General features: G+C 56.7%; 206 protein-coding genes, 8 tRNA genes and 1 pseudogene (1 of these 215 only partly in view). 88 read left to right on the forward strand and 127 right to left on the reverse strand.

Features of this window, described 5'->3' with window-relative positions:
* The 5 genes from BFV65_RS16155 to nudI form a co-directional block, all read left to right on the forward strand.
* Window positions 1-10,266: the 3' portion of a BapA/Bap/LapF family large adhesin gene (locus tag BFV65_RS16155; RefSeq protein ID WP_069596881.1), read on the forward strand. It extends 1,158 nt beyond the left edge of the window; 10,266 of the gene's 11,424 nt are visible here — the last part of the coding sequence; its start codon lies beyond the left edge, outside the window; it ends in the stop codon at window positions 10,264-10,266.
* Window positions 10,267-10,348: 82 nt separating this feature from the next.
* The gene (locus BFV65_RS16160; protein ID WP_069596882.1) at window positions 10,349-11,752 is read left to right on the forward strand and encodes a TolC family outer membrane protein; all 1,404 of its coding nucleotides are present in this window, start codon (window positions 10,349-10,351) and stop codon (window positions 11,750-11,752) included.
* Window positions 11,749-13,941, forward strand: a complete 2,193-nt coding sequence (locus BFV65_RS16165; protein WP_023298431.1) for a type I secretion system permease/ATPase — start codon at window positions 11,749-11,751, stop codon at window positions 13,939-13,941. The genes BFV65_RS16160 and BFV65_RS16165 overlap by 4 nt, the downstream gene beginning before the upstream one ends.
* Complete coding sequence (locus BFV65_RS16170) at window positions 13,922-15,121, forward strand: beta-barrel domain-containing protein (protein ID WP_069596883.1); 1,200 nt, start codon at window positions 13,922-13,924, stop codon at window positions 15,119-15,121. The genes BFV65_RS16165 and BFV65_RS16170 overlap by 20 nt, the downstream gene beginning before the upstream one ends.
* Window positions 15,122-15,254: 133 nt before the next feature.
* Window positions 15,255-15,680 carry a nucleoside triphosphatase NudI gene (gene nudI / locus BFV65_RS16175; RefSeq protein WP_032625899.1) on the forward strand — a complete coding sequence of 142 codons (426 nt, stop codon included), beginning with the start codon at window positions 15,255-15,257 and terminating at the stop codon, window positions 15,678-15,680.
* Here the strand turns inward: nudI and BFV65_RS16180 are convergent.
* Window positions 15,652-16,383, reverse strand: coding sequence for a helix-turn-helix domain-containing protein (locus BFV65_RS16180; RefSeq protein ID WP_069596884.1), 732 nt, complete (start codon window positions 16,381-16,383; stop codon window positions 15,652-15,654). The genes nudI and BFV65_RS16180 overlap by 29 nt on opposite strands.
* A 95-nt stretch (window positions 16,384-16,478) precedes the next feature.
* Here BFV65_RS16180 and BFV65_RS16185 point away from each other — a divergent pair, with 95 nt between their 5' ends.
* Window positions 16,479-16,898 carry a nuclear transport factor 2 family protein gene (locus tag BFV65_RS16185; RefSeq protein ID WP_023298434.1) on the forward strand — a complete coding sequence of 140 codons (420 nt, stop codon included), beginning with the start codon at window positions 16,479-16,481 and terminating at the stop codon, window positions 16,896-16,898.
* Window positions 16,899-16,952: 54 nt separating this feature from the next.
* Here BFV65_RS16185 and BFV65_RS16190 read toward each other — a convergent pair whose 3' ends face one another.
* Together BFV65_RS16190 and BFV65_RS16195 are read right to left on the reverse strand one after the other, a co-directional pair.
* Window positions 16,953-18,134, reverse strand: coding sequence for an aminotransferase-like domain-containing protein (locus BFV65_RS16190; RefSeq protein ID WP_022649114.1), 1,182 nt, complete (start codon window positions 18,132-18,134; stop codon window positions 16,953-16,955).
* A 20-nt stretch (window positions 18,135-18,154) separates the two neighbouring features.
* Window positions 18,155-19,042, reverse strand: a complete 888-nt coding sequence (locus BFV65_RS16195) for a LysR substrate-binding domain-containing protein (protein WP_045308444.1) — start codon at window positions 19,040-19,042, stop codon at window positions 18,155-18,157.
* A gap of 97 nt (window positions 19,043-19,139) precedes the next feature.
* Here BFV65_RS16195 and BFV65_RS16200 point away from each other — a divergent pair, with 97 nt between their 5' ends.
* The gene (locus tag BFV65_RS16200) at window positions 19,140-19,742 is read left to right on the forward strand and encodes a short chain dehydrogenase (protein WP_023298436.1); all 603 of its coding nucleotides are present in this window, start codon (window positions 19,140-19,142) and stop codon (window positions 19,740-19,742) included.
* Here the strand turns inward: BFV65_RS16200 and BFV65_RS16205 are convergent.
* The 7 genes from BFV65_RS16205 to BFV65_RS16235 form a co-directional block, all read right to left on the reverse strand.
* Window positions 19,739-20,470, reverse strand: coding sequence for a class I SAM-dependent methyltransferase (locus BFV65_RS16205; RefSeq protein ID WP_023298437.1), 732 nt, complete (start codon window positions 20,468-20,470; stop codon window positions 19,739-19,741). The two genes, BFV65_RS16200 and BFV65_RS16205, sit on opposite strands and share 4 nt — an antisense overlap.
* Window positions 20,471-20,595: 125 nt before the next feature.
* On the reverse strand, window positions 20,596-21,975 hold the full coding sequence (locus BFV65_RS16210) for an amidohydrolase family protein (RefSeq protein ID WP_069596885.1): 1,380 nt from the start codon (window positions 21,973-21,975) through the stop codon (window positions 20,596-20,598).
* Between the two features lies 1 nt (window position 21,976).
* Window positions 21,977-22,933 (reverse strand): carbamate kinase family protein, encoded by a 957-nt coding sequence (locus BFV65_RS16215; RefSeq protein WP_023306797.1) that lies wholly within the window; start codon window positions 22,931-22,933, stop codon window positions 21,977-21,979.
* Complete coding sequence (locus tag BFV65_RS16220) at window positions 22,930-24,510, reverse strand: xanthine permease (protein ID WP_069596886.1); 1,581 nt, start codon at window positions 24,508-24,510, stop codon at window positions 22,930-22,932. The genes BFV65_RS16215 and BFV65_RS16220 overlap by 4 nt, the downstream gene beginning before the upstream one ends.
* A gap of 11 nt (window positions 24,511-24,521) precedes the next feature.
* Entirely contained in the window at window positions 24,522-25,937 is a 1,416-nt protein-coding gene (locus tag BFV65_RS16225; protein ID WP_069596887.1) for a YlbE family protein, read from the reverse strand.
* Complete coding sequence (gene fdrA, locus BFV65_RS16230) at window positions 25,937-27,478, reverse strand: acyl-CoA synthetase FdrA (protein WP_069596888.1); 1,542 nt, start codon at window positions 27,476-27,478, stop codon at window positions 25,937-25,939. The genes BFV65_RS16225 and fdrA overlap by 1 nt, the downstream gene beginning before the upstream one ends.
* Before the next feature lie 108 nt (window positions 27,479-27,586).
* Window positions 27,587-28,192, reverse strand: a complete 606-nt coding sequence (locus tag BFV65_RS16235) for an ankyrin repeat domain-containing protein (protein ID WP_022649123.1) — start codon at window positions 28,190-28,192, stop codon at window positions 27,587-27,589.
* A 320-nt stretch (window positions 28,193-28,512) separates the two neighbouring features.
* On the opposite strand from BFV65_RS16235, the gene BFV65_RS16240 reads away from it, so the two are divergent.
* A complete protein-coding gene (locus tag BFV65_RS16240; RefSeq protein ID WP_032625925.1) occupies window positions 28,513-29,442 on the forward strand; it encodes a LysR substrate-binding domain-containing protein in 930 nt (309 codons plus the stop codon).
* Here BFV65_RS16240 and BFV65_RS16245 read toward each other — a convergent pair.
* The gene (locus BFV65_RS16245; protein WP_003862203.1) at window positions 29,439-29,597 is read right to left on the reverse strand and encodes a YqaE/Pmp3 family membrane protein; all 159 of its coding nucleotides are present in this window, start codon (window positions 29,595-29,597) and stop codon (window positions 29,439-29,441) included. The genes BFV65_RS16240 and BFV65_RS16245 overlap by 4 nt on opposite strands.
* 179 nt (window positions 29,598-29,776) lie before the next feature.
* On the opposite strand from BFV65_RS16245, the gene BFV65_RS16250 reads away from it, so the two are divergent.
* A complete protein-coding gene (locus BFV65_RS16250) occupies window positions 29,777-30,295 on the forward strand; it encodes a rhodanese family protein (RefSeq protein ID WP_022649125.1) in 519 nt (172 codons plus the stop codon).
* Window positions 30,296-30,377: 82 nt separating this feature from the next.
* Entirely contained in the window at window positions 30,378-30,557 is a 180-nt protein-coding gene (locus BFV65_RS16255; RefSeq protein ID WP_006811690.1) for a GDFGVC terminal motif YodC-like protein, read from the forward strand.
* Window positions 30,558-30,594: 37 nt separating this feature from the next.
* On the opposite strand, the gene stpA is transcribed toward BFV65_RS16255, so the two are convergent.
* Window positions 30,595-30,999 carry a DNA-binding protein StpA gene (stpA, locus tag BFV65_RS16260; protein WP_022649126.1) on the reverse strand — a complete coding sequence of 135 codons (405 nt, stop codon included), beginning with the start codon at window positions 30,997-30,999 and terminating at the stop codon, window positions 30,595-30,597.
* A gap of 497 nt (window positions 31,000-31,496) precedes the next feature.
* Here stpA and alaE point away from each other — a divergent pair, with 497 nt between their 5' ends.
* Window positions 31,497-31,946 (forward strand): L-alanine exporter AlaE, encoded by a 450-nt coding sequence (gene alaE / locus BFV65_RS16265; RefSeq protein WP_022649127.1) that lies wholly within the window; start codon window positions 31,497-31,499, stop codon window positions 31,944-31,946.
* A gap of 32 nt (window positions 31,947-31,978) precedes the next feature.
* On the opposite strand, the gene BFV65_RS16270 is transcribed toward alaE, so the two are convergent.
* Window positions 31,979-32,323 (reverse strand): DUF2002 family protein, encoded by a 345-nt coding sequence (locus BFV65_RS16270; protein ID WP_006811693.1) that lies wholly within the window; start codon window positions 32,321-32,323, stop codon window positions 31,979-31,981.
* Between the two features lie 158 nt (window positions 32,324-32,481).
* Between BFV65_RS16270 and BFV65_RS16275 the strand changes: the two genes are divergently transcribed.
* The 13 genes and pseudogenes from BFV65_RS16275 to BFV65_RS23455 all read left to right on the forward strand — a co-directional run.
* Complete coding sequence (locus BFV65_RS16275; protein WP_017382769.1) at window positions 32,482-32,808, forward strand: ElaB/YgaM/YqjD family protein; 327 nt, start codon at window positions 32,482-32,484, stop codon at window positions 32,806-32,808.
* Between the two features lie 243 nt (window positions 32,809-33,051).
* The gene (nrdH, locus tag BFV65_RS16280) at window positions 33,052-33,291 is read left to right on the forward strand and encodes a glutaredoxin-like protein NrdH (protein ID WP_017382770.1); all 240 of its coding nucleotides are present in this window, start codon (window positions 33,052-33,054) and stop codon (window positions 33,289-33,291) included.
* Window positions 33,288-33,698 carry a class Ib ribonucleoside-diphosphate reductase assembly flavoprotein NrdI gene (nrdI, locus tag BFV65_RS16285; protein ID WP_022649128.1) on the forward strand — a complete coding sequence of 137 codons (411 nt, stop codon included), beginning with the start codon at window positions 33,288-33,290 and terminating at the stop codon, window positions 33,696-33,698. The genes nrdH and nrdI overlap by 4 nt, the downstream gene beginning before the upstream one ends.
* Entirely contained in the window at window positions 33,671-35,815 is a 2,145-nt protein-coding gene (gene nrdE, locus BFV65_RS16290; protein WP_045308451.1) for a class 1b ribonucleoside-diphosphate reductase subunit alpha, read from the forward strand. The genes nrdI and nrdE overlap by 28 nt, the downstream gene beginning before the upstream one ends.
* 9 nt (window positions 35,816-35,824) lie before the next feature.
* Entirely contained in the window at window positions 35,825-36,784 is a 960-nt protein-coding gene (nrdF, locus tag BFV65_RS16295) for a class 1b ribonucleoside-diphosphate reductase subunit beta (RefSeq protein ID WP_063147469.1), read from the forward strand.
* A gap of 333 nt (window positions 36,785-37,117) precedes the next feature.
* Window positions 37,118-38,320 carry a glycine betaine/L-proline ABC transporter ATP-binding protein ProV gene (proV, locus tag BFV65_RS16300; protein WP_022649131.1) on the forward strand — a complete coding sequence of 401 codons (1,203 nt, stop codon included), beginning with the start codon at window positions 37,118-37,120 and terminating at the stop codon, window positions 38,318-38,320.
* Window positions 38,313-39,377, forward strand: coding sequence for a glycine betaine/L-proline ABC transporter permease ProW (gene proW, locus BFV65_RS16305; RefSeq protein ID WP_022649132.1), 1,065 nt, complete (start codon window positions 38,313-38,315; stop codon window positions 39,375-39,377). Before proV ends, proW begins: the two co-directional genes overlap by 8 nt.
* Before the next feature lie 9 nt (window positions 39,378-39,386).
* Window positions 39,387-40,382: a glycine betaine/L-proline ABC transporter substrate-binding protein ProX gene (gene proX, locus BFV65_RS16310; RefSeq protein WP_063201971.1), complete on the forward strand. Its 996-nt coding sequence runs from the start codon at window positions 39,387-39,389 to the stop codon at window positions 40,380-40,382.
* Between the two features lie 174 nt (window positions 40,383-40,556).
* Window positions 40,557-41,741 (forward strand): MFS transporter, encoded by a 1,185-nt coding sequence (locus BFV65_RS16315; protein WP_017692795.1) that lies wholly within the window; start codon window positions 40,557-40,559, stop codon window positions 41,739-41,741.
* A gap of 314 nt (window positions 41,742-42,055) precedes the next feature.
* Complete coding sequence (gene emrR / locus BFV65_RS16320) at window positions 42,056-42,586, forward strand: multidrug efflux transporter EmrAB transcriptional repressor EmrR (protein WP_017694792.1); 531 nt, start codon at window positions 42,056-42,058, stop codon at window positions 42,584-42,586.
* Window positions 42,587-42,714: 128 nt separating this feature from the next.
* Window positions 42,715-43,887, forward strand: a complete 1,173-nt coding sequence (gene emrA, locus BFV65_RS16325) for a multidrug efflux MFS transporter periplasmic adaptor subunit EmrA (protein WP_022649133.1) — start codon at window positions 42,715-42,717, stop codon at window positions 43,885-43,887.
* 16 nt (window positions 43,888-43,903) lie between these two features.
* Window positions 43,904-45,451, forward strand: coding sequence for a multidrug efflux MFS transporter permease subunit EmrB (emrB, locus tag BFV65_RS16330; RefSeq protein WP_022649134.1), 1,548 nt, complete (start codon window positions 43,904-43,906; stop codon window positions 45,449-45,451).
* A gap of 229 nt (window positions 45,452-45,680) precedes the next feature.
* Window positions 45,681-45,824 (forward strand): annotated as a pseudogene (locus BFV65_RS23455) (hypothetical protein); the annotation flags it as partial.
* An 88-nt stretch (window positions 45,825-45,912) separates the two neighbouring features.
* On the opposite strand, the gene BFV65_RS16340 reads toward BFV65_RS23455, so the two are convergent.
* The 19 genes from BFV65_RS16340 to mltB all read right to left on the reverse strand — a co-directional run bounded on the left by BFV65_RS16340 (window position 45,913) and on the right by mltB (window position 60,840).
* Window positions 45,913-47,070, reverse strand: a complete 1,158-nt coding sequence (locus BFV65_RS16340; RefSeq protein ID WP_023305267.1) for a DDE-type integrase/transposase/recombinase — start codon at window positions 47,068-47,070, stop codon at window positions 45,913-45,915.
* A gap of 113 nt (window positions 47,071-47,183) precedes the next feature.
* Window positions 47,184-47,699: an S-ribosylhomocysteine lyase gene (gene luxS, locus BFV65_RS16345; RefSeq protein WP_003862180.1), complete on the reverse strand. Its 516-nt coding sequence runs from the start codon at window positions 47,697-47,699 to the stop codon at window positions 47,184-47,186.
* 152 nt (window positions 47,700-47,851) lie between these two features.
* The gene (gshA, locus tag BFV65_RS16350) at window positions 47,852-49,396 is read right to left on the reverse strand and encodes a glutamate--cysteine ligase (protein ID WP_069596890.1); all 1,545 of its coding nucleotides are present in this window, start codon (window positions 49,394-49,396) and stop codon (window positions 47,852-47,854) included.
* 83 nt (window positions 49,397-49,479) lie between these two features.
* Window positions 49,480-49,908 (reverse strand): YqaA family protein, encoded by a 429-nt coding sequence (locus BFV65_RS16355; RefSeq protein WP_017692791.1) that lies wholly within the window; start codon window positions 49,906-49,908, stop codon window positions 49,480-49,482.
* Window positions 49,905-50,471: a fructose-1-phosphate/6-phosphogluconate phosphatase gene (gene yqaB / locus BFV65_RS16360; RefSeq protein WP_069596891.1), complete on the reverse strand. Its 567-nt coding sequence runs from the start codon at window positions 50,469-50,471 to the stop codon at window positions 49,905-49,907. The genes BFV65_RS16355 and yqaB overlap by 4 nt, the downstream gene beginning before the upstream one ends.
* Window positions 50,472-50,597: 126 nt before the next feature.
* A tRNA-Arg gene (locus BFV65_RS16365) sits at window positions 50,598-50,674 on the reverse strand.
* Window positions 50,675-50,738: 64 nt separating this feature from the next.
* A tRNA-Arg gene (locus tag BFV65_RS16370) sits at window positions 50,739-50,815 on the reverse strand.
* Window positions 50,816-50,879: 64 nt separating this feature from the next.
* A tRNA-Arg gene (locus BFV65_RS16375) sits at window positions 50,880-50,956 on the reverse strand.
* A 64-nt stretch (window positions 50,957-51,020) separates the two neighbouring features.
* Window positions 51,021-51,097: transfer RNA gene (locus tag BFV65_RS16380), tRNA-Arg, on the reverse strand.
* Between the two features lie 4 nt (window positions 51,098-51,101).
* Window positions 51,102-51,194, reverse strand: a tRNA-Ser gene (locus tag BFV65_RS16385).
* A gap of 342 nt (window positions 51,195-51,536) precedes the next feature.
* On the reverse strand, window positions 51,537-51,722 hold the full coding sequence (csrA, locus tag BFV65_RS16390; RefSeq protein ID WP_000906486.1) for a carbon storage regulator CsrA: 186 nt from the start codon (window positions 51,720-51,722) through the stop codon (window positions 51,537-51,539).
* Window positions 51,723-51,963: 241 nt separating this feature from the next.
* Window positions 51,964-54,591: an alanine--tRNA ligase gene (gene alaS, locus BFV65_RS16395; RefSeq protein WP_023298452.1), complete on the reverse strand. Its 2,628-nt coding sequence runs from the start codon at window positions 54,589-54,591 to the stop codon at window positions 51,964-51,966.
* A gap of 131 nt (window positions 54,592-54,722) precedes the next feature.
* A complete protein-coding gene (recX, locus tag BFV65_RS16400; protein ID WP_069596892.1) occupies window positions 54,723-55,223 on the reverse strand; it encodes a recombination regulator RecX in 501 nt (166 codons plus the stop codon).
* Window positions 55,224-55,291: 68 nt separating this feature from the next.
* On the reverse strand, window positions 55,292-56,350 hold the full coding sequence (gene recA / locus BFV65_RS16405; RefSeq protein WP_022649140.1) for a recombinase RecA: 1,059 nt from the start codon (window positions 56,348-56,350) through the stop codon (window positions 55,292-55,294).
* Between the two features lie 89 nt (window positions 56,351-56,439).
* Complete coding sequence (gene pncC / locus BFV65_RS16410; RefSeq protein WP_003862172.1) at window positions 56,440-56,937, reverse strand: nicotinamide-nucleotide amidase; 498 nt, start codon at window positions 56,935-56,937, stop codon at window positions 56,440-56,442.
* Between the two features lie 130 nt (window positions 56,938-57,067).
* The gene (locus BFV65_RS16415) at window positions 57,068-57,946 is read right to left on the reverse strand and encodes a metal ABC transporter substrate-binding protein (protein WP_069596893.1); all 879 of its coding nucleotides are present in this window, start codon (window positions 57,944-57,946) and stop codon (window positions 57,068-57,070) included.
* Between the two features lie 14 nt (window positions 57,947-57,960).
* Window positions 57,961-58,821: a metal ABC transporter permease gene (locus tag BFV65_RS16420; protein ID WP_022649142.1), complete on the reverse strand. Its 861-nt coding sequence runs from the start codon at window positions 58,819-58,821 to the stop codon at window positions 57,961-57,963.
* Window positions 58,818-59,471 (reverse strand): metal ABC transporter ATP-binding protein, encoded by a 654-nt coding sequence (locus BFV65_RS16425; RefSeq protein WP_069596894.1) that lies wholly within the window; start codon window positions 59,469-59,471, stop codon window positions 58,818-58,820. The genes BFV65_RS16420 and BFV65_RS16425 overlap by 4 nt, the downstream gene beginning before the upstream one ends.
* Window positions 59,472-59,739: 268 nt before the next feature.
* On the reverse strand, window positions 59,740-60,840 hold the full coding sequence (gene mltB, locus BFV65_RS16430) for a lytic murein transglycosylase B (RefSeq protein ID WP_022649145.1): 1,101 nt from the start codon (window positions 60,838-60,840) through the stop codon (window positions 59,740-59,742).
* 251 nt (window positions 60,841-61,091) lie between these two features.
* Here mltB and srlA point away from each other — a divergent pair, with 251 nt between their 5' ends.
* From srlA to gutQ, 7 genes are all read left to right on the forward strand, one after another.
* Window positions 61,092-61,655: a PTS glucitol/sorbitol transporter subunit IIC gene (gene srlA / locus BFV65_RS16435; RefSeq protein WP_003862164.1), complete on the forward strand. Its 564-nt coding sequence runs from the start codon at window positions 61,092-61,094 to the stop codon at window positions 61,653-61,655.
* Complete coding sequence (gene srlE, locus BFV65_RS16440; RefSeq protein WP_022649146.1) at window positions 61,652-62,611, forward strand: PTS glucitol/sorbitol transporter subunit IIB; 960 nt, start codon at window positions 61,652-61,654, stop codon at window positions 62,609-62,611. Before srlA ends, srlE begins: the two co-directional genes overlap by 4 nt.
* 12 nt (window positions 62,612-62,623) lie before the next feature.
* Window positions 62,624-62,986, forward strand: coding sequence for a PTS glucitol/sorbitol transporter subunit IIA (gene srlB, locus BFV65_RS16445; RefSeq protein ID WP_022649147.1), 363 nt, complete (start codon window positions 62,624-62,626; stop codon window positions 62,984-62,986).
* Window positions 62,987-63,000: 14 nt separating this feature from the next.
* A complete protein-coding gene (gene srlD, locus BFV65_RS16450) occupies window positions 63,001-63,780 on the forward strand; it encodes a sorbitol-6-phosphate dehydrogenase (protein WP_023298456.1) in 780 nt (259 codons plus the stop codon).
* A 91-nt stretch (window positions 63,781-63,871) separates the two neighbouring features.
* Window positions 63,872-64,231, forward strand: a complete 360-nt coding sequence (gene gutM, locus BFV65_RS16455; protein WP_069596895.1) for a transcriptional regulator GutM — start codon at window positions 63,872-63,874, stop codon at window positions 64,229-64,231.
* Window positions 64,232-64,294: 63 nt separating this feature from the next.
* Window positions 64,295-65,068 carry a glucitol operon DNA-binding transcriptional repressor SrlR gene (srlR, locus tag BFV65_RS16460; RefSeq protein ID WP_069596896.1) on the forward strand — a complete coding sequence of 258 codons (774 nt, stop codon included), beginning with the start codon at window positions 64,295-64,297 and terminating at the stop codon, window positions 65,066-65,068.
* Complete coding sequence (gene gutQ / locus BFV65_RS16465) at window positions 65,061-66,026, forward strand: arabinose-5-phosphate isomerase GutQ (protein WP_023298458.1); 966 nt, start codon at window positions 65,061-65,063, stop codon at window positions 66,024-66,026. The genes srlR and gutQ overlap by 8 nt, the downstream gene beginning before the upstream one ends.
* On the opposite strand, the gene norR is transcribed toward gutQ, so the two are convergent.
* Entirely contained in the window at window positions 66,023-67,537 is a 1,515-nt protein-coding gene (norR, locus tag BFV65_RS16470) for a nitric oxide reductase transcriptional regulator NorR (protein WP_023306813.1), read from the reverse strand. The genes gutQ and norR overlap by 4 nt on opposite strands.
* Before the next feature lie 187 nt (window positions 67,538-67,724).
* Between norR and norV the strand changes: the two genes are divergently transcribed.
* Entirely contained in the window at window positions 67,725-69,173 is a 1,449-nt protein-coding gene (gene norV / locus BFV65_RS16475; RefSeq protein ID WP_022649152.1) for an anaerobic nitric oxide reductase flavorubredoxin, read from the forward strand.
* Complete coding sequence (gene norW / locus BFV65_RS16480; protein ID WP_046618616.1) at window positions 69,170-70,303, forward strand: NADH:flavorubredoxin reductase NorW; 1,134 nt, start codon at window positions 69,170-69,172, stop codon at window positions 70,301-70,303. The genes norV and norW overlap by 4 nt, the downstream gene beginning before the upstream one ends.
* A 113-nt stretch (window positions 70,304-70,416) precedes the next feature.
* Here norW and BFV65_RS16485 read toward each other — a convergent pair whose 3' ends face one another.
* The 4 genes from BFV65_RS16485 to BFV65_RS16500 form a co-directional block, all read right to left on the reverse strand.
* A complete protein-coding gene (locus BFV65_RS16485; RefSeq protein WP_069596897.1) occupies window positions 70,417-71,439 on the reverse strand; it encodes a HoxN/HupN/NixA family nickel/cobalt transporter in 1,023 nt (340 codons plus the stop codon).
* Between the two features lies 1 nt (window position 71,440).
* Window positions 71,441-73,657 carry a carbamoyltransferase HypF gene (gene hypF / locus BFV65_RS16490; RefSeq protein ID WP_069596898.1) on the reverse strand — a complete coding sequence of 739 codons (2,217 nt, stop codon included), beginning with the start codon at window positions 73,655-73,657 and terminating at the stop codon, window positions 71,441-71,443.
* Between the two features lie 6 nt (window positions 73,658-73,663).
* A complete protein-coding gene (hydN, locus tag BFV65_RS16495) occupies window positions 73,664-74,209 on the reverse strand; it encodes an electron transport protein HydN (protein WP_017382793.1) in 546 nt (181 codons plus the stop codon).
* Window positions 74,210-74,342: 133 nt separating this feature from the next.
* Entirely contained in the window at window positions 74,343-75,356 is a 1,014-nt protein-coding gene (locus BFV65_RS16500) for a LacI family DNA-binding transcriptional regulator (protein ID WP_069596899.1), read from the reverse strand.
* 214 nt (window positions 75,357-75,570) lie between these two features.
* Here BFV65_RS16500 and ascF point away from each other — a divergent pair, with 214 nt between their 5' ends.
* Complete coding sequence (gene ascF / locus BFV65_RS16505; RefSeq protein ID WP_069596900.1) at window positions 75,571-77,022, forward strand: PTS cellobiose/arbutin/salicin transporter subunit IIBC; 1,452 nt, start codon at window positions 75,571-75,573, stop codon at window positions 77,020-77,022.
* Between the two features lie 18 nt (window positions 77,023-77,040).
* On the forward strand, window positions 77,041-78,465 hold the full coding sequence (locus BFV65_RS16510) for a 6-phospho-beta-glucosidase (RefSeq protein ID WP_069596901.1): 1,425 nt from the start codon (window positions 77,041-77,043) through the stop codon (window positions 78,463-78,465).
* A 59-nt stretch (window positions 78,466-78,524) separates the two neighbouring features.
* Here BFV65_RS16510 and hycI read toward each other — a convergent pair whose 3' ends face one another.
* From hycI to hycA, 9 genes are all read right to left on the reverse strand, one after another.
* Window positions 78,525-79,010 carry a hydrogenase maturation peptidase HycI gene (gene hycI, locus BFV65_RS16515; RefSeq protein WP_022649159.1) on the reverse strand — a complete coding sequence of 162 codons (486 nt, stop codon included), beginning with the start codon at window positions 79,008-79,010 and terminating at the stop codon, window positions 78,525-78,527.
* Window positions 79,003-79,413 carry a formate hydrogenlyase maturation HycH family protein gene (locus tag BFV65_RS16520; RefSeq protein ID WP_069596902.1) on the reverse strand — a complete coding sequence of 137 codons (411 nt, stop codon included), beginning with the start codon at window positions 79,411-79,413 and terminating at the stop codon, window positions 79,003-79,005. Before BFV65_RS16520 ends, hycI begins: the two co-directional genes overlap by 8 nt.
* On the reverse strand, window positions 79,410-80,177 hold the full coding sequence (locus BFV65_RS16525) for an NADH-quinone oxidoreductase subunit B family protein (RefSeq protein ID WP_022649161.1): 768 nt from the start codon (window positions 80,175-80,177) through the stop codon (window positions 79,410-79,412). Before BFV65_RS16525 ends, BFV65_RS16520 begins: the two co-directional genes overlap by 4 nt.
* Window positions 80,177-80,719 (reverse strand): formate hydrogenlyase complex iron-sulfur subunit, encoded by a 543-nt coding sequence (locus tag BFV65_RS16530; protein WP_022649162.1) that lies wholly within the window; start codon window positions 80,717-80,719, stop codon window positions 80,177-80,179. The genes BFV65_RS16525 and BFV65_RS16530 overlap by 1 nt, the downstream gene beginning before the upstream one ends.
* A 9-nt stretch (window positions 80,720-80,728) precedes the next feature.
* Entirely contained in the window at window positions 80,729-82,438 is a 1,710-nt protein-coding gene (gene hycE, locus BFV65_RS16535; RefSeq protein WP_022649163.1) for a formate hydrogenlyase subunit HycE, read from the reverse strand.
* A 15-nt stretch (window positions 82,439-82,453) separates the two neighbouring features.
* Entirely contained in the window at window positions 82,454-83,377 is a 924-nt protein-coding gene (locus tag BFV65_RS16540; RefSeq protein ID WP_032625965.1) for a respiratory chain complex I subunit 1 family protein, read from the reverse strand.
* Window position 83,378: 1 nt separating this feature from the next.
* Window positions 83,379-85,193, reverse strand: a complete 1,815-nt coding sequence (gene hycC, locus BFV65_RS16545; protein WP_069596903.1) for a formate hydrogenlyase subunit 3 — start codon at window positions 85,191-85,193, stop codon at window positions 83,379-83,381.
* Window positions 85,190-85,798 carry a 4Fe-4S dicluster domain-containing protein gene (locus tag BFV65_RS16550; protein ID WP_022649166.1) on the reverse strand — a complete coding sequence of 203 codons (609 nt, stop codon included), beginning with the start codon at window positions 85,796-85,798 and terminating at the stop codon, window positions 85,190-85,192. The genes hycC and BFV65_RS16550 overlap by 4 nt, the downstream gene beginning before the upstream one ends.
* 73 nt (window positions 85,799-85,871) lie before the next feature.
* Window positions 85,872-86,336: a formate hydrogenlyase regulator HycA gene (gene hycA, locus BFV65_RS16555; protein ID WP_022649167.1), complete on the reverse strand. Its 465-nt coding sequence runs from the start codon at window positions 86,334-86,336 to the stop codon at window positions 85,872-85,874.
* A 210-nt stretch (window positions 86,337-86,546) separates the two neighbouring features.
* Here hycA and hypA point away from each other — a divergent pair, with 210 nt between their 5' ends.
* The 6 genes from hypA to flhA all read left to right on the forward strand — a co-directional run bounded on the left by hypA (window position 86,547) and on the right by flhA (window position 92,295).
* Window positions 86,547-86,897, forward strand: coding sequence for a hydrogenase maturation nickel metallochaperone HypA (hypA, locus tag BFV65_RS16560; protein ID WP_022649168.1), 351 nt, complete (start codon window positions 86,547-86,549; stop codon window positions 86,895-86,897).
* A gap of 3 nt (window positions 86,898-86,900) precedes the next feature.
* The gene (gene hypB, locus BFV65_RS16565; RefSeq protein ID WP_023306822.1) at window positions 86,901-87,764 is read left to right on the forward strand and encodes a hydrogenase nickel incorporation protein HypB; all 864 of its coding nucleotides are present in this window, start codon (window positions 86,901-86,903) and stop codon (window positions 87,762-87,764) included.
* A complete protein-coding gene (locus tag BFV65_RS16570) occupies window positions 87,755-88,027 on the forward strand; it encodes a HypC/HybG/HupF family hydrogenase formation chaperone (RefSeq protein ID WP_003862132.1) in 273 nt (90 codons plus the stop codon). The genes hypB and BFV65_RS16570 overlap by 10 nt, the downstream gene beginning before the upstream one ends.
* A 3-nt stretch (window positions 88,028-88,030) precedes the next feature.
* Window positions 88,031-89,152, forward strand: coding sequence for a hydrogenase formation protein HypD (gene hypD / locus BFV65_RS16575; RefSeq protein WP_069596904.1), 1,122 nt, complete (start codon window positions 88,031-88,033; stop codon window positions 89,150-89,152).
* On the forward strand, window positions 89,149-90,159 hold the full coding sequence (gene hypE / locus BFV65_RS16580) for a hydrogenase expression/formation protein HypE (RefSeq protein ID WP_069596905.1): 1,011 nt from the start codon (window positions 89,149-89,151) through the stop codon (window positions 90,157-90,159). Before hypD ends, hypE begins: the two co-directional genes overlap by 4 nt.
* A gap of 63 nt (window positions 90,160-90,222) precedes the next feature.
* Complete coding sequence (flhA, locus tag BFV65_RS16585) at window positions 90,223-92,295, forward strand: formate hydrogenlyase transcriptional activator FlhA (protein WP_023330179.1); 2,073 nt, start codon at window positions 90,223-90,225, stop codon at window positions 92,293-92,295.
* A gap of 130 nt (window positions 92,296-92,425) precedes the next feature.
* Here flhA and BFV65_RS16590 read toward each other — a convergent pair whose 3' ends face one another.
* Window positions 92,426-92,770: a nitrous oxide-stimulated promoter family protein gene (locus tag BFV65_RS16590; protein ID WP_022649174.1), complete on the reverse strand. Its 345-nt coding sequence runs from the start codon at window positions 92,768-92,770 to the stop codon at window positions 92,426-92,428.
* A gap of 165 nt (window positions 92,771-92,935) precedes the next feature.
* Between BFV65_RS16590 and BFV65_RS16595 the strand changes: the two genes are divergently transcribed.
* Window positions 92,936-93,166, forward strand: a complete 231-nt coding sequence (locus BFV65_RS16595) for a SymE family type I addiction module toxin (protein WP_022649175.1) — start codon at window positions 92,936-92,938, stop codon at window positions 93,164-93,166.
* A gap of 113 nt (window positions 93,167-93,279) precedes the next feature.
* The gene (gene mutS / locus BFV65_RS16600) at window positions 93,280-95,841 is read left to right on the forward strand and encodes a DNA mismatch repair protein MutS (protein WP_048966184.1); all 2,562 of its coding nucleotides are present in this window, start codon (window positions 93,280-93,282) and stop codon (window positions 95,839-95,841) included.
* A gap of 140 nt (window positions 95,842-95,981) precedes the next feature.
* On the opposite strand, the gene BFV65_RS16605 is transcribed toward mutS, so the two are convergent.
* From BFV65_RS16605 to BFV65_RS16615, 3 genes are read right to left on the reverse strand one after another with little or no spacing between them, the layout of a single operon-like run.
* Window positions 95,982-96,203 (reverse strand): non-oxidative hydroxyarylic acid decarboxylases subunit D, encoded by a 222-nt coding sequence (locus BFV65_RS16605; protein ID WP_003862116.1) that lies wholly within the window; start codon window positions 96,201-96,203, stop codon window positions 95,982-95,984.
* A gap of 10 nt (window positions 96,204-96,213) precedes the next feature.
* Window positions 96,214-97,641 (reverse strand): non-oxidative hydroxyarylic acid decarboxylases subunit C, encoded by a 1,428-nt coding sequence (locus BFV65_RS16610; RefSeq protein WP_023298476.1) that lies wholly within the window; start codon window positions 97,639-97,641, stop codon window positions 96,214-96,216.
* Window positions 97,631-98,233, reverse strand: coding sequence for a non-oxidative hydroxyarylic acid decarboxylases subunit B (locus BFV65_RS16615; RefSeq protein ID WP_003862111.1), 603 nt, complete (start codon window positions 98,231-98,233; stop codon window positions 97,631-97,633). Before BFV65_RS16615 ends, BFV65_RS16610 begins: the two co-directional genes overlap by 11 nt.
* Before the next feature lie 174 nt (window positions 98,234-98,407).
* On the opposite strand from BFV65_RS16615, the gene BFV65_RS16620 reads away from it, so the two are divergent.
* Window positions 98,408-98,815, forward strand: a complete 408-nt coding sequence (locus tag BFV65_RS16620) for a MarR family winged helix-turn-helix transcriptional regulator (RefSeq protein WP_022651767.1) — start codon at window positions 98,408-98,410, stop codon at window positions 98,813-98,815.
* On the opposite strand, the gene BFV65_RS16625 is transcribed toward BFV65_RS16620, so the two are convergent.
* On the reverse strand, window positions 98,812-99,699 hold the full coding sequence (locus tag BFV65_RS16625) for a LysR family transcriptional regulator (protein ID WP_023298477.1): 888 nt from the start codon (window positions 99,697-99,699) through the stop codon (window positions 98,812-98,814). The two genes, BFV65_RS16620 and BFV65_RS16625, sit on opposite strands and share 4 nt — an antisense overlap.
* Before the next feature lie 109 nt (window positions 99,700-99,808).
* Here BFV65_RS16625 and BFV65_RS16630 point away from each other — a divergent pair, with 109 nt between their 5' ends.
* Together BFV65_RS16630 and BFV65_RS16635 are read left to right on the forward strand one after the other, a co-directional pair.
* On the forward strand, window positions 99,809-101,011 hold the full coding sequence (locus BFV65_RS16630; protein ID WP_069596906.1) for an MFS transporter: 1,203 nt from the start codon (window positions 99,809-99,811) through the stop codon (window positions 101,009-101,011).
* Entirely contained in the window at window positions 101,008-101,385 is a 378-nt protein-coding gene (locus BFV65_RS16635) for a DUF4440 domain-containing protein (RefSeq protein WP_045308747.1), read from the forward strand. The genes BFV65_RS16630 and BFV65_RS16635 overlap by 4 nt, the downstream gene beginning before the upstream one ends.
* 50 nt (window positions 101,386-101,435) lie before the next feature.
* Here BFV65_RS16635 and rpoS read toward each other — a convergent pair whose 3' ends face one another.
* Window positions 101,436-102,428 carry an RNA polymerase sigma factor RpoS gene (gene rpoS, locus BFV65_RS16640; protein WP_022649182.1) on the reverse strand — a complete coding sequence of 331 codons (993 nt, stop codon included), beginning with the start codon at window positions 102,426-102,428 and terminating at the stop codon, window positions 101,436-101,438.
* 60 nt (window positions 102,429-102,488) lie between these two features.
* Window positions 102,489-103,562, reverse strand: coding sequence for a murein hydrolase activator NlpD (gene nlpD / locus BFV65_RS16645; protein ID WP_306307778.1), 1,074 nt, complete (start codon window positions 103,560-103,562; stop codon window positions 102,489-102,491).
* Between nlpD and BFV65_RS23515 the strand changes: the two genes are divergently transcribed.
* Window positions 103,504-103,635, forward strand: a complete 132-nt coding sequence (locus BFV65_RS23515) for a peptidase (protein WP_306173474.1) — start codon at window positions 103,504-103,506, stop codon at window positions 103,633-103,635. The two genes, nlpD and BFV65_RS23515, sit on opposite strands and share 59 nt — an antisense overlap.
* Window positions 103,636-103,729: 94 nt before the next feature.
* Here BFV65_RS23515 and BFV65_RS16650 read toward each other — a convergent pair whose 3' ends face one another.
* The 11 genes from BFV65_RS16650 to cysG form a co-directional block, all read right to left on the reverse strand.
* Window positions 103,730-104,356, reverse strand: coding sequence for a protein-L-isoaspartate(D-aspartate) O-methyltransferase (locus tag BFV65_RS16650; protein WP_022649184.1), 627 nt, complete (start codon window positions 104,354-104,356; stop codon window positions 103,730-103,732).
* Window positions 104,350-105,111, reverse strand: coding sequence for a 5'/3'-nucleotidase SurE (gene surE, locus BFV65_RS16655; protein WP_017382816.1), 762 nt, complete (start codon window positions 105,109-105,111; stop codon window positions 104,350-104,352). Before surE ends, BFV65_RS16650 begins: the two co-directional genes overlap by 7 nt.
* On the reverse strand, window positions 105,092-106,141 hold the full coding sequence (truD, locus tag BFV65_RS16660) for a tRNA pseudouridine(13) synthase TruD (RefSeq protein ID WP_063148652.1): 1,050 nt from the start codon (window positions 106,139-106,141) through the stop codon (window positions 105,092-105,094). The genes surE and truD overlap by 20 nt, the downstream gene beginning before the upstream one ends.
* Window positions 106,138-106,617, reverse strand: a complete 480-nt coding sequence (ispF, locus tag BFV65_RS16665) for a 2-C-methyl-D-erythritol 2,4-cyclodiphosphate synthase (RefSeq protein WP_003862097.1) — start codon at window positions 106,615-106,617, stop codon at window positions 106,138-106,140. The genes truD and ispF overlap by 4 nt, the downstream gene beginning before the upstream one ends.
* Window positions 106,617-107,327: a 2-C-methyl-D-erythritol 4-phosphate cytidylyltransferase gene (gene ispD, locus BFV65_RS16670; RefSeq protein ID WP_000741569.1), complete on the reverse strand. Its 711-nt coding sequence runs from the start codon at window positions 107,325-107,327 to the stop codon at window positions 106,617-106,619. The genes ispF and ispD overlap by 1 nt, the downstream gene beginning before the upstream one ends.
* Before the next feature lie 19 nt (window positions 107,328-107,346).
* Entirely contained in the window at window positions 107,347-107,658 is a 312-nt protein-coding gene (ftsB, locus tag BFV65_RS16675; protein WP_003862095.1) for a cell division protein FtsB, read from the reverse strand.
* Window positions 107,659-107,737: 79 nt separating this feature from the next.
* Window positions 107,738-108,064, reverse strand: coding sequence for a DUF3561 family protein (locus BFV65_RS16680; RefSeq protein ID WP_006811767.1), 327 nt, complete (start codon window positions 108,062-108,064; stop codon window positions 107,738-107,740).
* 58 nt (window positions 108,065-108,122) lie between these two features.
* Window positions 108,123-108,728: an adenylyl-sulfate kinase gene (gene cysC, locus BFV65_RS16685; protein ID WP_022649188.1), complete on the reverse strand. Its 606-nt coding sequence runs from the start codon at window positions 108,726-108,728 to the stop codon at window positions 108,123-108,125.
* Window positions 108,728-110,152, reverse strand: a complete 1,425-nt coding sequence (gene cysN, locus BFV65_RS16690; protein WP_063200645.1) for a sulfate adenylyltransferase subunit CysN — start codon at window positions 110,150-110,152, stop codon at window positions 108,728-108,730. Before cysN ends, cysC begins: the two co-directional genes overlap by 1 nt.
* 9 nt (window positions 110,153-110,161) lie before the next feature.
* Window positions 110,162-111,070, reverse strand: a complete 909-nt coding sequence (cysD, locus tag BFV65_RS16695) for a sulfate adenylyltransferase subunit CysD (protein ID WP_006811770.1) — start codon at window positions 111,068-111,070, stop codon at window positions 110,162-110,164.
* A gap of 9 nt (window positions 111,071-111,079) precedes the next feature.
* Window positions 111,080-112,438, reverse strand: coding sequence for a siroheme synthase CysG (gene cysG / locus BFV65_RS16700; RefSeq protein ID WP_058676747.1), 1,359 nt, complete (start codon window positions 112,436-112,438; stop codon window positions 111,080-111,082).
* A 237-nt stretch (window positions 112,439-112,675) separates the two neighbouring features.
* On the opposite strand from cysG, the gene BFV65_RS16705 reads away from it, so the two are divergent.
* A complete protein-coding gene (locus tag BFV65_RS16705; RefSeq protein ID WP_023298484.1) occupies window positions 112,676-113,719 on the forward strand; it encodes an aminopeptidase in 1,044 nt (347 codons plus the stop codon).
* Window positions 113,720-113,812: 93 nt separating this feature from the next.
* On the opposite strand, the gene cysH is transcribed toward BFV65_RS16705, so the two are convergent.
* The 3 genes from cysH to cysJ form a co-directional block, all read right to left on the reverse strand.
* Window positions 113,813-114,547 (reverse strand): phosphoadenosine phosphosulfate reductase, encoded by a 735-nt coding sequence (gene cysH / locus BFV65_RS16710; RefSeq protein ID WP_023298485.1) that lies wholly within the window; start codon window positions 114,545-114,547, stop codon window positions 113,813-113,815.
* A gap of 99 nt (window positions 114,548-114,646) precedes the next feature.
* Window positions 114,647-116,359 carry an assimilatory sulfite reductase (NADPH) hemoprotein subunit gene (gene cysI / locus BFV65_RS16715; RefSeq protein WP_023306833.1) on the reverse strand — a complete coding sequence of 571 codons (1,713 nt, stop codon included), beginning with the start codon at window positions 116,357-116,359 and terminating at the stop codon, window positions 114,647-114,649.
* Window positions 116,359-118,164: an NADPH-dependent assimilatory sulfite reductase flavoprotein subunit gene (gene cysJ, locus BFV65_RS16720; RefSeq protein WP_069596907.1), complete on the reverse strand. Its 1,806-nt coding sequence runs from the start codon at window positions 118,162-118,164 to the stop codon at window positions 116,359-116,361. The genes cysI and cysJ overlap by 1 nt, the downstream gene beginning before the upstream one ends.
* Window positions 118,165-118,467: 303 nt before the next feature.
* Here cysJ and queD point away from each other — a divergent pair, with 303 nt between their 5' ends.
* Window positions 118,468-118,833: a 6-carboxytetrahydropterin synthase QueD gene (gene queD / locus BFV65_RS16725; RefSeq protein ID WP_006811776.1), complete on the forward strand. Its 366-nt coding sequence runs from the start codon at window positions 118,468-118,470 to the stop codon at window positions 118,831-118,833.
* Here queD and BFV65_RS16730 read toward each other — a convergent pair.
* Entirely contained in the window at window positions 118,818-121,172 is a 2,355-nt protein-coding gene (locus BFV65_RS16730; protein WP_069596908.1) for a helix-turn-helix domain-containing protein, read from the reverse strand. The genes queD and BFV65_RS16730 overlap by 16 nt on opposite strands.
* A 171-nt stretch (window positions 121,173-121,343) precedes the next feature.
* Between BFV65_RS16730 and BFV65_RS16735 the strand changes: the two genes are divergently transcribed.
* Both BFV65_RS16735 and BFV65_RS16740 read left to right on the forward strand, forming a co-directional pair.
* Entirely contained in the window at window positions 121,344-122,513 is a 1,170-nt protein-coding gene (locus tag BFV65_RS16735) for a M20 aminoacylase family protein (protein WP_069596909.1), read from the forward strand.
* Window positions 122,514-122,540: 27 nt separating this feature from the next.
* Window positions 122,541-123,938 carry an MFS transporter gene (locus tag BFV65_RS16740; RefSeq protein ID WP_069596910.1) on the forward strand — a complete coding sequence of 466 codons (1,398 nt, stop codon included), beginning with the start codon at window positions 122,541-122,543 and terminating at the stop codon, window positions 123,936-123,938.
* A gap of 17 nt (window positions 123,939-123,955) precedes the next feature.
* On the opposite strand, the gene queE is transcribed toward BFV65_RS16740, so the two are convergent.
* Genes queE through BFV65_RS16755 form a run of 3 tightly spaced genes read right to left on the reverse strand, consistent with a single transcriptional unit; the run spans window position 123,956 to window position 126,948 of the window.
* Entirely contained in the window at window positions 123,956-124,627 is a 672-nt protein-coding gene (gene queE, locus BFV65_RS16745) for a 7-carboxy-7-deazaguanine synthase QueE (RefSeq protein WP_006811780.1), read from the reverse strand.
* 54 nt (window positions 124,628-124,681) lie between these two features.
* Window positions 124,682-125,389 (reverse strand): N-acetylmannosamine-6-phosphate 2-epimerase, encoded by a 708-nt coding sequence (locus tag BFV65_RS16750; protein ID WP_023298492.1) that lies wholly within the window; start codon window positions 125,387-125,389, stop codon window positions 124,682-124,684.
* The gene (locus tag BFV65_RS16755; protein WP_069597115.1) at window positions 125,389-126,948 is read right to left on the reverse strand and encodes a maltose/glucose-specific PTS transporter subunit IIC; all 1,560 of its coding nucleotides are present in this window, start codon (window positions 126,946-126,948) and stop codon (window positions 125,389-125,391) included. Before BFV65_RS16755 ends, BFV65_RS16750 begins: the two co-directional genes overlap by 1 nt.
* 166 nt (window positions 126,949-127,114) lie before the next feature.
* Between BFV65_RS16755 and BFV65_RS16760 the strand changes: the two genes are divergently transcribed.
* Window positions 127,115-127,939 (forward strand): MurR/RpiR family transcriptional regulator, encoded by an 825-nt coding sequence (locus BFV65_RS16760; protein WP_015571725.1) that lies wholly within the window; start codon window positions 127,115-127,117, stop codon window positions 127,937-127,939.
* 52 nt (window positions 127,940-127,991) lie between these two features.
* On the opposite strand, the gene eno is transcribed toward BFV65_RS16760, so the two are convergent.
* From eno to rlmD, 5 genes are all read right to left on the reverse strand, one after another.
* The gene (gene eno, locus BFV65_RS16765; RefSeq protein ID WP_022649201.1) at window positions 127,992-129,290 is read right to left on the reverse strand and encodes a phosphopyruvate hydratase; all 1,299 of its coding nucleotides are present in this window, start codon (window positions 129,288-129,290) and stop codon (window positions 127,992-127,994) included.
* 82 nt (window positions 129,291-129,372) lie between these two features.
* Window positions 129,373-131,010 carry a glutamine hydrolyzing CTP synthase gene (gene pyrG, locus BFV65_RS16770; protein WP_022649202.1) on the reverse strand — a complete coding sequence of 546 codons (1,638 nt, stop codon included), beginning with the start codon at window positions 131,008-131,010 and terminating at the stop codon, window positions 129,373-129,375.
* 223 nt (window positions 131,011-131,233) lie between these two features.
* The gene (mazG, locus tag BFV65_RS16775) at window positions 131,234-132,025 is read right to left on the reverse strand and encodes a nucleoside triphosphate pyrophosphohydrolase (RefSeq protein WP_022649203.1); all 792 of its coding nucleotides are present in this window, start codon (window positions 132,023-132,025) and stop codon (window positions 131,234-131,236) included.
* A gap of 66 nt (window positions 132,026-132,091) precedes the next feature.
* Window positions 132,092-134,323: a GTP diphosphokinase gene (gene relA / locus BFV65_RS16780; RefSeq protein ID WP_022649204.1), complete on the reverse strand. Its 2,232-nt coding sequence runs from the start codon at window positions 134,321-134,323 to the stop codon at window positions 132,092-132,094.
* 51 nt (window positions 134,324-134,374) lie between these two features.
* Window positions 134,375-135,673 (reverse strand): 23S rRNA (uracil(1939)-C(5))-methyltransferase RlmD, encoded by a 1,299-nt coding sequence (gene rlmD / locus BFV65_RS16785; protein WP_069596911.1) that lies wholly within the window; start codon window positions 135,671-135,673, stop codon window positions 134,375-134,377.
* A 57-nt stretch (window positions 135,674-135,730) separates the two neighbouring features.
* Here rlmD and barA point away from each other — a divergent pair, with 57 nt between their 5' ends.
* A complete protein-coding gene (gene barA / locus BFV65_RS16790; RefSeq protein WP_022649206.1) occupies window positions 135,731-138,490 on the forward strand; it encodes a two-component sensor histidine kinase BarA in 2,760 nt (919 codons plus the stop codon).
* Window positions 138,491-138,539: 49 nt separating this feature from the next.
* On the opposite strand, the gene BFV65_RS16795 is transcribed toward barA, so the two are convergent.
* From BFV65_RS16795 to syd, 8 genes are all read right to left on the reverse strand, one after another.
* The gene (locus tag BFV65_RS16795) at window positions 138,540-139,685 is read right to left on the reverse strand and encodes a glycerate kinase (protein ID WP_032626012.1); all 1,146 of its coding nucleotides are present in this window, start codon (window positions 139,683-139,685) and stop codon (window positions 138,540-138,542) included.
* A gap of 77 nt (window positions 139,686-139,762) precedes the next feature.
* The gene (gene gudD / locus BFV65_RS16800) at window positions 139,763-141,100 is read right to left on the reverse strand and encodes a glucarate dehydratase (protein WP_046618678.1); all 1,338 of its coding nucleotides are present in this window, start codon (window positions 141,098-141,100) and stop codon (window positions 139,763-139,765) included.
* Between the two features lie 15 nt (window positions 141,101-141,115).
* Complete coding sequence (locus tag BFV65_RS16805; RefSeq protein WP_069597116.1) at window positions 141,116-142,456, reverse strand: enolase C-terminal domain-like protein; 1,341 nt, start codon at window positions 142,454-142,456, stop codon at window positions 141,116-141,118.
* Window positions 142,456-143,811, reverse strand: a complete 1,356-nt coding sequence (gene gudP, locus BFV65_RS16810) for a galactarate/glucarate/glycerate transporter GudP (RefSeq protein WP_003862734.1) — start codon at window positions 143,809-143,811, stop codon at window positions 142,456-142,458. The genes BFV65_RS16805 and gudP overlap by 1 nt, the downstream gene beginning before the upstream one ends.
* A 308-nt stretch (window positions 143,812-144,119) precedes the next feature.
* Window positions 144,120-144,569, reverse strand: coding sequence for a flavodoxin (locus BFV65_RS16815; protein ID WP_022649212.1), 450 nt, complete (start codon window positions 144,567-144,569; stop codon window positions 144,120-144,122).
* A 66-nt stretch (window positions 144,570-144,635) separates the two neighbouring features.
* Window positions 144,636-145,370 (reverse strand): tRNA pseudouridine(65) synthase TruC, encoded by a 735-nt coding sequence (truC, locus tag BFV65_RS16820; protein ID WP_069596912.1) that lies wholly within the window; start codon window positions 145,368-145,370, stop codon window positions 144,636-144,638.
* Window positions 145,367-145,696, reverse strand: coding sequence for a YqcC family protein (locus BFV65_RS16825; RefSeq protein WP_022649214.1), 330 nt, complete (start codon window positions 145,694-145,696; stop codon window positions 145,367-145,369). The genes truC and BFV65_RS16825 overlap by 4 nt, the downstream gene beginning before the upstream one ends.
* Before the next feature lie 632 nt (window positions 145,697-146,328).
* Entirely contained in the window at window positions 146,329-146,874 is a 546-nt protein-coding gene (gene syd, locus BFV65_RS16830) for a SecY-interacting protein (RefSeq protein WP_022649215.1), read from the reverse strand.
* Between the two features lie 69 nt (window positions 146,875-146,943).
* Between syd and queF the strand changes: the two genes are divergently transcribed.
* The 5 genes from queF (at window position 146,944) to xni (ending at window position 153,359) form a co-directional block, all read left to right on the forward strand.
* Entirely contained in the window at window positions 146,944-147,786 is an 843-nt protein-coding gene (gene queF / locus BFV65_RS16835) for an NADPH-dependent 7-cyano-7-deazaguanine reductase QueF (RefSeq protein WP_023298501.1), read from the forward strand.
* 116 nt (window positions 147,787-147,902) lie between these two features.
* A complete protein-coding gene (gene ppnN / locus BFV65_RS16840; RefSeq protein WP_023298502.1) occupies window positions 147,903-149,267 on the forward strand; it encodes a nucleotide 5'-monophosphate nucleosidase PpnN in 1,365 nt (454 codons plus the stop codon).
* A 504-nt stretch (window positions 149,268-149,771) separates the two neighbouring features.
* Window positions 149,772-151,061 carry an HAAAP family serine/threonine permease gene (locus tag BFV65_RS16845; protein WP_022649218.1) on the forward strand — a complete coding sequence of 430 codons (1,290 nt, stop codon included), beginning with the start codon at window positions 149,772-149,774 and terminating at the stop codon, window positions 151,059-151,061.
* Window positions 151,062-151,123: 62 nt separating this feature from the next.
* Entirely contained in the window at window positions 151,124-152,491 is a 1,368-nt protein-coding gene (locus BFV65_RS16850) for an L-serine ammonia-lyase (RefSeq protein WP_022649219.1), read from the forward strand.
* 112 nt (window positions 152,492-152,603) lie between these two features.
* Entirely contained in the window at window positions 152,604-153,359 is a 756-nt protein-coding gene (xni, locus tag BFV65_RS16855; protein ID WP_032626021.1) for a flap endonuclease Xni, read from the forward strand.
* A 57-nt stretch (window positions 153,360-153,416) separates the two neighbouring features.
* Here xni and rlmM read toward each other — a convergent pair whose 3' ends face one another.
* The 4 genes from rlmM to BFV65_RS16875 form a co-directional block, all read right to left on the reverse strand.
* Window positions 153,417-154,517, reverse strand: coding sequence for a 23S rRNA (cytidine(2498)-2'-O)-methyltransferase RlmM (rlmM, locus tag BFV65_RS16860; protein ID WP_022649221.1), 1,101 nt, complete (start codon window positions 154,515-154,517; stop codon window positions 153,417-153,419).
* Complete coding sequence (locus BFV65_RS16865; RefSeq protein ID WP_003862756.1) at window positions 154,510-154,905, reverse strand: DUF423 domain-containing protein; 396 nt, start codon at window positions 154,903-154,905, stop codon at window positions 154,510-154,512. Before BFV65_RS16865 ends, rlmM begins: the two co-directional genes overlap by 8 nt.
* A 39-nt stretch (window positions 154,906-154,944) precedes the next feature.
* Window positions 154,945-155,862 (reverse strand): glycine cleavage system transcriptional regulator GcvA, encoded by a 918-nt coding sequence (gene gcvA, locus BFV65_RS16870; protein WP_022649222.1) that lies wholly within the window; start codon window positions 155,860-155,862, stop codon window positions 154,945-154,947.
* A 350-nt stretch (window positions 155,863-156,212) separates the two neighbouring features.
* Entirely contained in the window at window positions 156,213-156,440 is a 228-nt protein-coding gene (locus tag BFV65_RS16875) for a YgdI/YgdR family lipoprotein (RefSeq protein WP_015571738.1), read from the reverse strand.
* Between the two features lie 192 nt (window positions 156,441-156,632).
* Between BFV65_RS16875 and csdA the strand changes: the two genes are divergently transcribed.
* Both csdA and csdE read left to right on the forward strand, forming a co-directional pair.
* Complete coding sequence (csdA, locus tag BFV65_RS16880) at window positions 156,633-157,838, forward strand: cysteine desulfurase CsdA (protein WP_063148663.1); 1,206 nt, start codon at window positions 156,633-156,635, stop codon at window positions 157,836-157,838.
* The gene (gene csdE / locus BFV65_RS16885) at window positions 157,838-158,284 is read left to right on the forward strand and encodes a cysteine desulfurase sulfur acceptor subunit CsdE (protein ID WP_069596913.1); all 447 of its coding nucleotides are present in this window, start codon (window positions 157,838-157,840) and stop codon (window positions 158,282-158,284) included. The genes csdA and csdE overlap by 1 nt, the downstream gene beginning before the upstream one ends.
* Here csdE and tcdA read toward each other — a convergent pair.
* Complete coding sequence (tcdA, locus tag BFV65_RS16890; protein WP_006811804.1) at window positions 158,275-159,081, reverse strand: tRNA cyclic N6-threonylcarbamoyladenosine(37) synthase TcdA; 807 nt, start codon at window positions 159,079-159,081, stop codon at window positions 158,275-158,277. The genes csdE and tcdA overlap by 10 nt on opposite strands.
* A gap of 75 nt (window positions 159,082-159,156) precedes the next feature.
* Window positions 159,157-160,254, reverse strand: a complete 1,098-nt coding sequence (gene mltA, locus BFV65_RS16895) for a murein transglycosylase A (RefSeq protein ID WP_022649225.1) — start codon at window positions 160,252-160,254, stop codon at window positions 159,157-159,159.
* Window positions 160,255-160,462: 208 nt separating this feature from the next.
* Between mltA and BFV65_RS16900 the strand changes: the two genes are divergently transcribed.
* From BFV65_RS16900 to BFV65_RS16910, 3 genes are all read left to right on the forward strand, one after another.
* Window positions 160,463-160,539: transfer RNA gene (locus BFV65_RS16900), tRNA-Met, on the forward strand.
* A gap of 44 nt (window positions 160,540-160,583) precedes the next feature.
* A tRNA-Met gene (locus BFV65_RS16905) sits at window positions 160,584-160,660 on the forward strand.
* A gap of 44 nt (window positions 160,661-160,704) precedes the next feature.
* A tRNA-Met gene (locus tag BFV65_RS16910) sits at window positions 160,705-160,781 on the forward strand.
* Between the two features lie 90 nt (window positions 160,782-160,871).
* Here the strand turns inward: BFV65_RS16910 and amiC are convergent.
* Complete coding sequence (gene amiC / locus BFV65_RS16915) at window positions 160,872-162,125, reverse strand: N-acetylmuramoyl-L-alanine amidase AmiC (RefSeq protein WP_022649226.1); 1,254 nt, start codon at window positions 162,123-162,125, stop codon at window positions 160,872-160,874.
* Window positions 162,126-162,352: 227 nt separating this feature from the next.
* Here amiC and argA point away from each other — a divergent pair, with 227 nt between their 5' ends.
* Entirely contained in the window at window positions 162,353-163,684 is a 1,332-nt protein-coding gene (gene argA, locus BFV65_RS16920) for an amino-acid N-acetyltransferase (protein ID WP_022649227.1), read from the forward strand.
* 33 nt (window positions 163,685-163,717) lie between these two features.
* Here argA and recD read toward each other — a convergent pair whose 3' ends face one another.
* From recD to rppH, 12 genes are all read right to left on the reverse strand, one after another.
* Window positions 163,718-165,538, reverse strand: a complete 1,821-nt coding sequence (recD, locus tag BFV65_RS16925) for an exodeoxyribonuclease V subunit alpha (RefSeq protein ID WP_046618689.1) — start codon at window positions 165,536-165,538, stop codon at window positions 163,718-163,720.
* Window positions 165,535-169,077, reverse strand: a complete 3,543-nt coding sequence (gene recB / locus BFV65_RS16930) for an exodeoxyribonuclease V subunit beta (protein WP_069596914.1) — start codon at window positions 169,075-169,077, stop codon at window positions 165,535-165,537. The genes recD and recB overlap by 4 nt, the downstream gene beginning before the upstream one ends.
* Window positions 169,074-171,956 carry a pitrilysin gene (gene ptrA, locus BFV65_RS16935; protein WP_032626031.1) on the reverse strand — a complete coding sequence of 961 codons (2,883 nt, stop codon included), beginning with the start codon at window positions 171,954-171,956 and terminating at the stop codon, window positions 169,074-169,076. Before ptrA ends, recB begins: the two co-directional genes overlap by 4 nt.
* 139 nt (window positions 171,957-172,095) lie before the next feature.
* Entirely contained in the window at window positions 172,096-175,470 is a 3,375-nt protein-coding gene (gene recC, locus BFV65_RS16940; protein WP_069596915.1) for an exodeoxyribonuclease V subunit gamma, read from the reverse strand.
* 12 nt (window positions 175,471-175,482) lie between these two features.
* Window positions 175,483-175,806, reverse strand: coding sequence for a prepilin-type N-terminal cleavage/methylation domain-containing protein (locus BFV65_RS16945; RefSeq protein WP_023298509.1), 324 nt, complete (start codon window positions 175,804-175,806; stop codon window positions 175,483-175,485).
* Window positions 175,791-176,189 (reverse strand): DUF2509 family protein, encoded by a 399-nt coding sequence (locus tag BFV65_RS16950; protein ID WP_032626037.1) that lies wholly within the window; start codon window positions 176,187-176,189, stop codon window positions 175,791-175,793. The genes BFV65_RS16945 and BFV65_RS16950 overlap by 16 nt, the downstream gene beginning before the upstream one ends.
* Window positions 176,186-176,746, reverse strand: a complete 561-nt coding sequence (locus BFV65_RS16955) for a prepilin peptidase-dependent protein (protein ID WP_063152107.1) — start codon at window positions 176,744-176,746, stop codon at window positions 176,186-176,188. Before BFV65_RS16955 ends, BFV65_RS16950 begins: the two co-directional genes overlap by 4 nt.
* Window positions 176,737-177,201, reverse strand: coding sequence for a prepilin peptidase-dependent protein (locus tag BFV65_RS16960; protein WP_045308825.1), 465 nt, complete (start codon window positions 177,199-177,201; stop codon window positions 176,737-176,739). Before BFV65_RS16960 ends, BFV65_RS16955 begins: the two co-directional genes overlap by 10 nt.
* A 184-nt stretch (window positions 177,202-177,385) precedes the next feature.
* Entirely contained in the window at window positions 177,386-178,180 is a 795-nt protein-coding gene (gene thyA / locus BFV65_RS16965) for a thymidylate synthase (RefSeq protein ID WP_006811817.1), read from the reverse strand.
* A 6-nt stretch (window positions 178,181-178,186) separates the two neighbouring features.
* A complete protein-coding gene (gene lgt, locus BFV65_RS16970; RefSeq protein WP_069596916.1) occupies window positions 178,187-179,062 on the reverse strand; it encodes a prolipoprotein diacylglyceryl transferase in 876 nt (291 codons plus the stop codon).
* Between the two features lie 228 nt (window positions 179,063-179,290).
* Window positions 179,291-181,537 carry a phosphoenolpyruvate--protein phosphotransferase gene (gene ptsP / locus BFV65_RS16975; protein WP_023306854.1) on the reverse strand — a complete coding sequence of 749 codons (2,247 nt, stop codon included), beginning with the start codon at window positions 181,535-181,537 and terminating at the stop codon, window positions 179,291-179,293.
* 12 nt (window positions 181,538-181,549) lie between these two features.
* On the reverse strand, window positions 181,550-182,080 hold the full coding sequence (rppH, locus tag BFV65_RS16980) for an RNA pyrophosphohydrolase (RefSeq protein ID WP_032622373.1): 531 nt from the start codon (window positions 182,078-182,080) through the stop codon (window positions 181,550-181,552).
* A 684-nt stretch (window positions 182,081-182,764) separates the two neighbouring features.
* Here rppH and mutH point away from each other — a divergent pair.
* The 3 genes from mutH (at window position 182,765) to BFV65_RS16995 (ending at window position 184,977) form a co-directional block, all read left to right on the forward strand.
* Complete coding sequence (gene mutH, locus BFV65_RS16985; protein ID WP_069596917.1) at window positions 182,765-183,457, forward strand: DNA mismatch repair endonuclease MutH; 693 nt, start codon at window positions 182,765-182,767, stop codon at window positions 183,455-183,457.
* A 128-nt stretch (window positions 183,458-183,585) separates the two neighbouring features.
* A complete protein-coding gene (locus BFV65_RS16990) occupies window positions 183,586-183,804 on the forward strand; it encodes a YgdI/YgdR family lipoprotein (RefSeq protein WP_003862794.1) in 219 nt (72 codons plus the stop codon).
* 132 nt (window positions 183,805-183,936) lie between these two features.
* Window positions 183,937-184,977 carry an NADP(H)-dependent aldo-keto reductase gene (locus tag BFV65_RS16995; RefSeq protein WP_015571754.1) on the forward strand — a complete coding sequence of 347 codons (1,041 nt, stop codon included), beginning with the start codon at window positions 183,937-183,939 and terminating at the stop codon, window positions 184,975-184,977.
* 93 nt (window positions 184,978-185,070) lie between these two features.
* Here the strand turns inward: BFV65_RS16995 and lplT are convergent, their stop codons facing one another.
* The gene (gene lplT, locus BFV65_RS17000; protein WP_022649240.1) at window positions 185,071-186,264 is read right to left on the reverse strand and encodes a lysophospholipid transporter LplT; all 1,194 of its coding nucleotides are present in this window, start codon (window positions 186,262-186,264) and stop codon (window positions 185,071-185,073) included.
* The gene (gene aas, locus BFV65_RS17005) at window positions 186,257-188,416 is read right to left on the reverse strand and encodes a bifunctional acyl-ACP--phospholipid O-acyltransferase/long-chain-fatty-acid--ACP ligase (RefSeq protein ID WP_045620843.1); all 2,160 of its coding nucleotides are present in this window, start codon (window positions 188,414-188,416) and stop codon (window positions 186,257-186,259) included. The genes lplT and aas overlap by 8 nt, the downstream gene beginning before the upstream one ends.
* A gap of 617 nt (window positions 188,417-189,033) precedes the next feature.
* On the opposite strand from aas, the gene galR reads away from it, so the two are divergent.
* Window positions 189,034-190,056 (forward strand): HTH-type transcriptional regulator GalR, encoded by a 1,023-nt coding sequence (gene galR, locus BFV65_RS17010; RefSeq protein ID WP_003862806.1) that lies wholly within the window; start codon window positions 189,034-189,036, stop codon window positions 190,054-190,056.
* On the opposite strand, the gene BFV65_RS17015 is transcribed toward galR, so the two are convergent.
* The 4 genes from BFV65_RS17015 to BFV65_RS17030 all read right to left on the reverse strand — a co-directional run bounded on the left by BFV65_RS17015 (window position 190,011) and on the right by BFV65_RS17030 (window position 194,096).
* Window positions 190,011-190,487, reverse strand: a complete 477-nt coding sequence (locus BFV65_RS17015) for a GNAT family N-acetyltransferase (RefSeq protein WP_069596918.1) — start codon at window positions 190,485-190,487, stop codon at window positions 190,011-190,013. The genes galR and BFV65_RS17015 overlap by 46 nt on opposite strands.
* Complete coding sequence (locus tag BFV65_RS17020) at window positions 190,484-191,257, reverse strand: GntR family transcriptional regulator (RefSeq protein ID WP_022649243.1); 774 nt, start codon at window positions 191,255-191,257, stop codon at window positions 190,484-190,486. The genes BFV65_RS17015 and BFV65_RS17020 overlap by 4 nt, the downstream gene beginning before the upstream one ends.
* A 78-nt stretch (window positions 191,258-191,335) precedes the next feature.
* Window positions 191,336-192,763 carry a glycoside hydrolase family 1 protein gene (locus BFV65_RS17025; protein WP_069596919.1) on the reverse strand — a complete coding sequence of 476 codons (1,428 nt, stop codon included), beginning with the start codon at window positions 192,761-192,763 and terminating at the stop codon, window positions 191,336-191,338.
* Between the two features lie 7 nt (window positions 192,764-192,770).
* Window positions 192,771-194,096, reverse strand: a complete 1,326-nt coding sequence (locus BFV65_RS17030) for a PTS sugar transporter subunit IIC (protein ID WP_006811828.1) — start codon at window positions 194,094-194,096, stop codon at window positions 192,771-192,773.
* A gap of 299 nt (window positions 194,097-194,395) precedes the next feature.
* On the opposite strand from BFV65_RS17030, the gene BFV65_RS17035 reads away from it, so the two are divergent.
* Window positions 194,396-195,433 carry a LacI family DNA-binding transcriptional regulator gene (locus tag BFV65_RS17035; RefSeq protein ID WP_022649245.1) on the forward strand — a complete coding sequence of 346 codons (1,038 nt, stop codon included), beginning with the start codon at window positions 194,396-194,398 and terminating at the stop codon, window positions 195,431-195,433.
* On the opposite strand, the gene lysA is transcribed toward BFV65_RS17035, so the two are convergent.
* Window positions 195,403-196,665 (reverse strand): diaminopimelate decarboxylase, encoded by a 1,263-nt coding sequence (gene lysA, locus BFV65_RS17040; protein ID WP_017692727.1) that lies wholly within the window; start codon window positions 196,663-196,665, stop codon window positions 195,403-195,405. The two genes, BFV65_RS17035 and lysA, sit on opposite strands and share 31 nt — an antisense overlap.
* 120 nt (window positions 196,666-196,785) lie before the next feature.
* On the opposite strand from lysA, the gene BFV65_RS17045 reads away from it, so the two are divergent.
* On the forward strand, window positions 196,786-197,712 hold the full coding sequence (locus tag BFV65_RS17045; protein ID WP_069596920.1) for a LysR family transcriptional regulator: 927 nt from the start codon (window positions 196,786-196,788) through the stop codon (window positions 197,710-197,712).
* Here BFV65_RS17045 and BFV65_RS17050 read toward each other — a convergent pair.
* Complete coding sequence (locus tag BFV65_RS17050; RefSeq protein WP_069596921.1) at window positions 197,707-198,399, reverse strand: aspartate/glutamate racemase; 693 nt, start codon at window positions 198,397-198,399, stop codon at window positions 197,707-197,709. The genes BFV65_RS17045 and BFV65_RS17050 overlap by 6 nt on opposite strands.
* Window positions 198,400-198,534: 135 nt before the next feature.
* On the opposite strand from BFV65_RS17050, the gene BFV65_RS17055 reads away from it, so the two are divergent.
* Window positions 198,535-198,858, forward strand: a complete 324-nt coding sequence (locus BFV65_RS17055; protein ID WP_069596922.1) for a cupin domain-containing protein — start codon at window positions 198,535-198,537, stop codon at window positions 198,856-198,858.
* Between the two features lie 33 nt (window positions 198,859-198,891).
* Here the strand turns inward: BFV65_RS17055 and wzz(fepE) are convergent, their stop codons facing one another.
* Entirely contained in the window at window positions 198,892-200,028 is a 1,137-nt protein-coding gene (gene wzz(fepE), locus BFV65_RS17060; RefSeq protein ID WP_069596923.1) for an LPS O-antigen length regulator Wzz(fepE), read from the reverse strand.
* 543 nt (window positions 200,029-200,571) lie between these two features.
* On the opposite strand from wzz(fepE), the gene BFV65_RS17065 reads away from it, so the two are divergent.
* From BFV65_RS17065 to BFV65_RS17080, 4 genes are read left to right on the forward strand one after another with little or no spacing between them, the layout of a single operon-like run.
* A complete protein-coding gene (locus BFV65_RS17065; RefSeq protein ID WP_003862825.1) occupies window positions 200,572-201,462 on the forward strand; it encodes a carbohydrate ABC transporter permease in 891 nt (296 codons plus the stop codon).
* The gene (locus BFV65_RS17070) at window positions 201,455-202,357 is read left to right on the forward strand and encodes a carbohydrate ABC transporter permease (RefSeq protein WP_022649251.1); all 903 of its coding nucleotides are present in this window, start codon (window positions 201,455-201,457) and stop codon (window positions 202,355-202,357) included. The genes BFV65_RS17065 and BFV65_RS17070 overlap by 8 nt, the downstream gene beginning before the upstream one ends.
* A 12-nt stretch (window positions 202,358-202,369) precedes the next feature.
* Complete coding sequence (locus BFV65_RS17075; protein WP_023306863.1) at window positions 202,370-203,497, forward strand: ABC transporter ATP-binding protein; 1,128 nt, start codon at window positions 202,370-202,372, stop codon at window positions 203,495-203,497.
* Window positions 203,498-203,510: 13 nt separating this feature from the next.
* Entirely contained in the window at window positions 203,511-204,797 is a 1,287-nt protein-coding gene (locus tag BFV65_RS17080) for an ABC transporter substrate-binding protein (protein ID WP_069596924.1), read from the forward strand.
* A 70-nt stretch (window positions 204,798-204,867) separates the two neighbouring features.
* Here BFV65_RS17080 and araE read toward each other — a convergent pair whose 3' ends face one another.
* From araE to kduI, 3 genes are all read right to left on the reverse strand, one after another.
* Window positions 204,868-206,283, reverse strand: a complete 1,416-nt coding sequence (araE, locus tag BFV65_RS17085) for an arabinose-proton symporter AraE (protein WP_069596925.1) — start codon at window positions 206,281-206,283, stop codon at window positions 204,868-204,870.
* Between the two features lie 312 nt (window positions 206,284-206,595).
* A complete protein-coding gene (kduD, locus tag BFV65_RS17090; RefSeq protein ID WP_003862835.1) occupies window positions 206,596-207,357 on the reverse strand; it encodes a 2-dehydro-3-deoxy-D-gluconate 5-dehydrogenase KduD in 762 nt (253 codons plus the stop codon).
* 63 nt (window positions 207,358-207,420) lie between these two features.
* On the reverse strand, window positions 207,421-208,257 hold the full coding sequence (kduI, locus tag BFV65_RS17095) for a 5-dehydro-4-deoxy-D-glucuronate isomerase (protein WP_017382863.1): 837 nt from the start codon (window positions 208,255-208,257) through the stop codon (window positions 207,421-207,423).
* Between the two features lie 300 nt (window positions 208,258-208,557).
* Here kduI and BFV65_RS17100 point away from each other — a divergent pair, with 300 nt between their 5' ends.
* Entirely contained in the window at window positions 208,558-209,733 is a 1,176-nt protein-coding gene (locus BFV65_RS17100) for an oligogalacturonate lyase family protein (RefSeq protein ID WP_069596926.1), read from the forward strand.
* Between the two features lie 474 nt (window positions 209,734-210,207).
* Here the strand turns inward: BFV65_RS17100 and BFV65_RS17105 are convergent, their stop codons facing one another.
* The 3 genes from BFV65_RS17105 to BFV65_RS17115 form a co-directional block, all read right to left on the reverse strand.
* Window positions 210,208-210,891 carry an oligogalacturonate-specific porin KdgM family protein gene (locus tag BFV65_RS17105; RefSeq protein ID WP_003862842.1) on the reverse strand — a complete coding sequence of 228 codons (684 nt, stop codon included), beginning with the start codon at window positions 210,889-210,891 and terminating at the stop codon, window positions 210,208-210,210.
* A gap of 317 nt (window positions 210,892-211,208) precedes the next feature.
* Window positions 211,209-212,387, reverse strand: a complete 1,179-nt coding sequence (locus BFV65_RS17110) for an acetyl-CoA C-acetyltransferase (RefSeq protein ID WP_032626064.1) — start codon at window positions 212,385-212,387, stop codon at window positions 211,209-211,211.
* Window positions 212,388-212,479: 92 nt separating this feature from the next.
* Complete coding sequence (locus BFV65_RS17115; RefSeq protein ID WP_038416634.1) at window positions 212,480-213,346, reverse strand: LysR family transcriptional regulator; 867 nt, start codon at window positions 213,344-213,346, stop codon at window positions 212,480-212,482.
* 101 nt (window positions 213,347-213,447) lie between these two features.
* Here BFV65_RS17115 and BFV65_RS17120 point away from each other — a divergent pair, with 101 nt between their 5' ends.
* A complete protein-coding gene (locus tag BFV65_RS17120) occupies window positions 213,448-213,912 on the forward strand; it encodes a multidrug/biocide efflux PACE transporter (protein WP_022651793.1) in 465 nt (154 codons plus the stop codon).
* A gap of 116 nt (window positions 213,913-214,028) precedes the next feature.
* A complete protein-coding gene (locus BFV65_RS17125; RefSeq protein WP_022649259.1) occupies window positions 214,029-215,258 on the forward strand; it encodes an amino acid permease in 1,230 nt (409 codons plus the stop codon).
* Between the two features lie 33 nt (window positions 215,259-215,291).
* Here BFV65_RS17125 and BFV65_RS17130 read toward each other — a convergent pair whose 3' ends face one another.
* Entirely contained in the window at window positions 215,292-215,564 is a 273-nt protein-coding gene (locus BFV65_RS17130; protein WP_006811846.1) for a GNAT family N-acetyltransferase, read from the reverse strand.
* A 10-nt stretch (window positions 215,565-215,574) separates the two neighbouring features.
* A complete protein-coding gene (gene yjdI / locus BFV65_RS17135; RefSeq protein ID WP_069596927.1) occupies window positions 215,575-215,805 on the reverse strand; it encodes a 4Fe-4S mono-cluster protein YjdI in 231 nt (76 codons plus the stop codon).
* Window positions 215,806-216,257: 452 nt separating this feature from the next.
* Here yjdI and BFV65_RS17140 point away from each other — a divergent pair, with 452 nt between their 5' ends.
* From BFV65_RS17140 to BFV65_RS17170, 7 genes are all read left to right on the forward strand, one after another.
* A complete protein-coding gene (locus BFV65_RS17140; RefSeq protein ID WP_022649261.1) occupies window positions 216,258-216,446 on the forward strand; it encodes a con-10 family general stress protein in 189 nt (62 codons plus the stop codon).
* Window positions 216,447-216,536: 90 nt separating this feature from the next.
* Window positions 216,537-217,034, forward strand: a complete 498-nt coding sequence (locus BFV65_RS17145; protein WP_003862851.1) for a YciE/YciF ferroxidase family protein — start codon at window positions 216,537-216,539, stop codon at window positions 217,032-217,034.
* A gap of 62 nt (window positions 217,035-217,096) precedes the next feature.
* Window positions 217,097-217,603: a ferritin-like domain-containing protein gene (locus BFV65_RS17150; protein WP_022649262.1), complete on the forward strand. Its 507-nt coding sequence runs from the start codon at window positions 217,097-217,099 to the stop codon at window positions 217,601-217,603.
* Between the two features lie 17 nt (window positions 217,604-217,620).
* On the forward strand, window positions 217,621-218,493 hold the full coding sequence (locus tag BFV65_RS17155) for a manganese catalase family protein (protein ID WP_022649263.1): 873 nt from the start codon (window positions 217,621-217,623) through the stop codon (window positions 218,491-218,493).
* A 70-nt stretch (window positions 218,494-218,563) separates the two neighbouring features.
* The gene (locus tag BFV65_RS17160; protein ID WP_003862857.1) at window positions 218,564-219,967 is read left to right on the forward strand and encodes a cytochrome ubiquinol oxidase subunit I; all 1,404 of its coding nucleotides are present in this window, start codon (window positions 218,564-218,566) and stop codon (window positions 219,965-219,967) included.
* Window positions 219,967-220,977 (forward strand): cytochrome d ubiquinol oxidase subunit II, encoded by a 1,011-nt coding sequence (gene cydB / locus BFV65_RS17165; RefSeq protein WP_022649265.1) that lies wholly within the window; start codon window positions 219,967-219,969, stop codon window positions 220,975-220,977. The genes BFV65_RS17160 and cydB overlap by 1 nt, the downstream gene beginning before the upstream one ends.
* Before the next feature lie 8 nt (window positions 220,978-220,985).
* Window positions 220,986-222,611 carry an alpha-amylase family protein gene (locus tag BFV65_RS17170; protein WP_045622067.1) on the forward strand — a complete coding sequence of 542 codons (1,626 nt, stop codon included), beginning with the start codon at window positions 220,986-220,988 and terminating at the stop codon, window positions 222,609-222,611.
* Here BFV65_RS17170 and BFV65_RS17175 read toward each other — a convergent pair whose 3' ends face one another.
* The 4 genes from BFV65_RS17175 to BFV65_RS17190 are packed head-to-tail and all read right to left on the reverse strand — an operon-like array spanning window position 222,612 to window position 225,108.
* Complete coding sequence (locus tag BFV65_RS17175; RefSeq protein ID WP_023298529.1) at window positions 222,612-223,598, reverse strand: SDR family oxidoreductase; 987 nt, start codon at window positions 223,596-223,598, stop codon at window positions 222,612-222,614.
* Window positions 223,599-223,614: 16 nt separating this feature from the next.
* Window positions 223,615-224,133, reverse strand: a complete 519-nt coding sequence (locus BFV65_RS17180; protein ID WP_058646267.1) for a 2-oxo-tetronate isomerase — start codon at window positions 224,131-224,133, stop codon at window positions 223,615-223,617.
* Window positions 224,134-224,148: 15 nt separating this feature from the next.
* Window positions 224,149-224,595 carry a DUF421 domain-containing protein gene (locus tag BFV65_RS17185; protein WP_022649269.1) on the reverse strand — a complete coding sequence of 149 codons (447 nt, stop codon included), beginning with the start codon at window positions 224,593-224,595 and terminating at the stop codon, window positions 224,149-224,151.
* 9 nt (window positions 224,596-224,604) lie between these two features.
* Complete coding sequence (locus tag BFV65_RS17190; protein WP_023298530.1) at window positions 224,605-225,108, reverse strand: hypothetical protein; 504 nt, start codon at window positions 225,106-225,108, stop codon at window positions 224,605-224,607.
* A gap of 139 nt (window positions 225,109-225,247) precedes the next feature.
* On the opposite strand from BFV65_RS17190, the gene BFV65_RS17195 reads away from it, so the two are divergent.
* Together BFV65_RS17195 and BFV65_RS17200 are read left to right on the forward strand one after the other, a co-directional pair.
* Entirely contained in the window at window positions 225,248-225,637 is a 390-nt protein-coding gene (locus BFV65_RS17195) for a YdeI family stress tolerance OB fold protein (protein ID WP_069596928.1), read from the forward strand.
* Window positions 225,638-225,698: 61 nt separating this feature from the next.
* Entirely contained in the window at window positions 225,699-226,583 is an 885-nt protein-coding gene (locus BFV65_RS17200; protein WP_022649272.1) for an SDR family oxidoreductase, read from the forward strand.
* Between the two features lie 102 nt (window positions 226,584-226,685).
* On the opposite strand, the gene BFV65_RS17205 is transcribed toward BFV65_RS17200, so the two are convergent.
* Entirely contained in the window at window positions 226,686-228,668 is a 1,983-nt protein-coding gene (locus tag BFV65_RS17205; protein WP_048965627.1) for an alkyl/aryl-sulfatase, read from the reverse strand.
* A 171-nt stretch (window positions 228,669-228,839) separates the two neighbouring features.
* On the opposite strand from BFV65_RS17205, the gene BFV65_RS17210 reads away from it, so the two are divergent.
* Window positions 228,840-229,238: a KPN_03583 family lipoprotein gene (locus BFV65_RS17210; RefSeq protein WP_022649275.1), complete on the forward strand. Its 399-nt coding sequence runs from the start codon at window positions 228,840-228,842 to the stop codon at window positions 229,236-229,238.
* A gap of 58 nt (window positions 229,239-229,296) precedes the next feature.
* On the opposite strand, the gene BFV65_RS17215 is transcribed toward BFV65_RS17210, so the two are convergent.
* Window positions 229,297-229,908: an outer membrane beta-barrel protein gene (locus BFV65_RS17215; RefSeq protein ID WP_022649276.1), complete on the reverse strand. Its 612-nt coding sequence runs from the start codon at window positions 229,906-229,908 to the stop codon at window positions 229,297-229,299.
* Between the two features lie 100 nt (window positions 229,909-230,008).
* Window positions 230,009-230,638 (reverse strand): winged helix-turn-helix transcriptional regulator, encoded by a 630-nt coding sequence (locus BFV65_RS17220; RefSeq protein ID WP_048965626.1) that lies wholly within the window; start codon window positions 230,636-230,638, stop codon window positions 230,009-230,011.
* Between the last annotated feature and the right edge of the window lie 48 nt (window positions 230,639-230,686).

Here is a 230,686-nt window from a genome sequence, read left to right on the forward strand (position 1 = left end):
CCGATCGGCACCGCCACGGCCGATGCTACCGGGAAATGGAGCTTTACCCCGTCGACCAACCTGTCTGAAGGAAACCACGCCATTACCACCACCGCGACCGATGCAGCAGGCAATACCAGCCCGGCGTCCACGGCGGTGACCTTCGTGGTGGATACGGTCGCACCAGGTGCCCCAGCCATCACCGGCATGACCGACGACGTTGCGCCCAATACCGGCGTGCTCGGAAGCGGAAGCACCACTAACGATCCGCGCCCGCAGCTCACCGGCACGGCGGAAGCGGGCTCTACGGTCACCATCTATGATAACGGCATTGCCATTGGCACAGCGGTTGTAGGCAGCAACGGAAGCTGGAGCTTTACGCCGTCGGTTAACCTGAGCGAAGGCAGCCACCAGCTTACCGTACGCGCCACCGACATCGCCGGTAACACCGGTCCGGCCTCACCGGCCTTTACCGTAACGGTGGATGTCACCACCCCGCCGGTGCCGACAGGATTTATCGTTAACGATGACACCGGAGGGCTGAAAGGCACGATTACCGCCGGGCAGTTTACCGACGAGTCGCAGCCCCGCCTGACGGGCCGAGGAGAACCAGGCAGCACGATTACGGTTTACGATAACGGCGTTGTGATTGGCAGCACAACGGTTCTGCCGAACGGTACCTGGAGCATCACGCCGACAACGCCGCTGGCAGAGGGTGCACATTCGATTACCCTGCGCGAAACCGATGCGGCAGGCAACCAGAGCGGCCTGTCTCAGCCGATCAACTTTACCGTCGATCTTACGCCGCCAGACATGCCGGAGGCGACGCTCAATTCGACAGGCACGCAAATCACCGGTACTGCCGAGCCGGGCAGTAAAATTGTCATCACCAACAACGCCGGGGTGCAAATCGGGACCGCCACTGCCGACAGCAACGGCAACTACGTCGCCAACCTGAACCCTGCACAAGTGAACGGCGAGATCATCTCCGTGGTCGCCTCCGATGCTGCAGGCAACCAGAGTTCACCGGCGCTGGTTAACGCAGCGGACATCACCGCGCCTGCCGCACCGGGTAACCTGGTGGTGGCGGAAGACGGGGCAAGCGTCAGCGGAACCGCCGAGCCAAACAGCACGATTATTATTAAAGCGCCGGACGGTACGATTATCGGCCAGGCCACCGCCGGTCCGGACGGCACCTTTACCATCCCGATTTCGCCAGCCCAGACCAACGGCGAAGCCCTTGAAGTGACGGCCACCGACGGCAGCGGCAACACCAGTCCGTCCGGCTTTGCCGACGCGCCAGACAGCACGCCACCGCTGGCACCGGAAAACGTGGTGATCTCTGCCGACGGCACCACGGTAACCGGTACAGCCGAGCCGGGCAGCACCGTCACCATTCGTGAAAATGGCGTTAAGGTCGGGGAAGCGGTCGCCGACGATCAGGGTAATTTCAGCGTTGATCTGATCCCGCCGAAAGCCAACGGCGAAGCCCTGACCGCAGATGCCACCGATACCGCCGGAAACACCGGCCCGACCGCGCCGTTTGACGCGCCGGACATCACCGCGGCACAAACCCCGGTCATCACAGGCGTGGAGGATGATGCGCTCGACGTCACCGGTCCTGTCAGCCAGAACGGTCTCACCAACGACAAAACCCCGACCATCAACGGAACGGGCGAGCCCGGCACAACGATCACCCTCTACAGCGGCACCACTGAAATCGGCACCGCGGTGGTTGGGCCTGACGGCCAGTGGTCCATCACGCTGGAAACGGATCTTCCCGACGGCGGGCACGTGCTGACGGCGACGGCGGTTGACGCCAACAATAACCTCAGCGGGACATCGAACACCTGGAGCATCACGGTGGATACCGCCGCGCCGGGCGCTCCAGCCATTACGCAGGTCATTGATGACGTACCGGGCCGCACGGGGCCGCTCGACAACAACCAAATCACCAACGACACGCTCCCGACGCTGAACGGTACCGGCGAGCCGGGCTCCACCGTGACGATCCGCCTGGACGGACAGGATATTGGTACTGCCATTGTGAATAACGGTGGCGCATGGACCTTCACGCCCACTACCGCATTAGGGAACGGGCACCATACGTTCACCGTCGTCGCGAGCGATGCGGCCGGCAACACCAGCGCATCATCACCCGGCTTTACCTTTACCGTCGATACCACTCCGCCACCGGCGGCCACCCTTGACACCGTCTCCGATAACATCGGCACTGTGCAGGTTCCGCTTAACAGCGGGGATACTACCGATGACACGCTGCCGCAGCTGCAGGGAACCGCACCGGAAGGCACCACCATCACTATCTATGACGGGACCAACCTGCTCGGCACGGCCGTGCTTGACGGTAGCGGCGGCTGGAGCTTTACGCCAACCACGCCGCTGACGGACGGCCCGCATTCGCTGACGGTCCACGCGACGGATGAGGCGGGTAATACCACCATCTCGCCACCGTTTGAGCTGGCGATCGACACGACCGCGCCTGCAACGCCGGATATTCCTGAGATCACCGTGAACCCGGACGGCGCCACACCGGGGACGGCTCTGAATCCTGGGGAGACCACCCGCGATACCACACCAACCCTGAGCGGCTCGGGCACGCCGGGAGATACCGTAAGCATTTACGATGGCGCAACCAAAATAGGTGAAGCCGAGATCGATGGCGACGGTAACTGGAGCTGGACACCGGAAGATCCGCTCCCTGACGGCACCTACGATCTCTCCCTGACGGTGACCAATCAGGACAGCGCCGGGAACGAAAGCGCACCGTCCACGCCAGTGACCATTACCATTGATACCGACGCGCCGGGCCAGCCGGGGATCCCGACGGTGACAGACAGCGTAAGCCAGATCACCGGGCCAGTGGACAATGGCGGAACCACCAACGATCCGCGCCCGGTACTGAGCGGCACCGGTACGCCGAATGACGTCATTACCATCTATGACCAGGTGGGTACAGGCGAGCCGCAGGCCGTGGGCAGCGTCACGGTGGACGGTAGCGGTAACTGGAGCTGGCGTCCTGAGAGCAACATTGGCGAAGGGACGCACCAATACACGGCGACCGCCACCGATGAAGCCGGCAATGAATCTCTGCCATCAACCGGTATCACGATAACGGTCGACACCCTCGCCCCGGATACCCCGCTCATCGGTTCCATTGGCGGCGCTCAGAATGGAGGCTCAACCAACGATAACACACCTGTCATTGGCGGAGGCGGCACGACCGGCGAAACGGTGATTATCTACAACAACGGCGTGGAAGTGGATCGCGTTGAAATCGCCAATGGCGAGTGGTCATACACCCTGCCGACACAAACCGATGGCCCGCTGAATATCACCGTCGCCGCGGTGGACGACGCGGGTAACCTGAGCCCGGTCAGCCCGGTCTTTAGCGTGACGGTCGATACGCAGGCACCGACCGTGCCGCAAATTGACGCCGTCTCTGACAGCCAACTGACTAACAGCGTGCTTTACACCCGCGACGGTACCCCAACCCTCACCGGGATTGGCGAGCCGGGTTCGAGCGTAACCGTTTCTGTTGATGGCACGCCGTCTCCGGTGGTCGTGGTGGTTCAGCCGAACGGGACATGGTCCTGGACAGCCGACCCCGCGCTTGCGGAAGGGCCGCACACCTTCTCGGTTGCCGCAAGTGACGCGGCGGGAAATACCTCCGCCAGCTCCGGGGATCTCAGCGTAACGGTGGATACCCTGCCGCCTGCAACGCCAACTAATATCGCCATTGCCGCGGAGGGCACTCCGCTGACCGGTACGGCAGATGACGGAACCACGGTGACGGTTAAAGACGCCAACGGCAATATCATCGGGACCGGGGTCGCGACGGGAGGCTCCTTCACCATCGCCCTCTCCCCGGCCCAACTCGATGCCACTACGCTGACGCTCACCGCCACGGACCCCGCAGGCAATGCCAGCCCGTCAACCACCTTTGACGTGCCGGACTCTCCGCTCGATCTGCCTGCGGTGCCGGTGATTACAGCGATCAACGATGACGTCGATCCCGTCATTGGCGACGTGAAAGATAAAACCACCAATGACACCACGCCTACCCTTACCGGCACCGCCGATCCGGGTAGCGTGATCGCCATTTATCAGGATGGATCGCTGCTTCCGGTGACCACTGTCGTTGCGGATACCAACGGCAACTGGAGCTACACGCCGCTCCTGCCGCTGACGGAAGGGCCACACACCTTCGCCGTCACCGCCACGAATACCACCACCGGCGCGACCAGCGGGCAGTCGCCGATCGCGACCGTCACCGTCGACCTCACCGATCCGACCGCACCAGCCATCGGTGCGGTGACCGATGACGTAGGCCCGGTCACCGGCCCAATCGCTGACGGGCAGAGCACCAACGACAACCGTCCTACCCTGACCGGAACAGGCACGGCCGGGGACACCATTACGGTGTACGATGACGGCGACCCGCTGGGCACCGTTGTTGTCGGTCCGACCGGCACCTGGAGCTACACGCCGCCTGCGCTGGACGACGGCAGCCACACCCTGACCGTGACCGCCACCGACCCGGCAGGCAATGAGAGCGCCCCGTCGGCCGGGATCACCATCGTTGTCGACACCGTCTCTACCACGCCGGTGATTACCAGCGTGACGGATAACGCAGGCAATGCGGCAACGCCTGTCCCAAGCGGCGATCCAACCAACGACACTACGCCAACCCTGACCGGTAGCGCCGAGCCGAACAGCGTCGTCGCCATTTTTGATGGCGCTACGCAAATTGGTACGGTGGCAGCAGACGGCACCGGCGCCTGGACATTTACCCCTGAAACCGCCCTCGGCGAAGGGACGCATGACTTTACGGTCAGAGCGACGGATCCGCAGGGCAACGTCAGCCAGCCGTCCGGCGTCTGGAGCATCAATATCGATCTGACGGCGCCACAGGTGCCGACGATCGATACGGTCAGCGACAACGCCCCGGGTGGCGTAACCGGCCCGCTTACCGCCGGGCAGGTCACCAATGACACCACGCCAACCCTGAGCGGCACCGGCCAGGCGGGCACCACCATTCACGTTCTGAATAACGGCGTGGAGATTGGTACCACTACGGTCGACGGCAACGGTAACTGGACCTTTACGCCGGATCCGGTTCTGACAGACGGGACGTATAACCTGCGCGTCAACGCCAGCGATGATGTCGGAAACGTCTCCGCCAACTCGCCAGTGTTCGCCTTTACGGTGGATACCGCCGGGCCTGCGGCCCCGGTGGTTACCACGGTAATAGACGATGTCAGCCCGGGAACGGGAACCCTCGCCAGCAACGGTTCCACCAACGACACCCGTCCAACCTTCAACGGTACGGGGGAAGTGGGCGCAACGGTGCACGTTATTGTCGATGATGTGGAAATCGGCACGGCGGTCGTCAACGCCCAGGGTAACTGGACCTTCACGCCGACCACCGCGCTGGGTGAAGGGCCGCATACCATTACCTTCAACGCCACCGATGCCGCAGGCAATACCGGGGTCACCTCGCCACCGTTCAACCTGACGGTGGATACGTCGGTGCCCGACGCACCGGTCTTTACCCCTGCCACCGACAATGCCGGTCCCGTGCTGGGCCCGGTTGCCTCGGGACAAAGCACAGACGACACCACGCCAACGCTGAACGGCACCGCGGCAGCCAACGCGACCATCACCATTTATGAAAGTGGCCGTGAAGTGGGTACCGCCGTGGCGGACGCAAACGGCGTATGGAGCTTTACCACCGGTACGCTGGCAAACGGCAGCCACACCTGGACCGCCACGGTAACCGATGCCGCGGGCAACGTCAGCCCTGCCTCACCAGGCTTTACGCTGGTGGTAGATACGGCTGTGCCTGTCGCGCCGGTTATCACCCAGGCGTTTGACGACGTTGGCACCATCACCGGGGCAATAGGTTCCGGCCAGACCACCAACGATCCTCTCCCGCGTCTGGTGGGGACCAGCGAGCCGCTGGCCACCGTGAATATTTATGAGGGCACCACGCTGGTGGGCACCGGTACTGCCGATGCCGATGGCAACTGGACCGTCGATATCACCGTGCCGCTGGACAGTGGGTCACACACCTTTACCGCAGAAGCAACGGATCAGGCGGGTAACACCAGCACGCCGTCCGCCGACTTCAGCCTGACCATTGACACCACGCCGCCAGCGCTGCCGGTGCTGACCAGCATCACCGACGATGTCGGTAACGCCGCTGCGCCTGTCGCCAACGGCGGGTTAACCAACGACGCGCGGCCAACGATCACCGGTACGGCAGAAGCCGGCGCGACGGTCACCATCTTTGATAATGGGGTACAGATTGGCACCGCAGTCGCCACCGGCGGCGCGTGGAGCTTTACGCCTTCCACCCCGCTGGCTGACGGGCCGCATAATCTGACCTTCTCCGCCACCGACGCGGTGGGCAACGCCAGCGCGCAGACCGGCGGTTACACCATTAATGTGGATGCCACCGCCCCTGTCGTACCGGCAATCACCTCGATTGAGGATGATGTGGGGACCGTCACCGGACCTGTTACTGGCACCAACCCAACCAACGACACCCGTCCGACCTTAAACGGTACGGCAGAAGCCAATGCCACCGTACGTATTTACGACGGCACGACGCTGGTGGGGACCGTCACTGCCGATGCCAACGGCAACTGGACGCTGCCGCAAACCAGCACCACGCTGACGGAAGGCGCGCATAACTTCACCGCAACCGCCACCGATGCCGCGGGCAATACCAGCGCGCCATCGCCGATTATCACGATCAACGTTGACCTGACGCCGCCAGCAGCCCCAACCGGGCTGGCGGTGATCACCAACGGGACGCAGGTTACCGGTACGGCGGAAGCGGGAAGTACCGTCACCATCACCAGCAGCACCGGAACCGTGCTTGGTACCGCCGTCGCGGACGGCAGCGGAAACTTCAGCGCCACCCTCACCCCTCCACAGACCGGCGGGGAGTCACTGATTGTCTTTGCTACGGATAAGGCCGGTAACGCGGGTATCACCACCTCCGTGATTGCCCCGATCACCACAATCCCGAACGCGCCTGTTATCGCCAATATTGACGATAACGTTGGCACGGTGACGGGCAACCTGACCAACGGGAATACCACCGATGACACCACGCCAACCCTGAGCGGCACGGCGCAGCCGAACACGACCATCACCCTCTATAACAACGGGGTGCTGATGGGCACGGTCACCGCGAATGCCAGCGGCAACTGGAGCTTCACCACGCCGGTGCTGAGTGAAGGCCCGCATGCCTTCACCGCCACGGCGAGCAACGGCTCGGGCACCAGCCCGATTTCCACGTCGACCACCGTCATTGTCGATCTCACTGCGCCAACGGCTCCAACCGGGACCTTCAACGCAGACGGCAGCGTATTGACCGGTAGCGCTGAAGCGGGCAGCACCGTCACCATCCGCCTGGCGGATAATTCAACGGTCACCGCCACGGCGGACAGCAACGGTTCCTGGAGCTACACCTTCCTCAATAAACAGACGGAAGGTCAGACGCTGCAAATCACCGCCACCGATGCGGCAGGCAATGTTTCGCTGCCCGGCTCAGCCCTTGCGCCGGTGGTGCCGCTCTCTGCCAGCACCAACGCTGAAGAACTGGCGCTCACGACCACCGCCACGGTGACCAACTCGCAGTACAGCGACTATGGTTTCCTGCTGGTAGGCGCCTTAGGTAACGTGCTGACGCTGCTCGGCAACGACACCGCGCAGGTAGGTTTCACCGTCGGCAACGGCGGCAGTGCGGATATTGCCGTGAACGCCAACGCCACGGGTGCCGTTCTTTCCCTGCTCAATACCCTTGAGCTGGTGGTACAGCGCTTCGACGCCGCCAACAACACCTGGACCACCGTGGTCGATACCGGGCAGCCGCAGTTCGCTGACCTGTTGACCCTCGGCGCGACGGGTGTGTCGCTGAACCTGACCGGGCTGGCGAATGGTCAGTATCGCGTCCTGAGCTACAACACTAACCTGCTGGCAACCGGCTCTTACACCAGCCTCGATGTGGCGGTGAAAGAGACCAGCGCAGGCACCGTGTCCGGCGAGACCAGCGTTGCCGGGAACGTCATCACTGACGTGGATCCAACCGCAGGCAGCGACAACGCCCCGGCGGGCACCACCGTCACTACGGTCACCAACGCCCAGGGCACCACCACCAGCGTTACGGCTGACGGCACGGTGATTCAGGGGCAATACGGCACGCTGACCATCAACCTGGACGGCAGCTATACCTATAACCTGACCAACACCAGCGCCGCCGTCATTGGCCGCACGGAGAACTTTACCTACACCATCACCCATAACGGCACCAGCGCCTCGGCAAATCTGGTTCTGTCGCTGGGCGAAGGCACTACCAGCAGCGGGATCGTGGCCGTGGACGATACCGCCTCGCTGACCTTCGACACCACCGTGGAGGCGATCAACAACGGCACCTCGTCGCAGGGCGGCTTTACCCTGGTGGGGATCAACCTTGGCAATACCCTGGGGCTGAACCTGCTGGACGATCTGGCCAACCCGATCATTTATAACGTGGAAGAAGGCACCACCCGCACCATGACCGTTCAGGCGTCCGTGGGCGGCGTCGCGCTGGCCTCGGTGTTCGACCTCTACATCTATAAGTTCAACAATGCGACGCAGACCTTCGAGCAGATGCGCGTTGAACCCGGCTGGCTGCGCGCGCCGCTGCTGGGCGGCACCTCCCCGCAGCTGACGTTGAACCTGCCCGCTGGCGAGTACCTGTTCCTGCTCAATACGGCGGCGGGGATCACCGCGCTGACGGCCTACACGCTGAACGTCTTGCAGGATCATGTCTACAGCGTGGCAAGCGTGAGCGAGAGCACGACCGGGGATGTGCTGGCGGATGATATTGCGCCAGCAGGTACCGTGGTCTCCGACGTTAACGGCGTGGCGGTGAACAGCAGCGGCCTGACGGAGATCACCGGCGAGTACGGTACGCTGCGGATCAACGCAGCCGGGGAGTACACTTACACCCTGGACAGCGGAGTCGGCGCTGACAGCATCAGCACGCCGGATACCTTCGTCTACACCATCACCGCGCCGAACGGCTCGAAAGACACGGCATCGCTGAACATCACCCCGACCGCGCAGCCAATGGACGCGGTGAACGATGTCAGCACGGCGATGGACGTGAACTCGGTGCACCGCACCGCCGCATACTCGGATACTACCGTCGGGTCGGCGAGCTGGAACGCCGCGCTGCTTGCCTCAACCCAGGGCAGCGGAAGCGGGACCTTCGTGGTGGATCCTAATACTGCACTGCATAACGTGGTTCTGTCGTTTAACGTCGCCTCGCTGCTGACCCTTACCGGGTTAACGGTCGACTGGACGCTGACCAACGGCACCACCACCCTCAGATCCGGCTCATTTAACGGCGGGCTGCTGCTGGGCGGCAGGGCGACGATCAACCTGACGGGCCTCGATCTGGAAGCGGGAACCTATACGCTGAACTATACCGGCAGAATGGGACCGCTGGGGGTGGGAAATATCACCGTTACCCCAAGCGTCACCGGGACCAGCTACTCCCTGTCGCAGTTTGACGCCACGGGCACCCACACCGTTGACGGCAATATCTTCGACGGCACCGGCTCCGCGGGCGCGATGGACCAGCTGCATTCGGTGGATACCCGTCTCAGCATTACCGGCTACGACGGCGTAACCACCACGCTGGATCCTTACACCGGCAGCACGCAGGTAAACATCACGGGTCACTACGGCACGCTGGCGATTGCCGCAGACGGCAGTTACACCTACACACTCAACCCGGGGATATCGTTCTCTACCATCACCAGCAAGGAGGTCTTTAACTACACCCTGACCGACGCCAACGGCACCCGGGATACCGCCTCGCTGACCATCAATATGGCACCGAAATTTGTCAGTTCGGAACATAACGATGTGATTAGCGGCACGGCCTACGGCGACACGCTGATTTATCAGGTGTTGAACACTACGGCGGGTAACGCCACCGCAGGTAACAGCACGGGTGACCACTGGACGAACTTCTCCCTGTCGCAGGGAGACAAGATCGACATTGGCGATCTGCTGGTGGGCTGGAACGGTAGCGCGTCGACGCTGGGGAACTATGTCTCTGTTTCACAAAGCGGTAACAATACTGTGATCTCCATCGACCGTGACGGCACGGGAGCCGCCTACACTAAATCTACGCTCGTTACGCTGGACAACGTTCAGACCACCTACGACGAGCTTGTAAACCAGCAACACATCATTACCTGATAGCACCTGCAAGAAATGACCCGGGCGCACACAGCGCCCGGGCATAAACAAAAAAGCAGTACTTTTTTATTAGGGACAAGACATGGGAAAGAAGATGCCTTACTGGTGGCTCTCGTGCTGCCTGATATCTGTGCCCGCTATCGCGGCAAACCCTGCGGCGATGATTAATACCGGACAATTAAGCGAAACGCAGGAACTCCCCTCTTTAAATGGCCGCGTGGCGCCCGTAGCCAGCAAAGCCGCCCCCGGCACGCTACAGCTGGATGAAGCCGTAAACCGCGCCGTGACCTGGCATCCGGCCATCAGTGAAGCCGTCGGCAAACTTTATCAGCAGAGCGAAAATGTGGACGTCGCCAAATCGAAATATTATCCGCAAATTAGCGCCGGCATGGATAACGGCTATAGCCACGACGGCGACGATAATGGCTTTACCCCCTCGCTAGTGCTTTCGCTTTCGCAAATGCTTTACGACTTCGGCAAAGTCGCAAGCCAGGTGCGCGCCGAAAACGCGGGCGTCGCCCAGCAGCAGGCCAACGTACTGGTGAGCATCGACACTATCGCCCACGATACCGCCATCGCTATGGTGCAGGTGCAGACCTGGCAGCAGATGGTCGAGACCGCTAAAGAACAGCTGGACGCCCTGACCTCCATCGGCACACTGACGAAGCTGCGTAATGACGAAGGCGCCACGTCGCTCTCTGACGTGGTGCAGACCGATGCCCGTATCGAAGGCGCGCGAGCGCAGCTGATGCAGTATCAGGCCAGCCTCGACAGCTCACGCGCCACGCTGATGAGCATGCTGGGCTGGGACGGCCTGAACGCGGTCAGCAATGAATTTCCGCAAAGTCTGGCCCGCAGCTGCGATATTGCCGAGCCGGACGATCGTCTGGTGCCCTCGGTATTAGCGGCCTGGGCGCAGGCCAACGTCGCGCAGGCCAATCTCGACTATGCCAACGCGCAGATGACCCCTACCGTCTCGCTGGAGCCGGAAGTCCGCCACTATCTTAACGACCGCTACTCAGGCAACGAAACGCGGGACCGCACCCAGTACTCCGCGTGGGTAAAAGTGCAGATGCCGCTCTATCAGGGCGGCGGCCTCACCGCCCGGCGTAACGCCGCCGGACACGCGGTGGAATCGGCCCAGTCCACCATTCAGCGCACCCGTCTTGAGGTGCGGCAAAAACTGCTGGAAGCGCGCAGCCAGGTGATGAGCCTGATGAGCACGCTTCAGATCCAGGGCCGCCAGGAAGCGCTCAGCGCCCGTACCCGCGAGCTGTATCAGCAGCAGTATCTCGATCTTGGTTCCCGCCCGCTGCTCGACGTGCTCAACGCCGAGCAGGAGGTGTATCAGGCGCGCTTTACCCAGCAGCAAACCGCCGGACAGCTCCGCCAGCTTCAGCTGAACTGTCTCTACCAAACCGGGCGCATACGTCAGGCGTTCGATCTTGAAAACCGCACCATCCAGACCGTGGAGATCCAGCCATGAAGCAACGCGATATTCCGCAAGGTGAAAACATGACGGATGAGGCGCTGGAGCAGTGGGCGCAGGCGTTTGGCTATGTGGCGACGCGCTATCGCGTTGCCTGCTCGCCAGGCTCGCTGATCGCGGGCGCGCCGTGGCTGAAAGGCAAACCGATGGTGCCCGCGCTGACGCAGCTCGCCCGTGAAGCCGGGCTGACGTTCCAGCTGCTGACGGCCGATCAGCAGTCCATTAACAGCTGGCGTCTGCCGGTGGTGGTAGAGCTAAACGACGGTAAAATCGGCGTGATCGACAATTTCGACGGCGAGGATACGCTTGAGGTCAGCTTTTTCGACGACAACACGCACACCAACCGCCTGTCGATGAGCGCGATGCTGCCTGCCATCCGCCACGTCATCGCCCTGCGTCCGCTGGCGGCGCTGAAGGACAGCCGCGTGGACGCCTATATCTCAAAATACCGCCCGGACTGGCTCTACCGGCTGGTGATGCGCGACCTTCGCCCTTACAGCTGGGTGATGCTGGCGGCGCTGTTTATCAACGTGCTCTCCCTCTCCGGCATTGTCTTTTCCATGCAGGTGTATGACCGGGTGATCCCCGCCCAGTCCTACCCGACGCTCTACGTACTGACTATTGGGGTACTGATCGCCACGCTGTTTGGTTTTGTGCTGCGCGTGGCGCGCGGGCACATTATGGATCTGCTGGGCAAACGCTCGGATATGCGCGTCTCGGATCGGGTCTTCGGCCACGCGCTGCGGCTACGCCACAGCGCCATTCCGCGCTCCACCGGCAGCTTTATCTCCCAGTTGCGCGAGCTGGAGCAGATCCGCGAGATGGTCACCTCCTCCACCATTTCCACCATCGTCGATCTGCCGTTCTTTATCCTGTTTGTGATTGTGCTGGCGATCATCGCCCCGCAGCTGGCGTGGATCGCCCCGGTGGCGGCGGTGATCATGGTCCTGCCTGGCCTGCTGCTGCAAAAGAAGCTGGCGGAGCTGGCGAAGCAGTCGGCGCATGAATCTACCCTGCGCAACGCGGTGCTGGTGGAGAGCGTGCAGGGTCTGGAGGACATCAAGCTGATGCAGGCGGAGAACCGCTTTTTGCAGCAGTGGAACAGCTATATCCAGATCACCGCCGAATCCGGCCTGCGCACCCGCGAACTGACGCAGAACCTGATCAGCTGGGGGATGACCATTCAGAGCCTGGTCTATGCCGGGGTGATCGTGGTGGGCGCGCCGATGGTGATCGACGGCACCTTAACCACCGGTTCGGTGGTGGCCGCCTCGATGCTCGCCTCACGGATGATCGCCCCGATGGCGACGCTGTGCGGCGTGCTGGCCCGCTGGCAGCAGGTGAAGGCTGCCAAAGAGGGACTGGACAGCATTATGCAGCTGCCGACCGAGAACCAGCGCGAAGAGACGCCGATCCGCCAGGACGTGCTGCGCGGCCACTATCTTTTCGAGCAGGCGCAGTTCCGCTATCACCCGGAAGATCCCCGCATGGCGCTGCGCATTAACCGCCTGGAGATCAAAGCGGGCGAAAAAGTGGCGATCCTCGGGCGCAACGGCGCGGGCAAATCAACCCTGTTGCAGGCGATGGCGGGCGGGATGGATCTGGCGGGCGGTGAACTGCGGCTCGACAACCTCAGCCTGCCGCATCTGGACGTGGCTGACGTGCGGAGAAACGTCGGCTTTATGACCCAAAACGCCCGGCTGTTTTACGGCACCCTGCGCGAGAACATCACGCTCGGCATGCCGCGCGCCACCGATGAAGAGATCTTCGAGGTGCTGGAGATGTGCGGCGCGGCCAGCTTTGTGCAGAAGCTGCCAAAGGGGCTGGATTACCCGATTATGGAGAACGGCGTCGGGCTGTCCGGCGGGCAGCGGCAGTCTATTCTGCTGGCGCGGATGCTGCTGCGCGACCCGAATATCGTGCTGATGGATGAACCGACCGCCTCCCTTGATGAACATACCGAGCGGGAATTTATTCAACGTCTCGGGGCGTGGCTCGGCAACCGCACGCTGGTTGTCGCGACCCACCGCGTGCCGGTACTGGAGCTGGTGGAGCGCGTGGTGGTACTCAAAGATGGCATGCTGGTGATGGACGCGCCAAAAGCGCAGGCGCTGAACAACAGCCGTATGCAGCAACAGCAGCAGGCAACCGGACGGGAGTGGAACAATGAAAATCAATCAGCGTGACGTTGCCGCAGTAGAAGATCTGGATAACGCGCTCGACTCCGAAAGCGGTTATACCGGTGCCCGGCGCATCGTTTTCTTCTCCCTGCTGATGTTTGTGGTGCTCGGCGTCTGGGCGTGGTTCGGGGTGCTGGATGAAGTCTCAACCGGCACCGGAAAAGTGATCCCCAGTTCACGCGAGCAGGTATTGCAGTCGCTGGATGGGGGGATCCTCACCGAGCTGAACGTACACGAAGGGGATCAGGTGCAGGCCGGACAGGTGCTGGCGCGGCTGGATCCTACCCGCTCGGAATCTAACGTCGGCGAAAGCGCGGCGCGTTACCGCGCGTCGCTGGCCTCCAGCGTGCGCCTGTACGCCGAGGTGAACGATCTCCCGCTGAAATTCCCGCCTTCCCTGGCGAAATGGACCGAACTGACCGCCGCAGAAACGCGGCTTTACAACTCTCGCCGCGCCCAGCTGGAGGATACGCAGCGTGAACTCCGCTCCGCGTTAGCGCTCGCCAATAAAGAACTGGCGATCACTCAACGGCTGGTGAAAACCGGTGCCGCCAGCCACGTGGAAGTGCTGCGCCTGCAACGGCAGAAAAGCGACCTGGAGCTGAAGCTCACCGACGTGCGTTCCCAGTATTACGTGCAGGCCCGTGAAGCGCTGTCGAAGGCCAACGCCGAGGTGGATATGGTGTCAGCGATCCTGAAAGGCCGCGAGGATTCCGTTACCCGCCTGACGGTGAAGTCGCCGGTGCGCGGGATCGTGAAAAACATCAAGGTGACCACCATCGGCGGCGTCATACCGCCCAACGGCGAGTTAATGGAGATTGTGCCGGTGGACGATCACCTGCTGATTGAAACCCGCCTCTCGCCCCGGGATATCGCCTTTATCCATCCTAATCAGGAGGCGCTGGTGAAAATCACCGCCTACGATTACGCGATTTACGGCGGGCTGCACGGAGTGGTGGAGACCATTTCGCCGGACACCATTCAGGACGAAGCGAAGCCGGAGGTGTTCTACTACCGTGTATTCATTCGCACAAGCCAGGATTATCTGGTGAACAAGGCGGGCAGGCACTTTTCGATTGTGCCGGGGATGATTGCGACGGTGGATATTAAGACCGGGGAGAAAACGGTGCTGGATTATCTGATTAAGCCGTTTAACCGGGCGAAGGAGGCGCTGAGGGAGCGGTAGTCAAACGCCGGGTGGCGGCTTCGCCTTACCCGGCCTACACCGCTGTTCCGAGTGATGAGGATCCAACACACCTAACATGATCTCCATCACCAATCTGCTATAGTAGCCCAAATTCATTTTTCAGGAAGAAATCATGCGCCAACGAACCATTGTCTGCCCCATCATCCAGAATGACGGAGCCTACCTGCTATGTAAAATGGCCGACGATCGCGGTGTATTCCCCGGTCAGTGGGCACTCTGCGGTGGTGGAATGGAACCCGGCGAAACCATGGAACAGGCGCTGCGCCGTGAAGTCCGTGAGGAGCTGGGCGACGCGCTGGACATTATCGACGTCAAGCCCTGGGCTTTTCGCGATGACATCAGGGTCAAAACTTACGCCGAGGGTACCACCGAGGAAATTTATATGATTTATCTGATCTTCGACTGCATCAGCGCCAATCGGGATGTTACGTTTAACGACGAGTTTCAGGAGATCGCCTGGGTTTATCCGGAATCGTTAAGAGAGCTGGATCTCAACGAGGCCACGCGCATTACCTTTGCGCAAAAGGGCCTTCTTTAATCGCCCACTGCCCCGGCGTTTTACCGGTCCACGTTCTGAAAACTTCAATAAATGCGCTGACGCTGTTGTATCCGCACGAGAGCGCAATCCACCCCACCGGCTTCCCCGCCGCCAGCCACTCCATCGCCTGCATGACGCGCGCCAGCTGGCGCCAGTTGACGAAGTTCATCCCCGTCTCCGCGCTAAACCGCCGGTTGAATGTACGTACGCTCATCCCGGCACGGCTGGCATGGCTTTCCACCGTCTGATTATCATCGACGGATTGCAGCAGTTTCCTGACCACATTTTTCAGCCGGGGATCGGTCGGTACGGGCAGATAAAAGCGGACCTGAGACGCCAGAGCCAACTCCTCCAGCAGCAGGATGAGCTTTCGGGAATCGTATTCACTCCCGGCAACGCTTAAACGGGAAAACAGTGCATCGGTAAAATCGTCAGACTCGAAAAGCGTGGCCTCTTCCGGAAGCCCTTCACAATGGGCAGGGTCAAGATAGACAGCGCAACCTTCAATCGCACTTTCCGAAAAGGCAGCGTGCTGCTGACCAGGCGGGATCCAGCCGATATGTTTTGCGGGTACCACCGAACGCCCCAGCGGCGTCTCAATCACCAGCAGCCCCGCAGCAATGCGCCAGAGCTGGCCGGCATGATGGCTGTGCCACGGGGTGTGATAGCCGCCGGGATGAACAAGCCTCTCAGTTGTCAGCATGAATTTGACCGAAAATCGTTATTCTTCGACTTATTACAGAAACTACGCCTTATGCTGTCAAGGATAATAGCGGCTCAACATCACGAGGAGCTAACATGACCATCATTACATCCCTGATAAACCAGCCCGACAACACCGCGCAGCGCGAGCAAATGGCCTGTCTGTTAACCCGCTTATTCAATGGCAATGTAGATCCGGCAGAGGTGTTTACGCCCGATTACCAGCAGGTTACGGACGGTCACATGCTTGATTATCAGGGATTTATGAAACACCTGAACCATGTGCGTGCGCAGATCCGCGAGATTACGTTTACCGTGGAAGCGTTATGTTGCCATAACGAATGTGTGGCAGACCGGCACAGAGTGGCCGTGACATATCCGGATGGTCGCCAGGCAGAATTAGAGGTGTATATGTTTGCCACGCTGCGCGAGGGGAAAATTTGTCGGATCCATGAAGTCACACAGGCGCCAGACGGCGATGCATTTGACCGCACCCTCGCCCACGCCACGCAATAACCTTACCCTACACGGGAACAGCGCATAACGGCATCTGCCATTATGCGCATCCGCTTACAGGGAAATTTTCAGACGTCGAACCGCTTCTTTAAGCTGCTCATCCGTTGGGGTAACGAAAGACATGCGCAGCGTGGTGTGGTCCGGCTCGTTGCAGTAGAAGAACTCACCCGGCACAAACACGACGCCGTTGCTCAACGTTTTTTCCAGCCATTTCGTCGTATTGATGCCGTTATTCATTTTCGCCCACAGGAACATGCCGCCCTTTGGCTTGTGGAACGACATCACATCGCCCAGCTCCGCTTCCAGTTCACTGGCAAAGGTCTGGTATTTCTGGCGATAGGCTTCGCGGATCATTTTAATCTGATTCGCCAGACGACCGGTTTTCAGATATTCGTACGTCATCAGCTGCGACAGCGTGCTGGTGTGCAGATCGGTGGTTTGCTTGAGGTTCACCACCGCACGCTTCAGCCACTCCGGCACCAGCACCCAGCCCACGCGGGTGCCCGGCGCGAGGATTTTAGAGAAGGTGGAGGTGTACACCACGTTATCCTCATTGCCGATATCTTTGGCATGAGCAATCAGCGGGCGGAATGCTTCCTCGGTATAGTTGATTTCGCTGTACGGATCGTCTTCGATAATCACGAAGTCATAGCGCTTCGATAATTCCACCAGCTGTTTACGACGCGCCTCGGAGAGCGTCACGCCGCCCGGGTTACCAAAGGTTGGCACGATATAAACCGCTTTGATGGTTTTGGTTGCCACCAGCGCTTCAAGTTCATCTACTTTCATGCCGTCGCCGTCGGTGCCGACGGATTCAAAATTCGCCTGTGCAAGGCCAAAGACCTGCAACGCGGCGAGGTAGGTCGGACGCTCAACGACGACCGTATCGCCCGGGTTAATTAACGCACGCGCCAGCACGTCAAGCGACTGTTGAGAGCCGGATGTAATGACCACGTCATCGGCTTTACAGGCGATGCCGCGACCTTCACAGATGCGTTGGATCTCTTCGCGTAGCCCCGGGACGCCTTCCGTCAGGCCGTACTGGAACGCTTCGCCAAAATGCTGAGACAGCACGGCATCAGCGGCAATTTTTAAACCTTCATGATCGAACAGATCCGGGTTTGGAATACCGCCCCCCAGCGAAATCACGCCTGCCATTTTGCTATGTTTTAATAATTCACGGATGGCAGAGGATTGCAGGCCCTGCGCGCTGCTGGCGAGTTTGTTTGCAGACATTCTTTACTTACCTTCTTTTTTTATATTGTGCCCAATCTTAGCAGAATATGGGCAATAAATTCCGTTAGCTTAGGCAGCGGACGCAAATCCTGGCGCCACAATAAATGCACCGGCCTCGGCGCGGGCGTAAACGCTTCCAGAACCCGAACCAGCCTGCCGCTTGCCAGCTCTTCAGCCACCAGCACTTCCGGTTGCAGCAACAGTCCTGCCCCGGCTCGCGCCGCCATGCGTAAGCCGTAGCCGTCATTGCATCGTAAGACGGCATCACGCTTCCAGCGCACCTCGCCTTCCACACCGGGCAGCCGCCACTCGTTACGCGCCGTCCATACCGTGTGCGACAGACACAGGTGATCCACCAGATCGGCTGGCGTTTGCGGCGTACCGTGACGCGCCAGATATTCCGGCGCGGCGCAGATCGTCATGTTGTAGGGACACAGGTATTTCGCCACCAGATCCTCATTTCGGATCTCCCCGATGCGAATGGCCAGATCGACCCCTTCCTCCACCAGATCCACCATTCGGTTGGTGAGATCCAGTTCGATGCGCACTTGCGGGTAGCGCTGTAAAAACGTGGCCGTCAGAGGCGCGATAACGCAGCCGCCAAACGAGGTGGGTGCCGTCACGCGCAGGGTGCCGGCGGGCGTGGCTCGCAGACGTTCAACTGCGTTTTCAGCAATCGAGACCTGCTCCAGCACGCGCCTGGCCTCTTCGAAATAAACGCGTCCGGCGTCGGTCAGGCTCTGGCGACGGGTGTTGCGCTCCAGCAGCCGCGTGCCGAGCTGCGATTCCAGCAGCGCAATATACTTCCCGACCATCACCGCCGACATCTCCAGCCGGGCCGCCGCGCCGGTGAAGCTGCCGCTTTCCACCACCGCGATGAACGTCTCCATCCCGCGAAGCTTATCCATATTCCAAACCTCTGGTTAGTAATCTTCTAACGTTAGCCCAGTTTATCTGAGTTTTTATTTATTAAAGAATGAAGGCTCACAACATAAGGAGTCTGCTATGAAAATCGTCATTATTGGTGCCAGCGGTACGGTCGGTCGTGCAGTCACAGAAGAGTTAAGCCAACGCCACGAGACGATCCGCGTGGGTCGCACGCAGGGCGAGCATCAGGTGGATATCACCTCGCAGGCGAGCGTACAGGCGCTGTTCGAAAAGATCGGCCCGGTGGATGCGATTGTCTCCGCCAGCGGTGGGGTACACTTCGGCCCGCTCGCAACCATGACCGACGGCGAGTTCAACCGGGGCTTGCAGGATAAGCTACTGGGGCAGGTTCGTCTGGCGCTGACCGGCCAGCACTTCCTGAACGAAGGCGGCTCGATCACGCTGATAAGCGGGATTGTGGCGCACGAACCGATTGCTCAGGGCGTCAATGCCACCACCGTAAACGCGGCGCTGGAAGGGTTTGTGCGCGCCGCGGCCTGTGAACTGCCGCGCGGGATCCGCATTAACCTGATCAGCCCGACGGTGCTGACGGAATCCGTCGAAGCATATGATGGCTTTTTCCCGGGCTTTGAAAGCGTTCCCGCTGCGACCGTTGCGCAGGCCTACCGCCGCAGCGTGGAAGGGGTACAGAGCGGGCGGGTATATAAAGTCGGCTATTAAGCCTTACGGGCGGCGATCAGCACCAGCATCGGGCGTTCCGCCTCTTCGGCCAGCGCGGGCCAGGCGTCAACCTGCGCCTGCGTTGGTCCCCACTCATTGACTTCACTTATCGTCAATCCGGCCTTGATCAGCGCGTTAAGCGTGGTACCCAGCGTGCGGTGGTATTTGATTACCCCCTCTGCCAGCCAGTTGCTGACGCGCTTGCCTTCGTCCTGATAATGGTTCACGCCCCAGAACCGCTCACCGTTGTCGTCGGTGAGCCAGCCCTGACGGGTGGCGCAGGTATAAATCGGGTGCTCCATCGAGAAAACCAGGCTGCCGCCGGGTTTAAGCGCACGCTGCACCCTGGCGAATAACGCGTCCAGTTCCGGCAGATAGTGCAGCGCCAGCGAGCTGTAGACCAGATCGAGACTGTTTTCGCGAAGCTGAAGAGATTCCAGATCGCTACGCTGATAGTGGATCTGCGTGTCATCCGTCAGTTCTGCCGCGCGGGCGAGCATCTTTTCAGAGATATCGACGCCCGTGACGTCACAAGCGCCCAGCTCGCGCGCCACGCGGCAGAACCAGCCGTAGCCGCACCCAAGATCGATAACTGATGTGCCAGTTAAATCCGGCAGCATCGCCTTAAGCGCAGGCCACTCCGGCGCGCCGTCCAGCCCCTGCACGGAGCGCGGAAGCTGGGCGTAGCCTTCGAAAAACGCCGGATTGTCGTAGATGTTTTGTGCCATGGCAGATCCCTCTTTAAGAATGTGCATAGCAGTATACTGCATTGTCGGGTGGCGGCTTCGCATTACCCGACCTACAAAATCTCCGAACCGTAGGCCGGGTAAGCGCAGCGCCACCCGGCACCACATTAGCCCACAGAGCCCCAGACCAGGTTCCCCTTGTGGAACGTCGCGGTACGCGGAGAGATACGCGCCACGGCCTCGGCGGAACAGGAGGCATCCACCAGCACGAAGCTGGCGTCGTCCTGCGCTTTAGGCCACACGCGCTCACCTTTGTCGTTCAGCGGCAGCACGTCGCCGGTGGCGATGCCCAGCGCCCGCGAAAGCGTCTGTTCGTTCGGGCGAATATAGAGCTGGGCGTAGAGGTTGGCTTTCTCCAGCATGTCCCCCAGACCGTACGGGGACCAGTGGTCAATCACGCTGTCGGTACCGGTCATGACAAACACGCCTTTATCACGCAGCTGCTTCAGCGGCATGTGCAGGGTGCCAATCGGCACGGTGGAGGCGATGGTCACCTGCTGCGCCGCCATGCGGGTGGCGATCTCATCCACCTGCTGTTCGTTAAGCGTCGCCAGCGCGAAGGCGTGGCTGATGGTCAGCTTCCCCTTCAGCGCCGGCGTTTTCTCCACGGTTTCTACCATGTAGTTCACCGCCGCCACGCCCGCCGGGCTGGTTTCGTGCAGGTGAATATCCACCCCTTTGTTGTAATCCAGCGCAATCTGGAACATGGTGTCGAGGGATTTCTCCATCGCGCCGTCGACGCTGGTTGGGTCCAGCCCGCCCACGTAGTGCGCCCCCGCCTGCATCGCCTCGCGCATCAGCTTTTCAGAATTCGACAGCAGCAGACCGTGCTGCGGGAAGGCAACGATTTCACAGTCAAAACCTGGCTTACGGCGCGCCAGTACCGCCTGCAAATTTTCCAGGTTTTTCAGGCCGGAAACCGGCTCTATGTTGCAGTGGCTGCGGGCGATGCTGGACCCTTTGGACTGGATCAGGTCGATCAGCTTTTCGGCGCGTTCTTGCGTGTAAGGCTGTAATTCCGGCAGCAGCTTCTGCTCCAGGCGGATCATGTCCTGAATGGTGGTACCCGCCGGACGGTTCAGGGAGCGCCACGGGCCGCCATAGAAGGTTTTGTCCAGATGGATGTGCATGTCGCGCATCGCCGGGAGCATCAGCTTTTTGCCCGCATCGAAGTGCGGCAGGGCCGCGTCGGCGTGGCTGTTGTTATCGCGCAGGGCGACGATTTTCCCGTCTTTTATCTCAAGCGTTTTCAGCTCGGTGCGGGTACTTGTCACCACGCTGCCGTCGAAGTTAAACCCGGCTTCCAGCAGCACGTTGTCGAGATAGTAATGTTTTGCGGTGATGTTCATCGGTTTACCCGTCACGCAGGTTGCCTTAGCAGAATCGGCAGCATACGCGACGGAACCCGTGGCGCCAAACAGCGCGCAGGCGGTAACCATTTTACCGCTCTGGCTAATAAACTCGCGGCGGCTTTTATTCTCACTCATCTTATCTTCCTTCGTTAACAATGTGGGTACCCGTTTCACCGCGCAGCGCTGCGGGCAGGCAGTCCGGCGAGGTGATGATCACGCGCCTGCCGCCATGGCGTAAAAATTCCAGCGAAGCGACGATTTTTGGCAACATGCTGCCCGCCGGGAAGTGGCCTTCATCCCTGTAGCGCGTCATCTGCGCCACGTTGACGGTATCCAGCGCCTGCTGGTTCGGCTTGCCGAAGTTCACGCACACTTTCTCCACGCCGGTGGTGATCACCAGCACGTCGGCGCCGATCTCGCGCGCCAGCAGCGCGGTGGAGAGATCTTTATCTATCACCGCGTCCACGCTCTGATAATCGCCCTGGTCACTGCGCACCACAGGAATGCCTCCGCCGCCTGCGCCGATCACCACAAATCCTTTCTGCGTCAGCGCCTTGATGGCATCCGCCTCGACAATGCGCCGCGGCTGCGGTGAAGCTACCACGCGGCGATAGCCCCGGCCTGAATCCTCGACAAAATGCCAGTCCGGGTGCGCAAGTTGCAGTTCGTCGCGCTGCGCCTCGCTGAAGAACGCGCCGATGGGTTTCGTCGGGTGCATAAAGCCAGGATCATTTTTATCCACCTCCACCTGCGTGACGACCGTGACCGCTTTTTGTTCCCCGCGCGCCGCCAGGCGGTTGTTGAGCGCCTGCTGGATCAGGTAGCCGATGCCGCCCTGGGTATCCGCCACGCAGTTTGCCAGCGGGGTCAGCGGCAGCCCTTCCCGCTCGTGGGCGATCTCGGCGCGGCGCAGATCCAGCCCCACCTGAGGGCCGTTGCCGTGGGTGAGCACGATGTCATAGTCCGAGGCCAGCATTTCGAGCACCGACTCAGCCACCGCTTTGACCGCCTGCGCCTGATGCTCAATCGACTGGCTGGCGTTGTCTTTGATAATGCTGTTGCCGCCGATGGCAACGACCATAAGCTCTTTCATTTTGTTTCCTTTAGAAGGTGCGTTCTGGCACCCTCACCCTGGCCCTTTCCCACTGGGAGAGGGGGATTAACAGAGTTATCGAGAACATGCTTCACCACAAACATCCCGCCCATCATCAGGTAGGCCGTGACGAACATCAGGGAACTGCCCTCGGCAAAGCCCACCACCGGGGCGTGGATCACGCCAAACAGCGCCAGCAGCGCGCCTCCTGCGGCGGCGACGGCCCCCCGTAGCGGTTTGTTGATGATGGCGAAGATGGCGATACAGCCCCAGAGCATGCTGGCGAGCGGCGCGCCGTTGCCGAGATGCATCAGGCCTTCGTAGTAGATCCCCTTGCTGTGCAGCACGTCGGTGCCAATTTTCGCCGCGCTGGTCCCCGCCGCGCTCATCACGCTGTTCATCATGGTCAGCGCCCAGTTGGCAATCCACGGGAACAGGCAGATGAAGATGACGGGCACCTCCACTTTCGGGGTTTCCCTCACCACCTGGTTGGCGGTGACAACGCCGATAAACACCAGAATCGGCACGATGGCGGTCATCGGGATGATGGCGAGCATAAAGGCCCCCAGCCCGAACAGCGGCACGATGAACATGGTCACGCCGGACGCCAGGGTGTAGCCGATGCTGGCGCCCATCGCTTTCCAGCCAGGATGGCCGACGTAGACCGTGACCGGGAACGGATTGCCCATCAGGCAGCCGAGCATGGAGGCCAGACCGTTCGCCAGCATTACCTTGCGGGTCGGGTATTCATCCCCCGCCGCATGGGCGCTTTCGATGTTCTCCAGGTCAAAGATGTAGTTCGCCAGCCCCAGCGGTACGGCGGACGCCAGATACGGCAGCGCGTGCGGCAACCCCTGCATAAAGCTGTCCACATGCACTTCCGGCGGGTTAAAGCCGAAGGATGACATGGACGCTTTAATGGCATCCGGGCTTTGCAGGCCGGAGATCCACGCAAGCAGAGTACCGGCAATCAACAGCAGCAGGCCGGTCGGGATGCGGGCGAAAATCGGCTTTTTACCGAACCAGTTAATGAAGATCAGCAGCAGGACGATAAACGACACGGTCGGCGCTTCGAACGCCTGCAACATCGGGTTCATCGCCAGCAGGAGCAGGCCAAGACCGGACAGGCACGACAGCAGCACGGTACGCGGGATCATCTTGCGGATGGTTTCCCCCAGGAAGGAACCGCCCGCGAGGATCATCGCTTCCACAAAGCACCACACCAGGCCAATCTGAATCGCGAAATCCGCATCGCCGGTTTGCTGGTAAACCGGCATTAAGACCAGGAAGGTCACGGTAAAAATCGACGGCGCGCTCGGGCCGGACGGCAGCGCGGTGACGTCCGTTCGTCCGGTGGCGCGCGCCATTTGCAGGCCAAACCACGTATAGCAAAGACTCGCTACCAGCACCGCCAGCCCGAAGGCTGGCGCGATGCGTCCATAAACAATCTCCTTCGGGATGCCGACGACAAAAATGAGCAACCCCATCATGGTCAGCAAATTGGTCAGGTTGTTGGTCATCAACCCGAAATAAGCTGCCCAGTCACCTCTTTTCCACTCCAGTTTCATGTTTTTCATGGATGCATACCTTATAGAACGTAGCGATCGCGGAAGGTTAACAGCGCCTTTTCAAAACAGCTAAACGGCGGGTGAACGATGCCCGCCCCAATCATGCCGATACCGGCGTCCTTATGGGCAATGGCGGTATTAATGACCGGCAGAATGCCGCTGCCCGCGACCTTCGTGATGTCGATGGCGGACGGGATGCCCATAAACGACAGCAGCGGAATGGTGACGTTCGGGTTTTCGCCGAGAGTGATTTCGCGCATCTGGCGGGAGAAATCGATGGCTTCCTCCACCGTGCCGCCCACCAGCGCCACGATTGCCGGGGCTGTCGCCATCGCAAAGCCGCCGATGCCGTAGGTTTCGGTAATCGCGCTATCGCCGATATCCAGCCCGGAGTCTTCCGGCTTATAGCCCGCGAACATCGGGCCGATCACCTGCTGCGCCGGGCCGGTGAACCACTGCCCCGGCAGGCCGGAGACGCGCAGGCCGAACTCGTAGCCGTTGCGCGCCATGGTGGTGACGACGGTGCTGTACTCAATGCCGTGGGCGGCATCCAGCGCGGCCTTACACATTGCCATCCACGTCGGACCGGAGAAGTAGTCGCTGCTGGCGACAAACTCGAACACTTCACGCTGCTGCGCCACCGGATAGCCCGCCTGGATCAGCCCCGGCGTCAGCGCCTGAATAAGCAGCGTGGTGCCCGCGTTGTTGCGGTTGTGGCACTCGTCGCCCATGTGCAGCGCCTGGGCCAGCATCAGGCGCAGGTCGATTTCGCCGATAATCTTCATCGCGTCGCGCAGCATCGGGCCGAGCACGTCGCGCATCCAGTTCAGGCGCTCGATCACACTCTGGTCGTTAGCCCCCATGCGCAGGATCTTCGCCATTTGCTCGCTGAGGTTGGTGAAGGCGCGGTTGCCGTAAGTTTTGTTCTCAACGATGTGCATAAACATCGACGCGGAGGTAACACCCGCCATGGAGCCAACGCAGTCGTGCTCGTGGCACGGCGAGAAGGTGATGTCACCTGACGCCGCCAGCCTTGCGGCATCCTCCAGATCCGTCGCCAGCCCTTCAAACACCAGCGCGCCGGTAACCGCGCCTTTCATCGCCCCGCACATGTTTTCCCAGGTAACAGGCGGACCGGCGTGCAGAATGGTCGTGCGGGTCATGCCCGGCACCACGTTGATCGCCTGGTCATAGCCCACCAGCACCGGATGGGACTGAATAATCCGCTCCAGGGCAATGTTGTTCGCGGCGGCGATTTTCTCCGCCAGCGGTTTTTCCGCCAGCTGATCGAGCGCGTCCACCACCTGCATATTGCCCTGCCCCGGCGGCGTCCAGTCGAGCTGGGTCACGGGAACGTGCTGTTTTTTGAGGTCGTCGCTGAACATCGCAATCCCGACGTTAATCACGTTCAGCGGTTGGTTGAATAAGGTCGTCATTATGCTCTCTCCCCTTTGCAGACAAATTCGCGTGCCAGTAATCCGGTATTGGTGCTGCTGCTGGCCCAGATGACGCCTGCGTCGGTCAGCAGCTGGCACTGCTGGGCCAGCGACTGCGGATCCTGATCGGTGCCGAGCACGTAGCCGAGAATTTCCAGCGGACGGTTGTCGGCTTTCGCGATTGCCTGTGCCTCTTTGATCGCCTCGATCATCACCCCCACCGGATCCTCGTGTGCGCCAAAGCCCAGCACGAAGTCCATCACGATGACGCCCACCTGCGGATCGCGCGCCTCCTGTAGCAGGCGGCTGATGCGGTTGGTCGGGTCGATCATCGGGTGTGGTTTGCCGTTGGTGAAATCGTCGTCACCGAAATCAAGGAAGGTGTGGGCCTGGCTGACGCTGATGTCCTTCAGACGCCTGGCCGGATCCGGCTGGATGTTGCTGTAAACATCGTCAAACTTCTCCAGCGCGGCAAACATCGCTTCGTCGCACAGGGTGCCGCCGCAGAACAGGCCGCGAATGTACTTCTGCCGCGGCGTCAGGCGGGCGCGCACCTCTTCGATCAGCGGCCAGTTGAGCGGATGTAAATCCAGGGAGTCTTTTTTAATGCCGGTAAGCAGCACCGCTTTCAGGGCCGCCTCTTTGGTGCCACGAGCAAACTGCAAGCCGTCTTCATTGGCTGGTGGTTCGTTGCGGCCCAGGAAGCACACAACCACAGGTTTGCGGCAGGCGCGTGCCCGGGCCAGCACTTTCTCTGCCACCGCGGGTGCAGGCGGTTTGGAGATGAGCGCTATCACCCGGGTCGCGTCGTCCGCCTCCAGCATGTCGATGGCGTCGAGCATCATCAGGCCGCCAATCTTCTCGCTGAGATCGCGCCCGCCGGTGCCGATCAGCTGCGACACGCCGCCGCCGAACTCGTGAATGCGCACGCTCAGCTCCTGGCTACCGGTGCCGGAGGCGCCAACGATGCCAATTGGCCCGCGACGTACCGCGTTGGCAAAGCACAGCCCCGCGCCGTTGATAATGGCGGTGCCGCAGTCCGGCCCCATCATTAGCAATCCTTTGTCATGCGCCAGCTGCTTCAGCGCCAGCTCGTCGTCGAGCGACACATTATCGGAAAACAGCATCACGTTGAGATCGTTTTCCAGCGCCTGGCGCGCTTCGCGGGCGGCGAAGGTGCCGTTGACGGATATCACCGCAAGGTTGCTGTCCGGACGATGGGTTTTGGCGCTGGCAATCGTCGCGTAGCGTGCTTCATGGGAGCCAGCGCTCTCTTTACGCGTGAATAACGCTTCAATGGCGGCAAGGGTTTCCTCATTCGCCGCGTCGCCTTTAATAACGATCATCAGGTCGCCGTTTTTCGCGTCCGCTAATTCCGGCGTTAATAGCCCGAGGTTTTTTAATACCCCTTTGTTCATTTCCGTCGCCATCGCCACAAACGCCTGCTCGACGCCCGGCAATTTATTGGCTTTGGTGGAAACCGACATTAAGGAAACCGAATCGAAATACGTATTCTTTTTTATGACGATTTTGGTTGGCATTATTTTCACCTGTTTAAGATAAAAGGGGGCCGCCGTCGTGCTAAATGCACGTCGGTAACAATGCGTTTATTGATTAACGGCCAGCCAGGGGAAGGCTGACCGAATGCACTATGCGCCTGCCGCCAGCAGCAGGTCTGCGATCGCGTTGAAGCCTTTTTCCCGCGCCAGTTCGAGCGGGGTTTTGCCGTATTTATCGGTCATGTGCGGGTTCGCGCCGTGATCGAGCAGCAGCTTCACAATTTCCTGCTGCTTTGCGCCGCCGTCGTTTAATACGATGGCCTCCAGCAGCGGCGTCCAGCCGACAAAATTGGTGTGGTTGACGTTGATGTCGGTTTTTTCCAGCAGCTCGCGCACGATTTCAACGTGCCCTTTTTCACTGGCAGGGGTAATGCCCACGCCGCCAAAGCGCGTCAGACGGTCGAGATCCGGATCCGCCGGAAGGACAATGCGCAGCAGGGTTAAATCATTGGTCAGGCAGCCGATCAGGAAGGGGTTAAAACAGGTCTGGTCCTGTTTATCAATATCCGCCCCGGCGGCAATTAAAAACTCCACACAGGCGTAATGCTTTTTCAGGCTGGCAATAATAATGGCGGTTCTTTTCTGGCGGTTGGTCGCGTTAATATCCACGCCTTTCTCCAGGCAGGCTTTTAGCGCGTCGATATTGCCCTCTTCTGCCGCCAGCAGAAATTCTGTAACCAGTGCAGTTGCAGACATATTCAGACTCCCTATGTTTCACTTCTGATGACCTGAGAATAGCAACAGCCTGGTCATAAAAGAATCCGCTTAAAAATGATTCATCGACACGCAATTCATTGTTGAGTTAAATTCAACAGTCCGGGAGAAATGTGCGTCTGTGCAACCTTTTTCTTATGTTTTACCGCTTTTACGCGCTTCAGGCTGCATTATCCTTATGGCTGAAAAAGCCTTACACAGCGCGGCTCTACGTAAAAATCCAGAACTGTGACCGACATCAACCATGATGTAACGCCGGTGTTAAAATATGTTCAAAACTGATGGTAACCAGGAGCCATAATATGAATTCCATCTTTACCGAAGAGAATTTGCTGGCCTTCACCACCGCGGCACGCTTTGGCAGTTTTAGCAAAGCGGCTGCCGAGCTGGGCGTCACCACTTCCGCCATCAGTTACACCATCAAACGTATGGAGACCGGGCTGGACGTGGTGCTGTTTGTACGCAACACGCGCAGCATTGAGCTGACCGAATCCGGTTTTTATTTTTATCGTAAAGCGACCGACCTGCTGAATGACTTTCATGCCATCAAGCGCGGGATTGATACCATTTCGCAGGGCATTGAGACGCGGGTGCGCATCTGCATTAATCAGCTTTTGTATACGCCACGCCATACCGCGCGTTTGCTCCAGGTGCTGAAAAAACAGTTTCCTACCTGCCAAATCACGGTGACGACCGAGGTGTATAACGGCGTCTGGGATTCCATCATTAATAATCAGGCCAACATCGCCATTGGCGCGCCGGATACGCTGCTGGATGGCGGAGGCATCGATTACACCGAGATAGGCGCGATCCGCTGGGTATTTGCCATCGCGCCCACGCATCCGCTGGCGTTCGCCCCGGAGCCCATTTCTGAAAGTCAGCTGCGTCTGTATCCCAATATCATGGTCGAGGACACCGCGCATACCATCAACAAGAAGGTCGGCTGGCTGCTTCACGGTCAGGAGGCGATTCTGGTACCGGACTTTAACACCAAGTGTCAGTGTCAGATCCTGGGGGAGGGTATTGGATTTTTACCGGAGTATATGACGCGTGAGGCGGTGGAGGACGGGCTGCTGGTAAAGCGGCGAATCAATAATCCGCGCCAGGACTCGCGCATGCTGCTCGCCACGCAGCATGCGGCGACCGGTCAGGTCACGCGCTGGATCAAACAGCAGTTTGGCCCCGAGGGCGCGCTGACCCGGATCTACAGTGATCTATTGTGGCGTACCTAGCTTTTCGTCTGAACCCAAAACGCGTGGATAAGACCCGGGAAGTAACCCAGGATGGTCAGAAGGATGTTCAGGATAAACGCCCAGCCCAGTCCCTTGCCAAGCAGCACGCCCAGCGGCGGGAGAATAATCGTAAAAACAACGCGCCAAAAACCCATAAATAACTCCGTGCAAGCTAACCAATTGAAAATTATAAAAGACACTTCTCTAAGCGTAGCCAGTTTACGGGTAACTGCCATTCGTCTCTCGCGCTTTTACCTGCCTTTACCCTCTTTACACTGGCTGAAACCCTGCCTTAAATGCTCTACTGTTCTGAAATTGACCGTAAGGAAACACAATGTCTCTTCCTCTTATTTCGCCGCAGCAGGCAAACGCGCTTATTGCTGAAGGCGCCAAACTTATCGATATTCGCGACCCCGACGAGTATGCCCGCGAGCATATTCCAGCGGCGCACTCCATTCCGCTGGATTCGTTACCCGGCGGGCTTAACGCAGCGCCGGGAGAAACGGTGATTTTCCACTGTCAGTCTGGCGCAAGAACCGCAAACAATGATGCTCGTCTTGCCCGGGCAGCGTCCCCTGCGAACGCCTTTGTGGTTGAGGGAGGCATTCAGGGCTGGAAGCAGGCCGGGCTGCTGACCGTTGAAGATAAATCGCAGCCGCTTCCGCTGATGCGTCAGGTGCAGATCGCCGCCGGGCTGCTGATTCTCTGCGGCGTGGTGCTGGGTTACAGCGTCTCCAGCGGCTTTTTCCTGCTAAGCGGTTTTGTGGGCGCCGGGCTGCTGTTCGCCGGAGTGACAGGTTTTTGCGGTATGGCGCGACTGCTGAAAGTGATGCCGTGGAACCGACGTACCTGATAAGGGGTATCTGAAAGATTAGGCTGTACCCCGCCCCGGACGTGGGCTATGGTGAAGATCGTGACAATGATGAGGAGGTGCTATGTTTTCTGTCGGTGATTATGTCCAACCGCGTCAGGGCGGTCCGAAACTGAAAGTGCTCGAAGTAAATGGTGAAAACATTGTGGCCGTGCAGGCCAGCAATGAGCAGGGCGAGAAATATCACCTGAAAGCGGCGGACGTAGTTCTGTACTCCGAAGAAGGTGACTTTGGCGTCTGCTAAGTCAATAATCGGGCGGAATACACCGCCCGAATAATCATCAGATCAGGAAATCGTCCAGCGATTTACCGTTTGCCAGTGCGTTCGCAATTGGCTTTGGCGTACGTCCCTGACCGGTCCACGTTTTCTCTTCACCGTTCGCGTCGATGAAACGATATTTCGCCGCACGCGCTTTACGTTTTTTAGCCGGCTGGCCCGCATGAGCCAGTTCTCCGCCTAACAGATCGCTCGGGGAAATACCGTCTGCCTTCATCAATTCCAGCAGAGCATTAATTTTATCCTGCTGTTCAGCGCGCTGGCGCTCTAATTCAGCCTGCTCGCTGCGTTTTTCTTCTGTGACAATCCGAACTTTTTCCAGCACTTCTTCCAGAACATCCATGGATAATTCACGCGCCAGCGCCCGGAGGGTACGGATATTATTAAGATTCTGTAACGTTAAAGCCATAATAATGAAAAACCTTTCTTCGTGTGTATAACATAAATCAGGCAACAGAATAATTGATTTTTGTTCTGATATCTACCCACTCTGTCGTTTTGACATTATTGTAAATGTTTTAGAATATCCCGTTAATATAACCCCGAATTACCTGTCAGTTTTAATGCGTAATATTCCGTCCTGCACCTGGTCAAAAATCCCTGTTTAATGCCGTTCAAAAAACCGCCCGGCATCCTCCGAATAACAAACGTTATACGCTTGCTCAGATAAGCTAATAGTTTGATTTCGTTTAATAAAACGGTGAATGGGAAAGAAAATAACGACTCGCACAAAAAACAGCCAACTTTAGAGAATTTTATGGACAAAGCGCCCATAAATAAAAATTAATCACTACTTGTTAGTTAAAAGCCAGAGGGATACGCTATACACTCAAAACAAACCAACCTAAAGCACTAAACGCCGCAGGTAAAAACGCCACTTTTTTGTCCTGTTCGAGGAGTTCAGACATGTTCTCACCGCAGTCTCGCCTGCGCCATGCGGTAGCGGATACGTTCGCGATGGTCGTTTACTGTTCCGTCGTAAACATGCTGATTGAAATTTTCCTGTCCGGAATGACCTTTGAGCAGTCCCTCTCATCGCGCCTGGTGGCCATTCCGGTGAATATCATGATTGCCTGGCCGTACGGAATGTATCGCGATGCGGTGATGCGTTTCGCCCGGCGTATTAGCCCGGCAGGTTGGGTAAAAAACCTGGCGGACGTGCTGGCTTACGTGACGTTCCAGTCCCCGGTGTATGTGGTTATTTTGCTGACGGTGGGCGCAGACTGGCATCAAATCGCCGCCGCGGTAAGTTCAAATATCGTGGTATCTATGCTGATGGGTGCGGTGTACGGTTACTTCCTTGACTACTGCCGCCGCCTGTTTAAAGTCAGCCCTTATAGCCAGGCAAAAGCGTAAGATAAGGCGACTGGCTCATGCCAGTCGCTGAGTTATTGTACGTCGCCAAACAGCCCTTTCAGGAAACGCTCCAGCGCCATACGCGAGCTGAAACCGTGCGGAATACCATAATGTTCATGCGTCTCGCCGCCTAAATAGAGCGGAAATTGCTGATAATGATCGCAGGTTTTAATATCCGAGGCGGGCTCAGCAAATGACAGGCTTCTGTCTTTGAGTGTCGGGTGAATAATGAGAGCAGTACGCCCCATTCTTGCTTCACGGTTGACGTAAACATAATTCTCACCACGGCGATATCCGTACGCTTTTGATGTTACCTCATCCATGGTGAACCCTTCTTTTTCAAGAACGCGCGCCACCTCATCGGGTCGTAAATACATATCTTTTCCTCATTATCATACCTGCCGGGCAACCTTACAGTATTCAGCATTAGCAGGGCTTTCAGAATATTCCATAAACTGCCCGTTAAGCCGTGACTCGCTTCAGATATTACATTTCTGGACTAAACTAAACGGGAACACAAATTATGGAGGATCGTATGTTTAACAGACCGAACCGAAACGATATTAACGACGACACCCAGGATATTCGTAACGATGTCAGCCAATTAGCGGACACGCTGGAAGCCGTATTGAAATCCTGGGGCTCTGACGCGAAGGACGAAGCAGATGCCGCGAAACGTAAGGCTCAGTCTCTGCTGCGTGAAACGCGCGCAAGGATGAATGGCCGCTCACGTACCACTCAGGCGGCCTGCGATATGGCCAGCTGCGCCACCACCTTCGTACGTGAAAAACCGCTGTGTACGCTGGGAACGGTCGCGGCAGTCGGGATTTTTGTCGGCGCCCTGCTTAGCCTGCGTAAGTAAGCACGCGTTCTCAGCCCCGGCAGCCTCAGGCGCCGGGGCTTTTCATTGCCTGAAAGCCTGAAAAACCCGCGCAGTTCGCCCTGCCCCGCCAGGCTCATCATTGGGGCCTTATCAATCTGAATTTCCCATATCTTGTGTGGTTGAAAGTTATCTCAACTACATCTAGTATTCCCTTTAGCAAGACAGACACAACATGACGCGTTTACTCGCGCCGTTCTCTAATTCTAAATGGAAATACGAATCATGAGCATTATTATTTACACTCGTAACGATTGTGTTCAGTGCCACGCCACGAAACGGGCGATGGAGAGCCGCGGCGTGGCATTTGAGATGGTCAATATAGATCAGGTGCCTGACGCGGCAGACACCCTGCGGGCGCAGGGTTTCCGTCAGCTTCCGGTCGTGGTTGCCGGCGACACCAGCTGGTCTGGCTTTCGTCCGGACATGATCAACCGCCTTGCCGCTCAGGGCGTCAGTGCATGAGCAGGCTGGTCTACTTTTCCAGCAGCTCGGAAAACACGCTTCGGTTTATGGAGCGTCTCGGGCTGCCCGCGATTCGCATTCCGCTGAACGAGCGGGAGCGTATTCAGGTAGACGAACCCTACATTCTGGTAGTGCCCAGCTATGGCGGTGGCGGCACCGCGGGGGCTGTGCCTCGTCAGGTGATCCGCTTTCTGAACGATCCCCATAACCGGCAGCTGATTCGCGGCGTGATCGCGGCAGGCAATCGTAACTTCGGCGAGGCCTTTGCCCGCGCCGGGGATGTCATCTCTCAAAAATGCGGCGTGCCGTATCTCTATCGTTTTGAACTGATGGGGACACAGCAGGACGTAGAGAACGTGCGTAAAGGAGTGAACGAATTTTGGCAACGACAACCGCAGAGCGCGTGATTCAGGCGACGCCGGATTACCATGCATTAAACGCCATGCTAAACCTCTATGACCGGGAGGGGCGCATTCAGTTTGGCAAAGATCGTGAGGCGGTGGACGCCTTTTTTGCCGCTCATGTACGCCCGAACAGCGTCGTCTTTGGCAGCCAGCAGGAACGTCTCGACTGGCTGGTAAAAGAGGGTTATTACGAAGAGCGCGTCCTGACCCGCTACGACCGCGCCTTCGCGGTGGCATTGTTTGAACGGGCGCACGCCAGCGGTTTTCGCTTCCAGACGTTTCTCGGCGCGTGGAAGTATTACACCAGCTACACCCTGAAAACCTTCGACGGCAAACGCTATTTAGAAAGCTTTGAAGATCGGGTGGTGATGGTAGCCCTGACGCTGGCGCAGGGCGATGAAGCCCTGGCCGAAAGACTGACGGAGGAGATCCTCTCTGGCCGCTTCCAGCCCGCCACGCCAACCTTCCTTAACTGCGGCAAAGCCCAGCGCGGCGAGCTGGTCTCCTGCTTCCTGCTGCGTATTGAAGACAATATGGAGTCGATTGGCCGTGCGGTAAATTCGGCGCTACAGCTTTCGAAACGCGGCGGCGGCGTGGCATTTCTGCTTTCGAACCTGCGGGAAGCGGGCGCGCCGATCAAGCGCATCGAAAATCAGTCCTCCGGCGTCATCCCGGTGATGAAGATGCTGGAAGATGCCTTCTCATACGCCAACCAGCTTGGCGCACGTCAGGGCGCGGGTGCGGTTTATCTGCACGCGCATCATCCGGACATTCTGCGTTTTCTGGATACCAAACGTGAAAACGCCGACGAAAAGATCCGCATTAAAACCCTGTCGCTCGGCGTGGTGATCCCGGATATCACGTTTAAGCTGGCCAAAGAAAATGCCGACATGGCGCTTTTCTCGCCGTATGACGTCGAGCGTATCTACGGCAAAGCCTTTGGCGATGTGGCCATCAGCGAACTTTATGACGAACTGGTGACGGACGAGCGCATTCGTAAGAAATACATTAACGCCCGCGACTTTTTCCAGACGCTGGCCGAAATTCAGTTTGAGTCCGGGTACCCGTACATCATGTACGAGGATACGGTGAACCGCGCCAACCCGATTGCCGGGCGCATCAACATGAGCAATCTGTGCTCGGAAATTTTGCAGGTCAACAGCGCGTCCAGTTACGACGAGAACCTCGACTACGCGGATATCGGCAAAGATATCTCCTGCAATCTCGGTTCGCTGAATATTGCCCACACCATGGATTCCCCCGATTTTGGCCGCACGGTAGAGACCGCCATTCGCGGGCTGACGGCGGTATCGGACATGAGCCACATCCGCAGCGTACCGTCCATTGAGGCGGGCAACGCCGCGTCGCATGCCATCGGCCTTGGGCAGATGAACCTGCACGGCTATCTGGCGCGGGAGGGTATCGCCTACGGCAGCCCGGAAGGGCTGGATTTCACCAACCTTTATTTCTATACCATCACCTGGCATGCGCTGCATACCTCGATGATGCTGGCGCGCGAACGCAACCAGCGGTTCGCAGGCTTTGAGCAGTCCCGCTACGCCAGCGGAGAGTATTTCAGCCAGTATCTGGAAGGCGACTGGCAGCCGAAAACCGAAAAAGTACGCGCGCTTTTCGACCGCGCCGGCATTACCCTGCCGACGCGTGAGATGTGGCAACAGCTGCGTGAGGATGTGATGCACTACGGCATCTATAACCAGAACCTTCAGGCGGTTCCTCCAACCGGCTCCATTTCCTATATAAATCATGCCACGTCGAGCATCCATCCGATCGTGTCGAAGATTGAAATCCGCAAGGAAGGCAAAACCGGACGCGTCTACTACCCTGCCCCGTTTATGACTAACGAGAATCTGGCTCTGTACCAGGACGCCTATGAGATCGGCCCGGAAAAGATCATTGATACCTACGCCGAGGCGACCAGACATGTGGACCAGGGGCTGTCGCTGACGCTCTTCTTCCCGGACACCGCCACCACGCGGGACATCAATAAAGCGCAGATCTACGCCTGGAAGAGAGGCATCAAAACGCTGTACTACATTCGCCTGCGCCAGCTCGCGCTGGAAGGTACCGAAATTGAAGGCTGCGTGTCCTGCGCGCTGTAAGGAGAAAGGATGAAACTGTCACGCGTAAGTGCCGTTAACTGGAACAAAATTCAGGATGATAAAGACCTGGAGGTCTGGAACCGCCTGACCAGCAACTTCTGGCTGCCGGAAAAGGTGCCGCTCTCCAACGATATTCCGGCCTGGCAAACCCTGAGCCATGCCGAGCAGCAGCTGACAATCCGCGTCTTTACCGGCCTGACGCTGCTGGACACCATTCAGAATACCGTGGGTGCGCCCGCGCTGATGAGTGATGCGCTGACCCCGCACGAAGAGGCGGTAATGTCGAATATCAGCTTTATGGAGGCGGTCCATGCCCGCTCTTACAGCTCGATTTTCTCCACCCTGTGCCAGACCAGAGACGTGGACGCGGCCTACGCCTGGAGCGAAGAGAGCGCGTCATTGCAGCGCAAGGCAGATCTGGTGCTGGAATATTACCGGGCCGACGAGCCGCTGAAGAAGAAGATCGCCAGCGTGTTCCTGGAATCTTTTCTCTTCTATTCCGGCTTCTGGCTGCCCATGTACTGGTCGAGCCGGGGCAAGCTCACCAATACCGCCGATTTGATTCGCCTCATCATCCGCGATGAAGCGGTACACGGGTATTACATCGGCTATAAGTACCAGAAAGGACTGGAGAAAGTCACCCCGGAAAAACGCGAGGAACTCAAAGGTTTTGCCCTCGATTTACTAATTGATCTGTATGACAACGAGCTGAGCTATACCGAGGAGCTGTACGCCGGAACGGGCTGGGAAGAGGACGTAAAAGCCTTCCTCTGCTACAACGCCAACAAGGCGCTGATGAACCTGGGCTACGAAGCGTTATTCCCACCGGAAATGGCGGAAGTGAACCCGGCGATCCTCGCGGCGCTGTCGCCCAACGCCGATGAAAACCACGACTTCTTTTCCGGGTCCGGCTCGTCGTACGTGATGGGTAAAGCGGTGGAGACGCAAGACGAGGACTGGGATTTTTAATGAATGAATTAACGTTCATTAATTAACTCTACATTTCATTATTTTCAGCCGAATATTCCACTACGTACTACACTGTAATTTCTCCTTCATATTCGCCTGAATCACACCGATTCAGGCGAAATTCTCCCATGCAGTAGCAAAAAATTGAGAAAAATTCAAAGCGCCCTCAGCCCTTTATTCATGGGAAATTCAGCCGTTTCGCTTGCGGTAAAATTCCGACCTGAGGCAGGTCCAGGGTTGTCTCAGATTCTGAGTATGTTAGGGTAATGCCAGTTAACTATTTACCATGGTAATCATATCGACATAAACAAATAACAGGACACTCTCTATTGCATGGCAATTAAATTAGAAGTGAAAAATCTTTATAAAGTATTTGGCGAGCACCCACAGCGTGCTTTCAAATATATTGAGAAAGGCCTTTCGAAAGAGCAAATTCTGGAAAAAACCGGGCTATCGCTTGGCGTTAAAGACGCCAGTCTGGCCATTGAAGAAGGCGAGATTTTTGTCATCATGGGATTATCCGGTTCGGGTAAATCCACTATGGTTCGCCTTCTCAATCGCCTGATTGAACCCACCCGCGGACAGGTGCTGATTGACGGCGTTGATATCGCCAGAATATCAGACGCGGAACTCCGCGAGGTGCGCAGAAAGAAAATTGCGATGGTGTTTCAGTCATTTGCACTGATGCCGCACATGACGGTACTCGATAATACCGCCTTTGGCATGGAGTTAGCCGGCACGCCCGCTCAGGAACGTCAGGAAAAAGCCCTTGATGCACTGCGTCAGGTCGGGCTGGAAAATTATGCTCATGCGTATCCGGATGAGCTCTCCGGCGGTATGCGTCAGCGCGTAGGATTAGCGCGCGCATTAGCGATTAATCCGGATATTTTATTAATGGACGAAGCCTTCTCGGCGCTCGATCCCTTAATTCGCACCGAGATGCAGGATGAGTTGGTAAAATTACAGGCCAAACATCAGCGCACCATTGTTTTTATTTCTCACGATCTGGATGAAGCCATGCGTATTGGCGACCGTATCGCCATTATGCAAAATGGTGAAGTGGTGCAGGTCGGCACACCGGATGAAATTCTCAATAATCCGGCGAATGATTATGTGCGCACCTTCTTCCGCGGCGTGGATATTAGCCACGTATTCAGTGCGAAAGATATTGCCCGTCGAACACCAAACGGCATTATTCGAAAAACGCCAGGTTTTGGTCCGCGCTCCGCGCTGAAGCTGTTGCAGGACGAAGACCGTGAATACGGTTATCTGGTTGAACGCGGCAATAAATTTGTCGGCGTTGTCTCCATCGACTCCCTGAAAACCGCCCTGAGCGAAAACCAGGGAATCGATGCGGCGTTGATTGACGCTCCGCTTGCCGTGGACGCCGAAACGCCGCTCAGCGAGTTGCTCTCTCACGTGGGTCAGGCGCCGTGCGCCGTGCCGGTTGTCGGTGAAGAACAACAGTACGTTGGCATCATCTCAAAACGGATGCTGCTACAGGCTTTAGATCGCGAGGGGACAAACAATGGCTGATCAATCAAACCCATGGGGCACCACTGAAGCAGCGGACAGCGCGGCGCAATCTGCCGATGCGTGGGGGTCGACGCCTGCGCCTGCCGATGGCGGCGGCGCGGCAGACTGGCTCAACAGCGCACCGGCGCCTGCCCCAGAGCATTTCAATATTATGGATCCGTTCCACAAGACGCTGATCCCGCTGGATAGCTGGGTAACGGAGGGGATCGACTGGGTCGTTACCCACTTCCGTCCGGTGTTCCAGGGGATCCGCATCCCGGTGGATTACATCCTGAACGGCTTCCAGCAGCTGATGCTGGGCATGCCCGCGCCGGTGGCGATTATCTTGTTCTCGCTGATCGCATGGCAGTTCGGCAGCGCGGGTATGGGGATCGCCACGCTGATCTCCCTGATTGCCATCGGCGCGATTGGCGCGTGGTCTCAGGCGATGATCACCCTGGCGCTGGTGCTGACCGCCCTGCTGTTCTGCGTGGCGATCGGCCTGCCGATGGGGATCTGGCTGGCGCGCAGCCCCCGGGCCGCAAAAATTATCCGCCCGCTGCTGGATGCGATGCAGACCACGCCAGCGTTCGTTTACCTGGTGCCTATCGTGATGCTGTTCGGCATCGGTAACGTACCGGGGGTGGTCGTGACCATTATCTTTGCCCTGCCGCCGATTATTCGCCTGACCATTCTGGGCATTAACCAGGTGCCTGCGGATCTGATAGAGGCATCACGCTCGTTTGGCGCCAGCCCGCGTCAGATGCTGTTTAAGGTTCAGCTTCCGCTGGCGATGCCGACCATTATGGCAGGTGTTAACCAGACGCTGATGCTGGCGCTGTCGATGGTGGTGATCGCCTCAATGATTGCCGTTGGCGGGTTAGGTCAGATGGTACTGCGCGGCATTGGCCGTCTCGATATGGGGCTGGCGACCGTCGGCGGCGTCGGGATTGTGATCCTCGCCATCATTCTTGACCGCCTGACCCAGGCTGTCGGTCGTGATTCACGCAGTCGCGGCAACCGTCGCTGGTATACCACCGGCCCTGTCGGGTTACTCACCCGCCCATTCACAAAATAAGGAACAACGATGCGACATAACGTACTTTTTGCCACAGCGTTTGCGACCCTTGTCTCCACCAGCGCAGTTGCCGCTGACCTGCCGGGCAAAGGCATTACCGTGCAGCCGGTGCAGAGCACCATTTCGGAAGAGTCCTTCCAGACCCAGATTGTCAGCCGTGCGCTGGAGAAACTGGGCTATACGGTGAATACCGCCAGTGAAGTGGATTACAACGTGGGCTATACCTCTATTGCCTCCGGCGATGCCACCTTTACCGCCGTGAACTGGCAGCCGCTGCACGACGATATGTATGCCGCCGCAGGCGGTGACAAGAAATTCTACCGCGAAGGCACCTTTGTGACCGGCGCTGCGCAGGGATATTTGATCGACAAGAAAACCGCCGATAAGTATCACATCACCAATATTGAACAGCTGAAAGATCCGAAGATCGCCAAACTCTTTGATACCAACGGTGACGGCAAAGCCGACATGATGGGCTGCTCGCCGGGCTGGGGCTGTGAAGCGGTGATTAACCACCAGAACAAAGCCTTCGATCTGGCGAAGACCGTCGACGTGAGCCACGGTAATTACTCTGCGATGATGGCCGATACCATCGCCCGCTTTAAAGAAGGCAAGCCGGTGATCTACTACACCTGGACGCCGTACTGGGTGAGCGACGTGCTGAAGCCGGGCAAAGACGTGGTGTGGTTGCAGGTGCCCTTCTCCTCCCTGCCGGGCGAGCAGAAAGATATCGACACCAAACTGCCAAACGGCATGAACTATGGCTTCCCGGTGAATACCATGCATATCGTGGCGAACAAAGCCTGGGCCGAGAAAAACCCGGCGGCGGCGAAGCTGTTCTCGGTAATGAAACTGCCGCTGGCAGACATTAACGCCCAGAACGCGATGATGCATGCGGGTAAATCATCCGAAGCTGATATCAAAGGCCACGTGGATGGCTGGATCAAAGCCCACCAGCAGCTGTTTGACGGCTGGGTGAAAGAGGCGCTTGAGGCGCAGAAGTAAAAATACTACCCCTCACCCTGCCCTCTCCCCAAAGGGGAGAGGGCAGGGTGAGGGGATCAAACCGCACCCAACCTAAACCGCACAATCCACCACGTAACAATCCCCCAACATTCACAATCATTGGTTATTATGTTTCCGGAAAAATAATCACTTAACTTACGATTCCTGAAACAAATGACAAAAACAACTCAAGGGCTTAGCCCCGCACTCATCCTTTTAATGTCCGTGGCAACGGGACTGGCCGTCGCCAGCAACTATTACGCGCAACCTCTGCTTGATACTATCGCGCGTGCTTTCGATCTTTCAGCCAGCTCCGCCGGCTTTATCGTCACCGCTGCGCAGCTCGGCTATGCGGCCGGGCTGCTGTTCCTGGTGCCATTAGGCGATATGTTTGAGCGCCGGATGCTTATCGTCTCCATGACGCTGCTGGCCGCAGGCGGGATGTTGATCACCGCCAGCAGCCAGTCGTTAACGATGATGATTATCGGTACCGCGCTGACGGGGCTGTTCTCGGTGGTGGCACAAATTCTGGTTCCCCTCGCGGCGACGTTGGCTTCCCCGGAAAAACGCGGCAAAGTGGTTGGCACTATTATGAGCGGCCTGCTGCTGGGCATCCTGCTGGCGCGAACCGTTGCCGGGCTGCTGGCGAGCCTCGGCGGCTGGCGCACCGTTTACTGGGTGGCAAGCGTGCTGATGGTTATCATGGCGCTGGCCCTGTGGCGCGGCCTGCCAAAGGTGAAGCAGGAGAATCACCTGAACTATCCGCAGCTCCTCGCCTCCGTTTTCAGCCTCTTCACCCGGGATAAACTCCTGCGCACACGCGCCGTTCTGGGGTGTCTCACCTTCGCCAACTTCAGCATCTTATGGACGTCGATGGCGTTTCTGCTCGCCGCGCCGCCGTTTAACTACTCAGAAGGCGTGATTGGCCTGTTCGGGCTGGCAGGCGCGGCTGGCGCACTGGGCGCGCGCCCGGCGGGTGGCCTGGCCGACAAAGGTAAATCTCATATGACCACCTCCGCAGGGCTGGTTTTACTCCTGCTCTCATGGGCGGCTATCTGGTACGGACACGTCTCAGTGCTGGCGCTAATTGTCGGTATTCTGGTACTCGACCTCACCGTGCAGGGCGTACATATCACCAACCAGACCGTGATTTACCGCGTGAAACCAGACGCCCGTAACCGTCTGACGGCCGGGTACATGACCAGCTACTTTATCGGCGGCGCGGCGGGCTCGCTAATCTCAGCCTCCGCCTGGCAGCATGCGGGCTGGACGGGCGTGTGCGCAATCGGCGCCATCGTGGCGGCGATAAATCTGCTGGTATGGTGGCGCGGCTATCACCGCCAGGAAGCAATTCACTAAGTTTTACATTGCTTTGGGCCCCCTGGGGTGTAAAGGGGGCCTGCATCTGTTAAGGTAACGGTAATCATTTATCCCAGAAATTTTACTGTGGGTGACATATTTACTACCGGCATGAATAGTTCAGACCCCTGTCCTCACATCCCCTCTTTCGCGGGTACACACCCCACACTTTCTGTGCTCACCGGGTCACGGATTTACCCGGCGCTTTCTGATGGTGACATACGTTTGGCGGATATAACCGCACAAATAATTCATTTACATTATTTGTCACTATCGTTACTATATCGGCTGTAATTAATGAGGTTATGCCCAAAATGGATAGTTCGTTTACGCCCATTGAACAAATGCTTAAGTTCCGCGCCAGTCGTCATGAGGACTTCCCGTATCAGGAGATCCTGCTGACGCGCCTGTGCATGCACATGCAGGGTAAGCTGCTGGAAAATCGTAACAAGATGCTGAAAGCGCAAGGGATTAACGAGACGTTGTTTATGGCGTTGATTACGCTTGAGTCTCAGGAAAACCACAGCATTCAGCCGTCTGAACTGAGCTGCGCGCTGGGTTCATCCCGTACCAATGCAACCCGTATTGCTGATGAGCTGGAGAAGCGCGGCTGGATCGAGCGCCGTGAGAGCGATAACGATCGCCGCTGCCTGCATCTGCAACTGACCGAGAAAGGTCACGAATTCCTGCGCGAAGTGCTGCCACCGCAGCATAACTGCCTGCACCAGCTTTGGTCTGCCCTCAGCACCGCCGAGCGCGACCAGCTTGAGCACATTACTCGCAAGCTGCTCACCCGTCTGGACCAGATGGATGAAGATGGCGTCATTCTTGAGGCGCTGCGCTAACGCGACGATCCGCTCAACATTCCAGATTGCAAAAGAAAAACTGACAGGCCAGCACGTGAAACTGCTGGCCTTTCTGACAACAGGTCGGCTCAGCCGATGTGAAAATAAAAAGATCGTGGAGAACAACAATGAGCGCAAATGCGGAGAACACCCCCCCGCAGCAACCGGTCAACAAGAAGGGCAAACGTAAGAGCGCCCTTATTCTGCTGACCTTGCTCTTTATTATTATTGCCGTGGCATATGGGATCTATTGGTTTTTAGTCTTGCGTCATGTTGAAGAGACAGACGATGCATACGTGGCAGGGAATCAGGTTCAAATCATGGCGCAGGTGTCAGGCAGCGTGACGAAAGTCTGGGCTGACAACACCGACTTTGTGAAAAAAGGGGATGTGCTGGTCACGCTCGACCCGACCGACGCCCAACAGGCGTTTGAAAAAGCACAGACGGCGCTGGCCTCCAGCGTTCGCCAGACCCGCCAGCTGATGATCAACAGCAAACAGCTTCAGGCCAATATCGACGTGCAGAAAACGGCCCTGGCCCAGGCGCAGAGCGACCTCAAGCGTCGTGTTCCTCTCGGCACCGCCAACCTGATTGGCCGTGAAGAGTTGCAGCACGCCCGCGATGCGGTGGCGAGCGCACAGGCGCAGCTGGACGTGGCGATCCAACAGTACAATGCCAACCAGGCGATGGTGCTGGGCACCTCTCTGGAAAACCAGCCAGCGGTGAAACAGGCGGCGACCGAAGTGCGTAACGCATGGCTTGCCCTGCAACGTACCAAAATCGTCAGCCCGATGACCGGTTACGTTTCCCGTCGTTCCGTGCAGCCGGGTGCGCAAATTAGCACCACCACGCCGCTGATGGCGGTCGTTCCGGCGAACAACCTGTGGGTGGACGCGAACTTCAAAGAGACCCAGCTGGCGCATATGCGTATCGGCCAGACCGCAACCGTGGTCAGCGATATCTACGGTGATGACGTGAAATACACCGGTAAAGTGGTCGGTCTGGACATGGGGACCGGCAGCGCGTTCAGCCTGCTGCCTGCACAGAACGCCACCGGCAACTGGATCAAAGTGGTACAGCGCTTGCCTGTACGTATCGAGCTGGATCCTAAGCAGCTGGCAGACCATCCGCTGCGAATTGGCCTTTCCACGCTGGTGACGGTCGATACCGCCAACCGCGACGGTCAGATCCTCGCAAGCCAGGTGCGCAGCACGCCAGCTTATGAAAGTAACGCCCGTGAAATTAGCCTCGATCCGGTCAATAAGTTGATCGATGACATCGTGAAGGCAAACGCCGGTTAAGCCGAAGGTGAGCGTTATGCAACAGCAAAAGCCGCAAAAACCGCTTGAGGGGGCGCAGCTGGTCATTATGACCATTGCGCTGTCGCTGGCGACATTCATGCAGGTGCTGGACTCCACCATCGCAAACGTGGCGATCCCTACGATCGCCGGGAACCTTGGCTCATCGCTGAGCCAGGGGACCTGGGTCATTACCTCATTCGGGGTGGCGAACGCCATCTCTATTCCCATCACCGGCTGGCTGGCGAAGCGCGTCGGTGAAGTGAAGCTGTTCCTCTGGTCGACGATCCTGTTCGTGCTGGCCTCCTGGGCCTGCGGCATGTCCAGCAGCCTGACGATGCTGATTTTCTTCCGCGTCATCCAGGGGATTGTCGCCGGGCCGTTGATTCCGCTGTCGCAGAGTTTACTGCTGAACAACTATCCGCCCGCCAAGCGCTCCATCGCGCTCGCGCTGTGGTCGATGACGGTGATTGTCGCCCCAATTTGCGGGCCAATCCTCGGCGGCTATATCAGCGATAACTATCACTGGGGCTGGATCTTCTTCATCAACGTACCCATCGGTGCGCTGGTGGTGCTGATGACGCTACAGTCTCTGCGTGGTCGCGAAACGCGGACCGAACAGCGGCGGATCGACGGCATCGGGCTGGCACTGCTGGTTGTCGGCATCGGCAGCCTGCAAATCATGCTCGACCGCGGCAAAGAGCTGGACTGGTTCGCCTCTACGGAAATCATCGTGCTGACGGTGGTCGCCGTGGTTGCCATCAGCTTCCTGATTGTCTGGGAGCTGACGGACGAAAATCCGATAGTCGACCTCTCGCTGTTTAAATCGCGAAACTTCACCATCGGCTGCCTCTGTATCAGCCTCGCCTATATGCTCTACTTCGGCGCGATTGTTCTGCTGCCGCAGCTGTTGCAGGAGGTGTACGGCTATACCGCAACCTGGGCGGGGCTGGCCTCCGCGCCGGTGGGGTTAATTCCGGTTCTGCTGTCGCCGATTATTGGCCGTTTCGCCCATAAGCTCGACATGCGCAGGCTGGTGACGTTCAGCTTCATCATGTACGCCGTGTGCTTCTACTGGCGCGCGTATACGTTTGAACCGGGAATGGACTTTGGCGCCTCCGCGTGGCCGCAGTTTATTCAGGGCTTTGCTGTGGCGTGCTTCTTTATGCCACTGACCACCATTACGCTTTCGGGCTTGCCGCCTGAGCGGATGGCGGCGGCATCGAGCCTGTCGAACTTCACCCGTACGCTGGCGGGCTCCATCGGGACATCGATCACCACCACGCTGTGGACCAACCGGGAAGCGATGCACCACGCCCAGTTGACCGAAGCGGTGAACCCGTTCAACCCTAACGCTCAGCAGATGTATAGCCAGCTTGAGGGGATGGGGATGACGGAGCAGCAGGCGTCCGGCTGGCTTGCCCAGCAGATCACCAACCAGGGGCTGATTATCTCGGCAAACGAGATTTTCTGGATATCGGCGGGGATCTTCATCGTCCTGCTGGGGCTGGTGTGGTTTGCCAAACCACCGTTTGGTGCCGGTAGCGGGGGCGGTGGAGCGCACTAGCCCTGTGCACGGGTTGCCCGGTGGCGCTACGCTTACCGGGCCTACGAACGTAGGCCGGATAAGGCGTAGCCGCCATCCGGCAAAACACCGCACCGTGTCCAAAACGCGACAGCGATTGTCAGTTCCGATAAAGCAGCGCGCCTGAAATTGATTCACGAGAGTGAAAAGACAACAGGAGCGTACCATGCTGAACACACCCGCGCCACGCGCTGGCTCTCGACAGACTTACGTCGAAGTGAGCACGCCGAACGTCTATCTCGACCAGATCGAATATTTCTGCCACCACTTCAGCCGCCGCAGCGACGTCTGTATCAGCGTGCATCCGCAAAACGATCGCGATACCGGCGTCGCCAGCGCGGAGCTGGCCGTGGTTGTCGTCATCAGTATTGTAGGCCCGGTCAGCGAAGTGTATGACCGTATACATAGGTAACAGATCAGACCGGGAACATAGGTAACACTTTTCAGTCTATCCGGAGCACACTCTGGGTTTTTCGGTCGTAGTACGCAAGCGTTATTCCATTAAAGATGATGGCCTCCAGGCCATCATCTTGTTCTTCCAGCATGATGTACTCATCAGTCAGCGCTTCACTCAGGAACACCGTCCCCTTTTTCCCCATATAGAGTGTCCCCCTTGATTTCACCCTGTAGACCGTACCTCCTTCCGGATAAGCATATTCAGGAACCCTGCCATCCCAGTGCCGGCCTGAGGGTTGCCATACCGTTCCGGGCGTTGCACCCGCCAGGGCTTCATGTGGCCTTTCATAGTTAAACTCTTCCCGGTAGCCACTGAACCACCGCTGTTGTTCTTCCATCGTCATAAATATGTTGCCCTGTTTTACTGCACTTTTCAGCGAACGATGCATTCGCTCATGACGGCCGTTTTCTTCCGGATGCCCCTTTCTGATGCGTTCCGGTCTGATGCCCAGCTTTATCAGCCAGACTGCAAGGCGACTTAACCCGGCGATACCTGTTCCTGCGAAAGGCTGACCATTATCCGTTCTCAGGACTTCCGGCAGACCGTACTCCAGGAACGCATCCGTCAGGCACTGCCTGACGAAGGGCTCGCTCTCCCGGTCTGCTCCCCGGCAGCTCAGAAGATACCGGCTGTGATTGTCGGTGAGGGTGAAGGGATGACAGTATTTCCGGCTCAGCAGCCTGAACTTGCCTTTAAAATCAGCGCTCCAGACCTGATTGTTCTCACTGATGATGGTCAGGGGCTGGCGATTGCCCGGGGTTCTGCGTTTTCGCTTTTTATCCGGAACCAGGCCTTCACGCTTGAGGATATCGCCGATAGTACTGGCAGCGGGGACGGTAAAATCGACGTGATGATTGAGCAGCCACATCCGCAGTTTTTTGGGGCCCCAGTCAGGGTGTTTTTGCCTCAGGGCCGTAAGCTGCCCGGCGATATCATCAGGAACTGTCCGGGAGTGGGAGTGCGGAGCACGTGACCGGTCAGAGAGAGATGACAGGTCAGAGGGGTCAAAACGCTGAAGCCATTTGTAACCGGTTTTTCGACTGATGCCGAAGAGACGGCAGAGGGCAGAAAAAGAATCCGTACCTGCATGGCAGGCACGGATGAAATCAAGGCGTTGCATAGGTCGGGTCTCAGTCCAGGGCATAGCGAGTCTCCTCTTCTATGCCAGTTATAACTGTTACCCATGTATCCGGTCTAAAGTGTTACCCATGTTCCCGGTTCATACCGAAGCGCCACCGGGCATCCACAGGCACAATACTAAATGTGCAGTTCCTGAAGTTTTTCTTTTGGCAGGGCCAGCTCGTCGTTGCTGTTTACACGAACATCACGTTCGATGATATGGCGGGCAATCTCCTGAGCTTCTTCCAGAGAGTGCATCTGGTAAGTGCCACACTGGTAAACGTTCAGCTCTGGGATCTGGTTCTGCTCTTTCACCTTCAGCACGTCTTCCATGGCCGCTTTCCACGCATCCGCGACGCGTTTCTCTTCAGGCTGACCAATCAGGCTCATGTAGAAACCGGTGCGGCAGCCCATCGGAGAGATATCGATGATCTCCACGCCGTTGCCGTTCAGGTGGTCGCGCATGAATCCGGCGAAAAGGTGTTCCAGCGTGTGAATGCCTTTCTCTGGCATCACTTCTTTATTCGGCACGCAGAAGCGCAGGTCGAAAACGGTGATCGTGTCGCCGTGCGGCGTGTTCATGGTCTTCGCCACGCGGACTGCTGGTGCTTCCATACGGGTATGGTCGACAGTAAAGCTATCTAATAACGGCATACGTCACCTCCGATAGTGATTTTTTTTAAAATAAACTGAACTCTTCTACAGAATGCGCGTCTGAGTATATGAAAGACGCGCATTTGTTATCATCATCCCTGAATTCAGAGATGTATATTTTGGCCACAGCGATGTGGCCTTTTTCTTTTGGTTCAGGCCTGCTTCGCCAGAAACGCCTCAAACGACTCCGTATCCGCCGCTTCGACCTCTTTCTGACGCACAACGGACGCATCGCGCTCTGCCACAAAATCCGCTTCGCTCAGGATCTCTAACGGCTCCTGCATCAGCATCTCACGGTACTCCGCTGAGAGTGAACGCCCTGTGCCACCAATTCCCTGTTCAATCATAGAACGCAGAATACGTGCTGAGAATGTCAGTTCCGGGTTATCGAAGCTTTCAACCAGTTCGTCGCAGACCTTCTGGTAAGCTTCGCCGCCGTACACGCTATCCAGCGTCTGGGCTACGCGCTTCAGGTCATGGAACAGATCCTTCCCTACCTTAGACAGTGGGAACTGGGCCGTTTCACAGCCAATATCTAACGTCAGACCCGGCTTGCGCCCTTCCAGAATCACGCGATTCCAGTTGGCACGAGTACACAGCAGTTCGTCGGAACTCATTTCCGGCGCATCCGCCAGTACGCACCAGACCATAAACAGGTCAAGGAAGCGAACCTGCTGCTCGTCAACGCCAATCGGTGAGAACGGGTTGATATCCAGCGAGCGCACTTCAATGTATTCGATCCCGCCGCGCTGTAGCGCATCCGACGGCGTTTCACCGCTGCGCGTCACGCGCTTCGGACGAATCGGCGCATACAGTTCATTTTCAATCTGCAATACGTTGGTGTTAATTTGCAGGCGCTTGCCGTCTTTTTCGAGGCCGATTTTTTCGTACTCTTCCGACGGGGTTTTTATCGCCCGCTTCAGGCCTGCCACATATTCGTGCAGATCGTTAAACGTAATTCCGAGATTGCTTTGCGACTTATTGGTATAGCCAAGGTCGCTCAGGCGCAGCGAGGTCGCGTACGGCAGATAGTACATGCCACACTCAGTCTTCTCGAACGGCAGCGTGGTCGGTTTCCCTTGCAGGAACGATGAACAGATAGCCGGGGACGCGCCGAACAGATACGGAATAACCCAGCCAAAACGGTAGTAGTTGCGGATCAGGCGGAAGTAGCCCGCGGAGATCGCTTCTTTATCCGTTTCACCGCACTTCGCCTGCCAGAACGCCATCGGCAGAGAGAAATTGTAGTGCACGCCAGAGATCGTCTGCATCAGTGCGCCGTAGCGATTTTTCAGTCCTTCGCGATACAGCGTTTTCAGCCGTCCAATATTCGAGGTGCCGTACTGAGCCAGCTCGATATCCTGCCCCTGCTCGATATAGCACGGCATGCTGAGCGGCCACATACGCTCGTCGCCGAGGTTGCGGGCGGTGAAGCGATGCACGTCGCGCATGATCGTCAGCATATGATCAATATCACCGTCTACTGGCGTAATGAACTCCAGCAGCGCTTCGGCGAAATCGGTTGTGATCCATTTATGTGTCAGCGCCGAGCCTAACGCCTTCGGGTGTCCCGTAGTCGATAAGCTACCATCCGCATTTACGCGCAGCGTTTCGCGCTCAAGCCCACGCTGAATCCCCTTCAGTGCCTGAGGGTGATTTTCCAGCCAGGCCAGCGCCTGTGATACGTCCGGGATCAATTTGACCTCCCGCCTGTCAAAAAATTGTCACTCAGCATAATTGTAATGGTTGACGATTGAAGGTCGCGAATTCATTCCACCAATTAGTGCCACCACGTCATACCCTGTAGTGTTACCCATGCCAGTAAAACATAGCGTAACGCCTTGCCAAGGCACAAAAAAAAGAGCACCGGTCCCCAGGAGATGCGCATCCATCCCGCCAGCAGACACAGTAAATCGCCTATTACAGGCATCCAGCTTAATAACAGCGTGGCAGCGCCATAGCGTTTTAGCCAGCCCACTGCCTTTTCCTGCCAGCGAGATTTTTCGCGTAGCGGAAAGAAACGTCCAAGAATAACGTTAGTCAGCCCTCCAAGGCTATTACCCATTGTTGCTATTAAGACCAGCAACCAGGGCTGACTCACGCCGGACAGCAGCATCGCCACCAGCACCACTTCCGAATTCCCCGGTAAGAGGGTGGAGCTTAAAAAACTGCTGGCGAATAATGAAGCGAGTGACAGCGCGTCACTCACAGTAAGCGAACCTCCACCGCCGCCATTCCGGCATCACGCGCGGCCTGAATGCCAAAATCAGCATCTTCAAACACCACGCATTTTGCAGGTGGTACACCCATTAATTCTGCACAGCGCAGGAAGGTATCCGGTGCGGGTTTGTGATGTTTAACATGATCGGCGGCAACGACGGCAGAAAAATAGTGGCGCAGGCCAAGGTGTTTGAGTAGCGCTTCAGCAATCGCGCTCTCGCTGCCCGTACCGACAGACATAGGACGACGGCCGTGCCACTCCTTGACGACGTCAATGAGTGGTAAAGGCTGCACGGTGTCTAACAGTATGGCTTTTACCGCGTCGGTTTTTTCACGCGCGAGCTGGTGCGGGTCGAGATCGGCCTGATTCAGCTCAATCACGGCCTGTGCGATACGCCAGGTGGGCGATCCGTTGAGGGCAATCATCGCCTGTAAATCGAAGCGCATACCGTAACGGCCCAGGACTTCGGTCCAGGCCTGACGATGCGTGGGTTCGGTATCCAGGAGGGTGCCGTCCATGTCGAAGATCAAACCGTCATACTGTGCGTACATCGTGCTCTCGCTAAACGATTAACAAAGCATTACTTTATCGTAAAAGGGGATTTTTGTCGCTGATTGCGAAGTGATAACAATGAGAGTGATTAAGAACTAAACATCGAAGGGGATCACAAGAAGAGATGGTGCATCCGGGAGGATTCGAACCTCCGACCGCTCGGTTCGTAGCCGAGTACTCTATCCAGCTGAGCTACGGATGCATCGGGATTTGCTGCTGTACTTCTCGATACTCATATCACTTCAAAAGCAATATGAATTAAAAAATGGTGCATCCGGGAGGATTCGAACCTCCGACCGCTCGGTTCGTAGCCGAGTACTCTATCCAGCTGAGCTACGGATGCATCGGGATTTACTACTGTACTGCTCGATATTCATATCACTTCGAAAGCAATATGAAGTAATAGATGGTGCATCCGGGAGGATTCGAACCTCCGACCGCTCGGTTCGTAGCCGAGTACTCTATCCAGCTGAGCTACGGATGCATCGGGATTTACTACTGTACTGCTCGATATTCATATCACTTCGAAAGCAATATGAAGTAATAGATGGTGCATCCGGGAGGATTCGAACCTCCGACCGCTCGGTTCGTAGCCGAGTACTCTATCCAGCTGAGCTACGGATGCAAAATGGCGGTGAGGCGGGGATTCGAACCCCGGATGCAGCTTTTGACCGCATACTCCCTTAGCAGGGGAGCGCCTTCAGCCTCTCGGCCACCTCACCACACAACGCCTCTTTCGAGTGCTTCGAGCAACTCGTTAAGAGCTTCTCGTCGCTGCGTGGCGCATATATTACTTTCTGGGACTTATAAGTCAAACAATTTTCCACATGCTTTTTTCGTTTGCACAATTCGCACGCAATTCGCATGTAAAAGCCGCAAAGAGAGTGTTTTATAAGCGGATTTTGCAGGCATCTTCACAGAATTGTGTTGAGAGAAGCGCGTCATTTGGATGAGATAAGATTATGAGAGTGGTCAAAAACGAAGCGTTTGAAATAGAACGGTAACTTTATGCATGAAAAATTGCGGGAGGGTTGCGTCTCGCCCGACAGCGAGACGCGACAATATCAGTAACTGGACTGCTGGGATTTTTCAGCCTGGATACGCTGGTAGATCTCTTCACGGTGGACAGATACTTCTTTAGGAGCGTTAACACCAATACGTACCTGGTTACCCTTTACCCCTAAAACTGTCACGGTGACCTCATCCCCAATCATGAGGGTCTCACCAACTCGACGAGTCAGAATCAGCATTCTTTGCTCCTTGAAAGATTAAAAGAGTCGGGTCTCTTGTATCCCGGCATTATCCATCATATAACGCCAAAAAGTAAGCGATGACAAACACGTAAAGTGTAAGCAGTCACGGCATCACATTCTGTTAAACGTAAGTTTAGCCGATATACACAAACTCAACCTGACTTTATCGTTATCGATAGCGCAGTGAGCAAGACGCCATAACGTTACCGTTATGGCGTCTGCTTGTGCTTTGTAGTTATTACAGTTTCGCGCTTACCCAGCTTTCAACGCTGGCTAATGCCGCGGGAAGTGCCGCCGCATCCGTACCACCGGCTTGCGCCATGTCCGGACGACCGCCACCTTTGCCACCCACCTGCTGGGCGACCATGCCAATCAGTTCCCCTGCTTTGACACGATCCGTCACATCCTTAGAGACGCCCGCAATCAGAGAAACCTTACCCTCTGCGACCGTTGCCAGCACGATAATCGTCGAACCAAGCTGGTTCTTCAGATCGTCGACCATGGTACGCAGCATCTTAGGCTCAACGCCCGCCAGGTCGCTGACCAGCAGTTTGACGCCCTTAATGTCTACCGCTTTGCTGGAGAGGTTTGCGCTCTCCTGCGCCGCAGCCTGTTCTTTCAGCTGCTGGAGTTCTTTTTCCAGCTGACGGGTACGATCCAGCGCGACACGCACTTTCTCGCCCAGGTTTTGGCTATCGCCTTTCAGCAGCTGCGCGATCTCGTGCAGCTGGTCGCTCTGCGCATGCAGGCTGGCAATTGCACCTTCCCCGGTCACCGCCTCAATACGACGCACGCCTGCCGCCGTACCCGACTCGGAAACGATGCGGAACAAGCCGATGTCACCGGTGCGGGATGCGTGAGTACCGCCACACAGTTCGGTAGAGAAGTCGCCCATGCTCAGCACGCGAACGCGGTCGTCATATTTCTCGCCAAACAGCGCCATCGCACCTTTCTTCTTCGCTGCCTCAAGATCCATGATGTGGGTTTCGATTGGCAGGTTGCGGCGGATCTGGGCATTCACCAGGTCTTCCACCGCACGAATTTCAGACGGCTTCATCGCTTCAAAATGCGAGAAGTCGAAACGCAGCACTTTGTCGTTAACCAGAGAACCTTTCTGTGCAACGTGCGTACCCAGCACTTCGCGCAGGGCTGCGTGCATCAGGTGGGTTGCCGAGTGGTTCAGACGAATGCGCGCGCGGCGAGCTTCGTCAACGTTGGCCTGAACGCCCTCGCCCACTTTCAGAGAACCGGAAACCAGTTTGCCCTGGTGACCAATTGCCTGACCGTATTTCTGGGTATCGCTTACGCTGAAGCTGAAGCCATTGCCTTTCAGTTCGCCTTTATCGCCAACCTGGCCGCCGGATTCCGCATAGAACGGTGTTTTATCCAGAATAACAACCGCGTCCTGACCTGCGCTAATGCTGTCTACGGCTTTACCGTCAACAAACAGCGCGGTCACGTTGCTGGTCAGAGCCAGCTCTTCGTAGCCTTTAAATTCAGACGCGCTATCAACGCGGATCATCGCGTTGTAGTCCGCGCCAAAACCGCTGGATTCACGCGCACGACGACGCTGCTCTTCCATTGCGGCTTCAAAGCCTGCTTCGTCAACTTTGATGTTGCGCTCGCGGCAAACGTCCGCCGTCAGGTCAACCGGGAAGCCGTAGGTGTCGTACAGGCGGAAAGCGGTTTCGCCATCCAGCGTGTCACCCTTGAGTTTCGCCAGCTCGTCGTCCAGCAGCGCCAGTCCGCGCTCCAGCGTACGGGCAAACTGCTCTTCTTCGGTTTTCAGAACCTGTTCAACCTGCGCCTGCTGGCGTTTCAGCTCGTCACCGGCAGAGCCCATCACGCCAATCAGTGGCCCAACGAGTTTATAGAAGAAGGTGTCCTTCGCGCCCAGCATGTTGCCATGACGGATCGCACGACGAATGATACGACGCAGCACATAGCCACGGTTTTCATTCGACGGGATAACGCCGTCAGCAATCAGGAACGCACAAGAACGAATATGGTCTGCGATAACGCGCAGTGATTTGTTGTTCAGATCGGTTGCGCCCGTCACTTCGGCAACGGCTTTGATCAGGGTGCTGAACAGGTCAATCTCATAGTTGGAGTTAACGTGTTGCAGAACGGCCGCGATACGCTCAAGACCCATACCGGTATCTACGGACGGTTTTGGCAGCGGCTCCATGGTGCCGTCGGCCTGACGGTTGAACTGCATGAAGACGATGTTCCAGATCTCAATGTAGCGATCGCCATCTTCTTCCGCGCTTCCCGGAGGGCCGCCCCAGATGTGGTCACCATGATCGTAGAAGATCTCGGTGCACGGACCGCAAGGGCCGGTGTCACCCATCTGCCAGAAGTTATCAGACGCGTAAGGCGCGCCTTTGTTGTCACCGATACGGATGATACGTTCGCGAGGGATACCCACTTCTTTTTCCCAGATGTCGAACGCTTCGTCATCGGTCTCATACACGGTCACCCACAGACGCTCTTTCGGCAGATTAAACCAGTTTTCACCGGTCAGCAGTTCCCACGCATATTGAATGGCATCGTGTTTGAAGTAGTCGCCGAAGCTGAAGTTACCCAGCATTTCGAAGAAAGTGTGGTGGCGCGCGGTGTAACCGACGTTTTCCAGATCGTTGTGTTTACCGCCCGCACGCACGCAACGCTGTGAGGTTGTGGCGCGGGAATAATTACGCTTGTCGAGACCAAGGAACACATCCTTGAACTGGTTCATCCCGGCGTTGGTAAACAGCAGAGTCGGGTCATTGTTCGGTACCAGGGAGCTGCTGGCAACAACCTGGTGTCCCTTACTATGGAAAAAATCGAGAAACGCCTGACGGATCTCAGCGGTGCTCTTGCTCATAATTATCCTGAAATCAAGCTAACGAAATGTCGCAGCAGATCTGTATCTGTAAACAGTTGGACGGACCAGCTACTGGAAAAAGTGGGAATAAGATAAGTTTTCTTTAGTGGGAAGTAAAATCCCGCATGCGTTCAATCGGTAAAATTACGCCAGATATCCTGAATATCTTCCATCAGGAAGCCGCGGTAGAGCAAAAAGCGCTGGATTTTAACTTTTTCTGAAAATTCACGCGGCAGCGGCTCACCGTACTTTCGTACCGCCTGCTCACGCGCCAGTTCGCGCCAGTCGATTTCACTTTCGCGCATGGCTTTTTCAATCGATTCACGGGCTACACCTTTCTGGTTCAGCTCCTGGCGGATACGCGCTGGCCCATAGCCTTTACGACCACGGCTGGCAAGAAAGCGAGCGGCAAAACGGCCGTCATCCAGATAGTGATGCTCGTAGCACCAGGCAACCACGCGGTCATAATCTTCCGCGGTGGCATCAATGTCTTCCGGACCGTTTTTGCTCATGACGGGCGCTGACAGTTTCCGCCGCAGCTCCTGTTCGCTATGGTCACGCACGGCAAGAATACGCACGGCCCGATCCAGCAAGCGTGAGTAGGCTGGTCGGCGTGATGTCGGTTCACTCATAAAAAACCTGTCGATTCAGAAATGCAAAAAGGGCCGCATCAGCAGCCCTTCATTTTTATCCGAGAGGATTAAAAATCTTCGTTGGTTTCTTCAGCATCCGCGCCGTCGACCACGAAATCAGGTTTAGAGTCCTGGTTGCTCAGCAGGAGTTCACGCACCTTTTTCTCAATCTCTTTCGCCGCCGCCGGGTTCTCTTTCAGCCAGGAGATAGCATTCGCTTTACCCTGACCAATCTTGTCACCGTTGTAGCTGTACCATGCGCCCGCTTTTTCAATCAGCTTCTCTTTCACGCCCAGGTCAACCAGCTCGCCGAGGAAGTTGATACCTTCGCCGTAGAGGATCTGGAATTCAGCCTGTTTGAACGGTGCTGCGATTTTGTTCTTCACAACCTTCACGCGGGTTTCGCTACCGACGACGTTATCCCCTTCTTTCACCGCGCCGATACGGCGGATATCCAGACGGACAGAAGCGTAGAATTTCAGAGCGTTACCGCCGGTGGTGGTTTCCGGGTTACCGAACATTACACCAATTTTCATACGGATCTGGTTGATGAAGATCAGCAGCGTATTGGACTGCTTCAGGTTACCCGCCAGCTTACGCATCGCCTGGCTCATCATACGTGCCGCGAGGCCCATGTGAGAGTCACCGATTTCACCTTCAATTTCCGCTTTTGGCGTCAGCGCCGCAACGGAGTCGACGATGATCACGTCAACCGCACCTGAGCGCGCCAGCGCGTCACAAATTTCCAGTGCCTGCTCGCCGGTGTCCGGCTGGGAGCACAGCAGGTTGTCGATATCAACGCCCAGTTTACGGGCATAGACCGGGTCCAGCGCGTGCTCGGCATCGATAAACGCACAGGTTTTACCTTCGCGCTGTGCCGCCGCAACAACCTGCAACGTCAGGGTGGTTTTACCCGAGGATTCCGGACCGTAGATTTCTACGATACGGCCCATCGGCAAACCGCCAGCGCCCAGTGCGATATCAAGAGAAAGCGAACCAGTGGAGATAGTTTCCACATCCATGGAACGGTCTTCACCCAGGCGCATGATGGAGCCTTTACCGAATTGCTTTTCGATCTGGCCCAGTGCTGCCGCCAACGCTTTCTGTTTGTTTTCGTCGATAGCCATTATTACTCCTGTCATGCCGGGAGAAGCAACTGCGCTTCACCATGGACTTCTGTTCTGTTGAGGCAATTATACTGTATAGTCATACAGTATCAAGTATTTTGTAGAAATTGTTGCCAGAGCGTTTTTAACGCGTATTCCGTTGCCTGACGACGCACGCTTTCGCGATCGCCGCTGAAGCATTCCCGGCGGGTGATCCCTTCACCTTTTGAGGTGGCAAAGCCAAACCAGACGGTGCCGACAGGCTTCACGTCGCTGCCGCCGTCCGGCCCCGCGATACCGCTGATGGAGATAGCGTAATCTGCGCGCGCCTCTTTCAGCGCGCCAATCGCCATTTCGATCACCACCGGCTCGCTGACCGCGCCATGCTGCTCAAGCGTGGCTTCACGCACGCCAATCATCTGCGCTTTAGCCTCGTTACTGTAGGTCACAAAGCCGCGTTCAAACCAGGCGGAACTGCCAGCAATATCGGTAATTGCTTTCGCCACCCAGCCGCCGGTGCAGGATTCTGCGGTCGTGAGAGTCGCGCCGCGCTGTTTCAGCGCCAGCCCCACCACTTCGCTTAGCTGCATCAATTCATGGTCAGTCATTCTCGCTCCAGGCCTTAGAAAAACATGCAGCACAAGATAGCACTTTCTCATCAAATATGGGGATGCGCGTCGGGTTTTACGAGGGGGCTTCAGAAAAAAGCCGATGCGGGCGCACCGGCCAGAGAGACGCTTATTTCATGCTGTTAGCGAGGGTATCCACATTGTGGCGAAACGCCTTGACGTAGGTGTCCGCCACGCCGCCCTTCGCGGACAGCGCTTCCGGGTAAAGTTCACCGCCCGGCTGGGCGCCCGTGGCGGTCGCGATCTGCTTCACCAGGCGCGGATCAAGCTGGTTTTCCATAAACCAGGTTTTCACGCCGTCAGCTTTAATCTGATTGATGATCTCCGCTACCTGCGCCGCGCTGGCTTCACTCTCAGACGTCAGCCCCTGCGGCGCCATAAACGTCACGCCGTAGGCGCGGCTGAAATAGCCGAAGGCATCGTGGCTGGTCAGCACTTTGCGCTTCGCCTGTGGGATGTCGCTGAAACGCTTTTTAGCCCAACCGTCCAGCTGAGAGAGCTGCGTAATATAGGGTTTACCGGTAGCTTCAAGCGCCGCCGTATCTTCAGGATCGGCCTTCACCAGCCCTGAGAGAATATTTTGCGCATACAGCGCGCCGTTCGCCGCGCTGTTCCACGCGTGCGGATCGGTCACGGTTTTACCGTCCTCTTCCAGCGTGTGCGTTTTCACGCCGTCCGAAGCAACCACCAGCTGGCCTTTGAATCCGGAGGCTTTCACCAGACGATCGAGCCAGCCCTCCAGCCCCAGCCCATTGACCACCACCACGTCAGCTTTACTCAACGCCGCGCTGTCTTTGGGCGAGGGTTCGAAAGTATGGGGATCACCGTCCGGCCCCACCAGCGTCGTCACCTTCACACGATCGCCGCCAACCTGCTGCGTGATGTCTCCCAGGATGGAAAAGCTGGTCACCACATTAAGCGTTTTCGCCATTACGCCGTGCGTCATCATGCCGAGCGCGAGCGCCACGGCTAACCCTGTACGTTTCATCGTTTCCCCTTGCGTTAAAAAAGCGCCCGCAGGCTATCCGCCAGCCTGCTGCGCGTGCCAAATAAAACGGAAATAAAGAACAATGCGCTGGCGGTCAGCACAATGGAGGGCCCGGCGGGCAGACTCACTGCCCAGGAAAGGCTTAAGCCCAGCCACGCGCAAAAAATACCGCTGATACCCGCCATCAGAAGTAACCCTGGCAGGGTGCGCACCCAGCAGCGTGCCGCCACGGCGGGTAACATCATCAGCCCGACGGCCATCAACGTGCCGAGCACCTGAAAACCGGCCACCAGGTTGAGCACCAGCAGCGCCAGAAACAGACCGTGTAACATCCCGGGCAGCCAGCGCGCGTTCACCTGCAACCACGCGGTATCGAACGCTTCGCTGACCAGCCCACGATAAAACATCGCCAGCGTGAGGAGCGTGAACATGCAAACGCCCGTCACGAACAGGGCTGACGCGCTATCCACGGCGAGAATGGAGCCAAACAGAAGATGAAGCAGATCGACATTTGAACCGCGCAGCGACACCAGCGTGACGCCCAGCGCCAGGGAACCCAGGTAAAACCCCGCGAAGCTGGCATCCTCTTTAAGGGGCGTGCGGCGGCTGACCAGCCCGGCCACCAGCGCAACGGCGATCCCGGCAATAAACCCGCCGACAGTCATTGCCAGCAGCGACATCCCGCTGAGCAGATAGCCCACCGCGACACCCGGCAAAATGGCGTGAGAAAGGGCGTCCCCCATCAGGCTCATCCGACGCAGCTGAAGAAATACGCCCAGCGCAGTGGTGCTGACGGAGAGCGCCAGGCAAACCACCAGTGCACGGCGCATAAAGCCGTACTCAATAAACGGCTGGAAGAATGTATGCCAGATCATGCCACCCTCACCCGCTCGGTTTTCCATTGGGGAATATCAGCGTCCAGACGTAACGTCTGCGGGAAGTGACGTGCTACGCGCTCGCTGTCATGCAGAACCGCCAGCAGGGTCTGCCCCTGCATATACATCTCCAGCATCAGATCCATCAGCACGTTGCAGGTCGCTTCATCGACGCCGGTGAAAGGCTCATCCAGCATCACCAGCGGCGCCTGCTGCACCAAAACGCGGGCAAACAGCATGCGCTGAAACTGGCCGCCGGAAAGTTCATCTATGGTAGAGAACGCCATGGACGCCAGCCCCACGCGCTCAAGCGCGCCGGCAATGCGCATGCGGGTATCCCGACGAAAACTGGCAAATAGCGAGATTGCTGGCCAGCAGCCCATGCTCACCACGTCCTGCACGGTCAGAGGAAATTGCGCCTCCAGCGCGTGACGCTGCGCCAGCCAGCCCACCACCGGACGTCTCCCCTGCCAGCGAAACGTACCGCTGACGGGCGGAAGAAAGCCAGCGAGCGTTTTCAGCAGCGTGGATTTGCCGCAGCCGTTGGCCCCGACGATGGCGGTCATGCTCCCGCGTTCAATCACGCCGGACAGTGCGCGCGTAACGGGCTGGCGATCGTAACCCGCTACCAGGTCGTTCATCACGATCATGGCAACGCCACCGCCCAGCGCACGGCCAGGCCGAGAAACAGAATGAGCACCAGCGCCAGCAGCAGCCGAACCGGGGATGAGAGAGAAAACAGGGACATGGACATCTCAATTCAAAATTATGTTATAACATAACAATAATGAAAGACGATTAAGATGTAAACGGCGGGAGTGAAATGGGAATGTGGCGAAATGTTTCTGCGGGAAACAGGTGCGGGCGGGTGCCCTCACCCCAGCCCTCTCCCACAGGGAGAGGGAGGCATAAGGGGACTTACTGGCTAAACGGTGACGCTGCCGGCACACGCGCCTGAGACACCGCCAGCCCCAGCTGCCACACCGCCATCGCATAGTGCGTGCTGTGGTTGTAGCGGGTAATGGTGTAGAAGTTCGGCAGTCCGAACCAGTACTGATAACCGGTTCCGACATCCAGGCGCAGCAGACTCACCTGGTCAACATTGCCCAGCGGCTGCGACGGCGTTAAGCCTGCCGCTGCAAGCTGCGCCACGCTGTATTTGGTTTTAAATCCGTTTTCCAGACCAAACGCCTCGCCGTTCGCCTGCACCGCCACCTGGCCGCCCGGCGTCCAGCCGTGCGCTTTGAAGTAGTTGGCCACGCTGCCAATGGCGTCTTCGGGATCCCACAGGTTGATGTGACCATCCCCGTTAAAATCTACCGCGTACTGCTTATAGGAGGACGGCATAAACTGGCCGTAGCCCATCGCACCGGCGAACGACCCTTTCAGATCTAACGGATCGTCCTGTTCGTCTCGCGCCATCAGCAGGAAGGTTTCCAGTTCAGAGGAGAAATACTCGGCGCGGCGCGGGTAGTTGAAGGAGAGCGTCGCCAGCGCATCGAGGATGCGGGTTTTACCCATAATGCGTCCCCAGCGAGTCTCGACCCCAATAATACCGACGATGATCTCCGGCGGCACGCCATAGACCTGCCACGCACGATTCAGGGCGTCTTCATACTGATTCCAGAACACCACGCCATTTTGCACGTTGTCCGGGGTAATAAACTGTTTGCGATAGCGCAGCCACGCCCCGTTTGGCCCGGTCGGCACCTGGGCCGTCGGCGCCTGCCTGTCCATCAGGCGCAGCACGTAGTCCAGACGCTTCGCCTGAGACAAAATGGCATGCAGCTGCTGGCGATCAAAACCGTGCTTGCTCACCATTTTATCGATGAACTGTTCGGCCGCAGGGTTATTCGCGAAGTCGCCGCCCATCTGCATCATATTGTGCTGCGGCTCAAGCAGGAACCCGCCGGAAGGCGCGCCCGCCGTTTGTTGAACAGCTTCAGTCCTGGGTTTGCTACTACAGGCGGACAGGAGAATAAGCGCAGGTAACAGCGCTGCATAACGACGCTTGAACATGTGGCATCCATTTAACGAGTTCGGTAAGAACCCAGTATGGTAAAGCATCCGCAACACCTCAAGGAAGCGGTACACACCTCCCCAACGCAAATCCGCGCTTTTTTCCATCGAAAATCATTCGCCCCACCAATTATCTTTCAAATTAATCCATTTTTCTTTCATTGTGAGATCTAATTAACACTTTAAAAGCTTTCAATTTGATTATTATTAGCCCCGAACAGACAAAAACAAACGCCCTACAGGAGAGAAGAATGATAGAAACCATCACCCACGGCGCCGAGTGGTTCATCGGGCTTTTTCAGAAAGGCGGCGAGGTATTCACCGGCATGGTGACCGGGATCCTGCCCCTGCTGATCAGCCTGCTGGTAATCATGAACGCGCTGATTAACTTTATCGGCCAGCAGCGTATTGAACGCTTCGCCCAGCGCTGCGCCGGAAACCCGCTGTCCCGTTACCTGATCCTGCCCTTCATCGGCACCTTTGTGTTCTGCAACCCGATGACCTTAAGCCTCGGCCGCTTTATGCCAGAGAAGTACAAGCCGAGCTATTACGCCGCCGCCTCCTACAGCTGCCATTCCATGAACGGCCTGTTCCCGCACATCAACCCCGGCGAGTTGTTCGTTTATCTCGGGATCGCCAGCGGCCTTACCACGCTTGGCCTGCCGCTCGGCCCGCTGGCGGTGAGCTACCTGCTGGTCGGTCTGGTCACCAACTTCTTCCGCGGCTGGGTGACGGATCTCACCACCGCCATTTTTGAGAAAAAAATGGGCATCCAGCTTGAACAGAAAGTCCATCTTTCAGGAGCTACAGCATGAACCGGATCCGCATTGAGAAAGGCACGGGCGGCTGGGGCGGCCCGCTGGAGTTCGACGCCACCGAAGGCAAAAAGATTGTGTACATCACCGCGGGCACGCGCCCGGCGATCGTCGACAGGCTGCACGAGCTGACGGGCTGGGAAGCGGTCGACGGCTTCAAGGAAGGCGAACCGCCGGAAGCGGAAATCGGCGTGGCGGTGATCGACTGCGGCGGCACGCTGCGCTGCGGCATCTATCCGAAGCGCCGCATTCCGACGGTAAATATTCACTCCACCGGGAAATCCGGCCCGCTGGCGCAGTACATCCTTGAGGATATTTATGTCTCTGGGGTGAAGGAGGACAACATCACGCTGGTGAATGGCACATCCGCGCCGCAAAAAGCGGCCCCGCGCGAGTACGACACCAGCAAAAAAATCACCGAGCAGAGCGATGGCCTGCTGGCGAAGGTCGGGATGGGGATGGGGTCCGCCGTGGCGGTGCTGTTCCAGTCCGGGCGCGACACCATCGACACGGTGCTGAAAACCATTCTGCCGTTTATGGCGTTCGTCTCGGCGCTGATCGGTATCATCATGGCCTCCGGCCTCGGCGACTGGATTGCCCACGGCCTCGCCCCGCTCGCCAGCCACCCGCTCGGCCTGGTGACGCTGGCGCTGATCTGCTCCTTCCCGCTGCTGTCGCCGTTTCTCGGCCCGGGCGCGGTGATTGCCCAGGTCATCGGCGTGCTGATTGGCGTACAGATTGGTCTGGGCAACATTCCCCCGCACCTCGCTCTGCCTGCCCTTTTTGCCATTAACGCTCAGGCGGCGTGCGACTTCATCCCCGTCGGGCTGTCGCTGGCGGAAGCACGTCAGGACACCGTGCGCGTGGGCGTCCCCTCCGTGCTGGTGAGCCGCTTCCTGACGGGCGCGCCCACGGTGCTGATTGCCTGGTTTGTCTCCGGCTTTATTTATCAATAAGAGGTTCCTGCCATGACCGTGATTTACCAGACCACCATTACCCGCATCGGCCAGAGCGCGGCCGATGCGCTGAGCGACCAGATGCTGATCACCTTCCGCGAAGGGGCGCCTGCGGATATCGAAGAGTTTTGCTTTATCCACTGCCACGGCGAGCTAAACGGCGAGCTGAAGGCCGGGAGCCAGCTTGAGCTGGGCGAGGCGCGCTATGCCGTGACCGCCGTCGGCGACGTCGCTGAACAAAACCTGCGCGAGCTGGGGCACATCACCCTGCGTTTTGACGGGCAACCGCAGGCGGAGTATCCCGGCACGGTTCACGTTGAGGGGCCGGTTCCGCAGGCTGTCACACCAGGCTGTACGTTAAAATTTGTTGCGTAATTAAGGAGAAACACATGAGTCAGGTTGCCGTTGTCATTGGTGGGGGACAAACCTTAGGCGAGTTCCTCTGCCGTGGGCTTGCCGCAGAGGGTTACCGCGTGGCGGTTGTGGACATTCAGAGTGAAAAAGCCGCCCGCGTGGCGGACGCCATCAACACCGAGTTTGGCGAAGGGATGGCGTACGGATTTGGTGCCGACGCCACCAGCGAGCAGAGCGTGATGGCGCTGGCCCGCGGCGTAGATGAGATATTTGGGCGTATCGACCTGCTGGTCTACAGCGCGGGGATCGCGAAAGCGGCCTTTATCAGCGATTTCGAACTGGGGGATTTTGACCGCTCGTTGCAGGTGAATCTGGTGGGCTATTTCCTCTGCGCCCGTGAGTTTTCCCGGCTGATGATCCGCGATGGTATTCAGGGGCGCATCATTCAGATCAACTCGAAATCCGGGAAAGTGGGCAGCAAGCACAACTCCGGCTACAGCGCGGCGAAGTTTGGCGGCGTGGGGCTGACGCAGTCTCTGGCGCTGGATCTGGCCGAATACGGCATCACCGTTCACTCGCTGATGCTGGGTAACCTGTTGAAATCGCCGATGTTCCAGTCCCTGCTGCCGCAGTACGCCTCCAAGCTCGGCATCAAAGCTGAAGAAGTGGAGCAGTACTACATCGACAAAGTGCCGCTCAAGCGCGGGTGTGATTATCAGGACGTGCTGAACATGCTGCTGTTTTACGCCAGCCCGAAAGCCTCGTACTGCACCGGGCAGTCGATTAACGTCACCGGTGGGCAGGTGATGTTCTGAGTTTAATCCCCGGTGGCGCTGCACTTACCGGGGCTACAACCCCCGTAGGCCGGGTAAGGCGCAGCCGCCACCCGGCAATTAAGGAGCCGATATGGTAACCGCATTAATCACCTTCGCCGCCCTCGCCTGGATCTGCCAGATGGCGTTTGGCGGCTGGCAAATCCATCAGTTTAACCGCGCCTTTGACGCCCTGTGCCAGAAAGGCCGTGTGGGCGTCGGGCGTTCCGGCGGACGCTTCAAACCGCGGGTTGTCGTCGCTGTTGCGCTGGATGAAAACAATAAGGTCTGCGATTCCCTCATCATGCGCGGCATGACCGTCTTTGCCCGCCCGGTGAAAATCCAGGCGATCAACGGCATGTTGCTGCATGAATTACAACCTGATGTGATCTTCCCCCATGATTCACTCTGTCAGAATGCACTATCATTAGCGCTTAATCTGAAACATGGATAATTTCGTTGTGAAAGTTATAAACTTGCGGAATTATCATTTCGCAATGTAAGGAACGAAGCGCCTATGAAACCACGTCAGCGGCAGGCGGCCATACTTGAGCATCTGCAAAAGCAGGGAAAGTGCTCGGTAGAGGATCTGGCCCACTACTTTGACACCACCGGCACGACAATACGCAAGGACCTGGTGTTGCTCGAAAACTCCGGCGCCGTCATTCGTACCTACGGCGGCGTGGTGCTCAATAAAGACGAAGCCGACCCGCCTATCGATCACAAGACGCTGATTAATACGCACCAGAAAGCGCTGATTGCCGAAGCCGCGGTCAAATTTATCCAGGACGGCGATTCCATCATCCTCGACGCTGGCAGTACCGTCCTGCAGATGATCCCGCTGCTCAGCCGCTTTAATAACATCACCGTGATGACCAACAGCCTGCACATCGTCAATGCCCTGGCAGAGTTCGACAGCGAGCAGACCATCCTGATGCCCGGTGGCACCTTCCGTAAAAAATCCGCGTCGTTTCACGGGCAGCTGGCGGAGAATGCCTTCGACCACTTCAGCTTCGATAAGCTGTTTATGGGCACGGACGGCATCGACCTCAACGCGGGCGTGACCACCTTCAACGAGGTGTTCAGCGTCAGCAAAGCGATGTGCAACGCCGCGCGGGAAGTGATTTTGATGGCGGACTCGTCGAAGTTTGGCCGTAAAAGCCCCAACATTGTCTGTAGCCTTGAAAGCGTCGATAAGCTGATTACCGACGCAGGTATCGATCCGGCATTTAAAAAAGCGCTGGAAGCGAAGGGCATCGACGTGATCGTAACCGGAGAGAAAAATGAGTGATTTTCTGTTAAACGCAGGCCGCCAGACTCTGCTGCTGGAGCTACAGGAAGCCAGCCGCCTGCCGGAGCGTCTGGGTGAGGATTTTGTTCGTGCAGCCAACACCATTATCCACTGCGAGGGCAAAGTGATCGTGGCGGGTATCGGTAAATCCGGTCATATCGGCAAGAAGATTGCCGCGACGCTTGCCAGCACCGGCACACCGGCGTTCTTCGTGCATCCTGCCGAAGCGCTGCACGGCGATCTGGGGATGATCGAAAGCCGCGACGTGATGCTGTTTATCTCCTACTCCGGTTCAGCCAAAGAGCTGGATCTCATCATCCCTCGCCTGCAAGAAAAATCGGTAGCCCTGTTAGCGATGACCGGCAAATCCCGTTCGCCGCTGGCGCTGGCCGCGAAAGCAACGCTGGATATTTCCGTTGAGCGCGAAGCCTGCCCGATGCACCTGGCACCGACCTCCAGCACCGTCAACACGCTGATGATGGGCGACGCGCTGGCGATGGCGGTGATGCAGGCGCGCGGTTTTAATGAGGAAGATTTCGCCCGTTCCCATCCTGCTGGCGCGCTTGGGGCACGTCTGCTCAACAAGGTTCACCATCTGATGCGCACGGACGATGCCATTCCTCAGGTCAAACTCGACACCAGCGTGATGGACGCCATGCTGGAGCTGAGCCGCACCGGGCTGGGGCTGGTTGCGGTATGCGACAACGACCGCCAGGTGAAGGGCGTCTTCACCGACGGCGACCTGCGCCGCTGGCTGGTAGGCGGCGGCAAGCTGGAGGCGCGGGTATCCGAAGCAATGACCCGGGGCGGGCTGACGCTGAATGCCGACAGCCGCGCCATTGAAGCCAAAGAGGTGCTGATGAAGCGCAAAATCACCGCTGCGCCGGTGGTGGACGAGCACGGCAGGCTGTGCGGCGCGATCAACCTGCAAGACTTCTACCAGGCGGGGATTATTTAACCCTTAAGCCCCAGACGTTTCGCCAGCCTGTGAAGGTTGGCGACGTCCATCTCCAGCGCCCGCGCGCATGCCGCCCAGCTGCGGTTATTCTGCTCCAGGGCGCGGGTGATCATCTGACGCTGGAACGCATCCGTCGCCTCGCGCAGGTTTTCGTTCACGCTCTCAGGTATCACCGGCTTCACGGACGGCGTCGTTTCCTCATGCAGCGCGAAATGGCGCGCATGAATCACCACTTCATCCCCCGAACGCGTAGCCCGCGCCAGCACCACCGCGCGGTGAATCGCATGTTCCAGTTCACGCACGTTACCCGGCCAGCCGTAGCACAGCAGGTGCGTCCTCGCGCCGGGGCTCAGCACCACGCGGGAAAGCCCCATTTTGAGCCGACACTGTTCGCAGAAAAAGCCCGCCAGCAGCACCACATCATCGCCCCGCTCGCGCAGCGGCGGCACCGTGAGCGGGAACACGCTCAGACGGTGGAACAGATCGGCGCGGAAATTCCCCGCCAGCACCTCTTCGCGCAGATCGCGGTTCGTCGCCGCCAGCACGCGCACATCCACACGTAAGCTGCGATCGTCACCTACGCGTTGAATATCGCCATACTGCAACACCCGCAGCAGTTTGGCCTGGAGCGAAAGGGAGAGTTCGCCAATTTCATCGAGGAACAGCGTGCCGTTATCAGCCATTTCGAACTTGCCGCTGCGGTTGCTGATCGCCCCGGTAAAGGCCCCTTTGACGTGTCCGAACAGCTCGCTTTCCGCCACGCTTTCCGGCAGCGCCGCGCAGTTGAGATAGACCAGCGGGTTCACCGCACGGGGCGAGGCTTCGTGGATCGCTTTCGCCACCAGCTCTTTACCGGTGCCGGTCTCCCCGAAGATCAGCACGTTCAAATCAGACGCGGCGACAATCTCAATCTCTTTTTTAAGCTGCGCCATGCCCGGCGAAAGGCCAATCATTTCGGTGTGCGCCACCTGCTCAAACGCCGTCGGGCTACCCGGAAGAATATTCTGGCTCTCCAGCTGTTCTATCAGCAGGGCGTTGTTCAGCGCCCCGGCCGCCAGCGCGGCAATCAGCCGTAGCTCTTCGTCGCTGAAGGTATCGAACTGATCCGGCGACATGCCATCGAGGGTTAACGCGCCAATCAGGTTCTGCCCGGCAAACAGCGGCAGGCCGATACAGGCGTGAACCTTCAGGCTCTCCTGGCCGGGGATCAGGCCGTCGTACGGATCGGGCAGATCGCTGTCTGCCGGGAAACGCACCACGTCACCCGCGCGGGCGATGGTTTCCAGACGCGGGTGACCCTCCAGGGTAAAGCGCCGCCCGAGTACGTCCTTCGCCAGACCGTCGATAGCCAGCGGAATAAACTGCCGCCCTTCGTAACGCAGCAGCGCCGAGGCATCGCAATCCAGCACGTGGCGCAACGTGGAGATCAGCCGCTGAAAGCGGTCCTGATGACCAATACCGGTTTGCAGTTCTATGGCGATCTTCGCCAGCACATCTACGGAAAAGCTCATCTCTGCCTCACTGTCATTTTGACAACACATAGTGTCATATTGACAATTTTTAAGATAGTCAAAATGACTACCCATTAGGGAGAATCAAAACACAAATACATTATTTTCAATAAGTTAAAAAACTGGCACGCAACTTGATATATGACAGTCATCTTATTTGAAAACGCCGTATTAAGTTGAGGTTGCTATGTCTATTCTGGTTAAAAATAACATTCATTGGGTGGGTCAACGTGACTGGGAAGTACGTGATTTTCACGGGACGGAATACAAAACGCTGCGCGGCAGCAGCTACAACAGCTATCTCATTCGTGAAGGTAAAAACGTCCTGATCGATACCGTCGATCACAAATTCAGCCGCGAGTTCGTGCAGAACCTGCGCAGCGAAATCGATTTGAATGACATCGACTACATCATCATCAACCACGCGGAAGAGGATCACGCCGGGGCGCTGACCGAGCTGATGTCCCACATCCCGGATACCCCGATCTACTGCACCACCAACGCCATTGACTCCATCAACGGCCACCACCACCACCCGGAGTGGAACTTCCACACCGTAAAAACCGGCGACACGCTGGATATCGGCAACGGCAAACAGCTGATCTTCGTGGAAACCCCAATGCTGCACTGGCCGGACAGTATGATGACCTACATGACCGGTGACGCGGTGCTGTTCAGCAACGACGCCTTCGGCCAGCACTACTGCGACGAACGTCTGTTCAACGACGAAGTGGATCAGACCGAGCTGTTCGAACAGTGCCAGCGCTACTACGCCAACATCCTGACGCCGTTCAGCCGTCTGGTCACGCCAAAAATCACCGAGATCCTCGGCTTCAACCTGCCGGTGGATATGATTGCCACCTCCCACGGCGTGGTATGGCGTGAAAATCCAACCCAGATCGTCGAGCTGTACCTGAAGTGGGCGGCGGACTATCAGGAAGACCGCATCACCATCTTCTACGACACCATGTCCAACAACACCCGCATGATGGCGGACGCCATTGCCCAGGGCATCAACGAAGTGGACCCGAACGTGGCAGTGAAAATCTTCAACGTGGCGCGCAGCGATAAGAATGAGGTATTGACCAACGTCTTCCGCTCCAAAGGCGTGCTGGTGGGTACCTCCACCATGAATAACGTGATGATGCCGAAAATTGCCGGACTGGTGGAAGAGATGACCGGCCTGCGCTTCCGTAACAAACGCGCCAGCGCCTTTGGTTCACACGGCTGGAGCGGCGGCGCGGTAGACCGTCTCTCCACCCGTTTACAGGATGCCGGTTTTGAGATGTCCCTGAGCCTGAAGGCGAAATGGCGTCCGGATCTCGACGCGCTGGAAATCTGTCGCCAGCACGGTCGCGACATTGCCCGCCAGTGGGCGCTTGCGCCGCTGCCGGAAACCGCACCCGCCGCGGCTGCTGCGCCGGAAGCCGTAGCAGAAGCCGCTCCTGCCGCTGCCGACCTCGGCCCCTGCATGCAGTGCAGCGTCTGCCAGTGGATTTACGATCCCGAGCTGGGCGAGCCGTTGCAGGATGTCGCGCCGGGTACACCGTGGAGCGAGGTGCCGGACAACTTCCTCTGCCCGGAATGTTCCCTCGGAAAAGACGTCTTTGATGAACTGGCAACGGAGGCAAAATGAGCCACGGCATCGTCATTATCGGCTCGGGCTTTGCCGCCCGCCAGCTGGTGAAAAATATCCGCAAACAGGATGCTAACGTGCCGTTGACGGTGATCGCCGCCGACAGCATGGATGAGTACAACAAGCCTGATTTAAGCCACGTCATTAGCCAAAATCAGCGCGCCGACGATCTCACCCGCCAGACGGCGGGGGAGTTTGCAGAACAATTTAATCTGCGTCTGTTTCCGTACACCTGGGTCACCGATATCGACGCCGACGCCCACGTGGTGAACGCGAAAGATAAAACCTGGCAGTACGACAAGCTGGTGCTGGCGACGGGGGCATCTGCGTTTGTGCCGCCGGTTGAGGGCCGCGAGTTGATGGTCACGCTCAACAGTCAGCAGGAGTATCAGGCCAGCGAGACCCTGTTACGCGACGCCATGCGGGTGATGATTGTCGGCGGCGGGCTGATTGGCACCGAGCTGGCGATGGACTTCTGCCGGGCGGGAAAATCCGTCACCCTGGTTGACCACGCGGCCAGCATTCTGTCAGCGCTGATGCCGGCAGAAGTAAGCAGTCGCTTACAGCATCGTCTGACCGACATGGGCGTGCATCTGCTGCTGAAATCGCAGTTGCAGAGCCTGAGCAAAACCGAAACCGGCATTTGTGCGACGCTCGACCGCACCCGCAGGGTGGAAGTGGATGTGGTTATTGCGGCGACGGGGCTGCGCCCGGAAACGGCGCTGGCGCACCGCGCAGGCGCCGAAATTAACCGCGGCGTGAAGGTTAACAGCTACCTGCAAACTACCCAGCCGGACATGTATGCCCTGGGCGACTGCGCGGAAATTAACGGCCAGGTGCTGCCGTTCCTGCAACCGATTCAGTTAAGCGCCATGTGCCTGGCGAAAAACCTGCTCGGGGGCAACGCTCCGGTGAAATTACCCGCCATGCTGGTGAAGGTAAAAACGCCGGAATTACCGCTGCATCTCGCAGGTGAAACGCAGCGTCAGGATCTGGACTGGCAGATTGCCCTTTCGCCGCAGGGCATGGTGGCGCGCGGCACCGATACCGACGGTCAGATGCGCGCCTTTGTCGTCAGCGAAGACAGAATGAAGGAGGCCTTCGCGCTGCTGAAATCGTTACCTGCTTAACCCTCGTCATGCCGGGTGGCGCTCCGCTTACCCGGCCTACTTAACACCATAACGGTAAACCTTGTAGGCCCGCGCAAGCGTAGCGCCGCCGGGCAAAAACAGGGCTGCGTGGTTCAGGACCGCACCACCAGCGCGTCATAACCGCGCCAGCGGTAATTCGCCATCGAGATCAGCCAGCAGGCGACAAACAGCCCGACCACCACAAACCCGGCGTCGCCCAGGTTATCGTTCACCGCGCCAATCAGATCCCACACGCCGCCGCTGAGGGCGAACTTGTCCATCAGAAGACCCAGCGCTTCCAGCCCGCCGATAAACAGCGCCACCACCACCGAAGTGCCGGTGATGGTCATGTTGTAGTACAGCTTGCGCTGTGGCTTGTTAAACGCCCAGCCATAGGCACCCACTATCAGCAGGTTATCGAGCGTATCCACCAGCGCCATGCCGCTGGCGAAGAGCGCCGGGAAGATCATGATCGACCACACCGACATCCCGCTGGAGGCGCTGGCGGCGGAGATCCCCAGCACGCCGATTTCGGTGGCAGTGTCAAAGCCGAGGCCAAACAGGAAGCCCACCAGATACATCTGCCAGCTTTTATTGACGAGGCGGAAGGTTTTGCCGAACAGCCAGTTCATGACGCCACCCTGGGCAGGCAGCGTGATGTCGCCCTGCACGGGCCTGCCGTGTTTCAGTGCCTGAAAACTGCGCCAGACGCCGCGCAGGATCACCATATTCACCAGCGCCATCGCCAGCAGGAAGGTGGCGGAGACGGCGGTGCCAATCAGGCTGCCGGTTTCGTGGAACCATTCCATATTTTTCTGAAACGCCGTGGCGGTGGCGGCGATGGCAATGGAGGCCAGCACCACGATGGTGGAGTGTCCGAGGGAAAACCATGCCCCCACGCCGGACGGGCGCTTGCCCTGCTGCATCATCTTACGCGTCACGGTATCAATCGCGGCGATATGGTCGGCATCCACCGCATGACGCAGTCCGTAACACCAGGCCAGCAGGCTGGCCGCCATCAGCGCCGTACTGCCGCTAAAGGTGTGCCACGCCAGCCCCCAGGCCAGCAGGTTAGCCATCACCAGAGCCAGCAGCAGGCACGCTGCACGAGGTTCATTGCGTAAAAGTCGTAACATTTTAAATCCTTTGTGAACATGATCGGGCGGCAGCAACCACCGCCTGCCCGAAGGAGATCGCTCCGTCGCCTGCGGGCAGGCGCGAAGGAAAAAGAAGCGTGAAATCAGAAAGGTAATGACGAAGGCGCGCGCGTAGCAGGCGGTTGTGAAGGACACCTCCGCTGAAGCACACCGTAGAGAGCGACCGTCGGCGCGCATGCGTTGCCGCCAGTTCGCTCAGCCCTTTTGCCAGCGCATCGTGAAAGGCCCAGGCGCGCTCGCCGGGCTCCGCCCGCCAGGCCAGCCACTGCTGCCAGAACAGCGCAAGGTTATCCGTCTTGAGCGTCACCGGATGATCAACCCCTGGACAGCGTTCGGCCAGCGCCTCCACCCGGCACGCGGCTTCGCCCTCATAGCGTTGCGTTTCAATGCCCAGCGCACAGGCCACGGCGTCGAACAGACGACCACAGGAGGAGGCCCGCGGCGCATTGATACCGCGCGACACTGCCGTTGCCAGCAGCGGCCAGTTTTGACGCTGTACCGCCTCTGTTTCCGGGTACTGCTGCCAGTCAGGTACGAACGCCAGACAGTGGGCGAGCAAATTGCGCCACGGCTGTTTTGCCGCCAGATCGCCCCCCGGCAGCGCAACGGCTGGCAGACCGCCCAGCCGTTCGCAGTCGCGATAGTTCACCCGCAGGCACTCGCCGCCCCACATCGCGCCGTTCTCACCCATACCGATCCCATCCAGCGTCAGGGCAATAACATCCCCGCCGTCGAGCGGCCAGCCATTCTCCGCCAGACACGCTGCTGCATGCGCATGATGATGCAGCACGGTCTCAACGGGCAGCGCCTGCGCCCGGGCCCACTGTCGGGCGTGATATCCCGGATGGGCATCGCACACCACGCGCTCTGGCTGGAAGGCGTAGATGTCCTGCATCGTCGAGAGCGCACTGCGCCACTGCGCCTCTATGCCCTCGTCGCTCAGATCGCCAAAATGCTGGCTCAGCACCGCCTGGTTGCCACGCACCAGGCAGAAGGTATTTTTCATCTCCGCGCCGGTGCATAACATGGGCGAGATATCGCGGAATCCGGCGGGCAATGTGATGGCATCCGGCACAAAACCGCGTGCGCGACGCAGCATCGCACCGTCCCGATCCATTACTGAATCATCCATCCGTTGAAGAATATCGCGGTTGTGCAGCAGGAAGCCGTCAGCGATGTCACTGAGTTCTTCCAGCGCCTGCTGGTTGCTTATGGCGGGTGGATGGCCGCTGAGGTTGCCGGAGGTCATCACCAGCGGGCGATGGCAGTCCAACATCAGCAAATGCTGGAGCGGGTTCGCAGGTAGCATTACGCCGACCGTAGTCAGCCCCGGCGCAATCTCCTCAGGAAATGCAGGAAGGCAGGCTTTTGGCGTCAGCACAATCGGCGCAGCGGGTGAACGTAACAGCGTCTGGATGGCCTCCGGCAGATCGTTCGCATGCGGGATCATCACTGCCAGCGGCTTGGTCGGGCGCTGCTTGCGTGCCCGCAATTTCCGAATCGCCTGTGGGTTAAGCGCGTCGCAGACCAGGTGAAATCCGCCCAGCCCTTTGACCGCCACAATCCCGCCGTTTTTCAATCTCTCCACCGCCGCGCTTAACGCCGATTCGCGGGTGGTGGCAGCATCCCCGGCTTGCCACTCCAGCTGCGGACCGCAGTCCGGGCAGGCCACCGGCTGGGCGTGAAAACGCCGGTCAGCCGGGTTGCGGTACTCCGTTTCACAGGGCACACAGAGCGGGAAAGGCGCCATTGACGTGGCCGGGCGGTCATAGGGCATGGCGCGGATAATGGTAAACCGCGGCCCGCAGTGGGTGCAGTTGATAAACGGGTAGCGATAACGGCGCTCGCGCGGATCGCGCATCTCCGCCAGGCACGCGGGACAGGTGGCGGCATCCGGGACGATTTGCGTATCCATCGCCCCGCTCTCGCTGTGGCGGATGACAAACTCATCCGGCAGCGTATTCCAGCTGTACGGCTGCGTTTCAACGCGATCGATGCGCGCCAGCGGTGGGCAGTCCTGGCGCAGTCTCGCGGTAAAGTCACCCCCACTACCCGCGAGACGCACCAGGACACCCTCTCCGTCGTTGCACACGTCGCCCGCCAGCCCCAGCTGGTGTGCAAGCTGCCAGACGAAGGGACGAAATCCTACCCCCTGCACCTTGCCGCGCACCCGAAGCTGTACGCCGTTAACGCGCATTGCAGCTTAAAACAGCAGCGATGACGAGGTGTCGAACGCCGCACGGCGGCGTTTTTCGGCACTCATCTGTTCGAGCTTATCGCGATCGACGCAGACCAGCGCATGCGTCGGACAGGCTTCCATACACGCCGGACCGGCGTCGCGGTGGTAGCAGAGGTCACATTTATTGGCTTCGGCTTTCTCCGCGCGCACGCTGAGCCCGATACCGCTGTTGCGCACCACCGGGCGAACGACCACCTCCATCGCGCCATACGGACACGCCACCACACAGGTTTTGCACCCGATGCAGCGCTCCTGCATCACATGCACAAAGCCTTTCTCGCGCTTAATCGCCCCGTTCGGACAGACGTTGGCGCACGGCGCGTCTTCGCACTGGCGACAGATAGCGGCAGTGGAAATATTCACGCCTTTAATGACGTGGATGCGCGGCAGGAAGGTATCGGGGGTCAGGGAGGCGCAATCCTGCTCCGCCTGATGGGAAACCACGCACGCCACTTCACAGGTACGGCAACCAATGCATTTGCTGGCATCGGCCATAATAAAACGGTTCATCTGCTTCTCCGGCATAACTGTTATGCGCGAAGCTATTCATAAACCGTGCCAATATTTAATGCATTGATTTTGAAGATAAATAAAAAAGAAGAGGATCTGTCATCGTCATTTGTGACGATGACAGATGTCGACGTCAGCGATGCGGGCCGTCAATGACGGAGCCGCGCAGGATAAGCTCGCCGGAAAAAGTTTGCTGAGGCTTAAACTCACCGCCGTCGAGCATGAAGATCAGGCGGCTGATGGTCTCCTGGATCATCTCCGTTACCGGAATACGCACGCTGGAGAGGGACGGCACGATATAGGGCGCGATTGCCACGTCGTCAAAGCCGATGACGGACACCGCGCCCGGCGTGGCGACGCCGCTCTCGTGCAACTGCCTGATGGCACCAATCGCCATATCGTCGTTACTCGCCACCAGCGCGGTAAACGTTTCGCCGCGGGTGAGCAGCTGAGAGACCGCCGCCGCGCCGCTGGCCGGGCTCCACTTCCCTTCGGCGATCAGCGGGTCACGCAGGGCAATGCCGTGCTGCGCCAACGCGTCCTTGTAGCCGGAAAGACGCTCCACGCCGGTGGGGGAATCCAGCGAACCGGTGATAAACGCAATCTCCCGGTGGCCTTTCGCGATCAACTGCGATACTGCGTCCTGACACGACGCTTTATGATCGGACCAGACGCTGTGGCTGCTGTTTTTCCGCAAACGGCGGTTGAGCACCATAATCGGCTGCTCGCATTTCTCAATAATTTCGTCCAGCGCTTCCACGCTCAGAAAACGCGGGTAGATGATCACCGCGTCGCAGCGCATGTCGAGCAGGTACTGGATCGCCTCGCGCTCCTCTTCGGCGCTGTGCTTGCCGTCCGCCAGGATCAGCTGACGCCCCTTCTCTTCCGTCATCCGCGCGGCGTTAAACAGCAGCTCGCTAAAGTAGACCCCATGGTACAGGGTGTTTGTCACCACCAGCCCCAGGGTCTGGGTGCGTTTGGTCGCCAGGTTTCGCGCCAGCAGATTGGGGCGATACCCGCTCTCTTCGATGGCCTGAAACACGCGGTCTTTCGTCTCCTGGCTGACGTAACCGTTCCCCGACAGCACCCGGGAGACCGTCGCTTTCGACACGCCTGCCCGCTTCGCCACTTCCAGCATCGTGGTCATAGTGTTATTCCATTCAAAACCGATGAGCCGCAGTGTACTTCACCGCAGAAAAATTGTCGCAGCGGCGTTATCACGCTTTTTTCGGCCACGAGTGATCGTCATCACGAAACGAAAAAATGCATAAAAAGTGGTCTTGTTTCATTAAAAGAAACTCATGATGATTATGTGAAACCGGTTTCCTACACTTCTCACAACGATAACAGGATCACATCCGATGGCAAAAAATTACGCTGCGCTGGCAAATGACGTGGTTAGCGCGCTGGGCGGTAAAGAGAACATCATCGCCGTCACCCACTGCATGACGCGCCTGCGCTTCGTTCTGAAAGACGAAAGCCTTACCGACGCCGCGCGTCTGAAAAGCATCAGCGGCGTGCTCGGCGTGGTGCGCAACGACAACCAGTGCCAGGTGATCATCGGCAACACCGTGTCCCAGGCATACCGTGAAGTGGTGAGCCTGCTGCCCGCCAACCTGCAACCTGCCGTAGCGGAAGGTCCACAGAAGCTTACGCTGCGCCGGATTGGCGCCGGGATCCTCGACGCGCTGATCGGCACCATGTCTCCGCTGATCCCGGCGATCATCGGCGGGTCGATGGTCAAGCTGCTGGCGATGATCCTTGAGATGACCGGCGTGCTGGGCAAAGGTGACCCGACGCTGACGATCCTGACCGTTATTGGCGACGGCGCGTTCTTCTTCCTGCCGCTGATGGTGGCGGCTTCCGCAGCGGTGAAGTTCAAAACCAACATGTCCCTGGCGATAGCCATTGCGGGCGTACTGGTTCACCCGAGCTTTATCGAGCTGATGGCGAAAGCGGCGCAGGGCGAGCATGTAGAATTTGCCTTAATTCCGGTGACGGCGGTGAAATACACCTATACCGTTATCCCGGCCCTGGTGATGACCTGGTGCCTGTCGTATATCGAACGCTGGGTGGATCGCATCACCCCGGCAGTGACGAAAAACTTCCTCAAGCCGATGCTGATCGTGCTGATTGCCGCCCCGCTCGCCATCGTACTGATTGGCCCGCTCGGGATCTGGATCGGCAGCGCCATCTCCGCGCTGGTCTACACCATTCACGGTTATCTGGGCTGGCTCTCCGTTGCCATTATGGGCGCGCTGTGGCCGCTGCTGGTGATGACCGGGATGCACCGCGTGTTTACGCCGACCATCATCCAGACCATTGCCGAAACGGGCAAAGAAGGGATGGTGATGCCGTCGGAAATCGGCGCCAACCTGTCGCTCGGCGGTTCGTCGCTGGCGGTGGCGTGGAAAACCAAAAACCCGGAGCTGCGCCAGACGGCGCTGGCGGCTGCGGCCTCCGCCATCATGGCGGGGATCTCTGAACCGGCCCTGTACGGCGTGGCGGTACGCCTGAAGCGTCCGCTGATTGCGAGCCTGATCAGCGGTTTTATCTGCGGCGCGGTGGCGGGCATGGCAGGTCTTGCCAGCCACTCGATGGCGGCGCCGGGGCTGTTCACCAGCGTGCAGTTCTTCGACCCGGCCAACCCGATGACCATCGTCTGGGTGTTTGGCGTGATGGGTCTGGCGGTGGTGCTGTCGTTTGTGCTGACCCTGCTGTTAGGGTTTGAGGATATCCCGGTAGAAGACGAAGCCGAAAAAGCACGCGCCCTGCAAACCGCACCGGTACAGAACAAAGCAGCAGAAGCATAAACTGAAAGCGAGGTAAGAATGTCTGTTTTTCCACAAGGATTTTTATGGGGCGGCGCGCTTGCCGCCAACCAGAGTGAAGGGGCTTACCGTGAAGGCGGCAAAGGACTGACGACGGTCGACATGATCCCCCACGGCGCAAACCGTCTGGCGGTAAAAGTCGGCAAGGAAAAACGGTTTTCGTTGCGGGACGACGAATTCTACCCGAGCCACGAGGCGATTGATTTTTACCATCGCTATAAAGAAGACATCGCCCTGATGGCGGAGATGGGCTTTACGGTGTTCCGCACCTCGATTGCCTGGAGCCGCCTCTACCCGAACGGCGACGAACCGCTGCCGAATCAGGAAGGCATTGCCTTCTACCGCGCGGTGTTCGAGGAGTGCAAAAAGTACAACATCGAGCCGCTGGTCACGCTCTGCCACTTCGACGTGCCGATGCACCTGGTGACGGAGTACGGCTCCTGGCGCAACCGTAAGATGGTGGATTTCTTTGCCCGCTACGCCCGCACCTGCTTCGAGGCGTTTAACGGGCTGGTGAAATACTGGCTGACCTTCAATGAAATCAACATCATGCTGCACAGCCCGTTCTCCGGCGCGGGGCTGGTGTTTGAGGAAGGGGAAAACGAAGATCAGGTGAAATACCAGGCCGCGCACCACGAGCTGGTGGCGAGCGCGCTGGCGACCAAAATCGCCCACGAGGTGAACCCGGAAAACCAGGTCGGCTGCATGCTGGCGGGTGGCAATTTCTACCCGTACTCCTGCAAGCCGGAAGACGTGTGGATGGCACTGGAGAAAGATCGCGAGAACCTGTTCTTTATCGACGTGCAGGCGCGCGGCAGCTATCCGGCCTACTCCGCCCGCGTGTTCCGCGAGAAAGGGGTGGTGATTGTGAAAGACCCCGGCGACGACGACCTGCTGAAAAACACCGTCGACTTTGCCTCGTTCAGTTATTACGCCTCGCGCTGCGCGTCGGCGGATATGAACGCGGGCAACACCAGCGCGGCGAACATCGTGAAGTCCCTGCGCAACCCGCATATTCAGGTGAGCGAGTGGGGCTGGGGCATCGACCCGCTCGGGCTGCGCATCACCATGAACATGATGTATGACCGCTACCAGAAGCCGCTGTTCCTGGTGGAAAACGGCCTCGGGGCGAAGGACGTCATTGATGAAAACGGCGAGATCAACGACGACTACCGCATCAGCTACCTGCGCGAGCATATCCGTGCGATGGGTGACGCGATTGAGGACGGCGTCCCGCTGATGGGCTACACCACCTGGGGCTGCATTGACCTGGTCTCGGCCTCAACCGGGGAGATGAGTAAGCGCTACGGGTTTGTCTACGTCGACCGCGACGACGCCGGGAACGGCACGCTGGACCGCAAGCGCAAGAAATCGTTCTGGTGGTATAAGAAGGTGATTGCGAGTAACGGGGCGGATCTGGCGTAGCCTGTTTTGCCGGGTGGCGGCGTTGCCTTACCCGGCCTACAAACTGCTCGATGCGGTTTTCACCCTCTCCCCTCTGGGGAGAGGGCCGGGGTGAGGGGCTGAAAACCCCCGTCCCCAACCCACCCGGCAAGCCGTGAATACACCACGTCCACCGCCTCTTTCACCGGCGGCGTCATCGGATAATAAAACCCGACGATGTCCGGCTGAATGCCCAGAAACAGCACCTCACCCACGTCGTCTTTAATCTGATCCACCAGGTAGTTCAGCGGCATGTTGTGGGTGGTCATCATAAACATCTCGGCGATGTCGTCCGGGTCAATCAGGCGGATCTCGCCGGGGTTGAGCCCCATATCGGTGGCATCGACGATTAACAACCTGTCCGGGCGCAGCTCGCGAATGGCCACCACGTCGTTTTCCGGCGCGCTGCCGCCGTCAATCACCACCCAGTTGCCTGGCGGGTTCGCGGCGCACATCTCCGCCAGCAGCGGGCCCGCGCCGTCGTCGCCCATCATGCTGTTGCCGACACACAGTAAAACGTCAGTCACGTAATCTCCTCACCATCAGGTAGATGGCGCTCTCCTGATGAATATCGTGCAGCATGCCGAGCAGCGTTTTGCTCCACGCCTGCTGCGCCGGGGTTTGTACGCTCAGCACCGCGTCAAAGGCGTTGGCGAGCATCGTGATATGGTTGGCGTCTATAACGATCTCGCCGTACTTCGGCACGCCCTCCATTTTGCGCCGCGCCACGCTGCCCTCCTCCAGCGTGGCGATCCACGCCAGGTACTCGGGCCACGGGCAGCTTAACGCCGCCTCCAGGCAGTCGATCACCCCGAGGTGGTGCCCAATCGCCAGGCTGTAATAGACCACCTGCTGCGCCGCATCCGGCGTGGCATCGTTCTCATCAATAAACTTACGGCTCAGCTGGCTGAACACCACCGTTTCACTCATCGGATACGCGCCTCATCCACAATACTGTTCAGGTTTGCCACGATCTCATTGAGACGCGGATCGTTCTCGGCCTCCAGCCAGCGCGCCACCTGATGGTCGCCCTGGCTCAGCAGGCGCAGATAATCGTCGGCAATCTGACGGCCATAGCGGTACCCCGCCAGCCTGCGCGCCGTGCGGTCGATCTTCACCCGCAGCGGCTGCACCATATCCGGGTGCAGGAGAGTGGCTGGCTGGTTGTCCAGCTCGCCCGGCTCGCGGGCGTGGATCTTCTGCTCCAGCAGGCCGAGCGCCATGGCAAAACCGTACAGCGTGGCGGCGGGCGTCGGCGGGCAGCCCGGAATGTAAACGTCCACCGGCACGATTTTGTCGGTGCCGCCCCAGACGCAGTAAAGATCGTGGAAGATGCCGCCGCTGTTGCCGCAGGCGCCGTAGGAGATGCAGATTTTCGGATCCGGCGCAGACTGCCAGGCGCGCAGCGCAGGCGAGCGCATCGCGCGGGTGACCGCGCCGGTGAACAGCAGGATATCCGCGTGGCGCGGGGACGGCACCACTTTGATGCCGAAGCGTTCGGCGTCAAACAGCGGCGACAGGGTGGCGAAGATTTCGATCTCACAGCCGTTGCAGCCGCCGCAGTCCACGCGATAGACGTAGGCCGAGCGTTTGATTTTTTTCAGCAACGACGCCTTCATGCTGGCGATGGACTCCTCCACCGTCAGCGGCACCGGAATGCCGTTAGCGTCGCGCGGGCCGAGTAAGTTTTCCATCAGCTGGCCTCTCTCATATGACGGGTTAAATCGATGCGGTCAGACGGCAGCAGGCATTTCTGACGTTTGCACTCCGGGCAGGTTTCGAAGCTTTCACGGTGATGCTCCGCACGCACGTCGCCGTTGTGCTTCAGCAGCGCGATGGCGTAGTCGATCTCTTTTTGCACGGCGAACGGACGCTTGCAGACGCGGCAGTTGCACAGCGCAAAGCGCGACTGCTGGAGGAAATCCTCTTTTTTCCACACCGCCAGCTCGTACTCCTGAGACAGGCGAATGGCTACCGTCGGGCAGACCTCCTCGCAGCGGCCGCAGAAGATGCAGCGCCCGAGGTTAAACTGCCAGGCCAGCTCGCCGGTTTTCAGGTCCGTTTCCACCGTTAAGGCATTCGACGGGCAGGCGTTGACGCAGGCCGCGCAGCCGATGCACTGCTGCGGGTTGTGCTCCGGCTTGCCGCGAAAGTTTTTATCCACCGGCATCGGCTCCAGCGGATAACTGCTGGTCTGCGCGCCGGTTTTGATCACTTTTTTGATAAAGGTAAACATGACGAGTCCTTATTTCAGCGGCGAGTTCTTACGCTCGATGCTGTAGCGCTCAAGCTCTTTGTACGGCACCACCTGGCTTTTCTTCTTGCGCACGTCCACGACGGTCATGCGGTCGGTGCAGGAGTAGCACGGGTCGAGGCTGCCGATGATCAGCGGCGCGTCAGAGACGGTGTTACCGCGCAGCATGTAGCGCAGGGTTGGCCAGTTGGCGTAGGTCGCCGCACGGCAGCGCCAGCGGTAGAGCTTCTGGTTGTCGCCGGTCATGCTCCAGTGAATGTCATCCCCGCGCGGCGCTTCGGCGAATCCGAGGGCAAAGCGGTTTGGAATGTAGGTGAAGCCTTCCACCATCAGCGGGCCGCCCGGCAGGTTATCGAGGCCGTAGTCGATCATGTTCAGCGCAGTAAACACCTCGTTGATGCGCACCTTCAGGCGGGAGATGACGTCGCAGCCCTGCTCGCTGTGCACGGTCATCGGCAGCAGGCCGTAGCCGACGAACGGGTGATCGGCGCGGGTGTCGCGGGCGTGGCCGCTGGCGCGCACCATTGGACCGACGTTGCTGAAGTCGCGGGCGATTTCCGGGTCAAGACGACCAATCCCGACGGTGCGCTGCTCGATGTTTGGCGTGCTGAGCAGCATGTCCACCAGCTCCTGCACGTCCCGGCGCATCTGCTGCGCCAGCTGGCGGGTCTGGATCATGTCGTCCTTCAGCAGGTCGCGGCGGATCCCGCCGATCAGGTTCAGGCCGTAGGTTTTACGCGCCCCGGTGAGGATCTCCGCCATCTTCATTGATGCCTCACGCACGCGGAAGAACTGCATAAACCCGGAGTCAAAGCCGACGAAGTGGCAGGCCAGGCCGAGGTTCAGCAGGTGTGAGTGCAGGCGTTCCACCTCCAGCAGAATGGCGCGGATCATCTGCGCGCGTTCCGGCACCACGATCCCCATGCCGTTCTCCACCGAGGTGGTGTAGGCGGTGCTGTGGGCAAAGCCGCAGATGCCGCACACGCGGTCAGAAAGAAACGTGACTTCGTTGTAGCCCATGCGGGTCTCCGCCAGCTTCTCCATGCCGCGGTGGACGTAGAACAGGCGGTAGTCGGCGTCGATAATGTTTTCGCCGTCGACGAACAGGCGGAAGTGGCCCGGTTCGTCAGAGGTGACGTGCAGCGGGCCGATCGGCACCACATTATTCTTCTTGCTGCCCAGCTCGTTGATGAACTCGTAGGTTTCGCTGTCGGTTGTCGGGGCCGGACGCTGGCGGTAGTCCATGCTGTCCTTGCGCAGCGGATAGAGTTCATCCGGCCAGTCGTCCGGCAGCACCAGGCGACGCTCGTCAGGCAGACCAACCGGCACCAGGCCGTACATGTCGCGCACTTCGCGCTCGCCCCAGACGGCGGCGGGTACGCGCGGCGTGACGGACGGGTACTCCGGCTTGTTCGGGTCAACTTCGACGCGCACGGTGAGCCAGCACTTCTCGCCCTGCTCCATCGACATCACGTAGTACACCGCATAGTTGCCGCACAGCTGACGCTCGTCGTTGCCGAACAGCACCGACAGCCAGCCGCCCTGCTGGTAGTAAAGAAACTCCACCACTTCCGGCAGGTAGTTCACCTTAATGGTGACGGTTACCTGGTCTTTGGTTTGCCATGACTCCTCCAGCACCACGCCCGGGAAAGCCTGATGCAACGCGGCGAGATACTGCTGACCTTTCTTTTCTTCAGACATAAACACTCTCTTTAATCACGCCACCAGCAAGGAGACGAACGCTAAAAATGCAAAACCAAAACCAGCCCAGGTAATGCGTGACGTTTCGACAAAACGCAGGCGCGCCATGCTGTTTTCAAACAGGGCAATCACCAGCACGCCGATAAGCAGCTTGAGCGCAGCCACCACAACGGCCAGCAGCAGGCCGCCCGCAGAGAAGTGCGTCATCTGCCCCCACGGGAAGAAAACGCCGACGAACATCTGCAACACCACCAGCTGCTTGAGGCTGATGCCCCACTTCAGCACCGCAAAGCCGTAGCCGCTGTACTCGGTGAGTGGCCCCTCCTGCAATTCCTGCTCCGCTTCCGCGAGATCGAACGGCAGCTTGCCCATCTCGATAAAGGTGGCGAACGCGCAGGCGCAGAGCGCCAGCACCAGCGGGAGCGAACGTGAAACCGGCCAGTGGTAAACGGTGTCGGTGATGAAACTGATGTGGGTCGAGCCAGCAACCTGCGCGGCGACCCACAGCCCCAGCAGCAGAATTGGCTCAACCAGCACGCCGAGCATCGCCTCACGACTGGCGCCGATACCCGTAAACGGGCTGCCGGTGTCCAGGCCCGCAATCGCAAAGAAGAAACGCGCGATGGCGAAGAGGTAGATCAGCGTAATCAGATCGCCAAGCACGGGCAGCGGCGAGCCCACCGTCACTACCGGCAGCGCGGTGGCGATGGTCAGCATCACGCCGACCATCACGAACGGTGTCAGGCGGAACACCCAACCTGCGGCATCCGGCGCGACGCTCTGACGGGAGAGCAGCTTGAAGAGATCGCGGTACTCCTGGAGCACGCCAGGCCCGCGACGGTTGTGCAGCCGGGCGCGCGCCACGCGCGTGATGCCCGACAGCAGCGGCGCGGCGGCAAACAGCACCAGCGCCTGAAGTATTGCCAGTAACAAACTCATGTCAGGCTCCTCGTGAAATGACAATCACCACCAGCACCGCCAGCTCGATCAGCGCCAGGCGACGGAACAGCACGGGCACGGCGGCACTCTGCCAGCCCGGCACCCAGCCCACCGGGTTCAGCCAGTGGCGCAGCTTCAGCACGGCGGCGAAGTTCTCCTTCACCGGCATGGCGAAACCGTGGGCGGTGATGACCATCGACTGCTCGTGTTCGTAGCCGCAGGCCCACGCCGCGCCGCGCGAGCGGGAGGCGAGACGGTCGCGTCTGAAGAACAGCATCAGCACGAACGGCAGGAGCGGCGCGGCAATCAGCAGCAGCGCCATCATCGGCTGGGACACGACGGTATGCGCCGTAGCCAGCGGCAGCGGAATGGCGTGGCCCAGAAGCGGCAGCAGCCACGGCGCGGCAACCCCACCTGCGATACAGCACAGCGCCAGCGCGAACACGCTGGTGGCCATCAGCACCGGGGCGCAACAGGCGTTTTCCGCTTCGCGGGTGCGCGGCGCGCCCAGGAAGGTGACGCCGTAAACCTTCGCCATACACATCACCGCCAGCGCCCCGGTAATCGCCAGCCCAACCGCCAGCAGCGGGCCGAGCAGCCGCGCGATAAACGCGTCGCTCTGGCCGAGCGCGAAGAAGGATTGATAGATCACCCACTCCCCGGCAAAGCCGTTCAGCGGCGGCAGCGCGGCCATCGCCATCAGCCCGACCAGCATCGCCAGCGAAATGACGGGCATTTTTTTGCCAATCCCGCCGAGCTTTTCAATATCGCGGTGCCCGGTGCGAAACCAGACGCTGCCCGCGCCGAGGAACAGGGTGCTTTTAAACAGGCTGTGGTTGATAAGGTGATACAGACCGCCAATAAACCCGGCGGCAATCAGCGCCGGCTGGTTGAGCGCCAGCCCGCTGACACCCGCGCCCATGCCGAGCAGGATGATGCCGATATTCTCCTGGGTGTGGTACGCCAGCAGGCGCTGGATGTTATGCTCCATCAGGGCGTACAGCCCGCCGACAAATGCGGTGATCATCCCCGCAATCAGCAGCGCCACGCCCCACCACAGCGGCGGCTGGCCGCCCGTCAGGGTTATCGTCAGGATGCCGAACAGACCGACCTTCATCACCACGGTGGAGAACAGCGCGGCAGCCGGGGCCGAGGCATTGGCATGCGCCTGCGGCACCCAGCCGTGCAGCGGGATAATCCCGGCCAGCAGGCCAAAACCGACTACGCCCAACAGCCAGACGTCATTCCCCAGCGGCTGGCCGTTAAGCACGGCAAAGTCCAGCGTGCCGAAACGCTGCCACACCAGCCAGCAGGCCAGCGCCAGCAGCAGCGTACCGAGTCGTCCGAGCGCAAACCACAGCTTGCCGGAGGCGCTGCATCCGGTCAGGAACACGCCGCACAGGGCCATGATTTCAGCCATCACCACCAGCGCGCCGAGGTTGCTGGCGACAACGGTGCAGACCGCGGCGGCCATCAACAGGTTGACCAGCAGGCCGTTGGCGTTGGTGTGCTGATGGCGGTGCCAGTCGATATTAAACAGGCTGATAAACAGCCCACACAGACCAAAGGTGACCAGCCAGATGGCATTTAGCGGCGTAAGCTCAACGGCGTGGTGAATCAGCGGGATGAGGGTGTCGACGGATTGGCCGTCGATCAGGACAACGCCGCCCGCCGCCAGCGTCATCAGGCTGCCGACCGCCCCGCCGATACCGGCGATCCAGCCGCTCAGCGTTTTATGGAAGGAGAGGAGCAGCGCCAGGACAGCGGCGGCGGCAAACCAGGCCACGCCGCTGGTCATCATAACTATCGCGTTCATTTCGCCCCCTCGTTAAGCGCCCGCAGCAGCGAAAGATCGCCGACGTCAGTATTGATGGTCAGCTCGCGCTTGCGTTTGCTGGTGCGGGCGATGTCGCGAATATTAACCAGAATTAACGCTTTGGTCGGACAGGTGCGCACGCAGGCCGGACCTTGTTCATCGAAGCTGCACAGGTCGCACTTCACCGCGACGGCGCGAATGCCCGGCACCCAGTCCAGCAGCGTGCTCACGCGTGCCGGTGCCGGCGGCGCAGGCGGCGCTTTCGGGGTGTTGGCATTCGCCGGAATATGCAGCGGACGGCTGCCGGAAAACTCAATGGCACCAAACGGACAGGCGATGCCGCACAGCTTGCAGCTCACGCACAGGCTTTCGTTCAGCTGTACCGCGCCGTCAACGCGGGTGATGGCATTGACGGGACAGACGCCCGCGCATGGCGCGTCTTCACAGTGGTGACAGAGCTGCGGGGCAGACTCTTTCTCATTACGCATGACGCGCAGGCGCGGCATGGACTGTAGCCCGTGCAGGCGGTGTGTTTCCGAGCACGCCGCCTCACAGGTTCGACAGCCAATACAGACCGTCGAGTCAGCAATTACAAAACGGTTCACCGGGTCATCCTCTGGTGATGGTCATTTTTGACGAAAAAAAACTGTCTTATCGACACTTCTCGACACTCGCTCTTCAGGCCACGTTCGCGGAGGATTTTCCGTCGATCAGCTGTTTCAGGTTGATCGGCTGATCGTGCTCAACGGCAGCGTAGAGGCCGTTATAAACCGGCGCGATTTTCTCCAGATAGTGCTCCAGCACCTGCTGGCGATCGCGGGTGCTGACGTGACCGTCCACCATGCCGTCGGCCATCAGTTGGGCTTTCGCAATACACTGTTTTTCACCCTCTTTTGTCTCAACGTAATACTCAATGGTGTGGCTGTTGAAGCTCTCCGCCAGGGTGACAAAAATCGTGAAGTGTCCAAACAACACAAAGCGCATATCCCCCTGCGCCGCGCAGCTCATGGCATGGTGCAGACGGGCTTTTGAGAGGGTGATCCCCTGAATCAGAGAGTTGCAGTAGAGGTGCCACTGATCCTGAAGCTGCTGATGACGTTGCGCGATGTAATCCGCTTTTTCGCTAATTTCCCAAATAGTCATAAAAGGTATCCGGTTAATGGAGTTAGCGGCTGTTAAGCAGGTTTCGTGCCAGTTTTTAATTTATTGATTTATATGGATTTTAAAGAGATGCGCACTGTCACCGCTGCGGTGTCGACGTGTCATTTCGACAGCGTTGACATCGTCACGCCGTAACGCAAATCAAGCTGGCACTGTTATTGCATTAAAGGGGCAATTCATTAAGGAGGCGTCATGCACGAAATCACCCTCTGCCAGCGGGCACTGGAACTTATCGAACAGCAGGCTGTGCAGAACCATGCGAAGCGCGTGACCGGCGTCTGGCTGAAGGTCGGGGCGTTTTCCTGCGTCGAGACCAGCGCCCTCACCTTCTGTTTTGAGCTGGTGTGCCGCGGCACGCTGGCGGAGGGTTGCGCACTGCATATCGAGGAGCAGCAGGCGGAGTGCTGGTGCGAGCAGTGTCAGCAGTACGTCACGCTGCTGTCATCGAAGGTACAGCGCTGTCCGCAGTGCCAGAGCAGCGGGCTGCGCATCGTGGCGGATGACGGTATGCAGATCCAACGCCTCGAAATCGAGAAGGAGTAATGTATGTGTAGTACCTGCGGTTGCGCTGAAGGCAACCTGTATATAGAAGGGGATGAACACCGTCCCCACTCCGCGTTTCGCTCCGCGCCCTTTTCCCCTGCCCCGCGTCCCGCGGCGGCATTGACCGGCATCACCTTTGCGCCACAACGTTCAGACGCGGGCGACCTGCATTACGGCCACGGCGAAGCGGGCACCCACGCGCCGGGCATCAGCCAGCGCGAGATGCTGGAGGTGGAGATCAATGTGCTGGACAAAAATAACCAGCTCGCCGCCCGCAATCGCGCCCGCTTTGCCGCCCGTCAACAGCTGGTACTGAACCTGGTCTCCAGCCCCGGCTCCGGTAAAACCACCCTGCTGACCGAAACCCTCAAACGACTGAATAAACGTGTCTCCTGCGCCGTTATCGAAGGCGATCAGCAAACGGTAAACGACGCGGCGCGCATCCGCGAAACCGGTACGCCCGCGATTCAGGTCAACACCGGCAAGGGCTGCCACCTGGATGCGCAGATGATTGCCGACGCCGCCCCGCGCCTGCCGCTGGCGGATAACGGCATCCTGTTTATTGAAAACGTCGGCAACCTGGTCTGCCCGGCAAGCTTCGACCTCGGCGAGCGGCATAAAGTGGCGGTGCTCTCCGTGACCGAAGGGGAAGACAAGCCGCTGAAGTATCCACATATGTTTGCCGCCGCCTCCCTCATGCTGCTGAACAAAGTCGACCTGCTGCCGTACCTGAATTTCGACGTGGATAAGTGCCTGGCTTACGCCCGGGAAGTGAACCCGGACATTGAGATCCTGCTGGTTTCCGCCACGCACGGCGACGGGATGGATGCCTGGCTGAACTGGCTGGAGAGCGAACGATGTGCATAGGCGTCCCCGGACAAATTCATTCGATCGACGGCAATCAGGCCAAAGTGGAGGTCTGCGGCATCCTGCGCGATGTCGATCTGACGCTGGTGGGCAGCCACGATGAGACCGGCGCATCGCGTCTTGGCCAGTGGGTGCTGGTCCACGTGGGGTTTGCCATGAGCGTGATTAATGAGGAAGAAGCCCGCGACACGCTGGACGCGCTACAGAATATGTTCGACGTTGAGCCGGACGTGGGTGCCCTGCTATATGGTGAGGAACGATAACACATGCGTTACGTTGATGAATATCGCGCGCCTGAGCAGGTGTTGCAGCTTATCGATCGCCTGAAAACCCGCGCGTCCCTGCTGGACTACACGAAAGAAAAACCGCTGCGGATCATGGAGGTGTGCGGCGGACACACCCACGCCATCTTCAAATTTGGCCTCGACCAGCTGCTGCCGGAGAACATCGAATTTATCCACGGCCCCGGCTGCCCGGTGTGCGTGCTGCCGATGGGGCGCATCGACAGCTGTCTCGACATCGCCAGCCGCCCCGGTGTGATTTTTTGCACCTTCGGCGACGCCATGCGCGTACCGGGAAAAAATGGCTCGCTGCTCCAGGCGAAGGCGCGCGGCGCGGACGTGCGAATCGTCTACTCACCGATGGATGCCCTTACGCTGGCGATGGCTAATCCTGAGCGTAAGGTGGTCTTTTTCGGGCTGGGTTTTGAAACCACCATGCCCGCCACCGCTATCACTCTCCAGCAGGCGAAAGCCCGCAACGCCACTAACTTTTACTTTTTCTGCCAGCACATCACGCTTATTCCCACGCTGCGTAGCCTGCTTGAAGCGCCGGACAACGGCATCGACGCCTTCCTGGCACCAGGACACGTCAGCATGGTGATCGGCACAGAAGCCTACGGTTTTATCGCTGAACAGTACAATCGTCCGTTAGTGGTGGCTGGTTTCGAGCCACTTGATCTACTGCAAGGCGTGACCATGCTGGTTGAGCAGAAAATAGCGGCCCTGAGTGTGGTGGAAAATCAGTATCGCCGCGTGGTGCCCGATGCAGGTAACAGACGGGCACAGCAGGCGATAGCCGACGTGTTTAGCGTCGAAGGCGACAGCGAGTGGCGCGGACTGGGGCTGATTGCCGAATCCGGCGTACACCTGACGCCCGCGTATCGCGCCTTCGACGCCGAAGCGCATTTCCGCCCGCAGCCGCAGAAGGTGTGCGACGATCCCCGCGCCCGCTGTGGCGACGTACTCACCGGCAAATGCAAACCTCATCACTGCCCGTTATTTGGCAACGCCTGTAACCCGCAAACCGCGTTTGGCGCGCTGATGGTCTCTTCCGAAGGGGCATGCGCCGCGTGGTATCACTATCGCAACCAGGAGTGTGAAGCATGAACACGGTGGAAATGGCGCACGGAAGCGGTGGACAGGCGATGCAGCAGTTGATTAACAGGCTGTTCATGGAAGCCTTTAACAACCCCTGGCTCGCCGAGCAGGAAGATCAGGCGCGTATTGACCTCGCGGCCCTGACCGCCCACGGCGACAGGCTGGCGTTCTCTACCGACAGCTACGTGATTGACCCGCTGTTCTTCCCGGGCGGCGATATCGGCAAGCTCGCCGTCTGCGGCACGGCAAACGACGTGGCCGTCAGCGGCGCGATCCCCCGCTACCTCTCCTGCGGGTTTATCCTCGAAGAAGGGTTACCCATGGAGACGCTCACGGCGGTGGTCAACAGCATGGCGCACACCGCCCGCGAGGCGGGGATCGCCATCGTGACCGGGGATACCAAGGTGGTGCAGCGCGGCGCGGCTGATAAGCTCTTCATTAACACCGCCGGAATGGGGGCGATCCCCGCCGACATTCACTGGGGCGCGCAGCAGCTTTGTGCAGGCGACGTGCTGATTGTCAGCGGCACGCTGGGCTGCCACGGGGCAACCATCCTGAACCTGCGCGAAGGCTTAGGGCTGGATGGCGAGCTGCACAGTGACTGCGCGGTACTCACGCCGCTGATCCAGACGCTGCGCGACATGCCGGGTGTAAAAGCCCTGCGCGACGCCACGCGAGGCGGCGTGAATGCCGTCGTACACGAATTTGCCGCAAGCAGCGGCTGCGGAATTGAACTGACCGAGCGCGGCCTGCCCGTTAAGCCTGCTGTACGCGGGCTGTGCGAGCTATTAGGGCTAGACCCGCTTAACTTTGCCAACGAAGGCAAGCTGGTGATCGGCGTGGAACGCACGGCGGCGGAAGCCGTACTTGAACAACTGCGCGCACATCCCTTAGGGAAAGACGCGGCCATCATCGGCGACGTGGTTGAGCGCAAAGGGGTGCGCCTGATCGGGCTTTACGGCGTGAAGCGCACGCTGGATCTGCCGCACGATGAACCGTTACCCCGAATTTGCTAGACCGCGCCAAAAGCGGTCAGCGCTGAATGTCTCTTTTTTGCCAGTTTCTATTGGAAAGCAATAATGCCGTATACACCGATGAGCGATCTTGGACAGCAGGGCCTGTTTGACATCACGCGCACACTTTTACAACAGCCCGACCTCGGCGCGCTGAGCGATGCCCTGACGCGGCTGGTCAGGCAATCAGCGCTGGCGGACAGCGCCGCCATTGTGCTCTGGCATAGCGCAACCCACCGCGCGAGCTATTTCTCAACGCGTGATAACGGCAAAATCTTCGAATATGAAGATGAAACGTTTCTGGCCCACGGTCCGGTGCGACGTATTCTCTCCCGCCCGGAAGCGCTGCACTGCAATTTTGACCAGTTTCGCCAGGCCTGGCCGAAGCTGGCAGAGAGCAACCTTTACCACCCGTTCGGCCACTACAGCATGCTGCCGCTGGCGGTGGAAGGGCAAATTTTTGGCGGCTGCGAGTTTATCCGTAATAACGACCAGCCCTGGACCGAGGCGGAGTACGAGCGGTTGCATACCTTCACGCAAATTGTGGCCGTCGTGGCAGAGCAGATCCAAAGCCGCGTCACCAATAACGTGGATTACGACCTGTTGAGCCGCGAGCGCGATAATTTCCGCATACTGGTCGCCATCACCAATGCCGTGCTGTCGCGTCTCGATATGGACGAACTGGTGAGCGAAGTCGCCAAAGAGATCCATCACTATTTCAGGATCGATGCTATCAGCATTGCGCTGCGCGGCAACCGTAAGGGCAAGCTGAACATCTACTCCACCCACTACCTCGACGAAGCTAACCCGGCGCACGAGCAAAGCGAAGTGGACGAAGCGGGAACCCTGTCTGAACGGGTATTTAAAAGCAAAGAGATCCTGCTGTTAAATCTCAGCGAGCAGGATCCGGTAGCGCCCTACGAGCGGATGCTGTTTAACACCTGGGGCAACAAGATCCAGACCCTGTGCCTGCTGCCGCTGATGTCCGGCAACACCATGCTCGGCGTGCTTAAACTGGCGCAGTGCGATGAAGCCGTATTTACCACCGCCAACCTGAAGCTGCTGCGCCAGATCGCCGAACGTATCTCCATTGCGCTGGATAACGCCCTCGCCTATCAGGAGATCCACCGTCTGAAAGAACGGCTGGTGGACGAAAACCTGGCGCTGACCGAGCAGCTCAACAATGTGGACAGCGAGTTTGGCGAAATCATCGGACGCAGCGATGCCATGTACAACATCCTCAAGCAGGTGGAGATGGTGGCGCAGAGCGACAGCACGGTGCTGATCCTCGGTGAAACCGGCACAGGGAAAGAGCTGATTGCCCGGGCGATCCACAACCTGAGCAACCGCAACAGCCGCCGGATGGTGAAGATGAACTGCGCGGCGATGCCTGCGGGCTTACTGGAAAGCGACCTGTTCGGCCACGAGCGCGGCGCGTTTACCGGCGCCAGCAGCCAGCGGCTGGGCCGTTTTGAACTGGCGGATAAAAGCTCATTGTTCCTCGACGAAGTGGGCGATATGCCGCTGGAGCTTCAGCCTAAGCTGCTGCGCGTTTTGCAGGAGCAGGAGTTCGAGCGTCTCGGCAGCAACAAGCTGATCCAGACCGACGTGCGTCTGATTGCCGCCACCAACCGCGATCTGAAAAAAATGGTCGCCGACCGCGAGTTTCGCAGCGATCTTTACTATCGTCTGAACGTCTTCCCGATCTGCCTGCCGCCGCTGCGCGAACGCCCGGAAGATATTCCGCTGCTGGTGAAAGCCTTTACCGCGAAGATTGCCCGCCGGATGGGGCGAAATATCGACAGTATTCCTGCCGAAACGCTACGCACCCTTTCGGCGATGGAGTGGCCGGGGAACGTGCGCGAGCTGGAAAACGTCATTGAGCGCGCGGTCCTGCTGACGCGCGGGAACGTGCTCCAGCTCTCCCTGCCAGAGGTTACTCTCTCTGAAACGACCGTGGCCGCAAGCGAGCTTGCGAAAGAGGGAGAAGATGAATATCAGCTCATTATGCGAGTGCTGAAGGAGACCAACGGCGTGGTAGCCGGACCGAAAGGTGCGGCGCAACGGCTGGGGCTGAAGCGTACTACCCTGCTCTCGCGTATGAAGCGTCTGGGAATCGATAAAGAGAGCCTGAAATAACCCGTCATTCCGTCAGCGGGTACATATTGCTCCCGCGCTGGCGCAGGGATATTTGGTGCTCTTTTTCTGTCTGCCTGCGCCGCGCCGTAGCCCTGAGCGTGATTTGTCGTCCACTGCGGCGCTGAGACGATTATTTTTTAGGCCGATACTTTTCCGGTAATTCCGGAACCGGACGACGATCGTCGATCAGATGTCGGATGGTCAGAATCGGATGACGCCATAACATACGTGGCCCTGCCCAGCGCATTACCTGCTTCATCTCTTCCCGTCGGGCGGGCTGATAACAGTGCACCGGGCACTGTTTGCAGGCAGGTTTTTCCTCACCAAACACGCATTTATCCAGCCGCTTATCGGCATAAGCCTTAAGCGCCGAATAGTGCCCCTCTTCTTTTATGGCGTGCGGACACCTGTTTTCGTACAGGGCGATCATTCTGGCGATCGTCTTTTTTTCTCGTGAAATACGTTTACCGGACATAACGTCGTCCTCAACAATAAAGTGTATTTATAATACCTTTTTATCCGCACATTTTCAGTTATTGCATTCCGTTTTCTGAAGCGTCCTTCCAGAATTACCCCTCCCCTCGCTGCGTTTTACTGGTATTTTATACAGGTGTAAATAACCGTATTCACCGGAGAGCTTATGCAACAGATCGCGATCGCCAAACCCTATCGGCACTTAAAAGTGGGTTACTTCAGAAAACGTCATGAAGACCGTAAAACGAAAATTCCAAAACGCTACAGCGTACACGCAGCGCTAAGCCTGAAAGGCGACTGGCTTGAACAAGCGGGATTTACCACCAACTCGCAGGTTCGGGTGGGCGTCGAGCACGGAAAAATCATCATTGAATTAATAGCGGAAGATGCCTCGTAAAGTCGTGACTTTTTTCTGCGCCGCACCTTTTTTTCATGCGACAATAGAAGGAACAATCGGCCATTGAGCCGCTCAAAGCGTAATATTTTCAAAGAAATGGATATCATAACTCCATGAGCACAATCGACAATTTCGACGCGCATACGCCGATGATGCAGCAGTACCTGAAGCTGAAGGCACAGCATCCGGAAATTCTGCTGTTTTACCGTATGGGCGATTTTTACGAGCTTTTTTATGACGATGCGAAACGTGCGTCTCAGCTGCTCGACATTTCTCTGACGAAACGTGGCGCGTCGGCAGGCGAGCCCATCCCGATGGCGGGTATCCCGCATCACGCGGTTGAAAACTATCTGGCGAAGCTGGTGAACCAGGGCGAGTCTGTCGCTATCTGCGAACAAATTGGCGACCCGGCCACGTCGAAAGGCCCCGTTGAGCGCAAGGTCGTACGCATCGTGACGCCGGGAACCATCAGCGATGAAGCCCTGCTTCAGGAGCGCCAGGATAACCTGCTGGCGGCGATCTGGCAGGACGGTAAAGGGTTTGGCTACGCCACGCTGGATATCAGCTCCGGTCGTTTTCGCCTGAGTGAACCGGCTGACCGTGAAACCATGGCGGCTGAACTACAGCGCACTAATCCGGCAGAACTGCTTTATGCAGAGGATTTCGCCGAGATGGCGCTGATTGAAGGTCGCCGCGGCCTGCGTCGTCGTCCACTGTGGGAGTTCGAAATTGATACCGCGCGCCAGCAGCTGAACCTGCAATTTGGCACGCGCGATTTGATTGGCTTTGGTGTGGAAAATGCCCCGCGCGGGCTATGTGCCGCAGGCTGCCTGTTGCAGTACGTGAAGGATACGCAGCGTACCGCCCTGCCCCATATCCGTTCAATTACCATGGAGCGTCAGCAGGACAGCATCATCATGGATGCCGCCACGCGCCGCAACCTGGAGATCACGCAGAACCTCGCTGGCGGCATGGAAAATACGCTGGCGTCGGTTCTTGACAGCACGGTTACCCCCATGGGCAGCCGTATGCTCAAACGCTGGCTGCATATGCCGATCCGCAACACCGAAACGCTGATTGGCCGTCAGCAAACCATTGCCGCATTGCAGGATCGTTACACCGAATTGCAGCCGGTGCTGCGTCAGGTGGGTGACCTTGAGCGTATCCTGGCGCGCCTGGCATTGCGTACCGCGCGTCCACGCGATCTCGCCCGTATGCGTCACGCTTTCCAGCAGTTGCCGGAACTGCGCGCTCAGCTGGGAGAGATCGACAGCGCGCCAGTGCAAAAGCTGCGCGAAACCATGGGCGAATTTACCGAGCTTCGCGAACTGCTGGAACGCGCCATCATTGATGCGCCGCCTGTTCTGGTGCGGGATGGCGGGGTTATTGCTCCGGGTTATAACGAAGAGCTGGACGAATGGCGTGCGCTGGCCGATGGCGCGACGGATTATCTGGATAAGCTGGAAATCCGCGAGCGTGAACGTCTGGGGCTCGACACCCTGAAAGTCGGCTACAACGCCGTACACGGTTACTATATCCAGATCAGTCGTGGGCAGAGCCACCTGGCACCGATTCACTACGTTCGCCGCCAGACGCTGAAAAATGCCGAGCGCTACATTATTCCCGAGCTGAAAGAGTACGAAGACAAAGTGCTCACGTCGAAAGGTAAAGCGCTGGCGCTGGAGAAACAGCTGTATGACGAGCTGTTCGACATCCTGTTGCCGCATCTGGCTGACCTTCAAATGAGCGCCGCTGCGCTGGCCGAGCTGGATGTGCTGGTAAACCTGGCCGAGCGCGCCGAAACGCTGAACTACACCTGTCCAACCTTTACTGACAAGCCCGGCATTCGCATTACCGAAGGTCGCCATCCGGTGGTTGAGCAGGTGCTGAACGAGCCGTTTATTGCCAACCCGTTGAACCTGTCACCGCAGCGAAGAATGCTGATCATTACCGGCCCCAATATGGGCGGTAAAAGTACCTATATGCGCCAGACAGCCCTTATCGCGCTGCTCGCCTACATCGGCAGCTACGTTCCGGCGCAGAAGGTTGAGATTGGCCCTGTCGACCGTATCTTCACCCGTGTGGGTGCGGCGGACGATCTGGCGAGCGGTCGCTCTACCTTTATGGTCGAGATGACCGAAACCGCCAACATTCTGCATAACGCGACAGAGAACAGTCTGGTGTTGATGGACGAAGTAGGACGCGGTACCTCCACCTATGACGGCCTGTCCCTGGCCTGGGCGTGCGCGGAAAGTCTGGCGAATAAAATCAAGGCGCTGACGCTGTTCGCGACGCACTATTTCGAACTGACACAGCTGCCAGAGAAAATGGAAGGCGTGGCTAACGTCCACCTTGATGCGCTTGAGCACGGCGACACCATCGCCTTTATGCACACGGTGCAGGACGGCGCGGCAAGCAAGAGCTATGGCCTGGCCGTCGCCGCGCTGGCGGGTGTGCCGAAAGAGGTGATTAAGCGCGCGCGTCAGAAATTGCGTGAGCTGGAAAGTTTGTCACCGAATGCGGCAGCTACGCAGATAGATGGTACGCAGATGTCACTGCTGGCGGTGCCGGAAGAGACATCTCCGGCTGTGGAAGCGCTGGAAAATCTCGATCCGGATTCGCTGACGCCGCGTCAGGCGCTGGAGTGGATTTATCGGTTGAAGAGTCTGGTTTAGTTCTCTGCGGTCTTTTTTGCCGGGTGGCGGCTTCGCCTTACCCGGCCTACAAAACCCGTAGGCCCGGTAAGCGTAGCGCCACCGGGCAAAAGATCGCACAATATTAACGCCCGGTAAGCGCAGCGCCTCCGGGCTTTTTATTACAGCAGCGGCGGGATCGTCGGCACCTGCGGTGCTTCATCAATATCCTTCTGCGTCATGCGGAACGCTTCCGGGTAATGCTCACGGCTGGTACGGCGCAGCGGTTCGGTATCGCGCCAGGTATACAGACAGTGCTGACACTGGTATACCGTCCAGACACCTTTCACCGGTGATGTTGCCATCACCTCAATATGTTCATCGGCACAACGTGGACAAATCATTTTTTCCTCCTTATTGACGTGCCGCCAGCATCGCGGTCAGTTTTTCGGCCCAGGCTTTGGTTTCAGGGAGATCCTGTACCGGCTGGCTGTAGTGACCACGGTTGTCCGGAGCGACAGGGGTGGTGGCATCAATGATCAGCTTGTCAGTGATCCCCGCCGGGCTGGAGCCGGGGTCAAGCTCCAGCACAGACATATTCGGTAGCTGCACCAGATCGCCAGCCGGATTGACCTTCGATGACAGCGCCCACATCACCTGCGGCAGGTTAAACGGATCGACGTCCTCATCCACCATAATCACCATTTTCACGTAACCCAGACCGTGTGGCGTGGTCATGGCGCGGAGCCCGACTGCACGGGCAAAACCGCCGTATCGTTTTTTGGTGGAGATAATCGCCAGCAGGCCGTGGGTGTACATGGCGTTTACCGCCTGCACTTCCGGGAATTCCGCCTTCAGCTGCTGATAGAGCGGCACGCAGGTAGCGGGCCCCATCAGATAATCAATCTCGGTCCACGGCATCCCCAGGTAGAGAGATTCGAAAATGGGTTTTGTGCGGTAAGAGACTTTATCAATGCGCACGACCGTCATGTTGCGCCCGCCGGAGTAGTGTCCGGTAAACTCACCGAATGGCCCTTCAATCTCACGTTTTCGGCCTTCAATCACCCCTTCCAGGATCACTTCCGACCCCCACGGCACATCAAAACCGGTCAGCGGAGCCGTCGCAATCGGATACGGACTTTCGCGTAGCGCACCGGCCATCTCATACTCGGATTGATCGTATTTCAGCGGCGTGGCGCCCATCAGGGTGATGATCGGATCGTTACCCAACGTAATAGCAATGGGCAGATCTTCGCCGCGCTCTTCTGCCTTATGCAGATGCAGCGCGATATCATGCATCGGCACCGGTTGCAGGCCGAGCTTACGCTTGCCCTTCACTTCCATACGGTAAATCCCGACGTTCTGCTTGCCGAAGTGATCGGGGTCGAGCGGATCGCGGGAGACAACGCACGCTTTATCGAGATAAAAGCCCCCGTCACCGTCGTTCAGGCGGAACAGCGGCAGAATGTCGAACAGGTTGATGTCTTCCCCGTCCACCGTGTTCTGCGCCCAGGCCGGATTTGCACGACGCTCTGGCGAGACGGGGAATTTGTCCCAGCGACGAATAAACTCGTCGATCTGTTTTTTCACCGGGGTATTTGCTGGCAGCCCCATCGAAATAGCGTGGTTTTGCCACGAGCCGATAGTGTTCATCACCACACGGGCATCGGTGAAGCCGCGAATATTATCGAACCACAGCGCAGGCGCACCATCGCCAATGCGTCCGGTAGCGTTGGCGGCGGCCGCTAAATCCGGCTCAGCGTTTACCTCTTCCTCAATTTTCAGCAGCTGCCCTTGCTCATCGAGCGCCTGCAAGAAGCTTCTCAAATCATCAAATGCCATCTTTATTCTCCTGTGAAAAATGTTTCGCTGCCTGCAAACCTTCCCAGCGTCGGGCTTTTTTATGCTCCAGACCAAACTGGTCGAGAACGCGGGTCACGATATGCTGGGTTATGTCATCGGCGGTTTGTGGGTGGTTGTAGTACGCAGGCATAGGCGGCACCATCGCCACGCCCATGCGGGAAAGGGCAAGCATGTTCTCAAGATGGATGGTGCTGAGCGGCGTCTCACGCGGAACCAGCACCAGCTTGCGTCCCTCTTTCAGCACCACGTCTGCCGCACGCCCTACCAGCCCTTCGGCGTAGCCCGCGCGGATACCCGCCAGCGTTTTCATGCTGCACGGAATGACGATCATGCCGTCGGTGCGAAACGAGCCGGAGGAGATGGTGGCAGCCTGATCGGCCGGGCTATGGACGACATCCGCCAGTGCAGCAACGTCATGCGCAGTGAAGGGCGTTTCCAGCTCAATCGTGGTTTTTGCCCACTTCGACATCACCAGATGCGTTTCCACCTCCGGCATTTCCCGCAGCGCCTGCAACAACGCCACGCCTAATGGCGCACCCGTCGCGCCCGTCATTCCCACAATCAATCTCATTCAGCACCTCAATTAGTTTGTTCGTATACGAACATATTAACTAAACTACGCCTCGATCCTGCTGCTGACAAGATCGTTCGCATACGATCACACTATTCGCTAAAAAAACTCTCGCGTTAAAATTCAGCCCGAGAGCGGCTATCATAGAGGGAGTATTTTTCCGTCGGAGTGTCCATGGAGTTAAGACAAGAAGCTTTTCACCTGCTACGTCAGCTTTTTCAACAGCATACCGCCCAGTGGCAACACGCATTGCCCGAACTGACCAAACCACAATATGCGGTGATGCGGTCAATTGCTGAAAATCCTGGCATTGAGCAGGTTGCCCTGACTGAAGTCGCGGTGAGCACCAAAGCGACGCTGGCAGAAATGCTGAGCCGCATGGAAGCACGCGGCCTGGTCAGGCGCGAGCACGATCCGGCGGACAAACGCCGTCGGTTTGTCTTTCTGACGGCCGAAGGTGAGGCCCTGCTTGAGAGCAGTAAACCGATTGGAAATGAGGTGGATGAGGCGTTTTTAGGGCGCCTTAACGGCGCGGAACGAGAGCAATTTTCAGCGCTCATTAAAAAGATGATGCAGGGTTAAGTAACCCTGACGCGCATAAAATCAATAAATGTTCGCACTTTCGCGGGCACATGCCGGGCATCGGGATAAACAGCATAGATGCCCTGCTGAGCAAACGTGTACTCCGGTAACAGCGAGACCAGCTTCCCTGCATCCAGTGCGTTACGCACCAGCCACTCCGGCAACAGCGCCACGCCACATCCCGCGAGGGCAAAAGCCATCAACGCCTGGGCACTGTCTGCATACAGGCGCGGCGCTTTTCTGATCTCAAAGGAAACAGGATGCCGATCAACGCCTCTCACCTGCCAGCGCAGCGGCGACGTTAAACGCTCGTGAATGATCCAGTCCGCTTCCGCCAGCTGCTCCAGCGAGTCAACCGGATGGTTTGCCAGCCAGCATGGCGTCGCCACGGGCAGGATGGTGAAGGAGGTCATCAACGCGGCGTGGTAGCGCGAATCTGCAAGCGTGCCGAGCCGGATAGCGACATCGAAGCGCTCGGCGATAAGATCGGCATGCAAAGAGGACGAGACATGCCGCACGCGGAGATCAGGGTGCAGCTGGCTAAACTCAGCCAGCAAAGGCACCACCACCTGCGAGCCATACTCGGGCGTGGTGGTGATCCGCAGTTCTCCCGTCAGCCCGGCGTGGTTGGCGCGAACATCATCCTGCAATCGCTCTGCATCCCGTAACAGCATCACGCTTCGTTGATGAAAGAGCTTCCCCGCTTCGGTCAGCGTCAAGCGTCGGGTGGTTCGCAGCAACAGGGTGACGCCCAGCTCCTCTTCAAGCTGACGAATATGAAAGCTGACCACCGCTTTTGTCAGCCCCATCGCCTCCGCCGCGGCGGTGAAACTGCCGGTGTCCGCTACGGCGATAAACATCGCCGTACGCTGTAAATTAAGCATCGCTTGCCTGGTTAACTGTCAAAATAATGTTGACAGTATATCGTCCTTTGTCGCGTTTATCCGTAACGCGCGGGCCGATACGATACGCCACCTCACCGGAGGAACTTCCATGACGTATCGCAGCAAAATCGCCGTCGTCTTTCTGCTCGGCTTTTTCCTTGATTTGATAAACATGTTTATTGCCAGCGTCGCCTTTCCGGCGATGGCTCACGCATTCAATACCACACCTTCCGCGCTTGCCTGGGTAAGTAACGGATACATTGCCGGGCTGACGTTAGTCATCCCATTCAGCAGTATTCTGACGCGCCGCGTCGGGCCGAAGCGCGTTATTCTGCTCTCACTGCTTCTCTTTAGCGCGGCCTCCGTTGCGGCGGGTCTCTCATCTTCGCTGGAAAGTTTGATTGCCTGGCGCGTCGTGCAGGGCGCCGGAGGGGGTTTACTGATCCCGGTTGGTCAGGCGCTGACCTGGCAACAGTTTAAGCCTCATGAGCGGGCCAGACTCTCCTCGGTGGTGATGCTGGTCGCGCTGCTTGCCCCCGCCTGCTCACCGGCTGTGGGCGGCATGCTGGTTCAGACATTCAGCTGGCGCTGGATATTTTTTGCCACCCTGCCCGTCGCCATTGTCACCTTTGTTTTGGCCTGCGCGTGGCTTAAAACAGAACCGTCACCGATAAACACCACCAGAATAGTAAACCTGTCTTTGCTGACGGATCCGCTGTTGCGCTTATCCATGCTTATCTATGTATGCGTACCCGGCATCTTTATTGGCGTGAACGTAACGGGCATGTATTACCTTCAGAGCGAGGCCAATATGACGCCCACCGCAACGGGCATGCTTATGCTGCCGTGGTCTGTGGCATCGTTTTTGGCTATCACCGCGACAGGACGCTATTTCAACCGTATCGGCCCGCGGCCGCTGGTGGTCATCGGTTGCCTTTTGCAGGCAACGGGCATTCTGCTTTTAATTAACGTCGGCCCGGCTATGCTGTTACCTGCCGTTGCGTTTGCGTTAATGGGTGCGGGGGGAAGCCTTTGCAGCAGTACGGCTCAGAGCAGCGCGTTTTTGACAACGCGGCGGGAAGATATGCCTGATGCCAGTGCGCTATGGAATCTGAATCGTCAGTTGAGCTTTTTTGCGGGTGCCCTGCTGCTGGCGCAGGCGCTGAGCTTCATGCAAGCTTATTTTACGCCGCTGGCCGCCTGGCACGGGATGTTTATTTTTGCCGCAGTTATCACTCTGCTGCCCGTACTGTACGTCTACCGTCTTAATAACACGCAGTTACTTGCGCAACTGCAACAGGAGCAACCATGACTCATTTCGAACAAGAGATCCTCGACATCCACGTCGCCCTTGAAAACTGGTTAGGTGCAGGCGAAGGCGATCGGGACACCCTGCTCGCCCGTTTTCGTCCGGATTTTCTGATGGTTCCACCGAGTGGCACCCATTTAGATCATCACGCTCTGGCCAAATTTTTATATGCGCAGCGGGGAACCCGACCCGGGCTCAGGATCGGCATTGATGCGCTAACGACGCTTCAGACATGGGACAACGGCGCGGTGCTCCATTACCGGGAGACGCAAACCCGGCCTGGCCAGCCCGTCAACGTGCGCTGGTCAACCGCGGTGCTTAATCAGGAAGGGGATAACATCACCTGGCGTTTGCTGCACGAAACGGCGCAATCGTAAGGCATAAAAAAGGCCCGTCTCACGACGGGCCTTTTCTGACGAATGGTTGCTTACTCGCGGAACAGCGCTTCAATATTCAGACCTTGCCCTTGCAGGATTTCACGCAGGCGGCGTAGCCCTTCAACCTGAATCTGACGAACACGTTCACGGGTCAGGCCAATCTCACGGCCGACATCTTCCAGTGTCGCAGCTTCATACCCCAGTAAACCGAAACGACGTGCCAGCACTTCACGCTGTTTGGCGTTCAGTTCGAACAGCCATTTGACGATGCTCTGTTTCATGTCATCGTCCTGCGTGGTGTCTTCCGGGCCGTTGTCTTTTTCATCGGCCAGAATGTCCAGCAGCGCTTTTTCGGAGTCACCACCCAGCGGGGTGTCAACCGAGGTAATGCGCTCGTTGAGACGCAGCATACGGCTTACGTCATCAACCGGTTTGTCGAGTTGCTCTGCAATCTCTTCCGCACTTGGCTCGTGGTCCAGTTTATGGGACAACTCGCGCGCGGTACGCAGATAAACATTCAACTCTTTGACGATGTGGATCGGCAGTCGAATCGTACGGGTCTGGTTCATAATAGCCCGTTCGATGGTCTGACGAATCCACCAGGTCGCGTAGGTTGAGAAACGGAACCCGCGTTCCGGGTCAAACTTCTCAACTGCGCGGATGAGACCTAAGTTGCCCTCTTCAATCAGATCCAGCAGAGCCAGACCACGATTGCCGTAACGGCGGGCAATTTTCACGACCAGTCGCAGGTTACTTTCGATCATGCGACGACGCGAGGCAACATCACCACGCAAAGCACGACGTGCGAAATAGACTTCTTCTTCGGCCGTTAGCAGTGGGGAGTAACCAATCTCCCCAAGGTAAAGCTGAGTCGCGTCCAGCACACGCTGTGTGGCACCCTGCGATAACAGCTCTTCTTCAGCCAAATCGTTATCACTGGGTTCCTCTTCTACTAAGGCTTTTTCGTCAAAAGCCTCTGATCCGTTCTCATCAAATTCCGCGTCTTCATTTAAATCATGAACTTTCAGCGTATTCTGACTCATAAAGGTGGCTCCTACCCGTGATCCCTGGACGAGACACCCTGGCTGGCATGCCCCGTCAATTTATCGCTGCGGTAAATATTGCAGCGGGTTTACGGATTTCCCCTTGTAACGAATTTCAAAATGCAAGCGTGTAGAACTGGTTCCGGTGCTACCCATGGTAGCGATTTTTTGCCCCGCCTTAACTTCTTGTTGTTCCCGGACCAGCATAGTGTCGTTATGGGCGTAGGCACTCAGGTAATCATCGTTATGTTTGATGATAATAAGATTACCGTAACCGCGCAGTGCGTTACCGGCATAGACAACGCGTCCGTCTGCGGTCGCGATGATTGCCTGTCCTTTACTGCCTGCGATATCGATCCCTTTGTTGCCCCCCTCAGAGGTAGCGAAGTTCTCGATAATCTTGCCGTCAGTTGGCCAGCGCCAGGTGGTGATTGACGAGCTGGCATTCTGACTGCTTGCAGTCGGTACAGTAGAGCTAACCACAGGTGCCGTAGTCGGTGCTGTGACAACAGTCGCAGTACCTTTATTATTCGGCAACATTTTGTTAGCACTCTGATCACCTGAATCCTCAGAATACGTAATTACAGGTTGTGAAGCAACCACCGTGGTGGTTTTTTGTGCAGGAGTAACGCTGTTATTTTGCGCAGTTACGTCGGCCGCTGAAACGGTGTTGCCTGGCGTAAGCGGTGTCCCCGTCGCGTTGCCAACCTGAAGCGTTTGCCCGACTTCCAGAGCATACGGGGCCTGGACGTTGTTTCGCTGTGCCAGATCGCGGAAATCGTTCCCGGTGATCCAGGCAATATAGAACAGCGTATCGCCGCGCTTCACGGTATAGGTGCTGCCGCCGGTATAGCTACCTTTCGGAATGTTCCCATACTTACGGTTATACACTATGCGGCCATTTTCAGTCTGAACAGGCTGTTCCACTGCCTGAATCTGCGTAGGCTGCGTAACTGGACGCTGAACCGGCTGGATCTGCGGAGTTTGCTGCGCCGTTGAGGTGCCCATTTTAGGCGGAGGGGTGATCAACATTCCGCTGGACGTGTTACCCGAGCCGCTGGTTCCATTAACGGAACTGACGGGCGCAGGCGCGTTATTTGAACTTGTACAGCCTGCCAGCCAGAGCGAAACCAGTGATAATGCCGCAACACGGCTGATGGTGAATTTTGGGCTTCCCGCGCTCATTTATCCCCCAGGAATGTGTTAACTACCAGTGACTTAAAAATAACCGTGATGGCACGAATCTATCGCGCCACACCATACGCTGAATTTGCCTTAATAACCCTGGAAAAATCCGAGTCTCAGGCCAGTTCGCCCTTAACCAGGGGCACAAAGCGCACGGCTTCCACGGTATCGATAATAAACTCGCCGCCGCGTCGACGAACGCGCTTCAAAAGCTGCTGCTCATCGCCGACGGGCAATACAAGAATGCCACCCTCGTCCAGCTGCGAAAGAAGCGCAGTGGGGATTTCAGGTGGCGCTGCCGTGACAATGATGGCGTCAAACGGGGCGCGAGCCTGCCAACCCTGCCATCCATCGCCGTGGCGTGTCGATACATTATGTAAATCAAGCTGTTTCAGGCGACGGCGCGCCTGCCACTGCAACCCTTTAATCCGTTCCACCGAACAGACATGGTGCACAAGGTGAGCCAGGATCGCGGTTTGATACCCTGAACCGGTGCCAATTTCCAGCACCCGGGACTCTGGCGTTAGCTCCAGAAGCTCCGTCATACGCGCCACCATGTAGGGCTGCGAAATCGTCTGGCCTTGCCCAATGGGCAGCGCCACGTTTTCCCACGCTTTGTGTTCAAACGCCTCATCTACAAACTTCTCACGGGGAACCTGGGCAAGCGCGTTCAGCACCTGCTCGTTGGCGATCCCCTGTGCGCGTAATTGTTCCAGAAGAGTTTGTACACGTTTACTTACCATTGCGCGTTCACTCCGACCCGATCTAACCAGTCCGACACCACATCATGCGCGCTATAAGCGGTTAAATCTACGTGCAACGGCGTAACGGAAACGTACCCTTCATCCACCGCAGCGAAGTCGGTGTCTGGCCCGGCATCGCATTTATCTCCCGGCGGGCCGATCCAGTACAGGGTATTGCCGCGCGGATCCTGCTGGGGAATAACCTGATCGGCAGGATGGCGACTGCCACAGCGCGTCACGCGGATCCCTTTGATCTCGTCCAGCGGGAGGTCCGGCACGTTAATATTGAGGATACGTCCGGTACGCAGCGGCTCGCGGCCAAGCGCACGGAGAATGGAGCAGGTCACCGCGGCGGCTGTGTCATAGTGGGTGTGACCGTTTAACGAGACCGCCAGCGCCGGAAACCCCAGGTGACGCCCTTCCATCGCCGCAGCCACGGTGCCGGAGTAAATCACATCATCGCCAAGATTTGGCCCGGCATTGATGCCGGAGACCACAACGTCCGGCCGCGGGCGCATCAGCGCGTTCACGCCCAGAAACACGCAGTCGGTCGGCGTCCCCATCTGGACGGCAATATCGCCATTCTCAAAGGTAAAGGTGCGAAGTGAAGACTCCAGCGTCAATGAGTTAGACGCGCCACTGCGGTTACGATCGGGAGCCACGACCTGCACATCCGCAAATTCGCGGAGGTGTTTCGCCAGCGTCTGAATACCTGGCGCATGGATCCCGTCATCGTTACTCAGCAATATTCGCATAATCACCCGACGTGTTGATAAGTTCCCTGACAACACTGGTGGCAAAGCTACCTGCCGGCAGCCAGAAGCGTAACTCGACGGTTACGTCATCCCACCAGTTCCAGCTCAGCTGTTGCGGGTAGAGGAGCATCGCACGACGTGCCGCCTCGACCTTTTCCCGCACCAGCAACGATTGTAATTCTGGCGCATCCGCCACCGCTGACTGCTCAGCGGCCAGCGCCTCGCCCTGGGTTCCCCAGTCGCCTGAACCCGGCAAGGCGGCGGTAATCATCAGCGTTTTAGCGTCCACGCGCGACTGGACATCGGCCATCTCTTCGGCCGTTGCCACAAACCAGCTTCCGCGTCCCGCTAATTGTAGCGCATCGCCGACAACAACTTGATTCGCGTCCGGTTTTTTCAGCCGTTCGCTCACAATCTGATTAAACAACGCACTGCGGGCCGCCGACAACCAAAAACTGCGTTTATTACGATCGCGCACCGGTGCACCGCTTTGCGCCCAGCGCAGCGCGCCCAGCAGGTTGCTACCACCGATACCAAAGCGCTGAGCGCCGAAATAGTTTGGTACGCCGCGTTCGTTAATGGCCTTCAGGCGTTTTTCAACGTCCTCGCGTTCGGTCACTTCGCGCAACACCAGGGTAAAGGCATTACCTTTCAGTGCGCCCAGACGCAGTTTGCGTTTATGGCGGGCGTACTCCAGTACCTTACAGCCCTCAAGCTCAAATTTGCTTAAATCGGGCATGGCATTACCGGGCACGCGGGCGCAAAGCCACTGTTCGGTCACGGCATGTTTATCTTTTTGACCGGCAAAGCTCACTTCGCGGGCGTGAATATTGAGGAATTTTGCCAGCGCGTCCGCCACGAAGCGGGTATTGCAGCCGTTTTTCAGAATGCGCACCAGGATGTGCTCGCCTTCGCCGTCCGGCTCAAAACCCAGATCTTCCACTACCACGAAATCTTCAGGGTTGGCTTTCAGCAGACCCTTGCCCTCCGGTTTATCGTGCAGATACGTCAGGTTGTCGAAATCCGTCATTTGGCCGCCTTCACCAGCAGTGCCACGGCTTCACAGGCAATGCCTTCGCCACGGCCGGTAAAGCCCAGCTTCTCCGTGGTGGTCGCTTTGACGTTGACGTCGTCCATATGGCAGCCCAGATCTTCAGCGATAAACACGCGCATCTGAGGGATGTGCGGCAGCATCTTTGGTGCCTGAGCAATGATCGTCACATCAACGTTGCCGAGGGTGTAGCCTTTGGCCTGAATACGACGCCAGGCTTCGCGCAGCAGTTCGCGGCTGTCTGCGCCTTTGAAAGCAGGATCGGTGTCCGGGAACAGTTTGCCAATGTCGCCCAGCGCGGCGGCACCCAGCAGCGCGTCGGTCAGCGCATGCAGCGCCACGTCGCCATCAGAATGCGCCAGCAGACCTTTTTCGTAAGGAATGCGCACGCCGCCAATGATAATTGGGCCAACGCCACCAAAGGCGTGTACATCAAAACCGTGTCCAATACGCATTATGCCTTCTCCTGAGGGGTCGTACGGGTAAGATAAAATTCCGCGAGCTGTAAGTCTTCCGGGCGCGTCACTTTTATATTATCAGCGCGTCCTTCAACAAGCGTGGGGTGGAAACCGCAATACTCCAGCGCCGAGGCTTCGTCCGTAATGGTCGCACCTTCTTTAAGCGCTCGCGTTAAGCAGTCGTGGAGTAATTCGCGGGGAAAAAATTGTGGCGTCAGCGCGTGCCATAGATCGACGCGCTCGACGGTGTGGGCAATCGCTGGTTTACCCGGTTCGGCACGCTTCATGGTGTCACGCACCGGGGCGGCCAGAATGCCGCCCACTTTACTGGTTTCACTCAGGGCCAGCAGACGCGACAGATCGTCGTGATGCAGACAGGGACGCGCGGCATCGTGCACCAGCACCCACTGCGCGTTCCCGGCAGCCTGAATGCCCGCCAGAACGGAGTCAGCCCGCTCTGCGCCGCCGTCAACGACGGTAATCTGAGGATGATTCGCCAGCGGGAGCTGCGCAAAACGTGCATCGCCGGGGCTGATGGCAATAACAACGCGTTTCACCCGGGCATGCGCCAGCAGCGCCGCCACGGCGTGCTCGAGGATCGTTTTATCGCCAATTGAGAGATACTGCTTAGGACATTCTGTCTGCATACGCCGGCCAAAACCTGCGGCCGGCACCACGGCACAGACGTCCGAAAAAGTTGCTGCCATGTCGTAATCCTGGGCCTGATTATCGATTGTTTTGTGCGGAGCCCTGATTGCGTTTAGACGCATCCGGAACCAGGCGATAAAACGTTTCGCCCGGCTTAGTCATACTAAGTTCATTGCGTGCGCGCTCCTCAATCGCCTCCTGGCCGCCATTGAGGTCATCAATTTCAGCAAAAAGTTGATCGTTACGCGCTTTAAGTTTGGCGTTTGTCGCCTGCTGTGCCGCGACGTCATCGCTCACCCGGCTGTAGTCGTGCAGTCCGTTTTTGCCGAACCACAGCGAATATTGCAGCCAGACCAGCAAAGCCAGCAACAGCAGCGTTAGTTTACCCATCCTGCCCCCTGAAAAAACGGCATCATCATCCCATAACTTTCCGCTGGACTCTACTGCGGGGTTTTAATTATGCCGTAAGTTAGCCCATCAGCCATAAAAACAGCAGGCCAAAGATGACCACAACGGTGGCGATAGTGATGAGCGTACTATACAGGAGCTTGCCGTTGAAAAGGGAGTGCAGCGCCACGCCCACCACAACCGCAACGGGCATCAGCGCGAGGAAGAAAGGCCAGGTATAGAGGAAGAAAAAGAGGGTGTTTCCACCGTAGATCAAAAACGGGATACCCAGCGCCAGTAGCCACGACACAAAGCCGACAATCGCCCCAGGGAAGGACCAGGTCGTCTCGTCGTCGGTCGTTAACGGTTCCGACCCGGTGGTAATCATGTAGTTTTCACTGTTGCGCATAGCTAATCCTGTGACCGTGACTCATCGCTCGGGAAGACAGCTCCCGAACGATACCGTCTCAGGATCTGATAATATCGTCCCGTCTGAGCAGGTCTAATAATTGGCTTACTAAATTTGTTACCAATTGTTGACCTTCCAGATGAATCTCAGGGGATTCAGGCGCTTCGTAAACCGAGTCAATACCGGTGAAGTTTCGCAGCTCTCCCGCGCGGGCTTTTTTATACAGCCCTTTCGGATCGCGCGCTTCGCAGATTGCCAGCGGCGTATCCACAAACACTTCAATGAAGCGATTCCGGCCCACGCGCTCACGCACCATCTGACGTTCGGCGCGGTGCGGTGAGATAAACGCCGTCAGCACCACCAGCCCGGCATCCGCCATCAGGCTGGCGACTTCTCCCACCCGGCGAATGTTCTCTTTACGGTCTTCATCGCTGAACCCTAAATCGCTGCACAGTCCGTGACGCACGTTGTCGCCGTCCAGCAGGTAGGTGCTCACTCCCTGCTGATGCAGCGCCTCTTCCAGCGCGCCTGCCACCGTGGATTTACCGGAGCCAGACAGCCCGGTAAACCACAGCACAACCCCACGGTGACCGTGGAGCTGTTCGCGCTGGGCGACGGTGACCGGATGAGGATGCCAGACGACGTTCTCATCATGGGCAGCCATTACATGCCTCCCAGCAAATCGCGTGCGCCCCAGTGCGGGAAGTGTTTACGCACCAGCGCATTCAGCTCAAGTTCAAACGCGCTGAACTCAGAGGCCACGGTAGCCTGCGTGTTTGGTTCACGGACCATCCCGGCGCCGACGGTGACGTTGGTCAGGCGGTCGATAAAGATCAGCCCGCCCGTCACCGGATTCTGCTGATACGGATCCAGCACCAGCGGCTCGTCGAAGGTCAGATCCACCAGACCGATGCCATTCAGCGGCAGCTCGCTCACGTCACGGTGGGTCAGGTTGTTGATGTCCACCTGGAACTGAATGCCGTCCACGCGGGCGCGGGTTTTCTTGCCGGCAATTTTAATGTCATAGCTCTGGCCTGCGGTCAGGGGCTGTTCCGCCATCCACACCACGTCCACGGATGCGCCCTGCACCGCCGCCAGCGTTTCCTGCGCGTCGACCAGCAGATCGCCGCGGCTGATGTCAATCTCGTCTTTTAGCACCAGGGTTACCGCTTCACCTGCCCCTGCTTCGTCCAGATCGCCATCAAAGGTGACGATACGGGCAATGGTCGATTCCACGCCGGACGGCAGCACCTTCACGCGCTGGCCCACGTTGACCGAGCCGGACGCAAGGGTGCCGGAGAAGCCGCGGAAATCGAGGTTCGGACGGTTTACGTACTGCACCGGGAAGCGCATCGGCTGGGTCTCAACCACGCGCTGAATTTCAACGGTTTCCAGCACCTCCAGCAGCGTCGGGCCGCTGTACCACGGCATGTTCGCGCTCTGAGAGGCGACGTTATCCCCTTCCAGCGCCGACAGCGGCACAAAGCGAATATCGAGGTTGCCCGGCAGCTGTTCAGCAAAGGTCAGGTAGCTCTGGCGGATCTCGTCGAATCGCGCTTCGCTGTAGTCCACCAGATCCATTTTGTTCACCGCCACCACCAGGTGTTTGATCCCCAGCAGCGTAGAGATAAAGCTGTGACGACGCGTCTGATCCAGCACGCCTTTACGGGCGTCCATCAGCAGGATCGCCAGGTCACAGGTGGACGCGCCGGTCGCCATGTTACGGGTGTACTGCTCATGCCCCGGGGTGTCGGCGATAATAAATTTGCGCTTTTCGGTAGAGAAGTAGCGATAGGCGACATCAATGGTAATGCCCTGCTCGCGCTCCGCCTGCAAGCCGTCCACCAGCAGCGCCAGGTCGAGTTTTTCGCCCTGGGTGCCGTGGCGTTTACTGTCATTGTGCAGGGAAGAGAGCTGATCTTCGTAAATTTGTCGCGTGTCGTGCAGCAGACGACCAATCAGGGTACTTTTCCCGTCATCAACGCTGCCGCAGGTCAGGAAACGCAGCAGACTTTTGTACTGTTGGGCGTGCAGATAAGCTTCTACGCCGCCTTCATCGGCAATTTGTTGGGCAATAGTCGTATTCATGGCGGCTCCTTAGAAATAACCCTGACGTTTCTTCAGCTCCATGGAGCCTGCCTGGTCGCGGTCAATCACGCGGCCCTGTCGCTCACTGGTGGTCGACACCAGCATCTCCTCGATGATCTCCGGCAGCGTCTGCGCACTGGATTCCACCGCGCCGGTCAACGGCCAGCAGCCGAGAGTACGGAAACGGACCATCTGTTTTTTGATCACTTCACCCGGCTGTAAATCAATGCGATCGTCGTCGATCATCATCAGCATGCCGTCGCGCTCCAGGACCGGGCGCTCTGCTGCCAGATACAGCGGAACGATCTCAATATTTTCCAGATAGATGTACTGCCAGATATCCAGCTCGGTCCAGTTGGAGAGCGGGAAGACGCGAATGCTTTCGCCCTTGTTGATCTGGCCGTTGTAGTTGTGCCACAGCTCCGGACGCTGGTTTTTCGGGTCCCAGCGGTGGAAGCGGTCGCGGAAAGAGTAGATACGCTCTTTGGCGCGGGATTTCTCTTCGTCACGCCGCGCGCCGCCGAAGGCCGCATCAAAACCGTATTTATTCAGCGCCTGCTTCAGCCCTTCGGTTTTCATGATATCGGTATGCTTGGCGCTGCCGTGCACGAACGGGTTGATGCCCATCGCCACCCCTTCCGGGTTTTTGTGCACCAGCAGCTCGCAGCCGTAGGCTTTGGCGGTACGGTCACGAAACTCGTACATCTCGCGGAATTTCCAGCCGGTATCCACATGCAGCAGCGGGAACGGCAGCGTTCCCGGATAAAACGCTTTACGCGCCAGGTGCAGCATGACGCTGGAATCTTTACCGATGGAGTACATCATCACCGGGTTAGAGAACTCGGCGGCCACTTCGCGGATAATGTGGATACTTTCCGCTTCGAGCTGCCGCAGGTGAGTAAGTCGTTTTTGGTCCATAACCGTTCCTTAAGCCAAATTTACAACAGAAGCGCCGAAGCCTTCTGTGTCGGTTGTGTGTTGGAACCAGGCGAGCGAGCTGTGCAACTGCACCACTTCTCCCACCACGATCAGGGCGGGCATCGGGGCGTCTTTCGCCAGGGTTGCAAGGTCTTGTAAAGTGCCGATGGCGACATGCTGATCGACGCGTGTCCCGCGGGAGATCACTGCTACCGGCGTCGCCGCATCGCGACCGTGCTGAATAAGCTGTTCGCTGATGTCTGCCGCTTTCATCGTGCCCATATAAATCGCCAGCGTTTGTCGGCTCTGGGCGAGATGCGACCAGTCAAACGGCGTGCTGTCGGCTTTATAATGCCCGGTCACAAAGGTCACGCTCTGGGCGTAATCGCGATGGGTCAGCGGAATACCGGCGTAGGCCGTGACGGCAGACGCCGCCGTAATGCCGGGGACCACCTGGAACGGGACGCCCGCTTCGGCTGCCGCCTGCAACTCCTCGCCACCACGGCCGAAGATAAACGGGTCGCCCCCTTTCAGGCGCACCACGGTCTTGCCCGCTTTCGCGGCGGCAATCAGCATTTGATTGGTGTCGTGCTGCGGCACGGAGTGCTCGCCGGCACGTTTGCCAACGCAGATTTGCTCCGCGTCACGGCGGATCAGTTCGCGAATACCGTCGGTGACCAGATGGTCGTAGAACACGACATCCGCATCCTGAAGAACCTGGAGGCCACGCAGCGTGAGCAGCCCGGCATCGCCCGGCCCGGCACCCACCAGAATGATCTCCCCGCCCGTACTGCCGGGGTTATCCAGTTCGTCCTCGAGAATTTGTTGCGCCGCCGTCTCGTTACCGGCATGCATCAGGCTGGCAAAGCGGCCGCGAAACACACGCTCCCAGAAGCGACGGCGTTCCGTCACGCTGGTCAGACGCGTTTTAAGGTGGTTGCGCCAGTAGCTGGCCTTCTCCGCCATGCGCCCGAGGCTGGTCGGCAGCAGCGCTTCGATTTTTTCCCGCAGTACGCGCGCCAGCACCGGTGCGGTGCCGCCGGAGGAGATCGCCACCAGCAGCGGCGAGCGGTCAACAATCGACGGGAAGATAAACGAGCACAGCGGCTGGTCGTCTACCACGTTCACCAGACGGTGACGGTCCTGAGCTGCGTCGGAGATTCGGCGGTTGAGCGCCCGATCTTCGGTTGCCGCAATCACCAGCACCACGCTGTCGATCTGAGACTCTTCAAAATCCGCCTCTGCAACGACCTGCACCTGCGCCCCGGCGCGTTGCAGGAACGCGATTTTGCGATCGGCAATTTCACCCGTCCCGACAACCAGTACCGGTCGGTCTTTCAAGGCGGCAAAAAGGGGGAGATAGTCCACAGGCAACAACTCACTAACAACCAGGAATAAAGGGACTATAGGGGGCGGCTTAGACCGAATGAAATTACGAATTGGAATGAGTAGTTACTCAATGGAATAACGCCATGGAAAAGCAAATATCAAAAAGTGCTTAACACGCGAAATTTCGGGCATTTAAGCGCAATTCAAATTGTGTCTACCCGATCACAGTTTCATACTATGCGGGTTAAAATTTTGCTCTGTTTTTAAGGACTCACTATGTTTTCCGCAATGCGCCACCGATTCGTTGCCCTGGCGCTCGGCGTTTGCTTTATCCTTCCGGCTCAGGCAAAAAATCAATCTTACGGTGAAATAGCCAGTATGCAGGCGCGGCATATTGCGACGGTCTTTCCGGGCCGCATGACCGGAACCCCAGCCGAAATGCTCTCGGCAGACTATATTCGTCAGCAGTTTGCGGATATGGGCTATGAGAGCGACATTCGCGCTTTCCACAGCCGCTACATCTATACCTCACGCAATAAAACGCAGAACTGGCATAACGTAACCGGCAGCACGGTCATTGCGGCGCACGAAGGAAAGGCGGCTGAGCAGATTATTATTATGGCGCACCTTGATACCTACACGCCGATGAGCGACGCTGATGTCGATAATAACCTCGGCGGCCTGACGCTTCAGGGACTGGATGACAATGCGGCGGGGCTGGGCGTCATGCTTGAGCTGGCCGAACGCCTGAAGAATATTCCGACGAAATACAGCATTCGCTTTGTTGCGACCAGCGGTGAAGAAGAAGGAAAACTCGGCGCTGAGAATCTCCTTAAGCGCATGACCGCTGAGGAGAAGAAAAATACGTTGCTGGTGATTAACCTCGATAATCTGATCGTGGGAGATAAGCTCTATTTTAATAGCGGACAGAGCACGCCGAGCAGCGTACGTAAACTCACCCGCGACCGCGCGCTGGCGCTTGCCCGCACGCATGGCGTCTATGCCGCGACAAATCCGGGCGGTAACCCCGATTATCCCAAAGGCACGGGCTGCTGTAATGACGGTGAAGTGTTTGATAAGGCGGGCATTCCGGTGCTGTACGTCGAGGCAACTAACTGGGCGCTGGGCAAAAAAGATGGCTATCAGCAGCGCGCTAAATCGAAGGCGTTCCCAAACGGGACCAGCTGGCATGACGTGCGGCTGGATAACCAGCAGCACATTGATAAAACGCTGCCGCAGCGGATTGAGCACCGCAGCCGGGATGTCGTGAAAGTGATGCTGCCGCTGGTGAAGGAGCTGGCGAAAGCGGGGAAAGCCTGATGCAATTAAGCCCGGTTGCGCTGCGCTTACCGGGCCTACAACGGCACGAAACGTAGGCCCGGTAAGGCGCAGCCGCCACCGGGCGAAAAAACATTACCCTTCGTGCAGCCCGCACTCGCGCTTCAGCCCAAAGAATCGCGTCTCTTCTTCCGCCATTCCCGGTTCCCATTTACGCGTGGTATGGGTGTCGCCTACCGACAGGTAGCCCTGATCCCACAGCGGATGGTACTTCAGCCCGTGCTTTTGCAGATACTGGTACACCGTGCGGTTATCCCAGTCGATGATCGGCAGCACTTTGAACACGCCACGCTGCACCGCCAGCACCGGCAGCGTTGCCCGGCTCCCGGACTGCTCGCGGCGGAGCCCAGCAAACCACGTCTGCGCATGGAGATCTTTCAGCGCGCGGTTCATCGGCTCGACCTTGTTGATCTCATTGTATTTCTCGATGCCCTCAACGCCCTGCTCCCACAGCTTGCCGTAACGCGCCTCCTGCCAGGCCGCGCTTTCGGTTGCGCGATAAACCTTCAGGTTCAGCTTGAGCTTGTCCGTCAGCTCGTCGATAAACTGATAGGTCTCCGGGAACAGATAGCCGGTATCGGTGAGGATCACCGGAATGTCCGGACGGATCTGATTCACCAGATGCAGACTGACCGCCGCCTGAATGCCAAAGCTCGACGAAAGCACATAGTCTCCCGGCAGGTTTTCCAGCGCCCACGCCACGCGCCCTTCGGCGTCGAGCTTTTCCAGTTGGGCGTTAGTTTCTGCCAGAGCCAGAATGCGTTCAACTTTTGGCAGGTCATTAAGGGCGTTTAGATCGAGTACGGACATAAGAACCTCGTTTGCCTGTTTCGCCGGGCGGCACTGCGTTTGCCCGGCCTACAAAACCCGTAGGCCCGGTAAGCGAAGCGCCACCGGGCAAAGGATGGATTACTCCCAGAAATCCCTTGCGGGATCGAGCACCGGGCGAATGATGCCCGCACGTACCGTAAAGTCGCCGAAGCCTTCACCCGCTTCGCGCTCTTTCGCCCAGCGTCCGATAAGCACGTCGAGGGAATCGAGAATTTCCGGCTCGGTGATGTTCTCGCGGAACATACGCGGAATTCGTGTCCCGATACGGTTACCGCCCAGATGCAGGTTATAGCGACCCGGCGCTTTCCCTACCAGACCGAGTTCGGCCAGCATCGCGCGGCCGCAGCCGTTCGGACAGCCCGTCACGCGCATAACAATATGCTCGTCCGGAATACCGTGTTTTTCCAGAATCGCCTCCACTTTATCAGTGAAGGACGGCAGGAATCGCTCGGCTTCGGCCATCGCCAGCGGACAGGTCGGGAACGACACGCAGGCCATTGAGTTTTCACGCTGCGCGCTCACCGCATTCATCAACCCGTGCTCGCGGGCCAGTTCTTCAATTCTCGCCTTATCGCTTTCCGGCACGCTGGCGACGATCAGGTTCTGGTTGGCGGTAATACGGAACTCGCCTTTGTGGATCTTTGCGATTTCCAGCAGGCCGGTTTTCAGCGGACGGCCCGGATAATCAAGAATACGGCCGTTTTCGATAAACAGCGTCAGGTGCCAGTTATTGTCGATGCCTTTCACCCAGCCGATGCGATCGCCGCGACCGGTGAATTCGTAAGGGCGGATCGGCTCAAACTTGATGCCCGCGCGACGCTCCACTTCTTCTTTGAACGTCTCGACGCCTACGCGCTCAAGGGTATATTTGGTTTTCGCATTTTTACGATCGGTACGGTTACCCCAGTCGCGCTGGGTCGTAACCACCGCCTCTGCCACGGCCAGCGTGTGCTCCAGCGGCAGGAAGCCGAACTCGCTCGCGGTGCGGGCGTAAGTTTTCTTGTTACCGTGCTCAATGGACAAACCGCCGCCCACCAGCAGGTTAAAGCCGACCAGCTTGCCGTTTTCGGCAATCGCCACGAAGTTCATGTCGTTGGCGTGCAGGTCGATATCGTTCTGCGGCGGGATCACCACCGTGGTTTTAAACTTACGCGGCAGGTAGGTCTGGCCGAGGATCGGCTCTTCATCGGTGGTGGCGACTTTCTCCTGATCGAGCCAGATCTCCGCATAGGCACGCGTGCGTGGCAGCAGGTGCTCGGAGATCTTCTTCGCCCACTCGTACGCTTCGGCGTGCAGCTCGGACTCATACGGGTTCGAGGTGCAGAGCACGTTACGGTTCATGTCGTTGGCAGTCGCCAGCGCGTCCAGACCCACGGAGTGCAGCATCTGGTGCACCGGCTTGACGTTCTTCTTCAGAATGCCGTGGAACTGGAAGGTCTGACGGTTGGTCAGACGAATGCTGCCGTAGATTGTGTTTTCACCGGCAAACTTGTCAATCGCCTGCCACTGTTTCGTGGTGATTACCCCGCCCGGCAGACGACAGCGCAGCAGCATCGCGTGACGCGGCTCCAGCTTCTGTTCGGCACGCTCGGCGCGGATATCGCGGTCGTCCTGTTGGTACATACCGTGGAAACGGATCAGCAGGAAGTTGTCGCCTTTGAAACCGCCGGTCAGGCCGTCATTTAAATCTTCGGCAATGGTACCGCGCAGGTAGTTGCTCTCTACCTTCATGCGCTCGGCATCAGTCAGTTTGCCTTCGACCACCAGTGGGCCAGGATGTTTTTCGCTCATTAGTAGACATCTCGCTGATAACGGCGCTCTACGCGCAGCTCACTTAAAAATTCATCCGCCGTTTCGGCATCCATACCGCCGAATTCGGCAATCACTTCCAGCAGTGCCTGCTCAACGTCTTTCGCCATGCGATTGGCGTCGCCGCAGACATAAATGTGGGCGCCGTCATTGATCCAGCGCCACAGCTCTGCGCCCTGTTCGCGCAGTTTGTCTTGTACGTATACTTTTTCTTTCTGATCGCGGGACCAGGCCAGATCGATGCGGGTCAGCACGCCCTCTTTGACGTAGCGCTGCCACTCAACCTGGTAGAGGAAATCTTCAGTAAAGTGCGGGTTGCCGAAGAACAGCCAGTTTTTACCCGGCGCGTCGTCTGCCGCACGCTGCTGCATAAAGGCGCGGAATGGCGCAATACCGGTGCCTGGGCCAATCATAATCACCGGCGTTTCGGGGTTCGCCGGCAGGCGGAAGTTGTCGTTGTGCTCGATAAAGACGCGAACTTCACCCTCTTCTTCCACGCGGTCTGCCAGGAAGCCTGACGCCCCACCCGCGCGCGCGCGGCCTTCGATGTCGTAACGCACCACGCCAACGGTGATGTGGACTTCGTTTTCCACTTCCGCCTGCGAGGAGGCGATGGAGTACAGGCGCGGGGTCAGCGGACGCAGCAGGCCGACCAGCTCGTCAGCATCCAGCTGTGCCGGAGAGAAACGCACCATATCGACAATCGGCGTTGTCGCCGCGTATTGCTGTAACTTCGCCTTGTCCCCGACCAGCGGAAGGAGCGATTCGCTGCGGGTTAAGGTGGCGTAGTTTTCAACGATGTTGGCGGTGTTCACCGTCAGTTCGAAATGCCACTGGAGCGCCTCGGAGATCGAGAGCGTTTTGCCATCCACGGTAACCGGTTCATCGCCTTTCAGCCACAGCAGCTCGACCAGCTCTTTCACCAGCGCCGGATCGTTCTGATACCAGACGCCCAGCGCATCGCCAGGCTGGTAACGCAGGCCAGAGTCACCGAGATCGATTTCGATATGGCGCACGTCTTTTTCTGAATCACGGCCCGTGATTTTCTGGTTTACCGACAGGCTCGCCGTCAGTGGCGCCTCTTTCGTGTAAGGGCTGGTGTGGATTTCGTTAACGGTGGCGGCTGCGGTAACGGCGGCCTGCGCTGGCGTCTCTTTCGGGACGCGGGCCTTCAGCACCTCAACGATGCGCGCCCGCCATTCGGCGGCGGCAGCCTGGTATTCCACGTCAGCGTCAACGCGATCCAGCAGGCGCTCTGCGCCCAGCTCCGCCAGCTTGCTGTCGAAATCTTTACCGGACTGGCAGAAAAATTCATAGGACGTATCACCGAGGCCGAAGACGGCAAAGGCGGTGCCCTCGAGCTTTGGCGCTTTTTTCGAGAACAGGAACTTATGCAGTGCGACGGCTTCTTCAGCAGGCTCACCTTCCCCCTGCGTTGACGCCACCACCACCAGCAGTTTTTCTGACGCGATCTGTTTGAATTTATAATCCCCGGCGTTGACCAGGTTAACGTTCAGCTTCGCGGCGAGCAGGTCATCACGCAGCGCTTCGGCCACACGACGGGCATTACCCGTTTGCGAAGCGGAGATAAGCGTGATGGCAGGAATTTCAACGGCCGTTGGCGGGACGCCTGCCACAGCACCCGGCTGCTGGTTCAGCATTCCCCAGAAATAGCCGGAGACCCAGGCAAGCTGGGTGGGTGAAAAATCGGAAGTCGCGGCCTGGAGGCGCGCCAGTTGCTCCGGGTTAAGGGGAAGCAAATTTGAAGGTGGGGCCTGTGTTGTCATGCGTCGTTATGTTCCAGTAGCAAAGCGGACTTTAAGCGAATAAATCCAAACTGAAGATAAGGTTAACGGCGGGGATAATAACAATTAAAGAAGGGATGGAAATAATTAATAACCAAATGGACTAACCTGTTTTAGTTATCGTTCTTAACGATAAAAGCGATTAAATAACCATATGAAATAAAACAACAAAAGTCGATAAACACCATGAATACGAGGCGGTGACCGTTCAGAGCCGTTTTAGTTAATGATAAAAATTGTGCTTTCCGGTACTATGCGGCGGTTTTTTCCGCATTCCTGAGAGCTATGATGTCCACCACACTGTTTAAAGATTTCACCTTCGAAGCCGCACACCACCTTCCACACGTTCCTGCCGGGCACAAATGTGGCCGCCTGCATGGACACTCGTTTATGGTGCGTCTTGAAATCACCGGTGAAGTCGATCCCCATACGGGCTGGATCATGGACTTTGCCGAACTGAAGGCCGCGTTTAAGCCGACCTACGATCGTCTCGATCACTACTATCTGAATGATATTCCGGGCCTTGAAAACCCGACCAGCGAAGTGCTGGCGAAATGGATTTGGGATCAGATGAAACCGCTTGTGCCGCTGCTGAGCGCGGTAATGATCAAAGAGACCTGCACGGCAGGCTGCGTCTACCGCGGGGAGTGAATCTCCTCCGTTTCGGCCTCAAGAGGCACGAGCGGCGTAAACTCATAGAGCACCAGCGCATTACTCTCCAGTGATTCTGTCAGTTGCCAGCCGTCATCAATGCGTTCATCGTACAGGGAAAGCGTTGGACGCGCTTTATGCGCTATCCAGCGCCACATCTCTTCGTCAGGGCCGCTTTCGCTGCCTACCCCTTCAAGCAACGGATAGAGCGCGCCGTTATGCTGATCGAAAAGATGGCGTTTAATTCGCCAAATACCGCGCATTCCCTTCAGGTGTAAATGATACTGCTGGCGAAAACGCTGGATGAATGCTTCTTCACTGGAAAGGAGCGGATTAAAAACCACCACATTACGCAGCAGCAACTGGTAACCATTGTGATGGCGCGTGAGCAGAACACGCCCGTCGTTTACCAGCACCTCGCCCCGCAGGCGTTGCCAGAGCCAGAGTACCCAATAAACCGGCCGTGGAAGACCATGGTTGTACTGTAGCGCAAGGCTTGACGTATCGATGGTGTTGTTCGCACGGGCTTCACCCTGAAGGCCCGAATTGAGCCAGAATCCCCCTAGCCAGACCTGTTCCGATAGCCCGAGCAGGCTCTGCATCAGCAGCGCCCCACGAAAAAACCAGCCGTTTGTCGCCCGCGTGTTCCCGGTGAGGGTATTCCAGGAGAGAAGCCAGACGGGAAGCGAACATTTGTGCAGACGAAGGGCGGCGATAATCTGGCGGATCTTCTGTACCGGATAATTTTCTGTAGAAGAGAGTTGGGCTGGCTCCCGCTGCGCAGGATCGAGAAGTTCATTGGCATCGGCTGAACAGGCAAGAAAATCGGCCTGCATCAGGATGGCTGAGCTGAACAGGGTATTGTCGCTCACGCCCGCGCTGTCGGGTGAAAATCGATGCCATAAACCAAACTTTGCCTGTGGCAGATAGTTGCGTATGACGTTTTGCTGCGCCAGCCAGACCTGCTCCCGGGTCTCCTCACTCGCCTGTGTTGACCAGTGCATGACAAAGTGCCAGCCCGCGGTGATCTCGGGCGAAAAATGATTGACCGACCGTTGTAAAAAACGGGCAAGTAGATCGCGACGGGTCGTTACGCCGGTGTGCAGCAGCACCGTCCATTGCTTTTTTGCCAGCCAGGTGAAGAGCTGATGCAGATTGTACCAGCAGGCGTAGCCCGCCATCTGGGGGTCATCCCACCCGGTGGCAAACAGACGGCTGCTGAGAAAAGGTTCGGCGATATCAATTCCCTCTATGGGAATGGCCTCATTTATCGCTTCAAGATTCTGACGAACGTCCTCACGCAGTAAATCGTCGAGCTCACGCAGGGTAATGACCACCCGCATACGACGCAGCGAGGTGGAGAGAGGATTAAGCTGCTCAAGATCCAGTGTCTGCTCCTGCTGCGGTCGATCGATAAGCGGGGAGGCTCCCCAGCCGCGCGCCACCGGTTCATTGAGCAGGCTAAACAGTTTATCCATGGCCACCGGATAGCGCTGCTCACACCTGTCCGTACGAACACGTGTGGCCTCCGGGTGCTGGCGTCGGGACTTACGAAACTCACCCGGGGACATATTGTGAACACGCCGAAACCGATCGGTCATCATACGCGTGCTGGCGAAACCCTGCTCAAGCGCAATCTGATGCAGCGGTCGGTTCGTCAGACGGAGCGCGTCAGCCGCCTTTTCCAGCCGCAGGGTAGTGATGTACTGCATGAAACTGATCCCCACCTCCTTTCTAAAGAGACGAGAGAGCCAGGCTTCAGAGACATATTCACTCGCGGCGATTTCCGCAAGCGTAATACGGCGAGAATAACTGGCATTGATCCGCTCTATCACCCGGGCAATGCGTTTGCTGTGCGCTGGGGAAAGTTCACGGGACAAAAACCGGGCGGGCTGCTGAAAGCGGCTGGTCAGCAACAGCAATATCTCGCTCAGCCAGCGGTACGCCTCCAGCCGGTAGCGGTGTGGGTCGTTGATGAGGGTGACCACAAGAAGCTGGCGCAGCAGATCGCGAAGCGCATCGCATTGGGGCCAGACGCCTCCGGCTTCTGCCGGTATAGCGTAATCATGGACAAAAAAATCATTGCAGAGCTGGACCACCCAGCGCCCGGAAAGGGACACGCGCAGGGTGATATTTGCCGTTTCGCTCGTGAACTGCCAGCGCCGATGACGGTTGATGATGGCAAGGGTATTGGCCTCCAGGATGTCACGTCCCACATCGGTATTCAGCTCAGCCCGCCCTTCCAGCACCCAGAGCAACGTTAGCGTATCGCCTTCATCCTCCACGCAGTGGCGAATGTCCTGGATCTCCACCCAAAATTCATCTCCCCGCTGATTCATCTTTCCCCTCATCAAAGACAAATAATGACCGGCTCTTTTTTGTCATAACGGAATTGTATGAAAAACAATCAAAACAAAACCGTCGCTTTACAACAAAAAAATGCATTTTCTGGCAGTGCGATCGTCATAGACTCGAAATTATCACCGTTTGGCATAAAAAGGATAACAAAAATGACACATCCAATTATCGAAGCTCTGCGCGGCAAAGAAGCCCAGTTCACTGAATTACGTCGCTATTTTCATCAGCATCCTGAAATTGGTTTTGAGGAGCACAATACGAGCGATCGCGTTGCGGCGTTGCTTGAGGATTGGGGATATGAGGTTCATCGCGGCCTGGCGAAAACCGGTGTGGTCGGCACGCTGAAGGTGGGTAACGGGCCTAAACGCCTGGGTCTGCGCGCCGACATGGATGCGCTGCCTATGCAGGAAAACAGCGGCAAGGCCTGGAGCAGTACCGTTGAGGGTAAATTCCACGGCTGCGGTCATGACGGCCACACCACAACGCTCCTGTATGCAGCGGAGTACCTGGCACGCACCCGCAATTTTAACGGCACGCTGCACCTTATTTTTCAGCCTGCGGAAGAACTTCTGTATGGCGGACGCGTTATGGTAGAGGACGGTTTGTTTGACCTGTTCCCCTGCGACCACATTTTTGGTCTGCACAATATGCCGTCACAGCCCGTCGGAAAAATTGGTCTGCGCGATGGCGCCATGATGGCCTCTTCCGACACCCTTCATATTGAGGTTAACGGCGTGGGGGGGCACGGCGCGGTGCCAGAACATACCGTAGATGCCACCCTGGTTGCCTGTCATATCACTATCGCTTTGCAGTCCATTGTTTCGCGCAATATCACCCCTTTTCAGCCTGCCGTCGTTACCGTAGGCAGCATTCAGGCTGGACATGCCCCCAACATCATCAACGACAAAGTATTGATGAAACTTACCGTGCGCACGCTGGATGAAAGCGTGCGGCAAACCGTGCTACAGCGCATCCATGATATCGCCGTTGCGCAGGCGGAAAGTTTCAATGCCACGGCTACCATTCGACACATTAATGGCAGCCCGGTACTGAAAAACAATCCGCAAGCCAATGAGATGGTGCGCAACGTCGCCACCGATCTGTTCGGTCAGGATTCCGTCGCGGAGGTGAATGCGTTTATGGGCAGCGAGGACTTTGCGTTCATGCTCGAGAAAAATCCCAATGGCTGTTATTTCACCCTTGGCGCTGGCGATGAGCCTGACCGCTGCATGGTGCATAACCCGGGCTACGACTTTAACGACACTATTCTCCTCACCGGCGCGGCGCTGTGGGCCGCACTGACCGAACACTATCTGCGCTGATTCGCACCTTCCCGGGAGGGCTGCATTATGAGTACCGTTTCCCTGACAGACGCATCCGCCTACGCCGGTAACGATCGGCTGCTGGCGGGTATCGTCATGAGCGTTCTGACCTTCTGGCTGTTTGCCCAGTCGGTTATCAACGTGGTTCCGGCCATGCAGAATAACCTCGACATTGCCCTCGAAACCCTTACGCTGGCCGTCAGCCTGAGCGCGTTGTTTAGCGGCTGTTTTGTCGTAGCCTGCGGTGGGTTTGCCGATAAGTTTGGGCGCATGCGCCTGACCATGACAGGCCTGATTTTGAGCATGATCGGAAGCGGTCTGCTGTTCATTTCATGGGAGCCCGTCCTGTTTCTGTTGGGAAGAGCGATACAGGGGCTATCCGCGGCCTGCATCATGCCCGCCACGCTGGCGCTGATTAAGACCTGGTATGAAGGGAAAGCACGCCAGCGCGCAATCAGCTTCTGGGTTATTGGTTCATGGGGCGGGAGTGGCCTGAGCTCGTTTGTGGGAGGCGCCATCGCCACCACGCTGGGCTGGCGCTGGATTTTTATTTTGTCGATAGTGGTGGCTCTGGTCGCGCTATTGCTTATCCGCGCCACGCCGGAAAGCCGCAGCCCTGATGCGTGTCGACACAAGCTGGATATCAGCGGCCTGGTGAGTTTTGTCCTTATGCTGGTGCTGTTCAATCTGTTTATCAGCAAAGGACACAGCTGGGGCTGGAGCAGCAGTTTATCGCTTCTTGTACTGTGTGGAGCCGTGATTGCACTGATGTGCTTTGTCGTTACCGGGCGGCGGAAGGGCGATGCGGCGTTGATCGATTTCGCCCTGTTTAAAAACCGTGCCTATAGCGCCTCGGTATTCTCAAATTTCCTGCTCAACGGCTGCATTGGCACCATGATGATCGCCAGCATCTGGTTGCAGCAAGGCCATCATCTGTCACCGCTACAGACCGGCATGATGACGCTGGGGTATCTGGTTACCGTACTGGCGATGATCCGGGTGGGTGAAAAACTGCTTCAGCGCTATGGCGCCAGGCTGCCGATGATGACCGGCCCGCTGCTGACCGCAACAGGTATTACGCTGATTTCATGCACCTTCTTAAGCAAAGAGGTCTACATTGTCACCGTCTTTCTGAGCAATATTTTATTCGGGCTGGGGCTCGGATGTTACGCCACGCCCTCAACGGACACGGCGGTAATGAATGCCCCTGAAAACAAAGTGGGGGTGGCTTCAGGGATCTATAAGATGGGCAGTTCCCTGGGCGGCGCAATGGGGATCGCGGTCACCGCATCGCTGTACGCCCTATGGCTGCCGATGGGAACGGCCAGTGCCGCGCAGTATGCCTTGCTTTTCAACAGTGCGATTTGTCTTGGGTCAGCCGTAGTGACCTGGGCATTACTGCCAACAACAAAAGCCCCGCGTTAAGCGGGGCCACAAAAGTATCAGGCAATGTTCAGATATTTGTGCGTCTGCATCGACAGGCGCCAGTTGCGGGCGATACAGGTTTCAATGCACAGACGGGTTGCATCGTCTTTCTGGCTGATAGGCTGTAGCGCGATCACGCGCTGCTTTTCGTCCGTCAGCGTCGCCAGCAGTTCGTCCAGCGCTTCGATGTCACGCACGCGCCCCACCGGATGTTTGATCTCATCCGCACGCTCAAGCGCCTGCGACAGTACGTCATAACCGCCGCGCATATTCACTTTCGGTGAAACCGTTACCCACGTTGAATGGGAGCAGCGCACTTCATGGGTACCGCTGGTTTCGATCTGACAGCTATAGCCGTTCTTCTCGAGCAGTTCGGTGAGGGGCATCAGATCGTGAATGCAGGGTTCCCCACCGGTGATCACCACGTGCCGCGCCGTCCAGCCCTGACGACCAATTATGGCAAGCAGATCTTCCGCGCTGCCCGCGCCCCATTTATCGCTCTCTTTGGTTTTCGCCAGAATGCTGAACAGCGACACTTCCCGATCTGCGAGCTTATCCCACGTATGTTTGGTATCACACCAGGCGCAGCCAACCGGGCATCCCTGTAAACGAATAAAGATAGCGGGAACGCCGGTAAAGTAACCCTCGCCTTGCAGGGTCTGGAACATCTCGTTAATCGGGTACTGCATAGTCAACTCTGTTAAGGGAATAAACGATAAGTATCGCAGATCCCCGTCAGATGATCATGCTCCATCGGTGCTTTGCGCGCCAATTGCCGCCATAAACCGTTCCGTAATTTGCTGCGGTCGGGTGATCGCCCCGCCGACGACAACCGTATGCGCCCCCAACTCCAGACACCTGGCCGCGCGATCGGGGGTATCCACGTTACCTTCGGCAATCACGGGGATCGTGACGGCAGACAGCACCTCTTTCAAAAACGCGCAGTCATTTTCCGGTAGCGAATGGCCCGCGGTCTCTGCCGTATAACCGTAAAGGGTGGTTCCGACACAATCAAACCCCAGCGCCTGGGCGGTCACGGCCTCCTGCACGGTGGCAATATCCGCCATCAGCAGCAGCGAAGGGTAACGGGTGCGGATCTGCGCGATCAGCATGTCCAGCGATACGCCACCGGGCCGTTTCCGGGCGGTCGCATCCAGCGCAACGATGTCCGGGGCGACCGCCATCAGCTCATCCACTTCTTTGAGCGTCGCGGTGATAAACACCTCGCTATCCGGATAGTCCCGTTTGATGATGCCGATGACCGGCAGTGAGACCAGCCCTTTGATAGCCTTGATATCCACCACGCTATTGGCGCGGATCGCAGCGGCACCGCCCTGGGCTGCTGCCAGCGCCATTCGCGACATAATAAACGGGCTGTGCAGCGGTTCATTTTCCAGCGCCTGGCAGGAGACGACCAGTTTTCCTTTCAGGTTATCCAGTACAGTTTTCATTACGATAAGATCTCTTCCACTTCGTTTTTGATAAGGGTGACGTGCGGGCCATAGATGACCTGGACACCGTTGCCGCGGACGATAACGCCGCGCGCGCCGGTCGCTTTCAGTGCTGCTTCATTGACTTTGCTACCGTCTTTCACCGTGACGCGAAGGCGCGTGGCGCAGCAGTCAACGTCATCCAGATTGTCTTTTCCTCCCAGCCCGGCGATCACCGCTGCGGCGCGCTCGCTTTGCGGCAGGGTAGCCTCGTCAGCCAACGCCTCCTTTTCACGGCCCGGCGTGGCAAAATCAAAACGTTTAATCAGATAGCGGAAAGTACAGTAGTAAAGGAAGAACCACGGTACGCCTACCAGCGGGACGAACATCCAGTTAGTTTTCGCTTCACCCTGCAAAATGCCGAACAGCACGAAATCAATAAACCCGCCGGAGAAAGTTTGCCCGATGGTGATATGCAGCATGTGCGCGAGCATAAACGCCAGCCCGTCAAACAGCGCATGAATGACGTACAGCACCGGCGCAATAAACAGGAATGAGAACTCGATGGGCTCGGTAATGCCCGTCAGGAAAGAGGTTAACGCCGCTGACAGCAGCAGCCCGGCTACGCGCTTCTTGTTCTCGGGTTTAGCCGTGTGGTACATCGCCAGGCAGGCGCCCAGCAGGCCAAACATCATCGTAATAAAGCGCCCGGACATGAAGCGCGACGTGCCCTCATAGAAGTGCTGGGTGTTCGGGTCCGCGAGCTGAGCAAAGAAGATCCGCTGCGTGCCCTCAACCAGGTGACCGTTAACAATTTCACTGCCGCCAAGCGCGGTGGTCCAGAACGGCAGATAAAAGATGTGGTGCAGGCCAAACGGGCCAAGCATGCGCAGGATGAAGCCGTACAGCAATGTTCCCAGATAGCCGGTGGCATCCACCAGACCGCCAAGGCCAAAGATCAGCTTCTGAAAATGCGGCCAGACCACGGTCATCAGCGCGCCGACGAGTATCGCCGCCAGTGAGCTGATAATGGGTACGAAGCGTGAGCCGCCAAAAAAGCCCAGGAATTGCGGAAGCGCGATTTTATTAAACCGATGATGCAGTGCGCAGGTCACAAGCCCAATAACGACCCCACCAAACACGCCCGTTTCAAGCGTCTGAATACCCAGCGTCATGCCCTGCCCTACGGCGCCCGGGTTCTCATGCGCCAGTTTTCCGGTCAGGATCAGCAGCGCATTGATAGTGGCATTCATCACCAGATAAGCGAGTAATGCCGCCAGCCCTGCCGTACCTTTATCATTTTTTGCCAGCCCAACGGCGACCCCAACAGCAAACAGTACCGACAGGTTTGCGAACGCAATCGAGCCTGCACTGCTCATGATGGTAAAGATGGCCTGTAGCCAGCCAACGTCTAAAAATGGATACGCGGTAAGCGTATTCGGATTCGATAGCGCCCCGCCGATCCCCAACAACAGACCTGCTGCGGGCAGTATGGCGATAGGTAACATAAAGGATTTGCCAAAGCGCTGCGCTTTTTCAAACCATCCGCCGGAAGACGCTCCGCTGAACATTTGCATCATATTTTTATCCCCCTGGTTGTTGATGAAAATTTTTACCATATATAATTTTAATTGTGAAAATTACCACCAAAAACCAGGACGCCGATCATACTTTTTCGAAATGACTGGCATCTCTCCCCCGCTTTCCGCCACACTAGTTGGCAGAGAAACGCATTAAGGATCTAGCATGTCGGACCATGAAAACCTGCTGCTGAAGCTACGCCAGGAGGCTTCCGGGTACAGCCCAACGCAACAAAAACTGGGGGAGTTTGTTCTCAACGATCCTGCCAGGGTGCTCTACCTGACGATCACCGAGCTGGCGCGTGAAAGCGGCACCAGCGAGGCCAGCGTCACACGCCTTTGCCGCACGCTGGGCTGTAAGGGATATAACGAATTTAAAATGGCGCTTGCGCTGGATATTCAGCAGGGTTTGCCAGAGCGTCAGGCAGGAGATGCGATAGATAACGTGGTGGATGAGTCTGTCCAGGCGCTGCAAGATACCGCAAAACTCCTCGACCGGGCCCAGCTTGAACAGGCGACACTGGCCTTGCATCAGGCGCAATCAGTGCAAATTTACGGGGTGGCGGCCAGCGCGATTCTGGGGGAGTATTTGCATTACAAGCTGCTGCGACTCGGCAAACCTGCACAGCTGTTTAGCGATATGCATCGCGCCGCCATGAATGCGACGACGCTCTCGAAAGAGACGCTGGTGGTGGCCATCTCAAGTTCTGGCTCTACACGGGATCTGCTTCACGTGGTGAAACTCGCCCGCAAGCGTGGCGTTAAGGTACTGGCGCTCAGCAATACACCCCGCAGCCCGCTGGCCTCCCTGAGCGATTTACAGCTGGTTGCAGCCAAGCCCGAGGGACCGCTGAGCGCGGGTGCGCTCAATGCCAAGGTTGGCGTGATGCTGCTGGTTGAACTGCTTACCACTTCCCTTATTGCAGTAGACAGCCATTACGGTGACGTAAGCCAGCAAACGGCCAGCGCCACGCTGCCGCTTCTGCTATAGAAAACAAAAAACCCGCCGAAGCGGGTTTTTTCATAAGAACGAAAGTTCAGGCTTATGCCTGGCCTTTGATCTCTTTACGACCGTTGTAAGGTGCTTTTTCGCCCAGCGCTTCTTCGATACGAATCAGCTGGTTGTATTTAGCAACACGGTCAGAACGGCTCATAGAACCGGTTTTGATCTGGCCAGCAGCGGTACCCACAGCCAGGTCAGCGATGGTAGCGTCTTCAGTTTCGCCAGAACGGTGAGAGATAACAGCGGTGTAGCCAGCGTCTTTCGCCATTTTGATCGCAGCCAGCGTTTCGGTCAGAGAACCGATCTGGTTGAATTTGATCAGGATGGAGTTAACGATGCCTTTCTCGATGCCTTCTTTCAGGATCTTGGTGTTGGTTACGAACAGATCGTCACCAACCAGCTGGATTTTGTCGCCCAGTACTTTGGTCTGGTATGCGAAACCATCCCAGTCAGACTCGTCCAGACCGTCTTCGATAGAAACGATTGGGTACTGTTTGGTCAGGTCTTCCAGGAAGTGGGTGAACTCTTCGGAGGTGAATGCTTTGTTGCCTTCGCCAGCCAGAACGTATTTACCGTCTTTGTAGAATTCAGATGCTGCACAGTCCATCGCCAGGGTGATGTCTTTGCCCAGCTCGTAGCCTGCTGCTTTAACCGCTTCAGCGATAACAGCCAGCGCTTCTGCGTTAGAACCCAGGTTTGGCGCGTAGCCACCTTCGTCACCAACAGCAGTGTTCATACCTTTAGCTTTCAGAACTTTAGCCAGGTTGTGGAACACTTCAGAACCCATACGCACCGCTTCTTTCAGGGATTTCGCGCCAACAGGCTGAATCATGAATTCCTGAATATCAACGTTGTTGTCTGCGTGCTCACCACCGTTGATGATGTTCATCATTGGTACAGGCATGGAGTATTTGCCTGGGGTGCCGTTCAGTTCAGCGATGTGCTCGAAAAGTGGCATACCTTTAGCAGCAGCTGCTGCTTTGGCGTTCGCCAGGGAAACTGCCAGGATTGCGTTCGCACCGAAGTTAGATTTGTTTTCAGTACCGTCCAGATCGATCATGATCTTGTCGATGCCAGCCTGATCTTTGGCATCTTTGCCAACGATAGCCTGAGCAATAGGACCGTTAACAGCGCCAACCGCTTTCAGTACGCCTTTGCCCATGAAACGGGATTTGTCGCCATCACGCAGTTCCAGCGCTTCGCGGGAACCTGTAGATGCGCCTGATGGAGCAGCAGCCATACCGACGAAACCACCTTCCAGATGAACTTCGGCTTCAACGGTCGGGTTACCACGGGAGTCGATGATTTCACGACCGATGACTTTAACGATTTTGGACATTAGATTTTCCTCAGTACAAGTTAAACTAAAACTCCAGACAAACAACGCGTACCAGGGGTACGCGTTGCCGTTCTAACTTTTTTTACTTCGCCTGACGCTTCTGGTACTCGCTGGCGGCTTTCACGAAGCCTGCAAACAGCGGATGCCCGTCACGCGGCGTTGAAGTAAATTCCGGGTGGAATTGGCAGGCCACGAACCACGGATGGTTTGGCACTTCGATGATCTCGACTAACTGATCATCCCCGGAACGGCCTGCAACACGCAGACCTGCAGCTTCAATTTGTTTCAACAACATGTTGTTGACTTCATAGCGGTGACGATGGCGCTCGGTAATCACCGGCTCGCCGTACAGCTTGCGAACCACGCTATCGTCTGACAGCTGGCAGGCCTGTGCGCCAAGACGCATGGTGCCACCCAGATCGCTCTTCTCGGTACGGACTTCGACGTTACCGTCTTCGTCGCGCCATTCCGTAATCAGCGCCACGACAGGGTACTTACAGTCTGGCACAAATTCCGTAGAGTTCGCGTTTTCCATTCCCGCTACGTTGCGCGCAAATTCAATCAGCGCAACCTGCATACCCAGGCAGATGCCGAGGTATGGAATATTGTTTTCACGCGCATAGCGTGCAGTGGCGATCTTGCCTTCAACACCACGGTAGCCGAAGCCGCCAGGGATGAGAATCGCATCCAGATCTTTGAGAATTTCGACGCCGCGCGTTTCAACATCCTGCGAATCAATCAGCTTGATGTTGACGGAGACGCGATTCTTCAGACCACCGTGCTTCAGCGCCTCGATAACTGACTTATAGGCATCCGGCAGTTCAATATACTTGCCGACCATACCGATAGTCACTTCGCCGCCCGGATTGGCTTCTTCGTAAATCACCTGCTCCCATTCAGACAGGTTAGCTTCCGGACAGTTCAAGCTGAATCGTTTACAAATATAATCGTCCAGACCCTGTGATTTCAACAGGCCCGGGATTTTATAAATGGAATCGACGTCTTTCATTGAAATAACGGCTTTTTCAGGCACGTTACAGAACAATGCAATTTTCGCGCGTTCGTTCGCTGGAATCGCACGATCGGAACGGCAAACCAGGATATCAGGCTGAATACCGATGGAGAGCAGCTCTTTAACAGAGTGCTGAGTCGGTTTGGTTTTCACTTCACCTGCTGCCGCCATGTAAGGCACCAGCGTCAGGTGCATGAACAGCGCGTTCTCACGACCAATATCTACCGCCAGCTGACGAATCGCTTCGAGGAACGGCAGGGATTCGATATCCCCTACGGTACCGCCGATTTCAACCAGCACAACGTCATGCCCTTCGCCACCGGCAAGGACACGCTCTTTGATGGCGTTAGTGATGTGTGGGATGACCTGCACGGTCGCGCCCAGGTAGTCACCACGGCGCTCTTTACGCAGAACGTCAGAGTAGATACGGCCAGTCGTAAAGTTGTTACGACGGGTCATTTTGGTACGGATGAAACGCTCGTAGTGGCCAAGATCCAGATCGGTTTCAGCGCCGTCTTCAGTAACGAACACTTCCCCGTGTTGGGTTGGGCTCATGGTGCCTGGATCGACGTTGATGTACGGATCCAGTTTCATCATGGTCACATTGAGGCCACGGGCTTCAAGAATGGCTGCGAGGGAGGCTGCGGCAATGCCTTTACCCAGAGAGGATACGACCCCGCCGGTCACAAAAATATAGTTCGTTGTCATGCTGAACCTGAGAAGTTAGGGTGAAACGATGGAATAACCAGGACGGGAAAGTAGTATACCCGAACACGACGAGCGCCACAAACTTTCATTCTCCGTCTCCTTCCCAGGCCATGACAAACATAAGGAGTGAGAAAATAGCCCCTTTTGGGTAAATGTTTTTGACACAAATCAAGCGCTTGTCATTTAAAAAATCACACAAATTGCGCTTGATCGCAAAATTTCGTTAGAGATCATGTTCCTGGCGTTTTACTTCCTGCCAGACTTCTTCCATCGCCTCGAGGTCAATGCCGCTCATTTCCAGGCCGCGCGAGGCCACAATGCGCTCAACCTCGCGGAAGCGACGTTCGAATTTAATGTTCGCTTTTTGCAGGGCGGTTTCCGCTTTTACACCGAGGTGGCGAGAAAGGTTGACGGTCGCGAACAGCAGATCGCCCATCTCCTCTTCCAGCTTTGCTTCATCCACAACGGCCTGCTGCGCTTCATGCATCACTTCGTCGATCTCTTCGTGCACTTTTTCCAGCACCGGGCCGAGAGAGGTCCAGTCAAACCCTACCGCCGAGCAGCGCTTTTGAATTTTGTGCGCGCGCATCAGCGCAGGAAGGTTCAGGGGAATGTCGTCCAGCGCCGAGTGCTGGGATTTTTCAGCGCGTTCGGCGCTTTTGATCTGCTCCCAGCGCGCCAGCACTTCCGCACTGTTGCCTGCGGAGGCATCGCCAAAGATATGCGGATGACGGCGCTCCAGCTTGTCGCTGATAGCGGCGCAGATGTCGTCAAAGTTAAAGCGCCCCTCTTCCTGCGCCATCTGTGCGTAGAACACCACCTGGAACAGCAGGTCGCCCAGCTCACCGCGCAGGTCGTCGAAATCTTCGCGCGAAATCGCGTCCAGCACTTCGTAGGTCTCTTCCAGCGTGTAAGGCGCAATGGTGGCGAAAGTCTGCTCTTTATCCCACGGGCAGCCGTTTTCCGGGTCGCGCAGGCGTTTCATGATGCCAAGCAGGCGGTCGATTTGAGTCATAGTTCTGTCCTGATGTCAAAATGCCGGGTGGCAGCGTTGCCTTACCCGGCCTACAGAAGAGGATGTTTAGCCGCCGTGCAGACGACGCGCGTCAATCACATCCGGCACCTGGTTCAGTTTACCGAGCACCCGGCCCAGCACCTGCAGGTTATAGATTTCGATGGTCATATCGATGGTGGCAAGCTGCTCGCGGGTATCGCTGCGGCTGGCAACGCCCAGCACGTTGACCTTCTCGTTGGCGAGAATCGTGGTGATATCGCGCAGCAGGCCACTGCGGTCGTTGGCAGTGACGCGCACCACCAGCGAGTAGCCAGCGGAGTAGCTTTCACCCCAGACGGCTTCCACGATACGTTCCGGCGCATGCGATTGCAGCTCAGCAAGCTGATCACAGTCGGAGCGGTGAATTGAGATCCCGCGCCCCTGGGTGATAAAGCCGACAATATCGTCACCCGGTATCGGCTGGCAGCAGCGGGCAATATGGTGCATGAGGTTACCCACCCCTTCAACCACCACGCGGCCATTGTCCTTGCTGCGCTGCTGCGGAGCGTAGGTTTTCTGCTGGAGCTGTTTCAGCGCTGCCGCATCCTGCTCTGCCGCGCTTGGCTTGTTGAACTGCGCTTGCAGGAAGTTCACCATCTGGTTCAGGCGGATATCGCCGCCGCCAATCGCCGCTAACAGTTCGTCGAGCTCGTTGAAGTTGTAGCGCGGCAGCAGGAACTTCTCCGCCTCTTTCAGGTTTATCCCGATATGCTCCAGCTCGTCGTCAAGGATCTGACGACCGGCAAGGATATTCTTGTCACGATCCTGCTTGCGGAACCAGGCGTGAATTTTAGAGCGCCCGCGGCTGGTGGTCACGTAACCGAGGTTTGGATTCAGCCAGTCGCGGCTTGGGTTTGGCTGCTTCTGGGTGATGATTTCAATCTGGTCACCCATCTGTAGCTGGTAGGTAAACGGTACGATACGTCCGCCGATCTTCGCCCCGATGCAACGGTGCCCCACGTCGCTGTGAATGTGGTAGGCGAAATCGAGCGGCGTAGAGCCTGCCGGCAGATCAACCACATCCCCTTTCGGGGTAAAGACGTAGACGCGATCGTCGAAGACCTGACTGCGCACTTCGTCGAGCATTTCGCCGGAGTCGGCCATCTCTTCCTGCCACGCAATCAGCTTACGCAGCCAGGCGATACGGTCCTCGTGACCGGAGCGCGCGCCGCCGGAAGTGCCTTCTTTGTACTTCCAGTGCGCGGCGACGCCCAGCTCGGCGTCTTCGTGCATCTGTTTAGTACGGATCTGAATTTCCACAGTTTTGCCGCCGGGGCCGAGCACCACAGTGTGGATGGACTGATAGCCATTCGGTTTGGGGTTCGCGACGTAGTCATCGAACTCATCCGGCAGATGGCGGAAGTGAGTATGTACTATCCCCAGCGCGGCGTAGCAGTCCTGGAGACGCTCCGCCACGATACGCACGGCGCGCACGTCAAACAGCTCGTCGAAGGCGAGATGTTTCTTCTGCATTTTGCGCCAGATGCTGTAGATGTGCTTCGGACGCCCGTAGACCTCGGCGCGCACATTCTCCTCTTTCATCGACTGGCGCAGCCCGCTGACAAATTCCTCGATATAGTGTTCGCGGTCGATGCGGCGTTCGTGCAGCAATTTTGCAATGCGTTTGTATTCCGCCGGATGCAGATAGCGGAAGCAGTAATCTTCCAGCTCCCACTTCAGTTGCCCGATACCCAGACGGTTCGCCAGCGGCGCATAGATATTCGTACACTCTTTGGCGGCCAGGACGCGCTCGTCTTCCGGCGCATCCTTCACTTCGCGCAGATGGGCAACCCGTTCGGCCAGCTTGATCACCACGCAGCGAAAATCATCCACCATCGCCAGCAGCATGCGGCGGACGTTATCCACCTGCTCGGAAGAGACAGAATCCGTTTGCGCGGCTTTCAGTTGACGGATGGCGGCCATATCACGCACGCCGTGGATGAGCGCCACGACGGACTGGCCGACGCTTTCACGCAGCACGTCTTCCGTCACCACGTTAGCATCTGCCAGTGGGAACAGCAGTGCGGCCTGTAGCGTTTCGATATCCATGTTAAGCATGGAGAGAATTTCAACCATCTCCACGCCGCGCCACAACAGCAGTTCAGCGTCCGGATGCCCCTGCGTTGTGCGTAAACAATAGGCCCAGGTTTCGGTTAAGCGTTCACACGACTGCTGGCTGGAAATCCCCAGACTTGCGATCCATTTTTGAGGGTCAAACTCACCAGCTTTATTTAAATGTGCACTTCTTACCGCAACCATCGTCCTCTCCTTTAGGGACAAGGGCCTGTCGAAGTCGACAAGCCAAACTCATTAGATGTGCTCGAACAACACCATTGATTCCAGATGTCCAGTGTGCGGGAACATGTCCAGCATTGCCAGACGCCGAATCTGGTAACCCCCGCTCAATAATGCTTCGCTGTCACGGGCCAGCGTCGCCGGGTTACAGGAAACATAGACCACGCGTTCAGGCGCGAGTTTAATTATATGCTGCATCACGCCCGGCGCACCTGCGCGCGCCGGATCGAGCAGGATCTTATCAAAGCCCTGCTTAGCCCACGGTTGCTGAGTAACATCATCCTCAAGATTTTGATGAAAGAATGTCACATTTTGCAAGCCGTTCTGTTGGGCGTTCTCCTGGCCTTTCGCCACCAGCACCTCAACGCCTTCCACCCCGACCACGCTTGCTGCTTTGCGGGCCAGCGGCAGGGTAAAGTTACCCATACCGCAGAACAGATCGAGCACCCGATCGGTGGGCTGGACGTCAAGCCACGCCAGCGCGTTCGCCACCATCTGCTGGTTCACGCCGTCATTGACCTGGATAAAATCCCGCGGGCTGAACGTTAAGCGTAGCCCGTCTGACGCATACCAGGGCGCGTCTCCGCTAACCTGCTCAAGTATCTCGCTTTGCGGCGCGAGGAAAAGCGCAAGCTCATGAGAATGCGAAAAGCGTTCCAGTTTTTCGCGATCTGCCCTGGACAGCGGTGCGGTGTGGCGCAGCACCATCAGCGGGCCGCCGTTGGCCAGCACCAGTTCGACATGGCCCAGCGAACGCACACCATCCAGCGATGCAAGACAGTGGTGCACGGCCGGGAGCAGTGCCTCAAGTTGGGGCACCAAAACAGGGCATTGAGTGATGGAGACGATATCGCTGGAGCTGGCTTTGCGAAAACCCATCTCCAGCCGTTCAGTTTTTGGCTGGTAGCTTAGACTCAGGCGAGCGCGGCGACGGTAGCCCCACGGCTGGTCAGCAACAATGTCACTGACGTCATGTTTTAGCAGGCGGGCCAGCGCGTTGCTTTTACTTTTTTGCTGTAATTCTGTGCTGGCATGCTGTTGCTGACAGCCTCCGCAAACGCCAAAATGGGGGCAGCGAGGCGTCACGCGCTCCGGGCTATCATTAAGACGGCGCTTGACCTGGCCGCGCGCATACTGGCGTTTGTCTTCCGTCAGCGTAATATCTGCGCGTTCTCCTGGCAGCAAACCTGTGATAAACAGTGTCTTACCCTTGTGACGTGCTACCCCCTGTCCAAAAGGATCGAGGTCAGAGGCTTCAACAGTTATGATCTGACGCGTCGTCACGCGTCGTTTTGCAGAGTAGAATTGCGCCATCGCCGAGATTGTTCTCAAATAAACATAATTAGCCTGATTGTCCCATAACGGAACTCCATGACCAACTACAGCCTGCGCGCGCGCATGATGATTTTGATCCTCGCTCCTACCGTTCTCATCGGTTTGCTGCTGAGCATTTTCTTTGTGGTGCATCGCTATAACGATTTGCAGAGACAGCTTGAAGATGCCGGGGCCAGCATTATCGAACCGCTGGCCGTCTCCAGCGAGTACGGTATGAACCTGCAAAACCGTGAATCCATTGGTCAGTTAATCAGCGTGCTGCACCGCCGTCATTCAGAGATTGTGCGCGCCATTTCCGTTTACGATGAGCATAACCGTCTGTTCGTCACCTCGAATTTCCATCTGGATCCCACGTCGCTGAAAATCCCGGAAGGTACCCCTTTCCCGCGTCATCTCACGGTCCTGCGGCGCGGCGATATCATGATCCTGCGCACGCCGATTATCTCAGAAAGCTATTCACCCGACGAATCCGCCCAGTCCGATGCGAAGTCCAGCAATAATATGCTGGGATATGTGGCGCTGGAGCTGGATCTCAAGTCGGTGCGGCTCCAGCAGTACAAAGAAATATTCATCTCCGGCGTGATGATGCTGTTCTGTATCGGCATCGCGTTGATCTTCGGCTGGCGGCTGATGCGCGACGTCACGGGGCCTATCCGTAACATGGTGAATACCGTTGACCGGATCCGCCGGGGTCAGCTGGACAGCCGCGTGGAAGGCTTCATGCTCGGCGAGCTGGATATGCTGAAAAACGGCATCAACTCAATGGCGATGTCGCTGGCGGCTTATCACGAAGAGATGCAGCACAACGTTGACCAGGCCACCTCTGACCTGCGCGAAACGCTGGAGCAGATGGAGATCCAGAACGTGGAGCTGGATCTGGCGAAAAAACGCGCTCAGGAGGCGGCCCGTATTAAGTCTGAGTTCCTGGCAAACATGTCGCATGAGCTGCGCACGCCGCTGAACGGGGTGATTGGCTTCACCCGTTTGACGCTCAAAAGCGAGCTCAACCCGACCCAGCGTGACCACCTGCATACCATTGAACGCTCAGCCAACAACCTGCTGACCATTATTAACGACGTACTGGACTTCTCGAAGCTGGAAGCGGGCAAGCTGATTCTGGAGAGTATCCCCTTCCCGCTGCGCAGCACACTGGATGACGTGGTCACGCTTCTCGCCCACTCCTCGCATGATAAGGGGCTGGAACTGACGCTCAATATCAAAAATGACGTACCGGATAATGTCATTGGCGACCCGCTGCGCCTGCAACAGGTCATCACCAATCTGGTGGGCAACGCGATTAAGTTCACCGAGAGCGGCAACATCGACATTCTGGTCGAAAAAAGGGCGCTCAGTAATAATAAGGTCCAGATTGAAGTTCAGATCCGGGATACCGGCATCGGCATTCCGGAGCGCGATCAGTCGCGTCTGTTCCAGGCGTTCCGCCAGGCCGATGCGAGCATTTCCCGTCGTCACGGTGGAACGGGCCTGGGTCTGGTGATCACCCAAAAGCTGGTGAAAGAGATGGGAGGCGATATCTCCTTCCACAGCCAGCCTAACCGGGGCTCGACCTTCTGGTTCCATATCAATCTTGATCTTAATCCGAACGTGCAAACCGACGGTCCGGTCACCGACTGCCTGAAAGGGATGCGTCTGGCCTATGTGGAACCGAACGCCGCCGCGGCGCAGTGTACGCTGGATGTATTAAGCAGCACGCCGCTGGAGGTGGTCTACAGCCCGACCTTCTCCGCGCTGGCGAACGATCATTACGATATTCTTTTGCTGGGGATTCCGGTGACATTTACCGGAGAACTGACCATGCAGCAGGAACGGCTGGCAAAGGCTGCCTCAATGACGGACTACCTGCTGCTGGCTCTGCCGTGCCACGCCCAAATCAACGCCGAAGAGCTTAAAAACGACGGGGCGGCGGCATGTCTGCTGAAACCCCTCACCGCCACACGGCTGTTACCTGCGTTGACTGAATATTGCCGTCTGACGCATCAGTCCCTGCCGCTGGAAAACGACGAACATAAGCTGCCGATGACGGTGATGGCCGTGGATGATAACCCGGCAAACCTTAAGCTGATTGGCGTGCTGCTTGAGGATCAGGTTCAGCACGTTGAACTGTGTACCAGCGGCGCCGAAGCCGTAGAACAAGCCAAACAGATGCAGTTTGACCTGATCCTGATGGATATTCAGATGCCGGGCATGGATGGCATCCGCGCCTGCGAATTAATTCGTCAGCTTCCACACCAGCAGCAGACGCCGGTGATTGCCGTGACGGCGCACGCGATGGCGGGACAAAAAGAGAAACTGCTGGGTGCGGGCATGAACGATTATCTGGCGAAACCGATTGATGAAGAGAAGCTGCACAGCCTGCTGCTGCGCTACAAACCGGGTCACATTGGCGGGACGTACACCATTTCAGCTGAATCGCCGGAAATCAGCGTTAACCAGAATGCCACGTTTGACTGGCAACTGGCGCTGCGCCAGGCAGCAGGCAAAGCCGATCTGGCCCGCGATATGCTGCAAATGCTGGTGGACTTCCTGCCTGAGATCCGTAACAAGGTTGAAGAACAGCTGGTGGGCGAAAACCCTGAAGGGCTGCTGGAGGCCATCCATAAACTGCACGGTAGCTGCGGCTACAGCGGCGTGCCGCGGTTGAAAAATCTCTGCCAGCTGCTTGAACAGCAGCTCCGCGCGGGTACGCCAGAATCCGATCTTGAGCCGGAGTTTCTGGAGCTGCTGGACGAGATGGACAACGTGACGCGGGAAGCGATGAAGGTGTTGGGAAGCTAAGAAAAAGCCCGGTGGCGCTTCGCTTACCGGGCCTACAGGAGCACGAACGTTAACGCGACATCCCCTGTCCCACCTTTATGGCCGCCGCAATATTCCTTGCGGCCATCTGTACATTCTGTTGCGCATTTTCCAGCGCATCCTCCAGCGAGCAGATGGTGTAAATCACGCTGAATACCGCATCCAGTCCGTGCTCGTGCACCACGCCAACATCCGCCGTCAGGCTGCCGGCAATGCCGATAACCGGTTTGTTATAGCGTTTCGCGACTCTCGCCACGCCAACGGGCACTTTGCCGTGGATCGTCTGGCTGTCGATACGCCCTTCGCCCGTGATCACCAGATCGGCGTCCGCGACCTGTTCATCGAGATGCAGGGCATCGGTGACAATCTCAATCCCCCGACGAAGCTGTGCCCCGCAAAATGCATACAGCGCCGCCCCCATTCCGCCAGCTGCTCCGCCCCCCGCCAGGTTTAAGACGTCAATATCCAGATCCCTGGCGATAATGTTTGCGTAATGCGCAAGCGCGTTGTCCAGCGTCCTGACCATCTCCGGCGTCGCCCCTTTCTGCGGACCGAATACCGCAGAAGCGCCAGTCTCGCCAATCAGGGGGTTGGTCACATCGCAGGCCACTTCAATTCGACAGTCTGCCAGCCGCTCATCCAGCCCACTAAGATCGATATGCGCAAGGCTTGCCAGTTCGCCGCCGCCCGGCCCAACGGGCTGTGCTTTCGCATCCAGCAGTTTTACGCCCAGCGCCTGCACCATGCCTGCGCCACCGTCATTGGTCGCGCTGCCTCCAATGCCAATAATGATATGCTTAACGCCCGCATCCAGCGCATGACGGATCAGTTCCCCGGTCCCCCACGAGGTGGTGATTAACGGGTTACGCTTTGCAGGAGCAACAAGCTCCAGACCGCTCGCGGCCGCCATCTCGATAAACGCGCTTTTCCCGTCTCCGGATAACCCGAAAAACCCTTCCACGCGTTCTCCCAAAGGCCCGGTAACGGGAACATGGACAAGACGCCCATGGGTGGCTGCCACCATCGCTTCCACCGTCCCTTCGCCACCATCGGCAACCGGTAATTTGACGTACTCCGCTGAGGGGAAAATTTCGCGAAAACCGACCTCTATCGCTGTCGCCACCTCCAGCGCGCTCAAGCTTTCCTTATACGAGTCCGGAGCGATAACAATTTTCATAAGCCATCCTTACGCATGTTAGTTACGTTAAGCATACACCACGTAAGGGACCGCCCATGGGAGCGGTCCCAGTTGGCTTATCGTACCATGCACGGACGTTTATTGTCGAATGACCACTCTGGGATCAGGTACTGCATCGCCAGCGCATCATCACGTGCGCCCAGCCCGTGTTTCTGGTAAAGCTCGTGCGCTTTCATGACCTGATCCATATCCAGTTCAACGCCCAGCCCCGGCGTAGCTGGAACCTGCACCATCCCCCCCTTGATCTCAAACGGCTGTTTAGTCAGGCGCTGATTGCCCTCCTGCCAGATCCAGTGGGTGTCGATAGCGGTAATGTTGCCCGGCGCAGCAGCCGCTACGTGGGTGAACATCGCCAGCGAGATGTCGAAGTGGTTGTTGGAGTGCGAGCCCCAGGTCAGGCCGAACTCATGGCACATCTGCGCCACGCGAACCGAGCCCTGCATCGTCCAGAAGTGCGGGTCTGCCAGCGGAATGTCCACCGATTGCAGCGAGAGCGTGTGCCCCATCTGGCGCCAGTCGGTCGCGATCATGTTGGTGGCGGTTGGCAGCCCGGTGGCGCGACGGAACTCCGCCATCACTTCACGTCCAGAGAACCCCTGCTCTGCGCCGCACGGATCTTCCGCGTAGGCCAGCACGCCTTTGAGCTGCTTACCAATTTTGATCGCCTCTTCAAGCGACCAGGCACCGTTCGGATCCAGCGTGACGCGCGCCTGCGGGAAGCGCTTCGCCAGCGCGGCAATCGCCTCAGCTTCTTCTTCACCCGCCAGTACGCCGCCTTTCAGCTTGAAGTCATTAAAGCCATATTTTTCATACGCGGCTTCAGCCAGGCGCACCACCGCATCCGGGGTCATCGCTTCATCGTGACGCACACGATACCAGTCGCATTTTTCGTCCGGCTGGCTCTGGTACGGCAGCGGGGTGAGTTTGCGGTTGCCGATAAAGAACAGGTAGCCGAGCATTTCCACTTCGCTGCGCTGCTGGCCGTCGCCCAGCAGGGAGGCGACATTGACGCCCAGATGCTGGCCTAACAGATCCAGCATCGCGGCTTCAATGCCCGTGACCACATGGATAGTGGTACGCAGATCAAACGTTTGCAGACCACGGCCACCCGCATCACGATCGGCAAAGGTCGTACGCACGCTGGTCAGTACATTTTTGTACTCGCCCAGCGTTTTACCCACCACCAGCGGAATGGCGTCCTCCAGCGTTTTACGGATCTTCTCCCCGCCCGGGATTTCACCGACACCGGTATGCCCTGAGTTGTCCTTGATCACCACAATATTACGGGTGAAGAACGGCGCATGGGCGCCGCTCAGGTTCATCAGCATGCTGTCATGTCCCGCGACAGGAATGATCTGCATGGAGGTTACTACAGGGGTAGAAAATGTGCTCATCGTTCGATCCTTTTATCAGTGACGTCCAAATACAGGGCGCTTACGGTCAAATGTCCAGCCGGGGATAAGGTACTGCATCGGGCCTGCGTCGTTGCGCGCGCCGCCCGGCAGTTTTTTATACGCTTCATGCGCCTTGTGGATCTGATCCCAGTCAAGCTCCACGCCCAGCCCCGGCGTATCCGGTACGGCAATGGTGCCGTTTTTGATTTCAAGTGGATTTTTGGTCAGGCGCGCTTCGCCTTCCTGCCAGATCCAGTGCGTATCGATGGCGGTCGGGTTACCCGGCGCCGCTGCGCCAACGTGGGTAAACATCGCCAGCGAAATGTCGAAATGGTTATTGGAGTGGCAGCCCCAGGTGAGCCCCCAGTCATCGCACAGCTGCGCCACGCGCACTGCGCCGGAAAGGGTCCAGAAGTGCGGATCAGCCAGCGGTATGTCCACCGCATTCAACATCACCGCGTGGCCCATTTCGCGCCAGTTAGTGGCGATCATGTTGGTCGCAACCGGCAGCCCGGTAGCGCGGCGGAATTCGGCCATCACCTCGCGGCCAGAAAAGCCCTGCTCGGCGCCGCACGGATCTTCCGCGTAGGTCAGCACGTCGCCCAGTCCTTTGCACAGCGCGATAGCTTCATCCAGCCGCCAGGCGCCGTTCGGATCGACGGTGATGCGTGCCTCCGGGAAGCGTTTTTTCAACGCGCGCACGCTGTCAATCTCCTGTTCGCCCGGCAGAACGCCGCCTTTCAGCTTGAAGTCTTTAAAGCCGTAGCGATCCTGCGCCGCCTCTGCCAGGCGTACCACCGCCTCGCCAGAGAGCGCTTCCTGATGACGCAGGTGATACCACGCGTGGCTGCCCGGCGAGCACTCCAGATACGGCAGATCGGTTTTCGTCCGGTCGCCAACGTAGAACAGATAGCCCAGCACCGTTACCGCATCACGCTGTTTGCCTGGCCCCAGCAGTTCGCAGACCGGCACATTCAGCGCCTTGCCCAGTAAATCAAGGAGAGCCGCCTCCAGCGCCGCCACCGCGTTAACGCGCAGTTCAAACGTCCAGGCGCCCTTGCCGAAGGTATCAAAATCAGCCGACTGGTTGCCCTTATGCACCCGCTGAACCACCTTGTTCAGGCGGGCGACCTCCTGCCCAACCACCTGCGGGATGGCGTCGACCAGCGTCTGGTAAATCACCTCTCCGCCCGGCGCTTCCCCGACGCCGGTATTCCCTGCGCTGTCGGTCAGCACCACGATGTTGCGGGTGAACCAGGCGTTATGCGCGCCGCCAATGTTGAGCAGCATGCTGTCCTGACCCGCCACCGGGATGACTTTCATCTCCGTCACGATCGGGCTTGATTGCGTTGTCATCATCCGCGCTCCCCAACAGGTTTCAGTTCGATTCGTTTGATGTCCCCCACCAGCACCAGGTAACTGAGTACCGCCACCAGCGCATGGACGCCTACATAAATCAGCGCACCATTGAAGGAGCCGGTGGTGCCGACGATGTAACCGATAGCGATTGGGGTGACAATGCCGGAAATGTTGCCAAACATGTTGAACAGACCGCCGCTCAGGCCGCTGATCTCTTTCGGCGCGGTATCTGCCATCACCGCCCAGCCCAGCGCGCCGATGCCTTTACCGAAGAAGGCCATCGCCATAAAGCCGATAATCATCCACTCCGCGCTGACGTAGTTACAGAACACCATGGTCATGGAGAGCAGCATGCCGAGCACGATTGGCGTTTTACGCGCAATATTCAGCGAACCGGTGCGACGCATCAGCCAGTCGGAGATGACCCCGCCGAGCACCCCGCCCACGAAGCCGCAGATGGCTGGCACGGAGGCGACAAAACCCGCCTTCAGAATCGACATCCCGCGCGCCTGCACCAGGTAAACCGGGAACCAGGTGATGAAGAAGTAGGTTAAGGCGTTAATGCAGTACTGGCCGAGATAGATACCGATCATCATCCGTGAGCCGACGAGCTGTTTGATCTGCCCCCATTTCTGGCTGAACGGGACTTTTGCTTTCTGGGTTTTCTGATCCATGTTGATCAGCGCCCCGCCTTCAGCAATGTAGTCCAGCTCTTTCTTGTTCACGCCCGGGTGCTGGTTTGGTTCGTGGATCACTTTCAGCCAGATAAAGCTGATGACGATCCCCAGCCCGCCCATGAAGAAGAAGACGTGCGACCAGCCCACTTCGTGCGTCAGCCAGCCCATAATTGGCGCGAAAATAACCGTCGCAAAGTATTGCGCCGAGTTAAAGATTGCTACCGCCGTTCCCCTCTCCTGCGCCGGGAACCAGGCGGCCACAATGCGGCTGTTGCCCGGGAAAGATGGCGCTTCCGCTAAACCCACCAGGAAGCGGAGGGTAAAGAGCGCAATGATAATGCCGAAGCCGCTGAAGATATCCACGAAGCCCTGTAACAGGGTAAACATCGACCAGATGAAAATGGACCAGAAATAGACCCGTTTTGAGCCAAAGCGGTCCAGCAGCCAGCCGCCAGGGATTTGGCCGATTACGTAGGCCCATGAAAATGCGGAGAAAACATAACCCATACCCACCGGATCAAGTCCGATGTCCTTTGCCATCTCAGAGCCGGCAATGGATAACGTGGCACGGTCGCCGTAGTTGAAAGAGGTGACGATAAACAGCATCACCACTATCCAGTATCGGGCGTTGGTGCGCTTCTCAGCGCTGCTCGCCGCGTGGCTTAATGTACTCATTGTTGCACTCCTGAAACATAGCTTTCGCCTGGTTCATTCTGTACAGCACCTGTAGGGTAATCAGAATGAGAGATTTGTGTTTGGTTTTGGTACGGCCCGAAGCCGTTTTATAGTGACGGGAAAAGTATATGAAGGAGTGACCGGTTCTCTCACCGTGCAGGAACACAACATTGACGGGCGTGGGGAACGTGGTTTGGGGCATAAGCCCAAAGTGGTGGAAGATACTTCACGGAATTGAGGATATGGTGCAGCTTCGTTGCCGGGTGGCGGCTACGCCCTACCCGGCCTACAGCTCGTATAGTACAGGGTTAGTTCAGGAGCGTGGCCCAATGTTCAACCCAGGGATTTGACTCGCTTTCCGGTTCGGGGTGCTCGCCAGCATCAATCAGTAACATCTCGCCGACCCGCTGAGCGTGCTGTTCCTGCAACAGCGCGTCGAACTGCTTACCGCCGCCGCAAAAATTGGCGTAAGAGCTATCGCCGAGGGCGATGATGCCATAGTGAACATCTGGCTGATAGCCAAGCTGGTCTTTAATGCCCTGGAAAAGCGGGACGATGCTGTCCGGGAGATCGCCCTGCCCGGTGGTGGAGGTCACCACCAGAATGTATTTATCTTTATACTTTTCCCAGTCTGCCAGCTCCGGGTCTTCATAGACCGTTGCTTTATGGCCCTGATTGACGAGGATTGCTTCTGCTTCCTCCGCAACCAGCAGCGAGTTGCCGTACATCGTGCCGACAAAAATACCTACTTCAGCCATGCTTTGCTCCCGTAATTATTGCGCTTGCTGTTCATCCTGAACGTTGCCTGCGGCAAACTCAACCCTTTAATTTTCGGGGAGTTGTCCCAGCCAGCCAAACTGAGACAGCACCTGCATCCAGACCTCGTCCAGCCCCGCGCGAATAGTCAGCGGTTCGCCGGTAAACGGATGCGTCAGGCTTAGCTCGCTGGCGTGCAGCATCAGTCGGTTACAGCCAAAGTGCTCTGCCGCGCTGCGGTTCTGCCGCAGATCGCCGTGCTTGCTGTCGCCGATAATTGGGTGGCGCAGATGTGCAAGGTGGCGGCGAAGCTGGTGCTTGCGCCCGGTTTTGGGCAAAAGCTCAACCAGACTGTATCGCGTAGTGGGAAATTTGCTGGTCGCCACCGGCAGTTCTGTGGTCGCCATACCGCGATAGTCGGTCACCGCAGGCTGCGGACCTTTATCTTCGCGGGCAAATTTATCGGCGATTTTATCCAGTTCCTCCACCAGCGGATAATCCAGCGTGGCGGAATCCGTCAGCCAGCCGCGCACAATGGCGTGGTAGCGCTTCTGGATCTGGTGCTGTTCAAACTGCTGCGACAGCAGGCGCCCGGCCTCACTGGAAAGCCCCATCAGCAGAACGCCAGAGGTTGGCCGATCCAGACGGTGGGCAGTAAAGACGTGCTGACCGATTTGGTCGCGCACGGTTTGCATAACAACCACTTTCTCATCGCGATCGAGCCAGCTTCGGTGTACCAGCCAGCCGGACGGTTTATTCACCGCCACCAGCCACTCATCCTGATACAGGATCTCAAGCGTCATGCATCGTCACCGGCGAAAAGCGTATCCAGCTTTTCCAGCTCAACCAACATAACGTCGCGCGCCGGGTGAGTCGCCTCCAGCGCCATTTCGTAATAGGGAGAGACGGCAAACGCCTGGGGCAACGCGTGTCCCCCTTCCAGCAGCGCGTGCATGCGCGGAATTAATACCCACTGGAGCCATTCGAATGGAGACAGCGTATCCAGACAAAACGGCTGGGTGCTGGCGAACGCGTCTGGCTGCGGCGCACTTTCCTGCCACAGCTGATGCTGGCGCATAAGGGCTTCGATGGCGTGCAACTGCGCACGAACGCTATCGTGATGCGTCATAGTAACCTCAACTGAAAAACGGAATGGCGCGAAGCATAGCATTGCGGAAGACAGAAATAAAAAAAGGGAGCACTGTAAAAACAGTGCTCCCGGTTCGTTTCGCAGCATTCCAGCTACAATACGTGCTCCCTGCTCATCCGTGACAACTTTTCCTGATGCCCGAAGGCCTGGTCATCCCTTTACCTTTTGCTTCCTGCTCACATCATCCTGACGTGTAGGTTTCATCCTGAAACGTCCTGGCCATCCTGACCCACCGACCATCCTGACCGGCTCACGTTCTCCTTCCTGGAGGTGTCCCTTACGCATCCTGCGTGATCCACTTTGCTTCATCCTGAAGCCTTCCTGCGGCGTCGTCCTGACGTGTTCCTGGTGAGAAACGCCATCATCCTGATGTTCGTTTCTCGCGTCGGCATCCTGTCGACACAGATAGAATCCGCTATTCTGCCTCGTCTTACAACCCACCCTGTGAGCAAGGTAAGCCTGGCGAAACGGGGATAATCGTTTCAGGAAATCGCTAACCTGTTGAAAGGGAAGTTAATATTAATCTGAAATCCCTAAGACAAAGCTAATTGTTTCGGCGATGTCTCACAGTGCGTGTAAGAGATCTCTCACACGTCCAGTAGCATCATGGATTACAGAAGCGGCTCAAGTCGGGTAAGAAAATCCGCAAGAGAAGGCGCGAGAACGTCGCGATTGCGGGTGCCGAGCGTCTCTTTAATGACCTCGCCAGACAGGTTGCAGACTGAAATGACGTCCAGTTCACTGTCGAGCGTCGCAATAAAGAGAGTCGGGGAGAGCTTAAGGCGTTTTTGCGTGACCAGGTGACCAATGAGGTTTTCCTGAACGCGTTGAAGATCGTCTTCGCTCCAGGTTTGCAGCAGCGTCAGCGGCTGTCCTGCAAAACATGCAGTCATATCCCCGGCAAACTGCGTGGTATAAATTGCATGAAGCGCAGGTTGTATCACAATGTCCATTGCGCGTTCAACCGCATTTACATTCTGCTCGCCCGTGAACGGTTTCGGTTGCCAGATAACGTAATCATCCTGCGAAGCGATAATGCACGGTGACGGCACGCCATATAAGTCAGTACTTTGCGGCCACGTCCCCCGCTTTTCATGCCAGGCATCGCAATAGCGGGTCGTGAAGGACGTCAGGGCATTTGCAGTTTCGATATCCACCGATTTCTCTCTTCTTGTAAGACAGGATAAACTCAGCCCCTAAGTGTACCTGTAAAGTGGCTATGAAACATGTCTTACGAAAATCATCAGGCGTTAACGGGCTTAACGCTGGGTAAATCGACCGATTACCGCGACACCTACGACGCAAGCCTGCTTCAGGGTGTGCCGCGCAGCCTGAACCGCGATCCGCTTGGCCTTCATGCCGACGCGCTGCCGTTCGTCGGCGGCGACATCTGGACGCTGTACGAACTCTCCTGGCTGAATGCGCGCGGTCTGCCGCAGGTAGCCGTGGGCCATGTCGAGCTGGATTACGCCAGCGTAAACCTGGTCGAATCCAAGAGCTTTAAGCTCTATCTCAACAGCTTTAACCAGACCAAATTTAACAGCTGGGACGAGGTACAACAGACGCTTGAACGTGATTTAAGCGCGTGCGCGCAGGGGAACGTAACCGTCTCGTTATACCGTCTGCATGAGCTGGAAGGTCAGCCCATCGCCCATTTCCACGGCACCTGCATCGACGATCAGGACATTGATGTGGAGAGCTACGAATTTAGCACCGACTATCTGGAAAACGCAGCGGGCGGAAAAGTGGTCGACGAAACGCTGGTCAGCCATCTGCTGAAATCCAACTGCCTTATCACCCATCAGCCGGACTGGGGCTCGGTACAGATCCAGTATCGCGGCCCGCAGATTGACCGGGAAAAGCTGCTTCGTTACCTGGTGTCATTCCGTCATCACAACGAATTCCACGAGCAGTGCGTGGAACGCATCTTCAATGACATACAGCGTTTCTGCCAGCCCGAAAAGCTGAGCGTTTATGCCCGCTATACCCGTCGCGGCGGCCTGGACATTAATCCATGGCGCACCAATACCGATTTTGTGCCTGCCACCGGACGGCTGGTGCGCCAGTAAGATAAATATTTTCACAATATGCGGGCGGTATTCCGCCCGAAGTGTTGTGAAACGTCATAAGCCAGGGCTATTGTAATCAACAGGGAAAGACGATAATCGTCCCATAAGGAGCTCACTTGATTACACATATTAGCCCGCTTGGCTCTATGGATATGTTGTCGCAACTGGAAGTGGACATGCTTAAACGCACCGCCAGTAGCGACCTGTATCAACTGTTTCGTAACTGTTCACTTGCTGTACTGAACTCCGGAAGCCTGACCGACAACAGTAAAGAGCTGCTGTCCCGCTTCGAAAGTTTTGATATCAATGTGCTGCGCCGCGAGCGCGGGGTGAAGCTGGAAGTGATCAACCCGCCGGAAGAGGCGTTTGTCGATGGGCGTATTATTCGCTCACTTCAGGCCAACCTTTTTGCCGTGCTGCGCGACATCCTGTTTGTTAACGGACAGATCAGCAACGCCGGTCGTTTCCAGCATCTCGATCTGGAAAGCTCCGTTCATATCACCAACCTGGTTTTCTCCATTCTGCGTAACGCCCGCGCCCTGCACGTTGGCGAAGCGCCGAACATGGTCGTCTGCTGGGGTGGTCACTCTATTAACGAAACCGAATACCTGTACGCCCGCCGCGTGGGTAATCAGCTCGGCCTGCGCGAGCTGAACATCTGTACCGGCTGCGGTCCTGGCGCGATGGAAGCGCCGATGAAAGGCGCGGCAGTAGGACACGCGCAGCAACGCTATAAAGAAGGCCGTTTTATCGGCATGACCGAGCCGTCGATCATCGCCGCTGAGCCGCCTAACCCGCTGGTTAACGAACTGATTATTATGCCGGATATCGAAAAACGTCTTGAGGCGTTTGTCCGTATCGCGCACGGCATTATCATCTTCCCGGGCGGCGTAGGTACGGCGGAAGAACTGCTTTATCTGCTCGGGATCCTGATGAACCCGGCCAACAAAAATCAGGTTCTGCCGCTGATCCTGACCGGCCCGAAAGAGAGCGCCGACTATTTCCGCGTGCTGGACGAGTTTATCGTGCATACGCTGGGGGAAGACGCGCGCCGTCACTACCGCATTATTATTGACGATGCCGCAGAAGTGGCCCGTCAGATGAAAAAAGCGATGCCGCTGGTGAAAGAGAACCGTCGTGATACCGGGGATGCCTACAGCTTTAACTGGTCCATCCGTATCGCACCGGATCTCCAGATCCCCTTCGAGCCGTCGCATGAGAACATGGCGAACCTCAAACTCTATCCGGATCAGCCGGTGGAAGTACTGGCAGCTGACCTGCGTCGCGCCTTCTCTGGCATCGTGGCGGGGAACGTGAAGGAGGTGGGGATCCGCGCGATTGAGGAGTTCGGGCCGTATAAAATCCACGGTGACCCGGAGATGATGCGCCGCATGGATGACATGCTGCAGGGCTTTGTGGCTCAGCACCGCATGAAACTTCCGGGTTCTGCCTATATTCCCTGTTACGAAATCATCAAATAAAGCGTCCTTTCCCTCCTCTCAAGCCGGATTGTCATCCGGCTTTTTTATTAGTGATGTAATTCATAGCGATCTTCAATGTTATTAACAAATCTGGCGCCTGCGCAAACGATTACCTCGTTTTTGAAACCGTAAATAATCAGCCTTAATCGAAATTACCTGCCAGAAAATCCTAAAATCCTATTTCTTTACAGCGAAAGACACCTATCTCGCGGGTCAGCCTTTTCGAAAACATGTCGTTAATGGTAGCCTTCGCGCCCGTAAATCCTCTTTGATGTTTTTTTAACAGATAAATGGTCTAAATATGCCCACATCATAAGTGGATTATTGCATTTGGGATCGCGATCACTGATAGATTCATAACGAGAATGTATCTTTCCGCCCGCCAATAGTTACGGGCAAAAATTATTAAAAAACCGTCACTGAACGAATTTCATATTACCGTCAGGCACTTTTTCATCGGATTTGACTAAAAACCTGACAATTTGCTTCCTCCAGGAGATACAGATGGAAACCACTCAAACCAGCACCGTTGCTTCGATTGAATCCCGAAGCGGTTGGCGCAAAACGGATACCATGTGGATGCTTGGCCTGTACGGCACGGCAATCGGCGCTGGTGTACTGTTCCTTCCTATCAACGCAGGTGTCGGCGGTCTGATCCCGCTGATCATCATGGCCATCATCGCCTTTCCGATGACCTTCTTTGCACACCGCGGCCTGACCCGCTTCGTGCTGTCCGGTAAAAACCCGGGCGAAGACATTACTGAAGTCGTTGAAGAACACTTCGGCGTCGGCGCAGGTAAGCTGATTACCCTGCTCTACTTCTTCGCGATTTACCCGATTCTGCTGGTGTATAGCGTCGCTATCACCAACACCGTTGAAAGCTTCATGATGCACCAGCTGCAGATGACCCCGCCGCCGCGTGCGATCCTGTCCCTGATCCTGATCGTCGGTATGATGACCATCGTGCGCTTTGGCGAGCAGATGATTGTCAAAGCGATGAGCGTGCTGGTATTCCCGTTTGTTGCAGCCCTGATGGTGCTGGCGCTGTACCTGATCCCACAGTGGAACGGCGCTGCGCTGGAAACTCTGTCTCTGAGCAGCGCATCCGCAACCGGTAACGGCCTGCTACTGACCCTGTGGCTGGCGATCCCGGTAATGGTGTTCTCCTTCAACCACTCGCCAATCATCTCCTCCTTCGCGGTGGCGAAGCGTGAAGAGTACGGCAATGGTGCAGAGAAGAAGTGCTCCAGCATCCTGGCTCGCGCACACATCATGATGGTACTGACAGTTATGTTCTTCGTGTTCAGCTGCGTGCTGAGCCTTTCCCCGGCGGATCTGGCGGCGGCGAAAGAGCAGAACATCTCTATTCTGTCCTACCTGGCAAACCACTTTAACGCACCGCTGATTGCGTGGATGGCACCGATCATCGCGATTATCGCCATCACCAAATCCTTCCTGGGCCACTACCTGGGCGCACGTGAAGGCTTCAACGGTATGGTGATTAAATCTCTGCGCGGTAAAGGCAAGAGCATTGAAATCAACCGTCTGAACAAAATCACCGCGCTGTTCATGCTGGTGACCACCTGGGCGGTAGCCACCCTGAACCCAAGCATTCTGGGCATGATTGAAACCCTGGGCGGCCCGATTATCGCGATGATTCTGTTCCTGATGCCGATGTACGCGATTCAGAAAGTGCCAGCGATGCGTAAATACAGCGGCCATATCAGCAACGTGTTCGTTGTTGTGATGGGTCTGATTGCCATCTCCGCTATTTTCTACTCGCTGTTCAGCTAATACCTCCTGCGCCGTCTTCGGATGGCGCACTCCTCCCCTCTGACTGAAGCAATGGACGCATCATGATTAGCGTATTCGATATCTTCAAAATCGGTATTGGTCCTTCCAGCTCTCACACCGTCGGACCAATGAAAGCCGGTAAACAATTCACGGATGACTTGATTGCACGCGGCATTTTGCACGACATCACCCGCGTGGTTGTCGATGTATACGGTTCCCTTTCCCTGACCGGTAAAGGCCACCATACCGATATTGCCATTATCATGGGGCTGGCGGGTAACCTGCCGGATACCGTTGATATTGACTCCATTCCTGGCTTTATCCAGGACGTGAACACCCACGGTCGTTTGCTGCTGGCCAACGGCGAGCACGAAGTTGAATTCCCGGTTGACCACTGCATGAATTTCCATGCGGATAACCTGTCGCTGCACGAAAACGGCATGCGCATTACCGCGCTGGTCGGCGATAAAGCGGTTTACAGCCAGACGTATTACTCCATCGGCGGCGGGTTTATCGTCGACGAAGACCATTTTGGTCAAACCAACGGCTCCGCCGTTGAGGTGCCGTACCCGTACAAAAACGCGGCCGATTTACAGCGTCACTGCCAGGAGACAGGCCTTTCTCTCTCCGGCCTGATGATGAAAAACGAGCTGGCCCTGCACAGCAAAGAGGAGCTGGAACAGCACTTCGCAAACGTCTGGGAAGTGATGCGCAGCGGCATTGAGCGCGGGATCACCACCGAAGGCGTGCTGCCGGGGAAACTGCGTGTTCCACGTCGTGCGGCTGCGCTGCGCCGCATGCTGGTCAGCACCGACAAAACCACCACCGACCCGATGGCCGTTGTCGACTGGATCAACATGTTCGCGCTGGCGGTGAACGAAGAGAACGCCGCGGGTGGCCGCGTCGTCACCGCGCCAACCAACGGGGCGTGCGGCATTGTTCCGGCGGTCCTGGCGTATTACGACAAGTTTATCCGTGAAGTGAATGCAAACTCACTCGCGCGTTATATGCTGGTCGCCAGTGCGATTGGCTCACTGTACAAGATGAACGCCTCGATTTCCGGCGCGGAAGTGGGCTGTCAGGGTGAAGTGGGCGTAGCCTGCTCTATGGCGGCGGCGGGTCTGGCCGAATTGCTTGGCGCAAGTCCTGCGCAGGTTTGTATTGCGGCGGAAATCGGCATGGAACATAACCTGGGGCTGACCTGCGATCCGGTCGGCGGACAGGTCCAGGTGCCATGCATCGAGCGTAACGCCATCGCCTCTGTGAAAGCGGTGAACGCGGCCCGTATGGCGCTGCGCCGCACCAGCGAACCGCGCGTGTGTCTCGACAAGGTTATCGAAACCATGTACGAAACCGGTAAAGATATGAACGCCAAATACCGCGAAACCTCCCGCGGTGGCCTGGCGATGAAGATCGTTACCTGCGATTAAGCTTCTCAGGAAGCCTCGTTTTGCGAGGCTTCTTCCTGTTTTCCCCACCATTCATAGTTTCATGCTGCGCTCAGTGTTACCCTTCCCCCATTAGACAGAAGGGAGATTATCTGTGGCCGTTCATTTGCTTATCGTCGATGCACTTAACCTGATTCGCCGTATTCACGCGGTACAGGGCACCCCCTGCAAGGACACCTGTTTACATGCGCTGGAGCAGCTCATTCGCCATAGCGAACCCACCCACGCTGTTGCCGTATTCGACGATGAAGCACGCAATACCGGCTGGCGGCACCAGCGCCTGCCGGACTACAAAGCCGGGCGTGCGCCGATGCCGGACGATCTGCACGCCGAAATGCCCGTTATACGCGCGGCCTTTGAACAGCGCGGCGTTCCGTGCTGGGGCGCACACGGTAATGAGGCTGACGATTTAGCCGCAACGCTGGCGGTTAAAGTCGCGAGCGCCGGGCATCAGGCGACTATCGTTTCAACCGACAAAGGCTACTGCCAGCTGCTCTCTCCAACGGTCCGCATCCGCGACTACTTCCAGAAACGCTGGCTGGACGCGCCATTTATTGCCAGCGAGTTTGGCGTATCGCCTGAGCAATTGCCGGATTACTGGGGGCTGGCGGGGATCAGCAGCTCCAGAGTGCCGGGTGTCGCCGGTATTGGACCCAAAAGTGCCGCACAGCTGCTGACGGAGTTTCAGAATCTGGAAGGGATTTACGCAAGGCTTGAGGAAGTGCCGGAAAAATGGCGCAAGAAGCTGGAGGCGAATAAAGAGATGGCGTTTATCTGCCGGGAAATCGCAACGCTACAGACGGATTTACAGCTGGACGGGAATTTACAGCAGTTAAGGTTAGAACGTTAAAACAACTACACGATTTTGTAGGCCCGGTAAGCGCAGCGCCACCGGGCGTTACAAACGTTATCGCTCGTCGCGACGCCCACCCACGGCCGCCCACCAGCGACGGATATGCACCGTCACTTCTTCACGGTCGTGATACAGCTGACGCGCCTGGATTTCCGCGTTAATCCCGTGTTCGTCCAGTTGCTGCTGAATATAAGCCAGGTTCTGCGACACCTCTTCGTAACGCTTTTTCATCGGCAGCTTGAGGTTGAAAATCGTCTCACGACACCAGCCGTTCACCAGCCAGGAGGCCATCAGCGCCGCGACTTTCGCCGGTTTTTCTACCATGTCGCACACCATCCAGGAGATGTTGTTACGGGTAGGACGGTAGCGGAAACCATCTTCACGCAGCCAGGTGACCTGCCCGGTGTCCATCAGGCTTTGCGCCATCGGGCCGTTATCCACAGACGAAACCCACATGTTGCGTTTCACCAGCTGATAGGTCCAGCCGCCCGGGCACGCGCCAAGATCGACGGCATACATGCCGTTTGCCAGACGTTCGTCCCACTCGTCCGCCGGGATAAAGACGTGGAACGCCTCTTCCAGCTTCAGGGTTGAACGGCTCGGCGCGTCTGACGGGAAGCGCAGACGCGGGATCCCCATAAAGAACGGCGAGTTATTGGTGGTATACGAGTAGCCGGTGTAGCAACATCCTGGCGCAATAAAGAAGATATGCACGACTGGACGCTTTGGCGTTTCGTAGTTTGTCAGCACTCCCGCATCACGCAGTGCCGCGCGGAGCGGCACGGTAAACTTACGGCAGAACTTCATCAGCTCTTTGCTTTCATTGGTGTCAGCCACTTCCACGCGCAAATCGCCGCCCTTCTCCACCACGCCCTGCAACAGGCCAACAATCGGCGTGATGCGATCTTCCGGCGGAAGATCTTTCAGTAATTCGCCCGCGACAAACATCTGACGGGCGAAAATCAGCGAGCTGAACGGCAGTTCGCGCGCCAGCTTGTCGGCATCATCAGGCTGATAGCATTCAAATACCACATAGCCCGCGTTCTCTTTGACGCGAGCGAATCCGAAGACTTCACGCTTCGCCGCTTTATCGGTGATTTCCGCGGCGCACTCTTTCTCAAACCCCGGGCGACAATATAAAACAACCTTATTCATGAACAACGCCCTTGCGTTTCAGACGGATAGCTCCGATAAACATTAAAACCCAACCCGCCAGGAAGCTGACGCCGCCGACAGGTGTAACAAACGCCCACAGGCGTAAATGCGACAGCGCCAGACAGTAGAGACTGCCGCTGAACAGTACGGTACCCAGCGCCAGAAAGACGCTGCTCCAGTAAAACCAAATGCTGATACGGCGCTGCATCGCCACCGCCAGCCCAAAAATTGCCAGCGTGTGGAACGCCTGATATTCAAGGCCGGTCTGGATCCAGCCCATCTCCACAACGCCCAAAGACTTGCTTAAGACATGCGCGCCAAACGCGCCCAGAGCTACAAAAATAAAGCCACTCACCGCGGCGAAAATCAGCATGAATCGGCTGGTCATGTTTAAGTCCTGAATTAATGCGTGCCCGGCACACAAACGTTATTGTTCATACCTGAAGCGGAATTTTTCTTGCTCGCTTGCCGCTTTCGCCAGTATCCACTGCCGGAAAGCGGCTATTTTACCCAGTTCTGCCTGACTGTCATGACAAACCAGATAAAATGCATTCTTGCTGACCAGTACATCGTTAAATGGGCAAACCAGACGGCCTGCCTCAATTTCGGACTGCGCCATGACGTTATTCGCTAATGCCACGCCCTGCCCGTGAATGGCAGCCTGTAACACCATCGCGCTGTGGCTAAAAATGGGCCCCTGCTGCACGTTTATATGATTAAGACCTAACTGGCGGGTATAAGTTTGCCAGTCGCGACGCGACGCATCGTGCAAAAGCGTGTGTTGCGCCAGATCGGCGGGCGTTTTGAGCGCTTTCTCCCCCGTCAGCAGCAGTGGTGAACAGACCGGCAGCAGATATTCTGCGTATAATTTTTCAACACGCAAGCCCGGCCAGTTACCACGACCATAAAAAATCGCCACATCCACATCGTCTGCAAGCTTGTCTTCCTGACGGTCCACCGCCTGGATTCGGACATCGATTCCCGGATAAGTTGAGTTAAAGCTTGAGAGTCGCGGCACCAGCCACTGAATTGCAAAACTGGGCAATAAACTCACAGTCAGGGCACCTTTTGCGCTCCGTGCCTGAAGCTTACGGGTGGCTTCCGTCAGCTGGGAGAAAATCTCTTTAATATCCTGAAAATAGCTCTGCCCTTCTTCGGTCAACAGCAACGAACGGTTGCGGCGACGGAACAGCTTAAGCCCCAGAAAATCCTCCAGAGACTTGATTTGATGACTTACTGCGGCCTGTGTCACAAAAAGCTCATCGGCTGCGCGGGTGAAGCTGAGGTGGCGTGCTGCTGCATCAAAAACACGTAATGCATTTAGGGGTGGCAATCGCTTGGACATGGTTATCTGGCTTAGATGTTAACGAGATTTAACATATAGGAAACAACGTTTAACCTATTAGTTTTTTTTATCTGAGCCATTATAATTTGTCCGTTGAGGAACTACCAGCAAATACCTATAGTGGCGGCACTTCCTGAGCCGGAACGAAAAGCTTTTTTTGGAATGCGTGTTCTGAAGGGCTTTTGGCTTACGGTTGTGATGTTGTGTTGTTGTGTTTGCAATTGGTCTGCGATTCAGACCACGGTAGCAACGCTACCAATTTTTCACTTCCTGTACATTTACCCTGTCTGTCCATAGTGATTAATGTAGCACCGCCAACTTGCGGTGCTTTTTTTTCGCTTATCTAACTGTTAATGCTCGATTTCCTTCATCTCTTTCACGTCACTGCGATTGATCTGCTGTTTGTTCCCGTTAGCATCTTTGTATGAAATCATCCCGGTATCATTATCGGTTGTCGGTTTCCCTTCAGAGACGATAGATCGACCATCGTTGGTATGCATTACGTAGTTATTACCAGAACATGCGCTCAGGGCAAAGGTCAACGCACAGGCAGAAATGATTGCAGCTGTCTTTTTCATGATTATTCTCCTTTAGCAATTAATGCTATTCAAACCTCGATTTATAACAGGCTAAAACATCCGCCTAACACTATTTAGCATAACCTGCTTTTTCAGACTCGCCAGGATAAGCAGACAAATCTGATAGATATCAACTTCCTTGCCCTGCCGATGAATTTGCGCGACGATCGTAGAATCGATATGAGGAATTCCATGAACGCTTTCAGTCCTGCGCAGTTTCGCGCACAGTTTCCTGCGCTGGCCGATGCCGGCATTTATCTTGATAGCGCCGCCACGGCCCTTAAGCCGCAAGCGGTGATTGAGGCAACCCGCCAGTTTTACAGCCTGAGCGCCGGGAACGTGCACCGCAGCCAGTATGCCGACGCGCAGCGCTTAACGGCGCAATACGAAGCCGCACGGGATCAGGTCGCGCGCCTGATCAATGCTGACAGCGGTAAGAACATCGTCTGGACGCGGGGCACTACCGAGGCCATTAACATGGTGGCGCAATGTTACGCGCGTCCGCTGTTGCAGCCCGGGGATGAGATCATCGTCAGCGAGGCGGAACACCACGCCAACCTGGTGCCCTGGCTGATGGTGGCCGAACAAACCGGGGCACGGGTTGTAAAACTCCCGTTGGGTACAGACTTCCTGCCTGACGTGGCGCGTCTGCCTGAGCTGATTACGCCGCGCAGCCGTATTCTGGCGCTGGGGCAGATGTCCAACGTCACCGGCGGCTGTCCGGATCTGGCGCGCGCCATTGAGATTGCCCATGCCAGCGGCGTGGTGGTAATGGTCGACGGTGCGCAGGGTGTGGTGCATTTTCCGGCTGACGTTCAGGCGCTGGATATCGACTTCTATGCCTTCTCAGGGCATAAATTGTACGGGCCAACCGGTATCGGCGCGCTGTACGGCAAACCTGAACTGCTGGCCCGGATGACGCCGTGGCTCGGCGGCGGCAAGATGATTACCGAAGTCACCTTCGACGGTTTCAAAACGCAGGATGTGCCTTACCGCCTGGAAGCCGGTACGCCGAACGTGGCAGGGGTTATCGGTCTGAGCGCAGCGCTCGAATTTCTCGCAGATACGGACGTGGCTCAGGCTGAAAGCTGGAGCCGGGGCCTGGCGACGCTGGCAGAAGAAGAGCTTAAGAAACGCCCCGGGTTTCGCTCGTTCCGCGTCCAGGACTCCAGCCTGCTCGCCTTTGATTTTGCGGGCGTACACCATAGCGACATGGTGACGCTGCTTGCCGGATACGGCATTGCCCTGCGCGCAGGACAGCACTGCGCCCAGCCGCTGCTGGCGGCCATGGGGGTGAGCGGTACCCTGCGCGCCTCGTTTGCACCGTACAACACAAAAAGTGACGTCGACGCGCTGGTTTCCGCCGTCGACCGCGCCCTGGAATTACTGGTGGATTAATGACAAGTTCAGCCTTAGCCGGGCATCCGTTCGGCACAGTTATCACTGAAGAGATGTTAAAACAGACCTTCGTCCCGCTCACGCAGTGGGAAGATAAATATCGTCAGTTGATCCTGCTGGGCAAACAGTTGCCCACGCTGTCAGACGAACTGAAATCACAGGCGAAGGAGATAGCTGGCTGCGAGAACCGCGTCTGGCTTGGGTTTAGCATATCCGGTGAGAAACTGCATTTCTTCGGCGACAGCGAGGGACGCATTGTTCGCGGTCTGCTGGCGGTGCTGTTGACCGCAATCGAAGGGAAAAGCGCCGCAGAGCTGCTGGCGCATTCTCCGCTGGCGCTGTTTGATGAGCTGGGACTTCGCACGCAGCTTAGCGCCTCGCGCGGTCAGGGACTGATTGCGCTAAACGACGCGGTGCTGGATGCCGCCCGTCAGGCTCAGGCCTGACGTTCCGCCTTAGCCATCATCTTCTTCAGGGCGTGAGAGACCGCCACAAAGCCGAAGGAGGCGGTCACCATGGTGGCCGCTCCAAACCCTGAGGCACAATCCATCCGCTTTGGCCCTTCCGCTGTGCTTTTCATTGCACAGACCGAACCATCCGCCTGCGGATAAACCAGCGCTTCTGTCGAGAACACACAGTCCACGCCCAGCTTGCCTTTACTGTTCTTCACCACGTTGAAGTCGCTTTTTAAGCGCTCGCGCAGCTTAGCAGCCAATGGATCCTGAATGGTTTTCGCCAGATCTGCCACCTGGATCTGCGTCGGATCAATTTGTCCACCCGCGCCTCCCGTTGTCACCAGCGGCACCTTGTAACGACGACAGTAAGCGATCAGCGCCGCTTTTGGCCGCACGCTGTCGATGGCGTCAATCACATAGCTGTAGCCTTTGCTCATGTACTCCGCGACGTTATCTGCCGTCACAAAGTCGTCAATCACCGTTACGCGGCACTCCGGGTTGATGAGACGAATACGCTCCGCCATCACCTCGGACTTCGCCAGACCGACGTTATCACGCAGGGCGTGGATCTGACGGTTAGTGTTAGTGACGCAGACGTCATCCATATCAATCAACGTAATTGCGCCAATGCCGGTTCTCGCCAGCGCTTCTGCCGCCCACGAACCCACGCCACCAATGCCCACCACGCAGACATGCGCATCCGCGAACAGTTGCAGGGCTTTTTCACCGTATAACCGTGCCGTGCCGCCGAAACGCTGGCGCCAGGCATCGCTGATTACCACAGACATAAAACCTCAGATGTAAAAAGGGTGAGGTATTCCTCACCCTGAACCGTAATCCGTCTTGCGCTCAGAATACCACACTCAGCCGCTAAATACGTTCCCGGTACCCGGCGCTGTCTTCAGCACCCACACGCGCCCGTAGTGGTTATACCAGCCTGCACGGTGGCCGGCATCCGGGCCGATGCCCTGATAAATGTCGAAGTGCTGGCCTTTAATCGCCCCGCCCACGTCCAGCGCCACCATCAGGCGTAATTCATACTTGCCGTTGAATTTGCCGTTGTTGTCGAGGAGAGGAACTTCCGCCAGCAGCGTGGTACCCGCCGGGATAATCGAACGATCCGATGCCACAGAAGCGCGGCCAATCAGCGGGACGGCGCTCGCCCCTTTCACCGGCGCAAAGTTCTGCGGTTTGAAGAAGACAAACGATGGATTCTGCTCAAGCAGCTCACGCACTTCCGCTTCGCTGTGTTTTTCGCCCCACTCGCGGATCGCCTGCATCGACATATCTTCTCGTTTCACTTCACCACGGTCGATGAGCACCTTACCGATGCTGCGATAGGCATGGCCGTTTTTCCCGGCATAGCTAAAGAAGTTCAGCGGCGAGCCGTCGCCAAAATCAATATAGCCGCTGCCCTGCACGTCCATGATGAAGTTATCCATCAGCGAGTTGCTGTAGGCCAGCACGTAATTTTCGCTAAGCGCACCGGCATAGATTTCAGCGCGGGACGGGAGACGACCGCGTTTTGGCGGCATGCGGTAAATCGGATACTGGAATTCGCCCTGACGCGTGTGTCGCGCCTGGACAACCGGGGTGTAGTAGCCGGTAAACTGAACGTTACCGTAGTTATCCGCCCCTTCCATCTGCCACGCGTCAATACCAAACTGGCGCATATTGCGCGTATCACCGCCAGCACGCAGCCAGTCCTGCACTGCACTATAAACGTTGTTCTGTGAGCCATACAGGCGCGGCGACGCTTTGCGGATCTGGTACACCTGCTCGGAGAAATCCCCGGCATTGATTGGAGCACCCACGGCATCTGGCTGGTTAACTAAAGAGAAAGGCTGGGATAACTTCCCGTCTTTATACTGTTGACCGCGATCGGTCGGTTTGGAAGAGCAGGCCGCAAGAATCGCTACCATTGCGCCTGTCATCAGATACTTCACCCAACGTCCTTTCATTATATCTCGTCTTTTAGTTGCCCAATTCCGCGTGATGAAGATAACAAACCCACCGTGGTAATGAAATGCGATCGCCTTCCCTTTGGCAAATTCTGGACAAAAAATAGTCCAAAGTGGCTATTCCCGTTCATTTTGCATACAAAATAATGAATTATGCGAAAAAGGGGTTGCATCACAAACCTATCCGAGTATAGTGCGCTTCCACGGACGCGGGGTGGAGCAGCCTGGTAGCTCGTCGGGCTCATAACCCGAAGGTCGTCGGTTCAAATCCGGCCCCCGCAACCAATTAAAATTTGATGAAGTATCTTCTACGACTGTAGAAAGACGGACGCGGGGTGGAGCAGCCTGGTAGCTCGTCGGGCTCATAACCCGAAGGTCGTCGGTTCAAATCCGGCCCCCGCAACCAATCAAATTTGAAGAAGTAAGTTTCTACAAGTGTAGAAAGACGGACGCGGGGTGGAGCAGCCTGGTAGCTCGTCGGGCTCATAACCCGAAGGTCGTCGGTTCAAATCCGGCCCCCGCAACCAACACTTCTTAAAACAATAAACACCCTTAAGGGTGTTTTTTTTGTATCTGCCGTTTGTGAAAGTGCCGGGCGAGATACCCGGCGTAATACCCTATCCCCGCCGCGCCAGCGTTTCCCCGTCTGAGAAATAGGCCCGAATACCCGCCAGAATCGACTCCGCCACTTCCTGCTGGAATTTAGCCGTCTTGAGCTTGCGTTCCTCTTGCACGTTACTGATAAACGCGGTTTCGACCAGAATGGACGGAATATCTGGCGCTTTCAGTACTGCAAATCCGGCCTGCTCGACGCTGTTTTTGTGCAGCTTGTTGACCCGGCCCAGTTTGCCCAGCACCGCTTTACCAAACTTCAGACTGTCGGTAATGGTCAGCGACTGCACCATATCAAACAGCGTATGGTCGACGTAACGATCCCCGCTTTTACTCACGCCACCGATTAAATCCGAGGCGTTCTGCGTGTCCGCCAGGTATCTCGCGGCGGTACTGGTCGCCCCTTTCGTTGACAGGGCAAACACCGACGATCCGCTCGGCTGGCGGCTGGTGAAGGCGTCCGCATGAATAGAGACAAACAGATCCGCGCGCTGCTTCTGCGCTTTCGCCACGCGGACCTTCAGCGGGATAAAGACATCTTCGTTGCGCGTCATGTAGGCGCGCATATTGCCCTCTTTGTCGATTAACGCCTTCAGACGACGGGCAATTTGCAGCACCACATCTTTTTCGCGGGTGTGATATTTCCCAACGGCGCCGGAATCTTCTCCGCCGTGGCCAGGATCGAGCATGATCACAATCGGACGATCGCGCCCCGCCCTGCCCGGCTTAGGACCACTTTGCGCAGGTGGGACCTGCCGCTGGAGATCGCCTTTGTTGTAATCTTCAAGTAACGCCAGGAGCGGATCCTGAATATCCGTTGCATTCGCCGGATAGAGATCCATTACCAGGCGCTCCTTAAAGGCAGCAACAGGCGCAAGGGCAAAGAGCTGCGGTTTCACGTTCTGCTTCAGCTCAAACACCATGCGCACGGTTTGCGGATCGAACTGCCCGACGCGCGCCGATTTGATAAAAGGATCGTCGCCACGGATCTGCGCCGCCATGCCTTTAAGCACGGAGTTGAGATTCACACCTTCGAGATCAACCACCACACGTTCAGGATTGCTGAGGGCAAATTGTTTGTATTTCAGCACGCGGTTGGACTCGACCGTCACGCGCGTATAGGTCGACGACGGCCAGACGCGCACCGCGACTACCTGGCTTGTGGCGGCAAGACCCACCTGGCTGACGCTAAGCAACCACATCGCCCCGGCCCCTTTTAACAGGCGGCGGCGGCTTATTGCTGAATTGGATCCCGACATGCTTCTCCCGAGCAAGAAATCTGATTGATGAACAAAACGCCCAAATTGACCGAAAACTTTAACGAATGACGCATAAACTGTCATCTATAAAAGGGTAAACAATCATACGTTAACGCACGGATTACTTATTATTTTCTGTGTGTCGCAGAAAATTTTGGCTTGCACACGCGGCCACAATCGAATAAAAATACATAAATAACGAATAAACATTCATTAAGGGTTGTGTCATGGTTAAGGAACGCAGAACCGAACTGGTCCAGGGATTCCGCCATTCTGTTCCCTATATCAACACCCATCGGGGGAAAACCTTTGTCATCATGCTTGGCGGCGAAGCCATTGAGCATGAGAACTTTTCCAGTATCGTCAATGATATCGGCCTGCTGCACAGCCTCGGCATCCGTTTGGTGGTGGTGTATGGCGCACGTCCGCAAATCGAAGCCAACCTGGCCGCCCATCACCATGAGCCGATCTACCACAAACATACCCGCGTGACGGATGCGAAAACCCTCGAACTGGTCAAACAGGCGGCGGGTCTGTTGCAGCTCGATATCACCGCCCGCCTGTCGATGAGCCTGAGTAATACGCCGCTGCAGGGCGCGCACATCAACGTGGTGAGCGGCAACTTTATCATCGCTCAGCCGCTCGGCGTGGACGATGGCGTGGATTACTGCCACAGCGGCCGCATCCGGCGCATTGATGAAGAAGCCATTCACCGCCAGTTAGACAATGGCGCGATCGTCCTGATGGGACCCGTTGCCGTTTCCGTAACGGGTGAAAGTTTTAATCTGACCTCGGAAGAGATTGCCACCCAGCTGGCCATCAAGCTGAAAGCGGAAAAAATGATCGGCTTTTGCTCCTCACAGGGTGTCGTGAACGATGAGGGCGTGATTGTGCCAGAACTTTTTCCGAATGAAGCCCAGGCGCGCGTCGAAGCGCTGGAAGCACAAGGCGATTACTATTCCGGTACCGTGCGTTTTCTGCGCGGCGCCGTCAAAGCGTGCCGCAGCGGGGTACGCCGCAGCCACCTGATCAGCTATCAGGAAGACGGCGCGCTGTTGCAGGAACTGTTCTCCCGGGACGGGATCGGTACGCAGATCGTAATGGAGAGCGCCGAGCAGATCCGCCGTGCCACCATCAATGACATCGGCGGCATTCTGGAGCTGATCCGTCCGCTGGAACAACAGGGCATTCTGGTTCGCCGCTCCCGCGAGCAGCTGGAGATGGAGATCGACAAGTTCACCATCATCCAGCGAGATAACCTGACCATTGCCTGTGCGGCGCTTTATCCGTTCCCGGAAGAGCAGATTGGCGAAATGGCGTGCGTTGCCGTGCACCCGGATTACCGTAGCTCCTCGCGGGGGGAACTGCTGCTTGAACGCGTGGCGGCACAGGCGCGCCAGATGGGTCTGAGCAAGCTGTTCGTGCTCACCACGCGCAGCATTCACTGGTTCCAGGAGCGCGGCTTCACGCCGGTGGATATTGATTCGCTGCCGGAAAGTAAGAAAGAGATGTACAACTACCAGCGCCGCTCGAAGGTGTTAATGGCGGACCTGGGATAACAATCACCCTCTCCTGTCGGAGAGGGTGATTACTCAGACAGATTCAAAAATCGCGCTTAATCCGCTTCTGCGCTCGGTGCGAGTGGCAATCGCCTGACCCAGCACGCGTTCATCCGCATACAGCGACAGACGCTGGCGCGCACGGGTAACGGCGGTGTAGACCAACTCACGGGTTACGACCGGCGAAAGCTGTGTCGGCAGGATCAGCGCCGCATGGTTGAACTCTGAGCCCTGAGACTTGTGTACCGTCATCGCCCATGCCGTTTCATGCTCTGGCAGACGGCTGGGCTGGACGGACTTCACGCTGCCGTCCGGTAGCTGGAACCAGACGCGCAAACCGTTACCGCGATCGAGCGCAATACCGATATCCCCGTTGAACAGCCCCAGCGTACTGTCGTTGCGGGAGATCATCACTGGCCGGCCTTCATACCATCGCGAATGCTGCTGACGGTTAATTTTGCGTTTCTGCACCAGCAGCTGCTCCAGCCTGTCGTTCAGGCCCGCAACGCCGAACGGCCCTTCCCGCAATGCGCACAGAAGCTGGTATTCGCCAAATGCGGCAATGACCTGCCCGGGCTGACTGCGCTGCTGCACGCAGCTCAGAAAACGCTGGTATCCCTGGAGAGCCTCCTCAAGCATAGCCTGATACTCTTCCCCGCTTTGCAGCGATTTCTTTTCAATGTCAGTGAAAGAGCCGTCAAACACCGTGCGCGTGGCATGCCGATCGCCACGGTTGACCGCCGCAGCCAGCTGGCCGATGCCGGAGTTGCTACCGAAACGGTAGCTTTTTTGCAGCAGACACAGGCTGTCACGCAGTGCGCCTGCGACCGGCGAGTGATCGGGTTCAAGCGAGCAGCCGGTCAGGCGGGCAAGCTCCTGCGCCCGCGCGGCGGTATAACCGTAGCTGGCGTAGGTACAGATATCCCCCAGTACCGCCCCGGCTTCCACGGAGGCGAGCTGGTCGCGATCGCCCAGGAAAACCACGCGCGCATGCGGCGGCAGAGCATCGATCAGGCGCGACATCATGGTCAGGTCAATCATGGAGGCTTCATCCACCACCAGCACGTCCAGATGCAGCGGATTACCCGCATGGTAGCGCAGCCGCTGGCTACCCGGCTGCGCGCCGAGCAGACGGTGCAGGGTACTCGCTTCACCCGGGAAAAGCGCAAGCTGCTCCTGAGTGAGCGGCAGCTGTTGCATCGCACCGCCCAGTGATTCGGTCAGTCGCGCCGCTGCTTTCCCGGTGGGCGCCGCCAGACGAATACGACATCGCTGCTCGCCTGATAGCTGGATCAGGGCTGCCAGCAGCTTTGCGACGGTCGTGGTTTTCCCGGTCCCCGGGCCACCTGAAATCACCGAAATCCGCCGCGTCAGGGCGACGGCCGCCGCCACTTTCTGCCAGTCTGTAGGCTCACCGGAGTCAAACAGCCTGTCCAGTGTCTGGCGAAGCTGCGCTTCGTCGCAGGGAAGCGGCGCGTTGGTCTCACTAAAGAAACGCGCTACCGTCAGTTCGTTTCGCCACAGACGGTTCAGATATAAGCGCTCCCCCGTCAGGATCAGCGGCGCCTGGTTTTCTCCCGGCCCGACGGCCGACGATTCGCGCAAAATTTTCTGCCAGTCCACCCTCTCCCCCAGCAGCGCAAAGCAGGACTGGAGGACAGGCGGCATTTTCTCGTCAACAACCAGACGCGAGAGCGGCAGACACACATGCCCCTCTCCGGCGTCTTTACTCAATAGGGCAGCGGCAAGCATCACGGCGGGCTGGTCAGCGGCAATCATCATGGCAAACTGCACATCCAGCTGACGCAGCACGCGTTGCTCTACCGCTTCCAGCAATAAGTCCTGCATCGTCATGCCATCTCCTCCGTGTTTGCTGCAAACAGGTTATCCATTTTATTAATCAATTCCGCATCCGGACGGGTGCTGAAGATCCCGGAGCGCGGATCGGCAGCGTCGACCCCGCGCAAGAAGAGGTAGATGACGCCACCAAAATGATCGTCGTAGCGGTAATCCGCAATACGGTGGCGCAAATAGCGGTGCAGCGCTAGCGTGTAGAGCTGATATTGCAGATCGTAGCGATGCATTTGCATGGCTGCCGCCATCGCCTGCTGGGTATAGGCTTCGCTGTTCTCGCCCAGCCAGTTCGATTTGTAATCCAGCAGGTAGTACCGTCCTTCGTGACGGAAGACCAGGTCGATAAAGCCTTTCAGCATGCCCTGCACCTGACGGAAGTTCAGCGGCGGGCAACCGGCTGAGAGCGGATCGTACTGACGGATAAGCGCATCGAGCGCGTCGGCCTTAAGCGGGCCTGCGACAGGCAGATAAAACTCCATCTCAACCTGTTTATTTCTGGCCGTTAGCTGACGAAGAGCGAAGCCCTGCTCAGTCAGCGGCGCCTGCAAAATGGCGTTGATCCAGTCAGTGAGAACGGGCTGCCAGTGCGCGTCATAGCCCCCGCTCTGTAACATCTTCAGCACCCACTCCTCACTGACAGGCTGAGTAAAATCAAGCTCTTCAAAGAGGCTGTGCAAAAAGGTGCCCGGCGACGCGCCGCGTGGGAACTGATGCGGAGTTAACGTCGGTTCAACCGGAATATCACCCACCCCTGCGGCATCCACGTCCAGCTTCGGCATGAGATCCAGCGCAATACTTTGCCCATGCTGTTGCAGGCCAGAATAGCTGGTGACGCGCCAGTCGTCGGCAAGCACCCGCGTGATCTGGCGCGCATTAAGATCGGTCGCGGGCTCTTGCGCCATTTGCCAGCGGCTATTGTCTGGCAGAGACGGGATATGCAGCGCGATATCGTCACCGCAGAGCGACTCAATGCAGAGGCGCAACCCCGCCGCATCTTTCGGCTCGCCACGCTGAATAAGCCGCCCTAACGCGCTTAAATGGAAATCGCTTTCCCCTGTTTTCTCCCCGCGACGGCGGAAAACCGGGGCGACGCCCAGGCTGCAATGCCAGACAGAACGGGTCAGCGCCACGTAAAGCAGGCGCAAATCCTCCGCCAGACGCTCCGCTTCTGCCAGTTCAACGCTGGTCTCCGCCTTGCTGAGATCGAGCACCGCATCGAAAGTCTCGCGGTCATGGTAAAAGGCCTGATCCTGAACCCGGTAGTTCGCGATGAAAGGCAGCCAGACCAGCGGATATTCGAGACCTTTGGATTTGTGAATGGTGACGATTTGCACCAGATGCTTATCGCTCTCAAGACGCATCTGCTGGCTTGAAGAGTTACTGTTTGGATCCGCGATTTGCTGCGCCAGCCAACGCACAAGGGCATGTTCACTTTCAAGCTGGGTACCCGCTTCCTGTAACAGTTCGCTGATGTGTAAAATATCGGTCAGACGCCTTTCACCGCCGGATGTCGCCAGCATATTTTCGGCAATCTGACGCCGTGTCATCAGCTCGCGCAGCATCGCCATAACGCCGCGCTTTTGCCAGCGTTCACGGTAATGGACAAACTCTTCTACCACCGCATCCCATGCGTTTTCGTCATGGTTGAGTTCATCAATATCCCGTGCGTTCAACCCCAGCATAGAACTGGCCAGCGCGCTTCGAAGCGTATTTTCGCGCTCCGGCGCCAGCACCGCCTGAAGCAACCAGAGCATTTCCTGGGCTTCCAGCGTGTCGAACACGCTGTCGCGGTTAGAGAGATACACTGACGGAATATCCAGCAACGTTAGCGCATCGCGGATTAACGCCGCTTCCTGACGACTGCGCACCAGCACGGTAATATCAGAGGCCTTTACAGGATATGCCTGTTCCCCCTTCCACAGTAGTGCCTCGCCGCGCGCGCCTGCGCTTAGCCAGTCACGGATTTGCGCGGCGCAGTGCTGGGCCATCGCCGCCTGATAATCGGCAACGCCATAGCCTTCCCCCTCAAGCAGCCAGAAGGTCATGGCGGGTTGTACCGCCCCGCTGACTTCGAAGCGCAGGGATGCGTTTTTTGGGGCGGATTTCACCGGCAGGAAAGGGATTTCATTGAACATAAACGCCGTCTCCATACGGCTGAACAGCGCATTGACGCTCTCAACCATCCCCGGAGCGGAGCGCCAGTTGGTATCTAACGTGTAATGCGCGACCACCTCACTACGGGCTTTCATATAGGTGAAGATATCTGCCCCACGGAAGGCGTAAATGGCCTGTTTAGGGTCGCCTATCAGCAGCAGGGCAGTGTCGGGCTGCTGTCGCCAGATGCGACGAAAAATGCGGTACTGCTGGGGGTCGGTGTCCTGAAATTCGTCAATCATCGCCACCGGAAAACGGGTACGGATCGCGCTGGCGAGCGCTTCACCATTCTCGCTGGACAGCGCCTCGTCCAGGCGGCTCAGCATGTCATCAAACCCCAGCTCGCCCCGGCGACGTTTTTCGCGCGCGACGGCCTGGCGGATCTCGGTCATGGCGCGGGTGATCATCAGGTCATTGAGCGTTAATGGCTCCGCAAGCAGCGCTTCAATCGCCACAAACAGGGGATGCTCAGGCACAATACCGTCGGCTTTGGTTCGCTCGGTCAAAAAGCGCTGCGAAAATTTTTCCAGTGCGTCCGGAAGCTTGTAACCCCGCGTCTCCTCCTGGGCCCAGGCGCTGATCTTTTCGATCCACTTCCCCTGGTTCCCACGGTTGAACTTGCGTCTGTCGATGCCTGAGTTTTCGATGATTGCATCAATTTCACCAACCGACTCATTCCACTTCTGCTTAAGCGCGGTAATTTTGGCGACGATCTTTTCATGGCGCGAGGCCAGCGTTTCATCGGCAGGCGGAGGAGATTTAATGACCGGCGCTTCGCCTTGCAGGTAACGGTCGATGGCGCGAAGAAGCTCTTCCGGACCTTTCCACAGGGCGTGAACCGCTTCAGCAATGTCGCGCTGCAACGGATAACAGTGACGACGCCAGAAATCCGCACAGGCCTGATAGCGAAGCTCGGATTCATCTTCAATAAGCTGCTGCTCAAAGAGCATGCCGGATTCAAACGCATTCAGGCTCAGCATGCGCTGACAAAAACCGTGAATGGTGAAGACGGACGCTTCATCCATTTGCCGTTCGGCCAGCAGCAGCCATTGCGCAGCCTGTTGCTTATCCGCAATCTCGTCCAGCAGGCTCGCGTAGAGGGGGTTATCCGTCGTCTGACGCAGACAGGCGATGCGCAGCTCATGAATGTTGCTGCGAATACGGCCACGCAGCTCGGCAGTGGCCGCTTCGGTGAAAGTTACCACCAGCAGCTCTTCCACGCTTAACGGGCGCGAAAAAGCGGCGTTGCCGCCGAGCCCCAACAGCAGACGCAGATAGAGCGCGGCGATGGTATAGGTTTTTCCCGTTCCCGCTGAGGCTTCAATCAGTCGCTCACCCTGTAGAGGTAAACTTAGGGGATCAAGCGGCTCAGCGGTATGGGTCATTCTTTCTTACTCCAGGGCATAGTTTGTTGCAGCGCGCTGACGCTCTTCCAGACGGTCCACTCTTTTGATTTTACGTAGTCCGTTTTCCCGTTCTGGCTGCCAGAAACCTGAGACAGGATGGCCATACCCTGCGGTTTAACTACCGCCTGATGGAAGAAATCGGCAACTTTTTGTGGCGTCAGCTGTTTTATTTCGGCCACTATTTTATCACGCGAATCAAATTTCATATTACCGCGATCAAAATCTTTGCTCAGCTGCGAGGCCTCTTCACCCAGCGTCTGCGGCGGTTGCATCACCTGGGCGATAACCGCCTGCTGGATCTGGGCAAACTCTTCCGGCTTCATGGCGCGCAGTTTTGCTTCCGCCTGCGGGAAGAATGCCTGATAACGTTGCCACAGGTAAGCGGGTTGTTTGTCGCTGCTTTGCAGAAGGAAGCCCAACCCCCACTGACGGCCCACATTCATCGAGAAAGCGAATACCGCATAACCCAGCTGCTCTTCGGTGCGCAGCTGGTTGTAAAACCACGGCTGAATAATTTGACCGAGCACCGCACTCTGGGCAGAGCTGGTAAATTCGTCATATCCGACAGGGACAAACACCGCGGCCAGCGCGGAATCCGTGCTGCTTCCCGCTTTTTCGAAGATCGCATTCTGCTTTTTCTCTACCAGCACATCCTGGTTACGGCACCACTCATCGCCTTTTGAACCCAGTTGCGCACGCACGTTTTGTGCCAGCGTTTTAGCCTGATCTTCGCTCATGTTCCCTACAACCAGGAACTCCGGACGAGTATTGGTTTTCAGCGAATCACGGTAAGCCAGCACCTCTTTTAAGGTGACTGAGGGCAATAACGCGCGGCGATCTTCGCGCTGGAAATAAGGAATTTGGGACAACATCTGTGCTGGCATAATCGCCTGATCGTAGGCTTTACCCTTCTCGGCAGAATCCATCATCTGGGCATACCAGGACTTAGCCTGCTCGAGCTGTTCTTCCGTAGGCGTATAGCTGAAATAACCGTCCAGCAGCGCCTGGAACAGCTGCGGCAAACGCTGGGTATAGCCGTTGGCATTCACCATCAGGCCGTTATTGGCATTGGTGGAGAAACTGATACCGCCAACGGCAGCCTGGTTGCTGAGCTGATCGAGGGCAATACCGGCCAGATAATCGTTAAGCGCAAACAGCACCTGGTTTCTGGCGCTGTCCATTGCTTTAGGATTACGCAGCACTACGCTGACATCCGCTTTTGGCTCGTCGCCGAAATAGCGGCTTGGGGTGTAGACCACGCGCAGCGTCGGCTCATCAACAATCAGCTCCGGATGCGGATAGGCCTTTGCAGGTTTGATCAGCGAGAAATCGTCCGGGATGTAGGGGTTAAGCTCCGGTAACTTCAGCGCAATTTCCCCCGCCTTTTTCTGCCAGCCCGCGAAGGTCTGTTCGCTGATTTTTTCAACCTGATACGGGGCATCAACGAAGTAGGCCATTTTGTTATGCGGTTCGTTCGGGCTGATATACCAGACGCGGGCATTCTGCGGAGTCATCATCGCCAGACGCGCTTTGAGCGCCCCGGCGTCATACTGATCGGCAATATTTACCGCATCCAGCGTATGTTCCACCGGCACGCGGATCATGGTATCTGCCAGCCACTCGACGTAGTCCATATCACGCGTAATAGAGGGATAGCGGAAATCGAGATCCAGCACGTGCGCCAGCTCGTCGAAGTAGCGTTTATCGACGCCTTTGTCGCGCAGCAGAGAGAGATAACTGAAAATGGCCGCAACGACGTCGTCACGGTGAGCCAGCCCTTTATCGGTCAGCGTCGCGGAGATGGCCAGCACGCCGCTATTCCCGTTTACGACGGGATCGGAGTCAGCGCGAATACCTTCCACCAGCCCCTGCTTTTGCAGCCAGTCGGAGAGCGTACCCGGGCTGCGGTTACCGATAAGATAAGTCACCAGCTCGTCGGTTTTGCTGCGGAACTGCGCCGTGTTGTTATCAATACGGAATTCAACGCGTAACACCTTGCGCGGCAAGGCCGGCACATAGTGAATAACAATGCCTTTTTGCGCGTCCGTGACAACCGGCACGTTAATCTGCGGCAGATCGATATTTTTATTTGGCACCCTGCCATAGGTCTGCGCAGCCATGTTTGCCAGCGTCGGCAACGGTTTATTGCTGTAAATAACCGCTTTCATCAGATTGGCGGAATAGTATTTTTCACGAAACGCATGCAGCGCATCGAGCACCGGGCTACCCGGCTTGTCGCTCAGCGTTTCAAGGTTGCCGCCTGAGAAGCGCGAACCCGGGTGCGCCGGATTGATGGTTTCAGCGCTAACCTGCGCCATGCGCATACCGTCTCGCGTGCGCGCCATCGTCAGTTCGGCGTTTACGGCGTTGCGTTCCCGGTCAGCATATTTTTTATCCAGCAGCGGTGCGGCGATGGCATCCGCCAGACGGTCCACCGCCCCGTCAAGCGCATCATTTTCCACTTCCAGGTAAAACGCGGTACGATACGGCGCAGTGCTGGCGTTGTGGCTGCCACCATGCATTTTCAGAAATTCGGACAGGCTGTCAGGCTGTGGGTATTTTTTAGACCCCATCAGCGTCATGTGCTCAAGGTAGTGCGCCAGTCCCGGATGGTCATCAGGATCTTCCAGCGATCCGACCGGCACAACCAGTGCGGAGAGCGATTTAACCGCCTGAGGATCGGAAACCAGCAGCACGGTCATCCCGTTATCAAGACGAATCGCCTGATACTGACGGGTGTCCTTATCGCTCTTACGGATTGTTTCCTGGACAGGTTGCCAACCGGAATCGGCCTGAGTGACGGGAGCCCAAAGGGCGATAAACAAAACAAACGCTTTGAACAAGGTGCTGCCTGGCATTACGACCTCTTTATCACGGCTACATCATTAACAACGTGCGTGCTGGACACGCCAGCATCTCTTTCTTTGGGTACATCAGTCCGTGATAAGAGGTGCATCATAAATGAACACCCCGTGCTGTGCAATTTTTATACAGCACTCAGGACTGCTTAAATTTGAACAACGGTAACAGGTAGCGTTGCGCCTCTTCCGTGATAATGTCGAAATATTCTGGCTCCAGCGTTCGCCATAAACGTTGATACCAGACATCGTCGCCCTCGCCACGTACCATCATGTTCCCTTCGTAGGCCTGCAAAAACTTGCTGCGCGCTTTCTGGAGCGAAGCCTCATCCGTTAACATGGCATCATTCTGCGCGTCGTAACAGGCTTTTATCCATGCCCCCCCACTTTCAGGCAGCAAAAGCAGAGGCTTGTTCATGCCCTGACGATAACCTTCAATATAAAGCGACAGATACGTCAACGCCTGCTCAGGCTCCATCGGCGGGAAGCGCCACTCGCCGTCCTTACGTACAAACAACCGGCTTTCGCCTTCGTGACCGCTCGCACTGTAGACAAGATGTTCGAGCCAGAGTTGCAGGCCATGAGAAACGCTGATCATAGATGGGCGCCAGCGTAGCAGCCCGTCAGACTGCACGTGCGTGAGCCAGCCGCTGAGGTGCATACCGTTACAATCGAGATCAATTTCAATGCTGCTCGCCGGTTGCCGACACGCGATAACCCGGTCAGCAAGCGCTTGCATCTCCTCACACTGGGCATCCCAGACGATTTCGCCGAACGCACCATACGGCAGTAATCCCGACGCCCTGTAACGTCGGAACAGTTTACTGGCGTCTTCTTCGTCAACCAGCGCATTCAAAAGCTGGGAATTAAGCTTAAAACGCTCCAGTCCATCAAGAATAAACGGTTCCGCATCAGGGATTTCGCTCTCTTCCGAGCGGAAGTTCACCTGCAAGCGTTGCTGGAAAAAAGCCCGAACCGGATGGGCCCAAAAGCGCTGCAGCTGCTCAAACGTAAGGGTGTCTATGGCGCGCGGTTCGAGCGCCTGAATGAAATCGGTTTGCGGTGTGCCCGCGTTCTTCGCAGCGGGAAGCCACTCGCGGGCGTAGCTTTGCAGTTCATCAGGAACGTAATTGACAGGATCAAACGGCATACGGCTATGGTGACAGGTAATATGCGCTTTCACCCGACGTTCGCTTTCGTCGCAGTTACAGGCCTCATCGCCCGGCAGATAGTGACTCTGCCCGATGTAGTCCACCAGCTCCTGCACCAGCACGGACGGGAAACGCTCGCTGTTGTCCTGAATTGAACGGCCGATATAGCTGATATAAAGCCTGCTTTGCGCAGACATCAGCGCCTCAAGGAAGAGATAACGGTCATCATCGCGGCGGCTGCGGTCGCCCCGCTTCGGCTGTGCGCTCATGAGATCAAAGCCCAGGGGTGGCAGCGCACGTGGATAAATACCGTCGTTCATGCCAAGCAGACAGACTACTTTGAACGGGATTGAACGCATCGGCATCAGGGTGCAGATATTCACCGGCCCAGCAAGGAAGCGCTGGCTGATGCGCTCCTGATCGAGACGTTGCGTCAGCTCATCACGCAGAAGCGAAAGGGGAACCGCCTCGTGATAGTGCGAATTAACCCCCTCATCAACGATGGCCTGCCACTGCTTCTCGATAAGCGCCATGGCGGCTTCCGTTTCGCTGTCCGGCAGGAAGAAGTCATTCAGCATTTCGCGGCAAATCGGCAGCCACTCTTCGAGTGGACGGGGCTGCATCAATGCACGGCGCCAGCGGTTGAGCTGCATCAGCAGCGAGGCTAAGTGACCAACCAGTTCCGCAATTAACCCACTGGACTCATCGTACGGCAGCACGTCATTCCATTCGCCGTGGATGCTCTCCATCGCATACCCCAGCAGCATACGCGTCAGGCCAAACTGCCAGGTATGCTGGCCAGTCGCAGGCAGCTCAAACTCCTGGACGTTATCATCGTCGATTCCCCAGCGGACGCCGGATTCGTTGACCCACTGGCGCAGGTAGCGCAAGCCCTCTTCGTTAATGCTGAAGCGTGCGGCCAGAACAGGCACATCCAGTAATGCCAGCACATCCTCAGAGATAAACCGGCTATCAGGCAGCGAAAGCAGGCTGATAAAGGCCTGTAGCGCCGGGTGTGACTGACGAGCACGGCGGTCAGAGATCGCGTAGGGAAGATAGCGGTCGCCCGTTGCGCTGCCAAATACAGCCTGAATAAACGGGCTGTAGCTGTCGATATCCGCCACCATCACCACGATTTCGCGGGGTGTCAGGGTTGGGTCGTCCTGCAACATGGCCAACAGGCGGTCATGAAGAATTTCAACTTCACGCTGTGGGCTGTGGCAAACGTGGATCGCGATACTGCGATCGTCAGGATCCAGTTTTCGCTTCTTATCGCTTCGCGCAAACTCCTCGGCAGTGATCCCGGCCACGGCACGGTTTTCTAAATCCAGAATATCAAGCTGAATATTGTGCAGCAGGCTGTCCGGCGTAATATCCGCAAACGCGTCCACGTCCCCCTCTCCCGAGGAGGTGATATCTGAAAGCAGATAAATATAGTCGCGCCCCAGCTTGCCCCACGAGGCAAGTAGCGGGTTCGGCAGGTTCTGAATCCCCTCTTCATCGAAAAGCTGCGCCGCGTTTTCACTGTCTTTAAACAGCGGCACGGCGCGTTCCTCAAAGAGGCGTTTACGCTGGCGGGTGACCAGCCGTGAAAGCCAGCGCGGATCCTGAATATCTCCCCAATAGTGCCGACATGGGTTGGTAAAGAGGATATGGATATCAATGTGCTTACCGAGCGCTTTTAGCGCGTTCAGGTAGACAGGCGGCAGCGCGGAGATACCGCAAATGAACACGCGTGACGGCAAACGGGCTGGCCGTTCTGCAGTGTTCTCGAGTGTTGAGATAAAGCGATCGTACAAGTTAGCACGGTGCCATTTAGGCTGACCGAGCTGCCCGGTATGCTCGACCAGCGCTTTCCAGAGCGGCGCCTGCCAGATTTGCGCTTCCGGTAACCCATCGACTAATTCTCCCGCTTCCCAGCGAATCAGCCATTCTGCGCGGTAAACCAGATACTGGTCATAGAGGTCAGCAGTGCGTGAGGCCAGCTGAAAAAGTTTGCGCTTGTCGGTGTCGTCATTCAGATAGTGGCGCAGCATGGCGAACTCATCATGCGCCAGCATGTCCGGCAGCAGCGTCATCAGTTTCCAGGCCATGCTTTGTTTGTTGAAGGCACTCTGCTCAGGAATATCCGGCAGGACGCGTACAAACATCTCCCAGATAAAGCTCGCGGGCAGCGGAAAATCGATATTCGCCGCAATGCCAAACTTCTGCGAAAGGGACATTTGTAGCCACTGCGCCATACCGGTGCTCTGCACCAGCACCATTTCTGGCTCAAATGGATCGTCAAGACGCTCTTGCTCAACGATATACTCCATCAGTGCTTCCAGCACATCCAGACGATTTGAGTGGTAAACCCTTAGCATAAACGCTCCCGACTAGCGGCTAACCGGGCAATGCAGACGCGTCAACGCGCCCTGCCGCCCCAGAGGAGAAATAAGTGTGACCGTGATGCTGACACATCCGGACTGTGTTGTCTGCCCCCGACTGACCTGCCAGCCCGGCGGGAGCGTTAATGTTGAGATCTGCGACTGATTCCACGCATGATGCCATAGCTGACGATACTGGCTAAGCGCCGCATACCGGGCTGCCAGCGCGCGATGATATCCGGATAACGCCGTCACAACTACAACCAGCAACATCATTGCCAGCAAAACCTCAACCATGCTAAATCCTTTTTGTCTGCTCAGGGTAACTGACATAGCGCACTTTCCTTAAGGGGGCAGAAGTCGCTCCAGCCGTGGGCAGAAAAGCGTATTTGTCCTTCCGCGATATCCCCGCCTCGCCATAGCAACAGATCGTCATTTCCGGCAATAAGCAAAACACGCTCCTCAAACAGCCTTACACAGACCCGCAGACCTTGTGTCTGCTTGCACTGAACCTCTGGCTGTAAAGCCCAGTCCTGAACGCGTCCCCACTCCAGTGCAGATTGCAAGGCAGCCTGCTGGCGAACAGACAAACTCTCGCCATTCACCAACGTACTAAAGGTTTGCAACTGCTGGTTTAATCCGGTGAGGATCAGCGTGCCGAGCACCAGCAATAGCAAGACCAGCGCCAGCGATGACATGCCCCGCTGACGATTCACAGATTAAACCCCGTTACGGTGTGGCGAGCCGAAAAGGGTGCAGTCAGTTCACCTTTGCGGCGGGCACGCAGCTCGACATTGATTACCGGTGCAAAACCAGCACGATCGGTTTTAGTGACCATAAACTGCTCTATCAGGACCCGATCTGGGTCGGTGAGCTTATCCCATCCCTTACCTTCACAGGATGTCGCGCCCCGCAGCGTTTCGAGCGTTCCGGCTTCAAGCCGAAATCCCGTGCTGTCATTTTCTGACGCGGTGCTATCCCACTGGCCGTTGCTGTTTGCATCCCACTGCACAATTGCACATCGCCCTTGCCTGCCGATAATTAACCCTTGCCCCTGACAATGCCCTGCACAGTATCCTGCTCGCTGGAGCTGTTTACCCATCGCAAGCAGGCGTTGCCACACCTCATCTTCCAGCTCCCGTTGCCCGGATTGCAGTAAAACACCCCGCTGTAGCCCCGGTAAAAAACGTGACGTGCTGAGTAACAGAATACTGCTTATCGTCATCGCAATCAGGACCTCCAGCAGGGAGAACCCTTTTTGTTTTACTGGCATGCACCTTCTCCTGCGGCATCACACAGCCTGATACGTCCGCCATTTGAGACAATAACCCACCACGCACCGGCGCGGCTCTGCACGCGAATATGTCCGGCCCATGCGGTATCCCTTAAGCCGTAAAATCCCAGCGCAGGCGTTACGTCGCTCAGCGTGACCTCCGGCCATAACGGTTTCATCACGAACGGGCCGCCGCTGTCGCAGCCCGGGACCACAGCGCTGACAAGGCAGGCCTGATTCCCGTCAGCGTGAAGCGCGATCCTGTGCTCGCTGTTGTGACGATTTGCGTCGTTTCGCAAGAACGCCAGGTAATCCCGCACCTGACAGGCTGTCTGCCAGAGCCGCTGCCGCTGTTGCCAGCTGTCCCAGCCATAAAGACCCGTCGCGCTGAGGATCACAACCAGCGAGATGGCGAAAAGGGTTTCGATAAGCGTAAAGCCATGTTCGTTTTTCATGGCGGAAGTGTGGCGGAATGGCAGAAAAGGCGCGAGCGTTAAACCAGAACATTACGAGCCGCTTTCCGGAGATTTTCACCCGTTGCAACGCGTTACATCGTCTCTGGAAACAGGCTCGAAGAACAAAACGAGCGCGAAAAAAAACCGGCGCTAAAGAGCACCGGTTGTGTCAGGATTCGCCGTATCAGATGGCGACAGGGGCTTTGATGCCAGGATGCGGGTCGTAGCCTTCAATCTCGAAGTCATCAAAACGGTAATCGAAGATCGAGTCCGGTTTGCGTTTGATCACAAGCTTCGGCAATGCACGCGGTTCGCGCGTCAGCTGGAGATGCGTCTGTTCCATATGATTGCTGTAGAGGTGGGTATCACCGCCCGTCCAGACAAAATCGCCCACTTCAAGATCGCACTGCTGCGCCATCATGTGCACTAACAGCGCGTAGCTGGCGATGTTAAACGGCAGGCCGAGGAACACGTCGCAGGAGCGTTGATACAGCTGGCAGGAGAGTTTGCCGTCCGCCACGTAGAACTGGAAAAACGCGTGGCAAGGCGCCAGCGCCATTTTATCCAGTTCACCCACGTTCCAGGCAGAAACAATGATACGGCGCGAGTCCGGGTCATTTTTCAGCTGGTTCATGACGGTCGTGATCTGGTCGATATGGCGGCCGTCCGGGGTAGGCCACGCGCGCCATTGCTTGCCGTAAACCGGCCCCAGGTCGCCGTTCTCATCTGCCCACTCGTCCCAGATGGAGACATTGTTTTCATGGAGATAAGCAACGTTGGTATCGCCTTGCAGGAACCAGAGCAGTTCATGAATGATCGAGCGCAGATGGCAGCGCTTCGTCGTCACCAGAGGGAAGCCTTCTTGCAGATTGAAGCGCATCTGGTGGCCAAAAATGGAGAGCGTACCGGTGCCGGTGCGGTCGTTTTTCGGCGTGCCCTCGTCGAGCACTTTTTTCATCAATTCAAGATACTGTTTCATGATTCCTCAGGAAAGTTGTTGCTGTGGACGACGACGATACGCCCAAATCATCATAATGGCACCCGCGACAATCATCGGAATGGAGAGGATCTGCCCCATGCTGATGTACTGTACCCACTCGCCGGTAAACTGTGCATCCGGCTGGCGGAAGAACTCGACGATGATACGAAACGCGCCGTAGCCAATCAGGAACAGACCAGAGACTGCCCCCATTGGGCGCGGTTTGCGGATATACAGATTCAGGATGATAAACAGCACCACACCTTCCAGCGCCAGCTCATAAAGCTGAGACATATGACGCGGCAGAACGCCGTAGGTATCGAAAATGGACTGCCACTCAGGATGCGAAGGCAGCAGCGCGATATCCTCTGCGCGGGAGCCCGGGAACAGCATGGTAAACGGCACGCTCGGATCGACACGCCCCCAGAGTTCACCGTTGATGAAGTTGCCCAGACGCCCTGCACCCAGCCCAAACGGGATTAATGGCGCAATAAAATCAGCCACCTGGAAGAAGTTACGTTTGGTGCGTTTGGCGAAGATCACCATCACGAGGATCACACCAATCAGTCCGCCGTGGAAGGACATGCCGCCGTCCCAGACGCGGAACAGATAGAGCGGGTCGTTCAGGAATACCGGGAAGTTGTAGAACAGGACATAGCCGATGCGCCCGCCCAGGAATACGCCAAGAAAGCCAGCATAAAGCAGGTTTTCCACTTCGTTCTTCGTCCAGCCGCTGCCCGGACGACTGGCGCGACGACCAGCAAGCCATATGGCAAAGACGAAGCCCACCAGGTACATCAGTCCGTACCAGTGAAGCGCTACAGGTCCTATTGAGAAAATAACCGGATCGAATTCCGGAAAATGCAGATAACCACTGTTCATCTGTCACCACAAGATGTTGTTATTCCGCTGAAAGTGGACAGCGGCTGAATTGCATTCCCGCCGTTGGCAGGTGCTCCAAAGTTGCGAATCATAGCATAAGGCAGGCGCGGAGGATGCGCCTGAGATGTAAAAGATGTGTATAGGGTTTTATGCGCGCTGTTCCCCCTCACCCCATTCCTCTTCCTCAAGGGAGAGGGGGTCGTCCGAGCAGTCATTATTTTGTGGGGATCAGCGGCCGCCGCGGATCAAACCGCCCATGCCGCGTCGCTCCATAAACGCCGCCACCTGATGGCGCACTTCGGCTGCCAGCTGTGCTTCCAGGCTACGCGCGGCCAGCTCATGCGCCTCATCTTGTTCGATGTGACGTAACAGGTATTTCACGCGCGCAACGGAACGTCCGTTCATTGACAGGTGACGGAAACCGAGGCCAATCAGGATCGCCACGCACATCGGATCGCCGGCCATTTCACCGCACAGGCGCAGGTCGATATTATGCTGCTCGGCTTCGCGGGCGATCATCGCCAGGGCACGAAGCATCGCCGGATGCAGGCTGTCGTAGATACTGGCCACGCGGGTATTGTTGCGATCGACCGCCAGAATGTATTGCGTTAAGTCGTTGGTGCCAACGGAGATAAAATCAACGCGGGTTGCCAGCTGCGGTAACATAAAGACCATCGAAGGCACTTCCAGCATCACGCCAATACGGGGTTTAGGGATCGCGTAGCCGATCATCTCTTCCACTTCGCGCCCTGCACGTTCAATCAACCGCCGCGCTTCGTCGATCTCGTCAATACTGGTGACCATCGGCAGCAAAATGCTGAGATTCCCCGTGGCCGCGTTGGCACGCAGCATCGCACGAACCTGGATAAGGAAAATTTCCGGCTGATCGAGGGTAATGCGGATCCCACGCCAGCCGAGGCAGGGATTCTCTTCACTGATGGGCATATAGGGCAGTTGCTTATCCGCGCCGACGTCGAGGGTGCGCAACGTGACGGGTTTGTCGTTAAACATCTGCAACATGCCCTGATACTGCGCAACCTGCTCCTCTTCTGACGGGAAGCCGCTTTGCAGCATGAACGGTATTTCGGTGCGGTAGAGACCAATGCCATCGATGCGGCTGCCGAGCTTCTCTTCATGCTCGGGGCTTAATCCCGCGTTGAGCATCACCTTCACCCGCTCACCGCTCTTGAGCTGCGCGGGCAGGTTGACGTCATCTTCCGCCAGCTTGCTTAATTCATTCTCTTCGCTGATAAGACGCTGGTACTCCTGAAGGAGAACCGGCTCAGGATCCACCAGCAACTCACCGCGATATCCGTCCACCACCAGCGTGCGGCGATGCAGTACGGAGGGCTGAATATCCGCCCCCATCACGGTCGGAATACCGAGCGCACGCACCATAATGGCGGCATGAGAGTTAGCTGCGCCATCGCGCACCACCACGCCCGCCAGCCTGTCCTGCGGTAATTCCGCCAGCGTCGTCGCCGAGAGTTCATCGGCCACCAGCACAAACCGGTTCGGCCAGGCATTCGCCCCCTGAATAGTATCATCGAGGTGGAACAGCAGACGTTGCCCAAGCGCGCGTAAATCGCCGGCGCGCTCTTTCAGATAGCCGTCAGTCAGTACCGCAAACTGCTCGGCAAATTTTTCAATGACCTTTTTAACCGCCCACTCTGCCACCGACCCCTTATCGACCTCGGCAAATAACTCACGACGCAAACGCGCATCGGAAAGCAGGTGTGAGTAGAGATCGAAAATGGCCGCCGTCTCTTTTTGCGCGCCAGCGGCAAAGCGTTTGCTGTAGCGACGAAACTCATTCGCCGCCTCTTCCAGCGCAGCGGTGAGCCGTTCGCGCTCAAGCGCTTCATCCAGCGTCGAGGCTTCGTAGACCTGCTCCATCAGCGGGAGCGTGGCATCCATCCAGCCTTCGGCAATAGCGACCCCCGGCGAGGCCGGAAGCGCGCGAATACGCGTATGACGATACTGACCAAAAAGGGCTGTCAGTTGGGACTGAGAGAGGATCGCCGCCATCTGCGTTGCCAGCGTGACGAGGAAGGACTCCTCGCTCTCATCGTACTGGCGCAGCTCGCGCTGCTGAACAACAAGCACGCCAAGCAGCTGGCGGCGCTGAATAATCGGTACGCCAAGAAACGCGCGGAAACGCTCTTCTTTGACGGAAGGGATATATTTGAAGCTGGGGTGTTTTTGCGCATCGGCAAGGTTGATTGGCTCCGCCAGTCGCCCGACCAGGCCAACAATACCTTCATCAAACGCGAGCGTGACGGTACGTCCCCGTGGTTTTTTTAATCCGCGGGTTGCCATAAGGTAGTAGCAACGTCGGTCATGGTCGGCCAGGTAGACCGAACAGACCTCGGTTTCCATCGCAAGACAGATGTCCGTCACCAGAATATTCAGCGCCTCGTTGAGGCGAGGCGCACTGGCGACCTTTTCAACTATTTCTCGCAAGCGGGTGAGCATGATTTGCGTAGCTTAACCTCTTTTACGTCGCCAGGCAGGTGCGCTCTGTGGCTTCGGAGTCGTCTCCTGAAGCTGCATCACGACACTTGCGAACTCTTTCATCACCCTACGGTATACATCGCGCTTGAATGACACGACCTGACGAACCGGATACCAGTAGCTTACCCAGCGCCAGCCATCAAACTCTGGCGTGCTGCTGGTTTGCATATTGATATCTGAATCGTTGCCCACCAACTGCAAAAGAAACCACTTCTGTTTCTGGCCGATACAAACCGGCTTTGTGTCCCAACGCACCAAACGTTTCGGTAACTTGTAACGCAACCAGTTGCGGGTCGAAGCCAGGATGCGAACATCTTTTCGGCTTAAACCAACCTCTTCAAACAGCTCCCGGTACATCGCTTGTTCTGGGGACTCTCCAGGATTGATCCCGCCTTGCGGGAACTGCCAGGAGTGCTGACCATATCGCCGGGCCCACATCACCTGGCCCTGACGATTACAAATTACTATTCCTACGTTTGGGCGGTAGCCATCGTCATCAATCACCGGACTACCCCAAACTAAATCTGATATATGAATGATTGTTTCACACTACAGGGAGGCGGTAAACCACTCTCTTACAGGCCTGCAACCTAATAACATTTGAATAACTCACAATTTTGTGAGGAGTTATAAACAGATGAGGGCGACTGAGACCATTTTTATTCACCTTTTCTGTGGATATAGTTGTGAAGAAGTATGGAATTACCGATGAACAACCTTGTGGCCCGGCGAATCGGCAATTTTCATCACTTAAAATAAATTATTTAAATTCATCTAGTTAAACGTAAATTTAGGGTATCAAAGGCGATTAACGTGACGATCGTCACATCAAAGATCTTCCTGGTGATGAAAGATCGAACAGCGTCGGTTTTATCCACAGATTGTGCCAATAAGTTAGGCACAATTTGTGTGAAAATTCGATTTTCATCGCACGTCAAGGCTGTAAATTGAAACAGTAGTGGCGGTTATTCGCAGTTATCCCATTTTTCTGTGGATAACATGGTGTAAGATCCTGTTTATTGTCAGTGACCAGAATTGCACAACCTGTTTTTTAGCCATGGCGCGACGGGATACATTCCTAAAAAACATAATATAAATCATCCACATGGAATATGAACTCAGAAAAAAGTAAACTCTATCCACAAGGGATAAAATATCAGTTCATTTTTTAACCAAAAGGTTGTCAGCATGCATTCTCTCGCCCCACTGCTCTCTCCTCCCGTCAGTGAAGCCCAGTTGCTCCAGCAGGCACAACGTCTGGCAGGCTATGCACTGGGCGAGCTGGCCGTGATGGCGGGGTTGACGATACCCAACGATCTGAAGCGCGATAAAGGCTGGATCGGCGTGTTGCTTGAACGTTGGCTGGGCGCAAGCGCGGGCAGTAAACCCGAGCAAGATTTTGCGGCGCTGGGGGTGGAACTGAAGACGATCCCCATTGATAGCCTGGGGCAGCCACTGGAAACTACCTTTGTCTGCGTTGCGCCGCTAACGGGTAATAGCGGAGTGACATGGGAAACCAGCCACGTCAGGCATAAGCTGAAGCGGGTGTTGTGGGTACCCGTTGAGGGTGACAGGCAGATCCCGCTGGCAGAGCGTCGCGTTGGCGCCCCGCTGCTCTGGAGCCCGGATGAAGAAGAAGAGAGACAGCTTTCCCAGGACTGGGAAGAGCTGATGGACATGATTGTGCTGGGACAGGTTGAGCAGATCACCGCCCGGCATGGCGAAGTGCTGCAACTCCGTCCCAAAGCCGCCAACAGCAAAGCGCTCACTGAAGCGGTAGGTGCACAGGGCGAACCGATCCTGACGCTGCCGCGCGGCTTCTATCTTAAAAAGAATTTCACCGGTGCACTGCTGGCACGACACTTCCTGTTGAAAACATAGTTTTTTACCAATTTTGCGCTCCGGCTAACATAATCTCCTCCTTTTTAAGATTTCCCCCCTTTCACCTGTCGTAATATCAGGTTATTACTACACTATGATTTGATACGAGCCAGGTGAGGATAAGAACGATGAAAAAATGGGCAGTAATTATCTCAGCAGTCGGTTTAGCGTTTGCGGTATCGGGTTGTAGCAGCGACTATGTCATGTCAACGAAAGATGGTCGTATGATCCTGACCGATGGCAAACCCGAAGTCGACGACGATACCGGTCTGGTGAGTTACCGCGATCGCGAAGGCAATCAAATGCAAATTAATCGCGACGAAGTCTCCCAGATCATCGAGCGTTAAACAGATAAAGGTCAGTAGCTTGCTGGCCTTTTTGATTTTTTCCTTCCCCTTTTGCCTTCCCTCTGCCATGTTTATATTCCTTTGTCGGGAGGTTCCTGACGCGGTCTGTATGTCTAAAAAAGGAAACCGGCTATGCATTATCACCGTATCCCCCATAGCGCTCTGGAGATCAGCCAGCTGGGGTTAGGCACCATGACATTTGGTGAACAAAACAGCGAAGCCGATGCCCATGCACAACTCGATTACGCCGTCAGCCAGGGCATTAACCTGATTGACGTGGCGGAGATGTACCCAGTTCCTCCCCGCCCGGAAACTCAAGGTCTTACCGAAACGTATGTCGGCAACTGGCTGGCGAAACGCGGCAATCGCGAAAAGCTGGTCATCGCTTCTAAGGTTAGCGGCCCTTCCCGTAATAACGATGCCGGGATCCGCCCTAACCAGATCCTCGATCGCAAGAATATCCGTGCTGCGCTGGATGCCAGCCTCAAGCGCCTGCAAACCGACTATCTCGATCTTTATCAGGTGCACTGGCCGCAGCGTCCGACGAACTGCTTCGGTAAGCTTGGCTACACCTGGAACGAGAGTGCTCCGGCCGTCACCCTGCTGGAAACACTGGAGGCGCTTACGGAATGCCAGCGCGCGGGTAAGATCCGCTACATCGGCGTTTCCAACGAGACGGCGTTTGGCGTAATGCGCTATCTGCATCTGGCTGATAAACACGACCTGCCGCGGATCGTGACCATCCAGAATCCGTACAGCCTGCTGAACCGCAGTTATGAAGTGGGTCTCGCGGAAGTGACGCAGTACGAAGAGGTGGAGCTGCTCGCCTACTCTTGCCTGGGCTTCGGAACCCTGACGGGCAAATACCTGAACGGCGCGAAACCGGCTGGCGCGCGTAACACGCTTTTCAGCCGCTTCACCCGCTATAGCGGCGAGCAGACGCAAAAAGCCGTGGCGGCCTATGTGGATATCGCGAAGCGTCACGGACTCGATCCGGCGCAGATGGCGCTGGCCTTCGTGCGTCGTCAGCCGTTTGTGGCGAGTACCCTGCTCGGCGCAACGACGATGGATCAGTTGAAAACCAATATTGAGAGTTTCCATCTGAACCTGAGTGAAGAGGTATTAGCGGAGATTGAAGCGGTGCATCAGGTTTATACCTACCCGGCACCGTAATAAAAGCAAAACGGCAACGTGCGTTGCCGTTTTTAGGGTTTTCACCCTCTCCCCGTGGGAGAGGGCCGGGGTGAGGGCATCAGGCCGCACAATTCAACGACGACGCTGCCAGACCCACAGCCCGGTAATCGCCAGCGCAAACAGTGCGCCAAACCCCACCCCGATTGCCACAACCGGCGCACCTGCTTTTACCGCCAGCGAGTAAATCCCCAGCATCAGCAGCATCGCCATGTTTTCGCCAAGGTTTTGCACCGCAATGGCGTTGCCAGCCCCGACGGTCTGCTTGCCGCGCTCCTGCAAAAGCGCGTTGAGCGGCACCACAAAGAAACCGCCTAATACGCCGATCAGTAACAACAGGGCATAGGCTGGCAATATGGCATGTTGCAGGGAGAAGAACAGAACGCCGACGCCGATCAGGATCCCTGCAGGCATGCAGCGCGCAACGGTTTCAAGCGTTACCAGTTTGGCCGCAGCCCCGGCCCCGACCACAATCCCGACGGCGACCATGGCATTCAGGTAGGTCGGCGTGGCGTTGTCTGTTATGCCCAGCGCCACCGGCACCCACAGCACCAGCAGGAAACGCAGCGTAACGCCGGCCCCCCAGAACATGCTGGTGCCCATCAGCGAGAAGCGTGTTTCACCGTTACGCCACAGTACGCGGCAGGCGTTGAAGAAGCTGCCGGTCATTGGCCCGAAGCGCCAGGATTGTCCCGGACGCGCCACGGCCAGTTTGGGGATAAACAGGTTGGCGATCACCGCGCCACCGTACATCAGGGCACAGATGCCAAGCGCGGCGAGTACATGCCAGTCTGCCAGCACGCCGCCCGCCACCGAACCCAGCAGAATCGCCGCAATGGTGGAGGACTCCATCAGGCCGTTGGCCTTCACCAGCTTATCGCCGGTGGTGAGCTCACCCAGAATGCCGTACTTCGCCGGGGAGTAAGCTGCCGCGCCAATGCCTACCAGCGTGTAGCCAACAAACGGGTTGATACCAAAGCAGATGCTTGCCGCGCCCAGAAGCTTAAGACTGTTGGCAAACATCATGACCCGACCTTTGGGGAAGCTGTCCGCCACCTGGCCAACAAACGGCGCAAATACAATGTAAGCACCCACAAACACCATCTGTAGGATCGGCTGGCTCCAGTCGGGATAAAACTCAGCTTTCAGCAACGCCAGCGTAGCAAACAGCAACGCGTTATCGCCGAACGCGGAAAGAAACTGGGCGGCGATAACCGCCATCATGCCTTTCGACCAGATTGAAGTGTTAGTGTGTACTGACTCACGCATTATGCTGTTCCGCCTCTTCAACCATGCCCTTCAGGGTCACAAAATCGGGTTTACCGCTGCCCAGCACCGGTAACTGTTTGAGGTAACGAATATCGCGGGGGACCGCCAGCTCGGGGATACCATGTTCGCGCGCATACCTGAGAAGCGCATCACGCTTCAGTTCACCGTCAGTAGTAAAGAGCACCAGCGCCTCACCTTTACTGGCATCACTTTTCACCACGGTCGCATGCATTTTCTCCGCCGAGACTGCGGTCGCCAGCGTCTCGACCATTTCAAGAGAGACCATTTCCCCGGCGATCTTGGCGAAGCGTTTTGCACGTCCCTGGATCTGCACGAAGCCCTGATTGTCGAAGCGCACGATATCGCCCGTGTCGTACCAGCCCGTTTCAACCTCGCCATTGACGTTCTCGGCCGTCGGCGCCTCAAGCACGCCCGGGTTTTCCACACGCAGATAGCCGTTCATGACGTTCGGCCCTTTCAGCTGAAGACGTCCGCCGTCTTCAATACCCGGTACCGCCAGCAGACGCGCGTCCAGCCCCGGCAGAATGCGGCCAACCGTTCCCGGTTTCGCCGCCATCGGAACGTTGATGGAGACCACCGGCGCGCACTCCGTCACGCCATAGCCTTCCAGAATCCGCAGGCCAAACTTGTCCTGCCAGATCTGGCGCGTACTGTCCTGGAGTTTTTCCGCCCCCGCCACCACGTAGCGCACGCGGAAGAAATCATACGGGTTGGCGAAGCGCGCGTAGTTTCCGAGGAAGGTGGACGTCCCAAACAGCACCGTGCAGTTACGGTCATAAACCAGCTCCGGCACAATGCGGTAGTGCAGCGGGCTTGGGTAGAGGAACACCTCGGCACCGGTCAGCAGCGGCGTAAAGAGACCCACGGTCAAACCAAATGAGTGGAACAGCGGCAGCGCCGACATAAAGCGATCGTTGGCGGTAAAGTCAGCGATGGTTTTAATCTGTTCGACGTTTGCCAGAATGCTTTTGTGGCTATGAACCACACCTTTCGGGTTGCCTTCAGAGCCGGAGGTAAAGAGGATAATGGCATCATCCTCCGGCTGCTGCTTAACCTGCGCCAGACGCGGCATCAGCAGGTGCGCGAAAATCCACAGCTTGTCGGCGGTCGTGACGTCTGCTTTCAGATCTTCCAGGAACACCCAGCGCACCTGCGTCAGCTGTTCCGGCAGGTGCCACAGCTTGCCTTTGTCCAGGAACTGGCGGGAGGTAAAGATGGTGTTGATTTGTGCTGCAGTAATCGCGCTGGAGAGCCCTTTCACGCCCGCCGTGTAGTTCATCATCGCCGGAATGCGGCCCCGGGAGACGGCACCAAAGATCACCGCCGCGCTGATACCCGCGTTTGGCAGCATCAGGCCGATCTTTTCGCCCTGTTTGCTGTACTTTTCCAGGATACGCCCGACAAACAGCGTTTTGGTCAACAGCTTACGGTAGGTATCCGGCGTAAAGTTGATGTCTTCGATGCAGTTTTTCTTCGCACCGTAGCGATACTGCGCCGACAGCAACGATTCATACAGCGTTTCGCGCGGGCGTACGGCCATGCGCGCTTCCATCATAATCTGGTGCAGCATTTCCCCGGCGATTTTACGGCGGTCACGCGCGCGCGGCGCCTCGGGCATCGGCAGTGACGTCGGCGGTAATATATGCAGCGTAATTTTCGGGAACAGACGCTGCTTCACCAGCCCTTTCAGACGGCTGAAAAAGGTCAGCTCAGCCCCGTCGATGCGTAGCGGCACGACGGTGGCCTGAGACTTCGCCGCGACAAAACCGGCGCCGTCGTAAATTTTCATCAGGGAGCCCGTCACTGAAATCCGCCCTTCCGGGAAGATAACCACCGGACGCCCCTGCCCAATCAGACGCACCAGATGTTTAATCATCATCGGTTTGGTAGGGTCGAGCGGGACAAAATCAATCAGCGGCCTGAGCCAGCGCATGTACCATTTTTCACTGATGGAGCTGTACACCGCAAAGACGGGCCGCACGGGCAAAAACAGCGCCAGCAATACGCCATCAAGAAAAGAGACGTGATTCGGTGTGATAAGAACACGCTCGCTATAGAGTGCCTGCGTATCGCCAGTCACGCGAATGCGAAACAGGACACGAAACAGTGTGCGGAAGAACCCAAAAAGCATTTCAACTCCCTTTGCCAGCCAGTGTGAAAGGTATAAATGGTGGCAGATTACACGAGAAGTAGTGAGGGAGCGATAGCAAAAACAGAGGCGAAAAAAAACCTGCGCATCCGCGCAGGTTGGTGCAAGTGAAGAGTACGAAAACGTACCAGGAATTCTCACCAATCAATACCTCTGGGATCTTGATTGTGGCCTCCGGCGACAGGCTTCGCCAGCAGGAAAACGCAAGGGAATGAGCCGAAGTGCAACCAGGTGTGAATAATCTCTTTTGCTGTTACAGGTTGAACTTACAGGCAAAAAAAAACCTGCGTAAAACGCAGGTTGGTGTAAATCGTGTTAATCAACCGAAGTTGATTCCACCTATCAATACCTCTGGGATCTCGACTCTAGCAATTCACAACGCATCGTTGCCAACGGACAATCGCAACAGCCTGAGGCAAAGTGTAACTAAAGGTTCAGATTGACATTATTCAGACATGACTGGCCGTGTAACGATTACACCGCGAGGGATGTTCTGCTTCACGTTTGCAGAGGACGCTCACCCGCTCCCCTTGAATGCACGCCGCTTTTCCGCAACACTAGTTAGTGTGTAAACGCTTACCCCTATAAGAAGGTATTGAATGGCGACAATTAAGGATGTGGCTCGTCTGGCCGGTGTTTCCGTCGCGACCGTCTCCCGCGTGATCAACAACTCCCCTAAAGCGAGTGATGCATCACGCCAGGCCGTGCAGGACGCCATGGAAAACCTGAATTATCACCCTAACGCCAACGCACGCGCCCTTGCCCAACAGTCGACAGAAACCATCGGGCTGGTGGTCGGGGATGTATCCGATCCGTTTTTCGGTGCGATGGTCAAAGCCGTAGAACAAGTTTCTTATCACACCGGTAATTTCCTGCTGATTGGTAATGGCTACCACAATGAACAGAAAGAACGCCAGGCCATTGAGCAGTTGATCCGTCATCGCTGTGCGGCGCTGGTGGTCCATGCCAAAATGATCCCCGACGCCGAGCTGATCCATCTGATGAAACAGATGCCGGGGATGGTGATTATCAACCGTATTATTCCCGGATTTGAAACCCGCTGCGTGGCGCTCGACGACCGTTACGGCGCATGGCTCGCAACCCGTCACCTGATCCAGCAGGGCCATACCCGAATTGGTTATCTGTGCTCCAACCACCCAATTTCCGATGCGGAAGATCGCCTTCAGGGCTATTACGACGCGCTGCGCGAAGCCGGTCTGCCGTGCAACGATCGTCTTGTGGCGTACGGAGAACCGGATGAGAGTGGCGGCGAGCAGGCGATGACGGAGCTGCTGGGCCGCGGGCGGAATTTCACCGCCGTGGCCAGCTATAACGACTCCATGGCCGCCGGCGCGATGGGCGTGCTGAATGATAACGGGATTGACGTCCCGGCAGAAATTTCGCTGATTGGCTTTGATGATGTGCTGGTGTCGCGCTACGTGCGCCCTCGCCTGACCACCGTGCGCTACCCGATTGTGACCATGGCAACGCAGGCGGCAGAACTGGCGTTAGCGCTGGCCGAGCATCGCCCGCCACCGGAAATTACCCACCTGTTCAGCCCAACCTTAGTGCGCCGTCACTCGGTGGTATCGCCCGCGGAAGCCGTGAGCGAACAGCGATAGAGATGGACGGTTTTATCCGGGTATTCCAGGGCATCACCGATGTAGTGCCAGCCGTAACGTTCGTAGAAGTCGCGGCAGGCAGACCAGAGATGAAGCTCGTGATACCCGGCGCGTCGCGCGTAGCCGATAACATGCTGCTGAAGTTTTCCCGCCAGCCCGTTTCCCCGCGCGGCTTCATCGACATACAGCGCAGCCAGCCAGGGATGAAGATCCTGCCGGGAAATTAAATCGCAACGCCACAACCCAACGGTGCCCAGCAGCTGGTCATCCTCAACGGCAATAAAGGTGAGCGGTAACTCGCCTGGCGTCAGGCTGTGCTCGACAATGCTCTGGAAAAAGGCACGCGGCATACCTTCACCAAACGCGTTCCAGATCCAGTCGATCACCTGCTGTTTAAACTGCGGCGCAGCGTGAAGCGGCAGTATATTCACACCAGCTTCCCCTGGAAAAGAGGGACCGATTCGAAGAGATAGCCGTCAAAATCGGGCGCGTCTTCGTCTGACAGCTCAAGCAGGCTCTTTTTGACGTTTTCAAGATGCTGGAACATCGCCTGCCACGCCCCCATCACGTCGCGGCGGCGGAGCGCAGCGAGAATGGTTTGCCTGTCTCCGAGCCACTTCAGGCGCCAGGCGCGGCTGGCGATATGGCCATTGAACTGCTGCCACAGCGGACTGCTGTCCATGTGATGCCAGACGCTCTCAACCGTCGCCAGCAGCATCTGGTTTTGTGTGGCCCCAGCCAGCACCAGGTGGAACATTTTGTTGTTGTCCTGACTGCGATCGTCGACGGCAATCGCCCGTTGCTCTTGCTCGATAATGCGGCGCAGGTTGTCGATGTCCGCCCGTGTCGCCATTTTTGCGGCAAAGGCAGCGATGTTGCTTTCAAGCAGTTGACGCGCCTGGAGAATTTCAAACGGCCCAACGTCACTGTTCAGAAAACGCTCTTCCTCGTTTTCATGCTCTTCCGGAATGCGCATCACGTACACGCCTGACCCCTGGCGAATATCCACCGTTCCCTGAAGCTCAAGCATCAGCAGCGCCTCGCGCACGATAGTGCGGCTGACGCCATACGTCTCGGCGATGTTGCGCTCCGGCGGCAGACGCGATCCCACGGGATAATGCCCCTGGATAATCTGCGCCCGTAAATCCTCGCCAATTTCCTGGTACTGTTTTTTTTCCGGCAGGATGACAGCCTTATCCACGTTTTCACCTGTGTTTTTCAGTTAATGCGCGGGCCGGACGTCCTCCCGGCCAGTTTGTGCGCTATTTTACCAGAAGGCTTACTTCCATTCATCGTCTACCCTGAGCGTCAGCACACGCTCATCGCGCAGCTGGCGGAACCAGGACGCTGATTTCTTTGCCCGCCGTGCGCGTTGATTTTCAAGGTCGATCTCAATCAGCCCGTAGCGGTTTTTAAACGCGTTCATCGGGGAGACATTGTCGGTGAAGGCCCACAGCATATAACCGTGACAGTTCGCCCCCGCCTCCCGCGCCAGCAGCGTGTAGTAGAGATGTTCGCTGATAAACGCGATGCGGTACGTGTCGTCAATGACGCCGTCACGATTGCGATACTGCGCTTCGTTCTCCACGCCCATCCCGCTTTCCGCCACAAACCAGTCAATGTTGCGATAGTCGTTTTTAATCCGCATCGCCATGTCGTAAATAATGCGCGGAAAGATCTCCCAGCCGCGGGAGGTGTTCATTCGCCGTCCGGGCAGCTCAAACGGCTCGTAGTAGTACGCCGGATGGAACGGCGTCTCCGGGTGCCAGGCGCGGGACGGGGCTTTGACGCGATGCGGGTAATAGAGGTTAATGCCCAGCTCATCGACGGTGTTGTCGGCAATCAGCGCCAGCTCGTCAGCCGTGTAGTCCCACTTCACCTGATGCTGCGCCAGCAGGGTAAAGAGCGCCTGCGGATAGCGCCCGTGCACCAGCGGGTCGAGAAAGACGCGGTTGTAGAACAGATCGTACATCTCTGCCGCTCGCACGTCATGCGGCGCGCGGGAGCGCGGATAGGTCACTTCCGGGTTAAGAATACAGCCCACCGTGCCGTCATACCCTTTCTCGCGAAACAGCTTCACCACTTTCGCCGTCGCCAGCACCTTATGGTGGTTCCACTGCATCCAGGTGCTGGTGCTCTGCTCATAGGGCCAGCGCAGCGCGTCAAGGTAGACGCGCGTCTGGACCACAATCGGTTCGTTGAAGGTAAACCAGCGGGTGACTTTGCCGTGAAAGCGCTCAAATACCTTTTCTGCATAGCGAACGAACAGCTCGACGACGTGCTTTGACGCCCAGCCGCCGTAGGTCTCCAGCAGCACGCCCGGCAATTCGTAGTGTTCCAGGCAGATCATCGGCTCAATGCCCTGACGGTGCATTTCATCGAACAGCGCGTCGTAATACGCGGCGTACTCTTCATCTACCGTCGCATTTTCATAGTCGGTTAAAAAGCGCGACCAGTTGATCGAGGTGCGATAGTGCGTCAGTCCCGCCTGCTTCATCAGCGCTACATCTTCGCGGAAGCGATTGATAAAGTCGGTTGCCACCGCCGGACCATAGCCGTTGTGCCAGACGTGACGATCGTTCATGTACCAGAGATCGATCCACGAATCCTGCCCCGGCTTTTTGCCGCTCCAGCCCTCGGTCTGCCAGGCCGATGCCGCCGCGCCCAGAATAAAATCTTGCGGTATGGCTATCTGTTTTGTGCTCATCGTATCCTCATGCGTTATCGGTGGCTTGTTGCAGTGCGGCCTGCTCTGCGCGGCGTGAAGCAATTTTCACAAACGGCAGATAGATAATCACCGCGGTCACGATGCAGATAAACTGGGTGATTACCGCCCCCATGGAGCCCGCCGTTGACAGCCAGGCGTTGATCAGCGGCGGCGTGGTCCAGGGCACCATCACCACGGCTTTCCCGGCAAATCCGGTAACGGTGGCAAAGTAGCCAATCGAGCCCGTCACCAGCGGCGTGATGATGAAGGGGATAGCCAGGATCGGGTTGAGCATGATTGGCATACCGAAGATCACCGGCTCATTGATATTAAAAATACCCGGCCCGATGGAGAGCTTGGCTATCTCCTTCATCTCTTTACGTTTGGTGGCAATCATGACGGCTATCAGCAGGCCGATGGTCAGGCCGGAGCCGCCGATGCTCATATAGACGTCCCAGAACGGCATGGTGATGATGTTTGGCACCTCTTTGCCCTGCTCGAACGCGCTCATGTTAACGGTGATTGCCCCCAGCAGCAGCGGCTCGCGGATCGGCTTGATCATCTGGTTGCCGTGAATACCAATCACCCAGAACAGCTGGGCGACAAACATCAGCAGCAGGATCCCCGGCAGGCTTTGCACCACGCGCTCCAGCGGCTGTTGCACCACCTGGTATACCGCGTCGTAGAGATACATGCCGGTAACCTGATGAAACACGAAGCCAAAGGTGGCGATGGCGGTGGTGGTGATAATGGCCGGGATCAGCGCAGAGAACGACGCGGCAACGTTCGGCGGCACCGTGTCCGGCATCCTGATTTTCAGCCCCTTGCGGTTTTCCAGCCAGCAGTAGATCTCCACCGACAGGATGGCGATAAACATACCTAGGAACAGGCTGCGGGTATCTGAGAACTGGCGCAGCAGCACATCTTTCACCACGTGCATCTCACCGTCCACCAGCATTTCCACCGTGGTCGGCGTCACGCAGATAAAGCAGATCACCGCCAGCAGGCCGGGGAACAGGGACTTAATGCCGTTAATACGCCCCAGCTCAATGCCGATTAAAAACACCGCGCCGATGTTGAGAAAGTTCAGCGTGGCGTAGTTGAGCGCGCTGGTAATCGGCTTTAAGGCCGCGAGAAACGACAGCGACTGAAAGCTCGCCAGACCGTTTTTCGGATCCAGCACCATATTGGAGATCAATACCGAGAACGCCCCCACTATGATGACTGGCATTAAGGTAATAAACGCAGACTTGATCGCCTGGATATAGCGATAGCTGTTGAAGGTAGTGGCAAAACTGCCCAGAGCGTCGATCAGTTTTTCCTGAAATGCCATAGGGTAATACCTCAGTAAAAGGGCTTTTATTGAATAAGGTGTACAGCCGGATACTATTGGTATGCCAAAAATAGCGTCCACAGGCGATTTGTTCTGTGATTAAGCTCCCAACGCCGCTAGAGGTATTCCAGATTATGATTTATCACCATTTTGGTATACCAATGACAGGCATTTATTCCGCGGGCGAGGATCGTTACTGAAAAGCGTGATCGTTATGGGGTTTTGTCCTTCCCACGTCGCTTATGCGCCGGATGGTCTGTGTTAAACTGCAAACCATTACGTGGAAACAGGAATTTCGAATGGCAACAATGCTGGATGTCTCACTGCGTGCGGGCGTGTCGAAGGCCACCGTTTCGCGCGTGCTGAACGGCACAGGTCAGGTTAAAGAGAGCACGCGCCAGCAGGTATTTCGCGCGATGGAGGAGCTGGGCTATCGTCCGAACTTTCTCGCGCGCTCGCTGGCTAACCAGACCAGCAACAGCATCGGTCTGGTCGTCTCGACGTTCGACGGTTTTTACTTTGGTCGTTTGCTACAGCAGGCGTCACGGCAGACCGAAACGCACGGTAAACAGCTGATTGTTACCGACGGTCACGATGCCCCTGAACAGGAAGAACTGGCGGTGCAGATGCTCGCCGACCGCAAGTGCGACGCCATCGTGCTGTACACGCGTTACATGAGCGAAAAGACGATCCTGAAGCTGATCAACAGCGTGCAGACGCCGCTGGTGATCATTAACCGCGAAGTGAGCCAGGCGGCGGATCGCTGCGTCTTCTTTGAACAGCAGGACGCAGCCTTCAAAGCGGTGGATTACCTGATAAGCCAGGGCCATCGGGAGATCGCCTGTATCACCGTCCCGATCCACACCCCAACGGGTAAAGCGCGGCTGATGGGCTACCGTAAGGCGCTGGAGAAGCACGGTATTCGTCTCGATGAGCGGCGGATTAAATACGGCGATGCAGGCATGACGCGGGGTTACGAGCTGTGCAAGGAGCTGATTGCGGAAAAGACATCGTTCAGCGCCCTGTTTGCCTGTAACGATGACATGGCCCTGGGCGCCTCCAAAGCATTACACCAGGCCGGGCTGAAGATCCCGCAGGATATTTCGCTGTTTGGTTTTGACGATGCCCCCAGCGCAAAGTGGCTGGAGCCTGCCCTGTCGTCGGTGTATTTGCCGATCGACAACATGATCGTCACGGCGATCGACCAGGCGATCCGGCTGGCAAAAAACCAGCCGGTTGAAGCGATCCCACCGTTCACCGGCACGCTGGTGTTACGCGATTCGGTGACAACAGGGCCCTGGTTTAATCAGACCAGCTCTAACGCCAGCAATTCCTGAATGGTCTGGCGACGGCGAATCAGCCGCGCCACGCCATTATCAAACAGCACTTCCGGCAGCAGCGGACGGCTATTGTAGTTCGAAGACATAGACGCCCCGTATGCACCGGTATCATGCAGCACCAGATAATCTCCCGGTTTTACCTCTGGCAGCGAACGGGTTTCGACTTTCCCGCCTTCCTGCTGAGTAAAGACGTCACCGGATTCACACAGCGGGCCGGCAACAACGGTCTCGATGCGCGGGGCGTTGACCAGATCGCGGCCATCGGCGGCAAGCGCGGTGATGTGATGATAGCTGCCGTACATGGACGGGCGCATCAGGTCGTTGAAGCCAGCATCAATCAGCACAAAGTGACGGCTTCCCATCTCCTTCACGCTCCGCACCTGCGCCACCAGCACGCCAGCTTCGGCGACCAGGAAACGACCCGGCTCAATCTCCAGCTTCACCGCATGGCCCAGATGAGCGGCGATGCTGTCACGCGCGGCGCTCCACAGGCCGTAATAGTGATCCGTGTCGATCGCCTCCTCCCCTTCGCGGTAAGGGATCGAAAGCCCTCCCCCGGCGGAGATCGCCTCCAGATCTTGGCCAAAATCGATAACCTGACGCACCATCGCGCCACAGACCTGCTCAAGATGGCCATAATCCACGCCGGATCCGATATGCATGTGAATACCCACCAGCTTAAGGTTGTAACGTTGTAAAACCTCCAGCGCCGCAGGCATATCGGCATACCAGATCCCGTGCTTGCTATTTTCGCCCCCGGTGTTGGTTTTCTGACTGTGACCGTGACCAAAGCCCGGGTTGATGCGCAGCCAGACGCGATGGCCCGGGGAAACCTGCCCAAGCTGTTCCAGCATATCCACCGAACCGGCATTCACCGGGATTTGCAGCTCGTGCACGCGCGCCAGCGTGGCGTCGTCTATCAGGTCAGCGGTGAAGACGATCGCGTCGCTATCGGCCTTTGGATCAAACCCGGCCGCCAGCGCACGTTCGATTTCACCCAGCGATACGGAGTCAACCTTCACGCCCTGCTCGCGCATCAGGCGCAGAATATGAATATTGGAGCAGGCCTTCTGCGCAAAACGCACCACGTCAAACTGATGCAGCGCGGCGATTTTCTCGCGAACAATCTGCGCATCGTAGACCCACACCGGACAGCCGAATTCGGCAGGCAGGCGCAGCAGGTTATCGGCGTTTAAATCGGTTTCGGTCTGGTTGAGCGGGCGTGGCATGGTCGTCTCCGGTATTCTGTTTTTTATCATTACGCCATAGCCTGAAGAGAATAAAAAATATCGTTTTATCGTGAGTCTATGCAAAAATGATATGGACCACGCTCAGCCATCAGGTGCCCTATGCCCGCCGTTAACCTACGCCATATCGAGATTTTTCATGCGGTGATGACCACTGGCAATCTCACTGAAGCCGCGCAGATGCTGCACACCTCGCAGCCGACGGTCAGCCGCGAGCTGGCGCGTTTTGAGAAAGTGCTGGGGCTGAAGCTGTTTGAACGCACCCGCGGCAGGCTGCATCCAACGGTGCAGGGTTTACGTCTTTTTGAGGAGGTTCAGCGCTCCTGGTACGGGCTAGACAGGATCGTGAGCGCGGCGGAGAGCCTGAGGGAGTTTCGCCAGGGCGAGCTGTCCATCGTCTGCCTGCCGGTCTTTTCTCAGTCATTCCTGCCGGTACTGCTACAGCCGTTTCTGGCCCGCTATCCGGAGGTCAGCCTGACCATCGTGCCGCAGGAGTCGCCGCTGCTGGAGGAGTGGCTTTCGGCCCAGCGCCACGATCTGGGTCTGACCGAAACCCTCGTCACGCCAGCGGGAACGGAACGCACGGAGCTGCTGTCGCTGGATGAGGTCTGCGTGCTGCCTGCCAGCCACCCGCTTGCTTTCAAAGCAGTTCTGACCCCGGCAGATTTTCACGGTGAGAACTATATCAGCCTGTCGCAGACCGACAGCTACCGGCAGCTTCTGGATGGCCTGTTTGCCGAACATCAGGTGAAGCGGCGAATGGTGATGGAAACGCACAGTGCGGCATCAATTTGCGCGATGGTGCGCGCGGGCGTGGGTATTTCGGTGGTGAACCCGCTCACGGCTATGGACTACGCCAGCAGCGGCGTGGTTCTGCGCCGTTTTAGCGTTTCCGTTCCCTTTACCGTAAGCCTGATCCGCCCGCTGCACCGGCCCGCCTCAGCGCTGGTTGATGCCTTTAGTGAACACCTGATTGCGCACGCGCGTCAGGTGGCGCTTCGCTTACCTGAACTGCAAAAACCTTTATGACAGCATAAACTCCACCGCATCCGCGGCATGGATGGCGGCGGTATCAAAGACCGGTATCGGGCTTTGGTCTGCCGGCACCAGCAGGCCAATTTCGGTACAGCCGAAGATGACTCCTTCCGCCCCCTGCTGCGCCAGTTTCTCCATCACGCTGACGTACCAGGCGCGCGAAGCTTCGCTGAAGGTGCCGAGGCACAGTTCATCAAAAATAATCTGGTTAATGCGCGCCCGGTCTGCCTCCTCCGGGATCAGGCTTTCAATCCCGAACTGGCTACTCAGCCGCCCGCGGTAAAAATCCTGCTCCATGGTGTAGCGCGTCCCCAGCAGCGCCACGCGCGTCATGCCGGCGGCACGTATGGCACGCCCGGTGGCATCCGCGATATGTAAGAACGGCAGCGAACAGCGGTCTTCAATATGCGACGCCACCTTATGCATGGTGTTGGTACACAGCAGAATACCCTGCGCGCCCGCACGCTCCAGGCCAAGTGCGGCGTCTGCCAGCATTTGCCCGGCTTTGTCCCACTCCCCGCTCGACTGGCAGGCTTCTATTTCATGGAAATCCACGCTGTGCAGCAGCAGGCTGGCCGAATGCAGACCGCCCAGACGCTGTTTGACGCCTTCATTAATCAGGCGGTAGTACGGGATCGTTGATTCCCAGCTCATGCCCCCTAACAGACCGATCGTTTTCATCTTTCCTCCTGTACGTTTCACCCAGTGAAGCAAACTTGTGATCGCCTTTCCAGTTATTTGGCTAAACGTTTTCTTTTCGCTGCGGCTGAGATAAGTTAAATGAAACAATGTTTCATTACATAACAGGGCGAAAATATGTTTATTTTCCATAAAGAGACCACGCTTGACGATTTGGGCAACGGCGTGACGCGTCGTATTCTGGCGCACGACGGCAGGATGATGGCAGTGGAAGTGAATTTCCAGCAAGGTGCGATTGGCCCGCTGCATAACCACCCGCATGAGCAGCTCACCTACGTTCTCTCGGGGGAATTTGAGTTCACCATTGGCGAGGAAAAGCATGTGGTGACGGCGGGCGACACTCTCTATAAAAAGCCGCACGTGATGCACGGCTGCGTTTGCCTCAAACCCGGCACCTTGCTAGATACCTTTACGCCGGTACGCGAGGATTTCCTGAAATAAAAAAAGGCGCTCATCAGAGCGCCTTTTTTCATGTTATTCCGTAACCGGCTCAGGAAGTTGTTCCGGCAGCGGGTTGCGGGAGCGCATTGCTTCGCGCAGCAGCACGCTGCCACAGGCGAACAGCCCACCCAGAATACCCGCCAGCAGCACGATCAGTGCTTTGCCCGGGCCATCTTTTTTCACCGGCATAGAAGGAGAGAGCTGGTATTTGAACGGCTCCAGGCTCACGTCTTCGAAGGAGAGTTTTTGCAGCTGCGCCAGATAGTATTCGCGGTTCTGGAAATCAGCGTTCAGCTCAGAAACATCCTTCAGATTTTTTTCAATCTGCAATTTCTGCGCAATCCCGTCCGCGCCGAGCGCGACGGAGTAATCCGGATCGTCTTTCACCGCCTGTCCGTTACTGTAAACCGGCTTTTTGATCCCTGCCGCGTTCGCCACTTCCAGCGAGTAGTTAAGGCGTTGCAGGTTGGTATTGTGGATATTGGTCAGTCGAACCCGATCCAGCTCCAGCTGCTGCTGAACCGTTTTGGTTCTCAGGATCAGCTGATCGCGGATGTTTTGCATGGTCTCCTGCTCGACGATGCGGGAAATGTACTGAATGTAACCATTCAACACTTTCTGCGCGTCCTCTGCCGTTGGGGCAGTGAAGCTTAACGTCCAGGAGAGATACGGTGCTTTATCAGCATTTTTTTCCTGGGTGTTATCAATAGCCTTCATCTTTTCGGCGATATTGACCACCGCGCGGTGCAGCTCCAGCGGGTCAACCTCGGCGCCATCGAGCTGAGCCATCACGTAAGGAGAGCTCTTCATGTACTCTTCAAGCAGGGACTGAGACTGAAACTTTTTTATAAAGAGATTAAATACATCCGCACTGGTAACTTTAACGTCCACATCAAGCACCTGCAGCGTCACCATCATCTGGCGCAGCGAACTCCACTGCGTCTGTTCCGCTGGCGTAATGACCGCTTTACTGGTCCATTTTTGCGGTATCAGGAAGGCGATTGCCAGGCCGACCAGTGCAAATGCAAACACAATGGTAATGATGCGTTTTTTTGCTGCCAGCAGGACGTCCAGCAGACCCAGGAGATCTATTTCTTTAGCGCTGACCGCCGGGGGAGCATAGTGAGGAAAGTTGAGATCCGTATGTTGTTTGAAATCCATTGCTGACATAACTGTTCTTCTTTTAAGGATGCAGTGAAATTCTGCCTGACTGGTTCCGGTTTAAGAAATCATACAAGAATGTAAGAATTATCTGAATGCCGAATTGGTACATCTGTAGACCTGCTATCAGATCTGGTAGTTAGCCACGCTGCGTGACTATTGTTTTTCCCGTTTCCACTTGTGCTTCGTATCGCCTCCTCGCAGCCCCGACGAACGTCCGTGAAAAGGCAAAAATGCCACCTCCCTCACTATATTGAAACAGCGTTTCGACGCTGATCACATTTCCATCATTAAGCGAATGACGCAGAAATAAATCGCAATAATATAAAATAAAACGATGTTTTAGTATCCAAGAACGGCGGTTCAGCTCTTTTGAAACCCAACGCATTTAGCGCAAAGAGGAAGGCAAAAAGGCGTTAAAAAACAATTTTATATTTAGCCGACGCCAGATATTGCACCCTAAAACTCAGCTCTCATGCCGCGCGATGCTGGCCTGGGAAGATGTAACAAAGCAGATTCCGTTTTAAACCATTGATCGCCAGGTAGGTATGTATGAATGAAAACAAGCTGCTGGGGCTCGCATGGATATCACCCTACATCATCGGGTTGATACTCTTTACGGCATTCCCCTTCGTCTCATCATTTTTCCTCAGCTTTACGGATTACGATTTGATGAGTCCGCCGGTGTTTAACGGCATCGAAAACTATCGCTACATGTTTACCGAAGACACGCTCTTCTGGAAATCCATGGGCGTGACCTTTGCATACGTATTTTTAACCATTCCGTTAAAGCTCGCCTTCGCATTAGGGATTGCCTTTGTCCTGAACTTTAAATTACGCGGCATCGGATTTTTCCGTACTGCCTACTATATTCCGTCGATCCTCGGCAGTTCCGTCGCCATTGCCGTATTGTGGCGCGCCTTATTTGCGATCGATGGCCTGCTGAACAGCTTTATCGGCGTATTTGGTTTTGACCCGGTGAACTGGCTGGGTGAACCGTCACTGGCGCTAATGTCCGTTACCCTGCTGCGCGTCTGGCAGTTCGGTTCCGCGATGGTCATCTTCCTGGCCGCGCTGCAAAACGTACCGCAGTCCCAGTATGAAGCGGCGATGATCGATGGCGCATCGAAATGGCAGATGTTCATGAAGGTGACCGTGCCGCTGATTACGCCGGTGATCTTCTTCAACTTCATCATGCAGACCACGCAGGCGTTCCAGGAATTTACCGGGCCGTACGTGATCACCGGCGGCGGGCCGACCTATTCGACCTACCTGTTCTCGCTCTACATCTACGACACCGCGTTTAAGTATTTCGATATGGGTTATGGCGCGGCGCTGGCGTGGATCCTGTTCCTGGTGGTGGCCGTCTTCGCCGGTATCGCCTTTAAGTCGTCGAAATACTGGGTGTTCTACTCCGCCGATAAAGGAGGCAAAAATGGCTGATATTCAACAACTCTCCACGGCAAGAAGCATCGCCGAACGCGAAGTAGCCCGCACGCTGCGCAGAGAGAAAATCAATGCCACCGTTCGCTATGCGATCCTGCTGTTTGTCGGCCTGCTGATGCTTTACCCGCTGGTGTGGATGTTCTCCGCGTCGTTCAAACCGAACCACGAGATCTTCACCACCCTGAGCCTGTGGCCTGCACATGCCACCTGGGACGGCTTCATCAACGGCTGGAAAACCGGCACCGAGTACAACTTCGGCCACTACATGCTGAACACCTTTAAGTATGTGATCCCGAAAGTGATCCTGACCATTATCTCCTCCACCATCGTGGCGTATGGCTTTGCCCGCTTCGAGATCCCGTGGAAGAAGTTCTGGTTCGCCACGCTCATTACCACCATGCTGCTACCCAGCACCGTGCTGCTGATCCCGCAGTACCTGATGTTCCGTGAAATGGGCATGCTGAACAGCTATATGCCGCTGTACCTGCCGCTGGCCTTCGCCACCCAGGGGTTCTTCGTCTTCATGCTGATCCAGTTCCTGCGCGGCGTCCCGCGTGACATGGAAGAGGCGGCGCAGATTGACGGCTGTAACTCCCTTCAGGTGCTGTGGTACGTGGTTGTGCCGATCCTTAAACCGGCCATTATCTCCGTCGCCCTGTTCCAGTTCATGTGGTCCATGAACGACTTTATCGGGCCGCTGATTTATGTCTATAGCGTGGATAAATACCCGATTGCACTGGCGCTGAAAATGTCCATCGACGTCACCGAAGGGGCGCCGTGGAACGAAATTCTGGCAATGGCGAGCATCTCCATTCTGCCATCCATCATTGTCTTCTTCCTGGCACAGCGCTACTTCGTACAGGGCGTCACCAGCAGCGGAATTAAAGGTTAAGAGGGAAATACCATGGCTGAAGTTATTTTCAACAAGCTGGAAAAGGTCTACTCCAACGGTTTTAAAGCGGTACACGCTATCGATCTTAAAATCGCCGAAGGGGAATTCATGGTGATCGTCGGCCCATCCGGCTGCGCCAAATCCACTACTCTGCGCATGCTGGCGGGACTGGAAACCATCAGCGGCGGCGAGGTGCGTATCGGCGACAAGATCGTGAACAACCTCGCGCCGAAAGAGCGCGGGATTGCGATGGTGTTCCAGAACTACGCCCTCTATCCACACATGACGGTGCGCGAGAATCTGGCCTTTGGCCTCAAGTTGAGCAAGCTGCCGAAAGATCAGATTGAGTCCCAGGTGAATGAAGCCGCCAAAATTCTCGAGCTGGAAGAGCTGCTCGACCGCCTGCCGCGCCAGCTTTCCGGCGGCCAGGCGCAGCGCGTGGCGGTAGGCCGTGCGATTGTGAAAAAACCGGATGTGTTCCTGTTCGATGAGCCGCTTTCAAACCTCGACGCCAAACTGCGCGCCTCGATGCGTATCCGTATTTCCGACCTGCACAAGCAGCTGAAGAAATCCGGAAAACCGGCCACCACCGTTTACGTGACCCACGACCAGACCGAAGCGATGACCATGGGCGACCGCATCTGCGTGATGAAGCTCGGCCATATCATGCAGGTGGATACGCCGGACAATCTCTACCACAAGCCGAAGAACATGTTCGTGGCGGGCTTTATCGGCGCGCCGGAGATGAATATACGCAAAAGCGTGCTGGTCGAAAAAGCGGGACAGCTGCACATCGCCATTGGAGATGAAAGCATGCCGCTGAACGCGGAGAAGCAGGAGAAAGTCGCCGCTTACGCGGGTCAGGAGATCTTCTTCGGCGTGCGTCCGGAATTTGTGTCGCTCTCTGATGAGCCCTTCCCGAACGGCGGCTGTAGCGGGGAGATGGTGCGCGTTGAGAACATGGGCCACGAATTCTTTGTGTACCTGAAGGTCGCGGACTACGAACTGACCGCCAGAATCCCGTCCGATGAAGCTAAACCAATGATTGATAAGGGACTTCATCGTAAGGTGTATTTCACGTTTGATATGAATAAGTGTCATATTTTTGACGCAAAAACTGAACAGAACCTCTCTCTCTGATGGAGTGATAAAAATGAAAAAAGTGCTTTTAAGCGCAGCTATCTCCGCGACCCTGGGCCTTACCGCTTTGCCATCGATGGCGCAGAATGTGGATTTACGGATGTCCTGGTGGGGCGGCAACGGCCGTCACCAGGTCACCCTGAAAGCGCTGGAGGAGTTCCATAAGCAGAACCCGGACATCAACGTGAAAGCGGAATACACCGGCTGGGACGGTCACCTCTCCCGTCTGACCACCCAGATTGCGGGTGGAACCGAGCCAGACGTAATGCAGACGAACTGGAACTGGCTGCCGATCTTCTCCAAAACCGGTGACGGCTTCTACGATCTAAACAAGATGAAAGAGGTGATCGACCTGTCGCAGTTCGATCCCAAAGAGCTGCAAACCACCACCGTGGATGGCAAGCTGAACGGCATTCCGATCTCGGTGACGGCGCGGGTGTTCTACTTCAATGACGAAACCTGGAAAAAAGCGGGTATTGCGTACCCGAAAACCTGGGACGAGCTGATGGCGGCCGGTAAAACCTTCGAAAGCAAGCTCGGTAAGCAATACTATCCGGTGATCCTGGAGCACCAGGATACGCTGGCGCTGCTGAATTCGTACATGATCCAGAAGTACAACATTCCTGCGGTGGATGAGAAAACCAAAAAGTTCAGCTACACAAAGGAACAGTGGGTGGAGTTCTTCCAGACCTACAAAAAGCTGATCGACAGCCACGTCATGCCGGACACCAAATATTATGCCTCATTTGGTAAGAGCAACATGTATGAGATGAAGCCGTGGATCCAGGGAGAATGGGGCGGCACCTATATGTGGAACTCCACCATCAACAAATATTCCGACAACCTGAAGCCACCGGCGAAACTGGAGCTGGGCAGCTACCCAATGCTGCCGGGCGCCACCGACGCGGGCCTGTTCTTCAAACCGGCGCAAATGCTGTCGATTGGTAAGTCGACCAAAAACCCGGAAGCGGCGGCGAAGCTGATTAATTTCCTGCTCAACAGCAAAGAAGGGGTCGATACGCTGGGCCTTGAGCGTGGCGTACCGCTGAGCAAAGTAGCGGTGCAGAATCTGACTGAAGACGGCACCATTAAAGAGGACGATCCTTCCGTGGCAGGCCTGCGTCTGGCGCAGTCGCTGCCGGCGAAACTCACCGTCTCGCCATACTTTGACGACCCACAGATTGTGGCGCAGTTCGGTACTTCTTTGCAGTATATAGACTACGGCCAGAAAACCGTGGAAGAGACGGCCGCTGACTTCCAGCGTCAGGCGGAGCGTATTTTGAGACGTGCGATGCGGTAAACACTAAGCCGCTTACCCGGCCTACACGGTATCGTAGGCCCGGTAAGCGAAGCGCCACCGGGCAATTACATTACACGCCGATATTACGTAGTTTCTCCCCTCTCATCAGCTTGCGTTCAATATGCTCCAGGGTCACGCCCTTGGTTTCGGGGATCAGCCAGAAGGTCACACCGATAAACGCCACGTTCAGCACCGTATAGAGCCAGAAGGTGCCTGCCGCGCCAATCGCATCCAGCAGCGTCAGGAAGGTCGCGCCAATGATCATGTTCGACACCCAGTTGGTGGTGGTGGAACAGGTGATACCAAAGTCGCGGCATTTCAGCGGCTGTATTTCAGAGCACAGGATCCACACCACCGGCGCGGCGCTCATCGCGTAACCGGCGATACACATCATGGTCATGCCCACGGAGAGCCAGGAGAGGCCGCTTGACGCCGTGCCGTTATCGAACTGCATCAGGCAGTAGCCAAGGATTAAGGTGCCGAGCGCCATCACGCTAAAGCCAATTTTCAGGGCGGGTTTACGTCCGGCCTTATCAACGGTGAACACCGCGATAAAGGTGGCGAACATAAAGGTCAGCCCCACCACCAGCGTGGCGATCATCTGCTGTTCGGTGGTGGTAAAACCGGCCATTTTAAAAATGCGCGGGGCGTAATACATAATGATGTTCATCCCCGTAAACTGCTGCATCGCCTGTAACAGCATGCCGAGGAACACTGCGCGGCGCACGTTGCGGTTCGCCTTAAACAGGGACCAGCCGCCCTGCTTCAGCTTCAGGCTTTCGCGGATTTCGTTCAGCTCTTCACGCGCTTTTTCAGACGTGTCGCGCAACATGCGCAGCACCTCTTCCGCCTCCACGTGACGCCCTTTTTGCGCCAGCCAGCGCGGGCTGTTCGGCAGGAAAATGACTAACACAATCAGCACCAGCGCAGGCAGCGCCAGCACGCCAAGCATTGCCCGCCAGTTGCCGCTGTAGCTGAAGTACGTATCCGACAGAAACGCCAGCACGATACCGAGCGTCACCATCAGCTGATACATACTGATCATCTTCCCGCGCACGTTCTCACTTGCCATTTCAGAGAGATAAAGCGGCGCGGTGTAGGACGCGATACCCACCGCTACGCCAAGCAACACGCGTGAAAGCAGCAGCACTTCTATGTTTGTCGCAAACGCGGAGCCGATGGAGCCTGCGACGAACAGGATCGCCCCAACCATCAGGCTGTATTTGCGCCCGAGACGGAACGACAGCCAGCCGTTAAACAACGCGCCGATGGCCGCGCCCAGCATCATGCTGCTCACCACCCACTCTTGCAGGCGGCTGCTTAACGTAAAGTGGTCGGTAATAAAGGGCAGTGCGCCAGCGATAACGCCGATATCCAGACCAAACAGTAGACCGGCTACGGCGGCCGCAACAGAAACAAACTGGTTCATGCGTCGGGTATCGCGCAGCGCAGCGGGCATAAGGGTAGAGTCATTTATAGATGTCATAGTTTCCTGCCTCAACAGCGAAATTCGTTAAGTGAAATTACGAGATACCGGAAGAAAGTGTCAGGTCGGAACTGGTGAAGATATGGATTATTTCGCTACGACATACCGTTCTGTGATGGACATTACAATTTCAAATCAGGGTGGTTTAACCTTATTTTTTATTAATTAGTTAATATTTAAGCAATAAATGTGTGATACCCGTCATTTATTCCTTTTTAGTATGGATTTTTCATCTTTAAGGATATGGATAAAGCCAATTTTGGCGCAAAAAAAACCTCTACCCGAGGGCAGAGGTTCTTTATTAAGGCTGAATTAACGTGCCAGCCAGCCGCCGTCAACGGCGACGGTATAGCCGTTAATGTAATCCGAAGCCGGAGAAGCCAGGAACACAACCGGGCCCATCAGATCGCTCGGCAGACCCCAGCGACCCGCTGGAATACGTTCCAGAATTGCCGCGCTGCGCTCTTCATCAGCACGCAGCTGCTGGGTATTGTTGGTGGCCATGTAGCCCGGCGCAATCGCGTTGACGTTGATATTGTGCTGCGCCCACTCGTTCGCCAGCAGACGGGTCACGCCCATCACGGCGCTCTTCGATGCGGTGTAAGACGGTACGCGGATGCCGCCCTGGAAAGAGAGCATGGAGGCAATATTGATGATCTTGCCGCCTTTCCCCTGCGCGATGAAGTGCTTCGCAGCCGCCTGGGACATAAAGAACACGCTCTTGATGTTCAGGTTCATCACGTCGTCCCAGTCCGTTTCGCTGAAGTTAATCGCATCTTCACGGCGAATCAGGCCCGCATTGTTGACCAGAATATCGATATGCCCGAACTCCGCCACCGCGCGATCCAGCAGTTCAGGGATCGCATCGATTTTGCGCAGGTCCGCGGTCAGGCTCAGGAAACGACGGCCCAGCGCGGTGACGCGCTCGATGGTTTCCGTTGGCTCTACGATGTTAATCCCGACGATATCACAGCCCGCTTCCGCCAGACCTAACGCCATACCCTGCCCCAGCCCGGTGTCACACCCGGAAACCACAGCCACTTTACCCTGCAGAGAAAATGCATCCAGAATCATGTTTGTTCCTTAATCGTTCAGCGCCTGTCACCAACAGGCAGATGTATGCTTAACTGCCTGCGACTAGCGCAGATCCTTAACAGCGACGTGGTCCATGTCATCGAAGACCTGGTTTTCACCGACCATACCCCAGATAAAGGTATAAGCTTTCGTTCCCACGCCAGAGTGGATGGACCAGCTTGGCGAAATGACCGCCTGCTCGTTGTGCATCACGATATGGCGAGTTTCCTGCGGCTGTCCCATCATGTGGAACACGCAGGCATCTTCATCCATGTTGAAGTAGAAATAGACTTCCATACGGCGCTCGTGGGTATGGCACGGCATGGTGTTCCACAGGTTACCCGGCGCAAGCTCGGTCAGCCCCATGCTGAGCTGGCAAGTTTCCAGCACATCCGGTACGAAGTATTTATTGATGGTGCGGCGGTTGCTGGTGAGGTTGTCACCGAGGGTCACCGGGGCAACGTCCGCTGGCGTGACTTTTTTGGTTGGGTAAGTCGTATGAGCCGGGGCGCAGTTGTAGTAGAACTTCGCCGGTTTGCTGCCATCGATGCTGGCGAACACCACTTCTTTCGCGCCTTTTCCGACGTACAGCGCGTCACGGTGACCAATTTCGTAGCACTGGCCATCGACGGTTATGGTGCCCGGCCCGCCAATGTTAATCACGCCCAGTTCACGGCGTTCGAGGAAGTAGCTCACGCCCAGCTGTTTGCCCACTTCACCGCCCACGGAGACGGTTTTCGCCACCGGCATAATCCCGCCCACAATAATGCGGTCAATATGGCTGTAGACCATGGTGTACTTGTCGGCTTCAAACACTTGCTCAACTAAAAACTCACTGCGCAGCCCCTGAGTATCCAGCGTTTTTGCGTGCGCACTGTGGATGCTTTGTCTGACGTCCACGTAAACCTCCAGAATTGATCGTGCCCGAAGGCAAAGATGAATAACGAAACAATGTTCCGTTTTCGTGATGAACACATATTATCCCCTGTACATGGGGTTTTCAATTACATTTAAAACAACGTTTCATTTTTTCTGTATGTTTATGCCAGAAATGGTGTTTCGATCACGATAAATCTTTAAGCCCCTCAATCTGGCTAAAGAAACTGAGAATTTGCGCTGTCAGTCACACACAATGAAACGATGTTTTGATAATTTAACACCTAGTTTTCAACCTATATTACGCGTTCAAAGGAGTGCATTATGGCTAAAGGTATGCGGGTCAAGCTGAACTACGAGGTCAGCCGCGATCCGGATACAGGCGTGGAAGTTACCCGCCTGACCCCACCGGAAGTAACCTGTCATCGCAACTACTTTTACCAGAAGTGCTTCTTTAACGATGGCAGCCACCTGCTGTTCGCCGGGGAGTTCGACGGTCACTGGAACTATTACCTGCTGGATCTGAAAAACGCCGAAGCGGTGCAGCTGACCGAAGGCGCGGGCGATAACACCTTTGGCGGGTTCCTCTCTCCGGACGATCAATCCCTCTACTATGTGAAGAACGATCGCACCCTGCTTGAGGTGGATTTAAAGACGCTGGCAGAGCGCGAAGTGTACCGCGTCCCGGAAGAGTGGGTTGGCTACGGCACCTGGGTCGCGAACAGCGACTGCACCAAACTGGTAGGTATTGAGATTGCCAGACGTGACTGGACGCCACTCAACGACTGGAAAATTTTCCACGATTTCTTCCACAAAGGGCCGCACTGCCGCCTGCTGCGCGTTGATCTAAAAACGGGTGAAAGCACCACCATCCATGACGAGAAGATCTGGCTGGGACATCCGATTTATCGCCCGTTCGATGACAATACCGTGGCCTTCTGTCATGAAGGGCCACACGACCTGGTTGACGCCCGCATGTGGCTGGTCAACGAAGATGGCAGCAACGTGCGGAAAGTGAAAACGCACGCGGAAGGGGAAAGCTGCACGCATGAATTTTGGGTGCCGGACGGGTCCGCGCTGATCTACGTCTCTTACCTGAAAGGTCAGCAAGGTCGTACCATCTCCCGCTTCAATCCGGACACCGGCGTGAATGAAGCGGTAATGAACATGCCCGCCTGTTCGCACCTGATGAGCAACGTCGACGGCACCATGCTGGTTGGCGACGGTTCCGGCACGCCTGTCGATGTGAAAGACACCGACGGCTACACCATTGATAACGATCCTTATCTGTATGCCTTTGACGTGGCGAAGAAAGCCTATTACCGCATTGCCCGTCATGACACTTCCTGGGCTACGGTGGCGAACAGCCGCCAGGTAACCCACCCGCATCCGTCCTTCACGCCGGACGAAAAAGCGGTGCTGTACAGTTCCGATAAAGACGGCAAACCAGCCCTCTATATCGCGAAACTCCCCGAGCAACCTGAAATGTTGCATGCCTGAATGAGTTAGTGTTTCTGTAACTGGCCTTGCCCTCCGATTCGGAGGGCTTTTTTTTGGGTGATTGCGGCGCTTTTTGCCGGGTGGCGCTAACGCTTACCCGGCCTACGAAACGACTGATTGGAGAGAAAGTGTAGCCGGGTAAGCGCATCGTCATCCCGCATACGAAACGACGGAGTAGAAGGAAAGTGTAGGCCGGGTAAGCGCAGGGCCAGTCGGCATACGAAACGACGGAGTGGAAGGAAAGTGTAGGCCGGGTAAGCGCATCGCCATCCGGCATACGAAACGACGGAGTGGAAGGAAAGTGTAGGCCGGGTAAGCGCAGGGCCACCCGGCATACGAAACGACGGAGTGGAAGGAAAGTGTAGGCCGGGTAAGCGCAGGGCCACCCGGCATACGAAACGACGGAGTGGAAGGAAAGTGTAGGCCGGGTAAGCGAAGCGCCACCCGGCGGTTTTTAGCGAAGAAGCTGGATTATCAGAAGGAGTACGCCACGCCTAAACGGAAACGGGTCTGGCGTTCGTCAGTGTCTTTAACCCCCACGTTGCCCACCTCAACATACGGTGCCCAGTTTTTATCCCATTTGTAGGCCAGCTTGGCGTTATATTCATTGGAATAATCTTTATTGTTATTTCGGGCCACGCCTTCAGAGCTTTTCGCGTAAACATAGTTCAGCTCGGTACGCCAGTCACCTAATACCCAACCGACCCACGCATCACCACGGTTAACTTTATCATCGTCCTTATTTGAGCTTGACGGATAGCGGGTATATTCATAACGGTAACGCGCGGCCACGTAGAAGCCATTATCGAAACTATATTGCACATGCAGATTCGGTTTATAAATGGTACGACTGTCTGTGCTTTCAATCGTAAACGCAGGCGTCAGGGCGATATTGTCTGTCGCTTTCCAGCGCCAGCTAATCTGATCTTCGTGACCGTTCCCCACCACATCCGCGAATGGCTGATCTGCCTTGTCCCCGCCTGATTTCCACTTCGCCTCGACTGAAAAACCGAAGCCATTGTCAAAGCGGTGCGAGACGGCAACACGGTCGGCATTCGAGCCGCTGTCAATATATTCGTGACGCAGATCGACGGTAACGGCGCTAGCCGCAAAAGAGGCACTAATAAGGGAAGCAAGGAGCAGAGATTTCTTAAACATGAAAAAACCCTCAATTAAAATAACGTTTCGTTTTTATGAAACTTGAGTTTATTTTTTATGTACCGTTATTTTAGTGACAAGGATCGAAATTATTTGTTTCATTTTTTTTGGCAAAGATCGACGTGAACCTCATCAACAAAAAAGGCGTATAACGCATAAATTCCAGGCGTGAGATCACACTAAGAACTTCACAAAGCGAATAATTCACCGCGCAATAATTATTGTGGGATTAAGAAAGAACGCAGAAGTGTTAGAAAAGGATTCTGTAGACATAAAAAAACCTCCCGAGGGAGGCTTTCTGTGCGCAGAGGGGGAAATTACCGTTCGATAGCCAGGGCTACCCCCTGCCCTCCGCCAATGCAGAGCGTTGCGATCCCTTTTCGGGCGTTACGCTTTTTCATTTCGTGGACTAGCGACACCAGAATGCGGCAGCCGGAAGCGCCAATAGGATGACCGAGCGCGATCGCACCGCCGTTGACGTTGACCCGCAGCGGATCCCATTCCAGCATTTTCCCGACCGAGATCGCCTGTGCAGCAAAGGCTTCATTGACTTCAATCAGATCTACATCGTTCAGCTGCCAGCCCGCCCGCTCAAGACAGCGGCGCGTGGCATAGACCGGGGCGATCCCCATTAACGCAGGATCAACACCCACGCTGGCAAACGCTTTGATGCGCGCCAGCACCGGCAGCGCCAGCTCCTGGGCTTTGCTTTCACTCATCATCATCACCGCCGCCGCACCGTCGTTAATGGATGATGCGTTACCTGCCGTTACAGAACCGAGCGTTTCGAAGGCCGGATCGAGTTTTGCCAGCCCTTCTGCGCTGGCATCGGTGCGCGGCTGCTCGTCGGTATCAACGATGAGCGCTTCGCCGTTCTGGCGCAGGGTACTGACCGGGACAATTTCATCGCGAAAACGGCCGGAGTCGATCGCCGCGCGTGCTTTTTGCTGCGAGCTAAGCGCATACGCATCCTGAAGCTCGCGGCTGATGCCGTATTCCCGCGCCAGGTTTTCCGCCGTTACGCCCATATGGTAGTCGTTGAAGGCGTCCCACAGCCCGTCATGAACCAGGCTGTCAAGCAGCTGACTGTTCCCGAGCTGCGCGCCGGTCCGGCTGTCGGTCAGGACATGCGGGGCGCGGCTCATATTCTCCTGCCCGCCGGCAATGACCACGTCCGCTTCACCGCACTGGATGGCCTGCGTCGCAAGGTGGAGCGCTTTCAAACCTGAACCACAGACGTCGTTGATGGTAATCGCCGAAACGGTATTAGGCAGGCCGCCCTTCAGCGCCGCCTGGCGCGCAGGGTTTTGTCCCGCGCCAGCGGTCAGCACCTGGCCGAGGATCACCTCATCAATTTCATGTGCGGCAACCCCGCTGCGTTCCACCAGCGCTCTTACCACCACGCTGCCGAGATCAACCGCAGAGTGACGCGCAAGCGCTCCCTGAAAACAGCCGATAGCCGTACGTAACGCACCCACTATAACGACATCTTTCATCACGACCTCTGTGCAAAATGACATGACGATAGTAGAGGATTGTTATCAACAATTGACGCAAATGTTTAAAATTAGTGAGTTTAGTCACAGGATTATCGTGCGTCCTGCAAGTACTGGCGCAGCCAGCTTCCGGCGACGCCGGGCGGGGTTCTTTTGTTCCATACCAGATCGATGGCAATCGACCTCGGCCAGCCCGGCACGTTCAGCTGCACCAGCGATTTCGATGCGGCAAATTCGTCGACCAGCGCGCAGGGTAACGCGCACCAGCCAAAGCCCTGTACCGCCATGCTCAGCAGCAGCAGGTAGTTCGGCGCAGACCAGACCGGCCCGCGCGCAAGGGGCGCTTCCCGTTCAAGATAGGTACTCAGCCGCAGCTCGCGCCAGCCATGCAGCTCGTCCGCCTGCGTCTCATGTTGCCCTGCCAGAGGATGTCCGGCAGAAACGTAAATAGCCATCCGCGTCTGCATAGGCAGGCGGGTCGCGCCAATATCGGTCGGGTAGCTGTCGCGTGCTTCCGTCAGGCCAATTTGCGCCCGCTCCTTTTGCAGCAGATCGATCACGTCCTCCTCTTCCCCAATCAGGCACTCAAATTCGGTGTGCGGAAAACGCTGGTCGAACTGGCTCATCATCTCTTCCAGCACGGCCGGGTTAAGCGTATCGGAGAGAACAAAGGTAAAACGCGCCTCCGTTTGCGCCGTTAAGGATACGGCCAGCTCATCAAGGCGCGCGCTGGCGGCGAGGATTGACTGGACATAGCCCAGCACCTGTTCACCCTGGGCGGTTAACACCGGGTGACGCGCCGAGCGATCAAACAGCTCAAAGCCAAGGTCAGCTTCAAGGTTGGCGATGGAGGTGCTGATGGTGGACTGGCTTTTACGCAGCCGTCGTGCCGCAGCTGAAAACGAACCTGCGGCGACAGTTTCAACAAACGCGGTCAGTGCTTCGGGAGAATAACGCATGATGTATCTACTTTATCGATGGGTACCATCTTTTATATATCACCTTAAGCGATAAGAATAGGCCGCATCAACGCCCATACTGGCGTCTATATGAGGTAAATATGCAACATCAGGATGCACTCCAACGTAAATTGCCGGAGCGGATCTTCCATGCCGTCTGTTTTGAAGGTATTGCTACGGCGATCCTCGCCCCTACGGCCGCGTGGCTAATGCAGCGCTCGGTCGTGGAAATGGGGGGTCTCACTATTATTCTGGCGACCACGGCAATGCTCTGGAACATTATCTATAACTTTGGCTTCGACCGTTTCTGGCCCGTTCAGCGGGTAAAGCGCACGGCAAAAGTGCGCGCCCTGCATGCGCTGGGTTTTGAATGCGGCTTTATTGTGATTGGCGTAACCATCGTTGCCGCCGTGCTGGGCGTGACGCTGCTCCAGGCCTTCACGCTGGAGATTGGTTTCTTCCTGTTCTTCCTGCCGTACACCATGCTCTACAACTGGGCGTATGACACCCTGCGGGAGAAAATTATCAAGCGCCGCCAGCAACGTCGCGCCCTGGCAAGCGAATGACCTTCCGGCCGGAGACCTTCTCCGGCCCAACCCCAGCGAAGCAACGGCGACCTCAACGCATAATTATGGTAAATTGCACTCCTTTTTGTTCGTTTTATAGTTGATACGTTGCTCTAATGTCGAAAATTTGGTCAAAAGAAGAGACTCTCTGGAGTTTCGCCCTCTACGGCACTGCCGTGGGCGCAGGAACCCTGTTCTTGCCCATTCAGCTCGGCTCTGCTGGCGCAATTGTCCTGCTGATCACCGCCCTTGTGGCGTATCCCTTAACCTACTGGCCGCATAAAGCGCTGGCGCAATTTATTCTGTCGTCGAAGACGAAAGGCAACGAAGGGATCACCGGTGCCGTTTCCCATTACTACGGCAAAAAGATCGGCAACCTCATCACCACGCTCTATTTCGTGGCCTTCTTTGTGGTGGTTCTGATTTACGCGGTGGCGATAACCAACTCACTTACTGAACAGCTGGCGAAACGGATGACGGTGGATACCAGCGTGCGGATGCTGGTGAGTTTTGGTGTGGTGCTGATTTTGAATCTGATCTTCCTGATGGGGCGGCACATCACCATTAAGGTGATGGGTTTCCTTGTCTTTCCGCTGATCGCCTATTTCCTGTTTGTCTCGCTGTATCTGACGGGCAGCTGGCAGCCGTCGCTTCTGACCAGCCAGATGGCCTTCGACCAGCATACACTGCACCAGGTGTGGATATCGATCCCGGTGATGGTTTTCGCTTTTAGCCATACCCCGATCATCTCGACCTTCGCCGTAGATCGTCGCGAGAAATACGGTGAAGAGGCTATGGGTAAATGCAAAAAAATCATGAAAGTGGCGTACCTGATCATCTGCCTCAGCGTGCTGTTCTTTGTGTTCAGCTGCCTGCTTTCGATTCCACCGTCCTATATCGTGGCGGCAAAAGAGGAAGGGGTGACGATCCTGTCCGCGCTGTCGATGATGCCTTCGTCCCCGGCATGGCTGGGCATTTCCGGCATTATCGTGGCAATTATAGCGATGTCGAAATCGTTCCTCGGCACCTATTTTGGCGTGATTGAAGGGGCAACGGAAATTGTGAAATCGTCGCTGAATCAGGTGGGTGTGAAGAAAAGTCGTGCCTTTAACCGCGCGGTTTCGATTCTCGGCGTGTCGCTGATTACCTTTGCGGTCTGCTGCATCAACCCGAATGCGATCTCCATGATTTACGCCATCAGCGGTCCGCTTATCGCCATGATCCTGTTCATCATGCCGACGCTGTCGACGTACCTGATCCCGTCGTTAAAACCGTACCGCTCCATCGGTAACCTGCTGACGCTGATTGTGGGTGTGCTGTGTGTGTCGGTGATGTTTGTCGGTTGAGTGTGCTGCCCGGCGCAATGCCGGGCATCTGTTTTACGCCCGAATATCGTCATACTCCCGCGTATTATCAAACTCATGCTTCGCAAACGGACACAGCGGGATTATTTTACGGTTCTCCCCGCGCATCTTCTCTACCACCTTCGCCACCAGCTGCTTACCCACACCCTGCCCTTTCAGGCTCGGATCCACATCGGTGTGCTCGATGATGCTCAGATGCTCGCCGGTCGGGACAAAGACGATCTCCGCAACCTGATTGCCTTCGGCGTCGTTGACATAAAACTTGTTATGGCCTTCAAGAATATCCATGGTTCCTCACTTATTTTAGGCGGTACTTCAGCGCACCGCTCGGGCAGGTATCAATTACGCGCGCAACAGTTTCTGTATCCACTTCATCCGGTGCAATCCAGGGTTTACGCTTCAGGTCGAACAGCGCCGCGCTGCCGCGTACGCAGTTGCCCGAGTGTTTGCAGATCCCTGTGTTGAAGTAGACATCGATTTTCTCACCGGTATAGGCCCGGTACCCTGCATCCAGTAGCTCCTGATCCATGACATTGCCTCTGTAATTATTGTGGTGACAAATGCAGCATACCCTCACCCGATCCGCCTGACCACGTCAAAAACGACGATCGGATACACTGTTTCGGCTCGTTATTTTACTTTTCGCTTAAGACTATTCCGATTATAAAGACTCAGGTCGGCAAGATATATTTTTGCGCTACGTCAATTCTTGTAATCATTTCCGCCGCGTTCATATTAAGATTATTAGCTAAGCGGAATCCTAACGACACAAGTTATTTCCCCCTAAGCAATGGATTTACTTCCGATTTTCAAAAATCGTAACGAAGCGGTATTTTCACCGCATCTCTGGAAATGGCGCAAAACAACCCAGACAGGAAATTTGACTCTTCTCACATAACGACTAATGTTAATTTCTGAACGACAACTGATACGAATTACTTATCGTATCACCTGACATAAACGCAACATGAGGGTTGATATATGGCAGAGCAACATCGTGGTGGTTCCGGTAATTTCGCGCAAGACCGTGAAAAAGCATCAGAAGCTGGACGTAAAGGCGGCCAGCACAGCGGCGGTAATTTCAAAAACGATCCGCAACGCGCATCTGAAGCGGGTAAGAAAGGGGGACAGAACAGTCACGGCGGGGGCCGTAAATCTGATAACTCCTGATCTTATTTAAAGCTCTTATAAATATACCGAGAGCATGCTGCGGGCCTGTCGGCTCGCAGTACCTTCCCTTTATTTCACTGGAGCGAATATATGAATATGAAAACTGTTGAAGATGTATTTATTCACCTGTTATCCGATACCTACAGCGCTGAGAAGCAGCTGACCCGCGCGCTAAGCAAGTTAGCCCGTGCCGCATCAAGCGAGAAGCTGAGCGCTGCCTTCACGGCTCACCTTGAGGAGACGCAGGGACAGATCGAACGTATCGATCAGATTATTGAGCAGGAATCCGGCCTCAAGCTGAAGCGCATGAAATGCGTTGCAATGGAAGGCTTAATTGAAGAAGCCAACGAAGTTATTGAGAGCACTGAGAAAAACGAAGTGCGTGACGCTGCATTAATTGCCGCCGCACAGAAAGTCGAGCACTACGAAATTGCCAGCTACGGCACCCTGGCCACCCTGGCTGAACAATTAGGCTATAAAAAAGCCGTTAAACTTCTTGCAGAAACACTGGAAGAAGAAAAAGAAACCGATCTCAAATTAACCGATCTGGCTGTCGGCAATATTAATCAAAAAGCCCAGAAAGGATAAATAAAAATTTGATGAGCATCAGCACCAACAATTAACCAGAAAATAAATCACAGGAGTTAATTATGAATCATGTAGAACACTACCATGATTGGCTACGCGATGCCCATGCGATGGAAAAGCAAGCCGAATCCATGCTGGAATCAATGGCCAGCCGTATTGATAATTATCCCGACTTACGTGCACGAATTGAACAACACGTTAATGAAACTAAACATCAAATTACCGTGCTGGAAGAAATTCTCGACCGCAATAATATTTCCCGTTCGGTCATAAAAGATTCCATGAGCAAAATGGCGGCGCTCGGCCAGTCCATTGGCGGCATGTTCCCTTCCGACGAAATTGTTAAAGGCTCCATCAGCGGCTACGTTTTTGAGCAGTTTGAAATTGCCTGCTACACCTCTCTGCTGGCCGCGGCCAAACAAGCGGGCGATACCGCCTCCATTCCAGCCATTGAATCCATTTTGGAAGAAGAGCGCCAGATGGCGGACTGGCTGATTCAACATATTCCACAGACGACGGAACAGTTCCTGCTGCGCTCCGACGCGGACGGCGTTGAAGCGAAAAAATAACGGAAGAGGGAGAATATATGTTTCGACACGTAAAACAGCTGCAATACACAGTACGCGTAGCCGAACCGAATCCGGGTCTGGCTAATCTTCTGCTTGAGCAGTTTGGCGGGCCACAGGGCGAACTTGCCGCGGCATGTCGTTACTTTACGCAAGGATTGAGCGACGACGATCCCGGTCGTAAAGATATGCTGATGGATATCGCGACCGAGGAGTTAAGTCACCTGGAAATTATCGGCACCCTGGTGGGTATGCTTAATAAGGGTGCGAAAGGTGAACTGGCGGAAGGCGTTGAAAATGAAGCGGAGCTGTACCGGTCCATGACCGAAAACGGCAACGACAGTCATATCACTTCCCTGCTCTACGGGGGCGGTACTCCGCTCACTAACTCCGCAGGCGTACCGTGGACGGCGGCGTACGTGGATACCATTGGCGAACCCACCGCGGATCTCCGCTCTAACATTGCGGCCGAGGCGCGCGCCAAAATTATCTACGAACGGCTTATTAACGTAACGGACGATCCAGGTGTTAAAGATGCGCTGGCGTTTTTAATGACGCGTGAGGCAGCACACCAGCTTTCGTTTGAGAAGGCGCTCCAGTCGATCCGTAACAACTTCCCACCGGGTAAATTGCCGCCAATCGAAGAGTACACCAACAAGTACTACAATATGTCTGAGGGGGGAGAAGTTCGCGGAAGCTGGAACAGCGATAAGCACTTCGACTACGTGGAATCTCCTCAGCCAGCGGTCGATGGCGGTGACGGCGGCGCAAGCGTAACGCTCACAACAGAGCAGGCTACGCTGGTCAAAGCAATGTGCGCACGTACGAAATCCGATCCTAAAGCCGATCCGCTTACCGGTGCCGAGCTTGGCGCGGGTAAGAAAAAACCGTAACCGGTTTTGCCAGGCAGCCTGAGGCTGTCTGGCAATGCCTTGTGGGCTATCAGTTCCAGAGGTACGGAGCATGTTCGAGCTTGATGCGTTTCATCTGGCCAGGATACAGTTCGCCTTTACCGTCTCTTTCCATATTCTCTTTCCGGCAATCACCATCGGGCTTGCGAGCTATCTGGTGGTTCTCGAGGGCATGTGGCTTCGCACAAAAAATGATGTCTGGCGCTCGCTTTACCATTTCTGGCTGAAAATTTTCGCCGTTAACTTTGGTATGGGCGTGGTTTCCGGGCTGGTAATGGCTTACCAGTTTGGGACTAACTGGAGCGGATTTTCCCAGTTCGCAGGCAGCATAACCGGCCCTCTGCTCACTTATGAAGTCTTAACCGCCTTCTTCCTCGAAGCCGGATTCCTGGGCGTGATGTTGTTCGGCTGGAACAAGGTCGGCCCCGGCCTGCACTTCTTTGCCACCTGCATGGTAGCGCTGGGCACGCTGATGTCCACCTTCTGGATCCTCGCCTCCAACAGCTGGATGCACACCCCGCAGGGCTTCAGTATTCAGAACGGTCAGGTCATTCCCGAAGACTGGCTGGCCATTATTTTTAACCCCTCATTCCCTTACCGTCTGATCCATATGTCCATCGCCGCCTTCCTGTGCAGCGCCTTGTTTGTGGGCGCGTCCGGGGCATGGCATCTGCTGCGCGGCAACGACACGCCCGCTATTCGCAAAATGTTCTCCATGGCCATGTGGATGGCGCTGCTGGTCGCGCCCATCCAGGCAGTCGTTGGGGATATGCACGGCCTGAATACGCTTGAGCATCAGCCTGCCAAAATCGCCGCGATTGAAGGCCACTGGGAAAATCCGCCCGGCGAGGCTACCCCGCTGCTGCTGTTCGGCGTACCGGATATGGAGGAGGAGCGCACCAAATACGGGCTTGAAATTCCGGCGCTCGGCAGCCTGATCCTGACGCACAGCCTGGATAAACAGGTCCCGGCGCTGAAAGATTTCCCGAAAGAGGACCGCCCGAACTCGCTCATCGTCTTCTGGTCTTTCCGCATTATGGTCGGCATGGGGCTGCTGATGATTACGCTTGGTGTGCTGAGCGTCTGGCTGCGCTATCGCCGCCGACTCTATCACTCGCGACCATTCCACTGGTTTGCCCTGTGCATGGGGCCAGCCGGACTGCTTGCGCTGCTCGCCGGGTGGGTCACCACCGAAGTGGGCCGCCAGCCGTGGGTCGTCTACGGCTATCTGCGCACGATAGATGCGGTGTCTCTGCACAGCACGTTGCAGATGAGCATCAGCCTGCTGGCTTTTATCGTGGTCTACTGTTCGGTATTTGGCGTGGGTTATGTTTATCTCGCCCGGTTGATAAAGAAAGGGCCGCAGCCTGTCGGCACGCTAACGTCTAATACGTCGGGCACCCCTGCCCGTCCGCTGTCCGCCGCCGAGTCTGTTCCGGAAGAGGAGAAGATCTGATGGGCGTCGATATCCCGGTCATCTGGTTTGCCATTATTGTCTTCGCCACGCTGATGTACATCATCATGGACGGTTTCGATCTCGGTATCGGCATGCTGTTCAGCTTTGTGGGCGATGCCAAAGAACGCGACGTGATGGTGAACAGCGTCGCACCGGTCTGGGACGGAAATGAAACCTGGCTGGTTCTCGGCGGCGCAGGGTTGTTCGGCGCGTTTCCGCTGGCCTACGCGGTGATTATCGATGCCCTGACCATCCCGCTGACGGCCATGCTGATCGGGCTCATATTCCGCGGCGTGGCGTTTGAGTTTCGCTTTAAGGCGACCCCTTCCCACCGCAAATTCTGGGACTACTCCTTTGCAGGCGGTTCCCTGCTGGCAACCTTCAGCCAGGGGATCGTGGTCGGCGCGATGATCAACGGCTTTGACGTGGAAGGGCGACGCTTTGTGGGCTCCTCGCTGGACTGGTTAACCCCGTTTAACCTGTTCTGCGGGCTGGGTTTGATTGTCGCCTATACCCTGCTGGCTACCACATGGCTGATCATGAAAAGCGAAGGCGCGCTGCAAAACCGGATGCGTGAGCTGACCCGCCACGTGCTGCTGGCACTGATCGCCGTCATTGCGGTGGTGAGTATCTGGACCCCGCTCGGCTGGCAGTTTGTCGCCGAGCGCTGGTTTACACTGCCTAACTTCTTCTGGTTCCTGCCGGTTCCGGTTCTGGTGGCGGTATTCAGCCTGTGGATCTGGCGGCTGACGCGCAATCCCGACAGCCATGCCCGTCCGTTCCTGTTAACGCTGGGCCTGATTTTCCTCGGCTTTAGCGGACTGGGCATCAGCCTGTGGCCACACATTATCCCGCCGCACATCACCCTGTGGGAAGCCGCCGCGCCGCCTGCCAGCCAGCTGTTTATGCTGATCGGCACGCTGTTAATCATCCCGGTGATCCTGGTTTACACCGCCTGGAGCTACTACGTCTTCCGGGGCAAAGTGTCTGATACCGAAGGTTATCACTAAGGATTGCTATGGCAGGCTGGCATACACGCGCCATTATTTACCAGATTGATACCGCCCTGTTTTACGATCTTAACGGCGATGGTTGTGGCGACATCGCCGGGATCGCCGCGAAGTTGCGCTACATCCGCCGGATGGGCGCGACGGTTATCTGGATCACCCCGTTTTACCTCACCCCTTTTCTCGATGAAGGCTATGACGTAAGCGACCATTTGCAGGTCGATCCCCGCTTCGGCAAGCTCAACGATATCATCGCCTTTATTGAACAGGCGCGGGAGCTGGGGATGAAGGTCATTATTGAGCTGCTGATCCAGCACACCTCGGATGCGCATCCCTGGTTTCAGCAGGCCCGCCGCAACCCGCAGTCACCCTACCGTGACTATTATCTCTGGTCTGACACGGACGAGGACGATACGCCACCGATGTTCCCCGGCGTGGAAAAGAGCGTCTGGACATGGGACGACGAAGCGGGGCAATACTACCGGCATATGTTTTATCACCACGAGCCGGATCTCAATCTGGCCTCCCCGGCGGTGCTGAAGGAGGTTGAGAACATCATCATCTTCTGGCTAAAGCTCGGGGTGTCGGGCTTTCGCCTGGATGCAGCGTCGCACCTGACAAAACAGGCCGGGCGTGGAGATGAAAAACGCGGCCTGTGGATCCTGGAGCATCTGCGCCGTCTTATCGAACAGCGCAATCCGGACGCGATCCTGCTCGGCGAAGTCGACGTGGAGGTCGACGCCTACAAAGATTATTTTGGTCAGAATGACCGGCTCAACCTGGTGCTGAATTTCTGGCTCAATAAGTACTTTTACGTCAGCCTTGCAGAGAAGAGCGCACGACCGCTGCGCAACGCGGTGAAAAAGATGATTGTGCCGCCGGACTCCTGCTGCTTCGCCAACTGGCTGCGCAATCATGATGAGCTGGATCTGGAAGGGATAGGCAAAAAAGCGAAGCAGACCGTCATTGATGCCTTCGCCCCTGATGAAGAGATGAGCGTGTATCAGCGAGGGATCCGCCGCCGTCTGGCGCCGATGCTTAAGGGCGATCGAAAGCGGCTGGCCTTTTGCCATGCGGTCTTGTTTTCGCTGCCTGGCGTACCGGTCATGCGCTACGGGGATGAAATTGGAATGGGCGATGATTTAGATCTGGAGGAGCGTTACGCCGTACGCACCCCGATGCAGTGGGCCGGATCGCAGGGCGGCGGTTTCTCAGATGCCGACCCGGAAACCTTTATCGCCCCAATGATTGACCATGGTCCGTACCGCTATCAAAAAATCAACGTGGCGGATTCGCTGTTGCACCGCAACTCCCTCCTGCACTGCATTATCGATATCGCCAATACGCGCTCGGAGTTTCCTGAGATCGGCGTCGCGCCGTTTCGTCTTATTACTATCGACAACGATGCGGTACTGGGGATCTATTACGAAACCGACACGCGCAGCATTCTTACCTTCGTTAATTTCAGCGATAAGCCCGTTAATTTTACCGCCAGAGGGATCCGGCATGCGACCTGGACCGCATGCCTGGCGGACAAACGCTACGACGACGCGCTGGTATGCGGCAAAACCGTCGCGCTTAACCTCAGCGGCTATGGCTACCGCTGGTTCTGGACCGATCGTACCGCACTGCGCTGATTATCGTCTCCGCGAGAGCAGCAGACGCGCCACGATCGCGCCCGTAACGGCGAGGGAGCCGAGCAGCACTTTCCCCGGCATGCCGGAGGTAACGCTGGTGGCGCGCTCTTTTGCTTCGTCGGTGAAGTGCCCGTGGATTTTATGCAGGTCGTTAACAGGCTGATCCAGATAGTCCTGACGGTCATCCGCATTTAGCGTATCGGTCATCTGCCCTTCCCAGGCCTTTTTAACCATCAGCCGGTCCAGAAAACCGGGGAAAAGAAACTGCCCGACAATCGACTGGACGGTGCTGCTGCCCACCCATAGCTCCCGCACCGGTTTCTGCGCCACCTTAAAAATAGCGCTGGCGGCCACTTCCGGCTGAAACACGGGAGGAACCGGGCGCATCGCCCAGGCAAATTTATTCCTCGCCCACTCGAACTGCGGCGTGTTGAGGCCTGGCATCTGTACCATTGCGATCTGCACCCGGCTGTTTTCATGCATCAGCTCGGTGCGTACGGCATCGGTAAATCCGCGGATCGCGGCTTTCGCCCCACAGTAGGCTGACTGCAAGGGAATGGAACGGTAGGCCAGCGCGGAGCCAACCTGAATAATCGTTCCGCGATCGCGAGGAGTCATTAACTCCAGCGCGGCGCGGGTGCCGTTAACATAGCCCAGATAGGTCACCTCGGTGACGCGGCGAAACTCCTCCGGGGACATGGTGCGAAACGGCGCCAGCATCCCGCCCATGGCGTTATTCACCCACACATCGATGGCTCCAAGCCGGTATTCAATTTCGTTAGCAGCATCGGTCACCGCCTTGCTGTCCGCCACGTCGGCCTGAACGGCACACGCGTTGATCCCGAAACGGCGCAACTCCTCTTCTGTGGAGCGCAGGCTCTGCTCATCGCGGGCAATAATGCCTACATCGTAGCCCGCTTTAGCAAAGTGCAGCGCCGTGGCTTTCCCCACGCCCGCCGTACCGCCGGTAATAACGATAACAGCCATAGCCTTTCCCCTTGTCTCAGACGTTATCCCACCCGGAGAGTATTTCGATCAGTTCAGACAGCGAATAACGCACCGCTTTTTCCACCACATCCTGACATTCACCGGAAAACAGCACGGTGCGGGTTTCCGTCTGTCCGCGAATATTCCAGCCGAAGCAGACCGTACCGGCTGCCGTGCCATCGTCTCCGCCTTCCGGTCCCGCATAGCCGCTGATGGCAACACCAATATCCGCCTCGGCAATATCGCGAATTTTAGCGGCCATCTCAGTAACCGTTTGTTCACTGACGGCGGTGAAGCGCTCAATCGTTTCGTGCCGCACGCCGAGGATCCTCTCTTTCGCCGCATCGCTGAACACCACCATGCCAACGTCATAAAATTCCGCCGTGTTCTCTTCGGCACAAAGCGCAACCGCGAGATTACCGCCGGTGCAGGACTCCGCCGTGGTTAGACGCAGTCCTCTTTCTGTGAGCGTCATGGCAAGCTTTTTCGTCAGCTCGCTGATGGTCGTATTATTATCGTGAATAAGGTTGCTCATGGATGTGCCCCTTAGTTAATTTTCTTCAGGAATAATTGAAATATGGCCGTTACGCTCAAGGATCGCGTACTTAATATCCTTTAATTCCGTTATGCCGTGGTTCTGGCGTGCTGAAACCAATATATCATCGCAGGATACATCGACTTTTTTCAGTTTATCCGCAATGGGAATACCATTCTCTACCAATATCACCGGGGTGCCATCAAGAACATTCTCAACAGAAGAAGAATATTTTTTAATCAGGCCAAAAATAATATCCACCACCACCAGCGTTGTTATTGTAATCATCGCACCGGTGACGGAAAAATCTTCGCCCAGTAGAGCCTGCTGTGTCGCCTCACTGATAATTAAGAGCAAAATAAGGTCAAAGCTGGTCATTTGCAGCAGGGCGCGCCGTCCGGCGACTTTAAACACGATCACCAGAAACAGGTATATTGCCAGGGCACGAAAAACCATGTCCATATTCGACTCCTAGGGGTAAATAAACTGCCAGAAGCGGATATCTGGCCCGTTGTTTACGCGGATGCTGTTTGTCCATTTCCCTGCTTTTGTCGGCGTGATGAACAGCAGGACGGTGAACTTATCGCTCTGTTTCAGATTGTCGTAAACGAGAAACAGGGTATTCCCCCGGCTATACATGCTGTCCGGCTGCGGCCAGACGCTGCCCGGCTCATATACGTCGCTGCTTTCGCTGGTCAGGCTGAGAATATATTTACCCTCAGACGTCACCGGAAACGTCAGCGTCATCCGCGATTCGGTCTGGCGGCGGCCGAAGCGCTCATAGCTCAGGTTCAGGGATTTTGCTTCGTTTGTTTTCTCCACGTCGCTAACCGCACCGCTGGAAAACAGGCCGGCTAACGCGGCCACGATAATACCTAACAGAACAATAAAACCCACCTGACGAAATGCATACTCAAACGTCAGTAAACGATAACTCTCTTTTATCCCAGGCACTTTTTCATTTTTTGGTTCCATGGCTTTTGTCACCGTTTCGCTTAATTGCCGAAATTTTTGATTTTTCTACGCAAATGCTTTTAAGACTTATCACATTTGCCACATAAAGGAATAGCAACAATACTTAATAAGTCAAGACATCCAAAATGAAGGATATCAGATGAAATTATCAGTGATTTCAGCCTTGTTAATATTAATTATCCCTTCCGCATGGGCAGATAATAACGGCGGGTTACAAAAGGGTGAAGCGCCGCCACCGCCGCATGCCCTGGACAGTGGTTATCGTGGTACCGATGATGCGCGCATTATGACCATTACTCAGGCAAAAGAGATGCATGATGGCGCCTCTATTTCATTGCGCGGCAATCTTATTGATGGCGATGGCGATAAATACGTATTCCAGGATAAAACCGGGAAAATCGACGTTATTATCCCGAAAGCCGTATTTGATGACAGAACCGTGGAACCTGACAACATGATCAGTATTAGCGGCTCGCTCGATAAAAAATCATCCCCACCCGTAGTGCGGGTCAGCCACTTGCAAAAATAATTCAGCGAAGCGTTAACGCTGTAACTATCCATCAAATCTCACCCCTAACAAGGAGTTAGCTATGAGTGATAATGAACAACGTACGAACGCTTACCCAACGCCACCTTTCCCGGAGCAGCCCCAGACGCCACCGGGCCTGGCCTCTGAAATGGACCCTGTTCCCGATCACGGCGAGACAAGCTACAAAGGGCATGGCCGGCTTACCGGTAAGAAGGCGCTAATTACCGGGGGCGATTCCGGCATCGGACGCGCGGTAGCCATTGCCTATGCCCGCGAAGGGGCAGATGTCGCCATTAACTATTTGCCGGAAGAGGAAGAAGACGCTGCGGAAGTGATCGCCCTGATTAAAGCGGAAGGACGGAATGCCGTCGCGCTACCGGGCGATGTGCGGGACGAAACTTTTTGTCAGAACCTGGTGGAACAGGCCGTCGGAAAACTGGGCGGGCTGGACATCCTGGTGAATAACGCAGGCCGACAGCAGTACCGTGAGACGCTGGAAGAACTGACCACGGAAGATTTTGACGCGACCTTTAAAACAAACGTCTATGCGCCTTTCTGGATCACAAAGGCGGCGTTGCGCCACATGAAAGCTCCCGCTTCCATCATTAACACCTCATCTGTACAGGCGGTAAAACCGAGCGCCGTACTGCTTGACTATGCGCAGACCAAAGCCTGTCTCGCGGTATTTACCAAAGCGCTGGCGAAACAGCTGGGTCCGAAAGGGATCCGCGTGAACGCGGTAGCGCCCGGACCTTACTGGACCGTGCTCCAGCCCAGCGGTGGGCAGCCACAGGAAAAAGTGAAACATTTTGGCGAGAGTACCCCTCTGGGACGCCCGGGACAGCCCGTGGAGATCGCACCGCTGTATGTCACTCTGGCCTCGGATGAGTGTTCATACACCTCCGGGCAGGTCTGGTGTTCAGACGGCGGCGACGGCGTCATCTAGCGCTCAAGCAGCGCAGAGTGTAGGCCGGGTAAGGCGAAGCCGCCACCCGGCAAATTGTTGCTGGCGAATGCTAAAAGGCTGCGAAAGCAGCCTTTTTTACATTTAAGGGGTGACGACAGGAAACCAGAAACTGAAGCTCTCCATGCAGCGCAGCATTTCGTCTACCTTCGCGGCGTTGCCGACGATCGTCACCTCTCCTGCCTGTTGCGCCTTTTTCAGCGTGGTTTCCTTAAGGATGATTTTGTTCAGCGTTTCGCGGCTGAGCGTAATGGTTGCATCCGGATCTTCTGCCTGGATATTAGCACTATGGTTTAGCACGCCATTCTCCAGCTCCAGCTTATACCTGCCGCCCTCGCGGCCTAAATCAACGTTAAAAACGCCTCTGGCATTCGCCGCTCTGACGCCGTTAAGGTGAACGCCGAAGTAGTCAAAAATCATCTCAGTCGACATGGCACGGACCGCATCCGGGCTGGCGGTTTTGGGCGTCGGCTTTATCTTCACGCCGTTACGCAACTCTTGCGCACCGGTGAGGTAGGCGTTACGCCACGGCCCTGACTCCGCATGGTATCCCAGCTGTTCAAACGCATCGGCTTCCAGTTCGCGCGCCGCCTTATTATTCGGATCGGCAAAAACGACTTTACTGACCACCTGAGCCACCCAGCGATAATTCCCCCGGGCATAATCGACACGGGCTTTTTCAAGGATCGCGCGGGCTCCGCCCATGTAATCGACATACTTTTTCGCCGCCTCGACCGGAGGCAGTTCATCGAGCGTCGCCGGATTGCCGTCGAACCAGCCAAGATAGTAGACATAGGTGGCTTTGACGTTGTTGCTTACCGAGCCGTAATAGCCACGGCCTGCCCAGGATTTAGCCAGCCCGTAAGGCAGGGCGAAATTAGCGGCTATTTCATCCCTCGTCAGCCCCTTATTCGCCAGTCTGAGCGTCTGGTCGTTGATATAGCGGTAGATATCACGCTGGCTTTTCATCAGCTTCACCACTTTTTTGTTACCCCACGTGGGCCAGTGGTGCTGCGCGATAATGATTTCCGCTTTATCACCCCAACGATCGATGGCGTTATTGATGTACTTTGACCATGCCAGCGGATCGTGTATTTTCGCCCCGCGCAGCGAGTAGGTATTGTGCAGGGTGTGAGTGACGTTCTCTGCTGCTTCGATCAGCTTTTTCTCTTCCACATACCAGAGCATTTCAGACGGCGCTTCCGATTCCGGCGTCAGCATAAAGTCATAGGTGAGACCGTCAATGACCTCTTTCTGCTCCTCTTCGGTAATAGAGTGAGTGGGCGCGATGAGCGTGACCGTTCCGGCTGAGGTGGTAGTCCCCAGACCTGCCCCCACCTGCCCCTTCACACCGGGTTTCAGCAGGTTTCCGTGGATATAGCTGGCACGGCGGCTCATGGCGTTTCCGGCCATGATATTTTCCGATACCGCCTCTTCCATAAAACCGGCTGGCGCATAGACTTTCACTTTGCCGGACATTACCCCGGCTTCATCAATTACGCCACGCACGCCGCCATAATGATCGACGTGGCTATGGGTATAAATAACGGCAACAACCGGACGTTTGCCGCGATGCTTAACGTAAAGATCCATACCCGCTTTAGCCGTTTCCGCAGACACCAGCGGATCGATAACCGTGATCCCCTCTTTGCCCTCTATGATTGTCATATTCGACAGATCGAGGTTGCGGATCTGGTAGACGCCTTCCGTGACTTCAAACAGACCGCCGATATTATTCAGCTGCGCCTGACGCCACAGGCTCGGGTTGACGGTATCCGGCGCTTTTTGCCCTTCTTTGATAAAAGCGTATTTCTGGGGATTCCAGATAACGGCGCCTTTTTCACCTTTAATCACCGCAGGTGGCAGCGGGGCAATAAAGCCTTTATGCGCATTTCGGAAATCGGTTTTATCAAAGAAGGGCAGTTGACCATAAAGTGCATCATTCATTTGTTTCGTATGGGCAGTGGCTTCCTTCACCTCCTTTTGTGCCAGGACAGGCAATGAGATCAACGAGGCCAATAGCAGACCAGCAACGGCCATCGCACTAACGAGAGTTTTAAATTTCATACATCCTCGAGGCGTCATATTCACGCTGGCGGTACATGGGGGGAAAGGAGGCTATCACCGGGCTTTTCTTTTACCTATGGAAATAACGTTTATAAATAAATAAGTTTATTCTTTCGTCGCTGCGGCCTTCAGGGATAATGCTGAGTCCAATTATTTCCCCGGAGTGATTCGATGAAGAGCCTGCCGTTCTTTTTCGCTATATTAAGTCTGAGCACATTAACAGCATGTAGCTCTCCACCACCAGACAACGTTGAAAAGATTAATCATCTGCAAATTCCGCTGGTATTACCGGGGGAAAAACCGCCGCAGGCACAGATATCTCATATCGCGTCTCTTTATCAGGAAAATAAACAGCAGATCGATAACTTAACGCGCAGCGTAAAATCACAGTATCTTCAGGACACTACCGCAAAAGAAATTTTTGTTGCGGACAGCGCTGTTCAACGCGTTTACGCCTCGCTGACCAAACTGGAACAGTTAGATATGGTTAATCAGCAATACCTGAAAGACAATAATGTCACGGGCCTGCAAAATATTCATATTATGCTTGAACCGTTATTCGCCAGCTGACAACAAAAAACCCGGCAACATAGCAGCCGGGTTTTTCTTAATCGCCATATCACATGCATCAGTCGTACTGACCAAAGCGATAGCTAAGCCCTGCGGTGACGGAACTCAGGTCGCTGCTCACACCGATCTGGTTTGCATTACCCACATTGCTTACCCACTGATATTCCAGGCGGCCAGCCCAGTTTTTATTGAAGGCGTATTCAGTACCCACAGCTGCAAGCGGGCGCACACCGGTTTCAAAACGATTGTGACCACTTACATCGGATTCAGCGCGATAGCCCATCGCCCCGGCACGGCCGTAGATATCCCAGTCATTGGTCAAGGCATAGCTGGCCTTCAGGGACATTTGCAGACCCTGCGTCTTCATTTGCGCCCCTGCGCCATGCTGACCCTTGATCTGCATGTTGCCTAAATAATCATAACCGCCTTCTACCGCAAGCCATGGGGTAATCTGGTAACCCGTATAAACACCCCCACCGACATTATCATGGTCAAAATCGAAGTGGTCGGAATTATTGTTATCAAACGCTTTTGAACCCATATTGGTATCAAAATAGTGTGACCAGCCGAATTTCGCTCCGCCATACCAGGTGCCCGCATCAGCGGCGGCGAACGCGGAAGTGGCGGTAAACGCATTAACCATAATCAAAGCGAGAACTGTCTTTTTCATAAATATACCGTTTACTTAATAAAGATAAAACTTAGAAAGCAAACGATATAGAAAATTAACAGCCTCGTTAATTCCATTTCTGTTTAATTTTAAACTTCCCCTAGAATGATTCAGGTAAGTGTCTGACTTCAAGCAAATACCCACCGCGCTTAAAGGAGATATATTCTCCCTGTTTAAGGGCGGATAATACATTGAGTATACTACTGCGAGAAAGCAGCGTACGATCCTGAATATATTCCAGTATCGTGGTACGCAAACGCGTCTCCTCCGGGAGCAAAATCATTTCCTGAAGGTGGTTACGAATAACGGAATAGGTACGCTGCTGGAGTACCTGCGCATCACGGAATATCAAATAGGCCGTATGGTATGAGAGCAGCGCTGCGACATCCTCCCAGACGCCCTCGGCACGGAATAACTCGGCCGCCTTGTCCGCATCGAGACGTAAAATGGTCGACTCCCTTTCCGCACGGAGAAAATGGCCTTGCGTAGGCTGGATCATCTCAGCAATACCAAACAAATGCGGCTCGTAAACGGTCACGACCACCAGTCCATCCGATGTCCGCAGCAGGGACAGCTCCCCTTCCAGAAAGAGGTACATCTGCTGTTTCCCCTTCCGTAACCAGGTGAGTCGCTTACGTGGAATAACGTGCACTTTCTCCGCTATCGGCTCAAGGATAGCGGTCAGTCGTTCGATGGATTTTTCGGGTCGAACAGGCGGTAAAATATGCATGGTACAACCTTCTGACATTCAGTATCTGCCATTATAGACCATATATTT

Source organism: Enterobacter hormaechei subsp. hoffmannii, from assembly GCF_001729745.1.
Taxonomy (GTDB): domain Bacteria; phylum Pseudomonadota; class Gammaproteobacteria; order Enterobacterales; family Enterobacteriaceae; genus Enterobacter; species Enterobacter intestinihominis.

Bases quoted from the DNA above. Each gene is read 5' to 3' on its own strand.
- proV (WP_022649131.1), top strand. From the start codon at position 37,118: ATGGCAATTAAATTAGAAGTGAAAAATCTTTATAAAGTATTTGGCGAG.
- rlmD (WP_069596911.1), bottom strand. From the start codon at position 135,673: ATGGCGCAATTCTACTCTGCAAAACGACGCGTGACGACGCGTCAGATC.
- BFV65_RS17075 (WP_023306863.1), top strand. From the start codon at position 202,370: ATGGCTGAAGTTATTTTCAACAAGCTGGAAAAGGTCTACTCCAACGGT.
- ascF (WP_069596900.1), top strand. From the start codon at position 75,571: ATGGCAAAAAATTACGCTGCGCTGGCAAATGACGTGGTTAGCGCGCTG.
- norR (WP_023306813.1), bottom strand. From the start codon at position 67,537: ATGAGCTTTTCCGTAGATGTGCTGGCGAAGATCGCCATAGAACTGCAA.
- BFV65_RS17210 (WP_022649275.1), top strand. From the start codon at position 228,840: ATGAAGAGCCTGCCGTTCTTTTTCGCTATATTAAGTCTGAGCACATTA.
- srlA (WP_003862164.1), top strand. From the start codon at position 61,092: ATGATAGAAACCATCACCCACGGCGCCGAGTGGTTCATCGGGCTTTTT.
- cydB (WP_022649265.1), top strand. From the start codon at position 219,967: ATGGGCGTCGATATCCCGGTCATCTGGTTTGCCATTATTGTCTTCGCC.
- BFV65_RS16795 (WP_032626012.1), bottom strand. From the start codon at position 139,685: ATGAAAATTGTTATCGCTCCGGACTCGTATAAGGAAAGCTTGAGCGCG.
- srlR (WP_069596896.1), top strand. From the start codon at position 64,295: ATGAAACCACGTCAGCGGCAGGCGGCCATACTTGAGCATCTGCAAAAG.
- BFV65_RS17050 (WP_069596921.1), bottom strand. From the start codon at position 198,399: ATGAAAACGATCGGTCTGTTAGGGGGCATGAGCTGGGAATCAACGATC.
- csdA (WP_063148663.1), top strand. From the start codon at position 156,633: ATGAACGCTTTCAGTCCTGCGCAGTTTCGCGCACAGTTTCCTGCGCTG.
- BFV65_RS16620 (WP_022651767.1), top strand. From the start codon at position 98,408: ATGGAGTTAAGACAAGAAGCTTTTCACCTGCTACGTCAGCTTTTTCAA.
- BFV65_RS17065 (WP_003862825.1), top strand. From the start codon at position 200,572: ATGAATGAAAACAAGCTGCTGGGGCTCGCATGGATATCACCCTACATC.
- emrA (WP_022649133.1), top strand. From the start codon at position 42,715: ATGAGCGCAAATGCGGAGAACACCCCCCCGCAGCAACCGGTCAACAAG.
- BFV65_RS17215 (WP_022649276.1), bottom strand. From the start codon at position 229,908: ATGAAAAAGACAGTTCTCGCTTTGATTATGGTTAATGCGTTTACCGCC.
- BFV65_RS16520 (WP_069596902.1), bottom strand. From the start codon at position 79,413: ATGAGTGAAACGGTGGTGTTCAGCCAGCTGAGCCGTAAGTTTATTGAT.
- BFV65_RS16630 (WP_069596906.1), top strand. From the start codon at position 99,809: ATGACGTATCGCAGCAAAATCGCCGTCGTCTTTCTGCTCGGCTTTTTC.
- srlB (WP_022649147.1), top strand. From the start codon at position 62,624: ATGACCGTGATTTACCAGACCACCATTACCCGCATCGGCCAGAGCGCG.
- BFV65_RS16825 (WP_022649214.1), bottom strand. From the start codon at position 145,696: ATGACGCATCACGATAGCGTTCGTGCGCAGTTGCACGCCATCGAAGCC.
- BFV65_RS16165 (WP_023298431.1), top strand. From the start codon at position 11,749: ATGAAGCAACGCGATATTCCGCAAGGTGAAAACATGACGGATGAGGCG.
- stpA (WP_022649126.1), bottom strand. From the start codon at position 30,999: ATGGCTTTAACGTTACAGAATCTTAATAATATCCGTACCCTCCGGGCG.
- recX (WP_069596892.1), bottom strand. From the start codon at position 55,223: ATGAGTGAACCGACATCACGCCGACCAGCCTACTCACGCTTGCTGGAT.
- recC (WP_069596915.1), bottom strand. From the start codon at position 175,470: ATGCTAAGGGTTTACCACTCAAATCGTCTGGATGTGCTGGAAGCACTG.
- cysJ (WP_069596907.1), bottom strand. From the start codon at position 118,164: ATGACAACACAGGCCCCACCTTCAAATTTGCTTCCCCTTAACCCGGAG.
- BFV65_RS16190 (WP_022649114.1), bottom strand. From the start codon at position 18,134: ATGTCTGCAAACAAACTCGCCAGCAGCGCGCAGGGCCTGCAATCCTCT.
- surE (WP_017382816.1), bottom strand. From the start codon at position 105,111: ATGCGAATATTGCTGAGTAACGATGACGGGATCCATGCGCCAGGTATT.
- BFV65_RS16415 (WP_069596893.1), bottom strand. From the start codon at position 57,946: ATGAAACGTACAGGGTTAGCCGTGGCGCTCGCGCTCGGCATGATGACG.
- BFV65_RS16815 (WP_022649212.1), bottom strand. From the start codon at position 144,569: ATGGCTGAAGTAGGTATTTTTGTCGGCACGATGTACGGCAACTCGCTG.
- BFV65_RS16945 (WP_023298509.1), bottom strand. From the start codon at position 175,806: ATGTCAGTTACCCTGAGCAGACAAAAAGGATTTAGCATGGTTGAGGTT.
- relA (WP_022649204.1), bottom strand. From the start codon at position 134,323: ATGGTTGCGGTAAGAAGTGCACATTTAAATAAAGCTGGTGAGTTTGAC.
- BFV65_RS16420 (WP_022649142.1), bottom strand. From the start codon at position 58,821: ATGATCTGGCATACATTCTTCCAGCCGTTTATTGAGTACGGCTTTATG.
- nudI (WP_032625899.1), top strand. From the start codon at position 15,255: ATGCGCCAACGAACCATTGTCTGCCCCATCATCCAGAATGACGGAGCC.
- lgt (WP_069596916.1), bottom strand. From the start codon at position 179,062: ATGAACAGTGGTTATCTGCATTTTCCGGAATTCGATCCGGTTATTTTC.
- BFV65_RS16530 (WP_022649162.1), bottom strand. From the start codon at position 80,719: ATGTTTACCTTTATCAAAAAAGTGATCAAAACCGGCGCGCAGACCAGC.
- norV (WP_022649152.1), top strand. From the start codon at position 67,725: ATGTCTATTCTGGTTAAAAATAACATTCATTGGGTGGGTCAACGTGAC.
- BFV65_RS17160 (WP_003862857.1), top strand. From the start codon at position 218,564: ATGTTCGAGCTTGATGCGTTTCATCTGGCCAGGATACAGTTCGCCTTT.
- BFV65_RS16755 (WP_069597115.1), bottom strand. From the start codon at position 126,948: ATGATGCAAATGTTCAGCGGAGCGTCTTCCGGCGGATGGTTTGAAAAA.
- ptrA (WP_032626031.1), bottom strand. From the start codon at position 171,956: ATGCCAGGCAGCACCTTGTTCAAAGCGTTTGTTTTGTTTATCGCCCTT.
- fdrA (WP_069596888.1), bottom strand. From the start codon at position 27,478: ATGCCAACCAAAATCGTCATAAAAAAGAATACGTATTTCGATTCGGTT.
- BFV65_RS16215 (WP_023306797.1), bottom strand. From the start codon at position 22,933: ATGAAAGAGCTTATGGTCGTTGCCATCGGCGGCAACAGCATTATCAAA.
- BFV65_RS17115 (WP_038416634.1), bottom strand. From the start codon at position 213,346: ATGCGTTATTCTCCCGAAGCACTGACCGCGTTTGTTGAAACTGTCGCC.
- hypF (WP_069596898.1), bottom strand. From the start codon at position 73,657: ATGCGCGTTAACGGCGTACAGCTTCGGGTGCGCGGCAAGGTGCAGGGG.
- BFV65_RS16805 (WP_069597116.1), bottom strand. From the start codon at position 142,456: ATGACAACGCAATCAAGCCCGATCGTGACGGAGATGAAAGTCATCCCG.
- BFV65_RS16760 (WP_015571725.1), top strand. From the start codon at position 127,115: ATGTCGGACCATGAAAACCTGCTGCTGAAGCTACGCCAGGAGGCTTCC.
- amiC (WP_022649226.1), bottom strand. From the start codon at position 162,125: ATGTCGGGATCCAATTCAGCAATAAGCCGCCGCCGCCTGTTAAAAGGG.
- BFV65_RS17045 (WP_069596920.1), top strand. From the start codon at position 196,786: ATGCCCGCCGTTAACCTACGCCATATCGAGATTTTTCATGCGGTGATG.
- BFV65_RS17200 (WP_022649272.1), top strand. From the start codon at position 225,699: ATGAGTGATAATGAACAACGTACGAACGCTTACCCAACGCCACCTTTC.
- mltA (WP_022649225.1), bottom strand. From the start codon at position 160,254: ATGAAAGGACGTTGGGTGAAGTATCTGATGACAGGCGCAATGGTAGCG.
- galR (WP_003862806.1), top strand. From the start codon at position 189,034: ATGGCGACAATTAAGGATGTGGCTCGTCTGGCCGGTGTTTCCGTCGCG.
- BFV65_RS16210 (WP_069596885.1), bottom strand. From the start codon at position 21,975: ATGAGTGAGAATAAAAGCCGCCGCGAGTTTATTAGCCAGAGCGGTAAA.
- recD (WP_046618689.1), bottom strand. From the start codon at position 165,538: ATGACGATGCAGGACTTATTGCTGGAAGCGGTAGAGCAACGCGTGCTG.
- cysC (WP_022649188.1), bottom strand. From the start codon at position 108,728: ATGGCTGCCCATGATGAGAACGTCGTCTGGCATCCTCATCCGGTCACC.
- BFV65_RS16625 (WP_023298477.1), bottom strand. From the start codon at position 99,699: ATGCTTAATTTACAGCGTACGGCGATGTTTATCGCCGTAGCGGACACC.
- BFV65_RS16615 (WP_003862111.1), bottom strand. From the start codon at position 98,233: ATGAGATTGATTGTGGGAATGACGGGCGCGACGGGTGCGCCATTAGGC.
- hycC (WP_069596903.1), bottom strand. From the start codon at position 85,193: ATGAACGCGATAGTTATGATGACCAGCGGCGTGGCCTGGTTTGCCGCC.
- BFV65_RS17125 (WP_022649259.1), top strand. From the start codon at position 214,029: ATGTCGAAAATTTGGTCAAAAGAAGAGACTCTCTGGAGTTTCGCCCTC.
- thyA (WP_006811817.1), bottom strand. From the start codon at position 178,180: ATGAAACAGTATCTTGAATTGATGAAAAAAGTGCTCGACGAGGGCACG.
- BFV65_RS17180 (WP_058646267.1), bottom strand. From the start codon at position 224,133: ATGAGCAACCTTATTCACGATAATAATACGACCATCAGCGAGCTGACG.
- norW (WP_046618616.1), top strand. From the start codon at position 69,170: ATGAGCCACGGCATCGTCATTATCGGCTCGGGCTTTGCCGCCCGCCAG.
- BFV65_RS17030 (WP_006811828.1), bottom strand. From the start codon at position 194,096: ATGGCATTTCAGGAAAAACTGATCGACGCTCTGGGCAGTTTTGCCACT.
- hypB (WP_023306822.1), top strand. From the start codon at position 86,901: ATGTGTAGTACCTGCGGTTGCGCTGAAGGCAACCTGTATATAGAAGGG.
- BFV65_RS17105 (WP_003862842.1), bottom strand. From the start codon at position 210,891: ATGTTTAAGAAATCTCTGCTCCTTGCTTCCCTTATTAGTGCCTCTTTT.
- BFV65_RS16510 (WP_069596901.1), top strand. From the start codon at position 77,041: ATGTCTGTTTTTCCACAAGGATTTTTATGGGGCGGCGCGCTTGCCGCC.
- nrdF (WP_063147469.1), top strand. From the start codon at position 35,825: ATGAAACTGTCACGCGTAAGTGCCGTTAACTGGAACAAAATTCAGGAT.
- nrdI (WP_022649128.1), top strand. From the start codon at position 33,288: ATGAGCAGGCTGGTCTACTTTTCCAGCAGCTCGGAAAACACGCTTCGG.
- hycE (WP_022649163.1), bottom strand. From the start codon at position 82,438: ATGTCTGAAGAAAAGAAAGGTCAGCAGTATCTCGCCGCGTTGCATCAG.
- araE (WP_069596925.1), bottom strand. From the start codon at position 206,283: ATGACATCTATAAATGACTCTACCCTTATGCCCGCTGCGCTGCGCGAT.
- mutH (WP_069596917.1), top strand. From the start codon at position 182,765: ATGCATTCTCTCGCCCCACTGCTCTCTCCTCCCGTCAGTGAAGCCCAG.
- gudD (WP_046618678.1), bottom strand. From the start codon at position 141,100: ATGAGCACATTTTCTACCCCTGTAGTAACCTCCATGCAGATCATTCCT.
- emrB (WP_022649134.1), top strand. From the start codon at position 43,904: ATGCAACAGCAAAAGCCGCAAAAACCGCTTGAGGGGGCGCAGCTGGTC.
- truD (WP_063148652.1), bottom strand. From the start codon at position 106,141: ATGACGGATTTCGACAACCTGACGTATCTGCACGATAAACCGGAGGGC.
- recA (WP_022649140.1), bottom strand. From the start codon at position 56,350: ATGGCTATCGACGAAAACAAACAGAAAGCGTTGGCGGCAGCACTGGGC.
- cysD (WP_006811770.1), bottom strand. From the start codon at position 111,070: ATGGACCAAAAACGACTTACTCACCTGCGGCAGCTCGAAGCGGAAAGT.
- gcvA (WP_022649222.1), bottom strand. From the start codon at position 155,862: ATGTCCAAGCGATTGCCACCCCTAAATGCATTACGTGTTTTTGATGCA.
- BFV65_RS16735 (WP_069596909.1), top strand. From the start codon at position 121,344: ATGACACATCCAATTATCGAAGCTCTGCGCGGCAAAGAAGCCCAGTTC.
- ispD (WP_000741569.1), bottom strand. From the start codon at position 107,327: ATGGCAGCAACTTTTTCGGACGTCTGTGCCGTGGTGCCGGCCGCAGGT.
- mltB (WP_022649145.1), bottom strand. From the start codon at position 60,840: ATGTTCAAGCGTCGTTATGCAGCGCTGTTACCTGCGCTTATTCTCCTG.
- BFV65_RS16195 (WP_045308444.1), bottom strand. From the start codon at position 19,042: ATGGATAAGCTTCGCGGGATGGAGACGTTCATCGCGGTGGTGGAAAGC.
- BFV65_RS17120 (WP_022651793.1), top strand. From the start codon at position 213,448: ATGCAACATCAGGATGCACTCCAACGTAAATTGCCGGAGCGGATCTTC.
- csrA (WP_000906486.1), bottom strand. From the start codon at position 51,722: ATGCTGATTCTGACTCGTCGAGTTGGTGAGACCCTCATGATTGGGGAT.
- BFV65_RS16255 (WP_006811690.1), top strand. From the start codon at position 30,378: ATGTTTTCTGTCGGTGATTATGTCCAACCGCGTCAGGGCGGTCCGAAA.
- mutS (WP_048966184.1), top strand. From the start codon at position 93,280: ATGAGCACAATCGACAATTTCGACGCGCATACGCCGATGATGCAGCAG.
- BFV65_RS16680 (WP_006811767.1), bottom strand. From the start codon at position 108,064: ATGCGCAACAGTGAAAACTACATGATTACCACCGGGTCGGAACCGTTA.
- BFV65_RS16845 (WP_022649218.1), top strand. From the start codon at position 149,772: ATGGAAACCACTCAAACCAGCACCGTTGCTTCGATTGAATCCCGAAGC.
- tcdA (WP_006811804.1), bottom strand. From the start codon at position 159,081: ATGTCTGTGGTAATCAGCGATGCCTGGCGCCAGCGTTTCGGCGGCACG.
- BFV65_RS16740 (WP_069596910.1), top strand. From the start codon at position 122,541: ATGAGTACCGTTTCCCTGACAGACGCATCCGCCTACGCCGGTAACGAT.
- cysI (WP_023306833.1), bottom strand. From the start codon at position 116,359: ATGAGCGAAAAACATCCTGGCCCACTGGTGGTCGAAGGCAAACTGACT.
- hypD (WP_069596904.1), top strand. From the start codon at position 88,031: ATGCGTTACGTTGATGAATATCGCGCGCCTGAGCAGGTGTTGCAGCTT.
- gudP (WP_003862734.1), bottom strand. From the start codon at position 143,811: ATGAGTACATTAAGCCACGCGGCGAGCAGCGCTGAGAAGCGCACCAAC.
- aas (WP_045620843.1), bottom strand. From the start codon at position 188,416: ATGCTTTTTGGGTTCTTCCGCACACTGTTTCGTGTCCTGTTTCGCATT.
- BFV65_RS16250 (WP_022649125.1), top strand. From the start codon at position 29,777: ATGTCTCTTCCTCTTATTTCGCCGCAGCAGGCAAACGCGCTTATTGCT.
- recB (WP_069596914.1), bottom strand. From the start codon at position 169,077: ATGACCCATACCGCTGAGCCGCTTGATCCCCTAAGTTTACCTCTACAG.
- BFV65_RS16235 (WP_022649123.1), bottom strand. From the start codon at position 28,192: ATGTCTGCAACTGCACTGGTTACAGAATTTCTGCTGGCGGCAGAAGAG.
- BFV65_RS16220 (WP_069596886.1), bottom strand. From the start codon at position 24,510: ATGAAAAACATGAAACTGGAGTGGAAAAGAGGTGACTGGGCAGCTTAT.
- srlD (WP_023298456.1), top strand. From the start codon at position 63,001: ATGAGTCAGGTTGCCGTTGTCATTGGTGGGGGACAAACCTTAGGCGAG.
- BFV65_RS16200 (WP_023298436.1), top strand. From the start codon at position 19,140: ATGAAAATCGTCATTATTGGTGCCAGCGGTACGGTCGGTCGTGCAGTC.
- BFV65_RS16875 (WP_015571738.1), bottom strand. From the start codon at position 156,440: ATGAAAAAGACAGCTGCAATCATTTCTGCCTGTGCGTTGACCTTTGCC.
- BFV65_RS17130 (WP_006811846.1), bottom strand. From the start codon at position 215,564: ATGGATATTCTTGAAGGCCATAACAAGTTTTATGTCAACGACGCCGAA.
- hycA (WP_022649167.1), bottom strand. From the start codon at position 86,336: ATGACTATTTGGGAAATTAGCGAAAAAGCGGATTACATCGCGCAACGT.
- csdE (WP_069596913.1), top strand. From the start codon at position 157,838: ATGACAAGTTCAGCCTTAGCCGGGCATCCGTTCGGCACAGTTATCACT.
- BFV65_RS17205 (WP_048965627.1), bottom strand. From the start codon at position 228,668: ATGAAATTTAAAACTCTCGTTAGTGCGATGGCCGTTGCTGGTCTGCTA.
- BFV65_RS17170 (WP_045622067.1), top strand. From the start codon at position 220,986: ATGGCAGGCTGGCATACACGCGCCATTATTTACCAGATTGATACCGCC.
- gutQ (WP_023298458.1), top strand. From the start codon at position 65,061: ATGAGTGATTTTCTGTTAAACGCAGGCCGCCAGACTCTGCTGCTGGAG.
- BFV65_RS16170 (WP_069596883.1), top strand. From the start codon at position 13,922: ATGAAAATCAATCAGCGTGACGTTGCCGCAGTAGAAGATCTGGATAAC.
- cysN (WP_063200645.1), bottom strand. From the start codon at position 110,152: ATGAATACGACTATTGCCCAACAAATTGCCGATGAAGGCGGCGTAGAA.
- cysH (WP_023298485.1), bottom strand. From the start codon at position 114,547: ATGTCCGTACTCGATCTAAACGCCCTTAATGACCTGCCAAAAGTTGAA.
- truC (WP_069596912.1), bottom strand. From the start codon at position 145,370: ATGACGCTTGAGATCCTGTATCAGGATGAGTGGCTGGTGGCGGTGAAT.
- BFV65_RS16225 (WP_069596887.1), bottom strand. From the start codon at position 25,937: ATGACGACCTTATTCAACCAACCGCTGAACGTGATTAACGTCGGGATT.
- BFV65_RS16185 (WP_023298434.1), top strand. From the start codon at position 16,479: ATGACCATCATTACATCCCTGATAAACCAGCCCGACAACACCGCGCAG.
- BFV65_RS16205 (WP_023298437.1), bottom strand. From the start codon at position 20,470: ATGGCACAAAACATCTACGACAATCCGGCGTTTTTCGAAGGCTACGCC.
- BFV65_RS16485 (WP_069596897.1), bottom strand. From the start codon at position 71,439: ATGTTACGACTTTTACGCAATGAACCTCGTGCAGCGTGCCTGCTGCTG.
- BFV65_RS16500 (WP_069596899.1), bottom strand. From the start codon at position 75,356: ATGACCACGATGCTGGAAGTGGCGAAGCGGGCAGGCGTGTCGAAAGCG.
- BFV65_RS17140 (WP_022649261.1), top strand. From the start codon at position 216,258: ATGGCAGAGCAACATCGTGGTGGTTCCGGTAATTTCGCGCAAGACCGT.
- yqaB (WP_069596891.1), bottom strand. From the start codon at position 50,471: ATGTACGCACAGTATGACGGTTTGATCTTCGACATGGACGGCACCCTC.
- BFV65_RS16650 (WP_022649184.1), bottom strand. From the start codon at position 104,356: ATGGTAAGTAAACGTGTACAAACTCTTCTGGAACAATTACGCGCACAG.
- BFV65_RS16340 (WP_023305267.1), bottom strand. From the start codon at position 47,070: ATGCCCTGGACTGAGACCCGACCTATGCAACGCCTTGATTTCATCCGT.
- pncC (WP_003862172.1), bottom strand. From the start codon at position 56,937: ATGACTGACCATGAATTGATGCAGCTAAGCGAAGTGGTGGGGCTGGCG.
- BFV65_RS16425 (WP_069596894.1), bottom strand. From the start codon at position 59,471: ATGATCGTGATGAACGACCTGGTAGCGGGTTACGATCGCCAGCCCGTT.
- hypA (WP_022649168.1), top strand. From the start codon at position 86,547: ATGCACGAAATCACCCTCTGCCAGCGGGCACTGGAACTTATCGAACAG.
- BFV65_RS17175 (WP_023298529.1), bottom strand. From the start codon at position 223,598: ATGGCTGTTATCGTTATTACCGGCGGTACGGCGGGCGTGGGGAAAGCC.
- rpoS (WP_022649182.1), bottom strand. From the start codon at position 102,428: ATGAGTCAGAATACGCTGAAAGTTCATGATTTAAATGAAGACGCGGAA.
- lplT (WP_022649240.1), bottom strand. From the start codon at position 186,264: ATGCGTGAGTCAGTACACACTAACACTTCAATCTGGTCGAAAGGCATG.
- BFV65_RS16955 (WP_063152107.1), bottom strand. From the start codon at position 176,746: ATGCCAGTAAAACAAAAAGGGTTCTCCCTGCTGGAGGTCCTGATTGCG.
- mazG (WP_022649203.1), bottom strand. From the start codon at position 132,025: ATGACTCAAATCGACCGCCTGCTTGGCATCATGAAACGCCTGCGCGAC.
- BFV65_RS17150 (WP_022649262.1), top strand. From the start codon at position 217,097: ATGAATCATGTAGAACACTACCATGATTGGCTACGCGATGCCCATGCG.
- BFV65_RS17220 (WP_048965626.1), bottom strand. From the start codon at position 230,638: ATGCATATTTTACCGCCTGTTCGACCCGAAAAATCCATCGAACGACTG.
- BFV65_RS17080 (WP_069596924.1), top strand. From the start codon at position 203,511: ATGAAAAAAGTGCTTTTAAGCGCAGCTATCTCCGCGACCCTGGGCCTT.
- BFV65_RS16570 (WP_003862132.1), top strand. From the start codon at position 87,755: ATGTGCATAGGCGTCCCCGGACAAATTCATTCGATCGACGGCAATCAG.
- BFV65_RS16270 (WP_006811693.1), bottom strand. From the start codon at position 32,323: ATGTATTTACGACCCGATGAGGTGGCGCGCGTTCTTGAAAAAGAAGGG.
- proX (WP_063201971.1), top strand. From the start codon at position 39,387: ATGCGACATAACGTACTTTTTGCCACAGCGTTTGCGACCCTTGTCTCC.
- proW (WP_022649132.1), top strand. From the start codon at position 38,313: ATGGCTGATCAATCAAACCCATGGGGCACCACTGAAGCAGCGGACAGC.
- queE (WP_006811780.1), bottom strand. From the start codon at position 124,627: ATGCAGTACCCGATTAACGAGATGTTCCAGACCCTGCAAGGCGAGGGT.
- BFV65_RS17055 (WP_069596922.1), top strand. From the start codon at position 198,535: ATGTTTATTTTCCATAAAGAGACCACGCTTGACGATTTGGGCAACGGC.
- BFV65_RS16865 (WP_003862756.1), bottom strand. From the start codon at position 154,905: ATGACCAGCCGATTCATGCTGATTTTCGCCGCGGTGAGTGGCTTTATT.
- hydN (WP_017382793.1), bottom strand. From the start codon at position 74,209: ATGAACCGTTTTATTATGGCCGATGCCAGCAAATGCATTGGTTGCCGT.
- BFV65_RS17070 (WP_022649251.1), top strand. From the start codon at position 201,455: ATGGCTGATATTCAACAACTCTCCACGGCAAGAAGCATCGCCGAACGC.
- BFV65_RS16240 (WP_032625925.1), top strand. From the start codon at position 28,513: ATGAATTCCATCTTTACCGAAGAGAATTTGCTGGCCTTCACCACCGCG.
- ftsB (WP_003862095.1), bottom strand. From the start codon at position 107,658: ATGGGTAAACTAACGCTGCTGTTGCTGGCTTTGCTGGTCTGGCTGCAA.
- eno (WP_022649201.1), bottom strand. From the start codon at position 129,290: ATGTCCAAAATCGTTAAAGTCATCGGTCGTGAAATCATCGACTCCCGT.
- BFV65_RS16990 (WP_003862794.1), top strand. From the start codon at position 183,586: ATGAAAAAATGGGCAGTAATTATCTCAGCAGTCGGTTTAGCGTTTGCG.
- BFV65_RS16850 (WP_022649219.1), top strand. From the start codon at position 151,124: ATGATTAGCGTATTCGATATCTTCAAAATCGGTATTGGTCCTTCCAGC.
- BFV65_RS17190 (WP_023298530.1), bottom strand. From the start codon at position 225,108: ATGGAACCAAAAAATGAAAAAGTGCCTGGGATAAAAGAGAGTTATCGT.
- ispF (WP_003862097.1), bottom strand. From the start codon at position 106,617: ATGCGTATTGGACACGGTTTTGATGTACACGCCTTTGGTGGCGTTGGC.
- gutM (WP_069596895.1), top strand. From the start codon at position 63,872: ATGGTAACCGCATTAATCACCTTCGCCGCCCTCGCCTGGATCTGCCAG.
- pyrG (WP_022649202.1), bottom strand. From the start codon at position 131,010: ATGACAACGAACTATATTTTTGTGACCGGCGGGGTCGTATCCTCTCTG.
- BFV65_RS16595 (WP_022649175.1), top strand. From the start codon at position 92,936: ATGCAACAGATCGCGATCGCCAAACCCTATCGGCACTTAAAAGTGGGT.
- flhA (WP_023330179.1), top strand. From the start codon at position 90,223: ATGCCGTATACACCGATGAGCGATCTTGGACAGCAGGGCCTGTTTGAC.
- BFV65_RS16540 (WP_032625965.1), bottom strand. From the start codon at position 83,377: ATGAGTTTGTTACTGGCAATACTTCAGGCGCTGGTGCTGTTTGCCGCC.
- rlmM (WP_022649221.1), bottom strand. From the start codon at position 154,517: ATGAATAAGGTTGTTTTATATTGTCGCCCGGGGTTTGAGAAAGAGTGC.
- alaS (WP_023298452.1), bottom strand. From the start codon at position 54,591: ATGAGCAAGAGCACCGCTGAGATCCGTCAGGCGTTTCTCGATTTTTTC.
- BFV65_RS16180 (WP_069596884.1), bottom strand. From the start codon at position 16,383: ATGCTGACAACTGAGAGGCTTGTTCATCCCGGCGGCTATCACACCCCG.
- srlE (WP_022649146.1), top strand. From the start codon at position 61,652: ATGAACCGGATCCGCATTGAGAAAGGCACGGGCGGCTGGGGCGGCCCG.
- BFV65_RS16635 (WP_045308747.1), top strand. From the start codon at position 101,008: ATGACTCATTTCGAACAAGAGATCCTCGACATCCACGTCGCCCTTGAA.
- BFV65_RS16605 (WP_003862116.1), bottom strand. From the start codon at position 96,203: ATGATTTGTCCACGTTGTGCCGATGAACATATTGAGGTGATGGCAACA.
- BFV65_RS17035 (WP_022649245.1), top strand. From the start codon at position 194,396: ATGGCAACAATGCTGGATGTCTCACTGCGTGCGGGCGTGTCGAAGGCC.
- BFV65_RS17100 (WP_069596926.1), top strand. From the start codon at position 208,558: ATGGCTAAAGGTATGCGGGTCAAGCTGAACTACGAGGTCAGCCGCGAT.
- BFV65_RS16960 (WP_045308825.1), bottom strand. From the start codon at position 177,201: ATGAAAAACGAACATGGCTTTACGCTTATCGAAACCCTTTTCGCCATC.
- alaE (WP_022649127.1), top strand. From the start codon at position 31,497: ATGTTCTCACCGCAGTCTCGCCTGCGCCATGCGGTAGCGGATACGTTC.
- BFV65_RS16730 (WP_069596908.1), bottom strand. From the start codon at position 121,172: ATGAATCAGCGGGGAGATGAATTTTGGGTGGAGATCCAGGACATTCGC.
- queD (WP_006811776.1), top strand. From the start codon at position 118,468: ATGATGTCCACCACACTGTTTAAAGATTTCACCTTCGAAGCCGCACAC.
- BFV65_RS16245 (WP_003862203.1), bottom strand. From the start codon at position 29,597: ATGGGTTTTTGGCGCGTTGTTTTTACGATTATTCTCCCGCCGCTGGGC.
- BFV65_RS17110 (WP_032626064.1), bottom strand. From the start codon at position 212,387: ATGAAAGATGTCGTTATAGTGGGTGCGTTACGTACGGCTATCGGCTGT.
- emrR (WP_017694792.1), top strand. From the start codon at position 42,056: ATGGATAGTTCGTTTACGCCCATTGAACAAATGCTTAAGTTCCGCGCC.
- BFV65_RS17155 (WP_022649263.1), top strand. From the start codon at position 217,621: ATGTTTCGACACGTAAAACAGCTGCAATACACAGTACGCGTAGCCGAA.
- lysA (WP_017692727.1), bottom strand. From the start codon at position 196,665: ATGCCACGCCCGCTCAACCAGACCGAAACCGATTTAAACGCCGATAAC.
- BFV65_RS16995 (WP_015571754.1), top strand. From the start codon at position 183,937: ATGCATTATCACCGTATCCCCCATAGCGCTCTGGAGATCAGCCAGCTG.
- BFV65_RS16750 (WP_023298492.1), bottom strand. From the start codon at position 125,389: ATGAAAACTGTACTGGATAACCTGAAAGGAAAACTGGTCGTCTCCTGC.
- kduD (WP_003862835.1), bottom strand. From the start codon at position 207,357: ATGATTCTGGATGCATTTTCTCTGCAGGGTAAAGTGGCTGTGGTTTCC.
- barA (WP_022649206.1), top strand. From the start codon at position 135,731: ATGACCAACTACAGCCTGCGCGCGCGCATGATGATTTTGATCCTCGCT.
- yjdI (WP_069596927.1), bottom strand. From the start codon at position 215,805: ATGGATCAGGAGCTACTGGATGCAGGGTACCGGGCCTATACCGGTGAG.
- BFV65_RS17025 (WP_069596919.1), bottom strand. From the start codon at position 192,763: ATGAGCACAAAACAGATAGCCATACCGCAAGATTTTATTCTGGGCGCG.
- argA (WP_022649227.1), top strand. From the start codon at position 162,353: ATGGTTAAGGAACGCAGAACCGAACTGGTCCAGGGATTCCGCCATTCT.
- BFV65_RS17145 (WP_003862851.1), top strand. From the start codon at position 216,537: ATGAATATGAAAACTGTTGAAGATGTATTTATTCACCTGTTATCCGAT.
- BFV65_RS17195 (WP_069596928.1), top strand. From the start codon at position 225,248: ATGAAATTATCAGTGATTTCAGCCTTGTTAATATTAATTATCCCTTCC.
- BFV65_RS16705 (WP_023298484.1), top strand. From the start codon at position 112,676: ATGTTTTCCGCAATGCGCCACCGATTCGTTGCCCTGGCGCTCGGCGTT.
- luxS (WP_003862180.1), bottom strand. From the start codon at position 47,699: ATGCCGTTATTAGATAGCTTTACTGTCGACCATACCCGTATGGAAGCA.
- hypE (WP_069596905.1), top strand. From the start codon at position 89,149: ATGAACACGGTGGAAATGGCGCACGGAAGCGGTGGACAGGCGATGCAG.
- BFV65_RS16275 (WP_017382769.1), top strand. From the start codon at position 32,482: ATGTTTAACAGACCGAACCGAAACGATATTAACGACGACACCCAGGAT.
- queF (WP_023298501.1), top strand. From the start codon at position 146,944: ATGTCTTACGAAAATCATCAGGCGTTAACGGGCTTAACGCTGGGTAAA.
- BFV65_RS16590 (WP_022649174.1), bottom strand. From the start codon at position 92,770: ATGTCCGGTAAACGTATTTCACGAGAAAAAAAGACGATCGCCAGAATG.
- BFV65_RS16160 (WP_069596882.1), top strand. From the start codon at position 10,349: ATGGGAAAGAAGATGCCTTACTGGTGGCTCTCGTGCTGCCTGATATCT.
- nrdH (WP_017382770.1), top strand. From the start codon at position 33,052: ATGAGCATTATTATTTACACTCGTAACGATTGTGTTCAGTGCCACGCC.
- BFV65_RS16610 (WP_023298476.1), bottom strand. From the start codon at position 97,641: ATGGCATTTGATGATTTGAGAAGCTTCTTGCAGGCGCTCGATGAGCAA.
- BFV65_RS16525 (WP_022649161.1), bottom strand. From the start codon at position 80,177: ATGGAAAACTTACTCGGCCCGCGCGACGCTAACGGCATTCCGGTGCCG.
- BFV65_RS16315 (WP_017692795.1), top strand. From the start codon at position 40,557: ATGACAAAAACAACTCAAGGGCTTAGCCCCGCACTCATCCTTTTAATG.
- BFV65_RS17185 (WP_022649269.1), bottom strand. From the start codon at position 224,595: ATGGACATGGTTTTTCGTGCCCTGGCAATATACCTGTTTCTGGTGATC.
- ptsP (WP_023306854.1), bottom strand. From the start codon at position 181,537: ATGCTCACCCGCTTGCGAGAAATAGTTGAAAAGGTCGCCAGTGCGCCT.